A 226,381-nucleotide genomic window follows, 5' to 3' on the forward strand; every position below is an offset into this window, starting at 1 on the left:
GAGGTGCACGCCGCCGCGGGCGAGGTGGGCCTGTCGGTGACCGAGGGGGGCGTCGCGGCGGTGCTGCGCGCGCTGTGATCGCGGCGGCCTGACGCTCCTGCTGCGTGGTGCGCGGCCCCCGGGCGCCGCTGTGGGGTGTCGGCGTGGTGCGTCGCCCCTAGGCGCCGCGGGGATGCGTCGGCGTGCCTGCGCCCGGGAAATGACCCGGGACCCGTGTGATCGCGTCGCGTGACATGACGCCGGGGCTTCGCCCGCTGGTCCAGACGGGCCGGGGTCGGTCGCGGCGTCCGTGGTCGGTTCTCCTGCGCCGTGTTCCGGGGCGCGGGGCCTCGTCGACAAGGGGCTGTGCTCAGAGCCCCCACGCCTCGCGGACGGCGGCTCGGAGCACACGCCCATCCGCCCGGTCCAGCGCGCGGCGGCTGCGCTCGTACGCCGCGCGGGCGGCATCCCGGAACACCGCCGCGTGGGCGGGTGCGGAGGCCGCCAACGATGCGAGGCACTTCTGCAGCCGCACCTGCACCTCGACGTCGGCAGCGCCGTCGCGTGCGAGGGGGCGGAACGCGTCATCGACGAGGTCCTGCAGCCGCGGAGCGACGACCCGGACGCGTTCGTAGTCCACATCGGGGCGGGGCTCGACGGCGAGGCCCCGGGCGAACACGCGCTGGAGCGCGGCGATGACCTCGATCGCGGTGCCGGGGTCGTTGGTGGCCGCAGACAGGGCGCGCGTGCCGATCTCGGTGAGTGCGATGACGCCGAACCGGGGGTCCTGCTCGTATGTCCGGTGGTGCTCGATGCGAAAGGCCCGGCGCACCGCCTGCCGCACGTCGTCGTCGACGTCGCCCACGATGCGCACGAGCGGTACGCGTGCGTCGGCGATCCGGCCGGGCGTCGCTTCGACGTGGACCTCGATCCCCCGATCGTGAGCGAGTCGATCGAGCGCCGCGACGCCGATGTGCGTCACGTAGCCGACCTGCTCCGCGTGCACCGCCGTGGCATCCGGAACCCGGCCCGCGGAGGGCCGCGCACCGAGTGTCGGTGCGGCCGCGTGCACCTCGAAAGAGGTGGTCGCCGCCTTCTCGACCCGGTCGATCACGTCGGCCATGCGTCCGAACGTCGAGAGATGCGAAATCCAGCGCAGCAGCGTGAACACCACGATGCCGATGATCACGAGCGTGCTGACGAACAGGATGATGCGCCCCTGCGGGGTGTAATACCCGGTGGACAGGGCCACGATGCCGACCAGCGAGAAGGTGAAAGCGCCGACGAAGGTCGACACGGCGTTCTGCGAGGTGGGATCGGCGATCAGCAGGGGCGTCGAGCGCGGGGTCGCCGTGGTCGTCGCCGAGGAGAACGCCGTGACCATCGCGGTCACCGAGAAGGTGCTGACGGTGAGCATCGCCGTCGCGATGATCTGCAGCAGCGAGCCGACGGCGTTCTGGCCCAGCTCGATGCCGAGCTCGAAGGGGAGCAACGGCCCGAGGAACCCCGCCGCCAGCGCCACGATCACCGCGATGAGCGTGAAGACAGCGGCCCGCACCCAGACCTGGCGCCCGAGCCGGAGGAAGAAGGATGCCAGGGAGCTGCGCGTCGTCGTGGCCATTCCGTCGACGCTATCGCTGCGCGGTGCCTGCGGGCGGGGGCTGGACGTCGGGTCGTCCGGCGCCCCGCGCCGTCAGGAGGGCAGAGGCACTCAGCCGATCGCGGACAGCATGATGTTGTCCGAACCCTCGGGGCTGCGGAACAGGGGTGCGCAGTTCGCGTCGATCGTGACGGCCGTGTCGTGTGCGCCCGGGGTGTGGCGCAGCTGCAAGGGACCCAGGTCTCCGTCGGGCAGCTGCACCGTGTACGAGACGGTGCGCGTCTCTCCCTCGGCCAGCAGCACCGTCCTGCTCTCCGCGGGGTTGTCGTGATCGGAGCCGGAACGGTCCCGGAAGCGCGGATCCCACCACTCGCCCTCGTCGGGTGTGGTCGACAGGATCTCGCCGCCGGGCGGGGCGAAGAAGAGCACATCGAGCATCATCGTGCGGGGGTCGATCCCGCGTTCGAGGTTTCGCAGTCCCAGGGTGTAGCCGCTCTTGATGGCGTCGGTGATCCCGTTGTGCAGGTCCATCGTCACGGTCATCGTGCGGTTCTCCGCGTTGCACGATGCGCGCTGCGAATACGAGAGGTGGTACTCCAGTTTCCCGATCGAGTAGTCGTTGAAGTAGATGCCCAGCTGCGTCGCCTCGGTGTTGTCCTTCCGCAGAGCGCCGTCGAGGCCGTACTGGTGCGAGAGGCTTTGAAGCGCCGCATCGTCGAACCACGCGTAGATGCGTCCCTCCTGCGCACTCCGCACGATCTGATCCCACATCGCGGCGATGTCCCACTGGCTGCTCGTGAGTTTGGCGAACATGCCGGAGCTGACCTCATTGAAGTAGGCGTCCATGGCGCCGTTGTCCATGCCGAAGCGTTCGTAGGGTTCGCTCATCAGCACGGATGCCGCGTTGCCGGCGTCGACGACCTCACCCGAGCTCAGCGTGAGGGGCCCGGTCGCTTCGAGGAGGTGCGCCAGGACGATGGGGTCGATGGAGAAGGCGCCGTCGAAGGTCGGCTTGTCCGTCCATTCGCGCGTGGCCTGGAAGAGTTCGACCGACGTCGGGAAGTCCGGGCTCATGGTGAAGTTCGAGGACCAGTTGGTGAACTCCCGCGGATAGAGGGTGCTCGTCTCATAGGGGAGGTCGAGGAGAGAGCCGTTCTCGGTGTCGAATCCTCGGGCGGGCAGGTCCTCGTACATCAGGGCGGTGCCGGTGTCCTGGCTCAACAGGTCGACCTTCCCGCCGTCCACCTGCAGCACCAGCCATTGCGCGACCCCGCCCCCCGTCGCCCGGATCTCCGCGGGCGTCTGGATCATGAGCTGGTACAGCATCGGGCGCTCGGCGCCGGCGGCGCGGAGCAGGGCGGGGAGGTGCTCCTCGACGGTCTGCAGAATGGGGGTGGCCTGTGCCAGGAGGCTGACGAGTTCGTCGACGGGGGCGGAGATCTGCGGCAGCACGTCGGTGCGGTCCATCGCCGCGGCGATGGCCGTTGCGTCGTCGAACGAGGTGAGGACCGTCGGGATGACGCTTCCGGCGTTGAGGAACGGCTTGAGGTTGATCGTCTGCGCGTCGGTCCCGTCGTCCGCTGCCGACATCATGGTGAGGACCGGCGGCAGCGTCTGCGACGTCAGCGTGTGGGCGATGTCGGTGACGGCGCGAACGGCGAGCACGTTGTTCCGGGCCGCCGGAACCTCCGCGGCGAGGTCCCACAACGGTCCCCGGGTGGTGTCGCGGGCGCGTTGCGCGCGCGCGACGATGTCGGTGCCGGATTGCTCGACAGCCCCGATATCGCCGCGGGCGGCGGCACGGACCATCAGCTTCGCCTCATCCATCGCGCCCTGGAGGTCGTCGCGCACCTGATTCACCTGCCAGGCGAAGGCGCCCGCCGCCAGGAGAGCCACCAACACGGTGACCAGCAGCGGGCCTCCGGCCAGCGCCGCCACGAGGGCGGCGTTCCGGCGCCACGTCTGTGCCGCGGATTCCGGGGCGGCGTGGCGCGCCAGAGGCCCGGCGGTCGTCAAGCCGACGGCCTCGATCATCGCCGACGCGCGGCTGCTCTCCCGTCGGCCGGCTCGCGCGCCTCGAGGCGCCGCCTGGTGCCTGTTCGACCGTCCGTCGGTGCGCGTGCCCCGCGTCATCTCCCTCGTCACCCCGTGATCGTAATCTGGCCAGATGACGCGCCACTCACATTCGTGTGAACGGTGCCCGTGTCGACGGGCGCCCCTCACCCTCGGAGACGGCAGAGGGGTGGTCGTCGCGGGGTACGGGGTGGGCGGTGGGTAGACTCGGGGCGTTCAGGAGGGTTGTCCGAGCGGCCGATGGACCTGGTCTTGAAAACCAGTGGGCAGCAATGTCCCGTGGGTTCGAATCCCACACCCTCCGCAACGAAAGAACGCGGGCCCCGGAGGGGTCCGCGTTCTTTCGTCATGACCGGCTGAGCGGGAGTCGAACGGAGTTGGGCCCACGCCGCCGGAGGCTCCGCCGAGCGCGAAGCGGTCGGTGGAGGGGCGGTGGGGAGAATCCCACACCCTCCGCAACGTGAAAAGCGGGCACCGCAGGGGTCCGCTTTTCACGTGATGGCCGGTTGAGCGGGAGTCGAACGGAGGTGGGCCCACGCCGCCGGAGGCTCCGTGCCGCGCAGCGGCCCGTGGAGGAGATCCCACACCGCTGCGGTTCGAAAGCGCAGGCGAGAGCCTCTTTCCGCACCCCTGTCTTCGACTCCGGCCGGAAGTCGCCGTCCAGGCGAACCGATACGGAACATTGGAGGCATGAAGCGACGCTCAGGCGGGACGGCGGGCGCCACCGCCCTTGTGCTCACGGCCCTCCTGGCCGGCTGCTCCGTCGGTGGTCCGGCTGAGCCGAGCGAGACGGTGACGCCGGAACCGACCGCGCCGCCGGACGCGGCGTGTGCGCTGCAGCAGCTGTCCGCGCGCGACGCGATGCACATCGGCGTGAATCTCGACTGGGGTTCCGAGACGGTCGGCCAATACGCGACGCTGCTCGGCGCACCGCCGGCAGACGTGGTGTCTTTCGCGCCGATTCCCTGGACCGACCAGGAGCGGGAATGGGTGCGGCAGGCGGCCGACCAGGCCGCCCAGGCGGGCGCCGCGCACCTGCTGACCCTGGAACCGCAGGAGGGCCTCGCCGCGGTCACCGACGAGGTCATCGCCGACGTCGTGTCGGTGCTGCAGGAGGAGACCCGTGCGGGGGTGCCGGTGCTCGTTCGTTTCGCTCACGAGATGAACGGGTCGTGGTACGCGTGGGGGCAGCAGCCCGAGGAGTACGTCGCGACCTTCCGTCGCGTCGCGACCGCGATCCACCAGGAGGTGCCCGGGGCGGCCATGATGTGGGCGCCCAACTACGGCGGCGGCTACCCATTCGCCGGCGGTCAGTACGAGGCCCCGGCGGGGTCGTCGGCTGCCGCGGCACTCGATACCGACGGCGATGGAGCCGTGACCGGGGTCGACGACTCGTACGCTCCGTATTACCCGGGCGACGAGTTCGTCGACTGGGTCGGGATGTCGCTCTATCACTGGGGGTCGGCGTACCCCTGGGGGGAGAACGAGATGCCCGAGCCGGGTAAGTTCGCCGCGTAGCTGACCGGCACCTACTCCGGTCTCGGGGGCGACGACACGGCCGTGCCCGACTTCTACGCCGAGTACGGTCAGGCTCGTGACAAGCCGGTGGCCATTCCCGAGACGGCGGCGCTCGTGATCGACCGCGGTGATCAGGACGGACAGGATGCCATCCACCAGGCGTGGTGGCAGCAGGTCTTCAGCGCCGAGACGCGGCAGCAGTTCCCGCTGCTCCGGCTGGTCAACTGGTTCGAGTGGGTGAAGTTCGAGCCCGAAGTCAACGAGACCGTGCAGTGGGCGGTGCTCGACAGGGTGAACAGCCGGAACGCCTTCGTGGACGACCTGCCCGACTGGGTGCAGTTCGGCCCCGTCGCATGCGGGGGCAGCCCTCCCGCGACCTGACCGCGTGATCCGACTCGCGCGACGGGCCGCGCGAAGATCAGTCGCGGTTGCTGCGCGCTGCGGCGATCCCCATCGCCAGGGTCGCGAGGAAGAGCGCGGCCATCCCGGTGAACATCACGACCACTTCGAGCGACTCGTCCACGACATCCTCCTCACCTCTGGGTGGGCGAGCGTAGCCGACGGCGGTGACGCCACGGCATCCGGCAGACCAACATCCCGTCATGCAGCGGCCTCGATCTTCACGGCATTCACAGCCGTGCGTCCCTAGTATTGCTGCGACCTTGCGACCCTTCCGAGGTCGACGTGCTGCCGGGCCGGTGGTATCCGTCTCGAGAGGACCCGAGTGAGTAGAACGACGACACCGCGCGGTCAACGCACCCTGGCGCGGCACGGGCGGCTGTCGTCGCCCGGTCCCCTCGCCCAGTTGCTGCGCGGTCTCGCCATCGTTCTGGCCGTGCTCCTCGTGGCCGGCGGCGCCGTTGTCGCCTACGCGGCGGTCGATCTCACGCGCAGCTTCACGGCGGATGCCGTCGACTTGAAGGGCCAGCCCGCCGTCCCGCCCGATCTCGGCGAGCTCAAGGGCGGCGTCAACCTGTTGCTCGTCGGCACCGACGAGTGCGAGCCCGATTTCGCGCAGCTGTTCGGCGACCGCTGCAGCGGCGACGACGCCGAGGGCAACCTGAACGACGTCAACATGCTGGTCCACATCTCCGACAACCCGCGCCGCGTCACCGTCGTCTCGTTCCCGCGCGACCTCATGGCGCCGATGCCGTCGTGCACCGACAAGGACGGCAACGTCAGCTACGCCAGCGACTACCGGCAGATCAACAGCGCGTACATGTACGGGGGTCTGTCCTGCGTCGTCGACACGGTCTCCGAGCTCAGCGGCCTGCAGATCCCGTTCGCGGCGAAGGTGAGCTTCGGGGGCGTCATCAACATCACGGATGCCATCGGCGGTGTCGACGTCTGCATCGCCAACGGCATCAAGGATCCCTACACCGGCATCGACTGGCCCGCCGGCATGCGCCAGGTGAAGGGCCTGGACGCCCTGCAGTTCCTCCGCACCCGACACGGCGTGGGTGACGGCGGCGACCTAGGCCGCATCTCGAATCAGCAGCAGTACATGTCGCGACTGGCCAACAAGCTCAAGAGCCAGGAAGTGCTCTCGAACCCGGCGACCCTGTACAAGCTGGCCTCCACGGCGCTGCGCAACGTCGACCCGTCGACCTCGCTCACGAATCCGTTGACGCTCGTGCAGATCGCCTCCGCCGTGAAGGACGTGCCGTTCGACGACATCGTCTTCATCCAGTACCCCACGTACACCGACCCCGACGACCCGAACCGCGTCGTCCCCGACGTGGAGGACGCCGACACGCTCTGGGCCGCGCTCGCCGCGAACCAGCCGCTCGAACTGTCGGGCAACCTCAGCGACGGCGACGGTGTCGTGGTCGATGAGAACGCCACGCCGACGCCCCCGGCATCGCCGGCGCCGGTCGAGAGCGCGAGCCCGTCTCCCACCGACAGTGCCGCGCCGACGCCCGCGCCGACCTCCGACGCGATCGTGCTTCCGGACGGGATCGCCGGTCAGACCGCCGCGCAGGCGACGTGCTCGAACGGCAACGTCCGCGACTGATCTCGACCCCGTCACCCGGCATCCGAGATCGTGGTTCGGATGCCGGGTGACGACGGGCTAGTATGGACCGGTGTGTTCACGCCGAGAGGCATCGGACACCTGGAGACGTCGCATAGTCAGGCCTAGTGCACCACCCTGCTAAGGTGGAGTCCCCGTAAGGGGACCGAGGGTTCAAATCCCTCCGTCTCCGCCAGAAAAAGCCCCGGTTCGCCGGGGCTTTTCTGTTCCGCGCAGGCCGCAGTCAGCCCTGACGCGACTCGAGCGCGTCGAGACCCGGCATCCCGAACCGCTTCCGGCCGCCGCTGACGTCGACGACCGTGAGCATCACCCGTCTCACGAACGGCGCCGGGCCACCGTTCCCGTCGCCGAGACGCAGACGGTGGACCTCGCGAGCAGAATCGACGCACCGCAGTGGGCGCGTGGAGGAGCGGACAGCGGCCCGGGCGCTACCCCTGCACGGCCGCGGCCGGGCGCACGCTAGTGTCATCCCCGCGGCGCGCATGCGTCGCATCCCCTACCCCGGAGAAGCGCACATGTCGGTCGGACTCCTCGCCGTCGTCGATGACATCCTCAGCGCCGCCATGAAGGCCAGCGCCAAGACGGCGGGTGTCGTCATCGACGACGCCGCCGTCACGCCCCAGTACGTGCAGGGGCTCACCCCTGCGCGGGAGCTGCCGGTGGTCTGGAAGATCGCGCTCGGCAGCATCATCAACAAGTACATCGTCATCATCCCGATCGCGCTGCTGCTCACCGCGTTCGCCCCGTGGGTGCTGCCCTACCTGCTCATCATCGGCGGCGGATTCCTCTGCTTCGAGGGGGCCGAGAAGGTGCTCGAGTGGTTCGGGGTGCACCACGGCGCGCACGACGACGACGGCCCCCGCGACGAGAAGAAGCTCGTCCTGGGCGCTGTGCGCACCGACCTCATCCTCAGCACCGAGATCATGCTCATCGCCCTCTCCGGCCTCGACCCCGATTTCGGCATCTGGATGACGCTGGGTGCGCTCCTGGTCATCGGCCTGGCCATGACGGTCGTCGTCTACGGCGCGGTGGCGCTGCTGGTCAAGCTCGACGACATGGGTCTCCGCCTCATGAAGAGCCCGTCGCGCGGCACCCGTCGCGCGGGCGCCCGGATCGTGGCATCCATGCCCGCCGTCTTCCGCGTCATCAGCATCATCGGGACCGTGGCCATGCTGTGGGTCGGCGGTCACCTGGTCACGCAGAACCTCGCCGAGACGTTCTGGTCGGCTCCGTACGACCTCGTGCACGTGGTCACGCATGCGATCGAGGCGGCGGGACCGGTGGTGGTGTGGATCGTCGACACGGCGATCTCGGCGGTGTTCGGGCTCATCCTCGGGTTGGTCATCGTCGCCGTGGTGACCGGTGTCTCCCGCCTGGTGCGGCGGGCGTAGTACCAGTTGTTGGCGCCGGCCAGGGGGCCGCTCGTCAGCGGATCCGCGCAGAGCAGCCGCATGAGTTCCTGCTGGGCGGTGAAGGCCCCCGCCTCCGAACTCGTCCACCGGACGGTGGCGGCGTGGATCGGCCGGTCGCCGGGGCGCACCGACTCGCCGCCGCTGCGGAGGTCGAGCGTCAGCGTCACCCCGTGGTCGTCGACCTGCCAGAAGGCGAAGGCGCCGCCGCGCACCTCCACCCCGAAGCCCCGCGTGCTCCCCGTGGCCGTGTCGTGCACGAGTGCGCTCCAGGGCAGCACCGCCTCGGGCCGGACGACGCGCCACTCCAACTCTCCGTAGGCGCGCTCCCACGCGTCGCCGAGCACGCGCGCGGAGCGGGGGATCGGATGCCGCCAACGCAGTCGCACCCGCGCCACGGTCTCGGTTGTGGCCACGGCGATGCGGAACCCCCTTCCGGCGGGGGCGGTGCGGACGTCGATCCGCGACGGGCCGGTGGCGACGAACGGACCCTCCGGCGTGGCCTGCACGTGCACGAGGTCGGGTGGGGGAACGGACGACTCTGTCACGAGTTCTCCTCTCGAGGGGAGTGGCGGTCGGTGCCGCGCTCAAATGTAATGCCATTTGCTCAAAGTGTTGCCAAACAAAATCTACTCGTGTAGCTTCCTCGACAGCCGCCCCATCGACGAGGCGGACTCCCCGACCGCCGGCGTCGGCGCGCGGGGATGTTCGACAGAGGAGTCACCGTGTTCCGTTCCCCGCGTCACATCGCACCGAGCGCTCGGCAGGAGTCATGACCGCCCTCCGCACCGAGCTCACGCCCGGCCAGCGGCGCCGGCGTCGCCGCGAGTTCTTGACGGCGATGGCCTTCGTGCTGCCGGCGGCCATCGGATTCATGGCCTTCTATCTGGCGCCGACCATCCGCGGCATCTACATCAGCCTCACGGACTACAACCTCATGAGCACGCCGTCGTTCATCGGCCTGCGCAACTACGTCCGGCTCATGAGCGACCCGCTGTTCCTGAACTCGGTGGTCGTCACGCTCGAATACGTCGTGATCAACATCGCCGTGCAGACGGTGGTAGCCGTGGGACTGGCGGTCCTGATGCACCGGCTCACTCGTTCCGTGGTCATTCGCGGCACGATCCTGCTGCCGTTCCTGGTGTCGAACGTGATCGCCGCGATGGTGTGGTTCCTCCTGCTCGACTTCCAGCTCGGCCTCGTCAACTCCGCCATCGAGGCGCTGGGGCTCACCCGCATCCCCTTCTTCGCCGACGACACCTGGGCCATCCCGACCATCGCGCTCGTGAACGTCTGGCGGCACGCCGGCTACACCGCGCTGCTCGTCTTCGCGGGGCTGCAGATGATCCCGCCCTACGTCTACGAGGCGGCCGCGCTCGACGGCTCCAGCGAGTGGCGCACCTTCTGGAAGATCACGCTGCCGTTGCTGCGCCCCGTGCTCGCCCTCGTGCTCGTGATCACGGTCACCGGGTCGTTCCAGGTGTTCGACACCGTCGCCGTCACCACACGCGGCGGTCCCATCAACGCGACCCGGGTCATCCAGTACTACATCTACCAAGTCGGCTTCGGCGAGAACGACTTCGGCTACGCCAGCGCGATCTCCGTCGTCCTCCTGCTCATCCTCGCCGTCGTCGCGTTCTTCCAGCTGCGGATGATGCGCGCCAACCAGTCCGACCTCGCGTAAGGCATTCCGATGACAACCTCCACCGAGACCCGCACCCTGCTCGTCGGTCCCGAGCGCCTCCCGGCACTCGACGCCCCCGTCCGCACGCGCCGGTTCTCGCCCGGCCGCGCGCTGGCGTGGGCGGTGATGGGGATCGCCCTGTTCCTCACGCTCTTCCCCTTCTATTGGATGCTGCGCACCGCCTTCTCCACAGAGAACGCGCTGGCTTCCGGGGCCGGATCGCTGCTCCCCGTCGACTTCACCTGGGGCGCCTTCGCCCGCGTGCTCGGCCTCGCCTCGCAGGAGAGCGCGATCGCGGAGGGCGGCTCGGGCGCGTCCGTCGACTTCTTCCTCTACCTGCGCAACTCCCTCGCGTACGCCACCCTCGTGACCGTCGGGCAGCTGCTGTTCTGCTCCCTCGCCGCGTACGCCTTCGCACGTCTGCGCTGGCCGGGTCGCGACGCGGTGTTCTTCGCCTTCCTCACCGCGCTCATGGTGCCGCCCATCTTCACGGCGCTGCCCAACTTCGTCACCATGCGCGATCTCGGGCTGCTGAACACCATCCCCGGCCTCGCGCTCCCGACGCTGCTCATGACGCCCTTCGCGGTCTTCTTCCTCCGGCAGTTCTTCCTCGGCATCAACCGGGAGATCGAGGAAGCGGCGGAGATCGACGGTGCCGGCAAGCTCCGGGTGTTCTTCCGCATCATCGTCCCGATGAGCGGTGCCCCGCTGGCCACCCTCGGCATCCTCACCTTCATCAACACCTGGAACGACTACTTCTGGCCCCTCCTGGCGGGCAACACCGAGGACTCCCGTGTCCTGACCGTCGCACTCGGCGTCTTCCGTTCGCAGACGCCCAACGGCAGCCCCGACTGGGCCGGTCTCATGGCCGCCACGCTCGTGGCCGCCATCCCCGTCCTCACCCTCTTCTTCCTGTTCGGACGACGGATCGTCGATTCCATCGGCTACTCCGGCGTCAAATGAGCCCCCGTACCCACCCCTCACCTGTTCTCTCTTTGCACCGACGCAGAAAGGCACCACCACTCATGTCCGCATTCATCCGCAGGTCTGCCGCCGTCGTCGCCGGCACCACCGTCTTCGGCATCGCTCTCGCCGGGTGCGTCGGCGGCGGTTCGTCCGGCACGGGCGACGCCGCCTCGATCGACACCAGCAAGGCGACGGGCACCGTCGAGTACTGGCTCTGGGACAACAACCAGAAAGCGGCTTACCAGCAGTGCGCCGACGACTTCCACGCCGCGAACCCCGACGTGACGGTCAACATCACCCAGTACTCGTGGGACGACTACTGGACGAAGATCACGAACGGCTTCGTCTCGGGCACCGGCCCCGACGTCTTCACGGACCACCTGTCGAAGTACGCCGACTTCATCAACAACAACCAGCTCGTGGCGCTCGACGACGTCGTCGCCAAGGACGGCATCGACCTCTCGCAGTACACCGACGGTCTCGCCGACCTGTGGGTGGGCCAGGACGGCAAGCGCTACGGCCTGCCCAAGGACTGGGACACCATCGCGATCTTCTACAACCAAGACCTCGTCTCGGCCGGCGGCTACAGCGCCGAGCAGCTCGCCGACCTGCAGTGGAACCCCGAGGACGGCGGCACCTACGAAGAGGCGATCGCCCACCTCACCGTCGACGCCAACGGCGTGCGCGGCGACGAGCCCGGGTTCGACAAGACCCGTGTCGCCGTCTACGGGCTCGGCCTCGACAACCAGTCCGGCGGCGGCATCGGCCAGACCCAGTGGAGCATGTACAGCGGCTCGACCGGGTGGGAGTACATGGACGAGAACCCCTGGGGCACGAAGTACAACTACGACGACGAGCGCTTCCAGTCGACGATCGGCTGGATGGCCGACCTCATCGAGAAGGGCTACATGCCGTCGGTCGCCGAGGTGACCGGTGGAGACTCGACCCAGACGTTCGGCGCGGGCAAGTACGCCATGATCACGAACGGGTCGTGGAACATCAATTCGTTCTTCGGTCTCTCGGGTGTCGACGTGGGCATCGCGCCGACTCCGATGGGGCCCCGATGGCAAGCGCGCGAGCATGTTCAACGGTCTGGCCGACTCCATCTGGGCGGGCTCGAAGAACAAGGACGCGGCGGCCGCCTGGGTCGAGTACCTGGGTTCGGCCGACTGCCAGAACGTCATCGGCGCCGCCGGTGTCGTCTTCCCGGCGATCCCCAGTGGCGCAGAAGCAGCCGCCGCCGCGTTCCAGAGCCGCGGGATCGATGTGACGCCGTTCACCCAGCAGGTGGCCGACGAGACCACCTTCCTCTCGCCGATCTCCGACAACGCTGCGAAGATCGCCGGGATCATGACGCCCGCGGTGGACGCTGTGATGGAGGGCAAGGCCGACCCGTCGTCGCTGACCAGCGCGAACGAGCAGGTCAACGCCCTGTTCGGTCAGTAAGCACATCCGACCAGAGGGGGTGCGGCCCGGGTGCCGCCCCCCTCTGCTCACCCTCGACTCGCCGGAGGTTCCCGTGTCCCCGTCCTCACCGGCCCTGCCCCTCCCCGTACCGGGCAAGGCCCCCACCCGCAACGACGTCGCCGCGCGTGCGCAGGTGAGCACCGCCGTGGTCAGCTACGTGATGACCGGCTCCAAGCGCGTCACCCCCGACAAGGAACGGCGCGTCCGTGAGGCCATGGCCGAGCTCGGCTACCGGCCCAACAACACCGCCCGGGCTCTGCGCACCGGTAAGACGTTCGTGCTCGCCCTGCTGCTGCCCGACAGCAGCAACCCCTACTTCGCCGAGATCGCCCTGCGCATCGAGAGCGTCGCCGCGGAACAGGGGTACGGGCTCCTCATCGCCAACACGCACGACGATCCGGCCACCGAGCTCCGACTCCTGCGCGAGATGCGCTCGCGCGGGGCCGACGGCGTCATCCTCGCGAGCGTCTTTCACGCCACGTGGCCGGGCGACGCGCGGGAGATCCCGCTCGTGCTCATCGACGCGTTCCACCCCGTCGACGGTGTGCCCTCCGTCGGGGTGGATGCCGCGGCGAGCACGCGCGAGGCGGTGCAGCACCTGGTCGAGGTGCACGGATGCCGGTCGGTCGCGCTGATCCTCGGGGCGAGCTCCGACCCCGCGGGCAACCGCGACCCCCGTCAGGACGGATGGGAACAGGCGCTCGATGCCACGGGCGCTCGTTCCGGCGGCGTCGCGGTGACGAGCTGGAGCCGCGAGGGCGGCATCACGGCCGCTCACGAGCTGCTCGCGGGGCCCGATCGCCCCGACGCCATCTTCGCCGCGTCCGATCTGCTCGGCATCGGTGTGCTGCGCGCCGCGGCGGATCTCGGTCTGCGTGTGCCCCAGGATCTCGCCGTCGTCTCCTACGACGGTTCCACCGAATCGGCGTTCAGCATCCCGCGGCTGACCACCGTCGCCCAGCCCATCGGCGACGTCGCCCGCGCAGCCGTCGCGGCCGTCCTCGCTCCGCCCGCCGGCGACGGGCACTACGTCTCCTTCCCCGGACAACTTCTCATCCGCGAATCCTGCGGATGCGCCCAACCCCCGCATCGCGTCGCATCCTGACGCCCAGAGAGGAACCCCCTCATGACCCTCCCGAACACCCTCGGAGTCGTGCTGCGCGCCGCCGGCGTCGCCATTGCGATCGACGTGTCGGACGCCCACCTTCCCGCCGTCGTCTTCTGGGGCACGGACTGCGGTGACCTGGATGCCGCGTCCTTCGACGCCCTGGTGCGCACCGGCATCGCTCCGATCGGTCCCAACGACATGGATGAGCCCATCCGCCTGTCCGTCCTCCCCGAGGAATGGACCGGCTGGAGCGGTCGCCCGGGGCTCAGCGGCTCGCGCGCCGGGCGGGCATGGTCGCCGCGTCTGCGCGTCACCGGGGTGCGCCTCGACGGCGTCGCCCTCGACGCCGGGGTGCACAACGCCGGCGCCGCGACCCTCGCGGTCGACGCGGCCGACGAGATCAGCGCGGTGAGCCTCGAGCTGACGATCGAGATGGACGCGTCCGGCATCGTCCGCACCCGCGCCCGCCTGACCAACCTCGACGACGAGCCCTACCAGCTCGACGAGCTCCTGCTCACCCTGCCGGTGCCCGCGCTCGCGAGCGAGATCCTCGACATGGCGGGGCGGTGGGGCAAGGAGCGCGTCCCCCAGCGCAGCGTCGTCGGCATCGGGGCCCACCGCCGCGAGGGCCGCCACGGGCGCACCGGCGCGGACGCCGCCACGCTGTTGAGCGTCGGAGAGCCCGGTTTCGGTTTCGCTCGCGGTGAGGTGTGGAGCGTGCACACCGGGTGGTCGGGCAATCACGTGCATCAGGTGGAGCGGGTGTCGACCGGCGTGCAGGTGATCTCGGGCGGCGAGCTGCTGCTGCCCGGCGAGGTGCGTCTGGGCCGGGGCGAGTCGTACGAGAGCCCCTGGGTCTACGGCGCCTATGGCGACGGCCTGGATGCCGTGGCCCGACGCTTCCACGCGCTCCTGCGCGCGCGACCGCAGCACCCGTCGTCGCCGCGGCCCGTGACGCTGAACGTGTGGGAGGCGGTGTACTTCGACCACGACCTCGACGTGCTGCTCGACCTCGCCCAGCAGGCCGCCGACCTCGGTGTCGAGCGCTTCGTCCTCGACGACGGCTGGTTCGGGAGCCGCCGCGACGACTTCTCGGGCCTCGGCGACTGGACGGTGTCAGCCGATGCCTGGCCCGACGGGCTGCACCCGCTCGTGGACCGGGTGCGTGCACTCGGCATGGAGTTCGGCCTCTGGTTCGAACCCGAGATGGTCAGCCTCGACTCCGATCTGGCACGCGCCCACCCGGAGTGGATCATGGCCACGGGCGACCAGCTGCCGGTGGAGTCCCGTCACCAGCAGGTGCTGAATCTGGGCATCCCCGAGTGCTACGCCTTCATCCGCGACGCCATCTTCGCGATGCTCGACGAGTACGACATCGCCTACATCAAGTGGGATCACAACCGCGACCTCGTGCAGGCCGGCACCCTTCCCACCGGTCGCCCCGGGGTGCACGAGCAGACGCTCGCGTTCTATCGGCTGCTCGAGGAGATCGGCGAGCGCTTCCCGGAGCTCGAGATCGAGTCGTGCTCGTCGGGGGGTGCGCGCGTGGACCTCGGGGTGATCGAGCACACCGATCGCGTCTGGGTGTCCGACAACATCGACCCGCTCGACCGTCAGCAGATGAACCGGTGGACCACGCAGCTGGTGCCGCCGGAGATGATGGGCTCGCACATCGCCTCGGGGCGCTCGCACACGACGGGCCGCTGGCACGATCTGTCGTTCCGTGCCGCGACGGCGCTGTTCGGGCACCTCGGCATCGAGTGGAACCTGCGGATCGCCACCGACGAGGAGCGCGCGGAGCTTCGCAGCTGGATCGCCTTCTACAAGCAGCATCGCCCGCTGCTGCATCGGGGACTCCTCGTGCGGCTCGACCACCCAGACGACACCATCGCCGTCAACGGTGTCGTCGCCCTCGACGGTTCGGCGGCGGTCTACTCCTACGCCTCTCTCGCCCGAGCGGCCGTGGTCTCGCCCGGCCGGGTCCGCCTTCCCGGACTCATCCCGGATGCGACCTATCGCGTGGTGCCCGAGGTGCCGGAGCCCCTTCCCAACCGCATCACGCCCGCCCGCTGGTGGGGCTTCGACCCCGCACCCGCGGTGCCATACCACGGCGGTCCCCTCTGGCTGGAGGGCACGGATCCCGGTGTCGAGATGTCGGGCGCACTGCTCGCGACGGCCGGCGTGATGGCGCCGTTGCTGTACCCGGAGACGGCGGTCGTCTACAGCGTGACGCGCATCTGACACCCGCAACCGACGACGCCCCGCCGAAACCGGCGGGGCGTCGTCGTCTGATTCGTGTCAGTCGTCGAGCAGCGAGTGCTCGCCCAGGCGGTGCCAGCTGCGGTTGTAGTACACCAGCGCTGCGCCTGCTTCGCCCGGCTCGAGATCGCGCTCGACGTCGACCTGCAGGGCCTGTGCGGCGATGACGGTCGAGCCGCCGGCATCCATGCGGCTGACGACCTTGCAGCGCAGCCACGCGCGGACGCCGTGATAGACCGGCTCGCCGGTGGGAAGGCGCGACCACGCGGAGGTGTCGGCGAAGCGGTCGAGACCGCTCGTGGCGCCGGCGCGGGCGAGCGAGACGTCTTCGGCGTCGAGCAGATGCACCACGATCGTGTCAGCCGCGACGATCGTCGGCGTCGCCGACGACAACGCCGACACCGAGAAGATGAGCAGCGGCGGGTCGGCGCTGACCGACGACACGCTCGAGGCCGTCAGGGCGACGGGCCCGTGCTCACCGAAGGCCGTGATGACGGCGACGCCGCCGGGGTGGCCGCGGAAGGCGCGCTTGAAGTCGTCGGCCGACACCGACGTGCCGATGGCGGGCGTGCTCTCGGGGACGCCGTGCGGTAGCGAACTCATACCTAGACGCTAGGCGCTTCCGGCGCCCGTGACGCCCTCTGGCGCAACACGATGAAACGCGCAAGGCGATTCGGGCCCTCGGGAGACGACGAACGGGCGGGCCCGCGCCGCATCGAGCCGTGACGACCGTGCGCACGCCCCGCAGCACGAAGGACCCGGATGCCGCGGCATCCGGGTCCTTCCCATCGCGGTCTCAGCCGAGCAGCGGCACCGCGCCCACCAGCACGCCGACGGCGAGCATGACGAGCGAGACCACCGTCGCGCGCCACAGCACCTTCTTGTGGTGGTCGCCGAGATTCACGCCCGCGAGCGAGACCAGCAGGAGGATGGCGGGCACGAGCGGGCTCTGCAGGTGCACGGGCTGACCGGTGATCGAGGCGCGCGCCATCTCGACCGGGGCGATGCCGTAGTTCGCCGCGCTCTCGGCGAGCACCGGGAGGATGCCGAAGTAGAAGGCGTCGTTCGACATGAAGAACGTGAAGGGGATCGACAGCACGCCGGTGATGACGGCCAGGAACGGGCCCATCGACGACGGGATGACCTGGGTGATCCAGTCGGCCATCGCCGTCACCATGCCCGTGCCGTTCAGCACACCCACCAGCACGCCGGCGGCGAGCACCATCGACACGACCCCGACGATGCTGGGGGCGTGCGCGACGATCTCGTCGGCCTGCCCGCGCAGCTTCGGGAAGTTGACGATGAGGGCGAGCGCTGCGCCGACCATGAAGACGAACGCCAGCGGGAACAGGTCCATCACCAGCAGCACCATGACCGCGACCGTGAGGACGAGGTTGAACCAGATGAGTTTCGGGCGGAGGGTCGCACGGTTGGGGTCGAGCATGGTGTCGGCCATCGCTGTGTCGGCGGCCTCGACGAGCTGCGGGGCGGCGACGGCGTCGCGACCGCCGCGCACGGTGACGATGTTGCCGGTGCGCAGCGACGCCAGGGCGCCGGGCTTGTGCTCCGCGCCGCGGAAAATCTTCGGGGCGCCGAGGCGGCCGAAGCCGCCGGGGCCGTCGAGCTTGGCCGTGTCGATGGAGCCCGCGAGACGCTTGCGCTCGGACAGGCCGAGGAACCAGGCGAACGCGAGCGAGACGACCAGGCCAGCGAGCAGCGAGGGCAGCATCGGCACGAAGACGTCGGTGGGCTGCAGGCCCAGCGCGGTCGCGGCGCGGACGGTCGGGCCGCCCCACGGCACGATGTTGAGCGTGCCGTTCATGAGTCCGGCGACGCAGGTGAGCACCACGGGGCTCATGCCCAGGCGCAGGTACAGCGGCAGCATCGCGGAGGTGGTGATGATGAAGGTCGTCGAGCCGTCGCCGTCGAGCGAGACGGCACCGGCCAGGATGGCCGTGCCCAGCACGATCTTCGCCGGGTCGTCGCCGAGGAAGCGCGTGATCACGCGGATGAGCGGGTCGAACAGTCCGACGTCGATCATGATGCCGAAGTACATGATCGCGAACAGCAGCAGCGCGGCGGTCGGCGCCATCTTGCCGATGGCGTCGATCACCATGTCGCCGAGGCCGAAGCCCGCGCCGGCGATGAGGCCGAACACGGTGGGCACGACGATGAGAGCGACCATCGGGGTCATGCGCCGCGTCATGATGAGGGCCATGAACGACAGGACCATCAGGAAGCCGAGGGCCACGAGCACCCCGTCGGCGGGCGTGTAGGCCACCGGGTACTCGGCGGCTTCGGCCGCAAGGATCAGGGGGGTCATCGCGACTCCTTCGTCGGGACGGGCGCGTCTCTCGCGCTCGATGCGGTGACACTACGGATGCCGGGCGCCCGGCCGCGCGCTTGCTCGCATTGCACGGGGTTATGCGCGTACCGTGTGTTCTGCGCATTTCGCGCACGACGACGTCGCTCGAGCCCGGAGGTGCGCATGCGGTTCGCCACGCGGATGCTCGTCGTGCAGGTCGCCACGCAGGTGACGGTGGTGGCCGTCTGCACCGCGGTCTTCGCCTGGCTCGGCGTGCAGCAGCTGAAAGCCGAGGCCGACTCGTCGGCGCTCAACATCGCCCGCTCGGTCGCCGAGGCTCCGGAGGTGCGCGACCTCGTCGCGGCGTACTCCGCCGACCCCGGCACCCCCGACGCGGCCGACCTGCGCGACGGCGTGCTGCAGCGGTACGCCGCCGACGTCACCCGGCGCACGGAGGGGCTGTTCGTCGTGATCACCGACGATCACGGCATCCGTCTGGCCCACCCCGATCCCGACCGTCTCGGCGAGGTCGTGAGCACGAGCTTCGCCGACGCCCTCGCCGGCCGCGAGGTCGTGACGTGGGAGACCGGGACGCTGGGGGAGTCGGCCCGGGCGAAGGTCCCCGTCTACCCGCCCGACGGCGGCGCACCGGCGGGGGAGGTCAGCGTCGGCTTCGAACGGGCCAGCGTGTTCGACGATCTGCCTGCGCTCGTCGGGGGGATCGCGGTCGCGGTCGCCCTCGCCGTCGCGATCGGGGCGGCGGTGGCCCTGCTCATGCGCCGACGTCTCGAGCGGCTGACCCTCGGCGTGCAACCGGAGGAGCTCGTCGCCCTCGTGCAGACCCAGACCGCCGTGCTCGAGAGCGCCGACGAGGGGGTGCTCGCGCTCGACGACGCCGATGTCGTCCGCGTCAGCACCGCCGCCGCCGAGCGCCTGCTCGGGATCACGGATGCCGTGGGCCGCTCGCTCGCCGACCTCGACCTCCCGCCCGCCGTCGTCGCGGCGCTCGCCGGGGCCGGGGCCGGCACCGGGCTGCCGGTGGGCGACCGGGTCGTCTTCATCGACGTGCGCCCGGTGCGCCGCGGGACGCGCGCCCTCGGCCGTGTCGCCGTGCTGCGAGATCGCACCGTCGTCGCGGCGCTCTCGGGGCGGCTCGACAGCGTCCGCGCGATGGGCGACGCCCTGCGCGTGCAGCGGCACGAGAACGCCAACCGCGTGCACGCGGCGGTCGGCCTGCTCGACGCCGGCCGCGTGGACGAGGCCCGGGCCTTCCTCGCCGACCTCGTCGACCGCGGCTCCGTGGACTGGGCGGTGCCCGGCATCGAGCACGTCGGCGACGCGATGCTGCAGTCCTTCCTCGGGGCGAAGGCCCTCGCCGCCCGCGAGCGCGGGGTGACGCTGCGCGTCTCCGACGACACGTACCTGCGCGGCACCGTCGACGACGTCGAAGATGTGGTGGCCGTGCTGGGGAACCTCATCGACAACGCCGTGACCGCCACGGCATCCGCGCCCGAGCCGCGCGAGGTCGAGGTGGCGGTGCTCGGCGACGGCGACGCCGTCGTGCTGACCGTCGCCGACACGGGTGGCGGGATCGCCGACGTCGATGCGGTCTTCGCCGCCCGGGAACGCGACGACGACCCGGCCGCGATCCACGGTCTCGGCATCGGGCTGCCCCTGTCGCGCGAGTTCGCCCGACGCCGGGGCGGCGACGTGTGGGTCGTCGACCCGGGCGGCGATGGGCGCGGCGCCGTCGTCGCCGCACGTCTGCCGGGGGTTCTGCGCGGAGGAGAAGAATGACCGGCATCCGTGTCCTCGTCGTCGATGACGACTTCCGCGTCGCGGGCCTGCACCGTGACGCCGTCGCGAGCCGCCCCGGCTTCGTCGCGCTCGAACCCGCGCGCACGGTGGGCGAAGCCCGTGCCGCGCTCGCCGCGCACACCCCCGACCTGCTGCTGGCCGACGTCTACCTCCCCGACGGCGACGGGGTGGAGCTCGTGCGCTCGGCGGGCGTCGACGCGTTCGTGCTGTCGGCGGCGACGGATGCCGCGACGGTCCGGCGCGCGTTCACGGCCGGGGCCCTCGCCTACCTCGTGAAGCCGTTCGACACCCGGGTGCTGGTGGAGCGACTCGACCGCTACGCCCGCTACCGCAATCTGCTGACCAGCACGCGGCCGTTGGCGCAGGACGACATCGACCGGGCGGCATCCGTTCTGCGCGGAGAGCGCGAGGGGCCATCGCTGGCCCGCTCGGCGACCGAGCAGACGGTGCTCGCCGCGCTCGGCGACAACGAGGCCTCGGCGACCGAGGTGGCCGAGCGCATCGGCGTCTCGCGCGCGACCGCCCAGCGTCACCTCACGGCGCTCGCCGAGCGCGGGCTGGTGCAGGTGAGCCTGCGCTACGGCTCGACCGGCCGCCCCGAGCACCGCTTCCGCGCGGGCGCCTGAGGTCGGCAGTAAGCCCGACATGTCCCACTTTGTGCCGTTTCGGCCCGCGGTTTCCGCACGTTTCGGGACATCTCCTCCGCGTCTGCAGATCCGGCGCGCAGGCGTGTCCCACTTCGTGCCGTTTCGGCCTGCCGTTTCCGCACGTTTCGGGACATGTCCGTAGCGCCGGCAGATCCGGCGCGCAGACATGTCCCGCTTCGTGCCGCTTCGGCCTGCCGTTTTCGCACGTTTCGGGACATGCCCCTCGCGTCGGCAGATCCGGCGCGCGGCGTGTTCCACTTCGTGCGATCTCGCAGCCCGACCGGCGAACGAAGGGGGACACTCGCCCCCGGGCGCACACGGAACAGGGATGCCGTCGCTCAGGCCTCCAGCACCGCCCATCCGCGAGGCCCCAGGCCGATGCGGCCGGCGGCCACCGACCCGGCGCCCGCGACGACCGCGCGCCCATCGGCGACCGGCAGCGCCACCGGCTCGTCGCCGATGTTCAGCGCCACCACGACGGCATCGTCGCCCACCGCCGTCCGCAGCGCGATCGCGGTGTTGGCGACCTCGATCACGTCGGTGTGCGCCCGCCACAGCCACGGCTTGCGCCGCCGCAGCGCGATGAGGGCCTGATGAGCCTCGAGGATGCGGGCGTCCGCCGAAGCCTCGCCCGGCGTCGCGGGGAACTCTGGCCGCACGGCGTCGTCGCCGCCGAGGCGCTCCTCCTTCACGCCGGTCCAGCCGAACTCGTCGCCGGCGTAGACCGACGGGGTGCCGGCGACCGTGAAGAGCACGGCGACGGCGTGCGGGACGAAGTCCGCGCCCACGGCGGAGGCGATGCGGGTGACGTCGTGGTTGCCGACGAACGTCTGCGGCACGAAGGTGCGCAGCAGCTCGTCGTGCCGCTCGATCGCGTGACTCAGCTCGAACAGATTGCGGTCGGCGATACCGTGCCAGACGCCCTGCCACAGCTCGTACTGCGTGAGGGAGTCCATCGTCGACTCCTCCACGATCCGCGCCGCCTCGCCGTGGATGACCTCGCCGAGGAACCACGCGTCCGGGAACCGTTCGCGCACCCGCGGCAGCACCTCGGCCCAGAACGACGAGGGCACCGCGTATGCGGCATCCAGTCTCCATCCGTCGATGCCGCGCTCGAGCCAGTGGCACATCACCTCGACGACGAGGTCGGCGACGGCGGGGGAGGAGTGATCGAGCGCGACCAGGGCGTCGTGCCCCTCGAACACCTCGGCCTCGAACCGCCCGTCACTCCAGCGTCCGCGGAACCGCTGCGGGCCGCCCTCCGTCAGGTCGCGGAAGGCCGGATGTCCTCGCCCGACGTGGTTGAACACCCCGTCGAGCAGGATCCGGATGCCGCGCTCCCGCGCCGCGGCGACGAGCCGGCCGAAGTCCTCGTCGTCGCCGAGCCGCGGGTCGATGCGGAAGTGGTCGACGGTGTCGTAGCCGTGGGTCTCGGACGCGAACACCGGGCCCAGCAGCAGGCCGTTGAGCCCCAGTGAGATCACGTGGTCGAGCCACGGCTCCAGGCGTTCCAGGCGGTGCGCCGGCGCGGCATCCGGGTCCACGTCGTCCCGGATGGGCGCCCCGACGAATCCGAGCGGGTACACGTGCCACCACATGACGTGTTCGGGCCACGAGGGCATGCGATCTCCTCCGCTCGGCGGGGTCGGCGCCGGGTCTCGTCGACGCTATCCGCCCCCTCCCCGAACCCCCGCCGGGGTTGCGCCGTCCTTCGCTTCGCGTAAGACGCCGCATTCTGTCGCTCGCGCCACCGCCGAAGTGACACTTCCTGGCAGCTCGCGCGGCCCGGGCGGCCGTCGGGTCGAGAGCTCAGGCCCGGGCGCGATCCTCCGGCAGGGCGAACACGTCGAGGTCCAGGGCGTGTGCGCGCGCGGACTCGACGGCGGCGGCGACGGCGCCGATCGAGACGATGTCGGCCCCCAGCGTCGAGGCGACGATCTGCGGCGGCGGCAGGTGCAGCGAGTCGGGGATCGCGGCGACGGCGGCCTCGATGATGGGACCGGCGCCCGCGGCGATGGCCCCCGACACGACGACGCGCTGCACGTCGAAGAGGCTGCCGAAGACGGCCGCCACCCCGGCCAACGCAGGGCCCACGGAGCGCGCGACGGCGAGGGCGCCGGCGTCGCCCGCGGCGGCGAGGTCGAGCACGGTCTTGGCGTCGAGGGTGTCGGCATCCATCCCGGACAACGCGCTCCCGGCGGGAAGGGTTCCGGATGCCAGGGCCTCCCGCGCCGCGTCGACCACTCGGGGTGCGAGTCCCCAGGCGCTGCCCACCCCCTCGACGCGGTCGAAGGCGACCGTCTCTCCGGCGCCGCCGTGCGCGCCCCGCAGCAGGCGGCCGTCGACGCTGATGCCGGCGCCGAAGCGCTCGCCGGCCAGCAGCGCCACGAAGTCGTCGCAGCCGACCGCGGCTCCGTGCGCGCGCTCGGCCACGGCGGCGAGGGTCGCGTCGTTCTCGACACGCACCATCGGAGCCCAGGACGCGAACGAGTCCACGAAATCGGGATTCATGCGCGCCCAGAAGCCGTCGTGGTGCACCGGCGACCGCCCCCGCCTGTCGACCGGGGCGGGGACGCCCACGCAGAGCGCGACGATCTCGGCGCGCGACCGCTTCGCGCGGGTGAGCGTGGCATTTACGACCGCCTCGCCGGCGCGACGACGGCGCGCGGGTGAGTCGAGTTCGGGGTCGACGGCGAGTCGAGAGGTGGCGAGGGTTCCTCCGCGCAGGTCGGCGACGGTGGCGGTGACGTGGCCGCGCCCGGCGTCGATGCCCACGACGACGGCCGCGGTGGACTGGAATGTGAAACGCCGGGCGGGGCGCCCCTTCGAGTACTCGCCTCCGACGCGCGCGTTGGGCAGCTCGGCGAGCAGTCCGCGGGCGGTCAGCTCGTCCAGCACATCGATCGTCGTCGAGCGTGTCAGGCCGACCGCGGCGATGGTGTCGCTCGCGGTGAAGACGTCGGCGTCCCACGCGTGGCGCAGCACCTGATCGAGGTTGTGGCGGCGCAGAGACGGCGCCGCCGTCATAGCATCCCTCGGCACTCTTGACCCCTTCCGGTTCTGCTGCAATACTGCCTGCACGACATTGATTTGGCGAGTAGATTTACTCACCGACACAACATATTCGCAGTGCGGCGGAGGAGGAACCAGGTGTCGACGAAGACCAGAACGGTGCGGCGGTGGGTCGCTGCGACCGCGGTGGGGGTGCTGGGGGCGGCGATGCTCGCCGGCTGCTCCACCGACGGGCGCGAGACGATCCGCTTCACCTTCAGCAAGCGCGAGGCGCTGTCGTTCATGAACGACGTCGTCGCCGAGTACAACGCCTCGCAAGACAGGGTGCGCGTCGAGATGGACAGCTCGGGCGTCGACGTCGTGTCGGCGAGCTTCGTCCGCGGCAATCCGCCCGACATCATGCTCGCCAACTACAACTACGAGACCGCCCGCTTCGTCCAGCGGTGTGCGCTGAGCGATCTCTCGGGTACGACGGCCGCGAGCACGGTGCGCGACGACCTGCAGCCCCTGATGGACCAGTACGGCTCCTGCGAGGGGCGCACCAGCGCGCTGCCCTACTCGGTCATGGCGGCCTCGGTCATCTACAACCAGCAGATCTTCGACCAGTTCGGCCTCGAGGTTCCGACCACGTGGGACGAGCTGCTCCAGGTCTCCGAGACCCTCAAGTCCAACGGCGTCACCCCCTTCTACGGCACCTTCAAAGACGACTGGACCGTCGGTCAGGGCTGGTACGACTACTCCGTGGGCGGATCGCTCGACGTCATCGACTTCTTCGACGCGCTCGCCGCGGAGGGCGACGAGGTCGGGCCGCAATCGCAGGTGTCGTTCGCCAAGGACTTCAGCGAACCGATGGACCGCATGCTCGAGCTCGCCGAGAACTACACGAACCCGGATGCCGAGAGCCGGGCCTACGGCGACGGCAACCTCGCGTTCGCCCAGGGCCAGGCGGCCATGTACCTGCAGGGCCCGTGGGCGCTCGGTGAGATCGCGAAGACCTCGCCCGACCTGCCCGTCGGCACCTTCCCGCTGCCGATGACCGACGACCCCGACGACCTGAAGGTCCGCGTCAACATGGACCTCGCGGCCATCATCCCCGAGGCGTCCCGCCACAAGGATGCCGCCCGCGACTTCCTCGAATACCTGTACCAGCCCGAGGTGATCGAGGCCTACAACGAGTCGCAGCTCGGCTTCGCACCGACCAAGGACGCCCCCTCGCCGAGCGACCCCCGCATCGCGGGAATGGTCCCGTACTACGACGAGGGCCGCATCTACCAGGGCGCCTCGGTGCTCGTGCCCAAGACCATTCCGGTCTTCAACTACGTGCAGGCGATGCTCTTCGGCGCCTCGCCGCAAGCCACCCTGAACACGCTCGACGAGGACTGGTCGCGACTCGCCTTCCGCCAGCCGCCCGCCTCGACCACCGACGCAGCCGCGTCCGCGAGCACCGACGCATCCGGCGAGGAGGCCGCGCGATGAGCACCACGACAACGATCGTCACGGGCGGGAAGGCGGCCGCGCGCCGCAGCACCCGCCGTGTGGAGCCGATCTACTACCTGTTCCTCCTGCCGACGCTCGCGTTGTTCACGCTCGCGATCACGGTGCCCGGCATCATCGGGATCTTCTTCAGCTTCACCGACTCGATCGGCCTCGGGGAGTGGAACTTCACCGGGCTGACGAACTACATCGCGATCTTCAGCGACCCCGCGATCCTGCAGGCCTACCTGTTCACGTTCGGGTTCTCCGTCGCGACGGTCATCGTCGTCAACGTCGCGGCGTTCCTGCTCGCAGTCGGGCTCACGGCGCAGATCCGGTTCAAGAAGGCGCTGCGCACGGTCTTCGTCATCCCGATGGTGATCTCGGGCATCATCATCGCCTACGTCTTCAACTTCCTCTTCAGCAACTCCGTCCCACAGGCCGGAGCGTCGCTCGGCATCCCGTGGCTCGAGACGAGCCTGCTGGCCAACCCCGACCTGGCGTGGGTCGCGATCGTGATCGTCACCGCGTGGCAGGCGATCCCCGGAACGCTGCTGATCTATATCGCGGGCCTGCTCTCCGTGCCCGGCGACGTCTACGAGGCCGCGGGTCTCGACGGGGCGAGCAAGACGCAGCAGCTGTTGCGCATCACGCTGCCGCTCGTCGCCGGCTACGTGGTGATCAACATCATCCTGGGCTTCAAGGGCTTCCTGAACGCCTACGACATCATCGTCGGTCTCACCGGCGGCGGTCCCGGCACCGCGACGCGCAGCGTCGCGATGTCGATCATCCTCGGTTTCAACGGCGGCGACTACGCGTACCAGATGGCCAACGCCGCCCTGTTCTTCATCGTCGCCATCGTCATCTCGCTCCTGCAGCTCTCGCTGACCCGGGGAAGGAACACCCTGTCATGACCGCTCTCAACCAGCCCGCGCTCGCCTTCGAGCAGGCGGAGCTCGCCGTCCCCGCGAAGCAGCGCACCGGCCTCCGCCTCCGCCGCGTCGGCACCGAGCGCATCAACTGGTCGGCAACGACCATCCTGGTGCTCTGCGCCCTGACGGTGCTCCTGCCGCTGTACGTCACCATCTCGATGGCGCTGAAGAGCGGCACCCAGGTCGTCGACGGCAACGCCTTCTCGTTCCCGTCGCCGATCAGCTTCGACGGGTTCGTCCAGGCGTGGACCCTCACGAAGTTCCCCGTGGGACTCGCCGTCTCGCTGCTGGTCACCGCCGGCACGGTCGTGGCGACGATCGTCCTCGCCGCCTTCGCCTCGTACGCCATCGCCCGCAACTGGGACCGCAAGCTCTTCCGGTACTCGTTCTTCTACCTGCTCGCGGCGATGTTCATCCCGTTCCCCGTCGTGGCGCTTCCGCAGATCCAGCTCACCGGCCGTGTCGGGCTCGACAACCCGTTCGGGGTCGTGGTGCTGGCCACGATGTTCCAGCTGAGCTTCAGCGTGCTGCTGTTCACCGCGTTCCTGCGTTCCATCCCGCTCGAGCTCGAAGAGAGCGCGCGCATCGACGGCGCGACGACCTGGCAGACGTTCTGGCGGCTCATCTTCCCGCTCCTGGCCCCGATGAGCGCGACGGTCGGCATCTTCGCGTTCCTCTACGCCTGGAACGACTTCATGATGCCCTCGCTCATCATCAGCGACCCGGCGCTGCAGACCCTGCCGGTGCGCCAGAACCTCTTCCAGACCCAGTTCAGCAACAACTACAACGTCGCCTTCGCCTCCTACCTCATGGCCATGGCCCCCGCGATCGTCGCCTACCTCTTCACCCAGCGATGGGTGATGGCGGGCGTCACGCAGGGTGCCGTCAAGGGCTGACACCGACCACCCCCTCGAAAGGACAACCGTGACCACCGCCGCACCCTCCGTGCAGACCCGCGAGCTCTCCGACGCCCCCGACTGGTGGCGCCAGGCCGTGGTGTACCAGGTGTACCCCCGCAGCTTCGCCGACACCGACGGCGACGGCCTGGGCGACATCAAGGGCATCACCTCGCGCGTGCCGTATCTCGCCGAGCTGGGGGTGGATGCCATCTGGCTCAGCCCCTTCTACCCCTCCGACCTCGCCGACGGCGGCTACGACGTCGCCGACTACCGCGACGTCGACCCCAAGCTCGGCACCCTGGCCGACATGGACGAGCTCATCGCGCAGCTGCACGCCCACGGCATCCGGATCGTGGTCGACATCGTGCCGAATCACACCTCCGACAAGCACGTCTGGTTCCAGGAGGCTCTGGCCGCCGGCCGCGGTTCGGCAGCGCGTGAGCGGTACATCTTCCGCGAGGGCACCGGGGTCGACGGCGCCGAGCCGCCGACCGACTGGGAGTCGCTCTTCGGCGGGTCGGCGTGGGAGCGCGTCGAGGACGGGCAGTGGTACCTGCACAACTTCGACGTCTCGCAGCCCGACCTCAACTGGGACAACCGCGAGGTGCGCGACGACTTCCTCACCACCCTCCGGTTCTGGAGCGACCGCGGTGTCGACGGCTTCCGCATCGACGTGGCGCACATGCTGACCAAGGACCTCACCGAGCCGCTGCCCTCGCGCGCCGAGCTCGCGGCCCTGCCCTTCGACGGCACGCACCCGCTCGTCGACCGCGACGACGTGCACGAGGTCTACGCCGAGTGGCGCGAGGTCTTCAACTCGTACGACCCGCCGCGCACCGCCGTCGCCGAGGCGTGGGTGCACCCCTCGCGCGTGCCGCTGTACGCCAGCGCCGAGAGCCTGGGCCAGGCCTTCAACTTCGACCTGCTTGAGGCCGACTTCGACCCCGCGCAGTTCCGCCGGATCGTCGCCGACAACCTCGCGCTCGCGGCAGAGTCGGGCTCGTCGACCACGTGGGTGCTGTCGAACCACGACGTGGTACGCCACGCCACACGCTACGGGCTCCCGGATGCCGAGCGCGGCGCCGACGGTCGCCCCACGCTCAAGCACGGCAACGAGTGGCTGCTGTCCGGCGGCGAGACCCCCGTGCTCGACACGGCTCGCGGCGAGCGTCGCGCCCGCGCGGCGGCGACCTTCGTGCTGGGCCTGCCGGGTTCGGCCTACCTGTACCAGGGCGAGGAGCTGGGCCTGCACGAGGTGGCCGAGATCCCCGACGCCGACCGGCAGGACCCCACGTTCTTCCGCAGCCCCGGCATCGACCAGGGCCGTGACGGATGCCGCGTGCCGCTGCCCTGGAGCGCCGACGGCTCCGCGTTCGGCTTCGGCGAGGGCGGTGCTCACCTGCCGCAGCCGGAGTGGTTCGCCTCGTACGCCGTGGACGTGCAGGACGGCGACCCCGCCTCGACCCTGTCGCTGTACCGCCGCGCGCTCGACCTGCGCCACGAGCTGCAGAGCGCCGAGCAGCTGCAGTGGATCGACGCCGGGCGCGACGACGTCGTGGCGTTCGAGCGTCCGGGTGGGTGGACGGTGGTCACGAACTTCGGCACCGAGCCGGCCGAGCTTCCCGCCGGCGAAGTGCTGCTGTCGAGCAGCCCGCTCGAGGGTGACGACCTGCCCGGCGAGACGACGGTCTGGCTCCGAAGCGCCTGATCGCGCGCGAGTCCCGGCGCCCCGCGCGCCGGGACTCGTGGGAGCTGTGCCGGCCCCGGTGTCGCTGGCGCGCGCCGCGGCCTCCGGGTCCGTGCGGGGCGCCGGAGCCTCCGGGCCCATACGGGCACGCGCCGGAGCTTCCCGCCCCGTGCGGGCGCCCGTATCCGCCCGACAGCCCCGTGAGTGTCCGAAGCATCCGGACGAATCTCCGGATGGCCCGGGCGCTTCGAACACTCGCCGGCCCTGCTCGCGGCCGTTGCAGCACTGACCGCGGGCACCGCCGCGCCGCGCGGATCAGCCCACCCGCACCCAGCCCTCGCCGCGCCGCTCGATCGCGCCGGCCGCGGCGAAGGCCTCGAGCCACCCGCCCATCGGCCACGTGCCCCACCGCTCGGCGAATGTGCCGCCGTTGCGCAGGATGGCGTCGAGGTGCTGCCACGGGGGAGAAGACACCGGATGCCACTGGTGGTAGGCGTCCGCGCCGCCCACCCATCGCATCTCGACGTCGTTCGCGCGTGCCGTCCAGGCGAGGTCGGTGTCCTCCGCGCCGTACCCCTCGTAGCCAGGGTGGAAGCCGCCGATGCGGTACCAGGTCGCCGGGGTCACGGCGAACGACAGCGACCAGAACAGGTTGTACTCCGAGGCCGTCGCGGCGCGCGTCTCGCCGGGCGGCAGCGCCGGCCGCGCGCGGTGCGGACGGGTGAGGAAGGGCAGGTCGGCGGCTTGTTCGGGTCGCTGGACGCTCGCGAGGTAGGTCACCGCGCCGGCGAGCAGCGCCTCGGGATGCGCGTGCGCCGCCGCGCGGTACCCGGCCAGCAGGGCCGGTCCGGGCAGACAGTCCACGTCGAGGAACACCAGCAGCTCGGCTCCCGCATCGATCGCCCTCGCGGCCGCCTGATTGCGCCCCTCGCCGACGCGGAATCCGTGGGGGCCCCGGCGGCACGTGCAGGCTGAGGGTCCCGGCATCCCGGATGTCGTCCGGCGGCGTCTCGTCGAGCCACGCCTCCACCCGCACGATGTCGTCGGCCACCTCGGCGAGGACGCGCCGTTGGCGCTCGAGGTGCTCTCGGCGGGCGGTCGAGGCGACCGTGATCACGGCGGTCCTCACGGCGCGGTTCCCTGGATCGCGGCGGCCATCCGCCGGGCGGCACCGGCGGTTCGCCACCGTGCCCACTCGGGGGTGTCGTCGGCCGCCCGCTCGACCAGGTCGGCCAGCTCGGTGGGGCTGATGTCGTCGTCGGCCCGCCGGGCGAGACCCCAGCGCGCCAGGGCCTCGGCGGTCGCCCGCTGCTCGTCGAAGGGGCGGTCCTGCGCGATCACGACGCACCGGGCTCCGGATGCCGCCACGTCGGCGACGCTGTTCTGTCCGGCGGCGGTGACGACCACCGTGCACCGCGTGAGCAGCTGCCAGGGATCGTCGACGCGCGAGGCGTCGTCGTGCCCGACGGAGGTGACCGTCCATCCCCGTTCGGTGAGGAGTCGGACGCTCGCCTCGCGCACGTCCGGGGGGAGCACGCGCCCGAGGAACAGCACGTGCCGCTCGTCGACCCGGTCCGGGGCGGGCCTTCCGTCGAAGCGGGAGATGCCGCCCGTCCACGTCACCCGCTCGACGTGCGGGTCGAGACCGGGGCTCGGCACGGCGCCCTGCGTCCAGGGCGCGATGATCCGGTCGGCCAGGTCGTACGCGAGCACGTGCGCGGGGTCGGTCCGCATGCCGGGCTGCGTGACGGCGACCGTGCGCAGCCCCAGCAGGCGCGCGAAGGCGACGACCTCCGCGCTGACGTCGACGACGAAGCCGTCCAGCGCCCGCTCCGCGGCGATCGTCGCGATCGTCGCGAGCCGTCGCCGGTGCCAGGGGTGCCCGATCGGCGCCCAGTGCAGTCGGCCGCGGACCGTCGGGTCGGCGTCGCGCGGATCGACCCGCGTCCCGTCCGCCGCTTCGAACGCGTCGGCGTCGGGCGGGAGGACCACCCATTCCTCCTCGGACCCGAGACCGTCGGGCCGGGGCATGGACGACAGCGCGATCACCGGCTCGCTCAGGTGCGGCTGCACCGCCAGAAACCGTGCGACGTGACCGAAACCGTGGTGGTGGATGTACCAGCCGATCACCACGACACCGCCGGCACGCGCCGTGCGGCGACGGGCTGAGCGGTGTGGGCCAGCACGCGTTCCACTTCGCGATAGCGCTGGGCGAGGGAGTGCTGGCGCACCGCCGCCCGCCGCGTCCGGGCCCGAGTGAGCGGCTCGCGCGCGCCTTCCGCGGCGAGCTCGGCCGCCGCCTTGCCCAGCGCGACGACGTCGCCGGGCATGACCGTCGCCGATCCCGGCATCCCGGCCAGCACCTCCGACACCCCGCCGATGTCGAAAGCGGCGACCGGTGTGCCGGTGGCGAGGGCCTCGGCGATGACGAGCCCGAACGGCTCCTCCCACATGGGCGTGACCAGGGCGACGGCGGATGATCCCACCAGGCGGCACAGGTCGGGCTGCCGCAGCGGCCCGACATAACGCGCGTGCACGCCCAGGCGCGGAACGATCTCCTGTTCGAAGTAGTCCACGTCGCCGATCCGCCCGGCCAGCACGATGTGCGCCCCGGCCGAGCGGGCGGCCTCAATGGCCAGGTGGGGGGCCTTCTCCGGCACGACGCGACCCGACCAGACCCATGACGCCCCGCCGTCGCCCCGCGTCCACTGGTCGGTGTCGATGCCGTTGGGGAACACGAACGCGTCGACCCCCTCGCGCGACCACGCGCGGGCGGTCGCCTGGCTGACGGCGACGAACCGGTGCGGACTGTCGCGCACCTCCGCCGCCGCCTCGAGCATCGGCTCGAGCGGCGGGGTGTGCAGGGTCGTGACGACGGGGATGTCCGCGGCACGGCTCCAGCGGATCGGCGCCGGGTGCAGGCTGTGGTTGTCCACGACGTCGTACAGGTGGCGGTCGACGATCAGGCGGTCGAGGGCGGCGTCATAGGCCGCGTCGACGGCGGCAGCGTACCCCTCCGGGTATTCGGTGTCGGATGACTCCTCGGGGCGCATCCACTCGGGGACGGGCAAACGGAACTCCGGCACGTCGCCGAGGTAGTCCGATCCCTCCGCCGCGCACAGAGCCACCTCGTGGCCGCGGGCGCGCAGCCACCGCACGCGGTCCCAGACACAGGCTTCCAGCCCGCCGGCGTGGGGCTGGCGGAGCGGATAGCGCGACGGGGCGACGACGAGCACCCGCAGCGGACGCATCGCGCGGATCACGCGGCCGCCTCCTGCGCGAGTGCGCGGCGGTACACCGCGAGGTGTGCCGCCCGCACGGCGTCGAGTTCCGCGCGGCGTTCCGCGCGTCGACGCTCCACCTCGCCGGCGCGCGCCGGCGAACCCGGGGTGGACCACGCCGGCTCCGTGGCATCCCGGATCGCCCGCGCGAGGGAGACGGGGTCGCCGAGATCGAAAGAGTGGAAGTCGCCCGGATGCTGCGCCGCGATGTGACCGACGCGGGTGCTGACGATCGGGACGGCCAGGTCGTAGCAGAGTTCCGCCCAGCCGGACTGCGTGCCGTGGGTGTACGGCAGCACGCACGCGTCGAGATCGGCGAGCCAAGACGCCAGCGCCTCGTCGTCGAGGCGGGGTCCGCGCTCCACCGTGACGCCGTCGGCGCCCTCGGCGAGCACGTCGATGGATGCCGCGGACTCCGCGTCGCGGACCCGCTCGTTCATCCGCACGACGGCTTCGATCCGTGCACCCTGGGCGCGGAGGTCCGCGATGGCGCGCACGAGCGTGGCCGTCGTCCCCACCCCGTCGATGTTGGGTCGGAGGTCGCGCAGATGGACCCCCACGCGCACGGTGTCGCGGGCGACGCCGGTCGGGCGGGCTGCGTCGCCGAGCAGCGTCGGGTGCGCGATGACGGCGACGGGCCGGTGCGCGATCCCCTCGACCTCGGCGCCGGCGGTGTCCGTGAGGGCGATCATCTCGTCCGCCCCCGCTGCCAGCACGGCGACGGAAGAGCGGTGATCGTCCTGCGCGCGCAGCTGCGGGTTCTCCAGGTCGTGCACGGTGTACACCAGAGGCCGTCCGAGGCGGTGGAGCGCGGCGACCGTGGCCCGCAGCTCGTCCGGGCTGTAGGACTCGATGCCGAAGTGCACGTGGACCAGGTCGAAGTCGCCCGCATGCGCGGCGAGCCAGTCGGGCAACAGCACCTGTGGCGGCCACCACTGCCCGTCCGGGGCGCCCGGCGGCGCGGGATCCGCGAGGAGCTGGATGTGATCGGGATCGCTGATCGCACGGACATACGGGTGGGCCGACGGAACGGCCGCAATCCGAAGCGGGGGGACGGTGATGTCGACGATCTTTCTCCTCCTCGTGCGTTGATGGCGTGGCGTGCGCGTACCGCATCGCCAGGCACATCGCAATGCAACGGGGCGGTTGGGACGACGATGACACCGACGGATACCTTCACATCATGAGCGGCGAGACCGACCGGCTGGGAAGCCTTGCGGACCACGGCGAGGCGGTGATAGCGCGCCGCCGGCACTATGCCGAATTCTTCGGCGAAGCGCCGCTTCCCGACGGTTTTGGCCTGGTCGTGGGCAATTGTCAGGCGGAATCGCTTCGGCTGGTGATCGCGTCCGACGCCCTCCCGGCCATCCGCGTCCCCGCCGTTCACGAACTCACCGCCGACGACGCGGTCCGCCTGCACGAGATCCTCACGACGGCGTCGTTCCTCGTCGCGCAGCCCATTCGCGACGACTACCGCGGTCTTCCGCTGGGCACCGCCCAGCTCCGCGCCTCGCTGCCCGCGGGGGCACCGCTGGTGACCGTTCCCGCAGTGCGTTTCGCGGGTCTGCACCCGTTCCAGGCGGTGCTGCGCCTGCCCGCCTTCCCCGAAGATCCGCCGCTGGTGGCGTACCACGATGTGCGGATCGTCGCGGAGGCGGCCGGCATCGTCGTCGCCGCCGAACTGCCTCGTGCCGAGGTGCACGCGATCGCCGACGCGTCGGTCGCAGAGCTGCGCCGCCGCGAGGGTCTCGGCCTCGACATCGCGGCATCCGATCTCTTCGCACCCGTCGTCGAAGACCTCGCCCGCACCGTGAACCACCCCGGCAACGCCCTCTTCCTGCCGCTCGGGGAACGCCTCGTCGCCGCCCTCGGCGCGCCGGGTCGCGTCGTGGACCCGGGCCGGCCGATCCTCGCGGGTGTCCGCGCGCCCCTGGAGAGCTGGGTCGTCGACGCCTGGGACCTGGATGCCGCGCCCCGCCCCGACTGGATCGTCGCCGGCGAGACCCTCCCCGCCGAGACCGTGCGCGAGGCGCATCTGGCGTACTACGCCGAACGCCCCGACCTGCTCGCCGCGGTGGTGGCCCGCATCCAGCCGCTCCTGCGCATCTGGGCGGCCGCCGCATGACCTCGACCGCGATCCCGGATGCCATCCCGCCCGTCCTCCTCGTCCATCCGGGCCCGCACGGCGTCGCCGTCTACGCGCGCGAGATCGCGGCGGAGGTCGTCCGGCAGCGAGCGGCGACGCGGTTGACGACCCCCGATGCGCTCGCCGCCCTCCCCGCGGGCACGCCGCTGCACGCGCACGTGACCGACCGCTTGTGGGGGTCCTCGCCCGAGGAGGCCACGCGCGCGCTCGTGGTCCTCGCGCGTCGGCACCCGCTGACGTTGACGCTGCACGACGTGCCGCAGGCCTCCGACGGCGAGCGGAACCGCCCCCGCCGTCGGGCGTTCTACCGGGAGGTGGTGGAGTCGGCCCGCGCCGTGGCCGTCAACAGCGCGCACGAGCGGGAGCTCCTCCGCGAGGAGGGGGTGTGGCGCGGCCCCGTCGCGATCGTCCCGCTCCCCGTCGAGACGGCGGAGCCCTCGGCATCCGTCGCGGACGACGAGTCGGTCGGCGTGCTCGGGTACTTCTACCCCGGCAAGGGGCATGACGAGGCGCTCGCCGCGACGGTCGCGGCCGGGATGACGCGGATGGCGGTGCTCGGCCGCGCCTCCGACGGGCACGCGGCCGACCTCGACGCCTTCGTCCGCCGGGCCGCCGGCGCCGGCGTCGCGGTGGAGGTGACCGGGTGGCTCGACGATGCCGAGATGACGGCGCGGGCGCGTCGCGTCGCCGTTCCCGTGATCGCCCACCGCCACGTGTCGGCGTCGGGGTCTCTCGCCTCGTGGATCGGCTGGGGCCGCCGGCCCCTCGCCGTGCGCAACCGGTACATCGACGAGATGGCCGCGCTCCGCCCCGGCACTCTTCGGGTGGTCGAACCCGAGGAGCTCGCCGGCGAGGTCGCGGCTGCACGGATCGACCCCTCCGCGACGTGGCACGGCGTCGCCCCCATCCCGTTCGGGCGGGCCGACGCGGCCGCCGCGTATCTGCGCTGGTGGGCGGAGGTCGTCCGATGAACGCCGGCATTCCCGGTTGGAACGACCGGATGCCGTGGGTGCCCGGCAACCGCTGGGATCTCCTGGCCGACCGCCATCCCGAGCCTCCGCGGGTCAGCGTCGTCGTCACGCACTACGACCAACCGCGGGAGCTCGCGCGGACCCTTGCGGCGCTTCGTCACCAGGACCACCCGGCCGACCGCCTCGAGATCATCGTCGCCGACGACGGGTCGCCGACCCCACCTGTCGTGCCCGACGGCATCCGCCTCGTGCGCCAGGAGGATCGGGGATTCCGCGCCGCGGCCGCTCGCAACCTGGGCGCCGCCGCCGCGACGGGCGAGGTCCTGTGCTTCCTCGACGCCGACACCGCACCCGAGCCCGCCTACATCCGTCGGTTGACGCGGCTGCCCGCGCTGCTGCCGGAGGCCGTGACAGTGGGGCGGCGACGTCACGCCGACCTGGCGGGGTTGGATGCCGACGTGCCCGTGGCCGAGGCCGGCCCGGCGCACGAACTGCCCGAGCCCGCATGGCTGCGCGATGCGTACGCGCGCAGCGAGAACCTCCTGCACGCCGACGACCGCTCCTACCGCTACGTGATCAGCGCGGTTCTGGCGTGCTCCCGCGCGTTCTTCGACGAGGTCGGCGGCTTCGACGAGTCGTTCTCGTCGTACGGGGGAGAGGACTGGGAGTGGGCGCACCGCGCGTGGCAGGCGGGCGCCGTCCTGGCCCATGTCCCGGATGCCGTCGCCTGGCACGACGGACCGGACTGGGCGGGCAGGCCGGCCGCGGACCGTGCGCGCGAGGGCAATCGGCAATCGCTCCTGCTGGCCCAGATGATCCCAGTCCACGGATCACGTGGGCGGGGGCTGCTCCCCACTACCCCCGACCTCGTCGTCCATCTCCCCGAGGGCGTCCCGCCGGCGGCGCTGTTCGTGTGCGTCGATTCTCTTCTGGCCGCGTTCCCCCTCGCCACGGTGATCGTCCCGTCGACAGCGACGACGTCGCCGGTGCTCACCGACCCGCGGGTTCGTCTGCGTGCCGAAGGGGTCGAACCCGACGCGCGGGTGACCCTGATCCTCGAGCGGGCGCTGGTGATCACGGATGCCGCACCCCTCGCTGCCGAACTCTCCTCCCTGGGGCAGGGCGAGGTGGGCATCCTGCGGCTGCTGAGCGCAGACGGATCCCGCGTCGCCGTGGCACGGTCCCGGCGTGCGCGGCGTCGCGCAGATCGCTGGGGGGACGGGGTGGGCTTCGCTGAGAAGGCGTCGACACCGGCCGGGGTGCACGTCCTCCGCGACGAGCCGCACGTCGAGGCGTGGGTCGGGGGCTGGGGAGGTCCGGAACGGTTCACGTGAGGGCCTCGCGCCACGCAGGGGTCGCTCTGTGCCAGGTGGATGCCGCCGACCCGGCGACACGCCCGGGATGTGCCTCGATTGGCCAGGTGCGTTCATCGCACGTAATGTTTTACCTGTTCGCCCCACAGGGGAGAGCGGAGCGGCCGGAAGGCCCCGCGTCCTCTCAAGTGGTGAACCACTCCCAACAACAACTCTTGAGAGTTTCCACTCTCTGGACTACAGTTGGGATCCTGCCACTCGGCGCACATCCCAGTTCAAGACCCCCTTCTCGGAGGGTTTTCGTGCTGCGAGATCGCCGATCGTGGCAACGAAGGTAGTGAACTGCCTCACGGGTAGGTCGAGAGATCGTTTCTGTGGGTGCGTCCGTTCCTTGAGAACTCAACAGCGTGCACTTGTCAAATGCCAATTTATTCCTCGTCGGTCTGACTTTTGTTGGATTGCGAGAAATTCCTTTGGATCAAAGACCAATCCTTTTGGGGGTTGGCGATGGATACGTCAGTAATGATGTTTCTCTTTGGTCAGTTTCGAACTCGCTGCGGTCGCCGTTTTCCCGGTGGTTGTGGTTTTTTCTTTTACGGAGAGTTTGATCCTGGCTCAGGATGAACGCTGGCGGCGTGCTTAACACATGCAAGTCGAACGGTGAAGCCAAGCTTGCTTGGTGGATCAGTGGCGAACGGGTGAGTAACACGTGAGCAACCTGCCCTGGACTCTGGGATAAGCGCTGGAAACGGTGTCTAATACTGGATATGAGGCGTGATCGCATGGTCATGTTTGGAAAGATTTTTCGGTCTGGGATGGGCTCGCGGCCTATCAGCTTGTTGGTGAGGTAATGGCTCACCAAGGCGTCGACGGGTAGCCGGCCTGAGAGGGTGACCGGCCACACTGGGACTGAGACACGGCCCAGACTCCTACGGGAGGCAGCAGTGGGGAATATTGCACAATGGGCGGAAGCCTGATGCAGCAACGCCGCGTGAGGGATGACGGCCTTCGGGTTGTAAACCTCTTTTAGCAGGGAAGAAGCGTGAGTGACGGTACCTGCAGAAAAAGCGCCGGCTAACTACGTGCCAGCAGCCGCGGTAATACGTAGGGCGCAAGCGTTATCCGGAATTATTGGGCGTAAAGAGCTCGTAGGCGGTTTGTCGCGTCTGCTGTGAAATCCCGAGGCTCAACCTCGGGTCTGCAGTGGGTACGGGCAGACTAGAGTGCGGTAGGGGAGATTGGAATTCCTGGTGTAGCGGTGGAATGCGCAGATATCAGGAGGAACACCGATGGCGAAGGCAGATCTCTGGGCCGTAACTGACGCTGAGGAGCGAAAGGGTGGGGAGCAAACAGGCTTAGATACCCTGGTAGTCCACCCCGTAAACGTTGGGAACTAGTTGTGGGGACCATTCCACGGTTTCCGTGACGCAGCTAACGCATTAAGTTCCCCGCCTGGGGAGTACGGCCGCAAGGCTAAAACTCAAAGGAATTGACGGGGACCCGCACAAGCGGCGGAGCATGCGGATTAATTCGATGCAACGCGAAGAACCTTACCAAGGCTTGACATACACCAGAACACCGTAGAAATACGGGACTCTTTGGACACTGGTGAACAGGTGGTGCATGGTTGTCGTCAGCTCGTGTCGTGAGATGTTGGGTTAAGTCCCGCAACGAGCGCAACCCTCGTTCTATGTTGCCAGCACGTAATGGTGGGAACTCATGGGATACTGCCGGGGTCAACTCGGAGGAAGGTGGGGATGACGTCAAATCATCATGCCCCTTATGTCTTGGGCTTCACGCATGCTACAATGGCCGGTACAAAGGGCTGCAATACCGTGAGGTGGAGCGAATCCCAAAAAGCCGGTCCCAGTTCGGATTGAGGTCTGCAACTCGACCTCATGAAGTCGGAGTCGCTAGTAATCGCAGATCAGCAACGCTGCGGTGAATACGTTCCCGGGTCTTGTACACACCGCCCGTCAAGTCATGAAAGTCGGTAACACCTGAAGCCGGTGGCCCAACCCTTGTGGAGGGAGCCGTCGAAGGTGGGATCGGTAATTAGGACTAAGTCGTAACAAGGTAGCCGTACCGGAAGGTGCGGCTGGATCACCTCCTTTCTAAGGAGCATCTGGCACTCGGGGTTCTTCGGGATCGTGGGTGTCCAGGCGCCAGGTCAGCACCGAATGTGTGCTGCTGGTTAGCTCATGGGTGGAACATTTGACGAGGCCTTTTTGGTGGGGGTTTCTGCTTAGTACATCACTTCGGTGGTCGGAACGGTGGGGGCTCACGCTGGTGGGGCGTGCACGCTGTTGGGTCCTGAGGGGCCGGGCGCTGATCGCGCTAGTCGGAAGGCTGGGGTGGTTGGTGTTTGTTCCTCTTGGGCCTGTTCTGGTGCCGGTGTTCCGGTGGCTGGGGTGGGTTCCGCCCGTACTTTGAGAACTACACAGTGGACGCGAGCATCTTCCATGCAACTCTTTGGGGTTGTGTGGTGAAGATGATCTTAAAGATCATTAGTCAATTTTTTGACGATTCAACTCATGTGATTTCAAGTCTTTAAGAGCAAACGGTGGATGCCTTGGCATCTGGAGCCGAAGAAGGACGTAGCAATCTGCGATAAGCCTCGGGGAACTGATAAGCGAGTTTTGATCCGAGGGTGTCCGAATGGGGAAACCCCGCCAGGGCGCGTGCGTACCTGGTGACTCCCGCCTGAATATATAGGGCGGGTAGAGGGAACGTGGGGAAGTGAAACATCTCAGTACCCACAGGAAGAGAAAGCAACAGCGATTCCGTGAGTAGTGGCGAGCGAAACCGGATCAGGCTAAACCTCATGCGTGTGATACCCGGCAGGGGTTGCGTGTGGGGGGTTGTGGGACTTTTCGGATTGTTCTGCCGGACAGTCGACGTGACAAGAGGGTATAGACGAACGGTTTTGAATGGCCGGTCATAGAGGGTGCGAACCCCGTAGTCGAAATGCTTGTTCTTGGCGTGAAGAGTATCCCAAGTAGCACGGGGCCCGAGAAATCCCGTGTGAATCTGTCAGGACCACCTGATAAGCCTAAATACTCCCAGATGACCGATAGCGGACAAGTACCGTGAGGGAAAGGTGAAAAGTACCCCGGGAGGGGAGTGAAATAGTACCTGAAACCGTTTGCTTACAAACCGTTGGAGCCTCCTTTGTAGGGGTGACAGCGTGCCTTTTGAAGAATGAGCCTGCGAGTTAGCGATACGTGGCGAGGTTAACCCGTGTGGGGTAGCCGTAGCGAAAGCGAGTCTGAATAGGGCGATTTCAGTCGCGTGTCCTAGACCCGAAGCGAAGTGATCTATCCATGGCCAGGTTGAAGCGACGGTAAGACGTCGTGGAGGACCGAACCCACTTAGGTTGAAAACTGAGGGGATGAGCTGTGGATAGGGGTGAAAGGCCAATCAAACTTCGTGATAGCTGGTTCTCTCCGAAATGCATTTAGGTGCAGCGTTGCGTGTTTCTTGCCGGAGGTAGAGCTACTGGATGGCCGATGGGCCCTACAAGGTTACTGACGTCAGCCAAACTCCGAATGCCGGTAAGTGAGAGCGCAGCAGTGAGACTGTGGGGGATAAGCTTCATAGTCGAGAGGGAAACAACCCAGACCACCAACTAAGGTCCCTAAGCGCGTGCTAAGTGGGAAAGGATGTGGAGTTGCTTTGACAACCAGGAGGTTGGCTTAGAAGCAGCCACCCTTGAAAGAGTGCGTAATAGCTCACTGGTCAAGTGATTCCGCGCCGACAATGTAACGGGGCTCAAGCACGCCACCGAAGTTGTGGCATTGACATTTTTGGTAGGCCTTCGTGGTCCAGCCGTGTTGATGGGTAGGAGAGCGTCGTGTGGCGAGTGAAGCGGCGGGGTGACCCAGCCGTGGACGCTACACGAGTGAGAATGCAGGCATGAGTAGCGAAAGACGTGTGAGAAACACGTCCTCCGAAAGACCAAGGGTTCCAGGGTCAAGCTAATCTTCCCTGGGTAAGTCGGGACCTAAGGCGAGGCCGACAGGCGTAGTCGATGGACAACGGGTTGATATTCCCGTACCGGCGAAGAACCGCCCCAGTCAATCCAGTGGTGCTAAGAGTCCTAGCTCGGAATGTTCCGGATCCCTTCGGGGTGATGGTCGTCCGTGTGAACGCTCGACCCCATGCTGGTGCGGCTAGCGTATTAACAGGTGTGACGCAGGAAGGTAGCCCAAGCCAGGCGATGGTTGTCCTGGTGCAAGTGCGTAGGCCGACTCTTAGGCAAATCCGGGAGTCATGCAGGCTGAGACACGATGCGGATAAAAAGTGGGTGATCCTATGCTGCCGAGAAAAGCATCGACGCGAGGTTCTAGCTGCCCGTACCCCAAACCGACTCAGGTGGTCAGGTAGAGAATACCAAGGAGATCGAGAGAATCGTGGTTAAGGAACTCGGCAAAATGCCCCCGTAACTTCGGGAGAAGGGGGGCCATCCACTTATTAGGACTTAGCTCCGAAAGGGTGTGGTGGCCGCAGAGACTAGTGGGTAGCGACTGTTTACTAAAAACACAGGTCCGTGCCAAGTCGCAAGACGATGTATACGGACTGACGCCTGCCCGGTGCTGGAAGGTTAAGAGGACCGGTTAGCCGCAAGGCGAAGCTGAGAATTTAAGCCCCAGTAAACGGCGGTGGTAACTATAACCATCCTAAGGTAGCGAAATTCCTTGTCGGGTAAGTTCCGACCTGCACGAATGGCGTAACGACTTCCCAACTGTCTCAACCGCGAACTCGGCGAAATTGCATTACGAGTAAAGATGCTCGTTACGCGCAGCAGGACGGAAAGACCCCGTGACCTTTACTACAGCTTGGTATTGGTGTTCGGTGTGGCTTGTGTAGGATAGGTGGGAGACGGTGAAGCATTCACGCCAGTGAGTGTGGAGTCATTGTTGAAATACCACTCTGGTCACTCTGGATATCTAACTTCGGACCGTGATCCGGTTCAGGGACAGTGCCTGGTGGGTAGTTTAACTGGGGCGGTTGCCTCCCAAAATGTAACGGAGGCGCCCAAAGGTTCCCTCAACCTGGTTGGCAATCAGGTGGCGAGTGTAAGTGCACAAGGGAGCTTGACTGTGAGACTGACAGGTCGAGCAGGGACGAAAGTCGGGACTAGTGATCCGGCAGTGGCTTGTGGAAGCGCTGTCGCTCAACGGATAAAAGGTACCTCGGGGATAACAGGCTGATCTTGCCCAAGAGTCCATATCGACGGCATGGTTTGGCACCTCGATGTCGGCTCGTCGCATCCTGGGGCTGGAGTAGGTCCCAAGGGTTGGGCTGTTCGCCCATTAAAGCGGTACGCGAGCTGGGTTTAGAACGTCGTGAGACAGTTCGGTCCCTATCCGCTGCGCGCGTAGGAAGTTTGAGAGGATCTGACCCTAGTACGAGAGGACCGGGTTGGACGAACCTCTGGTGTGTCAGTTGTTCCGCCAGGAGCACCGCTGATTAGCTACGTTCGGGATGGATAACCGCTGAAAGCATCTAAGCGGGAAGCCGGCCTCAAGATGAGACTTCCATACCCCTTGTGGGTGAGAGGCTCCCAGCCAGACTACTGGGTTGATAGGCCGGATGTGGAAGCGCAGTAATGCGTGAAGCTGACCGGTACTAATAAGCCGATGACTTGATAACACACCGTTTTTGGTGCTTGCGTCCACTGAGTGGTTCTCGATGTACGGTCGAGAACACAACAATGAATATCGTTGTTGGTTTACGAACACATCAATAGTGTTTCGGCGGCCATAGCGAGAGGGAAACGCCCGGTCACATTCCGAACCCGGAAGCTAAGCCTCTCAGCGCCGATGGTACTGCAGGGGGGACCCTGTGGGAGAGTAGGACACCGCCGGACTTCCTTTACCGAAATGGCCACCCAACGCTGGGTGGCCATTTCGCATATACAGGCACTTATCCCGGGAAGGACAGTCATGTCGACCGACGACGTGAACGATCGCAGGAGCAATGAGGGGCGCTCGGGCGACCGCGCGTCCGGTCGGGGGCAGTCTTCCCGGGGCGACGGATCTGCGCCCCGCGGTGACCGTTCACCGCGAGGAGGGGCAGACCGTCCCGCCCGTCGCGACAACGATGCGCGTCCGCCGCGTTCGGGCGATCGCCCGTTCCGCCGGGACAATGATGCACGTCCGCCGCGCGACGGTGACCGCCCCTATCGGCGGGACAACGATTCCCGTCCGCCCCGTGATGGCGACCGGCCGTACCGTCGGGACAATGATTCCCGTCCGTCGCGTGATGGCGACCGGCCGTACCGTCGGGACAATGACCCGCGTCCGCCGCGCGACGGCGACCGGCCGTACCGTCGCGACAGTGACGCGCGCCCGCCCCGTACGGGTGACCGCCCGTACCGCCGGAACAACGATTCCCGTCCGTCGCGTGATGGTGACCGGCCGTACCGTCGGGACGCCGATGCGCGTCCGCCGCGCGACGGTGAGCGCCCGTACCGCCGGGACAGTGACTCGCGTCCGCCGCGTGACGGTGACCGGCCGTACCGTCGCGACAGTGACGCGCGTCCGCCCCGTACGGGTGACCGGCCGTACCGTCGGGACAATGACTCACGTCCGCCGCGTGGCGGCGACCGGCCGTACCGTCGGGACAATGACTCACGTCCGCCGCGTGACGGCGAGCGCCCCTACCGTCGGGACAACGACTCGCGCCCGCCGCGTGACGGCGAGCGCCCCTACCGTCGGGACAACGACTCGCGTCCCCGCCGCGACGGTGACCAGCGCAGCTTCGGGAACGAACGTCGTCCCTCGGGCGACCGCCGGCCCGGTGCCGGCGCGCCCCGCCGCTACGACCGCGAAGACGCACGAGCAACGCGTCCGCCGCAGGATCGTCGCGAGCGCGGACCGGAGATCCCGGAAGACGTCACCGCGTGGGACCTGCCCGGAGCCGCTCGCAACGAGCTGAAGACCCTGAGCAAGGACAATGCCGAGAACGTCGCGCGGCACCTCGCCATGGCGGCACGCCTCATCGACGATGACCCCGAGGCCGCGCACCAGCATGCACTTGCGGCATCCCGAAGCGCTGGTCGGGTCGGCGTCGTCCGCGAGACCGTCGCGATCACCGCGTACGCCGTGGGCGACTTCGCCCTCGCGCTGCGCGAGTTGCGCACGCACCGCCGCATCACCGGCTCCGACGAGCAGCTGCCGCTGATCGTCGACAGCGAGCGCGGCGTGGGCAGGCCCGACCGGGCTCTCGAGGAGGGCCGGGCGGTCGACCGCTCCACTCTCACCGTGCCCGTGCGCGTGCAGCTGGCCATCGCCATGTCGGGTGCGCGGCTCGACCTCGGTCAGACCGAGCGAGCCCTGCAGGAGCTCGAGATCCCCGAGGCCGACCCGGACCGCGCGTTCGAGTGGAGCCCGGCTCTGTTCGCCGCGCGCGCGGCAGTACTGGAAGAGCTGGGCCGCCACGAGGAAGCCTCCGAGTGGGAGCGCCGGGCGCAGATCGCCGCAGACGCCCTCGACGCCGCCTCGGGAGTCGCCGACCGCGAAGTCATCGTGGTCGAGGAGATCGACCTCATCGACGACGACGGCGGTGTGGACGTGGCATCCGGTGTCATCCCCGTGGACGACACGATCGACGACGACGACCAGGACGAAGACGACGCAGACGACGTCGTCGTGGAGGCGGCGGAGGCGGTCGCCGTGGACGAGGACGCCTCGGCGGAGGACGCGCCCGCGAGCGGCCCCGATACCGACGACTCGTCGGCCGAGCGCGAAAGCGCTGACGAGGCGCACGACGCCACGGCCGAGGACGAGCGGTGATCTTCGGGCGGAGCAAGCCGGAGGCGACCCCGCTCGACGGGATCGACGTGGTGCTCGCCGACCTCGACGGCGTCGTGTACGCCGGTCCGGGCGCACTGCCGCATGCCGTCGACAGCCTGAACCGCGCCCAGACCGAAGGGAAGCGCCTCGGGTACATCACCAACAACGCCTCCCGGACGGACGCCTCGGTCGCACAGCACCTCTCGTCGCTGGGGCTCCGTGTGGAGCCGTCCGACGTCACCACGAGCCCCCAGGCGGCGATGCGCCTGATGAAGGATCTCGTGCCGGCGGGGTCGACCCTGCTCGTCGTCGGCGGAGAGGGTCTCGTCGTCGAGGTCGAGAAGGCCGGCTTCGTCGTGACTCGCAGCGCCGACCACGCACCCGCCGCGGTCGTCCAGGGCTTCTCCCCAGAGGTCGGCTGGGCCCAGCTCGCCGAGGCGGCCTACGCGCTCGCGACGCCCGTCGAGGACGGCGGCATCCCGTGGGTCGCGACGAACACCGACTGGACGATCCCGCAGGCCCGCGGGATCGCGCCGGGGAACGGCACGCTCGTCTCCGCCGTGCACACCGCCGTCGGGCGCCTCGCGACGATCGCCGGCAAGCCCGAGCGGCCCATCTTCGACGAGGCCGTCGCCCGCACGGGCGCCCAGGCACCCCTCTTCATCGGCGACCGTCTCGACACCGACATCCAGGGCGCTCGCGCGGCGGAGATGCCCTCGGTGCTGGTGTTGACCGGCATCGATCGTCCGAAGCAGGTGCTGGCGGCCATCCCGTCGCAGCGGCCGGATTTCATCGTCGAAGATCTGCGTCAGCTCTTCGAGCCCTACCCCGCAACGGTCGTGAAGGGGGATCGCACCCGCGTGGGCGACGCGATCGTCGAGATCGACGGTGTCGACCTGCGCATCGTGTCGGAGGGTGGCCGTCAGATCGATCTGCTGCGCGCCGGCGCTGCGGCCATCTGGAACTCGGGCCGGGCGATCTTCGGTTTCCGTGTTCCGGAGCGCCTGTACGCCGACCCGTTCCGCGTCCGCTGACGTCGTAGCATGGCATCCATGTCGGACAGCGCCGCAGAGGATGCCACGCCCGAGCTGATCGACCGGGTGCGCGTGATCGAAGCGCAACCGCTCGCCGCCCGCGCGGACGCGTACGCCGCCGTCCACGACGAGCTCGCCCGGCGGCTGGCGTCGGCGCCGACCGACGCGGCGACCGCCTCGCGCCCGTGAGCGCCCGCCTCGACGCGGAGCTCGCCGCCCGCGGTCTCGCGCGGAGCCGCTCGCACGCCAGCCAGCTCATCGCGGCGGGTCTCGTGAGCATCGACGGTCGAGCGGTGGTCAAACCGTCCGTGCAGGTGGATGAGTCCAGCACGATCGAGGTGGCCGGAGCCGACCACTACGTCAGCCGTGGCGCGCACAAGCTGCTGGCGGCCCTGGATGACTTCCCCCTCGAGGTCGAGGGGCGGGTGGCGCTCGACCTCGGCGCCTCGACGGGCGGATTCACGCAGGTGCTACGCGAACGGGGAGCGCGCCCGGTCCTCGCCGTCGACGTGGGGCACGGACAGTTGTCCACCGTCGTGGCATCCGATCCCGACGTGGTGTCGGTGGAGGGGTATAACGTGCGGTTCATGACCGCCGACTCCCTGGCTGCCGCGACGGGCATCGCCGAGCGCCCGCGGGTCGTGACGGGCGACCTGTCGTTCATCTCCCTGACCCACGTGCTGCCCGCGGTGATCGACACCGCGACGCCGGACGCCGACGTCGTGCTGCTCATCAAGCCGCAGTTCGAGGTCGGTCGCACCGCGGTGAAGGGCGGCCTGGTCACCGACCCGGCTCTGCGCTCCGACGCCGTGCACGGGGTGCTGTGGGCCGCGTGGGACGTGGGCCTGCGCACCGCCGGACTGATCGCGTCGCCGATCGTGGGAACCCACGGCAACCAGGAGTACGTCGCGTGGTTCTCGGCCGTCCACGGCAGCGACCCCTCAGAATGGGAGAGCACCGTGACCCGACTGACCGGAAGCCGATGACCCCCAGCGATCGCCGAATCCTCCTCGTCGTCCACGCGCGCCGTGACGACACCGTCCAGGCCGCCGAGCGCATTCTCACCGCCGTGCACGCAGCCGGTGCGGTGGCTGTCGTCTCCGCAGACGACAGGCCGGAACTCGCCGAGCGATTGTCGCTCGCGGGCGTCGAGACCCTCGGCGTCGACGTGAGCGTCGACGATGTGGAGCTCGCGATCGTCCTCGGCGGTGACGGCACCATCCTGCGCGCCGCCGAGATGGTGCGGGGGAGCACGGCGCCGATCCTGGGCATCAACATGGGACACGTGGGCTTCCTCGCCGAGATCGAGCGCGACGACATGGACGACGCCGTCCGCCGCGTCATCGCCCGGGACTACACCGTCGAGGAGCGCCTCGCCCTCGCGGTGAAAGTCCAGGATGCCGACGACCGTGTCATCTACGAGACCTGGGCGTTGAACGAGGCCACCGTCGAGAAAGCCAGCCGAGAGCGGATGCTCGAGGTCGTCATGGCGGTCGACGGGCGCCCCCTGTCGTCGTTCGGGTGCGACGGCGTCGTCATCGCGACCCCGACGGGGTCCACCGCCTACAACTTCTCCGCCGGCGGACCGGTCGTCTGGCCCACGGTGGAGGCGATCGCCGTCGTCCCGCTGTCGGCGCATGCGCTGTTCGCGCGCCCCCTGGTCGTCGGGCCGGATGCGAGCGTCGCCGTCGAGGTGCTCGAGCGCACGAGCGGCAGCGGCATCCTGTGGTGCGACGGTCGGCGCTCGCACGAGCTGCCGCCGGGGGCGCGCGTGGTCGTGCGGCGCTCCTCGCGTCCGGTGCGGCTCGCCCGTCTGCATCCCGCCGTCTTCACCGATCGCTTGGTCCGCAAGTTCCGCCTGCCCGTCACGGGTTGGCGCGGGATGCCGGGGGGTGCGGCGTGATCGAGGAGATGCGCTTGCGCGATCTCGGCGTCATCGCCGACGCCACCCTCCCCATCGGCCGCGGGTTCACCGCGATCACGGGGGAGACCGGCGCCGGTAAGACCATGGTCGTCACCGGCCTCGGACTGCTGCTCGGCCAACGCGCCGACTCCGGCGCGGTGCGCTCGGGCGCAGCGCAAGCCGCGGTCGAGGGCGTCTGGCTCGTGCCCGAGGACGGCCCGGTGGCGGCGCGCGTCCGCGAAGCGGGGGGAGACGTCGAACCGGTGGGCGGCGGTACCGCCGAGCTCTACCTCGGGCGGACGGTCTCGAGCGAAGGGCGCGGTCGCGCCACCGTCGGCGGTCGCACCGCTCCGGCCGGAGTGCTCGCCGATCTCGCCGACGACCTCGTCGTCGTGCACGGGCAGTCCGACCAACTCCGGTTGAAGTCGTCATCGGCTCAGCGCGACGCCCTCGATCGTTTCGGCGGAGAGCCGGTCGCCGCGGCGCGGGCGGCGTACCGCTCGGCCTGGGACGACTGGCGGGCTCTGGATGCCGAGCTGTCGACGCTGACGCATGACCGCACGGACCGCGCGCGCGAGGCCGAGCAGCTGCGCGCGGCGATCGCCGAGATCGAGGCCGTCGCCCCGGTCGCGGGGGAGGACGAGGAGCTCGCCCGGCGCGCGGAGCGACTCGCGAACGCCGAAGAGCTGCGGCTCGCCGCCGTCACCGCCCACGCGGCGCTGTCGAGCGACGACGGCACGCCCGACGTCGTGACGCTGCTGGCGGAGGCGCGGCGGGCCCTGGAGCGCATCGCGAGCAGCGACGCCGCGCTGGCGGTGATCGGCGAGCAGGTGGCCGACCTCGGATACCGCGCGACGGATGCCGCGGTCGCGCTGTCGGGTTACCTCGCCGATCTCGACGAGTCGGGTCCGCACGAGCTGGCGGCGGTCGACGAGCGCCGCGGCGTGCTGGCCGGGCTCGTGCGCTCCCACGGTTCCGTGGATGCCGCGATCGCGTTGCTGCAGACGGGATCGGCGCGACTGGTCGAACTCGACGACGACGACGACCGACTCGACCGGCTCCAGACGCAGCGCGACGCCGCCGCCGTCGAGCTCGACGCGCGCGCGGAGGCGCTCACCGCCGCGCGCCGGGAGGCCGCCGCGCGGCTGGGTGCCGCGGTGACCGAGGAGCTGCACGCCCTCGCCTTGCCCGACGCGCGCCTGACGGTCGAGGTGGCCGCTGCCGCCCCCGCCGGGCACGGCCGCGACGAGGTCTCGATCCTGCTGGCGCCGCATCCCGGCGCCGACCCGCGCCCGGTGTCGCGCGGGGCCTCGGGCGGAGAGCTGAGCCGCGTGATGCTGGCGATCGAGGTGGTCATCGCCGGCGTCGATCCGGTGCCCACGTTCGTGTTCGACGAAGTCGATGCGGGAATCGGCGGGGCCGCGGCGATCGAGGTCGGTCGGCGCCTGGCGCGACTCGCGGAGTCGTCTCAGGTCATCGCCGTGACGCACCTCGCGCAGGTCGCCGCCTTCGCCGGCAACCATCTGACCGTGGTGAAGGGCAATGACGGCGCGGTCACGGCATCCAGTGTCCGCCGGCTCGACGGCGCGGAGCGCGAAGCCGAGATGGCGCGACTGCTCTCGGGCCTGAGCGACTCGGACGCCGCGCTCACCCACGCGCGCGAACTGCTCGAGACGGGCCGCGCCACGGGGTGACCCCTCGGCCGACCCGCAATCGTCACGAAGCGGTGACGCGGATGTCGGAGGGCGGTGCCAGACTGCGAGACGACCGACCGACGCGACTGATAGGATCGAAGCCCGTGATGCAGACTTCGGACGCGGGACATTCAGACGGTACGACCTTCACGACGAAGCACATCTTCGTGACCGGAGGAGTCGTCTCCTCCCTCGGAAAAGGCCTGACGGCAGCGAGCCTCGGCAACCTTCTCACCGCCCGCGGACTCCGCGTGGTCATGCAGAAGCTCGACCCGTATCTCAACGTCGACCCGGGAACGATGAACCCGTTCCAGCACGGTGAGGTCTTCGTGACCGATGACGGTGCCGAGACCGACCTCGACATCGGCCACTACGAGCGCTTCCTCGACATCGAGCTCAGCCAGGCGGCCAACGTCACCACCGGCCAGATCTACTCGCAGGTCATCGCGCGCGAGCGACGGGGCGAATACCTCGGCGACACCGTCCAGGTGATCCCGCACATCACCGACGAGATCAAGCGCCGCATGCGCCTGCAGGCGAGCGAGAGCCCCCAGCCCGACGTCATCATCACCGAGATCGGCGGCACGGTCGGCGACATCGAGTCGCAGCCCTTCATCGAGTCCGCGCGCCAGATCCGTCACGAGCTGGGCCGCAAGAACGTCTTCTTCGTGCACGTCTCGCTCGTGCCGTTCATGGGCGCCTCGGGTGAGCAGAAGACCAAGCCCACGCAGCACTCCGTCGCGACGCTCCGCTCGATCGGCATCCAGCCCGACGCGCTCGTGCTGCGCAGCGACCGCCCCGTCACCGAGTCGAACAAGCGCAAGATCGCCCTCATGTGCGACGTCGACGAAGACGCGGTGGTCAACGCCATCGACGTGCCGAGCATCTACGACATCCCCACGATGCTGCACGACCAGGGTCTCGACGCCTACATCGTCGACGCGCTCGACATCGCCAAGGCGGCGGACGTCGACTGGACGCGCTGGAACCGCGTGCTGCAGGCGGTTCACAACCCCAAGCACGAGGTGACCATCGGGCTCGTCGGGAAGTACATCGACCTGCCCGACGCCTACCTCTCCGTGACCGAGGCGATCAAGGCCGGCGGGTTCGGGCAGGAGACCCAGGTGAAGATCACCTGGATCCCCTCCGACCTGTGCGAGACGCCCGAGGGTGCGGCCAAGGCGCTCGGTGCGGTCGACGGCATCATCGTGCCGGGTGGCTTCGGCATCCGGGGCATCGAGGGCAAGCTGGGCGCGCTGCGCTTCTCGCGGGAGCAGGGCATCCCCACGCTCGGCATCTGCCTGGGCCTGCAGTGCATGGTCATCGAGTACGCCCGCACGGTGGCCGGTCTCGAAGGTGCCTCGTCGAGCGAGTTCGACCCCGACACGGCGCACCCGGTCGTGGCGACGATGGCCGAGCAGGTCGACATCCTCGAGAGCGGCGACCTCGGCGGCACCATGCGCCTGGGCCTGTATCCCGCCGACCTCGCCGAGGGATCGCTCGCGGCCGAGGTGTACGGGGCGAACCGCATCTCCGAGCGCCACCGTCACCGTTACGAGGTCAACAACGCCTACCGCCAGCAGCTGAGCGACGCGGGGCTGGTGTTCTCGGGCCTGAACCCCGATCTGGACCTCGTCGAGTTCGTCGAGCTTCCCCGCGACGTGCACCCGTACTACATCGCCACACAGGCGCACCCCGAGCTGCGCTCCCGGCCGACCGAACCCCACCCGCTGTTCCGCGGACTGGTGGCGGCGGCGCTGGACCGTCACCGCTCGAGCGAGCTGTTCGACGTCGAGGAGGACTGACGTGGAGGAGCTGCGCGACGAGCCCGTCGAGCTCGAGATCCTCTCGAGCGAGCTGGTGTACGAGGGTGCGGTGTGGGACGTACGCAGCGACACGGTCCGCTACGGCGCGACCGAGATGACCCGCCAGTACGTCGAGCACCCGGGCGCCGCGGCGGTCGTCGCGATCGACGACGACGAACGCGTCGTGCTCATCCAGCAGTACCGGCACCCGATCAAGGAGCGCGACTGGGAGATCCCGGCCGGCCTGCTCGACGTCGTCGGTGAACCGCCCCTCGAGACGGCGAAGCGGGAGTTGACCGAAGAGGCCGACCTCGAGGCCGACCACTGGCAGCACCTCGTCTCGATGCACACCACCCCCGGGGGCAACGACGAGGTCGTGCACCTCTTCCTCGCGCGCGGGCTGCATTCGGTCGAGACCGACTACGAGCGCGAGCACGAGGAGTCCGACATGCGCCTGGAGCGGGTGCCGCTCGCCGACGTCATCGACGGAGTGCTGTCGGGGCGCCTGCGCAACGGCATCCTGGCCACCGGCGCGCTCGCCGCCGCCGAGGTGCTGCGCCGCGAGGCAGCCGCCCGCTGACGTGGACCTCGAGCGCGCGGTCGAGACCTACCTCCGGCACGTCGCGCTCGAGCGCGGGCTCTCCGACCACACCGTCTCGGCGTACCGCCGCGACCTCTCGGTGTACGGCGAGTGGCTCGGCGCGCGGGGCGTCTCTCAGGTGGAGGCCGTGACGCCGGAGCTGATCGCCGAGTTCGCGGCGGAGCGCGCATCGGCGATTCCGCCCCCGGCGTCCTCCTCGCTCGCGCGGCTGCAGTCGTCGGTGCGGGGGCTTCATCGCTTCCTCGTGCGCGAGGGGCGCGTGGATGCCGACCCGAGCGGTCGGCTGCGCCCGCCCAAGGCCCCGCGCCGGCTGCCGAAGGCGTTGACGATCGCGCAGGTGGACGATCTGCTGAGCGCCGCGGGACCGGCCCCGGGGTCGTCCGACGCGTCGGCCGCGGAGCCCGCCGCCGTGCGTGACCGTGCCCTTCTCGAGTTGCTGTACGCGACCGGGGCACGCGTGTCGGAGATCGTGCAGCTCGATGTCGACGACACCGTCCACGGCGACCTGCTGCGCGTGCGCGGGAAGGGCGACAAGGAGCGCATCGTGCCCGTCGGCTCGTACGCGCGTGCCGCGGTGGAGGCGTACCTGACGCGCGTGCGCCCGGCGCTCGCGGCGAAGGGACGGGCCACGCCCCGGCTCTTCCTCGGGATGCGCGGGGCGCCGTTGTCGCGCCAGAGCGCCTGGCTCGTCATCCAGGCCGCCGCCGAGCGCGCGGGGCTGACCTCGCACGTGTCGCCCCACACGCTCCGCCATTCGTTCGCGACGCACCTGCTCCAGGGCGGTGCCGACGTGCGCGTGGTGCAGGAGCTTCTCGGCCACGCCTCCGTGGCGACCACCCAGATCTACACGCACGTGACGGTCGACGCGCTGCGCGACGTCTACGCCACCGCGCACCCGCGCGCGCGGTGACGGGGCGCGCCCGGCATCCCGCTTCGCGTCGGACGCCACCGCGCGGGGTTCGGTCTCGCGGGCAGGCGGCATACTGGTTCTCTCGTGCTCGGCGGCCCCGGGCTCGGGCGTTCAGGGGAGACGACACACATGGGCGCGATGCGGGCACGTCCTACCGTCGCGACCTGGGTGCTCTCGCTGCTCTACCTCGGACTCGTTCTCGCCGCCGCCGTCGCCGCGGTCTTCTCCGCGGGTTTCCTGCCCTTCGTCTCCTTCATCGGGGACGTGCCGGACGAAGCGGTGCGTGCAGCGGTCGTGCCCGTGACGATCATGGTCGGCATGCCCCTGCTGACGTGGACGTGCCTGGGGCGACCGGCGGTTCGTCGTCGCCTGATGCCGGGGGTGGTCAGCTTCGCCGCAAGTGCAGCGACCTTCGTCGCCGTCGCCTGGATGAGCGTGGTGCTGTTTGGCTACCGAGAGAACAGCGACGATCTCTGGGCGCGTGTGCCGTTCGCCGTGGCGGTTTGTGCCCCGATCCTGGTGATCGCGCTCTGTGCTCTGACGATGTCGGTGGCCCGGCGCGGTGATGAGCGGCGGCAACCGGCGGCAGCGCTCGCCTCCGCAGCATCCCCCACTCCCTGAGACACTGGAGGGATGACCGCCACCCTCGTCGCGCAGAACCTCGCCGGGGGTTACGGCCACCGCACGCTCTTCGACGGCGTCGACCTCACGGTCGCCCCGGGAGATGTGATCGGGGTCGTCGGTGCGAACGGCGCGGGCAAGTCGACACTGCTGCGTCTGCTCGCGGGAGTCGACGAGCCGCAGGGCGGAACGATCAGTCTCGCGCCGTCCGACGCGTTCGTCGGCTGGCTGCCGCAGGAGCACGAGCGCGTCCCCGGCGAGACCGTCGCCGCGTACATCGCGCGGCGGACCGGTTGCGCCGAGGCGACGCGCGAGATGGATGCCACCGCGGCGGCCCTCGGCGACCCCACGGTCGTCGGTGCCGATGATGCCTACGCCACCGCCCTCGAGCGCTGGCTGGCCAGCGGCGCGGCCGACCTCGACGAGCGGATGCCGCAGGTGCTGGCCGACCTCGGACTCGACGTGGGACCGGATGCCGAGATGACGGGGCTGTCGGGTGGACAAGCTGCACGCGTGGGGCTCGCGGCGCTGCTGCTCTCGCGCTTCGACATCGCCCTGCTCGACGAGCCGACGAACGACCTCGACCTCGACGGTCTGGAACGGCTGGAGACGTTCGTGCGAGGACTTCGCGGCGGGGTTGTCCTGGTCAGTCACGACCGCGAGTTCCTGGCGCGGTCGGTCACCCGCGTGCTCGAGCTCGACCTCGCGCAGAACTCCCACCGCATCTACGGGGGCGGCTACGACGCGTACCTGGAGGAGCGCGCGACCCTGCGCCGGCAGGCGCGTGAGAAGTACGACGAGTACGCCGAGACCAAGGCCGACCTCGTCGCGCGCGCCCGCATGCAGCGCGAGTGGTCGAGCCAGGGTGTGCGCAACGCGATGAAGAAGTCGCCCGACAACGACAAGATCCGCCGCAAGGCGGCCACCGAGTCCAGCGAGAAGCAGGCGCAGAAGGTGCGCCAGATGGAGAGCCGGATCGCACGGCTCGAAGAGGTCGAGGAGCCGCGCAAGGAGTGGCAGCTGGAATTCACCATCGGTTCCGCTCCGCGATCGAGCTCGGTGGTGTCAACCCTGTCCGGAGCAGTCTTCCGACAGGGCGACTTCACTCTCGGCCCGGTTTCGCTGCAGGTCAACGCCGGGGAACGGATCGGCATCACCGGGCCGAACGGTGCCGGGAAATCGACCTTGCTGCGCGGCATCCTGGGTCGTCAGACGCCGGACGACGGAACGGCGAGCCTCGGCGCCAGCGTCGAGATCGGCGAGATCGACCAGGCCCGATCGCTGCTGGTGGGGGAGCGCCCGCTGGCGGAGACGTTCGAGGGCTTCGTTCCCGAGATGAACTCCGGCGAGGTGCGGACGCTGCTGGCCAAGTTCGGGCTCAAGGCCGATCACGTCATGCGCCCGGTCGACGGTCTGTCGCCGGGGGAGCGCACGCGCGCCGGGCTCGCGCTGCTGCAGGCGCGCGGAATCAACGTGCTGGTGCTGGACGAGCCGACCAACCATCTCGACCTGCCCGCGATCGAGCAGCTGGAGCAGGCGCTGGAGTCGTACACCGGCACGCTGCTGCTCGTCACGCACGACCGCCGCATGCTCGCGGCCGTCGAGACCGACCGGCGCTGGCACGTCGAGGCCGGGGTCGTGACCGAGCTGTAGGCGAACGTCACGGAGGTGGCGGGGGAGCGGTGGGCCCGAAACGGGTGCGCGTGCGCCGGCGCGCTGGCGCCGGCACCGTGGAGCGCAACGCCAGCATGCATAAACACGATTCATGCGCGGAAACGCGCCCACGTCGTGTTTATGCGCACGGATCGTGTTTATGCGTGGGGGGCGGCGGGGGTCAGCGGCCCTGGCGCTTCTTGTAGGGCTTGGGCTGACCCTTCACGATCGGGGCGCGGCCCTTGCCCTTCGAGGCTTTCGCCTTGCCGCCGCCGGGCGCCTTCTGCGTCGGCGTGGGCGCCGGGGCGTCGGCGATGCGGCGGTGGGCCTCCTCGAGCAGCAGCGCACCCGCCGGCAGCAGACGCGTCGGCGGGGTGCGCTGAACGAGCGGTTGTCCCACTTCCTCCTCGAGCTTGTCGAGCGTCGTGTACAGCGAGGGCAGCGGGATGCCGAGCTTGTCGGCCGCGCGAGGAAAGTGCAGCTCCTCGGCGAGGGCGGCGAACCGGCGCAGGTGCTCGAGCTTCATGGCATCCATTCTCCCGGGTGAGGAGCGTCGCTGCGGGCCCCGTCGCGCGCCCACCGCACGCCGAGGTCACACGATCGTGCCGAGAGCACACGGTGCGACGCGGTCAGAGCGTGTGATCTCGCGCGGATCGTGTGATGTCGGACGCCGAAAGGGGCGCCCCCGCCCCGGAGCCGCGCGGGGGCGGGCGCGGGCGGCGGAGCCGGTCAGGCGGCGGCGGCGAGGAAGCGGTCGGCGGTGCGCAGCGACAGGGCCATGATCGTCAGGGCAGGATTCGCGGCGATCGCCGAGGGGAAGACGCTGTTGTCGCAGATCCAGAGGTTGGGGATCTCGTGCGAGCGGCCGTCGGCATCCACCACGCCGTCGGCGGGGTCGACCGACATGCGGCACGTGCCGATGGTGTGCGCCGTGCGGGCCAGCACGATTGTCTCGCGGGCCCCGGCCGCCTGCATGACCCGCAGCATGAACGCGGTGGCATGCTTGTCGAGCGCCTTCTCGTTCTCACCCGCCGAGAAGCTCACCCGGGCACGGGGGATGCCGTATTCATCAGTCTCGTCGGCGAGGGTGAGCCGGTTGTCGTCGGACGGCAGGCACTCGCCGTTGATGCCGATCCCGGCCATGAACCGCGACTGCTCGAGTCGCCGCATGAGCTCGGGACCCCACAGCCCCCCGCCGCGCACGAGCGTCGTCGAGAAGGTCAGGGGCATGACGCCGAGGCTTTGCACGAGATAGCCGCCGGCGAAGTCGGCGTCGGCCGGGCGCATCATGTCTTCGCTGATGAGCGACGACGGATAGCCGCGGTGTCCCCGGACGGGCTCGTCGAACCGTCCCCAGACCTGGGTCGCGCCGTGGGCGAGGAAGTTGCGACCCACCTGGCCGTTGTCGTTCGCGAGGCCCGTGTGCAGGAGCAGCCGCGGGGTCTCGACGCCGCCACCGGCGAGCACCAGGGATCGGCAGCGCTGACGCACGTCCACGCCGGCGCGGCGGTACACGACCGCCTCGACGTGGCCGCGCGCGTCGAGCTCGATGGCGTGCACCATCGCCTCGGCCCGGATCTCGGCGCCGGCGGCGACCGCCGCGGGCAGGTACGTGTTGGCGGTGGAGGCTTTGGCATCCGTCCGGCAACCCTGGTGACACTCGCCGCAGTTGACGCAGGCGCCGCGCTCGCCGTGGTGATCCTGCAGGCGCGCGCGGGTGAGAACGGCGGCGGGGGCATCGGCCCAGCGGACGCCGAGGGCGTCGCAGCCCTTGGCGACGAGGTTTGCCGGGGCGTTGCGCTTCGCAGGGGCGTAGGCGTACTGCCGCGACGGGTCCCACGGGTACGGCGTCGGACCGGACACGCCGATGTCGCCCTCGACGCGCTCGACGTACGCGAGCAGCTCGTCGGGGTCCACCGGCCAGTCACGGCCCTCGCCCGTCTCGGTACGAAGCGTCAGGTCGCGGCGATCGGGTCGGGGAGTGAACGCGCCCCAGTGCAGCATCGAGCCGCCGACGCCGCGACCGCTGTTGTTGGGGCCGAACGCGGTCGGATCGTCACCGCCGCTCAGGCGCTCCGACATCCAGTTGATCTCGACGGCCTCGGTCTCGTCGGGCGTGAGGTCGTCGAGGGCGAAATGCCGGCCGGCCTCCAGTGCGACGACGCTGAGCCCCTTCTTCGCGAGCTCCGCGGTGAGGGGCGCGCCTCCCGCACCCGTACCCACGACCACCACATCGACGATCTCGTCGGTTCCATACGTGCGCATCGTCTCGAGGTTCATGCCGCGTCTCCCGTCGCCACCGTGCCGCCGACGCCGGCGGGCTCCCAGTCCTCGCGGCGTCCCAGCCGCAGCTCCACGAACCCGCGGATGGGGCTTCCACCGGTCGCGAAGCCGTCGTACCCGATGCGCGCCATGCTCGCCGGGTGGGCGAGCCACTGGCGCAGGAGGTCGTTGCGGGCGTCTTCCAACCACACCTTCAGTAGGGCAGCGTCGAGGGGGCCCTCGGCATCCGTCGTCCCCTCGATCGCCTGGCGCAGGACCGCCTCCCGGTCGGCGGGGTCGGTCGGCCAGGTGCCGGCGAGCGTGTCGAGTCCAGCCCGGTACGCCTCGGGGTCGGGCGGAAGGTCGGCGTTGCGCCACCCGTCGCCCTCCTCGCGCGCGAGCTGCGCGTCGACGCGCGCCGCCAGGTCGATGGCGGCGTCGTCTTGCGGAACGACGAGGTCGGCGATCTCGCGCAGCAGGGTCAACTGCGCCACATCGAGCACCGCGGGCGCGTAGCCGCGGTCGTCGGGCACGGCACGTCGGTTCAGGATGCCGCGAACACGCGCGTCCACCCGGTCGCCGGCGATGAGGGCGGCCCACTCCGCCGGCACCACCGGCCCGAGGAGGACCTCGTCGGCCACGAAACGCGCGATGGACTCGGCGGCTTCGGTGGGACGCTCGAGTGGAATCAGGTGCCCGGTGTCGTCGAGCGCGGCGAAGCGCGCACGGGGATACACGGATGCCAGCAGCCCGGGCTGAGCGGCGGCCCCGAGATCGTCGTCGTCGGTGCCGGCGAGGACCAGGACGGGCAGGTTGAGAGTTCCCACCTCGGCGGACGCGTCGACGCGGCTGCCGGTCTCCAGCCAGGCGCGCCAGGCGTCGGGTGAGGTGCGCTGCAGGTCTGCGAGCGCTTCCGCGTGCGCCGCGGGATCGAGCGGCTCCGCGGTGTTCTGGGCGAGGAACTCCTCGGCATCCTGTTCCGAAAGGGGCCCGTCGGCGACCCACGACAGCATGCGCTCGCGGCGCTCCTCGTCCATGGGTTCGGGGCGCGGGGGCGAGGGAGCCATGAGCACCATGCCGGCCAGCCCCACCAGCGGTGCATCGCCGCGCAGCACACCGGATGCCACGAGCGCGGCGATCTTGCCGCCCATGCTGTGGCCGCCGAGCATCCATCGACCGCGCGCATGGCGGGCGAGGTGGTCGACGACGTGGGCGACGGTCGGCTCTATGGAGGAGTCGCCGGCCGCGGCCAGGGAGCCGAAACCGGGCAGGTCGATGCCCTCGACGCGCACCCGGCCGTCGAGACGCTCGGCGATGCGGTCGAAGGAGCGGGCGCTGGCACCGAGAGCGTGCAAGACGTACAGGGTGACGGGCGCCCCGCCCGGGGCGGCGGCGTTTTCTGCGGGCATTCCCTCACGCTCGCCTACCGAGGTGACCAGAACGGGTCGCTTGCGGAACGGCACGTTTTGCGCAAGGAGGACCCGGCGCCACCGCCGTGCCCTCGGCGGTCAGGTGGTCGCCGCGAGGATGAGCGGAATGAGGAGGATGATCATCACCACCCAGAACGACAGCGACACCGCGCCGATCGCGATGCCCACGAGGGCGGGAGTGTTCTGGTAGCCCGCGGCGCGCGACTGGCGCCAGGCGATGAACGACACCACCGACCCGAGGATGGTGAAGAAGAACGCCAGCACGAGGCCGACGATTCCGAGGGTCTTGCCGGGGAAGTCGACTCCGGCGGGGGCGGTCTGAGACACGGATCCTCCTGACGAGCGCCGCGATCGGGCGGCGGGACGCCAGTATCAGCCCCGTCGACGGGGACGCGGGGCCGTCCGCGCGCCGCGACGGGCGTTCTCGGTCATCGTTCGCCCGCTACATCGTCCGCGCGACGCCCGCGCATCACCCCGTGCGCCGCATGACGAATGCCCCGACCCGCTCGGCTGGCAAACCCGCGCGTCACCCCGTGCGCCCGCACGACGAACGCCCCGACCCGCTCGGCGGGCCGGGGCGTTCGAAAGGCCCGGGTCAGGGCGTGACCATGCCGCCGTTGACGTTGAGGGTCTCGCCGGAGACGTAGCTCGATTCCGCGGAGGCGAGGAACACGAACGCGGGGGCGATCTCGGCCGGCTGCCCGGCGCGCTGGTACGTGCTCTCGTCGTCGAAGTGCTCCATCTGATCGTCGGAGACGCCCTGGCTCACCTGCAGCGCCGACCAGGTGGGGCCGGGCGCCACGACATTGACGCGGATGCCGCGGGAGGCGAGCTGCTGGGCGAGGCCCTTCGACAGGTTGTTGATGGCCGCCTTCGTGGCGGCGTAGTCCAGCCGGTCGGGCGCGGGGACGTAGGCCTCGAGCGACGCGGTGTTGATGATGGTCCCGCCCTCGGGCAGGTGCGCGAGCGCGGCCTTGGTGATCCAGAACGGCGCGAAGACGTTCGTGCGGAAGGTGGCCTCGAACTGCTCGTCGGACAGGTCCTCGACCTTGTCGACCATCACCTGCTTGCCGGCGTTGTTCACCACGATGTCGAGGCCGCCGAGCGCCTCCGCAGCGCGGGCGACGAGTTCACGGCACGCGGCGGGATCGGTGATGTCGAGGGCGATGGAGACGCCGGTGCGCCCGGCATCCCGGATCTGTCCGAGCACGTGGTCGGCGTCGCGCTGCTCGTCGGGAAGGTGCACGATCGCGACGTCGGCGCCCTCGCGCGCGAACGCGATCGCGACGGCACCGCCGATGCCGGAGTCGCCGCCGGTGATCAGGGCCTTGCGCCCCTCCAGTCGCCCGAGACCGCGGTAGGTCTTCTCGCCCAGGTCGGGCACGGGCGTCATATCGGCCTGCACGCCCGGCTCCGGCTGGTGCTGCAGGGGCGGCTCGACGCGCGCGTAGCGGGTGACGGGGTTGTCGAAGGTGAACTGGTCGCGATCGGAGGTCATGCATCGACGCTAGGCAGGTGGGCGGCGGCGGGCCGGGGCCTTGACGAGACCGGGTGCCGTGCGGGCGATCCGCGGTCCAAGGCACACCGCGGATACCGACGCAAGCGCCCGCTCGCGGCGCGGTCCCCCCGATACAAACGGAAGGGACAGACGCCACCGCTCCCGAGAAGAGGGCTCCGATGACGACCTTCCCCGACGTTCCGCGCCGCACGGCAGCCCGAGCGGGGGTGACATCGTGAGGCTCACCGATACCAGCGACCTGTGGTGGAAGACGGCGGTCTTCTACAACCTCGACGTCAAGACGTACCTGGATGCCGACGGCGACGGCGTCGGAGACCTGCGCGGGCTCGCGCAGCGGCTCGACCACCTCGCCGAACTCGGCGTGACGTGCCTCTGGCTCGCGCCGTTCTACCCGTCGCCCCAGCGCGACAACGGCTACGACATCGAGGACTACTACGGCGTCGACCCCCGCTACGGATCGCTCGGCGACATGGTCGAGGTGCTGCGCACCGCGCACGATCGCGGCATGCGGGTGATCGTGGATCTCGTGGTCAACCACACCTCCGACCAGCACCCCTGGTTCCAGGACGCACGGAAGAGCCCCGACAGCCGGTATCGGCACTTCTATCAGTGGCGTGACGACAAGCCCGCCGACGCGCCCGCGAGCATGTTCCCGGACGTCGAGGACGGCGTGTGGTTCTTCGACGAGACCGCGGGGCAGTACTACAAGCACTCGTTCTACCGGCACCAGCCCGACCTGGCCACCGATCACCCCGAGGTGCGCGAGGAGATCGCCAAGGCCATCGGCTTCTGGCTCGAGCTCGGCATCGACGGCTTCCGGGTGGATGCCGTGCCCTTCCTCATCGACGGCGACGACGGGCCCGAGCACGAGTTCCTGCGCGAACTGCGCGGGTACGTCTCGCGCCGGAGCGGCCACGCGATGATGTTGGGCGAGGTCAACCTGCCGTACGACGAGCAGATGCGCTTCTTCGGCGACAGCGACGGCGACGAGTTGACGATGCAGTTCGACTTCGTCGCGAACCAGCGGCTGTACCTCGCTCTGGCGAGACAGGATGCCGAGCCCCTACGGGAGGCGCTCGTCTCCCGGCCGACCATCGCCCGGGGCAATCAGTGGGGCAACTTCGTCCGGAACCACGACGAGCTGACCCTCGATCAGCTCACGGAGGCCGAGCGCGACGAGGTCTTCACCGCTTTCGCGCCCGAGAAGGGGCAGCGCATCCACGGGCGCGGCATCACCCGTCGGCTGCCGTCGATGCTCGAGGGCGATCCGCGCCGCATCCGCATGGTCTACAGCCTGATCTTCTCGCTGCCGGGAGCGCCCGTGCTCTATTACGGCGAGGAGATCGGCATGGGCGAGAACCCGCAGATCGAGGGGAGCCGCGCCGCCGTCCGTACGCCCATGCAATGGACGGATGCCGCGGACGCGGGCTTCTCGGGCGCCGACGAGCTGATCGCCGACATCGTGCCGGGCGGCTTCGGCCCGACCCACGTCAACGTCGCGCAGCAGCGGCACGGCCCCGACTCGATGCTGCGTTTCGTGCAGAACCTCGTGCGGCACTACCGCGCCTCTCCCGAGATCGGGTGGGGGGAGTTCGGCATCCTGGATCAACCCCACACCTGCGTGTTGGCGCACTCCCTCACGAGCGAGCTCGGCATGTTCGTCGCGGCGCACAATTTCGCGCCCGACGGTCGCACCTTCCGGCTCGAGATCGAGGGGGCGGATGCCGAGGGCTGGAGCGTGGTGAACCTGCTCGACGACGCGGCAGGTGCCGAGCACCTCGAAGGGTCGGGCTTCGATGTGGCCCTCGACGGCTACGGGCACCGGTGGTGGCGGGTCATCCGCCCGGGCGAGCGGCGGATCGCCTGAGACGGCGTTCGGTGGAGGGGATGCGGTGATGCCCGCGCTCCGCAAGCTGCACGGACGGCGGGAGAGCGCGAGGCAACGGCGCCCACGCCGCAGCGGGGCGAGCGCGCCGCCCCCCAATGACGCCGCGCCCGCCGCGGAGACGGCCAGGCGACGAAGCGCCCGATGCGAGCGGGCCTCTGCCCGTTTCGATCCCGGTCTCTTTTCCATGAAATCACAGGGTGTCGTAAATAGCATTCTCGAGAGTCACGTAATTACGACCACCGCTGAGGGTCCTCTACGATCGGACGCATGGGTCGTGGCGCCGTCGGGCCGCCCTCACGGTATTCCCGGCGAGTGGTGGCGAACGTGGATCGCCTGCGGAGAGACAAGGGGCTCACCGTCGGTGAGCTGCTCAGTCGCGCCGGAATGACGAAGAGCTACTACCAGTCCCGTGCGGGGTTCTCGCTGCCCTACAACACCAATGACATCGAGGCGCTCGCCGCCGCGCTCGGCGTCACGCCCGAAGAGGTCGCCAGCCCCGAGACGACCGCGCGCAGCGAGATGCGCGTGGCGGCCGCCCCTCTCGCCGCTCGCGTGCGACGACTCGTACAGAGTCAGGCGGCCGCCGAAGACGACCTCCTGGAGCACCTCGCCGACGTCGATCCGCTCCTCGCCGACAACGCGCGTGCGCTGCTCGACGCCGTGTCCCACACGGTCGTCCTCGACGAGGAGGTCCTCCCGCTGATCGCGCACTGGGCCGACGTCCCCACCGAGTACCTGACCGACTACACCGACGCGACCGTGACCGATCGCACCGACGCCCAGCTCGAGCTGCGCGACGCCATGCGGGCGGCCGGGGCCAGCAGCATCCGATTCCGCGCGCTGGGCGAGATGTCGCCGGACGCTCTGCGGGCGATCGCCCACTCGCTGCGCAGCGGACCTGACGACACGTGAGCGGCAGGCGAAGGAATCACCCGTGACACCGGATGACAGGATGCTGCGCGTGGGTGCACGCGCGGACCGCGCTGTCGCGCGTGCGGGGCTGGTCGCGGGTATGAGCTTCGACGACATCGTCCGCGCGGTCGAAGACGCGGTGGACATCCAGCTGCGCGTGGTCGAGGAGACGGACACCCGCGGCTGGGGGACGCTCACCGGGTTCCTCACCGTCTTCGGCGACGGGCGCGAGGGCAGCATCCACGTGCGCGCCGGCGATCCCGCGCTCTATCGTCAATTCGCGGTGTCGCACGAGCTCGGGCACCTGCTCGACGACGCTCACTGCAACGGTGCGATCCATCGGCGGTCCCCGGCCTCGCCCGACGACGACCCCGCGCTCAGCACCCCGGAGCTCGACGCCGAGCTGGTCGCCGAACACATCGCCCACCGCATCGCGCGTCTGCTGTACGGCGGTCCGCGCATCGCCGAGGCGTCGTGGTGAGCGTCATCCTGATCGACGCGGCGTTGGTCGGACTCCTTTTCGTCGTCGTCGTCCGTGCGCACGCGGCCTGGCGGTACCCGCGCGCCCGCATCGCCTGGCTCGCCGCCCTGACCGGGGCGATCGCACTGCTCACCCAGGGCACGGTCATCCCCCTGCCCGTGCTCGACGGGCTGCTCGGCGGTACCAATGTGCTGAAACTCGTGCAGAACATCCTCACCGTGGTGTCGATGTGGCTCGGCATCCAGGCCGGCAGCGCGCCGGTCTCGGCCCGCATCCACACGCTGCGGTGGCGCTTCCCGCTCGTGCTCGGCGCGATCTTCGCGGGGGTCTTCTTCGTCGCGATGCCCGAGCGGGGACCGTCGTCGTTCCGCTTCATCGAGCAGGCCGTGTTCACCTCGACGGGCGCGTGGCTCTACGGGGTCGTCCACATGGCCGGCGTCGCGCTGGTGGGGGTTCTTCTCTGCCTCTCGGTGCGGGAAGCACTTCCGTCCGTGCGGCCGTTCTTCCGCATCGGTGCCGTGGGGATCGTGCTCGGCTGCGTCAGTGAGATCGTCGATCTGACGCTCATGCGGTTCTTCGAGCCGAACGGCGTGGTGAGCGCTCTCTTCGACCCGCTCTTCTACCTCGGCGTCGTCGCGTTCGTCGTCGGGATCATCCTCGCCTCGCGCGCTGCGTCCGCCATCCGCCGCCGGGGGGAGTCGCTGTTGCGGCAGCTCGGCGACCTGGCGCGGCAACGCGGCGTGCACCGCCTCGCCGCCCTCCCGCGCGAGGCCCCGCTCGACAGCCGGCTCCACGCGCTGCGCGTCGCCGTCGAGGATGCGGCGATCGCCACATCCGCGCCGCTGAGCGTCGAACAGCGGGCGCTGCTCGACGCCGTCGACGCCCACCTCACCCGCTCGACCACGGGAGCCCGCGCATGATCCGATCCCTCGCCGTGGGCGCCGGCATCGCCACCGCCACCGTCGCGCTGGCCCACACGGCGCTCGCCGGGTACGTGGCCCGGCGACTGGTCGCCCCCCGTTCGGCCAAGGTGTTCGCCCCGGTGACCATCGAGGGGGACACCGTCTCGGTCCCCGTCATCGACGACAGTCGTGAGCCCGGCACCTACGGGCTCCGCCTCGACGACGGCTCGCACGTGATGGTCGGTGACGTGGTGCGCGACGACGGTGACCGTGTCGTTCGCCGCATCCTCGCCCGCCCGGAGGGGCTCGACGACGGTGACGTCGTGGCTGCGTGGACGTCGCAGAACATCGGTGCTCCCGAAGACGTCGGCCCCACTCGCCACGTCGCCGTGCCGCTGCGCCGCGGCGGTGTCGCCGAGGCGTGGGAGATCGGCGACCCGGATGCGGCCGACGGACGCTGGACCATTCACGTGCACGGTCTGCGTTCGAGCCGCAACGGGGCACTGCGCTCCGCGCCGGCGACCACCGACGCCGGCTGGATGTCGCTGGTGGTCTCCTACGCGGGCGACGACGAGTGCGCCCCCGCCGACGCCCTGCCCTCGAGCCTGGGCACGCGCGAGTGGCGAGACGTGGACGACGCCATCGCCTACGCCATCGGGCAGGGCGCCCGCGAGATCGTGCTGGTGGCGTGGTCGATGGGCGGGACGATCGCGATGCTCGCGCTCGAGGAGTCTCCGCACCGCGGGACGGTGACCGGGCTGATCCTCGTGGCGCCGGCGCTGGATTGGACGCGGATCGTCGAGAACGCCGTGGCCGGTGCCCACCTGCCGCGCTCCGTCGCCGCCGCGTCGATGGGCGTACTCCGTAGCCGCATCGGTGCGCGTGCGCTCGGCCTCATCGAGGCGGTCGACGCGCGAGCCCTCACGTGGGTGGGCACGGCCCGGCCCGGACCCCGGGTGCCGACGCTGATCCTGCACGGCCGCACCGACCCCGTGGTGCCGTTCTCCGGCTCGGTGGCGTATGTCGAACGGCATCCGGATGCCGAACTGGTCGCGTTCGACGCGACCGGTCACTGCAACGAGGCGAATCAGGACCCCTCGCGCTTCCGCGATGCGATCGTCGCGTTCCTCGGGAAGCTTCCGCGCGGCTGAAGCGGACGCGCGTTCCGCCCGCGGGGACCCGTGGGCGCCTGGCCCGCGTTCTTGACGCCTCACGTCGGGCGCGGGGCGGCTGCGGACCGAGGGTGGGCGGTGTGCGGAGCCCCGGCGGGCGGCTGCGGGCGGGCGGGTGCCGGGGCTTGCGGCTTCGCGGGCGGGGTGCCAGGGGTGGCGGCTTCGCGGCGCCGGCTGCGGACCGGGGCTGGCGGGGTGCTGGCGCCGGCGGCGGGCGGCTGCGGGCGGGGTGCTGAGGAGCCCGCGGTTTCGCGGTCGGCTGCGGGTCGAGCGCGCGCGGGGTGCCGGAGCCCGCGGCGGGCGGATTCGCAGTCGGCTGCGGACCGAGCACGGACGGGCTCCGTGGCTTCGTGGCGTCGGCTGCGGGCCGAGCGCGGACGGGGTGCCAAGGCCCGTGGCTTCGCGGGCGGCTGCGGGCCGAGCGCGCGCGGGGTGCCGGGGCCCGCGGCGGGCGGATTCGCGGCCGGCGTTACAGACCGAGCGTGCGCCGCAGGTAGTCGTTGCGGAACACACCGCGGGGGTCGGCCTCGCGCGCGACGGAGACGAAGTCGTCGACGCGGGCCAGCGTCGATCGGATCTGCTCGCCGGACAGAGTGAACGCCTTGCCCCAATGGGGGCGCGCGTCGAAGCGAGCGAGGGCCTGCTCGATCGCGGGTAGCACCGAGAGGACCCCGTCGGTGTCGTTGCGCCAGGTGAAGTGGATCGCCATGACGTCGCGCTGGAAGGCCGGGCTCAGCCACAGCTCGTCGGCGGCGACAGTTCGCAGCTCGGTGACGAGCAGGTGGGGGTCGATGACGGGGGCGAGCGCCCGCACGGCCGCCAGCGCCTCAGGAGCGGAGGCGAGCGGCACGAAGTACTCGCTCTGGATCTCGTCTCCGTCGCTGGGCAGGGCATCGGCGCGGAAGTGCGGGAGGCGGGTGTGCCACGGACCGGACGAGCCGCGGGGGGTGGTGTTGTCGACCGTGCGGATCCGGCCGAGGTGGATATCGTCGCCGACCGGCTGCCCGCCGAGCGCGGCGACCCACGACAGATCGCCGTCGTCGCTCTTGGCCCACACCAGGTCGTGCGCCGGGTCGCCCCAGGTGGTGAAGACGCTGACGCTGCGCGCACCGCCGAAGACGCGCGCGGGGTCGGCCGCGATGTCGTCCCACCCCACCCCGGTGAACGCCTCCTGCGTGACCGTGTAGGTCGGCTCGGTCTGCAGTTCGACGGCGGTGACGATGCCCAGCGCACCCAGGCTCAGCGCAGCCGCGCCGAACCACTCGTGAGAGGGATCGACGCGGTGGGTGCGGCCGTCGGCATCCATGATCTCCACCGCCCGCAGGGCGCTCGAGAGGTTGCCGTTCCTCAGGCCCGAGCCGTGCGTGCCGGTGGCTGTGGCGCCGGTGACCGAGATGTGGGGCAGCGAGCCGAGGTTGTGCAGTGCGCGGCCCTGTGCCTCGAGCACCGGGGCGAGTTCGGCGAAGGTGACGAGGCCCTCGACACGCACGCGATCGCCCCCGATCTCGACCCGGGTCGGGAGGCGCTCCAGCGACACGAGCGCGGCGTCGGAATCGGCGATGTCGTTGAAGGTGTGCCGGGTGGCCTGTACGCGGAGGGTCCGGGCGGATGCCACGACCTCGGCCAGCTCGTCGAGATCACCCGGGAGCAGCACCTCGATGGCGTGATAGCGGTGGTTGCCCGACCAGGTGGCTCCGGCGGCGCGTGTCTGGGTCATGGGTTCTCCTGCGTCGGCGCTGCTGCGTGGGTCGGGTGGGAGCCGACGCTTCCCATCCTGCCCTGAGCCTCCGACATCGGGCTCGTGGAGGGGAGGGCCGGGGCGGCATCCGGGCCGTGTGGAGGGGAGGGCCGGGGGCGGCATCCGGGCCGTGTGAGGGGAGGGCCGGGGGCGGCATCCGGGTCGTGTGGAGGGGAGGGCCGGGGGCGGCAACCGGGCCGTGTGGAGGGGAGGGCTGGGGGCGGGCGGAGGACGCCTGGGGCGAAAGCGTCCTCCGCCCGTCCCTCGTCCTCCGTTCCTCACCCACGGCATCGCCGCCGTCGGCGCGCGGGTCACCGGCTCAGCGCGTCGGGAACAGCTGCGCCTCGAACACCGCCTCCGCCGCCCCCACGAGGAGGCGCTTCTCGCCGAGTTCGGCGACGGCCAGGCGCAGGCCCTCGGCGCAGGCGGGCATCGTCTGGGCACGGACCGCGGCGTCGAGGCCGTCGAGGTCGTGGGCGGCGAGCACCGCGAGGAAGCCGCCGAGCACGATCACCGCGGGATTCAGCACGTTCGCCGCGTTCGCCAGAGCGGTCGCCAGGATACGCCGCTGGCGCTCGACCTCGGCGCGCACGGACGGAGTGGAGGCGGATGCCAGGGCGGCGGCCAGGGTGACATCGTCGCCGCCGTCGAGCCCGACGGCCTCCCACAGCAGTGCCCGGCTGACCTCGTCTTCGAGCACGCCGTCGACGGCACGCCGGTCGGCGGGGTCGACGATGCCGGGGCGGTTCTGCCCGAACTCGCCGGCGTACCCGCCGGCACCGCCGAGCAGCGCGCCCCCCACGATCACGGCGCCGCCGATTCCGCTCGCGCCGCCGTTGAGGTAGACGACATCGCGCGCGCCGCGGGCGGCGCCGAACAGATACTCGGCCAGAGCGCCGAGCGCTGCGTCGTTGCCGACGTGGGTGGTCAGGGTCGTGGCATCCGTCATCAGACCCGACAGGGGAGCTTCGCGCCAGCGGAGGTGGGGTGCCTCGCGGACGAGGCCGTCGGATGCGCGCACGGGACCGGGGACGGCCACGCCGACGCCGACGATCCGCGCGTCGGCCAAGGCGCCGCGACGCCACGCGGCCAGCGTGGTCTCGACGAGGTCGACCGTGCGCTCGGGTGTCAGCAGCGTGGACCGCTCGAGGCGTTCGCGCGCGACGAGGGTGCCGTCGAGGGCCACCGCGCCGATGTCGAGCGCGTCGACCTCGGGGTTCACGGCCACCGCGACGACACGCGGGTCGGGCTCGACGATGGGGGAGGGGCGGCCGACGCGGCCCTGTGCATCGGAGGCCCGCTCGACGACGAGGCCCGCGCGCTGCAGCTCGCCCACCAGGTCGGCGATGGTGGAGCGGTTCAACCCCGTCGCCTCGGTCAATGCGGCGCGTGAACGCGGACCCTCGCGGTGCACGGTGCGCAGCACCAGCGAGAGGTTGGCGCGGCGCATGCCGTCGCCTCGACTTCCCGCGGTGGCCATGCGACCACTGTGCCACGCGCGGTGGCCCGGTCTCGCGCGCGGGTGCTGCGGGTGGGGGCGCGTACGCATAAACACGATCGGTGCGCGTAAACGCGCTGGCGGCGTGTTTCTGCGCAGGGATTGTGTTTATGCGTGGGGCGCCGGGTCTTGCGCCGGGGGATGCGTGCAGCGTCGCTCCGTTGTGCCGCTGGGGCTGCGGCGCTCACGCATAAACACGATTGGTGCCTGTAAACGCGCTGTTGGCGTGTTTCTGCGCAGGGATTGTGTTTTTGCGTGGGACCCCGGGTCCTGCGCCGGGGTGCGCGCAGCGTCGCGTCGTTGTGCGGCCCGGCGTCGCGCGCGGCTATGCGTGGGGCCCGGGCTTGCGCCGGGGGATGCGTGCAGCATCGCTCCGTTGTGCCGCGGGGGCTGCGGCGCGTACGCGTAAACACGATTGGTGCGTGTAAACGCGCTGGCGGCGTGTTTCTGCGCAGGGATTGTGTTTATGCGTGAGGCCCCGACCTGCGCCGGGGGCGGGAGACCTCCGTGCCGGCGGGTGCGTGCAGCATCGCTCCGTTGTGCCGCGGGGGCTGGAGCGCGTACGCATAAACACGATCGGTGCGCGTAAACGCGCTGGCGGCGTGTTTCTGCGCAGGAATCGTGTTTATGCGTGTGGCCCGGGCCGCGCCGGCGGCGGGGGGCCTTCGCGCCGGGCGCGGGAGACCTCCGCGCAGGGCGCGGGAGACCTCCGCGCAGGGCGCGGCGCACACCCGGAGATGTGCGCGATTCCCGCCCGGGGCGACGCGGGCGGTGTCAGGATCGGAGCATGGACCTTTCCGGCATCCCCGTGACGACCCTTCAGGGCGAGGAGACGACGTTCGGCGCGCTGACCGCGGGCAAAGCGGCGCTCGTGGTGAACGTCGCCTCGCGCTGCGGGCTCTCCGGCCAGTACGAGGCGCTCGAACAGCTGCACAGGCGGTACGGCGACCGCGGCTTCACGGTCATCGGCTTCCCCAGCAACCAGTTCCTGCAGGAGCTCAGCGGCAGCGAGAAGATCGCGGAATACTGCTCGTCGACCTGGGGCGTGACCTTCCCGATGAGCGAGAAGGTGAAGGTGAACGGCCGGTCCGCGCACCCGCTCTACAAGGAGCTGACGCAGACCCCGGATGCCGAGGGCAAGGCCGGTCGCATCTCGTGGAACTTCGAGAAGTTCGTCGTGGCGCCGGACGGCCGCGTCACGCGGTTCAGCCCGCGTACGCAGCCCGACGCCCCCGAGGTCGTCGCCGCGATCGAGGACGCCCTGCCCCGCTGAGCGGGTTCGGCCCGGCCGAACGCCGTCGCGTCCGGCGGTGTCGGTGCTCTGCCCTATCCTGACCGGGATCCGACCCGCGAAGGAGTCCCCGTGGCAGATGCCGTCATCCTCGTCTCCGGCGGCGCCGCCGTCACGCCGTACACCGACCCGGATTGCGCCGCGGGGTCGGGGCTGGCGGCGGGCAACACCCTCACCGCCCTCCGTGCGCACCTGCTCGATCGCGGGGTGCGGGTGTTCACCGCCCCCGCCCGCCTCGGTCCCGGTGTGGTGGAACGGGATGCCGGGTGGCAGGGCTTCGACGACGTTCCGCTCGTACTCCCCGCCGAGATGACCGTGAACGCCGTCGGCGCGATCGACGACGCCGGCGTCGCGCTCGCCGCGTTCGTGCGCTGGGTGGCCGAGCAGCACGGGCTCGGCCACGTCGACCTCGTCGGGCACTCCATGGGAGGACTCTTCTCGCGGGCGGCGATCCGCGAGCTCGCGACCGACGGCCTGCGCGTCGACCATCTCGTGACGCTCGGCACCCCGTGGGACGGAGCGGTGCTCGGCGATCTGCTCGACGACGAGATCTCCGAGGCGGACGCGCACGGCGATCCGGCGACGCTGCAGATCCTCGCGGAGGTCCGCCCCTACGCGGCGGCGAACTCCGAGGGTGCGGCCGCGGAGGTGTCGCGCCGGTTCCTCCGGGGCTGGAACGAGCGGCAGACCGGTGTGCTCGACGATGTTCCGGTCACCGCCGTCGGTGCGGGGTACTTCGCTGCGGCGACGGAGCCGAGTCAGCTCTGGCCGCACGACGGCCTCGTGTCGCTGCGCAGCGGGCGCGCGGACGACGTGCCCGCCGCGGTCCTGCCGCGCGTCGAGCGACACTCGTTCCCCGACGACGTGCACAGCATCTTCTTCGCGGACGCGTTCGGGCTGCCGTGGGAACGTGCGCTGACGTGGGATCCGCGGGTGTTCGCGGTGGTCGACGAGGCCCTGCGAATGTGACGTGAGCGCTGGACGCGGTGGCATCCGGGGTATATGTTGTGAAAACCAACAAACCCGGGGGCGTCACCGTGCGCCCGTGCGTCCATGCGAAGGAGCAGGAATGCCCACCCCCACCCGCGATGACAAGTTCTCGTTCGGACTCTGGACCATCGGCTACAACGGCGCCGACCCCTTCGGCGGCCCGACCCGCCCCGCCCTGGACGTCGTGCACGCGGTCGAGAAGCTCTCCGAGCTCGGCGCCTACGGCCTGACCTTCCACGATGACGACCTTTTCGCCTTCGGCTCGACGGATGCCGAGCGTCAGACGCAGATCGACCGCCTCACGGGCGCTCTCGCCGACACCGGCGTGATCGTGCCGATGGTCACGACCAACCTCTTCTCGGCCCCCGTCTTCAAGGACGGCGGCTTCACCTCCAACGACCGCCAGGTGCGTCGCTTCGCTCTGCGCAAGGTGCTGCGCAACCTCGACCTCGCCGCCGAGCTCGGCGCGAAGACGTTCGTGATGTGGGGCGGCCGCGAGGGTGCCGAGTACGACTCCGCCAAGGACGTCCGCCAGGCGCTCGAGCGCTACCGCGAGGCCGTCAACCTGCTCGGTGACTACGTCACGGACAAGGGTTACGACATCCGCTTCGCCATCGAACCCAAGCCCAACGAGCCCCGCGGAGACATCCTGCTGCCGACGCTCGGCCACGCGATCGCGTTCATCGACTCGCTCGAGCGCCCCGAGCTGGTGGGCCTGAACCCCGAGGTCGGCCACGAGCAGATGGCGGGCCTGAACTTCGCCGCCGGCATCGCCCAGGCGCTGTACCACGGCAAGCTCTTCCACATCGACCTCAACGGCCAGCGCGGCATCAAGTACGACCAGGACCTGGTGTTCGGCCACGGCGACCTGCACAACGCCTTCGCCCTCGTCGACCTGCTCGAAAACGGCGGACCCGGCGGCGTCCCCGCGTACGACGGTCCCCGTCACTTCGACTACAAGCCCTCGCGCACCGAGGACGAGACGGGCGTCTGGGACTCGGTCTCGGCCAACATGAACACCTACCTGCTGCTCAAGGAGCGCGCCGCGGCCTTCCGCGCCGACCCCGAGGTGCAGGAGGCGCTCGCCGCCGCCAAGGTGCCCGAGCTCGCGCAGCCGACCCTGAACGAGGGCGAGTCGTACGATGACCTGCTCGCCGACCGCTCGGCCTACGAGGACTTCGACACCGACGCCTACCTCGGCGGCAAGGGCTTCGGCTTCGTCCGCCTGCAGCAGCTCGCCACCGAGCACCTGCTCGGCGCGCGCTGAGCCCCACGGGGTCCGGATGCCAGCGGCATCCGGGCCCTGCGGGGCCGCGGCATCCGGGTGCCCGGTGGGTCGCCGTCGCCCCCGGTGCCCACCGGACGGCGCGGTCGGAGCACCTCTCCGTGGACACTCGACCCCGCCCGGCCGGCGCGGGCGCACGCGGCATCCCTCTCCGCCGAGAGTCCACGACACGCCGGGCAGGTCCCACCCGAAGCGGCGTGTCCTGGATAGTCGACCCCGCCCGGCTGGCACGGGCACACGCGGCATCCCCTCTCCGTCGAGTGTCCAAGAAACGCCGGGCGGGTCCCACCCCACGCGGCGTGTCCTGGACACTCGACGAGCAACAGCGACACCACCCGCGCCGATGACGGCGCGAAACACAGAAGGGCAGAGCATGGCGCTCGTCATGGGAGTCGACTCGTCGACGCAGTCGTGCAAGGTCGTCGTCGTCGACGCTGGCACCGGGCGCGTGGTGCGGGAAGGACGCGCCGCGCACCCCTCCGGCACCTCGGTCGGCCCCGAGGCCTGGTGGCAGGCGCTTCAGGATGCCATCGCCCAAGCCGGCGGCCTGGACGGCGTCGCGGCGGTCTCGATCGCGGGTCAGCAGCACGGAATGGTCGTGCTCGATGACGACGGCGCGGTGATCCGCGACGCCCTGCTCTGGAACGACACCCGCTCGGCGCAGGCCGCTCGCGACCTCATCGACGAAGTCGGGGCCGCCGAGTTCGCCGAGCGCACCGGTGCGGTGCCGGTCGCCTCCTTCACTGGCACCAAGCTGCGGTGGCTGCGGGATGCCGAGCCCGACAACGCCGCGCGCGTCGCCGCCGTCGCGCTCCCGCACGACTGGCTCACCTGGCGTCTGCGTGGTTTCGGGCCCGGCAACCCCGTCCTGGAAGAGCTCGTCACCGACCGCTCCGACGCGTCGGGAACCGCCTACTGGGGTGCCGACGGCTACGACCTCGACCTGTTCCGTCGCTCCCTCGGCCACGACGCGGTCCTCCCTCGCGTTCTCGGTCCCTGGGAGAGCGCGGGCACGCTCGCGGGCGGTGCGCTCGTCGGTCCCGGCGCCGGCGACAACGCCGGTGCGGCGCTGGGCCTCGGTGCCGGCGTCGGCGACGTCGTCGTGTCGCTCGGCACCTCCGGCACGGTCTTCGCCGTTTCGGACGCCCCGACGCGCGACACCTCCGGCACGGTCGCCGGTTTCGCCGACGCGACCGGGCGCTTCCTCCCGCTCGTCGCGACGCTCAACGCCGCCCGGGTGCTCGACGCCTTCGCGGGACTCCTCGGCGTGACCCACGACGAGCTCGGCGCCCTCGCGCTCGCGGCCGAGCCCGGGGCCGACGGGGTGGTGCTCGTCCCCTGGTTCGAGGGAGAGCGCACGCCGAACCTCCCGCACGCTCAGGCGTCGCTGACCGGGCTGACACTGGCATCCACGAACCGTCCGAACTTCGCCCGTGCGGCGATCGAGGGCATGCTCAGCGGACTGGCCGCCGGTCTCGAGGCGATCCAGGCGCAGGGCGTCGAGGTGCGGCGCATCCTGCTGATCGGCGGTGCGGCGGCCAACGAGGGCGTCGCGCGGATCGCCGCGCAGGTGTTCGACGCGGAGATCGTGGTGCCGGCCGCGGGTGAGTACGTCGCCCTCGGCGCGGCGCGACAGGCGGCGGGCGTCCTGGCGGGCGGCCCGGTCGAGTGGGCCGTCGCCACGACCCGGGCGGTCGATCCCGATCACCGCGCCGCCATCCGCGCGCGCTACGACATCGTCGCCGCGCTGCGTGCGGCAGAGTAGACCTGGGGCCGTCGGCATCTTGTAAGGGGGATGCCGGCGGTCTCAGCCCGTGACCGGCGCTCGCGGTCGACCATCTGACGCGTCGACGGGGGATGCTGGTGGTCTCAGCCCCCGTCGGCGCCCTCGTCAACCACCTGACGCCCCGACGCCGCCGCGCCGTAGGGTCCCGCCATGACCCGCATCCGCCTGCACGCGCCCACCCTCCAGCGCGACATCGACGTCGACGCCGCCGACGACCTGATCGAGGCCGAGGGGATGACCTGGGCCCGAGACGGAGACGTCGACGGCCTCCCGCGCTACGTGCCCGTCGCGGCGGGCTGAGGCGCCGCGGGCATCCGGACGGGGACGTCGTCGGGCTGAACGCGCACGTACGACGGCTGGCGCGCCGCCCGAACCCACGCGTAGGTGCGCGCACCCGGGACGGGATGCCGAACCGCGTCGAAGCGCAGGCCCTCGTCGGTTTGATCAGGGTCGAGTCGCACCTCGAGCACGGCGAACGGATGCCACGGCCCCCATGCCGTCGCGTGACCGAGCGTCAGGACCCACGGCGCGCCGTCGCTCGTCGGGAGCTCCCGTGGATCCGCCGCCGGCGGCTCGCCCGACCTCGTACGCGCGATGAGGAGGACCGGACCACGGTCGCCGCGATAGGGCAGCAGGGTACCGAGCCGCGCGTGCTCCGCGTGACGGTGCGCGAGCAGGGCGAAGCGCAGCGGCACGTTCCATCCGGTCGAGGCGAACTCGATGTCGGCGGGCCTTCCCGCGGCCTCGAAGCGGACGGCCAAGCCGATGACATCGGGCAGCGGTGCGGGGAGACCGAGCGAGCGCGAGAGGCGCGCGACGACGGGCACCGGACGCGCCGGGGCGTCATCGACGAATGCGAGGCCGGCGGACATGGCATCCGGTATCCACCGCATGTGGCCGCTCAGAACGACTCCGCGAGGGTGGATCGGGCGCGGGTGCCGGAGGCGCTGACCGAGCGCGGAGGCAGCCGCCAGGACGGCGCCCACAGTGCGTGCCAGGGGAGAACCCGTGAAGGAGGGGATGCCGGTTCGGGGGTGCATGCGCTCATCGCACCGCGGGGCGACCGCACAGGCCGAGGGGGTTGCACGTCGGTGTCGACCTTGCACGCCGGGAGACGCCGATCTCAGCCGGGAAACGACGCGGCGAGGACGCGAAGCGAGTTTGTTCGTCGGATCTCCCTATGACTCCGTTGTGGGTCGGATCGGTCAGCGGTAACTTCGCTGCCAGTTAGCGCTCACACGGACCCCCGGCCGATGACGCGAGGCTCCACGGCGGAGCGATCTCTTCTCGGCAAAGGAGCCGCGACACGATGAAACGCCTTTCGACGCACCTCCGTCGGCCGCGACTCCTGCGCGCCGCCTCGGCCGCGGGTGAGGTCGTCGCGCTCGCCGCGGCACCCCTCGACGGCACCCCGGCCACGACCGAAGCCCCCACCTGCGGGCGATGAGCGACGGCGTATCGCTTCCCCCGACGCCGCCTCCGGGGCCTTTCGGCCCGGAGGCGACCGCCGGCTCCTGAGAGCCGACGACCTCCCCACACCGACGAAGGAGAGAGAACGTGCAACGAATATCAAGGCGACGCACCCCGTTCCGGGCGCTCGCATCGGCTGCGGCCGGGGTGCTGCTGGCGGCGGGTTTCGCCGTCGCCGCCCCCGCCAACGCCGCGCAGGAAGAACTCATCGCCAACGGCGGCTTCGAGAACGGCACGACGACGTGGTTCTCGAACAACGGCAACGCGGCCGACGGAGCCACCCTCGCGCCGACCACCGACGCTTTCTCCGGATCGCAGGCGATCCGCGTGACGCAGCGCAAGACCACCGCATCGGGTCCGATGCAGGATCTCTCGGGCAAGCTGCAGGCGGGTCAGACCTACACGGTCAAGGCGCGCGTGAAGTACGACAACCCCGAGAGCCCCGCGACGAAGCAGTTCTTCGTCACGATGCACTACGGCGGCGGCACCTACACCAACCTCGGCAGCGCGACACCTGCGCGCGGTGAGTGGGGCTACGTCAATTCCACCTTCACCATTCCCGCCACCCAGAGCGTCGCGACCACCCGACTGTTCATCGAGACCCCGTGGACCTCGGCCGCGAACGCGGCGGCCGCTCCGGCCACCCACCTCATGGACTTCACCGTCGATGACGTCTCCCTCGTCGGCGCGGCACCGCCCGCCCCGCCGTCGAAGACCATCGAGGTCGTCGGCAAGCTCCCCGGCGAGCACAACCCGCTGATGGGCCACAAGTTCGGCGCTGACGCCTACGGGTTCGTGCACGACGGCCGCGTGTACATGTACATGACGAACGACACGCAGGGCTACGCCCCCGACTCCAGCACCGGCATCTCGCCGCAGATCAACTACGGCGCGATCAACCAGATCACCCTGATCTCGTCGGACGACCTCGTCAACTGGGTCGACCACGGTGAGATCCAGGTCGCGGGTCCGAACGGCATCGCCCCGTTCACGGGCAACTCGTGGGCTCCGGGCATCGAGAGCAAGGTCGTGAACGGCAAGGAGAAGTTCTTCCTCTACTACGCCAACGGGGGCGGCTCGAGCAACGTCGTGACCGGCGACTCCCCGCTCGGCCCCTGGACGAGCGAACGCACCAGCACGCTGATCAACAGCAGCACTCCCGGTGCGCAGGGCGTCAACTGGCTCTTCGACCCGGCACCGCTGGTCGACGACGACGGCAAGCAGTACCTGTTCTTCGGCGGCGGCCCGGCCTCGACGAGCTTCCCGGCCGAGGAGCGCTTCAACAACCCGAAGAACATCCGCGTCATCGAGCTCGGCGACGACATGATCTCGACGAAGGGCACGGCGGCCGTTGTCGACGCTCCCGTCGCCTTCGAAGCGGCTCAGGTGTTCAAGCGCGGCGAGAAGTACTACCTGTCGTACTCGTCGCACTTCGGCGGCAACGACTTCGGCGGCAACCAGCCCCGCGTACCCGGCTACCCGGGCGGCGGCGAGATCGGCTACATGATCTCGGACGACCCGATGTCGTGGCCCAAGGAGGCGTACGCCGGCGTGATGTTCCCGAACCAGTCGCAGTTCTTCGGCGCGGGCACCGGTGGCAACAACCACCAGTCGGCGTTCGAGTACGAGGGCAAGTACTACTTCTCGTACCACGCGCCCACGCTCAACAAGCGCATCAACGGCAACACCACGCAGGGATACCGCAGCGCCCACCTGCAGGAGCTGACCTTCAAGGAGGACGGCACCGTCAACCAGGTCGTCGGCGACTACGCCGGTGTCGAACAGGTGCGTGACTTCACCCCGTTCCGCACCTTCGAGGCCGAGACCCTCGGCTGGACCAAGGGCATCGCCACGGCGAAGATCGACGGCGGATCGGCCGAGTTCGGCGCCGCGGCGCCGAACCTCGTCGTGAAGGACATCGACAACGGCGACTGGACGGGTCTGTCGTCGGTGGCGTTCGGTGAGCAGGGTGCTGCGAAGGTGAGCGTCAAGGTCAAGCCGCTGCAGTCCGGCGGGTCGATCGACGTGCGCTCCGGCAGCGCCACGGGCCAGATCCTCGCAACGATCCCCGTCACCGGCGAGGCCGGTCAGTGGACCGAGCTGTCGGCCGATCTGGCGGGCGCCACCGGAACGCAGGACGTGTACTTCACGTTCAACGGACCGACCGGCGACCTGTTCGAGATCGACACGTACGCGTTCACCGAGGCCGAGGCGGCACCGTCGCTCGACGTCGAGGCCACGGCTTCGGTCCGGTGCGTCGCGGGCAAGGCGTCCGTCGCGGTGCAGGTGACGAACAACGACGACACCGCCGCCGCGGTGGAGGTCTCGTCGACCTACGGGACGAAGACCTTCGCCTCGGTCGCGGCCGGCAAGGTCGCGTCGCACGTGTTCACGACCCGTCAGGTCGACCTCGCCGCCGGTGAGGTCGCGGTCACCGCGACCGCGACGGTCGACGGCCAGCAGGTGCAGTCCCAGGTGAGCGCCGCCTACCCGGCGCGCTCCTGCGGCTGAACCTGCGCCTCTCGGTGCGGGCCCCGAGCCCGCGCCGAGAGGCATCCGCCCCGCCGTCGGCATCCGCATCCGCCCTGCCGTCGGCATCCGCATCCGCCCTGCCGTCGGCATCCGCATCCGCCCCGCCGTCGGCATCCGCCCCGCCGCTTTCGCCGCCCGCGGCGGGCGATGCCCGTGCCGAAGGGCGGCCTCGATACCCCCCTCTCCGACGACCGGACTGCCCGGTGGTCATCTGTTGCGACCGGCAACACGCCGGTCGGAAAGTGAAGAAATCATGACGTCGTCCCAGGGCTTGTCCGCCCGTATCGCCGTGGCCGCCGCCGGCGGCCTCCTGCTCGCCGGTTCCGCCGGTGCCGCCTTCGCGGTCGATGAAGTCGTCAGCGCACGGCATCCCGCAGAGGTCCGGTGACCCACCGCCCGACATCTCGTTGGCGGTCGAGGCGCACCACCGGCAGCTCAGGACGCAGAGCCGCGATCCTGTCGCGGTAGATGTTGCGCGTCGAGAACGACCACCGCACGATGTGCTCGGGGTCGGTGAAGAACGTGTGGAACGGCGGTTCGACGTTGCCGTTCCATAGCCGCTGTCGTGTCACGCGTCGACGCACCGTCCGCGCGACGACGCGGGGGAGCGTCACGGTCGTGAACGGCAGGTCGAGCCAGACCACCAGGTCGGCGCGTGCGGTCAGCAGCGGGCGCGCGTCGCCGTACTGCCACTCCGTGACCCACGCGTCGCGCGCGACGAGAGCGCGCACGTCGTCGAGGAACTCCGGCCGCGGGGTCCAGTCGGGGCCGTGGAAGAGCGCGTCGATCTCGATGTGCGGGATGCCGGCCACCTCGGCGATGCGCGCCGACAGGGTCGTCTTGCCGACGCCCGAAACCCCGGCGACGGCGATGCGCCGCGGGCGTGCGGGCAGCGGGTCGGTGGCGCGGAGCATCCGGCCACGCTACGCCGCGCAACGCTTCGCGCGCAGGCCGCGTCGATGAGCCGCAGGCCTCAGGGGAGGCGGCCGTCGGGCGGGAGACTTCCGCCCACGCAGCCAGCCGCATGTGGCCCCGGGGCGCTCGACGTGGCCCCGGGGCCACGCGCACTCCGCCTCAGCTGGCCGCACGCCGTTCTACAGCCGCTGCCCCGGCGCCCACAGCCGGCCGCATGTGGCCCCGGGGCGCTCGATGTGGCCCCGGGGCCACGCGCATCCCGCCTCAGGTCGCGGCACGCCGTTCTACAGCCGCTGCCCCAACGCCCATAGCCGATCCGCACGCCCCGAGATCGCCTCCGAGAGCGCGAACGCCTGCGAGTCGGTGAGGGATGCCACGTAGTCGACGATCCCGCGGGATCGCGCGAGGCGCTCGGCTTCGGCATCCGAGGGGCGGCGTTCGGAGGGGAGGGTCGCGTACTGCTCGCGGGCGAGGGCGATGAGCTCGCGCAGGCGCCGCGGGGTGCGCGCGCGGTCGAGGTCGTCGTCGAGCCATTCGCCGAGCGCGCGCACAGAGCGAGCGAGGATGCGGCTCATGCCGCGCTGCTGAATCGCGAGGTCGGGGCGGCTGAGCACGAACCGCTTGTGCACGAACTTCAGCACCTCGACGTGGTGCCAGGCCCACGGCGACAGCACGACCGGCCCCGCCCGTGGGGTGTCGAGCGGTCGCAGTCGCGCCGACTCCTGGAACCGGCGGATCCACCGATCGGTGAACGCGGCGAGCCGGCGCTCGGCCGTCAGCGACCCGTCGAACGGGCGGGCGAGCAGGTCGGTGACCATCTCGGCATCCACGTCGCTGACGGCGGCGAGGAACGCCTCGTCATCGGCGATCCACGGGTCGTCGCGGCGCATCTTGCGGCGCAGGCGCTCCAGCCCGGCGCCGGGTGCGAGTTCCGCGCGCACTTCGGCGTCGTCGCGTTCGCGCCACTCGAGCACGTCGTCGAGCCAGCCGCGGAACTCCGCCGCGATCGGCGCGTGATCCAGGATGCCGGCCCGGTAGAAGTCGTCGACGTCGTGCACCGAGTACGCGATGTCGTCGGCGAGGTCCATCACGGCGCCCTCGATGCTCTGGCGGAGGGGCTCGGCATCCACCCCCTCCCGGGCTGCGGCGAGGTCATCGAGGTCGAGGTCGTACGCCGAATACTTGTGCACGCGATACGCGCCGTCGGGGGAGCGGCGGATGCCACGGGGCGGGCCGATCCGCTCGACGTCGGCCGCGGCGACCGACGGCGCCCATGGGTACTTCGCGGACGCCGCGCGGACGGCGGCGGTGAGGTTGAGCCCGCGCGGGGCGTTCTCGACGACATCGAGCGCGGTGAGGATGCGGTAGGTCTGCGCATTGCCCTCGAAGCCGTCGGCGAGGCCCAGCTCGTCGCGGGCGAGGCGGTGGAGCGTGGACTCGCCGAGGTGCCCGAACGGCGGGTGGCCGAGGTCGTGCGCGTAGGCCGCGGCCTCGACGACCGTGGCATTGCAGACGTCGCCCTCGCCGGCTTCGCGCGCACGGGTGTTGAGCTGCAGGGCCACGACGCGGGCGATCGCGCTGACCTTCAGCGTGTGCGTGAGGCGGTTGTGCACGGGCGCGTTACCTATGGAGGGCGACACCACCTGCGTCACCGCCGACAGGCGCGAGAAGTACGGCGAGAACTGGATGCGTTCGAGGTCGATCGACCACGGATCGGCGTGCACGTCGTCGCGGTCGGGATGGATCCGGGATGCCGGGTTGCCGATGACGGTGTCGCGCTCGCCGTCCGCGCGGTCCGGGTGCGCGTCTTCGACGGGGGGAGTGGTCTCGTGGTGGAGCAAAGCGGTCCTCTCGCGGCGTCGGCGACGTGGCTCCACGCTAACGCGCCGATTCGACCACCGCGTTACCCGTTAACGAGCGGCGTACGGAGCCACGCGGCCGGGTCAGCGGACCGCGAGAGGACGGGGTGTTGCGTGAGGTCGTCCGTGCCGGCCGGTATGCACCCGAGCTGACGAACGGTCAGGCGAACATCTGCCGGAGGATGCGGAGGTCGCCGACGTCGAGGGCGTTCGCGATGAGGTCCGCATCGGCGGGGTTCGGGAACAGCCCGGACAGGTCGTTCTGGAAGATCACGCGCATCGCATCGACGTCGCCCGCCTGCGCAGCAGTGCTCATCGCCTCGACCGCGTCCTGATACGGGATCTGCTGGTAGCCGGCGGGTGCGTCGTCGGGGGCGAAGTACGGGATCCACGGGATCGACTCATCGGGGTGCAGCAGCAGAACCTCGCCGGGGTGAATCGTGCGGGTGTGGTTGAGCTGGGCGATCGTCAGGGCGTTCGCGATACAGAACCGTTCCGCGATCGCGTCGAGGGCGTCGCCGGCGGCGACGGTGTACGTCACGATCGCGCCCTCCGCATCCAGCCCGGCGCTTCCCGCCGCGAATTCGCGTGCGCCGCGGTCGAGGAATTCTCCGCCCACGCTGGCCGTCATCCGGCCCAGGTGCAGCCACGCCGGGTTCTCGCAACCCTCCGGACTGTTCCTCGGGATCATCGTGCCGTTTCCCACGTCCACGTAGTCGTCGCCTAACGGGTCGACCGTCTCCGCCGTGTCAACGCCCGCCCCGGACCGCGGCTGCTCGGAAGGCTCCGGAACCTGCGCGAAAACCGGCCATGAAGCGAGCTTCCCCTGCACGGCCGCCACCGTCGGCACCGCCATCGCGAACAGGCCGGCCACGACGAAAGCGGACACGCCCACGGCGACTTTTGCGGCTCGGTTCATGCGATGAACGTATGCGAATCGCACTGCTCAGGGAAGCCGCGAGCCACGATCGCGCGGGCGTTGGAGCTCGGTGTCGAGGGCACCTCGCCGGGCGGCTGTACTCGCACGCATTTTTCGCGGGATGCCGCAAGCCACTGTCGATGCAATACCGGGCCGCTAGAAACGGGCCTATCGCATCAGCCGGCTGCAGGGAGTTCTCGATGACGATCTACGGGTATCACGCCTCACACGAGCAGGTCGCCCCGCGCGAGCTCCTCGCCTCGGTCAAGCGCGCCGAGCAGGCGGGCTTCGACGCGGCGATGTGCAGCGACCACCTCACCCCGTGGAGCGAGCGGCAGGCACACTCCGGCTTCGCCTGGTCGTGGCTCGGTGCGGCGTTGGAGGCGACGTCACTGACGTACGGGGTGGTCAACGCCCCCGGACAGCGGTATCACCCGGTCATCATCGCCCAGGCCATCGCGACCCTCGAGCAGATGAACCCCGGCCGGTTCTGGGCCGCGCTCGGGTCGGGGCAGGCCATCAACGAGCACATCACCGGCGACCGGTGGCCCGATAAGGACACGCGCAAGGCGCGGCTGCGCGAGAGCGTCGACGTGATCCGCGCTCTGCTCGCGGGTGAGGAGGTCACTCACGAGGGGCTGATCACCGTCGACCGCGCTCGCGTGTGGTCGCTTCCCGCCACCCCGCCGCCGCTGATCGGCGCCGCCATCACCGAGGCGACGGCCGGATGGGCGGGAGAGTGGGCCGACGGCCTCATCACCATCTCGCAGCCCCTCGATCAACTGCGTCGGGTGGTCGGCGCCTACCGCGACGCGGGCGGCCGCGGAGACGTGTTCATCCAGGCGCAGGTCAGCCTGGAGGACACCCGCGACAAGGCGCTCGCCGTGGCGCACGATCAGTGGCGCACGAACATCTTCCCGTCGCCGCTGAGCTGGGATCTGCCCACCGTGGAGCACTTCGACCAGGCCGCCGAACACGTGAGCCAATCCGCTGTGGCCGAGGCCGTCTTCTGCACCGCGGATGCCGGTGAGCTCGCCGAGCACCTGCACGCTTTCGAGTCGGTCGGTGCATCCCGCGTCTACATCCACGGTGTGACGCAAGACCAGGCCCGCTACATCGACCGTATGGGGGAGCAGGTGCTGCCGCAGCTGCGCGTGCCCGCGGGGACCGGCGTCTGAGCGCGATCTCGTCTTCGGTCGGGCGCGCGGACTCCGGGGAGCATCGCGAGACGGAGAGCGTGCGATGACCCCGCTCCGTCTCGTGACGCCGCGACGGGGGCCGCGAGCCAGAGCCGGTCTTCGCGATCGACGGACCGTGGGTCGGGTCGGCGCGGTCGTCAGGTGTCGAGGTTGAGCACCATCTCGCGGCGTCCGAGGGCGCGGTCCTGGTCTCGCCGGCGCAGGAGCTCGGCTCGTACGGCGCGGATGAAAGCGCTCATGACCGGGTTGGGCTGCCCTGACAGCCACACCATCGACAGGGGGGTCGCCGCCCACTCTTCTTGGATCGGAACGAAACGGACACCGGGGATCGGAATGTAGGACGACACCGACGGCATGATCGAGACGGCCAGCCCGCATGCAACGATGCTGAGCAGCGAGAGGTCGTTCGCTGCCCGCAACGGAATCCGCGGATTGAAACCCGCCCGGATGCACGCGGTCAGAATGCGGTCGAAGGCCTGCGGCGCGTCTTCCCGATGGAACGTCACGAAGTCTTCATCGGCGAGGTCGACGAGAGAAACGCTGTCGCGGCCGGCTATCGGATGGTCGGCGTGGACGGCGCACACGAGCGGCTCCATGCCGACGTAGTCCACCTCGAAGCGGTCGTCGATTCCCCAGACGCGCGTGAATCCGAAATCGATCGAACCGCGGGCGATGTCGGAGAGGACCGCCATTTCTTCGCTCTCCTCGATCAACAGGCGGACCGTGGGGTGGGTTCGCCGGAAGTCACGCACGACCGTCGGGAGCAGGCCGCCCAGGACCGAACTGTTGCTTCCCACGCGCAGGGGGAAGACATCGGCGACGACGGAGTCGAGGAGCGCCTCCGTCTGATCGATCTGCTGGAGGATGCGCTTGCCTTCGGCGAGCAGCAGATGACCCGCCGGAGTGAGCCGGGGAGCCATTCTGGCGCGCCGCTCGAACAACCGTGTACCCAGCCGTTTCTCGAGTCGGGCGATCGCCTGACTGAGCGGTGGTTGGGTCATCTGCAGGCGTGCGGCCGCTCGCGTGAACGACAGGTCTTCGGCGACCGCTATGAAGTACGTGAGTTCACGGATTTCCATCCCGCGGCGTCCTCTCATATCCGCTGCATATGAGACTACGCACTTTGGATATTTGGCGCAGGGATGTGACGCGCGGGTAAACAGGCTTTGTCGAATCGGCGGGACGGGGATGACAGGTCGTCCGCATCCGCCCGCCCGATTCGCGGAAGCCGCGACAGGAAGAGAAGGACTCATGACCGGAAGCACCACCCCCCTCGAGGCCGATGTGATCGTGGTCGGCCTCGGCGCCTGGGGATCTCAGGCGCTGTGGCGACTCGCGTCGCGCGGGGTCCGCGTGATCGGCGTCGAGCGCTTCGGCATCGGTCACAACCTCGGCTCGACCCATGGTGCGACCCGTCTCTTCCGCATCGCCTGCATGGAGCACCCGGGGCTGGCGCCGATCGCGCTGCGCGCTCGCGATCTCTGGTACGAGCTCGGTGCCGCAACCGGGCAGACGCTCCTGCGTCAGACCGGGGGGCTGATGGTGGGACCGGCTGACGGTCAGGTCGTGACCGGGACCCTGCGTGCGGCGGAGCACGCCGGCATCGATGTCACCGTGCTCGACAACGCGGAGCTGGCGAAGCAGTTCCCCCAGTACGCGGCTCTCGGGCCCGACCACATCGGCGTCTGGGACCCTGCGGCGGGTCTCGCATATCCCGAGCGGGGCGTGCGCGCCGCCGTCGCCGCGGCCGAGGAACTCGGCGCGACGGTCCTGTCGGACACGCGCGTGACGAACATCGATCTGGTCGATGGTGGCGTCGTCGTCCGGGCCGGTGGGTACACCCTGCGCGCGCCGAGGATCGTCATGGCGATGGGCGCATGGATGCCGAAGTTCGTCGATGTCCCGCTGGTAGCCCGACGCACACCGATGTTCTGGTTCGAGGGTGAGAACCCGGGCGACATCGAGGCGGGCGGCGCCTACGCCCTGGAGAATTTCCCGGTCTTCATCCGACAGCTCAGCGACGGGACGAGTCTGTGGGGCCACGGCGCGGACACCGAAGACGGCGACGGTTACGCCGTCAAGATGGGCCTCGAAGACGCGGGAGAGGTCTTCAGTGACGCGGATGCGGACGAGGTCGACCGGTATATCCACCGCGATGCTGATACGACCTTGCTGTCGGAGGCGGTGGGGCGGGCCTTCCCCGGCATGAATCCCGAACCGTTCAAGGCGATCCCCTGCATCGTCACCAACTCGGTCGACCGTCAGTTCGTCATCGGCCGTCCGGGCGGCGACGAACGTATCGTCATCGCCGGCGGAGACAGCGGCCACGGGTTCAAGCACGCCCCCGCCATCGGTGAGATCCTGGCGCAGCTCGTCCTCGATGAGGAACCGTTCACCGACGTGGCCTTCATGAGCCCCGACCGCACGTACGACGGTACGTCGTGGGCCGACGACATGACCGTCGCTCCCCGTGCGGTCGCCACTGCTCAGAGCTGACCGCGCTTGCGCCGAGTCCCGGCATCCCTCACCCGCTTCACCTCCAGAGCACCACACCACCCGCACCACCCGAAACCCGAAGGAATGACCCCCATGAAGACCCTCAGAGCCCGACGTCTGGTGCCATTGGCCGCCGTGGCGGCGGCTGTCCTCGTGCTCGCAGCATGCTCCGGCCCCGCTGCCGACGAGACGTCCAACGAACTCGACACCCTCAGCCCGGGGACGCTTCGCATCGGTGCGACCGGGGACGCCAAACCCTACGCCTACACCGAGAACGGCGAGTTGAAAGGCTTCGACGTCGAGATCGCCCGGGAGGTCGCCAAGAGGCTCGGCCTCGAGCCGGAGTTCGTCGCACAGGAGTTCTCCGCCCTGCTCCCGGCCGTCGCGAACGGTCAGCTCGACATGGCTGCCGCGTCCATCAGCGACACCGAGAAGCGACGGGAGACGGTGGATTTCAGCGATCACTACTTCATCGGCTACATCTCGGTTCTCGCCGCCACGTCATCCGGTATCACCGACGACGTCTCATCGCTCGCCGGTAAGCGGTTGGGGTTGGTTCAAGGAACCATCCAGGACGAATACGCACAGGCCAACTTCGCCGGAGCGGAACTCGTTCGTTTCCCCGACAACAACAGTGCGATCGCAGCCCTGAACTCCGGGACCATCGACGCCCACTTTCCTCGACTTCCCCGTCGCCGAAGACTACGCCGAGCAGTCGGGCGGGAAGACGGCGATCGCGATCAACGTGCCGGTGCCCGATTTTCCGGTCGGGTTCGGGCTCCCCAAGGGCAACGAGAAGCTCGCCTCTGCGGTCAACGGCGCGCTCGCCGACATCATCGCCGACGGCACATGGCTCGAGATCGACATGGCCTACTTCCCGGACCAGCCGGTTCCGGCGCAGTTCCAGCCCACCACCTGAGATCCGCCGGGCCCGGCGTGAGGCCGGGCCCGGCCGGCGGGATCCCGTCGGCATGTACACGTCCCGCCCCCGACTGCAAGGACCACCATGGATTTCCTCGACGCACTCGCCAACATCGCCCGGAGCTTCTTCGACATCGAGGCCATGTTGCGAACCCTGCCGAACGTACTCGCGTACGGGCTTTGGAACACCCTCATCCTCGCGCTCAGCGCCACGGCGGTCGGGATCGTCGTGGGGCTCCTGCTCGCGATGATGGGCACGAGCCGCCATGTCGTTCCGCGGCTGCTCAGTCGCGTCTACACCGATGTGTTCCGAGGCTTGCCCGCGATCCTGACGATTCTCATCATCGGCACCGGTCTCGCGCCCATCTTCAATCTGTTCACCCGCGGCAATCCCTATCCGCTCGGGATCCTCACACTCAGCCTCATCGCCAGCGCGTACATCGGGGAGATCTTCCGTGCCGGAATTCTCGCTGTCGATCGCGGCCAGCTCGAGGGCGCCCGAGCCCTCGGGATGAGCCACGGTGATGCGATGCGCCTCGTCGTCATCCCCCAGGGGATCCGGCAGGTTCTGCCGTCGCTGGTCAACCAGTTCATCGCGATCGTCAAGGACTCCTCGCTGGTCTACTTCCTCGGTCTCATCACCACTCAGCGAGAGCTGTTCCGCATCGGACAAGACGAAGCCGTGACCAGCGGCAATCTCTCCCCGCTCGTCCTGGCCGGCATCTTCTACCTCCTGATCACCGTTCCCCTCACCCACGTCGTCAACGCGCTGGATCGGCGTCTGCGCGAGGGACGCAGGCCCCGCCGGAGTTCGGCGACGATCTCGCCGCCGCCGCACACAGCCGCCGTCGACGTCATATCCGCGACGCCCCGCGACGCTTCCCCCAGCCGCACGACGACCACCATCGGAGGATCACGATGAACGCGCTGACCACCGCTGCCGTACGGGCCGACTCCCTGCCCGCGGCGGGATCGCTGCAGATCCGCGGACTGACGAAGAATTTCGGCGATGCGCAGGTCCTGCACGGGATCGATCTCGACGTCCCGGCGGGCAGCACGACGTGCATCATCGGTCCCTCGGGCTCGGGCAAGTCCACGGTCCTGCGATGTGTGAACCGCCTCGAGGAGTCCTCCGGGGGGACCATCCTGCTGGACGGTGCCGATGTGAGCCAGCTGAACGACGACGTCCTGCGCCGACGCGTCGGGATGGTCTTCCAGCACTTCAATCTCTTCCCGCATCGAACGGTGATCGACAACATCACCCTCCCGCTGCGGCGCGTCCGGCGTATCTCGAAAGATGCCGCACGACAGATCGCCCTCGCTCGACTCGACGAGGTCGGACTCGCCGAGAAGGCGGACGTACGGCCGTCTTCGCTGTCAGGCGGACAGAAGCAACGCGTCGCGATCGCGCGCGCTCTGTCGATGAGCCCGGAGGTGATGCTTTTCGACGAGGCCACGTCGGCGCTGGATCCTGAACTGGTCAAGGGGGTCCTGGCCCTCATGAAGGGCTTGGCCGAAGCGGGGATGACGATGGTGGTGGTCACCCACGAGATGGGCTTCGCCCGCGAGGCGGCAGACAACGTCGTCTTCATGGACCGAGGCGTGGTCGTGGAATCCGGGTCACCCGAGGACATCTTCGACCGCCCTCGCACGCAGCGTCTCAGGACGTTCCTCGAACAGGTGCTCTGAACGCCTGCTGCGGTGCGGACCCGATCGATTCGCACCGGCGGGAAGGGGGCGGCCGGTCGACCACTCTCGCGCTGGGACACGGCATTCGGAGGGATTTGGCATGCGAAAGGAAGGCGATCCGAGCGATCCGGGGACTCGCTGACTTCGGGGCGCTTCCTACCGGCCCACCGCACCGACTCGGCATGGCGCGAGCATTCGCCGCGGCGCAGGAACCGATCGGTTCACATCATTCGACCGACGCGCGTGTGGGGCGTCGCCCCCGCCTCCTTGTGACGACACGGCAACTCGCCGCCGCGGAGGAGATCAGGCGGGTGGTGGGCCGATCACCGCATCCGTTCCTGTTTTGGTGGGTGCGAGGGTCACTGCGTCGCCGGTGAACAGAAATGTTTGCGCGTAGCGGCCGTCGATTTGGGAGGTCAGGAAGGTCCCGCGTGGGCCGTCCTCGGTGAACCAGGCGCTGTCGCCTGCGGTGTAGTCAGCGACGAGGGCGTCCCACTCACCCTGCGTAGCCGGCGAGCAGTCGGAGGAGTCGTCAGGATTCTCGCTGTCGACGCAGTCGACCCCCTGGGCCGATACGGGCACCGGCGGCAGCTTGATCGCCCCTTCGGGGAGCACACGCGCGACCACGGTCAGATCCGGCGACGGGTCTGTGATGTTCTCGCACGTCGCCGCGGTCACTCCTTGTCGAACTCAGCCTGAATAGCGCGGAGCGCCGTGGTCGCGCGATCGAGGCTCACAACGAATGCTGCTCGATCCTTCCCGTCGAATGCTTGCGCGAGGGAGTCTTCGACGTGGCGCACAGCCTCGTCCGCACGTAACACGAGCTCCTCGCCTGCGGGAGAGAGAGTCGTCACGAGGACGCGGACGTGAAGCGGAGAATTCTGGCGCACGATGAGATCTTTCGACTCGAGATTGCCGAGAATCGTGGCCATCGTCTGAGGGCTCACGAGCGCCGCTCGCGCGAGCTGAGCCGCCGACTGCCCCGGGAGATAGTGGAGAGCGAGCAGAGCAATGTACTGCGGGACCGTCAACCCAAACGGCTTCAGGGCGCGGGACTTGGCAGCGATGAGGGCTTGCTCCGCCGCCTTGAGGTGAGTCCCCACGCGCTCTTGCAGCACCCGCTCACCCTCGGCAGCACGGACCTCTGCGTCTGGCATCGCACTCTCCATATTTCTGAATCCTAGGCCTCGCAACAGAGATCTGGCTGAAATCAGAGCTCGCGCACTCACCCCAGGTCGGATGCGGATTCCCTGGCGCTGCACGGGAGATCGACCGGGCCCGTAGTGCACGTGGGTCAGAGTGCACCCTAGTAACAGAGGTCTGCTATAAAGTTGAGTACGAACGTGCGACAGCGCACATACTCAGGAGTGAGGATGAGCATCGACCCGGGGGCAACGTTGATCGAACGAGCACAACGAGCACAACAGACCGAGAACCGGACGTCGTTGACGCCACCAACGGTCGTGATGCCAGTTGCCGGGGGTGAGGCAACATGCGTCCTGCGTTTTGACCTACCAGTGCCCAGGCAACATGCGCCTGCGTAGAACTGCCCGACCCAGCTGCCGCTGCACCGAGGTTCACGATCCTGGACAACGTCCTGCTCGAGACTCAGCCCAGCGCTGACTTCGCAGAAATCTGAAGAAAGAGACGACATGAAGAAGCGCATTCTTCCCGCCCTGATGGTGACCGCGTGGGCGGTCGTCGCCGTGGTCGCCGCGCTGAGCTCCTCGAACATCGAGCAGACGTTCAAGGAGGTGAGCTGGACGCCAGCCAACTCCCAGTCCAGTCAGGTGGACAGCTCGCTGGCGAAGGGCTTCACCGGATCCGGCGCGACGAGCTTCGCCGTGGTCGTCACCGACCACGACCACGAGGCTGGCTCGCCGGAGTTCGCGCGGCGTGTCTCCGAAGTCGCGGATGCTTTACAGAACGACCCGGAAGCGGACGTGACTTCGATCATCGGATACTCGAACGCCGGGCAAGCCCGCAGCGAGTTCCTCGGCAAGGACGACAGAACCGCGCTGTTTCGCATCGGCAGCTCGCTCGACGCGAACGCGATGGCGATAGTGGTGACGGGTTTCCAGGATCGCCTGAGCACAGAGTTCGATTCCCAGGGTCTGACGGTGCAGCTGGTAGGCACATCCGCGTTCCTTGCCGAGATGACGACGGCGAGCTCGGAGGGCCTCGGGCACGCAGAATTCATCGCGCTGCCCGTCATCGTGATCGTCCTGCTCGTGCTTTACGGAAGTGTCGCAGCAACGCTGCTCTCTCTTGCCGCATCCGGGATCGCGATCATCACCTCGCTGGGTATCGTGGACCTCATCGGCCAATCCATCGAGATGTCCAACTTCACTCTGAACTCGGTGACGATGCTCGGCCTCGGCGTGTGCGTCGACTACACGCTCTTCGTCGTTCGGCGATTCCAGCGACAGCTAGCCGAAGGCGATTCGCCCGGTGTCGCGCTTCGCATCACGATGCGCACTGCGGGCGAAGCGGTCCTCGCCTCGGGATTGACCATCGCGATTGCGATGTCCGCACTGTTCTTGGTCGACTCCGCCGTGATCCGTTCGATCGCAATCGGCATCGTGGTGGTCGTCCTGCTCTCCGTATCCGTCGCGCTGATCCTCGTCCCAGCCGCTCTCGCGCTGCTGGGATACCGCGTGAACTGGATACGCATGCCCCGGGTCATCACCGGTCGCCGTGGCCGGGCGTCGACGGCCGGCCCTATCAACCCCGTCGTCCAGGCTGTGCAACGACGGCCCGTCGTCTCGCTCGTCGCAGGTGCCGCGGTTCTCGCCGCGCTCGCAATACCAGGCTTGCACCTGAGCGTCGGCGGCGCGGACGCCGGCGTCGCCCGCACCGACTCTGCGGTACGGCAGGGTTTCACGACGATCGCGGAGCAGTTCTCGGTCGGCGCGACGGCCCCCATCTCCGTCCTCATCCGTGCCGACGAAGGGTCTCTGACGAGCCTGGACGACAAGAGCATCGTCGCGCTCCAAGACGCCATCGCCGCGAGCGAGAACGTCGACGACATTGTAAATCCGATCGACATGCTGTCTCAGATCTCGCCCCAGAATCCTCTCGCCGCGACATCTCCCGAAGCCCTCGATCGCGTGCCCACCGACGTTCGCGGCGTCCTCACGACGGCCGTCTCCGCCGACGGTGATCGACTGCTGTTGACCGTGCTCCCGAACGGATCGGCAACAAGCGACACCGCGCGGCAGGCGCTCCTCGATATCCGCGGTGCCGTCGCAGATCATCCCATCGCCGGGGCAACCATCCGCATCGGCGGCGAGACGGCGATGAACGAAGAGTCCACGGAGATCATCGAAGCGGCTCTGCCCGGCGTCGTCGCGCTCATGCTCGCCGTCATCCTCGCCCTCCTCGTCCTCACCTTCCGATCCGTCCTGGTTCCCCTGGTGACCGTCGCGCTCAACGTCCTCAGCGTCGGAGCGACCTTCGGCATCCTCGTGCTCGTCTTCCAACATGGACTGCTCACCGAACTCATGGGGATGACACGGCTCGGGCACCTGATCAACTGGGTACCCGTACTGCTCATCGCGCTCCTGTTCAGTCTCGCCACGGACTACCAGGTCTTCATCCTCTCCACGATCCGGGAGCACTTCCGCGCAGGAAGGACTGCTCGCGAAGCCGTCGCGCGTGGGATGAGCGACACCGCCCCCATCATCACCGGCGCCGCCCTGCTCATGGTCGTGGTCTTCGGCGCGTTCGCATTCACCGGAGTCGTGCCCATCCAGCAGTTCGGATTCGGACTCGCCATCGGAGTCCTCCTTGACGCCACGATCGTCCGAATGGTCCTCGTCCCGGCGACGCTCACCCTCCTCGGCAAAGCATCCTGGTGGCCCGGCTCCAAGACCACGGCAGCCGCCCCGGCACCGTCTGCCGCCGAACCCGCTCTCACGAAGGACGCATGATGCCCAGCGAAAACGCTCTTCTCCCCCACCGCCGCGTCGGTGGAGTGCTCGTCAGCGGCCTTGGCCTGGGATGCATGCCGCTGACGATGAGCTACGGACGCGGGCGCCCCGGGCGCGCCGGCCACCTGATCGCCCGCGCCCTCGATCTCGGCGTCACGCATTTCGATACCGCCGACATGTACGGATCAGGCGCCAACGAACGCGTCCTCGGCGCAGCAATTCGCCATCGACGCGACGAGGCCTTCCTCGCCACCAAGGTCGGCATCCGCTCCCGCGCCGGGATCCCTATCGGCGTCGATGGGCGCCCGGAACACATCCGTCGCGCGATCGACAACTCACTCAGACGTCTACAGACGGACCATCTGGACCTGTACTACCTTCACCGCCCTGACCCCTCGGTCCCTGTCGAAGACAGCATCGGCACCCTCGGTGAGCTCGTCGCCGCAGGCAAGGTCCGACAGATCGGCGTCAGCGAGTTCACCGGCGAACAACTCAGGAAAGCACACGCGGCGCACCCGATCAGCGCGCTCCAGACCGAGTGGTCGATCTTCTCCCGTGGAATTGAGCAGGACGCACTCCCCGTCGCCAGAGAACTCGACATCGCCATCGTCGCTTACGCCCCCCTCGGACGCGGCATGCTGACAGGGTCGCCGCAGGCGACCACGAAGCTACCTCTCCTCGACATTCGCCGGACTCTGCCCCGCTGGAGACGTGCCAACCTCCGCGCCAACCTTCGCGTCGTGGATCAGGTTCGGAGCGTCGCCAACCAGCTCGACGCATCCCCGGGACAGGTCGCGCTTGCCTGGCTGCTCGCTCAAGGGCCCGATGTCATCCCTATTCCCGGGACCACCAACCCCGCGCACCTCGAAGACAACGTCAGCGCCCTGCACGTACAGCTACCCGCGGCCACCCTCCAGATGCTCTCGGGACTCAACGCCCACGGCACCCGGTACGTATAGAGCCCAGGGCGCGATGTCTCGGGCGAGCACGAGCGCAACGCTCTCGCGCGCGAGATCGCGCCCGTTCTTGCCCGTCCTGCCCCGGGACTGTCCGCCTGACGATGTACCTGGGCTGTATTGACGTGCTGTTCCTCGGGTTGCTGAAGCGGCCGTCGAATCGGGTGTCGAAGGCGTTGAGGGCTTTCTTTCAACGTTGGGTCCAGCGGGCTGTGCCCCTCCCTGTGGGGTCGAGGGCCATGAGCAGCTTCTTCGACGCAGAGCCGGCAACCATCTCCCATTACCTCAAGAGAGCCACCGCACTCCTGCAACAGCAGGCCGCACCCCCGCGGGCGTGATCCGCGAAACTAGCGACGCAAATCGCCGCGAAGCTTCGGCCAGAACTTCACGCCGATTACAGCCGCACCTCCACGTCGACCACGCGCGCATCGTCCACGCTCAGCTCGTACACCGACCCGGTGATCCGCAGCGCGATCGCCTCGTCGACCGCCGCGCACGAGGGGCCGAGCCGCAGCTCCACCTCGCCGGGTTCCACCACGCGCCGCAGCGCGCGGTCGCTGTAGGCCAGCCGCGACGCCGGCACCGTGAAACGCACCTCGGCGCTTTCGCCGGGCTCGAGCTCGACGCGGGCGTACGCGACGAGCTGTGCGACCGGCCGTGTCACGCTGGCCACGGCGCGATGCGCGTACACCTGGACGACGTCGGCGCCGCGCACGGCCCCGGTGTTGGACACGCGGGCAGACACGGCGAACGCGTCGCCCGCCCTCACCTCGGCGGTGGTTCCGGACGCCGGGACCCCGGCGTCGCACGCCACACCGTCCACCCGCAGATCCCCGCGCTCGAACGTCGTGTACGACAGCCCGAACCCGAACGGTCGCACCGGGGTCGGATCGGTGCTCGTCACGCCCGACGGCCCGCCGAGGATCGGGTGCAGGTACGAGTACGGCTGCGCGCCGGCGGAGCGGGGGAGCGAGACGGGCAGGCGCCCTGAGGGGGTGGCATCCCCCGCCAGCAGCGCCGCGAGTGCGGGCGCGCCTTCCTCGCCGGGGAAGAAGGCCTGCAGCACCGCGGCGGGGCCGGACGCGTCATCGAGCGCCCAGCCGATCGCGTACGGTCGCCCGGTCAGCAGGACGAGCACGACGGGGGTCCCCGTGGCGACCACGGCCTCGACCAGTTGCCGCTGCACGCCCGGAAGCTCGAGCGAGTCGGCGTCGTTGCCCTCTCCCACGGTGCCGCGACCGAAGAGCCCGGCGCGGTCGCCGACGACGACGATCGCGACGTCGGCATCCTGAGCGGCGGCGACCGCCTCCGCGAAACCGGTGGTGTCGGAGCCCTCGACGTCACAGCCGGCGGCGAACGAGAGCTCTCCGAAGCGTGAAGCGAGAGCCTCGCGCACGGTCGGCAGCGTGAAGCCGAGGGGAACGCCGGGGTGGTGGGCGAGCACATGGTTCGCGAACGAATAGCAGCCCATCAGCGCCTCGCCGCTGTCGGCGTTCGGACCGATCACCGCGATGCGTCCCGGCGCGCGAAGCGGCAGCACGCCGTCGTTGCGCAGCAGCACGACGCTCTCGAGAGCGAGCCGGTGCGCGAGCGCCCGGTGTTCGGCGTCGTCGAGGTCGATCTCGGTGGGGGCGTCGGCGAAGTCGGCATCCAGGAGTCCGAGGTCCTCCTTCTCGGCGAGCACGCGCGCGACGGCGCGGTCGACCACGGCCTCGGGGAGGGCCCCGGATGCCACCCGCTCGGCCAGATGCGGATACGCGTCGGGGCCGGGCAGCTCGACGTCGATCCCCGCCTCGAGCGCGAGCTGCGCAGCCTCGCCGAGCGAGCCGGCGATCCCGTGCATCGAGCGGAGGAACTCCACGGCGAAGTAATCCGACACGACGGTGCCGTCGAAGCCCCACTGCCGACGCAGCAGATCGGTGAGCAGCTCGCGCGACGAGGCGACGGGTACGCCGTCGATCTCGGTGTACGAGTTCATGACACTGCGCACTCCGCCGTCGCGCACGGCCATCTCGAACGGCGGCAGGAAGACGTCCTGCAGCTCTCGCTGTCCGGCGTGCACGGGGGCGTGGTTGCGACCGGCGCGCGAGCCGGAGTAGCCGACGAAGTGCTTGAGCGTGGCGTGGACGCCCGCGCCCTGCAGCCCCCGCACGTACGCCGTGCCGATGGTGCCGACGAGCGTACGGGTCCTCGGCGATGCACTCGTCGACGCGTCCCCACCGCGCGTCGCGCACCACGTCGAGCACGGGCGCGAGGCCCTGGTGCACACCGAGGTCGCGCATGGAGCGGCCGATGGTGGATGCCATGAGCTCGACGGCATCCGGATCGAACGAGGCGCCCCAGGCGAGCGGCGTCGGGAAGGTCGCCGCCTGCCACGCCGCGAAGCCAGTCAAGCACTCCTCGTGAACCAGGGCGGGGATGCCGAGACGTGTCTCGTTCTGCAGACGCCGCTGCTCGCCCCACAGCCACTGGGCGCGCTCGATCGGGTCGACGGGACGGGTGCCGTAGACGCGGGTGAGGTGGCCGAGGCCGTGCACCGTGGCATCCGTGTAGGCGGCGGTCGTGACCTTCTCGCCCGAGAGGGGGGCGACGACCTCGTCGCCCTGGTCGACCCAGTAGCCCACGAGCTGCGCGAGCTTCTCGTCGAGGGTCATCTCGGCCACGAGCGCCTGCACCCGGGGGGAGACGCCCGCGGGGAGGGCAGCGCCGACGTCGGTGTTCTGGATGGTCATGATCGGATCAGCCCTTCACGGCGCCGGTCAGGCCGCCGACGATCCGCCGCTCGAAAACGCTGAAGAACAGCAGGGCGGGGATCATCGACAGCGAGGTGAACGCGAGCACGCGCGCGGTGTCGACGGAGTACTGCGAGGCGAAGGCCTGCGTCCCGAGCGGCAGCGTGTAGGCGGCTTCGTTGTTGAGGATGAACAGCGGCAGCATGTACGAGTTCCAGCTGTTGACGAAGGCCAGGATGCCGACGGTCACGACCGCGGGAACGGCGAGCGGCAGCACCATGCGCCAGAAGAACCCGAGGCGGCCGAGGCCGTCGATCGAGGAGGCTTCCTGCAGCTCCCTCGGGATCGCGGCGAGGAACGGCGACAGGATGATGACCGTCAGTGGCAGCGCGAACGCGATCTGCGGAACGATGACGCCCGCGAGCGAGTTCATCAGGCCGAGGCTGCGGACGAGGATGTACAGCGGGGTGATCGCGACGGTCATCGGAAACATCAGCCCCGCCGTGAACAGCGCGTACACGGCGCCGCGGCCGCGGAAGCGGTAGCGCGAGAGCGCGTAGGCGGCCATCAGGCCCAGGGCGACGACGAACACGGTTGTCGCGATCGCGGCGATCGCGGAGTTGGCGACCTGGCCCCAGAACACGCTGCTGCCGAGCACGTCGAGATAGTTCTGCCAGTTCCAGACGGTCGGGAACCCGGCGGGGTCGACGGTGATCTCGGCGTTCGAGCGGAAGCCGCCGAGGATGATGTACACGACCGGCGCGAGCATCATGCCGATCAGCAGCAGCGCGACGAAACCGACGAGCACCGAGCTCCCGCGGTTCGCCCCGGCGGGACGCCGACGCGGGGCCTTTCCGCCGCGAGGCGACACGAGAGTGGCAGTGGCGGTCATTTCGAGCCTCCGGTGAGGGCGCCGTCGGTGTCGCGACGCAGCACGAAGCGCTGGTACACGAGGGCGACGGCGAGCGAGATGAGGAACATCACCACGGCCACGGCGCTGCCGTACCCGAAGCTGCCCGCGTTACGGCCGTTGGCGACCATGTAGGTGGCCATGGTCGAGGTGCCCGCGGTGGAGGCGACGTACTGCCCCCAGATGATCCAGACGAGGTCGAACAGCTGCAGCGATCCGATGATCGACAGGAACGCCCAGATGCGGATGGTCGGGCCCATGAGCGGCAGCACGATGTGGCGCTGGATCTGCCAGTACGACGCGCCGTCGATGGCTGCGGCCTCGCTGAGCTCTTCGGGAATGCCCTGGAGCCCGGCGAGGAAGAGGATCACGGCGAAGCCGATGTACTTCCACGTGATGATGATGAGCAGCGTCCAGATCGCCAGCGCCGGGTCGGAGATCCAGTCGGCGCGGAGGGCGCCGAGACCGATCTTCTCCAGCGCGCCGTTGAGCGCTCCACCCGACTGCAGCATCAGGCCCCAGCCGAGGCCGACGACGACCTCGGAGACGACGTAGGGCACGAAGATCAGCACGCGGATGAGCGACTGGGCGCGCATCTTGCGGTTGAGCAGCAGCGCGAGGCCCAGTGCGAGCGGGCCCTGCAGGACGAGCGATCCGACGACGATGAACGCGTTGTGCCCGAGCGCCTCGTGGAAGGCGGGGTCGGTGAGGATCGTGACGTAGTTGCGGATGCCGACGAAGTCGACCGGGGTGCCGAAGCCCGACCAGCTGTAGAAGCCGTAGTAGGCGGCGAGCACGACCGGCAGGATGACGAACGAGACGAACACCACCAGGGCGGGTCCGAGCAGGATCGCGAGCTCGCCGCGGATGCGCCAGTTCTCGCGGCGCCGCCGCACGGGCGGCCGCCCGGCCGAAGGGGCGCGGCGTGCGCCCTCCTCGACCGGGCGGCGAGCCCCGGCCTCTGTCGCCTGAGCGGCGAGTTGGCTGGTCATGTGCGGTGTCCTCAGGAGCGCGCGGCGGCCGCGTTGACGCCGTCGACGATGCTCTGCGGGGTGCCCTTGCCGGCGAACATGTCGACGACGGCCACGTTCAGCGCGTTGCCGATGTTCTGGCCGTACAGGGTGTCGAGCCACACCGAGACGTAGGGCGCGTCGGTGTACGCCTCGAGCGCCGACTGCAGGGCGGGGGTGGTGACGGCGCCCGTCGCCTCGCTGGAGGCGGGGATCGTCTGGAAGGCGTCGGCGTAGCGCTCCTGGTTCTCCTGGTTCACCAGGAAGTTCAAGAAGTCGGTGCACTGTGCGGGGGCGTTCACCCAGCACGAGTAGCCGTCGACGCCACCCATGATGGCGCCCTCTCCGCCGTCACCGCCGGGAACCTCGGGGAACGGGAACCAGCCGAGGTCGGCGAGCGGCTGCTCGTCGGGCGTCAGCGAGGCAATCACGCCCGGGTTCCACGCGCCCATGAGCTCCATGGCGGCCTGGTGGTTGGCGAGCAGACCTGCCGAGGAGCCGGCGCCCTGCTGAGCGGCGGTGGTGAGGAAGCCCTCGTTGAACGGCTGCGTCTCGAGGAACGACTGCAGGTTCTCGCCCGCCTCGAGCCAGCACGGGTCGTCGAAGCTGCGGCTCTCGGCCGCGGCATCCAGGACGTCCTTCGAGCAGGCGCGCAGGGCGAAGTTGTAGTACCAGTGCGCGGCGGGCCACGCGTCCTTCGCGCCCACGGCGATGGGGGCGACGCCGGTGGCGCGGATCTTCGCGTTCGCGGCCTCGAGGTCGGAGATCGTGGCGGGAGCCTCGGTCACCCCCGCGGCGGTGAGCAGGTCCTGCGAGGTGAAGATGCCCGACGGGAGGACGGCGACGGGCATGCCGTAGTTCCTGCCGTCGACCTCGAACGCGCCGAGCGAGGTGCCGAGCGCCGTCTTGGCCTCGGGGGAGATCTTGTCGGTCAGGTCCATCGCCTGGCCGGCCTCGACGATGTCGGCGAGCTTGCCACCGCCGCGCGCCATGAACAGGTCGGGGGCATCGCCGGCGTTGAGGGCGGTCTGCAGCTTGCCGTCCATCTCCTCGTTCTGAAGCGACTGGATCTCGATGGTGACGCCGGGGTTCGCCTCTTCGAAGGCCGCCGCGGTGTCCTCCCAGTACTGCTTGCCGTCGCCCGTGGTGGAGTTGTGCCACAGCGTCAAAGTGACCGAGCCGTCGGCGTTCTGCCCGCCGCCGCCTCCACCGGCACAGCCGGCGAGGGCGAGGGTGCCGGCGACGGCGAGGGCCGTTCCGGCGACGATCGTGCGCGTGTTCATGTGATTCCCGTTTCTCTTCGTCGAGGTGCGTCCGCGAGGGGAACGCCGGTGGTCAGCGGCGGCGATGCCGTTCCCGGGGCGGTGCGCGGCCCGGGTCTGAGCAGTGTGAGCCGGCCCGAAAGCGTCGTCAAACGTTTTCGAAAATGTTTTCCACGCTAGGGTCGGATGCCATGACCAGACGCGCGACCATCCACGACGTCGCCGCGGCGGCCGGTGTCTCGGTGGCCACGGTGTCGAAAGCCGTGAACGGCCGCTACGGGGTTTCGCCCGAGACGGTCGGCCGGGTACTGGATGCCGTGAAGCACCTCGGCTACGAATCCAGCCTCGTCGCCAGCAGCATGCGCTCGCGCCGCACCGGAGTGATCGGCGTGCTCGTCGCCGACATCGAGCCGTTCTCGGCCGAGATCCTCAAGGGCGTCGGGGGAGCCCTGTCCGACACCGGCTACGACCTGCTCGCCTACACCGGCGCACGCCGCGACGGCGAGGGCTGGGAGCGGCGCTCGCTCAGCCGCCTCAGCGGCACCCTCATCGATGCGGCCATCATCGTGACGCCCACCGTCGTCAACGTCGCGGGGGAGGTACCGATCGTCGCCATCGACCCGCACACCGGCCGCGGCGACGTGCCCACGGTCGAATCCGACAGCTACACCGGCGCGCAGCAGGCGGTGCACTACCTCGTGCAGCTCGGCCACCGCCGCATCGGCTTCATCGCCGGTCGTCCGGATCTGCGCTCGGCGGTGGCCCGCGCCTCGGGCTATCGCGCCGCGCTGTCGGCCGCCGGCATCCCCTTCGATCCGGCCCTGGTCGGCGTAGGTCGGTACGAGCAGGACGTCGCGCGCGAAGCGGCCGAGGCCATGCTCGCCCTCGCCGCTCCGCCCACGGCGGTGTTCGCCGCGAACGACCTCTCGGCGCTGTCGATCGTCGATGTGGCCCGCAAGCGCGGGCTGCGCGTGCCCGACGACCTCTCGGTCGTGGGTTTCGACGACGTGCCCGAAGCGGCCCGTGCACAACCCGGCCTGACGACCGTGCGACAGCCCATGAAACGCCTCGGTGCCGAGGCCGTGCGAATGGTGCTCGCGCTGCTCGCGGGCGAGGAACTGCCCGAGACGCACATCGAGCTGCCGACACGGCTCGTCGCCCGTGGCACGACGGCGCCGCCGCCGGTGCGCTGACACGTTCTGCGTGAGCAGCTCTTCCGCCGGCCTGTCCGATGACGGTTGGCGTCGCAATCAGACCCGCCGCCCGAACGCCGAGGCATGTCGTCGCCCGAGCGCGCGCGGGTTTGTTCCCGCCCCGAGCGGCGCAGCGTATGGTCGCCCGAGCGCGCGCAGGGTATTCCCGCCCCGAGCGGCGCAGCGTGTGCACAACTCCGGGGATTTCGACGGCGGGGGCCGTTTGCCGCCCGCAAGCCGCGATTCCGCGCGGTTTTTCCGGAGTTCGGCCCAGTATCGACGACCGACCGCGCGCACGAACGGGTCCGGCGCGGCCGCCGCGTGGCGTCGGCGGCCACGCCCCGCGGTGTGCCGAACTCCGGAGATCCGAAGTCTGCGGGGTCGAATCGACCCGCGATGGGGCGAGGTCGAGCGGTTTCTCCGGAGTTCGCCACCGGTCGATCCCGCGGCCCCGCGAGTGTCCGGGATCCACCGGCGCTGCGCCCGCACGACCCCGCGGCTCCGGTACCGTCGAAGCATGCCTTACGCGAGCAGCAAAGACGACGAGGTCGACCTCCTCATCGACGCCTGGTCGCAGCTGCTGCCCGAGGTCGATCTCACGCCGCTCGACGTGATGTCGCGCCTGCGCCGCGCGGCGTTCCACCTGTCGAAGCTGCGCGCCAAGGCGTTCGCGAGCGCGGGCATCGCCGTGTGGGAGTTCGACGTGCTCGCCGTGCTCCGCCGGGCCGGCACCGAGCTCAGCGCGACCCGTCTGATCACGGCCACCATGATCGGCAGCGCCGCAATGACGAACCGCCTCGACAAGCTCGCCGAGCGCGGTCTCGTGCACCGTCGCCCCAACCCCTCCGACGGGCGGGCGATCCTGGTGGCCATCACCGCCGAGGGCATCGACCGCGTGGATGCCGCGATGACCGAGCTCGTCCGCCTCGAGGCCGAGGCCTTGCGCGACGTCAGCCGTCAGGACCAGGCCCTGCTCGCGAGCGCCCTGCGCGTGCTCGCGGCCGGCGAGACGCACGAGGCGTGATCGACCTCGCCGCCACCCTGGCGCACCGTCCGGTCGTGCTCGACGGGGGACTCGGCACACTGCTCGAGGCCCGCGGAAACGACGTCACGAGCGACCTCTGGTCGGCGCGGGTGCTGCGCGACGACCCCGATGAGGTGCGCGCGGCCCACGCCGCCTTTGCCGACGCCGGGGCGGAGGTCGTGATCACCGCGTCCTACCAGCTGGGTTTCGGGGGACGGATCCCGGATGCCGAGCTCGAGGCGCTCCTGCACCGCTCGGTGTCGCTCGCGCGCGAAGCCGCCGATGTCGTGGTCGCGGCATCCGTGGGCCCGATCGGCGCGCTGCGCGCCGACGGCAGCGAGTACACCGGCGACTACGGTCTCGGCGTCGATGACCTGCGTCGCCTGCACCGCCGCCGGCTCCACGTCCTCGCCGAGGCCGGCGCCGATCTGCTCGCGGTCGAGACGATCCCCTCACCGCTCGAGGTCGAAGCGCTCGCGCTCGAGCTCGCCGACCTCGGCGTTCCCGCGTTCCTGAGCTTGTCGGCGGACAGCACGGGTTTCGCCGCCGCCGGCTCCCGGGCCGACGCCCTGCGCGCGGCGGCATCCGTTCCGACCGTGCTCGCCGTCGGAGTCAACTGCTGCGCGCCCGAAACGGTGGTCCCCGCGCTCGGGGAGGCCCCCGGCATCCCGCTCGTCGCCTACCCGAACACGGGGGAGCGGTGGGATGCCGCGACCCGCACGTGGCAGGGCGCCGCGGCCCCGCTGGCCGATGCTGCACCGAGCTGGGTCGCCGCCGGCGCGCGGCTCGTGGGCGGCTGTTGTCGGAGCACACCGGCCGACATCGCCGCGATCGCCTCCGCGCTCCGCTGACGGGAGGGGCGGCGACGTGCGGCGCCCCGGGAGGAGCGCCGCACGTCGAGGTCATCCGCCCGTCGATGCCGTGAACGCGCGCTTGTACAGCTGACGCAGCCCGTCGGTGGCGGGACCGCTTTCGCAGGGCGAGATGAAGCCGTCCGTCGAGGCGATCAGATAGGTCTGCCCCGTCGCGAACAACACGCCGGTGCCGTCCGGTACCTGCTCGACGGTCAGCGTCGCACCGGGCGAGCCGGCGAACACCGTCGTCACTGAGAGGGTCACCTCGTCACCGGTGACCGCCGTGGCGGTTGCTTCGTACGCAGTGTCGAACTCTCCGAGGCTCTCGACGCTCGGCGTCTCGCACACGGCGGGGCTCTCTTCCGGCCCCGGGCCCGGAGCCTGGATGGCGGGAGTGGCGACCAGACCGGCGATGAGCGCGCCGGCCGCGGCCGTCGCTGCCGCCCCGATCGAGACGCCGGCGAACAGACGCTTCCTCGTGCGAGTGGCCGCGGGGACCCGACCCGTCGTTCCGTCGCGTTCCGCGGCGGCGACGACGCGCCGGATCCGGGCGTCGTCGAGGGGCGGGTGTCCCGCACTCGGGTCCGCCTTGCGCATGAGTGCCCTCAGGTCGTCGTCGTCGTTCATCGCTCTCCCCCTTTCCTGGTGGTGCCGGTTGGTCGGCGTGGTGCTTCCATCTCTTGTCTCAACTTCTTCTTCGCCCGGTGGAGCCGGATGGTGGCCGCATTGGTGGTGATGTCGAGGACCGTTGCGATCTCGGGTGGCGCGAGCTCCTCCCACGCCCACAGGCGCAGGACCTCGGCGTCGGTGGCCGACAACCGCGCCAGGGCGGCGCGCAGGCAGTCCGCACGCGGATCCTCCTCCGGCCCGGCATCCACCGCATCGGTCGGCGGATCGACGGTCGTGATCCTCTCCACCACGCGCCACTGCCGTCTCGCCGACCGTTCGGCGTTGCGCAGGCAGTTGCGGGCGGTGACGTAAAGCCACGGAAGCGGCTCATCGGGCACGTCGTCGAAACGACGCCAGACGACCAGCATCGTCTCGGAGAAGACGTCGTCCGCGGTCTGGGGGTCGATTCGTCGACGCAGGAAGCGGAGGACGGCATCGCCGTGCGTTCGTACGAGCGATTCGTACGCCCGTGAACGATCCATCGAAAGTGTGTGCACGACATCATCATGTCCTGCGGCGGCGGATCCTTTCGGCCGCGGATCATCGGATCATTTCCGCGAACGTGAAAGATGCGACGCGGTGGCGGCCATGCAGGAGGTGCGCACCGCGATGATCACGTTCAGCAGAACGAGGCGCGGTGCTGATGGAGGTGCAGCACATGCGAATCAGAACCCCGACCGCCCTGACGGTCCTCGGCGCCGTGGTCGGCATGATCGGCGTGGGCCTCATCGGCGTGGGCGTCATCGGGTACGCGCCCGTCGTCGCGGCGCGGGACGCCATCACCTCGCACCTCAGCGCATTCGTCGTCGGCCCGCGCGACACGCTCATCTCCGGCGTGCGCGCGCCCGGCGGCTCCGTCATCGACGCGCCGGCGCCCCCGATCATCGTCACCCCGGATCAGCTGGCCGCCGGTGGGCCGGTGACGATGCGGCCGGGCCAGGCGCTGTACATCGTGCTCGACGCGGATCCCCTCGTGCGCGAGGGGGGCTCCAGCGACGACGACGTCCTGCGGTTCGGAGCGGCCGACGGCGTCGGCGATGCGTCGTTCTTCGCTCTCGAGCCCGGAACGGCGACGGCCTGGGTGGTCGGAGCCGGCGGATGGACCGTGACCTTCGGCGTCACGGTCGTGAGCTCCTGACCGTGCGGCAGACGTCCGGCGCGAGGCTTGCGGGCCGCCGGCAGCCGCTTCCCTTCGTTGCGTGCACCCTCGCCGCCGTCGTCGTGGGTGTCAGTCTGGTCTCGATGAATGCCGACGCCTTCCGCAGCGCCGGCTCGTTCGACCTGCGGGCGATCCTCCTGACCCTCGTGCGCGTCGACGATCCCCTGTCGCTGTTCGTCGTCGGGATCGCCGTCCTGCTCGTGTGCGGGTGGGCGGAACGACTCATGGGCGGCGCGCGGACGCTGTTGGCCTATGCCGTCGGGGGCGTGGTCACGTCGGTGGCGGGTCTGACCGTCGGAGCCGGGGAGTCGCACCTGTTTCCGACCGTCCCTCTCGGCGAGATGCCCGTGACGGGCGCGTCGCCGCTGCCCGCCCTGCTGGTCGTGGCGATGGCGGCGAGTTGCTTCGCAGGCGCCCTGTGGCGTCGGCGGGTGCGGGGGGTCTGTCTGCTCCTGGCGGTGACGATGTTCCTCTACTCGGCGTCCGCGAGCGACCTGTTCGCGCTGCTCGCGCTGCCCGTCGGGCTCGGTCTGGGGATGCTGGCCGGGGGGCAGCGGGCGACGATGCGCGTGCAGCGCAGCTCGCGCCACGAGGTGCGCGTGCTCCTGTGCGCGCTGACGGCGATCACCGCGATGGGGCCGATCGTGGCGACGCTGTGGGGCAGCGGTGCCGGGTTGCTGTCCGTCTACGGATGGCTGTCGTACGACCCGATCGTCGTCGCCGACGGGGTGGTGTGCGTGGCGGGTTCGGCGCTCGTTCCCTGCCCCGACGCCGCGAGCTTCTCCGAGGTGCAGGCGCACGCCGGGTGGATCGCCGTCCTTCCCCTCCTCGTCCTCCTCGTGGCCGCATGGGGGATTCTCCGGGGCCAGCTCGCGGCTCTCGGGGTCGCCATGGCGGTCAACATGCTCATCTACGCGGGCATGAGCGCCCTGTTCATCGTGTGGGAGCCCGACACGCTCGCCCTGCTTGCACGGGTGCGCGGCACCGATGCCGACGGGGTATGGCAGACGTTGGTCGGGTTCGCCGTAGGTGCTGTCGTTCCTCTCGGTGTCGCGGTGACGCTCTTCCTGTCTCGACGGGCGGTCTCTGTCGCGCCGACGTCGAAGGCGTTGCGCACCTTCCTGACGACGGTCGCGCTCGCCGCCGCGGCCACCGTGGCGGTGTCGTTCGCGGGGGGCCTGGCCGCGGCGGATCACTTCTCGCCGCGGCTGACGCCGGAGACGCTGTGGCGCGATGCTCCGCTGCGGCTGCTTCCCCCGTCTCTCGTGCCGGGCGAGTGGGTGCACGCCGCACCCGCCACGCCGTTGGCCCAGGCTCTCTGGTATCTGCCGCCCCTCGTCTTCTGGCTGGTGTGCGTGGCGGCCACGGTGCGGCTGGTGATGCGCCCGCAGTCCGTCCGTGCGGACGAGGATCGCGCGCGGGTACGCGAGATGGTGCAGCGCGGGTGCGGTTCGCTCGGCTTCATGGCCACCTGGCCCGGTAACGCCTATTGGTTCGCCCCCGGGGCGGATGCCGGTTTCGCGTACCGTCCGCACGGGGGCGTCGCCGTGACCCTGGGCGGTGCCTTCGGTGGGGATCGCGGCCGGCCCGAGATCGGTGCGGCGTTCGTGGAGTTCTGCGGCGACAACGGATGGACCCCGGTCTTCTACAGCGTCGACGACGCGGCGGCCGACGCGCTCGGGGGATTGGGGTGGCAGCGGACGCGGGTGGCCGATGAAGCGATCCTCGACCCGCAGACCTGGACCCCGGCGGGGAAGAAGCGGCAGGACGTCCGGACGGCCACCAACCGCGCCCAACGCGAGGGCGTCCTTGCGCAGTGGGTGTCGTGGGGCACGCTCGCGCTGGGCGACCGCGTGCAGATCCGCGAGATCTCGGAGGGCTGGGTCGCCGACAAGTCGGTGCCGGAGATGGGTTTCACCCTCGGCACCGTCGACGAAGCCGCCGACCCGGCGGCGCGGCTCATGCTGGCGCGCGATGCGTCGGGGCGGATCATCGCGGTCACGACCTGGATCCCCGCCTTCGGCGCACACGGTCTGTGCGGATACACGCTCGACGTCATGCGGCGTCGGCACGACGCCATGAACGGGGTCGTGGAGTTCCTGGTCGGCGCCGCCGTCGAGCAGTTGCGTGCCGACGGATGCACCATGTTGAGCCTGTCGGGTTCGCCCCTGGCGCCGAACCGTGTCGATGACGGCGAGGCGCCCTCGGCCGTCGATCGCTTGCTCGAGACGTCGAGCTGGCTGCTCGAACCCGCCTACGGATTCCGTTCCTTGGCCGCCTTCAAGAAGAAGTTCCAGCCGGACCTGCGTCCCCTGTGGATGGTGTACCCGGATGCCACCCACCTCCCGGCTGTCGCGCTCGCGCTTCTGCGGTGTTACGTTCCGGGGCTCGACGTCGCGCGTGCCGCTCGGCTCGCGGCGCGCATGCGGCGGTCGCGCCGGTCGTCGATCGCGCGCGTCTGACCGGGCGGGATCCTCCGGGAAGTTTTTTTCGGGGGATGTGAAAGAGCGGCGGTGGTGGTGGCCATGTATGGGGTACAGGCCGCGTTGATCGCTCGTTCATCCGGAACGGGCTGCGGCGTCGACTGAAAGGTGCAGCTCATGCGCATTCGTACCCTCTCCGCTGTGACCGCCTCGATCCTCGCCGTGGGTCTGATGACCGGCGGAGCCGCCGCCTTCGCCGCGGCTCAGGAAGCCCCCACCCCCGACCAGAGCACCTTCGTCGACGGTGTGCCCGCTCCGACCGACGAGGCGGACGCGACCTCCGAGAACGAAGAGGGCATCTTCATCGACGGGGAGCCGGCGCCGCTGTTCGTCACTCCGGCCGACCTCGCCAAGGGACCGGTCACGCTGGTGACCGGGCAGTCGCTGATCGTCGTGCTCGACACCGAGAACGGCGGGATCTTCACCGGAACCGGTGGGACCGACGACGATGCCGTGGTGCACTTCGACGCCGCGACGGTGGGCGCCGACGACGACGAGGCATCGTTCAACGCGGGGTTCTCGGCGGAGAAGGCCGGTGCCACGAAGGGCTGGATCATCGGCACCGACGGTCAGCGCATCACCTTCGACATCACCGTGACCGACTCCTGAGCAGTCTCGAACGAACCGGGGCCGGCGGAATCTTCCGCCGGCCCCGGTTCTCGTCCGTCGGAGGACGCCGTGCTCCGCCGACGCCGCATGCGGAGCGCCGACACCGAGTCGGGAACCGGTCGTGATCGATGAGCCGGCCGCGTCCCGTGACCCGCCTTCGCGCCGGGAGGGCTGTGCCGTGCCGCGTCCGCGACCCCGCCTTCGTGGCGGCCGGGTGGTGCCCTGTCGCGGCCGGGCGGGCCGTGCCGCGTCCGCGACCCCGCTTTCGCGGCGGGGCAGGACCGTGCCGTGCCGCGGGTGAAGCTCCCGTGCCGATGTCTCGCGCGGGCTCCTCTGATTTCTCCGCGCGTGCGGCGGCCACGGGCCGCCGGAACGCTCCGGGAAGTTTTTTTCGGGGGATGTGAAAGAGCGGCGGTGGTGGTGGCCATGTATGGGGTACAGGCCGCGTTGATCGCTCGTTCATCCGGAACGGGCTGCGGCGTCGACTGAAAGGTGCAGCTCATGCGCATTCGTACCCTCTCCGCTGTGACCGCCTCGATCCTCGCCGTGGGTCTGATGACCGGCGGAGCCGCCGCCTTCGCCGCTCCCGAGCAGTCGCCCGCCCCCCAGGCCGACACGTTCGTCGATGGAGTGCCCGCCCCGCAGGACGACACGTTCATCGACGGTGTGCCGGCTCCGAGCGGCGACGACGAGGCCCCCGACGCGGACGGCGTGGTCCTCGGCGGCATGCCGTTCCCGCTGGTCGTCACCCCGGCCGACCTGGCCCAGGGGCCGGTGACGTTGCAGCTCGGCCAGGCGCTGATCGTCGTGCTCGACGCCGACAACGGCGGCGCCTTCACCGGCACCGGTGGAGCCGACGACGACGCCGTGGTGCACTTCGACGCGGCCGTCCTCAGCTCCGACGACGACGAGGTGTCGCTGAACGCGGCGTTCTCGGCCGACAAGGTCGGCAGCACGAAGGGGTGGATCGCGGGTGCCGACGGCCAGCGCACCACCTTCGACATCACCGTGACCGCAGCCTGAGCGGCGCAGCACACCGGGGTCGGCGGATCGTTTCGCCGGCCCCGGTTGCGTTTCAGTCGAAGTCCGCCGCCACGGCGTTGCGGTGGTATTCGAAGATGATGCTCGTGCGCGTGGATGCCACGCTGTGCCGCGCCGAGAGATGGTCGACGACGAAGCGCCGCACGGCAGAGGAGTCGTCGACGGCGATGTGCACGAGGAAGTCGTCGGCTCCGCCGAGGAAGAACAGCTGGATGACGTCCGGATGCCGGCGCACCTCGTGCGCGAACGCGCGGATGCTCTCCTGCCGCTGACCCGGACGCAGGGTCACGCCGACGATTGCCTGCAGTCCGCGCCCGAGTCGGCTCTGGTCGACGGCGGCGTGGAAGCCCGTGATCAGGCCGCGGTCGACGAGCGCGCGCACGCGCGCATGGGCGGTGGATGCCGCCACGCCCAGGGTCTCGGCCAGGGCGGCATTCGTCATCCGGGCATCGGCGGACAGCAGCTCGATGATGCGCGCGTCGAGCGGATGCAGGTCGTTGTCGGCCATCGCAGATCCTTCGCTTCTCGAGGGCGTTCCAGCCCACGGCATCCGAGAATAGCCGCCGTTCGAGCGCGTGCGACGAAGGATCTTCGGGGAAACACCACAGAAACATCCCATTCTGCGATTCTCCCGGCATCGCTCATCCGTTCAGGAGGACCCCATGCGCGTCAGTGTGCCGACCGAGATCAAGAACAACGAGAACCGTGTCGCGATGACCCCCGCCGGGGTCGACGCGCTCGTGCACCGCGGTCATGAGGTGCTCGTCCAGGCCGGAGCGGGTGAGGGCAGCGGCTTCTCCGACGAGCAGTACCGGGCCGCCGGTGCCGAGATCGTCGCGACCGCCGAGGAGACGTGGGCGCGTGCCGAGCTGCTGGTCAAGGTCAAAGAACCCATCGCCCCCGAATACGGCTTCCTCCGTCGCGATCTCACGCTGTTCACGTACCTGCACCTCGCCGCCGACCGCCCGCTGACCGACGCGCTCATGGCCGCCGGCACGACCGCCGTCGCCTACGAGACCGTGCAGACCGCGGACCGTGCGCTGCCCTTGCTCGCTCCGATGAGCGAGGTGGCCGGGCGCCTGTCGATCATCGAGGGCGCCCATCACCTGCTGCGTGCCTCGGGCGGTCGCGGCCTGCTCCCCGGCGGTGTGCCCGGCACGCCGCGCGCGAAGGTGGTCGTCATCGGCGGCGGCGTGGCGGGCGAGCACGCCGCGGCCAACGCCCTCGGCCTCGGCGCCCGTGTGACGGTCATCGACATCTCGCTCCCCAAGCTCCGTCAGCTCGAGGAGCGCTTCGGCGGCGCGATCGAGACCCGCGCCTCGACCCGTCTCGAGATCGCGGAGCAGCTCGCCGACGCCGACCTCGTGATCGGCTCGGTGCTCATCCCGGGGGCCGCGGCGCCGAAGCTCGTCACCGACGACATGGTGGCGGCGATGAAGCCCGGCTCGGTGCTCGTCGACATCGCGATCGACCAGGGCGGCTGCTTCGAGGGCTCCCGGCCCACCACGCACGACGCCCCGACCTTCCGCGTGCACGACTCGCTGTACTACTGCGTCGCGAACATGCCGGGCGCGGTGCCGCACACCTCGACCCGGGCCCTCTCGAACGCCACCCTGCCCTACATCACGCGCATCGCCGACGCCGGCTGGGAGGCCGCGGCATCCGCCGACCCCGCCCTCGCGAAGGGCCTGAACGTGCGCGCCGGCGTCGTGGTGAACGAGGGCGTCCGCGCCGCCTTCGACCTCTGACCTCCCACGCGGTTCGAGCCGCTGCCCGCTGCGGTGCGTGATCTCGCAGACGCGCGCGGAGCTCGCAGATCCCGTGGCGGATTCTGCGAGGAACGCGTGATTCTGCGGGGTGGGTGCTGCGACGGGAGGCCCGGATGCCGCGGGCCCGGCGACACGGAGATCTCGCGGATGCGCGCGGAGCTCGCAGATTCCACAGCTGATTCTGCGAGGAACGCGTGATTCTGCGAGGTAGGTGCCGCGACGGGAGGCCCGGATGCCGCGGGCCCGCCGAGGCGGAGATCTCGCAGACGCGCGCGGAGCTCGCAGATTTCGTGGCGGATTCTGCGAGGAACGCGTGATTCTGCGAGCTGGGTGCTGAGACGGGACACCCGGATGCCGCGGGCCCGGCGACTGCGAGCGGGGTGCCGCGCCCGACGCGGCTCCCGAGAACGAAGCGCGTCGCCGGTCAGCCGCGCACCCAGGCGTAGGTGATCTCGGGGCGCCCCTGGCCGCCGTAGCGCGGCTCCCGGCGCACGCGGCCCACGTCGGCGAGATGCTCGAGGTAGCGCCGGGCGGTCACGCGCGACATGCCCTCGCTCTCGCCGACCTCGGTCGACGAGACGGCGCCGGATGCCGTGCGTACCCGCTCCGCCACCGCCTGCAGGGTCTCATCGCTCAGGCCTTTGGGCATGGCGGGCGGTGCGACGGTGCGCAGCGAGCCGAGCAGCGCGTCGACCTCGGACTGCGTCGCCTCCCCGGCGGCACGGTCGAGGCCCTCGACGTACGCGCGGTACGCCTCGAGCCGCTCGCGGAACGCCCCGAACGCGAACGGTTTGATCAGGTACTGCACGACGCCGGTCGACACGGCGGCGCGGACGGTCGCGGCATCGCGCACCGCCGTGACGGCGATGATGTCGACGCGGGAACCCATCGCGCGCACGCGTCGGGCGACGTCGAGGCCGGCGCCGTCGGGCATCGTCATATCCAGCAGCACGAGCTCGAACTGCCGGGCGGGGTCGGTCAGCGCGGTCAGCGCCGCCCGGGCGCCCGCGGCCTGCCCCGCCACCTCGAAGCCCGGCACCCGCTCGACGTAGGCGGAATGCAGCTCGAGCGCGAGCGCGTCGTCATCGACGACCAGCACCCGGATCACGCCGACACCACCACGGGCAGGAACACCCGCACCGTCGTCGGCTCGGCGGCGAGTTGCAGCGTGCCCCCGTGTGCGGCGACGATGTCGCGCACGAGGGCGAGCCCGACTCCGCGTCCGCCCGGGGCGTGCGCGGGTTTCGTCGACGCGCCGTAGGCGAACGGGTCGGGGAGCGAGGGATCGAACCCCTCGCCGCTGTCGGCGACCTCGAACACGGCATCGCCCTCTTTCTCGGCGAGCGTCACGCGCACCCAGCGGGGCTCGCCGCCCGCGGCGGCGGCATCCAGGGCGTTGTCGACCAGGTTGCCCACGACGGTCACGGCCTCGGGAGCCGCCAGAGGCACGCGCGGGGCGGGTTCGGCGACGTCGAGGTCGAGACGCACACCGCGCTCCGCAGCCTCGTCGAGCTTTCCCAGCAGCAGGGCGACGATGACGGCGTCATCGTCGTCGGACACCAGCCGGTCGGCGAGCTCTTGCCGGTCTTCCGTGGATGCCACGATCAGGCGCCGGGCCTCGTCGACCCGTCCGAGCTCGAGCAGCGCCAGGAGTGCATGCAGGCGATTGCCGTGCTCGTGCGTCTGCGAGCGCAGGGTGTCGCTCAGCGTGCGGACGCCCTCCAGCTCTCCGAGCAGTGCCTGCAGCTCGGAGCGATCGCGAAGAGTCATGACGTGTCCGCGCTCGGGCGCCCGGCGCCCGGTGAGATCGCGCGCCTCCTCCTGGTTCACCAGCAGCACCCGCTCGCCGTTGACCACCGTCTCCTCGACCATGCGCCGCCCGCTCGCGATGGCGTCGGCCAGGGCGGCATCCATGTCGGCGGCACGAGGATCGAGCGAGACCTGCCCGGTGATGGCGGGCGGGAGCCCCAACAGGTCGGCGGCTTCGTCGTTGTACAGCACGATGCGTCCGTCGCGGTCGGTGACGACGAGGCCCTCGCGCAGCGAGTGCAGCACCGTCTCGTAGCTCTCGACGAGGCGCGACAGCTCTCGGGGCGTGTACGAGCCGGTCACGCGGCGGGCGCTGCGCCGCACGAGCATGGCGCCGAGCACGCCGAAACCGACGATGGCGGCGGATGCCGCGACGATCAGGGGGACGCGGGCCGCGAGGTCCTGCTGCACGGCGCCGAGGGTGACGCCGACCGAGACGAGGCCCACGATGGGACCGTCTTCGTCGCCGCCCTCGCGGATGGGGGCGATGGTGCGCACCGACGGGCCGAGCGTTCCGACGTAGACCTCGGTGAACGTCTCGCCGGCGAGGGCTTCGCCGCGCGATCCCTGGTACTGCTCGCCGATCTCCGAACGGTTGCGGTGCGTGAGACGGATGCCGTCGGGCGTCATGATCGTGACGAACGACAGGTCGGCGTCGGGCAGGATCTGCTCGACCATCGGCTGCAGGCGGTCGGAGTCGCGCTCTTCGACGAGGGTGGCGATCTCCGCCTCGTGGGCGAAGGTCTCCGCCACCGAGCGGGTCACCTTCTCGGCTTCGCGCTGGCCCGAGTCGCTCAGCTGCACCGACAGCAGGGCCGCGAGCACCCCGGCGACGAGCACGACGACGCCGAGCGACACGAGGGCCAGGCGCCCGCCCACGCTCAGTCGCATCCCCCGCTCTTTCCTGCCCATGCCGTGAACAATACGACCACAAATCGTCCTGGGGCTCGCCGTCGACCACAGTCGTGACATCAACCGGCGGCCCAGCCGGGGGAAGCACGACATCTCTCACCGGCCTCGCGGCCGGATTCACGGGGACTCTCCACCCACCCGGCCGTCCCGCCGGGAAGGACGAGACATCTCACCCATCCGGCAGCTCCGCCGGAGATTAACAATGACGTTAGGAAGAGGGGATAGGCGCTGATGGCACTTTCACTCCGCACCACTCGCGACGGTCGGCCGCGTAAGAAGATCGACCGCAACCACTGGCTCTACATCTCGGTGATCATCGCCGTCGTCGGCGGCATCGTCGTGGGCCTCGTCGCCCCCGCGTTCGCGACGACGCTCGAGCCGATCGGCAAGGGCTTCGTCAGCCTCATCAAGATGATGATCGCCCCGGTCATCTTCTGCACGATCGTCGTCGGCATCGGCTCCATCGCCAAGGCCTCCACGGTCGGCAAGATCGGTGGCCTGGCGATGGTCTACTTCCTGGTCATGTCGTCGTTCGCCCTGATCATCGGCCTCATCGTCGGCAACATCATCCACCCCGGCGAGGGCCTGAACATCGCCGGTGCCACCTACGAGACGTCGTCCGAGCCCACCACCACGCAGGACTTCATCCTCGGCATCATCCCGACCACGTTCTTCTCGGCCTTCACCGGCGGCAGCATCCTCCAGGTGCTGTTCATCGCCCTGCTCGTCGGCTTCGCCCTGCAGCGCATGGGCGAGCGCGGCGCGCAGATGGTCGACGCCATCCGCAACTTCCAGGTGCTCGTCTTCCGCATCCTCGGCATGATCCTGTGGCTCGCCCCGATCGGTGCGTTCGGTGCGATCGCCGCCGTCGTCGGCAAGACCGGCTTCGCCGCCGTTATCAGCCTCGGCATCCTGATGGGTGCGTTCTACCTCACGTGCTTCGTCTTCATCGTCGGCGTCCTCGGAACGCTGCTGTACGCCGTGACCCGCGTCAACATCTTCACGCTTATGAAGTACCTGGGCCGCGAGTACCTGCTCATCGTCGGCACCTCCTCGTCCGAGGCCGCGCTTCCCCGCCTCATCGCGAAGATGGAGCACCTCGGTGTGTCCAAGCCCGTCGTCGGTATCACCGTCCCGACCGGCTACTCGTTTAACCTCGACGGCACGGCCATCTACCTGACCATGGCGTCGCTGTTCATCGCCTCCGCCATGGGTGCCCCGATGTCTATCCCGGAGCAGATCGGTCTCATGATCTTCATGATCATCGCCTCCAAGGGTGCGGCCGGTGTGACCGGTGCGGGTCTTGCGACCCTCGCCGGTGGTCTCTCGGCCTACCGTCCCGACCTGGTCAACGGCGTCGGCGTCATCGTCGGCATCGACCGGTTCATGTCCGAGGCCCGCGCCGTCACCAACTTCACCGGCAACGCCGTGGCCACCATGCTCATCGGCGCCTGGACCAAGGAGTACGACGGCCAGCGCGTTCGCGAGGTGCTCGCCGGCAACATCCCGTTCGACGAGAACCTGCTCACCGGTGACGACCACGGCTCGGTCAACACCGCGGCGGATGCCAAGGAGCTCGCTTCGGCGGAGGTCGGCACCGGCCCGGCCACCGTCGACACCGACACGCTCGACGCCTTCCGTGCCAAGGCGGAGGCGGAGGCGGCGGCCCGGAGCCGTTCGTGACCATCGCGCACACCCCGGCGGGGGCGGCTTCGGCCGCCCCCGCCCCCGCGCGTGTGGACCTGGCCCGCACGTGGATGCTCCGCTCGCCGCTGGTGGGCGGCCGGGAGACCGCGGCGGACGTGCTCGTGATCGACCTCGAAGACGGTCTCCCCGCCGCCCGCAAGGCCGAGGGACGCGAGCGGGCCCGCCGCGCCGCCGCCGAGGCTCCCGTGTGGCTGCGCATCAGCGCGGCGGGCACCCGCGACGGGGAGGCGGATCTCGCCCTGGGTCGAGAGCTCGAGGATCGTCTGGCGGGCGTCGTCCTGGCGATGTGCGCCGGACCCGACGACGTCTCGCACGTGTCGGCATCCCTCCCGGCCGGAACCCCGATCGTGGCGATGGTCGAGTCGGCCGCAGCGCTGCTCGCGGCCCCCGCGATCGCCGCTCATCCGGCCACCCGTCGCCTCGCCTTCGGGACCGGCGACTTCCGCCGTGACACCGGCATGTCCGCCGACCGCATCGCGCTGTCGTGGCCGCGTGCGCAGCTCGTGGTGGCTTCGGCCGCCGCCGGCATCGCCGGTCCCATCGACGGCCCGTGCGGTCCGATCGAGCAGGCGCGGGATGCCGCCCTGCACGCGGTCTCGATGGGCTTCACCGGCACGCTCGCCTTGCAGGATGCCGTGATCGCCGGCGCTCACGCGGGCTACACGCCGTCGCCCGCCGAGGTGGAAGCTGCGCGGTCGGTGCTGTCGGCGACTCCCGACGGTCCCGTGGACGGCTCCTACGCCCCGACCCTGGCCCGCGCGCGTGCGCTGGTCGAACGCGCCGAGGCGCTCGCGGCGCTCTGACGTTCCTCGGGTTCCGGCGGCTTCGACGGTCTCACCCACCTCGCCTGAAAGGTTGTTCCGCCCGTCGGGGGCCGGGGCCGCTCAGCGTCCTCGCCCGAACCAGCGCCGGCGCCGGACCGGCGCCTGCACCGACGCCGCCGCCTCGCGCGCCCGCCGTCGTTCGGCCCACGCCGCGACCTCGGCATCCACGTCCACCGTCGGCGTGACCACCGGGGGCCCTCCGAGAAGTTGCCGCCGTGCCTCGATGACCCGGCGGTTGAAGTCCTGCACCGCCTCGCGCACCTCGGGCTCGCGCGGGATGGCATCCAGCCGCTCCGCCAGTTCCGCATGCTCGACGCGGAGCGTGAGCGCCGGGGGCCCGAGGCCGGTGAGTTTCTCCGTCTCGATCTTGCGGCGGATCCACCAGTCGGGGTCGTGCGACGACCCGAGATCGGGGAGGGGTTTGCCGGCCCCGGGCAGGTCGTCGAACTCACCGCGGCGGATGGCCTGCTGGATGGCGGTCTCGACGAACGCCGCACGCTCGGCGGCGGTGGACCCGCGCTCGGGCGTCGACCGCGTGTCGCCCGCCGACCCGGCGACATCCGGTTCGGGTTCGAGTCCGGCCGCGCGCAGCTCGCGATCGAGCCGGTAGCGCTCCGCCGCCTGACGCGGATCCTCGGTCATGCCGCCTCCCGCTCCAACCTCCGCAGTCGCTCGCGCGCCATGTCCTGCGCGCGCGGTCCCGCGCCCAGCGCCCGTTCCGTGATGCGCAGGACGACGCGCGTCAGCGCGAGTACGGGGAGCGGCCACCGGTGCACGCCGAGCATCTTGCGGTATCGGCGGGGGATGGTCGCCACGGCCGCCGCGAACAGCACCCGATAGGCCAGGCCCATCGCGCCCGGGAACGGGGGTGTGCGGAGGAACCTCACCACGTCGTCGACGCGTTCGCCGCCGCGCAGCTCTCCGCGCTCGAAGAACCCGTCGATCTCGCCGCGGAGCGCCGCACGGGTCATAGGCGGGTCCACGACCCGCATCAGGCGCCCCGCCGTCGCCCAGTCGGCGACGTAGGCGTCGGGTCCGCCGGGGATGGGTTTGCCCGACGCCTCGTGTCCGGCGAGGAAGGCATCGGTGAAGGCGAGGTGCACCCACCGCACGAGGTCGACGGCTTCCGCCGTGTAGGCCCGCTCGGAGCCGTCACCGGCCCGGTACTCGCCCTTCACGCGTTGGTGGAAGCGCCCGACGCGCCGGGTCTCGGCATCCGCCTGCGCCTTCGATCCGTACGTCAGCGTGATGACCCAGCGCACGGTCCCGGTGAGGCGGCCGATGGGGTCTTCGCGATAGCGCGACCAGTCGTGCACGCCCGCGAGTGCTCCGGGGTGCAGCGCCTGCAGGAGGAGGGCCCGGATGCCGGCGACCAGCGTCCCCATGCCGGCGTGCACCGTCCACGCGGGACCGTTCTCGACGAAGTACCCGGTGTCGTCGCCGTCGGCGATGTCGCGCACGTACGGAGCCATTCCCGTCGGGTCGCCCGCGAGAGCGGTCAGGATCTTCCCGCGGAGCGACTGGATCCAGCCCGGGACAGCGGGGGAGGAAGCGTCTGTCACCATTCCAGCGTGCCACCGTCTGAGCGACCGGGCGCCGGAGGTATCTCACTCGTGGAGGTCCTCCGGCTGCACCGGCCCCGATCAGTGGCCCTCGTGCGTGATGACCGGTACCGTGCCGTCGTCGCGCAGCAGCACAGCGTTCTGGGTGGCTCCCAGCGCGGGCGTGACGACCACGGCGATCACGGCGGCCGCGACGAGCAGACCGACGACGCTCATGGGCTGCGCCGACCGATCGGCCGATCCCTCGTCGCGGACGCGTCGGAGATGACCGGCTGCGGTGGCGCCGACGACGACGAGGAGAACGGATGCCGCGGCGGCACCCAGGATGCTGGTGTGCGCCGGGTCGACGACGACGAGGGCCGCCGTGGCGACGAGGGTGGCCAGAGTTCCCGCCAGGGTCGCCCGCGGAGCGAGCAGGCGGCCCTTCGACAGCACCGCCCCGCCCCACGCGAGGAGGGCGAGTCCGAGGACCACCATCCCGGTTCCGAGGCCGATGGCGGTGGCCTCGGAACCGGGTCGGACGATCGCGCCCGCACCGAGGGCGGCGACGATGAGGCCGGCCCCCCATGCGGACACGGAGGGCCACGACCGCAGGAAGGTCGCGGCGGTCACATCACACCGCCGCGGTGCGCGGGATGTTGCGCTCGGTGCCGAGGCCGACACCGAGCAGCACGACGGCGCTGGCGAGGTGCAGGAAGTGGTCGGGCACGTTCAGCGCGAGGATGTTGGCCGGGGTCTCGACCAGGAAGAAGCCGACGATGCCGAGCAGAAGGTAGACCGCACCGACGGTGGTGTTGACGCCCTTGGCGGCACGGGCGTTCGCGAGACCGGCGACCAGCAGCGCGCCACCGATCAGAAGGTGCGCGATGTTGTGCAGCGGGTTGACCTCGAAGATGCCCAGCAGCAGACCGCCGTCGGTGGCGATGAACCCGACACCGCCGGTGACGGCGAAGCCGAGCAGTCCGACGAGCAGGTAGACAGCGCCGAAGACGGTGGCCACGAGGCGATTGGGTGATGAGCTCATGATGAACCTCCCAGTGTGTTGGCAGCGACCGTCCGGCCGCCTTGCCACATCTTCGGAGGGATGCCCGCGTTCGGATTGGCCTTTGCCCCGACGCCGGTCATCCGGTAGAACCCGGAAACGACAGAAGGCCCCCGAGTACTCTCCGAGGCCCTCCGCAACACTCTCAAATGTACGAGTCGGGCCCGCGCCTTCGGAAGGGATTGCGCTTCACTCGGCATTCACCTACCCGGGCGGGTGAGTCAGGCGGCCACGCCGCGCTCCGCCCGCCGCCGCGCGGCGGCCGCGCTGCGCTGAGCCCTGACGGCGTGCTCACGGATGAGACGGGCCGCCTCGGGCGACGCGGCGGCGACGCTGATCGCCCGGGCCTCCGCCTCGAGGTGGCGTCGGAATTCGCCGGGGTCCGCCCCGCGGAACAGGGCGCGAGAGGCGGACATGTGCCCCTGGGGGCGCGCGGCGAGCTTCGCCGCCATCGCCCGGACGGCGTCGGGCAGCTCGGCCGAGGGCACGACCGCGTGTGCCAGACCGATGTCGCGGGCTGACGCGGCATCCACTCGCAGACCGACCGCGCTCATGGCGCGGGCGCGGGAGGCTCCGATGACCCGGGGTAGCAGATACGACGCTCCGCTGTCGGGGCTCAGGCCGATGGCCTCGTAGGCGGTGAGGAAGAGGGCGCGGTCGGAGGCGAGGACGACGTCGGCGCAGAGCGCCAGGCCCAGCCCGCCGCCCGCGGCGACACCGTCGACGGCCGCGATGATGACGGCGTCCAGTTCGGCGAGGTCGGCGAGCGCTCCGTGGAACGTCGTCGCCAGCTCGAGCACGAAGCCGCTCAGGTCGTCGGCCGCGGCCATCTCGCCGACGTCACCGCCGGCGCTGAAGCTGCCCCCCGCCCCCTGGACGACCACCACGCGTACATCGGCACGCGCGATGGTTCCGACCGCTGCGCCCAGCGAGCGGGCGAGGTCGAGGCTGATGGCATTGGCGGCGTCGGGGCGGTTCAGGGTCACCCGGGCGATGCCGTCGGAGATCTCGAGTCGTACGGGTCCGGTCGTCATCATCGCCTTCGTCGTCGGTGCGGTTCCCGCGGGGCGATCCACGCCGCCCGCTTCGCCGCTCCTCCCTCTTCGGAGCCTGCCCCGGAGGGGATTGCCCGGCTGCTCCGCCGTGATCCCCGCCGAGGTGCCCCAGCGCCCGCTCTGCCACACTGTGCGGCATGGAGTTCCACACGAGTCTCTCTCAGACGGGCAACAGCACCGGAATCGAGGTGCCGCCCGAGGTCGTCGAGGAGCTCGGAGGCGGCAAGCGCGCCGCCGTCGTGGTCGACGTCAACGGTTACGTCTACCGCAGCACGATCGGGGTGATGGGCGGTCGTTTCCTCATCCCCTTCTCCTCCGACAAGCGCGCCGCCACGGGCCTGGCCGGAGGTGACGCCATCGTCGTCGGCCTCACGCTCGACACGGCGCCGCGCACCGTCGAGGTGCCCGCCGATCTCGCTGCGGCTCTCGAGGAGGCGGGTGCCCGCGCTGCCTTCGAGGCGCTGTCGCCGAGCGCCCGGAAGGCGCATGTCACCGGTGTCGAATCCGCCAAGGCCGCCGACACGCGCGCGCGACGCATCGCCGCGGTGGTCTCCGCCCTCAGCTGACGGTCGTGTCCCCCGCGGACGATAGCCTGGAGCGGGAGGTCGCGTTGGGGCGTACGAATGATGCCATCGCCGAGGGACTGTCGATCGCGACGGCCGCGGCTCGCCTCGCTGTGCGCAACCGCATCCTCGTCGAGACGATTGCCCGCGGGGGGCAGTTCGACGGCGACGTCTTCGCCGACTTCGCGCGAGAGACCCTGACGGCGCTGGCCGACGAGCAGGACCAGGCCGCCGCGCGGGTCACCCACCAGCGCAAGCGGGCGTGGGGTCGATTCTCGGACTCGTCCGGCACCCACGACTACCGCGATCGCGACACCCGCAACCTCCGTCGCCGTGCCAAGCAGTCGCGCGGGGTGGCCAAGGAGCTGCGCGCGTTCGCCGCCGATCCGGAGCGGCTGGCCGAGCTCGTCACCGACGCGCGGATGGCCGCCTGGGGCGACGTCGAGGCCAACCTCAGCAAGCGTCTCGACGTCGAGGGCATGACCGCGGATGCCGATCCCGAGTACGCCCAGATGCGCAAGGCGCGCATGGACGCCCTGCGGATGGTCGACCTGGCACGGCTCGCCTCGCAGGCGAAACGCCGGGCGAAGGAGCGGTCAGCGGCCGCGGAGCTCGGAGCGGACTCGCCCGACCCGCCGGCGGACGGCGACGGCAAGGCCGCGAAGAAGAAGAAGTCGACCGCGCGCTGACCCGCCGTCACGTGCGGGGCGCGGTACTCTCGGCCGCGAGCGGAAGGTGGATGCCATGGCGGAGCGACGATTCGGACGGAAGGCGCGGGTGCCGCGTCACGGCTATGCCGTGGTGTCGGTGAGCGCGCGCGACGCGAACGGTTTCGTTCATCACTACGACGACATCGAGGCGCCGCTCGGCTCGCTCCGCGAGGCGCTCGCGATCCTGCACCTGCAGTCGTCGGAGATGGATGCCGTCCACCGCGGCGAGGCGTCCGCCTCGGGCTGAGGGGCCCGGGCGAAGTGGTCGCCTGATCGATTTCGGCGTCGCGGTCGCCTGGTCGGCGTCGGCGTCGGCGTCGCGGTCGCCTGATCGGCGTCGGCGTCGCGGTCGCCAGATCGGCTTCGGCGTCGCGGTCGCCTGATTTGCTTCGGCGTCGCGGTCGCCCGGTCCGTCCTGCCCAGGGACGGAAAAAGCCCCGGCCGGAGTTTCCTCACGGCCGGGGCTTGTCACTGTCTCAACACAGTGTGCGCCCGAAGGGACTCGAACCCCTAACCTTCTGATCCGTAGTCTCCGCGAACCAGTCGAGCGGCTGACCGGTCGCGCGAGCGAGTGCGAACAGCTTCGAGGCGGTCGGCTCCGTCTCGCCGTTCTCCCACAGGCTAAGGGTGGCGCGAGCGACGCCGATCGTGGCGGCTAGCTCACTCTGCTTCAGGTTGGCTGCGATCCGGGCCACGCGGAACCGCTGACCCAGCGTCAGGGTGGTGTCGTTCAGCATCGTCATGCCCGTGAGTGTATCGGCTCAGAGGTTAAGAATCACGACACGCCGCAATCAATCCAATGCCGCGTGTCGCGCGCGCAAGGTCATAACTTCGAACTCGTGCAAGGAATCAAGACATCCGGTCGTGCTCGATGAGCCTCGAAGCGTACATCTGGTGCGCCGCGCTCAAGCTCGACGTGTGCAACGGTACGCCTTTCCGAGTCCTCCTCTGCCTCGCTGACCGCGCCGACTCACTCGGCTACGGGGCCTACCCGCACGTCTCGACCATGGCCGAACAGCTCGGATGTTCAGACCGAACCGTCCAGCGTGCCATTCGCGACCTGACCGCGGCGGGCCTCATCCGCGAGGGCGATCAGCGCTACGTGCAACACCTCGACTCCCGCTATCGGCCCACCGTTTACGACGTGCTCACGACGGCGCTCGTCACCCTCGAATCCAGGGGTGACAACCGTGTCACCCCTAACCGATCCAGGGGTGACAAGAAACGGCATCCAGGGGTGACATCTGCTGTCGCACTAAGAACCGTCCAAGAACCTACTTACCAAGACTCTTCTAGGGAACTCACCTTGGTAACCGCGCAAGAGGTCGAGGAAGACCAATGAGCGCACACGTTCACACCTTCGACCCGATCAGCGGATGGTGCAGCGGCTGCACGGTACGCGACGACGGACGCCACGTCTGGCACGGAAACGACGTGACACGACCCACCACCGAGGAGCCCGAATCATGACATCGCCCGTCGCAACCATCGCCGCCCTTCGCGCGCTGAACGACCTGATCGAGACCGGCCGGATGCTTGAGCCGTTCGCTTGCCGCGTGGACCCGTCCACCGCTGACAACCTCACCGGAACTCTCACCCGCCTCGACGGCGTACGCACTCGCCTGGTCGAGGACGGCAACGAGTACCTCGATGAGGCGTGGGCGTTCGTGGGCGGCGGTCGACGCATCATCGCCCTGTACGGCGCGCACCTCGCGGGGGTGATCGAAGATGCTCGCTCCTGACACCATCCCACTGTTCCCGGGCCTCATCGTCGGCGTCGCGCTGTCCATCATCGTCGTGGCCAAGGGCTGGTGGCGAGCATGACCGGCCCCGTCCGCGTCTCGCCGAGCGATCGAACGTGGGAACTCATCCGCTCCTTCACCAGCCCCGGCCGCTACCTCGTCGCCGTCGTCCGAGACACCAGCAACGGACACATTCGCAACATCGCGATGGAGACCTTCGAGACATGGCCGGAGGTGCAGGCATGAGCGGCAAGCACACCGACCCGCTGTACCTCGCCAACGCCCGCCTCGTGCGCGCACAGGTCCGGCATGACTGGCGCTTCGGCAACGAGGTCCGATGCTGGCGCGGCGGCGACGTGCTCGAACCCGGCCAGCCCTTCGACGTGGGTCACATCAACCCGGACGAGCCACCGACCCGCGACAACCTCGCGCCCGAGTGCCGCCGACACAACCGAAGCGAGGGCGGGCGTCGCGGCGCGGCAATCACCAACGCTCGGCGCTCCGATCGCCAGCCTCGACCGGGCCGCGAGCCCCGCCGCGACCTCCGATCCACCTCGACCAAGACGGGACTCGCCCCATGGTGACCGTGATCATCGTCCGCCTCTGCTTCGCGGTGGACCTCGAAGGCACCGCCGTCGAGGTCGCCGACCGCCTTTTTTGTGTCGACGTAGCAACCCCCGCCTACGGCTCCAACTCGCATTCCTCCCCCTGACCTGAAAGGCCCGACCCGCACCATGACGACCCTGATCACCGGGGCTCCCCCCCTGCTCACCGACCTGTGGTCAGAGGCCAATTGGCTCGATTGGCGATCCCGCCTCGACGGACACCACGCCATCAGCGCACCGCAGCTCGTGACCACCGCGCAAGCCCGCGGCGAGTTCATCGAGGGTGCACGCCTACTCCGCCTCGACCACCGCGAGCGGGCCGGGGACGGCGGCATGGGGCCGTCCCCGATGCAGCTCATGGTGGCCGACCTTCTCGCGGCCGGCGCTTTCATGAACGCGATTGACGAGTCCCGCCGATCGACGAAGACCACCGCCGTGCAGGCCGTCATGCTCGGCCGGTGCTACCACCGCGAGGACTATCAGGTGGGCTGGACCATGTTCACCACGGGGGCGAAGGCGGGGGAGCGGTTCCGCAAAGACATCGTGGCGCACCTCCGTCGCGTCTACCCCGACGAGCGCACCAGCCCCATCAAGATCAACGTCGGCAAGGGCACCGAGCACCTGGAGTTCCGCGATACCGGGAGCTTCCTCAACGTCTACACCCCCAACGGTGAGGGTTTCCGATCCGGCGGCTTCGACATGGCGTTCGGTGACGAGGCCGCGGAGGCCGACCTCGATCAGGGTTCCGATGTCGAGCGCGCCGTCATCCCGACCATGGACACGAAGGTCGGTGCACAGTTCGTGCTCGCCGGGACCGGTGCGAAGTGGCGAACCGGAAACCTTCTCTGGCGCGCACTGCACAACCCCGACGCCAACGTGCTCTGGCACGGCATCCCCGAGACCACCGACCGCGAACAGCTCGCATCCTGGGAACCCGACGTGCCGCACCCGCTGACCGGGGCGACCGGTGGCCGCATGCGCGAATGGATCGAACTCACGCACCCCGGCGTCGGCTACACCACGCCCGTGAACGCCGTGAAACGCTCTTTCGACACGGTGAGCCTCGACGACTTCCTGATCGAGTACGGCGGACAATTCGGCTTCGAGGGTGCCGCCGACGCCATGATCCCGCCCGCCCTGTGGAAGCCCACCAGCGAGCCGTTCCCCGCCGAGCTGCCCGCCCGGTGCTCCGTCGCGTTGAAGGTGCACCACCTCGGGCACGCCGCGTCGCTCGCGATCGCGTGGAACTACGAGGAGCCAACCGACCTCGTGGGCGAAGCGTTCGAGCTGGACGGCGTGCGCGAGCGGCCGCAGCGTCGGGCGATCGCCCTTTGGCACTGGCAGCAAGGCACGCACGGTCTCGCGCGCGAGGTCATCGAGCGGCTTCGCAAGCGCTCGGGCCTGGTGCTCGGGTACGACAAGCGCGGCTATACCGAAGACATCGTGGAGAAGGAAATCTCACTCGCGCAGCCCTCGCCCATCCTCCGCGCCAGCATCACGAACGACATCCCCCGCTCCGCCGTCGCCCTCATGAAGGGCCTCGAAAACGGATCGGTGGTCATCTTCGGTCACGATCAGCTCAACGCCGCAGCGTCCCGCGCCACTCGTCAGGCGTTCGGCAACTACGGCACATGGCGATTCGGAGCACCCAAGGACGATCCCGACTTCGACGTGACACCCCTGGAGGCCGCAGCTCTCGCCCTCCACTGGCTCGAAGACACCATCCCGATCGCATCCCCTGACGACTCGTTCTGAGGAGAACCACCATGGCAAACCCCAGCCCCATTCAGCTCGACTGCTCACCGGTCGGCATCGTCGTCGCGTGCGAGGAACACCCCTGGTGGCGTGCGTTCCGATTCCACAAGGAGGATGCGTGGAACAGCGCATGCGCCCACGAGGAGCGCGAACACGGCGACGACCGCCGCCAACGACACGCGCGTGACGTTCGCCGCGCACGCGCCAAGGAGGCGTTAGTGAGATGTGACTAAACGTCCGCATGGTTTGAAACGTGGGAATCTTCGGGCGGAACATCGAAAAGACGTATGGGTCACGGGCGGCACTGCCGCTCGTGACCCCGTTCTCTCCGCAGGACAACCTGGTCGAGGTCATCGCCAACGACCTCTACCCCGAGCACGAGACTCCCAAGACCGTCACGCGTGACACGGCGCTTCGCATCCCCGCGGTGAAGCGAGCGCACGATATCCACTGCTCCGTCCTCGCCCGCACCCCGTGGCGGCAGTACGCCGGTGACGCTGAGGTCACCACCCAGCCCGGTTGGCTGGTCAACTCGCGCACCGCGAGCGGCCCGCGACAGCTTCGGTGGGGTGTCGCCTCCGACCTGTTCATCGGCGGGTGGGCCGCGGTCGGCTTTGCCATGGACGGTCCCGGCAAGCCCGCGGACGCCCTGCACATTCCGCTCGGCATGTGGGCCGTGAACGAGGACGGCACCGTCACCGCCGACGAGGACAAGGTGCCCGCGCGGTACCGCGATCTTGTCGTCGCGATCCCGCTCGGCTACGGCTCCAACGGCATGCTCACCGACGCCCGCGAATCGCTCATCGCCGCGCGCAGCATCGAGGCCGCCTACCGCGACCGGGTGGACAACCCGATCCCCGCCACCGACATTGAGCTGTCCAAGGAGTACTGGGCCGCGTGGGGGCCAGAGGAGCGCGAGACCTTCCGCAAGAAGTACATCGCCAACCGCAAGGCCGAGAACGGCGCGGTCTCGCTCCGCCCCGAGTACGCCAAGCCGAACTACTCCGGCGCGATCCAGACCGACCTGTTCGAGTCGGCCCGCAACGGTGTGCGCCTCGACATTGCCAACCACGCGGGCATCCCGGCATCGCTCCTGGAGGGCTCGCGCCAGGGCGGCGGGACCGACATCAAGTACTCCGGCGTCAACAACGGTGCCGACCGGAACGAGCTGTGGGACTTCGGCCTGGACAAGTACGCCTCCGCGATCGAGGACCGCCTCTCGCTGGATGACGTGTGCCCCTCGGGCGAGTCCATCCGCGTGGACGCCTCCCGCTACCTCACCGCCCCCATGCCCACCACACCCCAGACAAGCGAGGACTGACCATGGAACCCGTCATCATCGACGCGGGCACGCTCGAATTCTCCGACGCAGACATGACCGCCACCGGCCTCCTCATCCCGTTCGGGGTGCAGTGCCGGTCCAACCTCGGCATGTTCACCTTCGGCCCCGGGGACGTCGAGATTCCCACCGACGTCACGGGCATGTCGCTCAACATCGAGCACCGTCGCGAGCACGTCGCGGGCGGCATCACGAAGGTGTGGGAGCAGCCGGAAGGCGTGTTCGCCGCGTTCAAGTACGCCGACACCCCGCGCGGTCGCGAGGCGTACCAGGCGGGCAAGGACGGGACCCGCAAGCACCTCTCCGCCGAAGTCGCGAACGTCCGCATCCGCGGCGGCAAGGCCCTGCCCGGTGGTGTCCTGTTCGCCGGAGCGCAGGTCGAACGGCCGGCGTTCGAGGGTGCCACCCTCCTCGCCGCCGAAGACACCCCGGCCTCCTCCGAATGGGAGGACCCCAACGCCTCGCGCGAAAGCCGCTACGTCACGTCGTTCACCGACGCTGACGGCGTGAAGTGGAAGCGCGAGGAGACCACCACCACGACCACCCAGACTACCAGGGTTTCCGACGCCGACGAGGACGAAGAGACCGAGACCGACCCCGAAGACAAGGAGACGACGTTGACCGCCGCCGAAACCCCCACGCTCATCCCGATCCCGGCGACGCTGCTCGCCTCCGCGCCCCGCGGAACCAAGACCGCCATGGCCCCCGACGAGATTGACCTCGGCGTCATCTTCGCGTCCATCCATGCGCTGAAGACCAACGACCCGTACGCCGCGGGCGACGCGCTGACCTTCCTCGGCGCGCTGGCCGACATCAAGGTCGAGGCCGCGGGCGGCCTCACCACGCCCGGTTCCGGCATCCTCCAGCCCGCGTGGGTCGGCAAGCTCTGGCAGGGCCGTCGCTACCAGCGCAAGTTCATCGACCTCGGCACGCACACCTACGGCGGCATCCAGCTCGGCGGACGCTCCGGCTACGTCATGAACACGGACGGCGAGCTCGTCGGTGAGTGGGCGGGTAACAAGACCGAGCTCCCGTCCAAGGGCGCGACCACCGGCAAGCGCAACGGATCGCTCCGCCGCTACGGCTGGGCTGCCGACATCGCTCGGGAGTGGTTCGATCTGGAGGGCGGTGCCGATGTCATCGCTGAGCTGATCAAGCTCGTCATCGACAGCTACGCCCGCGTCACCGACCGCGCCGCGCTGAGCGACCTGTTCAAGATCGCCTCCGCTGGCGACGGTGCCGCGCTCTCTCGCCGCATCGCCCCGAAGGCTCTGCCCGCGAACACCCCCGCCAACGCGCAGTACTACCCCGCCGTGGTGCAGCTCATCCAGGCGATCGAGGCCGTCACCGACGCCGACGACACGCCGAGCTTCGCGATCGTCAACCCGACCTCCTGGGACCAGCTCATCTACACCCCGAAGGACCTCCTCCCGGAGTTCATCGAGCTGTCGGTGGGCGTCGGCACCGGCGAGGCCAGTGTCACCGCGGGCGGCCAGACCAAGGTCGTCGTCAAGAAGGCTCCCCAGGCCTACTTCCCCGGCACCAAGGCCACCGACCCGCAGACCATCGCGGGAGCCAAGGGCGGCATCGAGTTCAAGGAGCTGGGCGAGACCCCCATTCAGCTCGATGCGCTCGACATCGCCCGCGGCGGTGTGGACAAGGCCACGGTCGGCTACCTCGAGACCTTCGGCGTCCGCCCCGAGTCCTTCGCATTCGTCGGCACCCCCGCCGCGTAAGCCCCACCCCCCACAGAGAAGAGGTGAACGCGCCATGACCATCCTCGGCATCGACCTGGAGAAGAGCAACGCGCGTGAACGCCTCGTGCTCGTGCCCGTCGCCGCCTCATCCGGGGGCGACGGGCCGGGCGTCCCTGGCGACAAGGGCCCGACCGGCGACAAGGGTCCCACGGGTGACAAGGGTCCGACCGGCGATCCCGGCGCGAAGGGCGCGACGGGCGACCAGGGGCCCGTGGGCGACAAGGGGCCCGTGGGCGACAAGGGGCCCATGGGCGACAAGGGGCCCGTGGGCGATCAGGGCGCGAAGGGCGCGACGGGCGACAAGGGTCCGACCGGTGACGCTGGCGCGAAGGGCGCGACGGGCGACAAGGGTCCGACTGGTGACGCTGGCGCGAAGGGCGCGACGGGCGACAAGGGGCCCGTGGGCGACCAGGGGCCCGTGGGCGACAAAGGGCCCACCGGTGACAAGGGCCCCACCGGGGATGCCGGTACAGGCGGCGGCGCTGCCTACACCGATGTCGCCGTCGTCATGGACGACGGATCGAGCTTCACCGCGCGCAAGTTTGCGGGTAGCAACCTCGTGGTCTGGTTCGGCCAGATCACCAACAACTCCGGAGCCTCCGTTGCTGGTGGAACGCGGCTCGGCGTCATCCCAGAAGGGGTGCGTCCTCGCTACGGCATGCGCATGAACCTCGTGAACATCAACGACTCCGTGATCACCGGGCGCATCGTCCCGAGCACGTTCGTCTTCAACTTCACCGGCTCATGGTCGGCGGGCTCCACCATCCACATGGCCGGCGTCTGCTACATCGCGGAAGGCTAAGCGTGAGCATCATCCAACCTGAAGACGGGGGATACGTCCTCGTCCCCATCGCTGACCCTCCCGGCCTGTCGTCCTGGTACACCACCGACACCCCGGACGCCCGCACGCGCGTGCGCGCCGCGTGGAAGGACGCGCCGATCGAGAACCTCGACGTTCTCGCGCAGCTCCTCGACACCGCCCGCGAACAGGTGCTCGACTACGCCCCTGCGCCGCGTATCGACCCGCTCACCGGTTTCCCGATCTACCCCGCCCGGTACGCGCTCGCCCAGCTCATGCAGGCCCGCAACCTCTTCAACGCCGGTCGCGTCACCAGCGACGGCGATTTCGGAGACGGCTCCTACTCGTTCACCCCGCGGCCCATGGACAAGACCATCCGCGGCATCATCCGCCCCGAGGACGGCAAGCCCGATGTTCTCTGACCTCCCCACCCTCCGCACCACCCTCCGCAAGCAGCTCGCCCCGCTCCTGCCGGAGGAGTGGAAGATCATCGACCACCTCTCCACCAGCACCGAGCAACTCGTCACGTGCGTCTACTTCGAGTTCACCGAGGTCGCCAACGAAATGGGCGGGCGAACCCTCGTCGCCGGTCACATCGCCGCCAACTTCGATGTCGTCGTCGTCGTCCCGGAGACAGCCGCGCCCGCCGCTGAGGACGCCGCGGATCAGGTGGCGCTGGAGATGGTCCACGCTCTGGAGCGCAGCGAAGACCTGTTCTGGGGACCGACCGCTCAGAAGCTCCGCCTCCCGAGTGGGGAGCTGGGCTGGCGCATCCCTGTCTCCCTGCTCGTGTCCACCACCCCCGAACCTTTGCCCACCACCGAAACCACAGAGGAGCCGTAATGGCCGTCGTCGTCAACAAGACCTTCCTTCAGCAGTGCAGCCTCGACATCGGCGCTGACACGTACACGTCCGCATTCCGCGACCCCGCGATCGTCCCCACCACCGTCGAGGTGTCGGTCGTGGATGCCGCGGGCAACAGCGTCCCGTTCACCGGCACCACCACGTACGTCTTCACCGCGAGCATGTATCAGGACTGGACCGCCACCGGCCTCGCCAAGGCGTGGGCCGCGAACGAGGGCGCGCAGGCCACCATCAAGTACAAGCTCCCCGGCGTCCAGGGCGTCTTCACCATCACCGTGGTGCTCAAGCCCGTGCAGATCGGTGGACCCACCAACGCCGTGGCCGAATCGCCGATCAGCCTGCCCGTCGTCGGCAAGCCCGTCTGGGCCGCGGCGTAACCCGTGGTCGGGTCCATCAGCCTGCTGGTGGACTCTCCCCTCCGCGATCTGGCGTTCGCGATGCGGGAGGTCCCCGCAGACGTACGCAAGCACATCGCGAGCGAGACGCGCAAGCACGCGCTCCCGATCTGGAACCAGGAGCTGCGCGAGCGCGCGGCCACCCGCTTCCAGCAGCGGGCATTGGTGTCCAGCGCCCGAGTCGGAGTGACGGCACGCAATGTGTTCCTTCGCTCCGGCTCGGTCGGCAAGCTCTCCTCCGGCACGCCCGTCGTGTGGGTATCGACCGTGGCGGAGTGGGGATTCCCGCAAGGCAAGAAGGTCGATGTCACTAACCGCAAGGGGAAGACCTTCCAGCGGTCCATGGGGGCCGCTGTGCCCGCTCGCCGTCGCGGTGGGTGGGTAGTGCATCCCGCGGCGCAAGATGCGATCCCGCGTTTCGCGTCTCTGTGGATTCAGACCGCGCGCCGTTCGCTGCACGAGGCAGAGGAGAAAGCCTGACATGGCACGTGTACATGAGATTGCAGTCGCGTCCGAAACGGGCGCGTTCGAGAAGGGCATCAAGAGCGGCGTCGTCAAGCCGCTTGAGGACGCCGAGAAGGCGCTCAAGGGCCTCGGGGACACCAACGTCGGCAAAGACATCGACCGCGACCTCGACGGCGCGCAGCGCGCCACGAAACGACTCAAGGACGAGACCAAGGACGCCGCCGCCGACATCGAACGCGCGTTCCGCGACAGCTACCGCAAGATCAAGAACGAGTCCGAGGAGACCACCTCCAAGGTCAAATCCGGACTGAGCGAAGCGAAGGAGGAGGCCGCGTCATCCGGCCGAGAGGCCGCGGCATCCTTCGGTGGCGGGTTCGAGGACGCCGCCGACTTTGTGCAAGAGACCCTGGCCAACGCCCTCTCAGGCTTCGGCCCCATCGGTGCAGCAGCGGGTATCGCCCTCGCCGCCGTCCTCGGAACGGCCCTCGCGCAGGCGCAGGCTGCCCAAGAGAAGCTGAACGAGGCGCGCGAGGCCGCCGCCGACCTCGCCTCCGAGATGTACGAGAACGGCGGCGAGCTGCCGCTACAGAGCCACGTCGAGAAGCTATTCCAGACCCTCTCCCAAGAGACGAAGGCCAACGGCACCCTCCAGTCGATGATCGACCAGTGGGCCGACTTCGGGTCCGTCCTGGACGACACGGAGGCCAGCGCGAAGGCTGTCGGCCAGCCGCTCGCCAAGGCAATCGACGCCCTCGCCGGGAACGACCTCGACGCCACCCGCAGGATGCTCGATGCCGTCAACGGCGAGCTGGATCGTATGTCGGACTGGACCCCGGTGTGGGACGAGCAGTATCAATCACTCACCGGGTACCGCACTGAGCTTGAGCAGGTTATCAAGACGCAGGAGCAGGCCGAGCGCATCCAGGCGGCCGTGGGCGACTCCGCGATCGCCGCCGCACAGAAACAGGAGGAGGCCGCCGAACAGCGCGCGACGGCAGAGGAGGAGGCCCGCGACCGCATCCAGGCCGCCACCGATTCCGTTCTGCAATCGCAGCTCGGCGCGTACGACTCGATGCGTGCCGCTGCCGTGGATAAAGCCACCGCCGACGGCGCCGCGTTCGACACCGACCGGTGGCTGACCTACGTCGAGGAGACTCGCGCCGCGGCCGACTCCTACCGCGACAACATCGCCACCATGCAGCTCTCGCCGGCTGAGTGGGAAAACCTGCTATCGCTGCCGGAAGGCGCGCGCGCCTCGATCGCCGCCTCCTACGCCGCCGCCGGTGACGACGGCAAGGCGCGCATCCGCGCTGCACTGGGCGACGGCGGGGCCGGAGAGGCGGGGTCTGAGGCAACAGTGTCGTTCGAGGACGCCTTCAACCCGGAGGCCGACGTGGAGGTCACCACGAAGGTGGACACGTCGGTGTCCGAGGCGAAGATTGCCACCTTGACCAAGGAGCGTCAGATGACGATCCGGGTCAAGCTCGACACCTCCGAAGTGGACAACTGGACCCCGCCGCGCAAGACCGGCACCGTCACCACGACCGTCGATAAGTCCGCCTGGAGCGACTGGCGTGTGCCGTCCAAGACAGGCGAGGTCATCGTGCAGCGGCGGGAGGTCGGCTAATGCCCGCGCAGCTCATCAGCGGCTCGACCAAGATCATGCCGACCACCCTCTCCGAGTACTCGTCAGATCAGGACGGGGGCACCATCATGCACCCCATCTTGGGGCGCGCCGCGGCTGACGTGACGCTCCGTCCCGCGTCCCTCCGCACCGGGTCTTTCGTGCTCGACTTCCGCACCGAGGCCGCGAGCGAAAGCGCGCGCGCCGCGCTCGCGACCGCGGTGGTGTGGACCCTCTCGCACACCGAGCAGACCACCTTGAACATGCGGTGCATCGTCCGCGGCGTCACCCGCGAGGTCGCGGGCAACGGTCGCTGGCCCGTGTCGGTGCGATTCGAGGAGGTCGCGTGAGCGTCTCCACGCACGTCTACAGCGCCGTCCTGCTCGGCTCCACCAACCGAGCGCTGTCGATCCGCGGCGGGACGGTCTCCCTGGATGACAAGCGTGCCCCGCACGTCGAGGCCACCTTGCTCCTCGCGATGCCGGTCGATGCGACCCTCACCGCGCTCGACCCTCGCATGTCGCCTCCGCCGCGCGTGCAGATCAGCGTGAACGCGACGCTTGAGTCCGGAACGCAGTCCCGGACGTTCAACCTCACGCTCCGCGATCGCGACGTGGACCACGCCGCGGGCACCGTCTCGCTGTCGCTGGCATCCGATGAGGCACTGCTGATCGACTACGCCACCGCGGCCGACGACACCACCCCGCTCACGATGCAGAACAGCCTGCGCAGCATCCTCAACTACGTGCTCGGCAAGGCGATCCCCGGCGCGTCCTTCCCGGCATTCTCGGACGTCGCGGTGCCCGCCCTGGTCGATTCCGAGAACCTGATTCGAAACCCGCGCTACGTCGGCAACTGGGATTGGCAGACCGAGCAAACGACCGGCAACCTCACCATCTCGCAGTACAGCTCGGGAGGGCCCTCATACGCCCCCGGCTACGCCTTCATCCAGGCGGTGGGTGCTGTCACGGGCGGCAACCACTACATCACCGAGACGCAGACCTCAGCCTCCGGCGAGACGAACTACGTCCTGTCTGTGGACACCCGCTCCGCCGCGGGCATCCCCTTGCGTATCGACGCCGTGATCTACGACGACGCGGGCAACATCATCGGATTCGCGCCGGGCGTGGACGTGGCCGGCACCGGGCAGTGGCAACGCCGCTCGATCTCGTTCCGCACCCCGTCCACCACGGCACGGCTCCGACCTCGCGTGATCGCCGTAGGCACGCTCGCGGACACGAAAGGCTTCGATGTCACCGCGTGGCGACTGTCCCGCGACACCGGCAACCCCTACGACACCGGCTACTTCGACGGCGCAACCGCCGACACCGCGACGTACGCCTACTCCTGGGGCTCGCAGTCGGATGCCTCCGCGAGCCGTCGCGTCGCGCTCCAGGACGCAGCAACTCCCGACGCCCTCACGTGGAAAGCGGGGCAACCGGCGCTGGACTTCCTCCTCCCGCTCGCGCAGCGGTTCGGACGACGCATCGTCTGCAACGAACAGCGCCAGTGGTCCGTCCGCGCCGAGGGCTACGTTGCTCCCGGCAGTATGACCATCCGCCATGCCGTCAACCTCATCGACGGAACCGACAAGATCAGCCGGTCCGACGACTCCTGGTACGACGCCGCCGTGACCCGCTACATCTGGCGCGACCCGCAAGGCCAAGAGCGCACCGCCGACGACATCTACGCACCAGCCGGGTACTCGCGTGTCCGTCTCTTCGAGAAACGCACCCCGTACCCCGGGCCCGGATTCTCGCAGTACATGGTGCGCCGCGCTCAAGGCCGTGGGCGCGAGGTCTCCGCCGTCGCCGTCGCTGACTGGCGCGCGCAAGCCGAGCAGGACACCACGATCATCCTGAACGGCGCACCCACTCAGACCGGGCAAGCCTCGCGCGTCGAGTACGACCTCGACACCGACCGCATGACCATCACCACCCGCACCATCGACACCCCCGCGTCGGCCTGGATCATCCTGCCGACCACCCAACGCTGGATCGACTCCCCGACCGGGGCGTCCTGGACCGGAGAGGCAATCTGACATGGCAACCGGAGACGACGCGATCGCGGCAGGCATGGACGTGGTGCCCGGCACCGCCGACCGCCGCAGCGGCTACCTCGAAATCAACAAGACCCGCGACTACGTCGCGCAAGAGCGCACCGCGCGCACCACCGCCCTCAACAACAAGTACGACAAGCCAGGCGACGGAGCAGGGCTCGCACGACGCGAACCCGGATCGGCGCACGAGATCGGTTTCTACACCGTCCAGGACAGCTCCCTGTACTTCCGACCCGATCCCACCACCGCAGTCTTCGATCGACAGGTCACCACCTCGAAAGAACTGCTGCCCGTCGCGCAGGGCAAGCTCACCTCCGACGTGTACAACCGGCAGATCGGCGGCAACCGGCGCGCGGTCGTCGTCCAGGATGACGGCCAACTCGGCTATGCCGCATCTTCCGAGCGATACAAGAAGTTCGTCCACCGCGAAGACGTGACCGACGAGCAGATCATGATGCTCACCCTGGTGTCGTACCAGTGGAAAGCAGCCGTCGCCGTCGATGACCGTCGCGAGATGGGACTCATCGCAGAACGCCTGGTCGAAGCTGGCCTCGGGTGGGCGTGCTTCTACGGCGAGAACGGCGTCGAAGGCATCAACTACGACATGATCGGCGTCGCCCTCCTGCCCGCCGTGCAACGGCTGATCGCCCGCGTCGCACGTCTGGAAGACGACCTCGAACTTGCCCACGACGGCCTGGACGCGCGCCTCCGCGCGCTGGAAGAGAGCAACTAATGGGCGGCGCACCGACCATCGTCTGGCTCCGCCCCGGCGTCGGATACACCGCACCCGCGGCGGCATCCATGCGCCGCCTCGAACGCGCGCTCGGCCGCGAGCACGACTGCAACTCGTCCTACCGCGACTACGACGAGCAGATGCGCATGTACAACGCATGGCAACGGTACGTCAACAGCGGCTACAACCCCCGCTACAAACCGAACCACTCCCGCGCCATACACCCCGACACGTCCGAGCACTGTGCAGGCATCGCGGACGACTCCGACGACTGGACCACCCCCGGCTACATCGACCTCGCCGCAGAGCACGGCTGGATCCGCACCGCCGCCTGGGACCCCACCGAACAACACCACTTCACCTACCAGTGGTGGAAAGACCAACACCGCAACGACCCCGAGCCCACCACCGTCGAGCCCGCCACCGTCGAGCCCGCTGAAGAACCGCCTATCAAGAAACGGAAACTCACCATGCACGAAGCGCTCATCGTCCACGAGCCCACCAACGCGCTCCTCATCGTCAACGTGCGCGAGCGCACGCTCATCAGCCTCGGCAAGGACCCGAACTCCATGCTCCGCGCCTGGTACGCCGAGAACCACCCCTGGAAGTTCATGGGCGGCGAGGAGTGGGACCGCACCTTCGGCAAGGGCTCGGGCTACTCGTACGTCGGCCACGGAACCCCCGCCCCGGAATGACCACCACACGCCGCGCACTCCGCGCACGAAAGGACACCATGACCGACCAGCAGCACCCCGCCGACCGCCCCGCCGTCTCCAGCACCGTCGTGCTGATCATCGTCGGAGCGCTCCTCCTCGTCGGCCTCGGAGGCGCGATCCTCATCCACATCATCCGGCCGGACGCCTCCGCCACCTACACCGCCCAGGCGCTCCAGTTCCTCGGCTTCATGGTGACCGTGCTCACCATCGTCTACGGCGTGAACAAGGTCTCGGCCCAGGTCGGCACCGTCCAGAAGCAGACCAACGGCACCCTCACCGCGCTGCAGGAGAAGATCGCCCAGAAGGACAACATCATCCAGGAGCAGGCCGACCGCCTGGTGAGCCTCGCAGAGAAGGTGCCACCCAAGGCGTGATCGCAAAGAGGGTGTCAGGTTTTCCCTGACACCCTCTCGCTCGGATGTGGCTAGTCCTCGTAGAGGCAGTCTCCGTACTCCGTGTAGTCGCTGGAGGAGGCGAGGCACCGTTCGCGCTTCTCCTCCTCGGCCGCAGCGTGATTCGCCCCGATCGCAAGTTGGATCACGATCCACACGACTATAAGAAGCAGGATGCCTCCGAGCACCTCCCACATCAGTCGGCGTTTGCGGGCATCGGACATCGTCATTGCGCCAACTCCTCCATCGCCGCGCGCATCCGGTCGCGGTCGTACTGAATGTATCGCCGCGTCGTCGTCGGCGACGAATGTCCCAGAGCTTCCTGCACCATAAGCAGGTCCGAGCGCAGGGCGTAGAGCTTGGTCGCAAATCGGTGGCGCAGCGCGTGCATCGTCCACCCCTCGGGCAGCAGCTCGGCCAGCAGCTTGCCGACATAGCGGGGGGAGAGGTGCCCGTGATCATTCCCGGGGAACAGGTACCCCGGCTCCCACTCCGCGAGCTCGCGCCCCAGGGACTTCGGGAGTGGCACCATGCGCTGGCGCTGGCCCTTGCCGTGCACGAGGAGCGTGTGCCCCACCAGGTCCTCCGACACGTCGCGGGTATGCACGACAGCAACTTCACCGCGTCGCATCCCAACCTCCGCGGCGAGGCGGAGCATGACCCGTTCGCGGTGGCCGGCGCGCATCAGCGCCTCGTGATACACCCGGTCCGGCGCTGGCCTGGCAACACCCTGGATCACCTTCACCTTCGGCAGCTCCGCCGCGATGTTGGTCGAGGCGTGCCCGGCGTAGACCGCCCACGCCCAGAACTGTACGAACGTCGTGCGCCTGTTCCGTCGCGTCTCGATTGCCCACGTCTGCTCGGCCATGTACTCCCGCAGCGTGACCGGGGAGATGTCCCACGGGCTGGACTCCCGTACGCGCTTCGCCATGTGCTGCATGTGCTGACGACGTGCCTCACACGTCGTCTTCGGCTTCCCGCCCGCGCGTTGTTCGCGTAGGAACGCTTCGATAGCGTTCTCCCACTCAGTGCTCAGCACCGTGCCCCCTGTACTTCTCTGTGTCTGACATGGCGAGTCAGAGAATTAGAACATGTGTTCGAACGGGTGAGGCCACGAACGGGCGTCACGGTCCGGTAACGCTCCCGGCGTCAGCCCTCGTGCTCCCGTTCGTTCGATCCGGTCACCCTGCCACCACCGCCCGCGCGGCCTCAGATGCGTAGTGCCAGGTAACGCCGTACTCACCGTGGAATGTGAACGCGATCTCGCCGCTGTGATCTGGCTTGCCTTCGCCGTCGTAGCATTCCTCCCACGCCCAGGCGTCATCGAACCATCCCTCGATGCTGAGGCAGTAGCCCTGATCGACCTTCTCGCACTCCTCGTCGCCGTAGTGCATGTCGTGATCCTCGTTGCACCACAGGCGACAGCGAGCGCCGACCGGCGCATCGCAGGCGAATGTACCAGCGTGGGCGGTGGATTCGTCGTCGCCGACCTCGCGAATCGTGATGCTGTGCGTCATCGTTCTTCTCCCTCGTGGGTACGGTTCGTGTGGACCGCGAGCGTGTGCTCGCGGTGCTTGGTCTGGCTGTCCGGCCATGATTCGGAAGCTCCCAGGTCCTGCCCGCAGGCGCATTTCGCTCGGAGGCCGTCGCGAGTGCGGTAGATGATGAGGGCGTATTTCACGTCGCGCTCCCGTTCGGTTGGTTCTGACTCGGGCCGTTTCCGGGATGGACCCATGAGGCGCATGCCGGGTTTGGTGCGTTCTCGCCCACGTCGCACGTCGGGCACGCATCACCGTTCGCGTGGTCCGTGAGCGAGCGCTTCACGCCCGCGGAGAGGGCATCCGCCGTCGCCTGTAGCTGAATGGCTTTCTCGGGTGTGGTGACCGTCGCCAAGACGTCGAGGGCGGCAGTGATGAGCGCCCATGACTCTGTGCTGAGGGTCACGCTCGCGTAGACCGTCATGCGCTGGCCTTCTCGCCGTATCGCTCCTGAGCGCTCTGACGGCTAATCCCGAGCGCAGCGCCGATGTGCGCCCACGACCGGCGCTTCTGCTGTCCGCGCACGCCGACGCGGATCGCATCTTCGAGGGCGGCGCGAAGGGCGACCAGCTCATAAAGCTCGAACTCGTCGGCATCGGCTACACGCTCACCGGCGCGACGAATGAGCCTCGAAACCATCGCGAGGTATTCCGTCGTCTCGCGCTCGACGCGCCTCCGACGAGTCACCGTGCCACCTCGCACGGGAACGAGAAAAGGGTGTCAGGGAAACCCTGACACCCCATGATGCTCTCGAAGAGAGCGTCGACTGTCTCAACACAGTACGTGCGCCCGAAGGGACTCGAACCCCTAACCTTCTGATCCGTAGTCAGATGCTCTATCCATTGAGCTACGGGCGCAGGGCCTCCGCGCGAAACGGCGCGCAGGCCGTGGTCCAGCATAGTCGGGACCATCGGAGACGTCTAATCGGCCCCGAACGGCGCGCATCCCGGGCGTGGCGCGCGGGTGTCTGTCCGGTGTCGGAAGGGCGACGTACGCTGGCCGGATGAGCGCATACACCTCCGCGTTCGAGCTGTTCTCCATCGGGATCGGACCCTCGAGCTCCCACACCGTCGGCCCCATGAAGGCCGCAGCCGAGTTCGCCGCGAGGCTGCGGGGCGACGACGTCCTCGGCCGGGTGGCATCCGTCTCCTGCGTCCTCTACGGCTCGCTCGGCGCGACCGGCATCGGGCACGGCACGCCCGACGCGGTCGTCGCGGGGTTGCAGGGTCTCGACCCCGAGACGGTCGATCCGGATGCCGTGCGCCGGGCGTGGATGGACTGGCCCGAGGGGCGGCCGCTCCTGCTCGCCGGCACCCACGGCATCCCGTTCGAGAAGGCCGACATCGCGCTCGAGCCCCGCACCCGGCTGCCCGGTCATCCCAACGCCATGACGATCGTCGCGAGGGGCGACGACGGGGCGCTGATCGCCGAAGAGACCTTCTACTCGATCGGCGGAGGCTTCATCCGCCGGGAGGGCGAGGCCGCCCGCGTGGCCGCTGCGCCGATGCCCCTCGCGTTCGACGACGCCGCCACCCTCATCGAGCTGTGCGATGAGCGCGGCATCACGATCGCCGAGGCGGCGCGCCTCAACGAAGCGGCGCTGCGGTCCGACGAGGAGATCGCCGCGGGCCTCGACCGCATCTGGGACGCCATGGCGGCCTGCGTCGAGGCGGGCCTGCGCAACGACGGCGTGCTTCCCGGCATCCTGAAGGTGAAGCGCCGGGCCGCCGTCATCCGAGCACAACTGGATGCCATCGTGGCCGAGGGCCATCGCGAACTCCCGGGGGAGTGGCTCGGGGCCTTCGCCCTCGCGGTGAACGAAGAGAACGCGGCGGGTGGGCGCGTGGTCACGGCCCCCACGAATGGGGCCGCGGGCATCCTTCCGGCCGTCGCCATGTACTGGTGGCGCTTCCTCGCCGACTCCGGCCTCGGGGTCGGCAATGCGGTGACGCCGCATGGCGAGCTGGTCGGCAGCGCGCTGCTCGGCTACGACGGGCACGCGGTGACGCGCACCGAGGTGGCGGACTGGGACGACGACGACGTCGCCGAAGCGAACCGCCGACGCGGCATCCGCCGGTTCCTCCTGACGGCGACGGCGCTGGGCTCGCTGTTCAAAGCGAACGCGTCCATCTCCGGGGCTGAGGGCGGGTGCCAGGCCGAGGTGGGATCAGCCTGTGCGATGGCGGCAGGCGGGCTCACCGCGGTCATGGGCGGAACGAATCGGCAGATCGAGAACGCCGCCGAGATCGCGATGGAGCATCACCTGGGGCTCACGTGCGATCCCGTGGGGGGTCTCGTGCAGATCCCCTGCATCGAGCGCAACGCGATCGCCGCCTCGACCGCGGTGACCGCCGCACGACTCGCGCTGCGCGGCGACGGGTCGCATTACGTGTCGTTGGACGCGGTGGTCGAGACGATGCGTCAGACCGGCATCGACATGTCGACGAAGTACAAGGAGACGAGCGAAGGAGGGCTCGCCGTCAACGTCATCGAGTGCTGACGCGCGCGTCGGCTCAGGTGCGACCGCGGAGTTTCGCCGTCAGGGCGTGCAATTGCTGCAACTCGGCGGTGTCGAGGCGGGCCATGCGGTCGGCGATCGAGCGGCCGTGCGAGGCGGCGATGCGGCGGAAGACCACCGCACCGTTCTCGGTGGCGGTGACGAGCGAGCCGCGGCCGTCCTCCGGATCGGCGCATTTGGTCAGCAGGCCACGCGTGACCATCTTCTCGACCAGGCGCGACACGCTCGGCTGACTGATGAGCATGTTGCCCGTGACGTCACGCAGGCGGGCCGTCATCCGCGGCGCCCGGGTGACCGTCAGGAGCACGTCGTACTCCGCCTGCGTCAGCTCTGTGCCGTCGAAGTCGCTGCGGATGTCTTCGAACACCTCGTGCTGAGCGCGGAAGAGGCTCTCCCAGGCCTGCACGGCGAGGCGTCGATCGGTCATCCCCTCAGCGTAGAGCCGACAGTGCTCCTTCTGCCGGAAGGTTCCCGTCTCGAGGCGGGTGAAATTCGCAGGCGCCCGAGGGGCACAGAGTAAGGGCCGGTCGGAGAGGCTTCCGACCGGCCCTTGTCCCTGCACCAAGAGTGTCCTGCATCACATGTCGGCAGCTGCCACAGCAAAACAACTACCGTGCGAGCACTCTATAACGGTGAGATAACGGAAGGGAAGAGGTCGTCGTTACATTTTCGTGACCAAGTGGGAAACACGTGTCCCACGCTCCTTCGCGTCGGGCGCGGGTCACCGCCCGCGCACGTGGTTCCACTGCGTGATGACCTCGCGACCGTGTTCGAAGCCGAGTTCGCTGACCGCCGACGTGCCGAGCACGAAGAAGCGCCCACCCGCCGCCGTGAGGCCGAGCCAGGTGCCGGCGAGTGCGCGCAAGAAGTGACCGTGCGAGAACAACAGCACCTGCTGGCCGGCGCGCACGCGGGGCCGGAGTTCGCAGAGGAGGGATTCGGCTCGGGCGGTGACCGTGTCGACACTCTCGCCCGGGGTGTCGCCCGCGGGTGTGCCGTCCCACACCGTCCAGGGGTGGCCGAGACGCTCGACGATCTCGGGGGTCGTGAGGCCTTCGTATGCGCCGTAATCCCACTCGACGAGCCGCGGTTCGGGCTGCGCGTCGGGGTAGCCGGCGCGAGCGGCCGTCTCGACGGCGCGCTGCAGGGGGCTGGTCAGGACGAGGTCGTAGCGCCGCGTCGCGAGCAGAGTGCCCGCGAGCTCGGCCTTGTACGCGCCGGTTTCGGTCAGCGGGACGTCGGTGAGGCCGGTGTGCCTCCCGGTGCGGCTCCACTGCGTCTCGCCGTGTCGCACGAGAACGATGCGGCCGTCGGGTTCGGTGAGTTCTGCGTCCTTCACCCCTTCATCCTCGTGCGCTCACCCTCGCGCGGCCATCCCCGCTGCGCCGTGAGGAGGCGCCGGTGGGCGGAACCGTTCAGACGAAGACGGGCCGGTCGGAGATCCCGACCGGCCCGATCCTGCACCAGAGTGTCCTGCAATCACATGCCGGTAGCTGCCACAGCAAAACAACTACCGTGCGAGCACTCTATAACGGTGAGATAACGGAGCGGAAGAGTGCTCCGTGATCTTTTCGTTATCCATATGTTTCTCAGATTCGCCTCCCAGCTCGATCGGGCACCGGCCCGGACGGGTGGGGGGTGAATCCGGCGATCGACCGCCGCGCGATCGGTCGCCGCGATCCTGTGCTCCGCGGGGGCCCACCCGTCCGACGCTGCTGAAAGGATGGATGCCGTGACCCCTGACATCCGCCTCATCGCCGTCGACATGGACGGCACGCTGCTCGACGGCGACGGGAACGTGCCGGAGCCGCTGTGGGAGCTCCTCCCGCGTCTCGCCGCGCAGGGCGTCACGTTCGTTCCGGCATCCGGGCGCCAGTTGGCCACGCTGCGCGCGACCTTCGGCGATGCCGCCGACGACATGACGTTCATCGCCGAGAACGGCGCCTACGTGGTCCAGGCGGGAACCGAGGTGGCATCCGTCGCTCTCGACGCCGCGTTCGTCGACCGCGCCGTTCGGCACATCCGCTCGCTGGCGGGTGAGGGGTACGACCTCGGCGTCGTGGTGTGCGGCAAGCGATCGGCGTACATCGAGCGCTCCGACGACGCTTTCCGTGTGGAGGCCGAGACCTATTACGCGGCGCTGGAGGCGGTCGACGACGTGCTCGCGGTCGACGACGACGTGCTGAAGATCGCGATCTACGACTTCGCCCCCGCCGAAGAGAGCGTCGGACGCGCCCTCGACGATCTGGCGCGCACCCACCGGGTCGTCGTCTCGGGTGCCCACTGGGTCGACATCATGCCGCCGGGCGTCGACAAGGGCGTGGCCCTGCGCCGCCTGCAGGACGCGCTGGATGTCACGCCGGAGCAGACGGCCGCCTTCGGCGACTACCTCAACGACCTCGAGATGCTGGATGCCGCGCACTGGTCGTACGCGATGGCCGACGCCCACCCCGACGTGGTCGCGCGTGCCCGCCACCGCGCCCCGTCGAACATCGACCACGGTGTGCTGACGACGATCGAGGCCCTGCTCACCGCCGACTGAGGCGGGCGGGGCCCGTCCCCGGAGCGCCTCCGGCGGACGTGCGGGGCACCGGCCCGCGACGCGCATGACGACGGTGCTCTCGCGGCCGCCTTCGCTCCCGCCTCCGACCGCCCACGCGCCCGCCCCCGATCTGGTCGCCGCGACATCGTCATCGATTACTCTGACCTGCGGCGCCCGTCCGACTCGTCGGCTCCGGGTGCGATCCACGATTGCGAGAACCCCCCTTGACTCGATCCTCTTCGTCGCGCGTCGACGGACCCGCCGCACCGCGTACCCTCCGGCGGGCGATGGATGCCAGACACCTCGTCATGATCGCGCTCGGCGGCGTCATCGGCTCGGGGCTGTTCCTGAGTTCCGGCTACACGATCCACCAGGCCGGGCCCCTCGGCGCGGTGCTGGCGTACCTGCTCGGTGCGTTCGTCGTGTGGCTCGTGATGGTGTGCCTCGGTGAGCTCGCCGTGGTCTGGCCCGTCTCGGGGTCGATCCACATCTACGCCGCCCGCACGATGGGACCGGCGACCGGCTTCGCCACGGCGTGGCTGTACTGGCTGTGCTGGGTGGTGGCGCTCGGGTCGGAGTTCACGGCATCCGGGATCCTCATGCAGCGGTGGTTCCCGAACATCGAGGTGTGGGTGTGGTGCATCGTCTTCGCGGGCGTGCTGTTCACCCTCAACGCCATCTCGGCGCGCGTGTTCGGTGAGACCGAGTTCTGGTTCGCTCTCATCAAAGTCGTCGCGATCGTCGCCCTCATCGTGCTCGGCACCATGGCGATCTTCGGCTTCACCCCGCTGTCGACCGAGCCGCACCAGGCGGTGGGGCTGAGCAATTTCGCGACACCGGAGGGGCTGCTGCCGGCCGGTCTCGGCGGGGTGCTCATCACCTCGCTCGCGGTGTTCTACGCCTTCAGCGGCGCAGAGCTGGTCGGCGTCGCGGCGGGCGAGACGAAGGACCCCGGCCGCAACATCCCGCGCGCGCTGCGCTCGACGGTGCTGCGTCTGCTGGTGCTGTTCGTCGGATCGATCATCGTCATCGCCGCGCTGCTGCCCTCCGAGCAGGCCGGGCTCAGCTCGAGCCCGTTCGTCGACGTGTTCGAGTACGTGGGCGTGCCGTACGCCGCCGACGTCATGAACTTCGTCGTCATCACCGCGCTCCTGTCGGTCGGCAACAGCGGCCTGTACTCGTGCGCGCGCATGCTGTTCTCACTCGCGGAAGAGGGCTACGCGCCGCGCGCGTTCACGATGCTCACCCGCCGCGGCATCCCGATGCTCGCGCTCCTGGTGAGCCTGGCGGTCGGCCTCGTCTCGCTCATCACCAGCGTCGTCGCGGCCGAGACGGTCTACCTCGTGCTCGTCTCGATCGCCGGCTTCGCGGCCGTCGCGGTGTGGATGGCGATCGTGGCTGCGCAGTTCTTCCACCGCCGGCAGTTCCTGCGCGACGGCGGTGACCTCTCGACTCTCGCCTTCCGCACGCCGCTGTACCCGCTCGTGCCGATCCTGGCGTTCGTGCTCCTGACCGCGTCGATCGTCGCCATCGCGTTCGACCCGAACCAGGCGCCCGCACTGTATTTCGGCATCCCGTTCGTGGGCCTGTGCTACCTCGTGTTCTGGCTGCTCTACGGACGCAAGGGCATCACGCCGGTGCGCCGCGACGAGGAGGCGCCCGTCGCCTGACGGTGTACACGTCGTCCATCCCGGCGGCGTCGGTCTTCCAGTGCGGCGGATGCCACGGGGCATCCTCCCGCAGTACCGTCGCGGAAACCACGAGCCCGCGGAGGACACATGCAGACCGTCGACACCATCGTCGTGGGTGCCGGGATCTCCGGTGTCGCCGCTGCCCGTCTGCTCGCTCGGGCAGGACGGCGGGTGATCGTGCTGGAGGCGCGCGACCGGGTGGGCGGCCGCGTCTTCACCGATCGCGCGGACGGTCACGTCACCGACCGCGGCGCCTCGTGGATCCACGGCATCGACGACAGCCCGGTCGCCGCGGCGGCCGAGGCGTTCGGAATGCCGATGGTGGAGTTCACCGTCGGCGGGTACCAGCCCGCCAGCCGCCCGCTGACGTACTTCGACGCGGAGGGGCGTCGGCTCGACGCGGCGGCGGTTCGGCAGTACGCCGACGACGTCCGCACGCTCAACCTGGCGCTCGTCGACGTCATCGCGGCTGCCCCCGCCGACGCGACGTACGGCGATGTGGTGGAGCTCGCCCTGTCACGTCAGGGGTGGGATGCCGAGCGCACGGAGCGCGTGCGGGAGTACAACGACCGCCGCGCCCAGGAGCAGTACGGCATCGGCATGGACGGACTCGGTGCGCACGGTCTCGACGACGACACGGTCAACGGCGACGAGGTCGTCTTCCCGCACGGCTACGACGAGCTGGCGCAGCACCTCGCGGAGGGTCTCGACGTACGCCTCGAACACGTCGTGTCGGCGGTGCGCTGGTCGCCCTCGGGCGTCGAGGTCGACACCGACCGGGGCGCTTTCTCGGCCGCTGAGGCGGTCGTCACCGTCCCCGTCGGAGTGCTGCACGCCGACGATTTCACGATCGAGCCCGAACTGCCCGCGGCGCATCGACGTGCCCTCGGCCTGCTCCGCATGAACGCGTTCGAGAAGGTCGTGCTGCGCTTCGCCGAGCGTTTCTGGGAGGCCGGGGTCTACGGCATCCGTCAGCTCGGCGACGAGGGGGAGTGGTGGCACTCCTGGTACGACCTGGGGCGCCTGCACGACGAGCCCGCGCTGCTGACCTTCGCGGCCGGCCCCGCCGCCGTGGCGACCCGCACGTGGAGTGACGCCGAGATCGTGGCATCCACCCTCGCGCAGCTGCGCCGCCTGTACGGCGACGCGGTGCCCGAACCCACCAGCGCCGTCGTCACCCGCTGGCAGGACGACCCGTTCTCGCGCGGGTCGTACGCCTACATGCTCCCCGGCTCGGTCGGCGCCGACCACGACGACCTCGCGGCGCCCGTCGGTGGGGTGCTGCATCTGGCGGGCGAGGCGACGTGGGGCGACGACCCCGCGACCGTGCCCGGCGCGATGCTGTCAGGGCACCGCGCCGCGCAGAACGTGCTGGGTCGTGAGGTCCCGGTGAGCGACCTCTGGGCGTCGCACGCGTACGCTCCACCTCGATGACTTGCGCCATATGCTCGCCGCGGCGCGCTCCGCGCGGTCATTCGGCGCAAGTCATCGGGGGGTGGGCGCTCGTCGTTGCGGGGCGGGCGCTCGTCTCGAGGGGTGGGCGCTCGTCTCGAGGGGTGGGCGCTCGTCCCGCGGGGCGGGCGCTTGTCCCGAGGGGGTCGGCTGTTGACTTGCGTCGTATGCTCGCCGCGGCGCGCTCCGCGCGGGCATATGGCGCAAGTCAGCGAGGGTGGGCGCCCGTCGGCGAGGGATGGGGTCGCCGCTGGCTTGCGGGCGCTTGTCGAGAGCTGATCCCGCTGACTTGCGTCATATGCTCGCCGCAGCGCGCTAAGCGCGGGCATATGGCGCAAGTCAACGAGGGGTGGCGCGAGTCTCCGGCGGGGTGGCCGCTGAGTTGCGTCGTATGCTCGCCGCGGCGCGCTCGGCGCGGTCATTCGGCGCAAGTCAACGAGGGGTGGCGCGAGTCTCCAGCGGGGTGGCCGCTGACTTGCGCCGTATGCTCGCCGCGGCGCGCTAAGCGCGGGCATATGACGCAAGTCAGCGAGGGGGCGGGCGCCGGTCGGCGAGGGTCATGCTCGTCGGCGAGGGGCATGCTCGTCGGCGAGGGGCATGCTGGTCGGCCAGGCACCGGCACGTCAGCGGAGCGGCGGGCGCCCGCCAGGGGCGGATGCGGGAGACGGGCTACCGCGGCTCCGGCCCCGTCGCCACGGGGAGCTCGGGGTGATTCGACCACTGGCTCCACGACCCCGGGAACACCCGCGCCTCGAACCCGGCGAGGGTGAGCGCCACCGCCTGATGCGCCGCCGTCACGCCCGAGCCGCAGTAAACGCCGACCGGCGCCCCGTCTTCTGCGCCCAGCGCCCGGAACCGGGACCGCAGCTGGTCGGGCGAGTGGAACCGCCCGTCGGCGCCGACGTTCTCGGTCGTCGGCGCGCTCACCGCACCCGGCACGTGCCCGGCCCGCGGGTCGATCGGCTCGACCTCGCCGCGGTAGCGCTCGCCGGCGCGGGCGTCCAGCAGCAGCGCCTCGTCGGCGAACGCACTCACCGCGTCGAGCTCGAGCACCGGCAGGGCGCCGTAGGCGAGAGTGACGTTCCCCGGCGCAGGGGTCTCGGCATCCCCCGTCTCGAGGTCGTACCCCGCCGAGGTCCAGGCCCGCAGCGACCCGTCGAGCAGGCGCACGTCGGCCACGCCGGCGTGGCGCAGCAGCCACCACGCCCGTGCGCTCGACATGTTCTTCAGATCGTCGTAGACCACCACGGTGTCGCCCGCGTCGATGCCCCATCGCCGCGCAGCGGCCTGCAGCGTCTCGATGGAGGGGAGCGGATGCCGCCCGTCGGTCGGTGCGCCGTGCTCGGCGAGATCGTGGTCGAGGTCGACGTACTGCGCGCCGGGGATGTGGCCGGCGAGGTACTCGGGGCGTCCGTCGGGGCGGTCGAGGCGCCAGCGCACATCCAGTACCCGCACCGGGCCCCCGTCCGGGAAAGATCCGGCGTCCAGCGCGGCACGCAGGTCGGTGGGCGTGGTGAGGATCTCAGGCATGCGCGTGCTCCCGCTGTTCATCATGGATACCCGACAGTTTGAAGGCCAACCGACCGTGCGCGAAACCGCCGCCCGCGCGGATGGCGGTCGCGACCCACGCGGCCTCGGCCAGCTCCGCCTGGCTCGCGCCGGCGCGCACCGCCGCCTGCGCGTGCCCGTCGATGCAGTACGTGCACTGCGTGGTGATGCCGACGGCCAGCGCGATCAGCTCGCGGAACTTCAGCGGAATCTCGCGCCCTTCCCGCGCGAAGACGGCGTCGTTGAAGCTCGTGAAGGCCGCGAGCACGTCGGGGGTGCTCTCTTTGTAGTCGCGGGTGTAGGCGCGGTCGCCCTCGCGGTCGAAGAAGTCGCTCATGTCTCGCTCACTGTCGGGGCGCACGGAACGGCGCCTGCTCGATCGAGCCTAGGAAGCGTGCGGGACGCGGAACAATGCGAGGTTCGTGATGGGCAGTCATCGCGCGCCCCGATGGATGCCGTGTGACCGCGCGTGACTGCGCGCCTCTCGGAACGGCCGCGGTCGGTCTATCGTCCGAGCATGGCCGAGACGCTCGACATCATCCAGCTCCGTACCTTCGTCGCCATCGACGAGTGCGGCGGCTTCGGGCGTGCTGCCGTCGCGCTGCACCTGAGTCAGCCGACCGTCAGCCAGCACGTGCGCTCGCTCGAGAAGCGGCTGCAGCAGCCGCTCGTCGAACGAGACGGCCGGCGTGCGAAGTTCACTCAGGCCGGTGAGAAGCTGCTCGCCGAGGCGCGGCGCATCCTTGCCGTGCACGACGAAGCCCTCGCGCGGCTCGACGTCACGCGCGCTCGCACGATCGTTGTGGGTTCCACCGAGACGGCCGCCGAGCAGGTGCTGCCCGAGCTGCTCAGCACGATGCGTCGCGCCTTCCCGGAGCGGCAGGTGCAGTTCCACATCGATCGGTCCACGCGCATGACGGATGCCGTGGCCAAGGGCAGCATCGATCTCGCGGTGGTGCTCGACACCGGGTCGACCGTGGCCGGCGTCGAGGTCGGGGAGCTGCCGTTGAACTGGTACGCCGCGCCGGGCTGGCAGGCGCCCGCGGCAGGGGAGCCCGTGCCGCTGGTCGCCTACGTGGAGCCGTGCGGGATGCGTCAGCGAGCGCTGCAGGAGCTCGGCGACATCGGCGCCCGCGTCGACATCGCGGCGGAATCGGGGAGCCTGGAGGGGGTCATCGCGGCCGCGCGCGCCGGGCTGGGGGTCGCCGTGCTCCCCACCGGCGGGCGCACGCCGGACGGCCTCGTGGTGCGGCGGGACTTCCCCGACCTCGGTCGGATCCACGTGCGGCTCATCACCCGGCGCGGGCTGGAGTCCGAGGTGGAGGCGGCGGCGATCTCCTCGCTCGACGGCTTCTTCACGGCGCGTCGGTACGTGCACGCCGTGTCGGCCTGACCGCGCCTCCCTGACCGCCGCGCTCGGCGGGAGCCTGCCGTGCTCGGCGGGAATCGGCCGCACGGTCGGCGCAAGCCACGGGCTGGTCGCCGCGGGCCGTGGCAGACCCGGAAGGCGCGCCGCCGCCGCTCGGCGGGAGGTTCGCACGCGTTCGACGGCAGGCGCGCGCTCGGAGCCACAGATCGGTTTCCGTGATGGATGCCGTTCGCGCATCGCTGTTGGACACCGGTCGGGCGGCGCGCCGAGCATGAAAGGATGACCGCTTCCCTCGCTCCCTCCCGCACCACCGCCTTCACCGCCCGACCCGACGAACTCGCCGCCCTGACCGCGGCGGTCGCCGAGACCGCCGAGCGCTACGACCGGTCGGGGGAGTTCCCCGCCGACGGGCTCGCCGCCGTGCACCGCGCGGGCGTCTTCGCCGCGGTCATCGATGAGCGCTTCGGCGGAGGGAGCGTCGGGCCGCTCGACCGTCTGCGGACCGTGCAGGCGATCGGTCAGGGCGATCCGTCGGTCGCGCTGATCTTCGCCAACACGCTGGCCACGCACGTCGCGCAGTCCGGGCGCGGGGGGCTGCCCGAGCACCTGTACTCCCGGATCATCGCCGAGACGGCCGTGCGTCCGGTGTCGATCAACACCGCGCGTGCGGAGCCGGAGCTCGGTGCGCCCGCGCGGGGCGGCCTGCCCGCCACCACGGTCCGCCGAACGGCCGACGGCTGGGTGCTGTCGGGGCGGAAGGCGTACGTGACGGCGAGCACGGGCCTCGACTACCACCTCGTCTGGGCCAAGACCGACGACCCCGAACCGCGCGTCGGCCATGTCGTCGTCGCGGGCGATGATGCCGGCATCCGGATCATCCCCACGTGGGACCACCTCGGTCTCCGCGCCAGTTCCACCCACGACGTGGTCTACGACGAGGTGGCGGTTCCGGCCGATCACTTCCTCGAGATCCCGTTCCAGGGGACGTATCGCGATCCGTCGAGCCAGGCGTCGGCGCTCTCGCTCACCCACGCGGCGATCTACATCGGCGTCGCGCGCGCGGCGCAGGAGTTCTTCACGCGCTTCGCACACGAGCGCGTCCCCGCGGGCCTCGGGCGCCCGATCGCGACCACCGAACGCATCCAGAGCGTGGCGGGCGAGATCGAGGCGCAGCTCGTGCAAGCCGAGGAGTTGCTGTACGGCGTCACCGCGCGGGCGGTCACCGGCGACGAGGCGGCCATCGCCCGGACGCCGCTGGCGAAGGTGCTCATCGTCCGGGCGGCCATCTCCGCGGTCGAGACCGCGGTCGCCGCTCTCGGCAACCCGGCGCTGAGTCGCCACAACCCGCTCGAACGGCACCTGCGCGATGTGCTGTCGGCGCGCGTGCACCCGCCGCAGGAAGACGCGGCGCTGCTCGCAGTGGGCCGGCGCGTGCTCGCCGTGTGACGCAATACGGCGTCACGCGGCGTCACCGTCGAAAGGGCCTCTGTTCGGAAAAACAGCCGGACAGGGGCCCTTTCGCATCCATCATCCGCGCCGATGGGTTCTCATCCGACTCCGTCGTTGGACCCCTTCGCCGCGTCCCGCCGACACTCGGAGAAGAGTTCGCGGCCACGCCGGCCCACACCCGAAGGACACCCTCATGACACAGCATCCGCCCCGCCACCGACACCGTCGGCGCGCCGCCCTCGCCGCGGCCGTCGCCCTCTCGCTCACGCTGCTCGCCGGCTGCGCGGGAACCGGAGCCGCGTCCGGCGGGGCCGACGCCGGTCCCACCGAGGGGGGTGACGCGGTCTTCCTCATCAACTCGCTCGGGACGAGCTGGGTGCCCAACGAGAGCTCGATCTCGAGCTACCAGGGCAACATCTGGGGCCAGGTGACCGACAAGCTCGTGTACGTCGACGACAGCGGTGCCGTGTCGCCGTGGGTCGCGGAGAGCTGGGAGCAGAACACGGATGCCACGTCGTTCACGCTGCGCCTCAAGGAGGGCGTCACGTTCTCCGACGGCACCCCGCTCGACGCGGCCGCGGTCGTGACCAATCTCGATTACTGGGCGTTCGGGGCCCCCGACAAGGGCATCACGCCGATCGGGCTCTTCCCGAAGACCTACCAGAAGGCGACGGCGGTCGACGAGCAGACGGTCGAGGTGACCTTCAGCGCGCCCACCCTCGGCTTCATCCCGACGCTCGGCTACCACGGCTCGATCCTCGTCTCGCCCAAGACCCTCGCGCTGTCGAAGGAGGAGCAGGGCGACCTCGACAACTTCTCGGGGTCGGGTCCCTTCACGATCAAGAGCTGGGCCGACGGTGACGACGTGGTCCTGGCCAAGCGCGACGACTACGCCTGGGGGCCGGAGGCGATCGGTCACACCGGGGCGCCCTACCTCGACACCCTCACGTACAAGCAGGTGGCCGAGTCCAGCACGCGCATCGGCGCGCTGACGTCCGACCAGGCGCAGGTGATCTACAACATCCAGCCGAGCGAACTGGAGGGTCTCACCGACCGCGGCTTCGAGGTCGGTCTTCCCCGTTACCTCGGCTTCACCAACGGCTACCGCGTGAACGTGCAGGCCGCACCGTTCGACGACGTGCGGGTGCGACAGGCGCTGCAGCACGGCATCGACCGTCAGCAGATCCTCGACACCGTCTACACCGACGGCTGGCAGGCTGCCCAGGGCTTGATCCAGAGCAACGTTCCCGAGGCCACCGACCACTCGGGCGACTTCGCGTTCGACGCGGACAAGGCCGCCGCCCTCCTCGACGAAGCGGGCTGGGTGGCCGGAGCCGACGGGAAGCGCACGAAGAACGGGCAGCCCCTCGCGGTGACGCTGTACGCCAACCCGTACCTCGCCACCTCGGCATCCATCGACGAGCTCGTCGCGCAGCAGCTCGGCGCCCTCGGCTTCGCCGTCACGGTGCAGACCTACGACGTGGCGACCTTCGGCGAGAAGGTCAAGAACGACGCGTCGACGCCGCTGTACGAGATCACCCGCTCGTTCATCGACGTCGGAACCGTCGCCAGCATCCTCACCAGCGCCAACAAGGGTGAGAACTGGTTCGGACTCGGCGAGACCGACCCGACGCTGAACGACCTGCGCGACCGCATCGCGCGGGCCACCGACCTCGACACGCGCGCCGCCGCCGTCGACGAACTGCAGACGTACGTGCTGCAGCAGGGGTTGTTCGTTCCGATCACCCAGATCGTGCAGCGCATCTACGTGCAGAGCCCGAAGCTGCAGGGCGTCACCTACAACGGTGTCGCCATCGCCGGCTACGCCGCGGCGTACCTGCAGAAGTGATTCCGCCCGGCCGGCGCCGTCGCGCCGGCCGGGCCCACCATCGTGAAGGACATGACATGAACCCCGCCTACGCGCTGTTCGCACTGAAGCGCCCCGGCCAGGCCGTGCTCGTGGTGCTGCTGGCCTACGTGCTGACGTTCGTGGTCATCAGCGTGCTGCCCGGCGACCCGCTGACGAGTACCCTGCGCAACCCCGAGAACGGCTTCAGCGAGGACCAGATCGCGCAGATGGTGTCGTTCTACGGCCTCGACCGGCCCGTGTGGGTACAGCTCTGGGAGGCTCTCTCCCGATTCGTCGTCGGCGACCTCGGGATCTCCCTGCGCTCCAGCCAGCCGGTCGCCACCATCATCGGCGACGCGTTGCCGTCCACGCTGTCGCTCGCGCTCACCGCTCTCGCGGTCGCCCTGGTCCTCGCGTTCGCCATCGCCTACGGCGTCCAGGTGCTCCCCGAGCGCGCGGCGCGGCTGCTGCGGTCGTTCCCCGCGTTGTTCCTCTCGGTGCCGAACTTCGTCATCGGTCTGCTGCTGCTGAACGTGTTCGCCTTCCAGCTGGGGCTCTTCTCGGTGATCGACCCGGACGCGCCGATCGCGACGTTCTTCGCGGCGGTGGCGCTCGGCATCCCGGTGTCGGCCCAGATCGCCGAGGTGCTCATCACCGGGCTCGACCACGAGTTCCGTCAGGACTACGCCGTGGTCGCCTACGCACGCGGGCTGGGGCGGGCACGACTGTTCTTCGCCCACCTGCTCAAGCCCTCCGCCCTGCCCGTCGTGACCGTCATCGCCCTGACCGTCGGCGAGCTGCTGGGCGGCGCCCTGATCACCGAGACCGTCTTCGGTCGGGCCGGCATCGGCAGCGTCGTTCAGACCGCGGTCGCCACGCAGGATCTCCCGGTGCTGCAGGCGGTGGTCGCGCTCGCCGCCGTGGTGTTCGTCACGGTCAACCTGCTCGCCGACCTCGTCTACCCCCTGCTGGACCCGCGTGTGGACCTCGTGCACCGCGGATCGCGACCGACCCCCACCCCGACACCCGAGAGAGCGAGCGTCTGATGGCCTCCGTGCTGACACCGACCACGGTCCGGGATGCCGTGTCCCGGCGCCCCGTCCGCGCACGGCTCCTTCCCGCGACGGTGGTGGTCGCCGCCCTCGTGCTCCTGGTCGTGACGGCGTGGGCCGTCGCCCCCGGTCTGTTCACGAGCGCCGACCCGGTCGTCGGCGACACGGCGGAGAAGCTGCTGCCGCCCAGCGCCGCGCACTGGTTCGGCACCGACAACCTCGGCCGCGACGTGTTCGCCCGGGTCGTCTGGGGCACCCGTTCGTCCGTGGTCAGCGCCCTCGTCGCGGTCGCCATCGCCGTCGTCATCGGCGGCCTGCTGGGTCTCGTCGCCGGCTTCTTCGGCGGAATCGTCGATGTCGTCACCGCTCGCGTGATCGACGTGCTGCTGGCGATCCCCAGCTTCCTGCTCGCGGTGGTCGTCGTCAGCTCCCTCGGCTTCCAGACCATCAATGCCGCCGTGGCCACCGGCGTCTCGGCCGTCGCGGTGTTCGCGCGGGTGATGCGCTCCGAGGCGGTCAAAGTGCGCAGCACCGTCTTCGTCGAGGCCGCGCGGCTGCAGGGCGGATCGCGCGCGCACGTGCTGCTCGCGCACGTGCTGCCCAACGCCTCGCGCTCCGTCCTGTCGCTCGCGGTGCTGCAGTTCGGGGTGTCGATCCTCGTCATCGCCGGTCTGGCGTTCCTCGGCTACGGCGACCCGCCCCCGGCATCCGACTGGGGACTCCTCGTCTCGGCGGGCAAGGACTACCTCGTCTCCAGCCCGTGGCTGGTGTACGCCCCCTCCGCGGTCATCGTCGCGACCGTGCTCTCGATCAACCGTGTCAGCCGCTGGCTGCGAGCGAAGGACTGAACCATGACCGCACCCCTTCTGAGCGTGCGCGAGCTGTCGGTGTCGTACGGCGCGCAGCGCGTGGTGTCCGACGTGTCGTTCGAGCTGGAGCGCGGCCGCAGCCTCGCCCTGATCGGCGAGTCGGGCTCGGGCAAGTCCACGATCGCCAAGGCCGTCCTCCGCCTGCTGCCCCGCGCCTCGGGGCGGACCACCGGACGAGTCGTCATCGACGGCACCGACACCCTCGAACTGTCGCTGAGCCGGTTCCGGGCCCTCCGCGGACGAACGCTCGGCTTCGTGCCGCAGGACCCCGCCTCGGCCCTCAACCCCGTGCGCACGATCGGTTCGCAGGCGCACGAGGCCGCCGCGCTCACGGGGGAACGGGATGCCGCGCGAAGGCGCGCCGCGATCCTCGCGGTGTTCGAGCGGGTCGGGCTGCCCGATCCGGAGCGCGTCTACCGCTCCTACCCCCACCAGCTGTCGGGCGGCATGCTGCAGCGCGTCCTGATCGGCCTCGCCGTGCTGCCCGAGCCGGCGCTCCTCGTGGCAGACGAGCCGACGAGCGCTCTCGACGTGACGATCCAGAAGCGCATCCTCGACCTGCTGACCGGGCTGCGTGACGAGCGCGGCATCGGCCTCCTGCTCATCACGCACGACCTCGCGCTCGCCGCCGAACGCGCCGACGACCTGATCGTGCTGCGCGACGGGCGTGTGGAGGACGCCGGGCCCACGGCCGAGGTCTTCCGGGCTCCGCGCTCCGACTACGCCGCCGCACTGCGCGCCGATGTGCCCGCCCTCGCCCCCGACCGGTTCCGCACGCAGCTGTCCGCGCGACCGGTCGGCGGGGGAGGGCCCGCGGTGTCGGCCCGCGGCGTCACCAAGACCTTCCGCACGTCGGGACGCGAGGTGCGCGCCCTCGACGACGTCTCGTTCGAGGTGGCGGCGGGCACCACCCACGCCCTCGTCGGCGAGTCGGGGTCGGGCAAGACGACGGCGGTGCGCCTGCTGCTGGGTCTGGAGCATCCGGATGCCGGAGAGCTCATCGTCGCGGGGGAGTCCGTCACCGGCCGGACCGCGGCCGACCTGCGCGGTGTCCGCCGACACCTGCAGCTGGTGTACCAGAACCCGTTCACCTCCCTCGACCCGTCGTGGAGCGTCGAGGGCATCCTGGGCGAGCCCCTCGCGCGTTATCACGTGGGCGATCGCCGGTCCCGTCGCGACGCGGTGCACGCGGCGCTCGCCGCGGTGGGCCTCGGCGAACACCTGTGGCGCCGCCGGCCGGCGGCGCTGTCGGGCGGTCAGCGTCAGCGCGTCGCGATCGCCCGGGCTCTCGTGCTCGAACCCGACGTGCTCGTGCTCGACGAGCCCACCAGTGCGTTGGACGTCACCGTCCAGGCCGAGATCCTCGATGTGCTCGTCCGGCTTCAGATCGAGCGCGGCCTCACGTACCTGTTCGTCTCGCACGACCTCGCGCTCGTGCGGCAGATCGCCGACACGGTCACGGTGCTCCAGCACGGCCGCGTCGTCGAGCAGGGCCGCGCCTCCGACGTCCTCGACGCGCCGCGGCATCCGTACACCCGGACGCTGGTCGCGGCGATCCCCGACCCCGGGGTGATCCGCTCCGCCGCTCCCCTCCCCGTCTGACCCTCGCCCTCGCTTGGAAGGAATCCCATGCCCATCGAATTCGTCAACATGGTCGGCAGCCGCCCCCCGGGTGCGCCCACGTACAGCGGCAGCACCTTCACCCAGCCCATCGACGTGGCCTGGCTGCGCCACTACGCCCGCACGATCGAGGAGTTCGGCTTCGATCACACGCTCATCCCGTACGCCTCGGCGAGCGCCGATCAGTACGCGCTCTCGGCGACGGTCCTCGCGGCTACCCAGCGGCTGCGGACAGTTGTCGCCGTCCGCCCCAACTCGGCGTTCCCGACGGTCGCCGCGCAGGGACTGTCGACCCTCGACCAGCTCTCGGGCGGACGGGCGCTCGTGCACATCATCTCCGGGGGCAGCGACGAGGAGCAGGCCCGCCAGGGCGACTACCTCGACAAAGAACAGCGTTATCGCCGCTCGTCGGAGTTCATCGAGGTGCTGCGCAAGGTGTGGACCTCGACGGAGCCGTTCTCGCACCACGGCGAGTTCTACCGCTTCGACGAGTTCGGGCCCGCGTACGCGACGCATACCGGGGGTGCGCTCCCCGTCTCGCTCGGCGGATCCAGTGAGTTCGCGTACGCTTCCGGCGGCGCTCACGCCGACATCTTCGCGCTGTGGGGTGAGCCCCTCGCCGAGACCGCCGAGCAGATCGACCGCGTGTACGCCCACGCCCGCGCCGCCGGTCGCACCGACCGCATCCGCTTCTGGGTGACGTTCCGTCCCGTCGTCGCGCCGACCGACGCCCTCGCGCGTGAGAAGGCCCACGGCATCCTGGAGCGGGCGAAGCCGTTCTACGAGAAGGTCCAGGGCCTGAACCGAACGAACGTCGGGTCGGTGCGCCTGCGCGAGCTGTCGGAGCGGTCGGAGGAGCACGACGGCGGCGTGCTGTGGACGCCGCGCGGTGTCGCCGGCTCGGGCGGGGCGTCGTCGCTGCTGGTCGGTTCTCCCGAGACGGTGGCCGAGGCGATCGTGCGCTACGTGGAGCTCGGAGCGGACATCGTGTCGCTGCCGACCCTCGGCGACCTGAACGATGCCGTGGATGCCGGGCGCCTGGTGATTCCGCTCGTGCGTGACGAGGTGGCGCGCCGCGGGATCGACCCGGAGGTCGTGTTCGCCCGCCGGGCCGTGGCGTGAGCGCCGACGCCGTCGGGGGCCGTCGGGCGCCCGGGGTCGTCTCCGCCGGCGGGCGCCGGATCATCGTCGGCGCCGGCGCCCTCGGCGCCCTGCTCGCCGCGCAATGGACGGGCGCGGGCCTGCCGGCCGTGCTCGTGGCGCGCGGCGCCGCTCGCGACGTGATCGACGAACGCGGCGTGCTCGTGCGCCGTCCGCACGGCGACGAGCGCATCGCGGTCGACGTCGTCGGCTCCATCGACGAAGCCGAGCCCGCGCCCGGCGACACCGTGGTGCTCGCGGTGAAGAGCCAGGATGCCGAGCAGGCGCTGGCCGCGCTGGCCTGGCGCCCCCTCGTCAGCGGCGGTGTCGTGGCGGATCTGCCGGTGGTCACGCTGCAGAACGGGCTCGCGACGGAAGACATCGCGCTGCGCCGGTTCGCCCGCGTGGTGGGGGTGTCGGTGGCGATCGCCGCCAGTCATCTGCGCCCCGGTGAAGTCGTGGCGCCGTCATGGCCCACGCTCGGAACGGCGCGCGTCGGCGCCGTCACCGGAGCCGCGGCCGAGCTCGAGCCGCGCGTGAGCGACGATCTCGCGAGCGCCGGGTTCGCGGCATCCGTCGTCGCGGACATCGCTGCCACCAAACGCCGCAAGCTCCTGGCGAATCTCCGCAACGTCGTCGAGGTGTTCGACGTCGACGACGCGGTCCGAGACGCGGCCACCGCGTCGGTGCGCGACGAGGCGGCGGCCCTCTTCGATTGCCTCGGCCTCGACGTCGCGCCGGCCGAGGCGGGGTTCGTCCCCGTCGAGCAGGTGCCGGGCCACGTCCCCGGGCGGTTGTCGACGTGGCAGAGCCTGGAACGCGGCGCGAGCGTCGAGAGCGACTTCCTCGTCGGGGAACTCGTCCTGCTCGCGCGACGTGCGGGGGTGGAGGTGCCGCTCGCCGAAGCCGTGCAACGCGATCTCGGCGCGCTCGCCGCGCGCGGCGGCCGGCCGGGCGCCGCGCCGCTGCCGTCCGCCCTCGCCGCGGCCGTGCGGGGCGGGTCGGTCGCGACGCCGTCCGCGCCTGCCGCGGCCCTCGCCGGGGCGACGACGTGACCGCGGTCGCCCCGACGACGACGGGCGCCGCGCCGCGCACGCTCACCCTCGGCTTCCACACACGGGTGCCGTTCACGACGGGCGAGGCGCGACGCGGTCTGGACGACGGGGTCGCCCTCTTCCGTCACGCCGAGCAGGGGGGTTACGACCGCGGCTGGGTGTATCAGCGTCATTTCGACAACTACCTCGCCGCGCCGCTGGTCTTCCTCCCCGTCGTGGCGCAGTACACGAGCCGTATCGGCCTGGGCACGGCGATCATCGGCATGCGGTATCAAGATCCGGTCCTTCTCGCCGAGGCCGCATCGACCGCGGACCATCTCAGCGGGGGCCGCCTGCAACTCGGCCTCGGAACGGGGATGGGCGGCTTCGACCGGGCTTTCCGGCAGGAGCCGAACGACGGTCGGGCGGTCTCCCTCGATCGGCTCGACGTCTTCCTGCGGGCCATCCGGGGCGAAGCGGTCGGTCACGGCGCGAACGGCGAGCCGCTCACCGTGCGAGGGGCGAGCCGCGATCTGATCGAGCGCGTCTGGTTCGGTGCCGGCTCCGTCGCCTCCGCCGAGCGCGTCGCCGGGCGGGGGCTGCACCTGATGCTGAGCACGATCCTGACCGGCGCGGTCGCGGACTACGACGCCGAGCAACGCGCGGCGATCGCGGCGTTCCGCGAGGGACATCCGCGCGGGTCGTCCGCGCGCGTCTCGGTGAGCCGGTCCATCCTGCCGGCGACCTCGGTCGAACGCGCTCGCCGCTACGCCGCCTACGACGCCGAGCGTCGCGCGCGCGGACCCGCTGCTTCGCGACCGCAGGGCGCGGTCGCCCCGGCGCCGCAGCCGCCCGGAGTCTTCACGATGAGCCCGGCCATCCACGGAGAGCCGGAGTCGGTGGTCGATGCGTTGCTGGCCGACCCCGCGGTGGCCGAAGCTGATGATGTCATCGCTTTCCTGCCGCCCGAGTTCGCGCTCGACGAGAGCAGGCGACTGCTCGATGACATCGCCGAACACGTCGCGCCGGCGTTGCGCATAGCAAGAGGAGCTTCTGCATGACCGATCTCGCCCCCGCCCTCGCCATCGACCGCTCGGGTCTGCGCGCCGCCGGCTCGCCCGCCGGCGTCGTCGTCGCGCGAGACGTGGCGGATGTGCAGGCCGCGGTGCGGCGCGCGCGGGCCGACGGGCTCGTGGTCGTCACGCGAGGCGCGGGCTCCGGCCTCGCCGGCGGCGCGGTGGCCGGCGCAGGCGCGTTGGTGCTCGACCTCTCGCGGCTCGACCGCATCCGGTCCATCGATCCCGTCGACGGCACCGCCGACGTCGAAGCGGGCGTGATCACCGCTCACTTGGATGCCGCTGCGCGCGCGCACGGGCTGTTCTACGCCCCCGATCCCGGCAGCGTCGGCATCTCGACCATCGGCGGCAACATCGCCACGAACGCCGGTGGCCTGCGCGGAGCCAAGTACGGCGTGACGCGCGACGCGGTGCTGTCGGTCGATGTCGTCCGCGCGGACGGCTCTCTCCTACGGCTGGGTCGCCCCACCATCAAGGGAGTGACGGGATACGACCTCGCCGGTCTCGTCGTGGGCTCGGAGGGCACCCTGGGGATCGTGGTCGCGGCGCGGGTGCGCCTGCTTCCCGTGCCGCGCCGCATCGCCACGGCCTCGGCGTTCTTCGCCACGCTCGAGGACGCCGCCGAGGCGGTCGCGGCGATCGCACTGAGCGGCGCCCGCCCCGCGGTGCTCGAGATCCTCGACGGGGAGACGCTCGGCGCGATCGACGCCCTGGAGGGCTCGGCCCTGCGCGACCGCGGGGAGGCGCTGCTGCTCGCCCAGACCGACGGCTTCGGCGCCGAGGAGGAGATCGCGGTCGTGACCGAGGCCCTCTCCGCAGCGGCGACCCACCACGAGTGGACCGCAGACCCGGAGACGGCGGCGACGCTGCTGCACGCGCGTCGGCAGGCGCTCCCGGCTCTCGAGCGGCTCGGTCGTCCGGTGATCGAAGACATCGCGGTGCCGCGCAGCCGTCTCGCCGAGGCGGTACGGGGCATCCGCGCGATCGCCGCCCGGCGCGAGGTGCCGATCTACGTCTTCGGTCACGCCGGCGACGGCAATCTCCATCCGATCATCGTCGTCGACCCCTCCCTCGACGAGCTGCCCGAGTCCGCGGTCGGAGCGGCGGATGACATCTTCGCCCTCGCGTTGGAGCTCGGCGGAACGGTGACCGCCGAGCACGGCATCGGTCGTCTGAAGCGCGAGTGGGCGCGTCGAGAGCTGGGGCCGGAGGTGGTGGCCGTGCACGATGCGATCAAGGCGGTGTTCGACCCCGATGGCATCCTGAACCCCGGCGCGGCGTACTGAGCGCGGGCCTGCTCGGGGGTTGGGGGCGTCCTCACCGCGGGGCGGGAGGAAGCCCTGCCCCGCGGCGCAGTGCCCCCGACGGCGGTGGCGCGGGTGGCGGTGCCGCGGGCGGCGGTGCGGCGGATGGCGGTGCCGCGGGCGGGGGTGGCGCGGGTGGCGGTGGCGCGGGTGGCGGTGGCGCGGGCGGGAGTGCGGCGGGCGGCACTGCCGCACATTTCGGGGCGGCTCCGCACCACATCGCCGCAGCGGTCCGTCCGCGACACCCGCACCGCTTCCCGCACCCCCATCCGCCACGCCGACCCGTGCTCGGTCGAGCCGTGGAGAAACCGGCACTGTTTTGATCGCTGTCCGGTTGCGGAACGGTCAGCGGTTCGGGTTGCTCGCCGCGCCGTCCAGCCAGAGCGTGTCGCTCTTGTCTCCGTGCGCGCCCGCTTTGCCGACGTGGGCGTCGCTGATCTTCGGGCCTTTCGTGATCACGTGCACGAGCGCCATGCCGTGGCCGCGACCCAGGTCGTAATCCGTCTTCAGCCACTCGAGGATCGGCGTGGCCTTGGTGCCCGGCCCGAAGCCGTGTTCGTCGGCGAGCGCGATGAACTGGCGCGGGGTCAGCCCCGTCTTGGTTTCGATGTTGTCGAGGTAGGACTGGAAAGACATGACCGGAGGCTAGCGCGCCCCTCCGACATCGGTCCACGCTCGCGGCGCGGCGCCGGGCCGATGACCCGCGCGCTGCACAGGGCCCGGCCGCACGGAAGCGCCGGCTGCACGAGGCGCGGGCTGCACGAGGCACCGGCCGCACGAGGCGCCGGCCGTACGAAGCACGAGGCACCGGCCGCACGAGGCGCGCGGACGAAGCACCGGGACAGCGATCCGCCGGCCGACGATCTGCCGGTCCGGCGATACGCGGGGCGGACCAGGCGCCGGGCGGCCGATGCCCCGGGCCGGCGACGCGCGGGGGCGGACAGGGCGCGGGGCGGCCGACGCGCGGGACCGACGATGTCGGAGCATCGGGATACGGTCGGGGGATGGCCGTCACCCTGCACCGGGCGCCCGTCGCCGAGATCGACCCCCGCACCCTGTACCGCATCCTCTGGCTGCGGGTGACGGTCTTCGTCGTCGAGCAGCAGGCCGCCTATCCCGAGATCGACGGGCGCGACATCGAGCCCGGCGCGGAGCTGATGTGGGCGACCGAGGGCGACGACGTGCTCGCGACCCTCCGCATCCTCCGCGAGCCGGACAACACGCGCATCGGCCGCGTCGCCACCGCCCCCGCGGCGCGCGGCCGCGGCCTCGCCGCCGACCTCATGCGCGCCGCCGTCGATGTTCTGGATGCTGAGGCCCCCGGCATCCCGATCCTGCTCGACGCCCAAGCGCACCTGGCGAGCTGGTACGCACGGTTCGGGTTCGTGGTGTCGGGCGCGCCGTTCGCCGAGGACGGCATCCCGCACGTGCCGACGCGGCGGACGCGCCTGAGCACCGAGCGCCTCGTGTTGCGGGAGTGGACCCGCGACGACCGAGACCGCGCGTTCCTCTTCGACATGTACCGCCGGCCTGAGGTGCGTCGCTGGCTGGGCGACGGGCGCGTGATGACGGACGAGGCCGAGGTCGACGCGCTGCTGGATCGCTGGACCGGTCTGGCGGACGGCATCTTGGGAGTGCGGGCCGTCGAAACGGCCGACGGTGCACCCCTCGGTTCGGTGCTGCTCAAGCGCATCCCGTGGTCGGCGAGTGCGGGTGACGGGCACCCCGACGACGTCGAGATCGGCTGGCACTTCCACCCCGATGCCTGGGGCTCGGGCTACGCCACCGAGGCCGCGGCGGCCGTGCTCGCGCTCGCCCGGAAGCACGGCATCCATCGCATCGTCGCCGTCACGAACCCGGCGAACGCCGTGTCGGGGGCGGTCGCCGAGCGCATCGGGCTGCGACCGGTGGGGGAGACGGGTGCGTACTACGACACGACGTGCGCGCTGTACGTGTCAGCCGACGGGGGTGGAGTCCCGGCCCTGCACGGCTGACCGATCGGTCGATCCCGACCTTGCGGCGCGCATGCCTTCCGCGGAGCGTGCACGCCCGGTGCGTCACCCCTGGTCGGCCGGCTGACGCGAGTCCCAGTCGGCACGGCTCGCGGTGATCGTCGCCCTGTGCTCCTCGGCCCAGTCGGCCAGTGCGCGCAACGGTGCCGTCAGTGACTGGCCTGTCGCTGTGAGTGCGTACTCGACCCGTGGCGGCCGCATGTCGATGACCGTTCGCGTGATGAGCCCGTCGCGCTCCAAGCGTTGAAGGGTGAGCGTGAGCATTCGCTGCGAGATGCCCTCGATGTCTCGTTGAAGGGAACGGAATCGGTACGGCTGTCGAGCGAGGGCCGCCACGACCAGGATCGTCCACTTGTCCCCGACCCGCTCCAGGATGTCCTTGAGTGAGCACCTTTCGGCGGCGAATCGCGGCGCCGCGGTTACGGCGGTGTACCCATCGGTCAGGAGAGTGCCTTCTGTCGTCATGGACTCATGGTTACTACTCTGACGCTGGTTATTTCAAGTAACCGCGAGATGGCACAACATGAGAATCGGCATTCTGGGCACGGGGCGGATGGGGCAGGCGCTGGCCGAACTGCTCCGCGGTGCCGGTCACGACCTCGTGATCGGGTCGCGGACGCCGGGTGAGGCTTCGTTCCCCACCGTCACGCTGGGGGAGGCGCTCACCCACGGGGAGGTCGTCCTCATCGCCCTGCCGCACGCCGCGATCGAAGCGAACCTCGCCCTGCTTTCGACGATCGCGCCGGAGACCGTCGTGATCGATCTCGCGAACGCGGTGCTGGTCGAAAACGGTCGGATCCGCTCAGCCCTGGAGCAACCGCACGGACGGTGGCTGGCTGACCTCCTCGCGCATGCACGAGTGGCCCGCGCCTTCACGCATATCCACGACGAGCTACTCGTCAGTCGAGCGATGCGCCAGCCCCACACGTGGGCGATCGCGGTGGCTGCCGACGATGTCGCGGTCCTGACCATCGCCGAGACGCTGGTCCGGGATGCAGGGTACGTGCCCGTGCCGATCGGCGATCTGAACCGCTCGTCGGTTCTCGACCCGGGAGGTCCGCTGTTTCCCAACATGTACCTGCCCGGCGACATGCGGGATCTGCTTCGCCGCCACGGCGCCTGAGGTGGGCGTCGCACGGCGAAGCCCGTGTGGAGCCTCGGCTCGAGTGGTCCGCGTGGTGATCGCAGGCCCTGACGACGCTAGTGCGGCGCGTGGTACTCCGCGGTGCCTCGCTTCCAGTAACCCTTGACCACGGTTGCGGCGGGGTCGCCCGCCCAGCGATCGAGCAACAGCGCGCGCCCGGCGCGGACGATCGACTGCTCGGCGGCGACGAAGCCGAAGACGCAGCCGAACGGCCGCTCCTCCACGTCGAGCGCGTCGAGCCAGTCGGCGAGTTCCTCGCCCGCGGGGCGCTCGCCGCGGTGCAGCTGCACCACCTCGACGCCCGGGGGCGCGGCGACGGGCAGGTCGTGCGCGGCATCCGGCACTTCGATCGCGATGCGCCCGACGGCGTCGTCGTCCATGGCCGCCGCGAACCGGCGGATCGCCGGGACCGCCGTCTCGTCGCCGGCCAGCAGCCAGGCGTCGGGTCGACCGACCAGCACCATCGACCCGCGCGGTCCGCCGACCCCGACCGGTGCGCCCAGGGGAGCGGATGCCGCCCACTGGCTGCCGACACCGCCACCGTGCAGCGCCACGTCGATGTCGAGCCAGCCCGCCTCGGCATCCCAACTCACCGGGGTGTACTCGCGATTGGGGGCCTCTCGGATCTCACCACCGGGCTGGGCGGGAAAGAACACGCGGATGTGGTCGTCGGCGCCGGGGGAGTCGAAGCCCTGCAGCTCGGGACCCTCGAGGCGGAGGCGAACGTACGACGGGGTCACCCAGGTGCGCTGGCTGAGAGTCGCCGCGCGGAACAGGAGCTCGTGGCGGCGGGGTTCGAGGCGGGCTCCGAGGGTCGGGTTCGACATCTTCACAAAGGTAAGGCTAACCTAACGGTTCGCCCCCCGCACGAAGTGTCCGCCGGGTGGCTCACACACAGCACTGGAGAGATTCGCATGAGTACTCGCTTGTTCCGCCCCCTCGCCGTCGCCTCCTTGGTGGCCGCCCTCGCCCTCACCGGATGCGCCGGGAACACCGCCGCGCCCGCCGGCGAGGCCGCCGCGGCGACCACCGTCACCGTCGAAGACAACCACGGCTCGATCGAAGTGCCCGTCAACCCGGAGCGTGTCGTCGCCCTCGACAACACGACCTTCGAGACGCTCAGCGAGTGGGGCGTGAAGCTCGTCGCCGCCCCCAAGCCGCTCATGTACGACCTCTGGCCTTCGCTCTCGGGTGGTGACGAGGTGCTCGACGTGGGCCTTCACCGCGAGCCCGACATCGAGGCCGTCGTCGCGGCCGAGCCCGACCTCATCGTCGGCGGGTACCGTTTCCGCGAGATCTACGACCAGCTGAAGGAGATCCAGCCGGCCACGATCGAGACCAGCCCCCGTGAGGGCGAGGACCACACGTCGGAGCTCAAGCGGCAGACGACGATCCTCGGCCAGGTGTTCGGCAAGAACGACGAGGCCGCGCAGCTCACGGCCGACCTCGACACCGCGATCGCCGACGCGAAGGCGGCCTACGACCCGTCGCAGACGGTGATGGGCCTCATCACCTCGGGCGGGAAGATCGCCTACGCCGCTCCCGGCGAGGGCCGCGGTGTCGGCGTGCTGTTCCCGACGCTGGGGCTCACCCCCGCGCTCGATCGCTCAGCCGAAGACGCCTCGCACGGCGACGACATCAGCGTCGAGGCGATCGCCGCGGCGAATCCCGAGTGGCTCTTCGTGCTCGACCGCGACGCGATGTTCGGCGAAGACGGCTACGTCTCGGCGAAGGAGCTCGTCGAGAACGCCGAGGCGCTGAAGAACGTCCCCGCCGTGCAGAAGGGCCAGATCGTCTACCTCGACGGCAGCTTCTACCTCGATGAGGGCATCCAGGCGTACACGAAGCTGTACCGCTCCGCCGCCGAGGCCTTCGCCTCCTGACCCCGCCTCCGCCGCGCGCGTGAGGGGTCAGAAACTGTCGCCTGGGCCCGCCCCAGGCGACAGAAAGTGACCCCTCACGCGTGAGCACGGCGGGGAGGGAGGGGATGCCATGAGACAGACCATCATGCGACCTCGGCTCGCGCTGCCCGCCGCGGGTGTCGGCGTCGCCGCGCTCGTCGTCCTGTCGCTGTTCGTCGGGGCCTACGACCTGACCGCCGACGACTTCGGCGGCGAGATGTTCTTCATCTCGCGCGTACCGCGCACCGTCGCCCTCGTGCTCGCCGGCTGCGCGATGGCCGTGTCGGGCCTCATCATGCAGCTGCTCACCCAGAACCGCTTCGTCGAGCCGTCCACCACCGGAACCACGGAGTGGGCCGCGCTGGGACTGCTCGTCACGGTGCTGCTGTTCCCGACCGCGCCGCTGATCGTGCGCATGGTCGCGGCGTCGGTCGCCGCCTTCGTCGGGACGATGGTGTTCATCGCCATCCTGCGCCGCATCTCGCTGCGCTCGTCGCTGGTCGTGCCCTTGATCGGCATCATGCTGGGCGCGGTCGTCTCGGCGTTCACGACCTATCTCGCCGTCTCGACCAACTCGCTGCAGATGCTCGGCACGTGGTTCATGGGCAGCTTCACCTCGATCGTGCGCGGACGCTACGAGGTGCTGTGGATCGTCGCGATCGTCGTGCTGCTCGTCTTCCTCTACGCCGACCGCATCACCGTCGCCGGCCTCGGCCGCGACATCGCCACCTCGGTGGGCCTCGATCACACGCGCGTGATGCTCATCGGCACGGGCCTGGTCGCCGTCGCGACCGGGGTGACCACCGTCGTCGTCGGGTTCCTGCCCTTCCTCGGACTGGTCGTGCCGAACCTCGTGTCGATGTGGCGCGGCGACAACGCCCGCGCGAACCTGCCCTGGGTGTGCCTCGGGGGAGTCGCGATCGTCGTCGTCTGCGACATCGTCGGGCGCGTGATCCGGATGCCGTTCGAGGTCCCCGTCTCGATGATCCTCGGCGTCGTCGGCGCCGCCGTGTTCATCACCCTGCTGCTGAGGATGCGTGCCCGTGGCTGACACCCTGACCCGCCGTGCCCCGGCCCTTGCCGTCCGTCGTCCGCGGATCGCCTGGCGCTTCGGCATCCTGGCCCTCATCGTGGTGGTCGCGGCCGTCGGCGTGCTGACCTGGGACGTCCCGGGGGTGCCGGGGTCGCGCGGCTTCTGGATCGCGGTGAATCTGCGCGTGGTGAGTCTGGCGACGATCGCCCTCGTCGCCTGCTGCCAGGCGGTGGCGACGGTGCTGTTCCACACCGCCACCGCGAACCGCATCCTGACCCCCTCGATCATGGGGTTCGACGCGCTGTACGTCGTGATGCAGACGGCGCTGGTGTTCTTCTTCGGCGCCGCGGCGCTGTCGGCCACCGACGGCCTGCTCAAGGTCGTCGTGCAGAGCGTGCTGATGGTCGGCTTCGCCACGTTGCTCTACGGCTGGCTGTTCGCCGGCCGCCGCGGCAACCTGCACATCATGCTGCTGGTGGGGGTCGTGCTGGGTGTGGGCTTCGGTTCGCTCTCCACCGTCATGCAGCGCCTGCTCACGCCCAGCGACTTCGACATCTTCTCGGCCCGCCTGTTCGGCAACCTCTCGAACTCGGATGCCGAGTACCTCCCGTGGGGAGCGCTCGTCGTGGCCGTGGTGCTCGCTCTCGTCTGGCGCTCGAGGCATCGACTCGACGTGCTCGCGCTCGGCCGCGAGGCATCCATCAACCTCGGTCTGGCCTACCGGCGCGAGGTGATCGGGATGCTGGTGCTCGTCGCCGTGCTCATCTCGGTGTCGACGACGATGGTGGGCCCGATGACGTTCTTCGGGTTCATCGTCGCGACCCTGGCGTATCAGCTCGCCGGCTCGTCGCAGCACCGCGTGGTGCTGCCGTTCGCCGTGCTACTGGGCATGGCCACGCTGCTGGGCGGGTACTTCGTGCTGCGCCACATCTTCTACGCCGCCGGGATGCTCTCGATCATCATCGAGTTCGTCGGCGGCGTCTTCTTCCTCGTGTACCTGCTCCGAAAGGGGAGCCTGTGATCTCGCTCACCGACGTCACCATGACCTACGGCGACCTCACCGTGCTCGGGCCTGTGACCCTCGACATCCCCGCCGGCGGCGTCACCGCGCTCGTCGGGTCCAACGGTGCGGGCAAGTCGACGCTGCTGACCATCGTGGGACGCCTGACCACCGCGACGAGCGGGCGGGTCACCGTCGCCGGGAACGACGTGACCACCACTCCCGGGCGGGCGCTCGCGAAGATCGTGTCGATCCTGCGCCAGGAGAACCACTACGTCACCCGCCTGACGGTGCGCGAGCTCGTCGGCTTCGGGCGTTTCCCGCACTCGCAGGGGCGTCTCACCGCCGAGGATCACGCGAAGATCGACGAGGCCATCGCCTTCCTGGATCTCACCGAGCTGTCGGGGCGCTACCTCGACCAGCTCTCGGGCGGGCAGCGCCAGCGCGCATATGTCGCCATGGTGCTCGCGCAGGACACCGATTACATCCTGCTCGACGAGCCGCTGAACAACCTCGACATGAAGCACGCCGTCGCCATGATGGGCCAGCTCCGCCGCGCGGCCGATGAGCTCGGCAAGACCATCGTCATCGTCGTGCACGACATCAATTTCGCGGCGGCGTACGCCGATCGCATCGTCGCGCTGGCAGACGGCCGGGTGGTGCACGCCGGTGCGCCCGCCGATCTGATGACGTCGGAGACGCTGGAGGAGGTCTTCGGAACGCCCGTCGACGTGCGACACGACGGGCCGTATCCCCTTGCGGTCTACTACCGGTGACGGCGTCGGAGATCGCTGCCGGCGCGACGGCCCGTGTTAGAGCTGGATGCCGTTGTCCTCGTCGTTCACACCGACGTTGCGGCCGCGGCTGGACTCGTACGCGATGAGCCAGCCCACCGACACGGCCGCGGCGATGACGACGCCGAGCCACACGTTCTGCCAGACCAGTCCGAACACGATGCCGAGCCCGAGCAGCACCACGCTGCCCAGGACCCAGGAGGTGCGTCCGCGCGGCCAGCCGGTTCCCGTCTGCGTCATGCGCTCAGCCTACGGGCGCGTCCCCCCGGTCCGGCTCAGCGGTCGCGGTGGTCTTCGGGGTGCAGGCGCGGGCCGCGCCGCGGCTCCAGTCCCGCCCCCGCGTAGATCAGGCGGATGACACGCTGACGGTGCCCCGCGAAGGGTTCGAGCAGCTCGAGCATTCCGTCGTCATCGGTGCGATGACCCGTGAGCGCGAATCCCACCTGGTGGGCGAGGTGATAGTCGCCGGTGCTCACGGCATCCGGGTCTCCGAACGCGCGGATGCGCGTCTCGGCGCTCGTCCAGATTCCCACGCCGCGCAGACTGATGAAGACGCGGTCGCGAGCCTCGCCGTCCGTCGCCGCCTCGGCCGCGCGGACCACTGATGGTCCTCGGCGCGCGGTCTCGACGATCGTGCGGGACTGCGGCGGTTCGAGGCCGGCGCGGTGCCACGCCCACGACGGAACGTGCCGCCACCCCTCGATGTCGGGCGGGGCGAACATCGGCCGGGGCGTCGGCCCCGGCGCGCGCTCGCCGTACCAGGTGACGATGCTGCGCCAGGCCGAGAAAGCCTGCATGCTCGTGACCTTCTGCTCCATGATGGCGCTGACCAGGGCGTCGAACACCAGGTCGGTGCGCCCGATCCGCAGGTCGGGATGCCGGCGGTGCCACTCGGCGACCGACGGATGCCGCGACGCGTCGAAGCCGTCCGGATCATCGTCGGCGCCGCACAGAGCGGGCAGCTGATCGAGTGCCCAGGCCGCGCCCGCGCCCCACGCCGCGGCACGGACGCCACCCCCGGCCCGCTGGCGCAGGGCCAGGGTGGCCAGCCCGAGCGGTGTACGGCTGACGCGCCAGACCACTCCGCCCGCGCTCAGGGGCGCGTCGGAGGAATACGTGGGGTCGTTGCGACCGTGACGCTGAGCCGCGACTGCCCGGCCGATGTCGACCGGCTGCACCGGACGGTACTCCCGCTCGATCGGTCTTTCTGCCGGGACCGGCAGCTCGCGCGTCTGCTGACGTGCGCGCACCCCGGTCGGTCTCATGCCGACACCCTACGTCGAGCCGCCGACATCGCGTCATCCGCGCGGAATCTCGGCCTCCTGGACCGGTCTGGACGAATGACCCGGCCGCCGGACGCAGTGGTGGCCTCCGCACCGCGCGTGAGCCGACGGCTCGCGCGGGTGACGAGAACGGCGGCGCCGCCGACCGGCCTCAGAACCGGTCGGGCGACGGCGTGCCGTGACCGTAGCGGATCGAGACGTCGGCATGGCGGTCGAAGCGGTAGCCGACGCCGCGCACGGTGCGCACGATGTCCTCGTAGGCGCCGAGCTTCGCGCGCAGCCGCCGGACGTGCACGTCGATCGTGCGCTCACCCGGTGCGTCGTCGTCGGTGGAGCCCTCCCACAGGGATGCCACCAGCTCGGTCCGTTCGATGGTGCGGCCTTCGCGCAGCACGAGGTACTGCAGCAGCTCGAACTCCTTGAAGGTGAAGGCCGCGGACTCGCCGTCGATGAGCACGCGCTTGCGCGAGATGTCGACGACGACACCGCCCGCCGCGCGGTCCTCCTCGGCCGGCTCCTCCTTCGTGCGGGCGACCGCGGAGGGCTCGTGCAGAGCGAGGCGGACCACGTCGACGTCGCGACCGCCCGCGCCGGCCGGGGCCAGGGCGACGGTGGCGTAGGTCTCGGCGGCCGGGGCCAGTTCGCCGAGCGTGCGTCGGAGAGCCTCGACCAGGGTGCCCAGGCTGACTCCGGCGGCGGCGGCCTTGGCCTCGTCGATTCCGACGTACAGAGCGAACCCGCGCGGGGCCGTCGAGGCGGCAGGACGCGCAGCCGCTGCCGCTCCGGATGGGGCGGGGGTGGCCGGGGAGGGGGACGGTGCCGCAGCGGGCGTGGGGCGAGCGGCGGAGGCGGCCGGTGCCGGGGCGACCGACGAGCGAGCGGCGGGGGAAGCCGTGGTCGTGACGGTACGAGGGGCGGAAGCGGTCACGGGACGATCGAGAACGACGGAAAGCGACATGAGGAGAAATCCTTGGGTGTGTGAACCCGGGCGTCATCATGAGCGGGGTTCGACGGGAGGTGAGGGGCCGAAGGGCCGGAGTGCGGAGCCGGAGAACGCGTGATCGACGCGGGTGCCGGGCAGCCGGGGGACGTCTCGGCATACAGAAGCACGAGGATCGTCCGAACGAGGGTCGCGGTTAGCGGCACATTCGACAACACATGACGGCGCGGCCGGGCATCATCATGCCGGCAGTCCTGTTCGCCTCCCGGGCGGACAGAGAACGCGCGAAGTCAGTCATGGCGGCATTATTACCCACGGAGTCCGTTGAGGTCAAATCATGACGAGCGGTCCGTCGCGATGCAGTCTGCGCGGCGGGCGAGGGTGAAGCTGCGGGGCGACCGTGCATTCTGCGTCATCCAGCCGTCGATCACGGTGAGCGGCGTAGCCTCTCGGCATGTCCGATCTGCTCTTCGCCGACGACAAGTCGGCATCCCGATTCACCCTCCACCGCGGTGACGACCTCGTCTCCGTCCTCGACTACCGCGATGACGGGCGCACCATCGCCCTGACCCGGGCGTTCACCATCCCCACGTACCGCGGACACGGGTATGCCGCGGTCATCACCGAGCGCGCCGTCGACGCGATCGAGGCGGCGGGCGATCGCGAGATCCTCCCCGTCTGCTGGTACGTGGGGGAGTGGTTCGACGCCCGCCCCGAGCGCGCGGGTCTGCTCCACCGCCGCCCCGCGTCCTGACGGCCGGGTGGGGCAGTCCCCCGGGCGGTCGTCAACCCCTGCTCGCGGCCCAGGCCGACGCGCCAGGCTGGACATCTCGAAAGGGGGAGTCATGAACGACGACCGCGACCTGCCCGAAGGCGTCATCGACGCCGATCCGCCCGGCAGCTGGGAGAGCGGTGCCGTCTCCGACGGCGAGACCGCCGAGCAGAACGAGCACGCCAAGGGCTCGCCACGTCTGAACGACGCCGAGCCCTCGGATCCCATCGAAGGCGATGCCGCAAGCCAGGGCATCGACCCCGACCTGAGCACGGAGGACTGACATGTCGGATGCAACCCGGGCCCCCGAGCCCAGCACCGGTCCCGACGGGGGCGCCGGCGCGGCCGATTCGGTCGGCGGCGCGGTGCACCGTGACGGCAAGCCGTCGCAGCCGGGCGAGCAGTCGGCCCCCGCGATGGACACCCACCCCACCGACGACGAGGCCCGCATCCAGGGTGTCGTCGTCCAGACGCGCGCCGACGTGGGCGACAAGAGCGAGGAACGCATCGCGGACGTCCTCCGTCAGCGGTTCGACGACATCGGGCTCGACCTCGGTGACGACCGTATACGCGCGCTCGCGGCCGAGGTCGCGGCCGGCTGAGAACGACCACCGAGTGCCCCGCCCGCCCCGTGCGGAGCGGGGCATTCCGCCGTCCGCCGCCGTGCGACGGATCATCCGTGCGTTTGCTGCGGGCCGATGTCGGAGGTGCGACGTACCGTAACTGCATGCGCATCCTGCACACCTCCGACTGGCACATCGGGCGCTCGTTCCACGGGCATTCCACTCTCGACGCCCTCTCCGGCGTGCTCGGCGCCCTCGTCGCCCAGGTGCGCGACAACGGGGTCGATCTGGTCGTCGTCGCGGGTGACGTCTTCGACTCCGCTGCACCGTCGGCGGCGTGCTATCCCGTGCTGTCCCGCACTCTCGCCGACCTCGCCGACGCCGGTGCCCGGGTGGTCGTCACCAGCGGCAACCACGACTCCGCGGCCCGCCTCGGCTTCCAGTCGGCCCTGCTCCGCGACGACATCACGGTTCTGACCGACCCCGCGGGGGTGGGCACTCCGGTCACCGTCGACGACGAACACGGGCCCGTGCATGTCTACGGCATCCCGTACCTGGAGCCGGCCATCGTGCGGCACCAGTGGCCGGGCGTCGAACTGCGCAGTCAGGCGCAGACGATGGCCCATGCGCTCGATCTCGTGCGTGATGACCTCGCGGAGCGGGGAGGACGCTCCCTCGTGGTCGCGCACTGCTTCGCCGCCGGCGTCGAGTCGACTCCGGGCGTCGAGCGCGAGATCCGGCAAGGGGGTCTCGACGTGGTGCCGCTGTCGGCCTTCGACGGTCCCGATTACGTGGCGCTCGGGCACATCCACGGTCGCCAGCAGCTCTCGGAGCGCGTGCGGTACGCGGGGGCCCCCGTGCATTACAGCTTCGGCGAGGCGGGCAAGCCGCGCGGCTCCTGGCTCGTCGACCTCGACGCCGAGGGGCTGTCGTCGGTGACGTGGCTCGACCTGCCCGTGCCGCGTCCTCTGGCGACGCTGCGAGGCCGTCTCGACGAACTGCTCACCGATGAACGCTTCGACGGGCACCGACAGCATTGGGTTCGCGCGGAGTACACCGATCCGACACCGCAGCCCGACCCGATGCGGCGGCTCCAGGAGCGCTTCCCCTGGTGCGCGACGGTCGCGCACCAGCCCGCCGGCGCGCGGCTCGACGACGGCGAGGGCTACGCACGGCGCGTGCGCGCGGCGCGCGACGACGCGGAGATCATCGACGCGTTCCTCACCCACGTGCGCGAGGGCGAGGGCGCCTCCCCGGCGGAGCGCGATCTCATTCGCGAGATCCTCGACGAGCGCACCGTCGCAGAGGCCCGCGCATGAAGCTGCACCGTCTCGAACTCGAGGGCTTCGGCCCGTTCCTCGGCACGCAGGAGGTCGACTTCGACGCCTTCGCGGACGACGGTATCTTCCTCATCACCGGCCGCACCGGGGCGGGCAAGTCCAGCGTGCTCGACGGTGTCTGCTACGCGCTCTTCGGAGGCGTCCCCCGATACGACGGCGCGGAGCGGCGGTTGCGCAGCGACCACTGCGGCCCCGACGACCCGACGCGCGTGACGCTGGAGTTCAGCGCCGAAGGCGACCGCTGGCGCGTCACCCGGTCGCCGGAGTTCGAGCGCCCCAAGCGTCGCGGCGGCGGCACGACCAGGGAACCGCATCGCGCGCTCCTCGAGGTCCTCGCCCCGGAGGGATGGACGGGCGTGGCGGCTCGCCCGGTCGATGTCGCGGCGCGCATCGACGAGATCATCGGTCTCACGCAGCAGCAGTTCCTGCAGGTGATCCTGCTGGCGCAGAACCGCTTCGCACGGTTCCTCCTCGCGAAGAACGACGAGCGGCTGACCCTGTTGCGCACGCTGTTCGGCACGCGCACCTTCGAGCAGTACGGCGCCGACCTCGACGAACGCCGCAAGCGTGCGCACGAGCGTCTCGTGGCCGAAGGCGTCGGGATCTCGACCCTGCTCGACGAGGCCGAGCGTCTCGTCGCCGAGGTCGACGAAGAGGGGGGTCGCGACGTCGCCGAGGCGGCAGACGGGGCCGGAGGTGCGCCGGGCACGACGGAGCGTCTCGCGCGCGTCGTGCGGGCGGTGGAACGCGCCGACTACCGGGTCGACACCCTCGCCCGCGAGACCGGTGCGGCCGAGGCCCGTCTCGATGCCGCCCTCGCGGCGGAGCGCGACGCACGTGCGCTCGCCGAGCGCCAGCGCGACCGGCTGAGCGAGCGGGCCACGCTCGCGCGCCTCGAGAACCAGTCCGAGGCCATCGCGTCGATCCGTTGCGAGGCCGCGGCCGCGGCCGAGGCCGAAACGCTCCGCCCGGCGCTCGAGGCGTGCGACGCAGCTCGTCAGCTCCACGTCACCGCTGATCAGCGGCACGTCGATGCCGAGCGGCGAGTGCGCGACCGCGGCGAGGTCTGGGCCGATGCCGACCTCGCGTCGCGCGACGACACGCTTACCGCGCTCCTCGCTCGGGGCGAGGCCGCACTGCAGGCCGAGCGCACCCTCGCCGACCAGGTGCGCGACGTGGAGCGGGCGCGGGCGCGGGGTGAACGACCTCGAACAGGAGCGGCAGACGCTCGCCGACGGCCGAGCCGAGGTGCCGGAGATGTTGCGGGTCCTCGATGAGCGTCTCGGCGAGCTGTCCGGCGCCGACGCCCGGCGCGAGGCCGCGCTGAGGCTCCGCGAAGAGACCTCCCGTCGACTCGATGCGGCGCGAGAGGCGGCTCGACTGCTCGACCTGCGCGATCAGGCGGACCTCGCATCGCTGGTCCGCGCAGACGACCTCCAGCGGGCGATCGAGGCCTGGACGACGCTGCTGCGCCGGCGGCTCTCCGGGGCGGCGGTCGAACTCGCGCACGAGCTCGTGGACGGGGAGCCGTGCGCGGTGTGCGGATCACGCGAGCACCCGCAGCCGGCGCGCGGCGCCGAGGAACCCGTGAGCGACGCCGATCTCGCCGCGGCGGAGCAGCGCAAGAACGACGCCGTCGAGAGCGATCGCCTCGCCTCCGACGCCGCCCGGGTCGCCCGCGACGAGCACGCACTGGCCGCGGCCCTCGCGGGCGGTGAGGGAGTCGATCCGCTCGGAGCCCGACTCGCCGCTGCCGAGGAGACCCTCGCCGCCGCCGAGGCCGATCAGGCCGAGGCGGCGCGGATACGGACCGACCGGGAGCGTGCCGCCGATCTCGAGGCCACCCTCACGCGACGACTCGACGTGATCGCCGATGACCTGGCCGTGGAGCGCCAGGAGCTGGCGCTCGCGCACCAGCGAGCGGAGGCGGTCCGTGCGGAGGTCGACGCCGCCCGCGAGGGCTTCGACACGGTCGCGGCCCGCCAGGATGATCTGCGGGCTCGGCGTGACGCGGTGCGCGGTCTCATCGCCGCGCGAGCGGCTCTGACGAACGCTGCCGATGCGAGACGGAAGGCTGAGGCCGTCGTCGCCTCGCTCGTCGCCGAGAGCGGGTTCGACGACGTCACCGCCGTCACCGGTGCCCTGCGCACCGCCGCGGAACGCCGCCGGTTCGACACCACGGTGGCCGAGTACGACGCCGCGCTCGCCGCGACGCGTCAGCGTCTGCTGGAGCTCGAACTCGCCCTCGTCGACGCGGGGGACGACCTGATCGACCTCACCCCGTTCGCGGCGGAGGTGACGGCGGCCCGCGAGGCGGTGCAATCGAGCGCCGCCGCCCACGCCGCGGCGCGGTCGCTGGCCGACCGCCTGCGCTCGCTCGCCCAGCGAGCCGACGCCGGGCATGCCGCGATCGCGACGCTGGCCGATGAGCACGCGGTCGTGGCCCGGCTCGCCGACACGGTCGCCGGTCGCGCGCCGAACACGCGCCGGATGACGCTGGAGACCTTCGTGCTGGCAGCCGAGCTCGAAGAGATCGTGGCCCGGGCGAACCTGCGGCTGGAGCAGATGTCCGCTGGGCGCTACCGCCTGCAGCACACCGACGCGCTCGCGGCCCGCGGCGCCGCGAGCGGCCTGGGCCTCGAGATCATGGACGCCTTCACGGGCCAGTGCCGTCCGCCGCAGTCGTTGTCGGGCGGCGAGACCTTCCTCACGTCGCTGGCACTCGCCCTGGGGCTCGCCGAGGTCGTCACCGCCCGTGCCGGCGGGCTCCGACTCGACACCCTGTTCATCGACGAGGGATTCGGTTCCCTCGACGACGACACCCTCGACCTCGCCATGCGCACGCTCGATGAACTGCGCCAGGGGGGTCGAACGGTCGGCGTCATCAGCCACGTGGCGTCGATGCGGGACCAGCTCCCGGCGCAACTGCACGTCAGTGCCACTGCGCGCGGGCCGAGCGTCATCCGTCAAGACATCGCGTCCGCCGTCGCCTGACGGGTGGGGAGGAGCCGCGTCTAGGCTGGTCGCATGCGCAAGAGCACCCTGTGGACCATCGTCGGCGTCGTCGTGGCCGTCATCATCGCCTGGGTGCTGGTCAACCTGTTGTTCTCGCTCATCGCCTTCGCATTCCGCCTCGTCGCGGTGGCGGTCGTCGCGCTGATCGTGTTCGCCATCCTTCGAGCCGTCTTCGCGCGCCGCGAGCTCGACTGACCGGGTTTCGCATCCGGCGCGGGTGTCCTCCCGCGGAGCGCGTCCGTGCGGAGCCGGGCGTGTGGTCGCGGCCACCCGCGACCGTCGCGCGTGATCGGAGACCCCGAAGACGGCGCGCGTAACCGCGCACCCGCGCGGCGCAAGCCCGTGAGGTCATGTCGCCCGCCCGGAGTAGCGTCCAAGGCGATGCCTGATCAGCCCCCCACCGCGTCCGAGCCCGTTCCTCCCGTCACCCGCGACATCGCCCTGTCGCCGCGGCACCGCTGGAGGGCGTACTGGGTGGCGGTCGCGGTGGCGGCCTTGACCATCCTCGATCTGACGAAGGTGAACGTCGCGCTGCCGTCCATCGAGGCGGCGTTAAACGCGGGGCCGACGGAACTGCAGCTGGTGGTGTCCGGGTACATCCTCACGTTCGGCCTGGTCCTCGTCCCGGCCGGTCGCCTGGGTGATCTCCGTTCGCGCCGCGTGCTGTTCCTCGTGGGGCTGTCGCTGTTCCTCGTGACGAGCCTGGCCTGCGCTCTCGCCCCCGACACCACCGTGCTGCTGGTGGCCCGCCTCCTCCAGGGCGTCGCCGCCGGCATCCAGATGCCGCAGGTGCTGGGCCTCGTGCAGCAGCTGTTCCAAGGCAAGGAGCGCGGACGCGCGTTCGGCCTGTTCGGTGCGACCATCGGCATCGCGACCGCGTTCGGCCCGACCCTGGGCGGGCTGCTCATCGCGCTCGGCGGGTCGAGCGACGGGTGGCGCCTCATCTTCTGGATCAACATCCCGCTCGTCGCCGTCGTGATCGTGCTGGCCGCCTGGCTGCTGCCCGACACCCGCACACGGTCGCAGCGCCGTCTCGATCTCGACCCGGTGGGAGTCGCGCTCTTCGCCCTGACGATCCTCGCGCTGATGTGGCCGTTCCTGTTCACCACCGGCAGCCCCGACGACGACCCGAACCGCTGGTGGCTGCTGGTGGCATCCGTGATCTTCGCAGCGGCCTTCGTCTTCTGGGAGCGCCGCTACGCCGCTCGGGGACGCATGCCGCTCATGCCGTTCACCATCTTCTCCCTGCCGTCGTATCGCAACGGCGTGCTCATCTCCACCGCCTACTTCTCCGCCATTCCGGCGATGTTCCTCTTGGGCACGCTGTTCCTGCAGGGCGGGCTGGGGCTCGAACCGGTCTTCGCCGGCATGGTGACGATCGGCTTCGCGGTGGCGTCGGCGTGGAGCTCGTGGATCGGCGGCAACCTGGTGATGAAGCTGGGGCGTCCGCTGGTGGTGTGGGGCATCCTGGGCATGGTCGCCACGGCCGGGGCGCTCGTGCTCGTGGCGCTGTTCACCGCACCGGAATGGACCCCGTGGATGATGGCCGCCGTCATGGCGTTCGGAGGTTTCGCGGGCGGATTGGTCATCTCGCCGAACCAGACGCTGACGCTCGCCGACATCCCGGTGCGCAGCGGCGGAGTGGCCGGCTCGGTCGGACAACTCGGCCAGCGCATCGGCACCGCCGTCGGCACGGCGGTCGCGCTGGCGCTGTTCTACGCGACCGTCTACCGCGAGCAGGGAACGGTGGACGACACGGTCGTGCTGTACCACGATGCGTACGCGACGGGCATGATCGCCGTCGGCGTCTTCTTGAGTCTCGCCCTCCTCGCGGGGGTGGCAGACCTGGCGAAACGCGCGAAAGCCGGGTCGCAGACGCCCTGACCGGGAGACGGTTCGGGACTCCCTGGGAGCCCGACACGGGCACGGAGCGCCCATGGCGCACCGCTACCAAGGTGCCATCCCGGGTCGAGGTCGACCGGGGCCGCGGCGTCAGACCCCGTAACGGTTGCGGAACTCCGCGCGCAGCTGATGACTGCACCGTTCGACCACGACGTCCCAGAGCTCGGTGGCGCCGTCTTGAGCGCGGTCCGAGACGGCGCGGAGGATGCGGACCGGCACGCCGAACTGCTGCGCGACCCAGATGAGGGCGTACGACTCCATGTCGACCAGGCGCGCGCCGAGCCCGCGGATGAGGGCGACGGTGTCGGCATCGTCGACGAAGTGGTCGCCGGTGGCGATGATCAGGCCCTCGTGTCCGGTGTCCACGCGCGCCGGCAGGGAGACGTGCTCCCCGAACGTCCCGTCGAGCCCCTTCACGTCGTGCTGGATGGCGCCGGCGATGTCGTAGATCCCGCCCTCGACGGCGTCATCGATCGCCCCGGCGGTGCCCACGACGACGATCTCCTCGTACTCGCCGGCGCAGAGCGCGCGCGTCAGCGCGAAGGCGGCGGGGATCTTCCCGACCCCGGTGAGCACGCGCTCGAAACCGGGGATGTCTGCTTCGAAGGCGACGAGTTCGGACGCGTGGGCGGCGACGAGGAGCTTCACTCCTCCATTCTGGCCTGCCCGGCGCCCCGCCCCCTTCCTTCCGTACGGCGGCGGGGCCGCTCGAGCCCTCGAGCGGGGCTCGAGCCGGATCAGGCCTGCGCCGGCTGCGAAGCCTCCGAGAGCCGGGCGATGTCTTCCGGCGACAGCTCCAGCGACGCGCTGGCCAGCAGATCGGCCACCTGCTCGACGCGCGAGGCGCTCGCGATCGGCGCGGCGACCGTCGGCTGCGAGCGGAGCCACGCGAGCGCCGTCGTTGCGATCGAGACGCCGTGCGCGTCACCGACCTCTTCGAGGGCGTCGATGAGGGCCAGGCCCGCGGGGGTGGCGAGTTTCGCAGCGCCTTCGGCTCGCGGCGACCCGCTCGTGGCATCCGGCGAACGGTACTTCCCGGTCAAGAATCCGCTCGCGAGTGCGTAGTACGGCACGAGGGACATCTCGTACTCCTTCGCCACGGGCACGATGTCGCTCTCGACGTCGGTGCGGTGCACGAGGTTGTAGTGGGGCTGAACGGCCACAGGGAGGTCGGCGCCCGAGGCCTGCGCCAGGGAGATCCACTCCCGGATGCGCGCAGCGGAGTAGTTCGAGACGGCCACGTACCGCACGAGACCGTCGCGCACGAGGTCGGCGAAAGCGGCGACCGTCTCCTCCAGCGGAGTGTCCGCGTCGTCGAAGTGGGCGTAGTACAGATCGATGGCGTCGACGCCGAGGCGCTCGAGCGAGGCCTCCGCCGCCGCGCGGACGTTGGTCGCGCCGAGTCCGCGGAAGTCGGGGTGCTGGCTGACCTTCGTCGCCACCACGAGGTTCTCGGGCCGCCGCGAGGCGAGCCATTCGCCGATCAGCGTCTCGCTCTCTCCGCCCGCGTTGCCGGGCGCCCACGCGCTGTACACGTCGGCGGTGTCGATGAAGTCGCCGCCGCCGTCGCGAAAGGCGTCCAGCACCGCGAACGAGGTGTCGCGGTCCGCCGTCCAGCCGAAGACGTTCCCGCCGAGCGCGAGGGGGAAGACGTCGAGGTCGCTGCGTCCGATGCGCGTCATGATGTCCTTTCGGAAGGGGTCGAGGCCCCTGGGACAACCACTGTCGCCGGCGGACATTCCCGCGACGCGCCGGGTCAGCTCCCGCCGGAGAGGATGCCGACGAGTCCGCTGATGAGCAGCCAGAGCCCGATGCCCGCGCCGGCGATCCAGATGACGACCGTGCCGGGCGGGAACTTCTTCTTCCCGCCGTCGCCACCGGATGCACTCATGAGCGCACCATCATCACGATCGAGACGATCAACACGGCGAGACCTCCGACGACGGCGATGGCGCTGATGATGGGGCCCCCGCCGGCGAGGAACGCCGTCACGCCGAGCGCGAGGAACAGGGCGGCCACCACGATGCCGATGACCTGGTAAACCCGGTACCGTCGCCCCTCGGTCGTCTTGTGTTCGCTCACGCTGCCCCCTTCCGCCCCAGGCTATCGAAAACCCGCGGGGGCCCTGCGCGGTTCCCCACAGACGACCCGCGGCCTCCGCCTCGGGCGTAGCGTAGGCGCATGGCACGCCCGGTTCCCGATCCCGTCCGCCCCGGCCAGGAGTCCGTCTGGGATTATCCCCGTCCGCCACGGGTCGAGCGCGAGATGCGGCGTGTGCAGATCGACTTCGGCGGCACGCGCATCGTCGACACCGATGACGTCGTGCGGGTGCTCGAAACCAGCCATCCGCCTGTCTACTACCTCCCGATCGCCGCGTTCGGCGACGCGCTGTCGCGGGGACAGGGGGCGTCGTTCTGCGAGTTCAAGGGCGCCGCGCGCTACTTCGACGTGCAGGGCGGCGGGGGTGCGGTCGCCGAGCGCGCCGCCTGGAACTATCCGAACCCGATGCCCGGGTACGAGGTGCTGCACGACCGGGTGGCCGTCTACGCCGGACCGATGGATGCCGTGATCCTCGGCGGCGAGACCGTGCAGCCTCAACCCGGCGGCTTCTACGGCGGCTGGGTGACGAGCGACCTGGCGGGCCCCTTCAAGGGCGTTCCCGGCTCGATGGGGTGGTGACGAGCGACCTGGCGGGGCCCTTCGAGGGCGTTCCCGGCTCGATGGGGTGGTGAGGGAGCGGCTCAGTCCTCGAACGCCTCGGGGACGGCGGCGTGCAGGTCGGCGAGCCAGACCCGCGCGTTGCCGTCGGAGGGGGCGCGCCAGTCGCCTCGGGGCGAGAGCGAGCCGGCGGGCGACACCTTCGGGCCGTTGGGGATGGCGGTGCGCTTGAACTGCGCGAATCCGAAGAAGCGCTGCAGGAACACCTCGAGCCACTTCGCGACCGTCCGCAGGTCGTACGCCGGGCGTTCCCCCTCGGGATAGCCCGCAGGCCAGGTTCCGGCATCCGGATCCGACCAGGCGTGCGCGGCCAGGAACGCGATCTTGGAGGGTCGGAAGCCGAAGCGGAGCACGTGGTACAGCGTGAAGTCGTGCAGGTTGTAGGGGCCGATGCGGTCCTCGGTGGACTGCATGCGTCCGTCCTGACCCGCCGGGACGAGCTCGGGGCTGATCTCCGTGTCGAGCACCGCCTGCAGCACCTCGACGGTGTCGGCGCTGAGTTCGCCCGACGAGATCACCCAGCGGATGACGTGCTGGATGAGGGTCTTCGGGATGCCCGGATTGACGGAGTAGTGGCTCATCTGGTCGCCCACGCCGTACGTGGACCAGCCGAGCGCGATCTCCGACAGGTCGCCCGTGCCGACGACGATGCCGCCGTTCTGGTTGGCGAGGCGGAAGAGGTAGTCGGTGCGAAGGCCCGCCTGCACGTTCTCGAACGTGACGTCGTGCACCGGCTCGCCCGCGGCGAAGGGATGCCCCATGCGGGAGAGCATCTCGGATGCCGCCGGGCGGATGTCGATCTCCTCGATCGAGGCCCCGACGGCCGTCGCCAGGGCGATCGCGTTGCGCTTCGTCTTCTCGCTCGTGGCGAAGCCCGGAAGCGTGTAGGTCAGGATGTCGCTGCGGGGGCGCCCCATGCGGTCCATGGCCCGGGCGATCACGAGGAGCGCGTGGGTGGAGTCGAGACCGCCGCTGACGCCGAGGACGGGCCGCGGGTTTCCGATGGCCTGCAGCCGCTGCACGAGACCCGACACCTGGATGTTGAACGCCTCGTAGCAGTCCTGCGCGAGGCGGGCGGGGTCGTCGGGCACGAAGGGGAAGCGGTCCAGAGCCCGACGCAGACCGATGTCGGCCGCGGGAGGGGCCAGCTCGAACGACACCGTGCGGAAGGCGGGCGCCGTCGTCCGCCGGTTGTCGTCGAAGGTGCCCTGGCGGATGCGGTCCTGCCGGAGGCGGTCGAGGTCGACGTCGGCGACGCTGCGACGCGGGCCGTCGGGGAACCGCTCGGTCGTGGCGAGCAGCTGCCCGCCCTCGTAGATCATCGTCTGGCCGTCCCACGAGACGTCGTTCGTGGACTCGCCCTGACCGGCGGCGGCGTACACGTAGGCAGCGAGGCATCGCAGCGACTGCGACTGCGACAGCAGATTTCGGTCGTCGGCGCGCCCGATCGTGATGGGGCTTCCCGACAGATTGGCCAGCACGGTCGCGCCGGCCAGCGCGGCGCCGGAGGACGGCGGGATCGGCACCCAGACGTCTTCGCACACCTCGGCGTGCAGGGTCAGCCCGGGCACGTCGACGGCGTCGAACAGCAGATCCGGCCCGAAGGGCGCCGTCTCACCTGCGACGGCGATGACCTGGCCGGACTGATCGTCGCCGCGGGCGTACCAGCGGTGTTCGTAGAACTCGCGGTAGGTGGGGAGGTAGGCCTTCGGAGCCACACCGAGCACCCGACCGCGGTGGATGACGACCGCGCAGTTGAACAGACGGTTCCCGTGACGCAGCGGCGCTCCCACCAGCAGCACGGGGAGGAGGTCCGCGGATGCCGCGACCAGGCTCTCCAGCGCCGCCTCGACGGCATCCAGCAGCGGATCCTGCATCACCAGGTCGTCGATCGCGTAGCCGGTGAGGCAGAGCTCGGGGAACACCGCGACGGCGACGCCCTCCGCGTCGCACGCCCGCGCGGACTCGAGGACGGCGGCGGCGTTGGAGGCGGGGTCGGCGATGGCGACGGGGATCGTGCAGGCGGCCACACGCGCGAACCCGTGCCGATAGACGCTCTCGAACGGCAGGTCGGTGATCACCCTCCCAGTCTGGCAGGCGCCCGGCGGCACCTCGGCGGCCGGATCGCGCGAACGCACCCTGTGGACGCACACCGGGCGATGTCGGGGGTCGCGGTTAGCGTGGGGGTATGCGGTACATCGAGCACGACGCGCGAATCGTCTGGAGCGCCAGCGACCTGAAGGCCGCGGCCGAGTGCGAGTTCGCGTGGCTGCGCGCCATCGACGCCAAGCTGGGCCGCATCGCCGCCGTGGACGACCCCGAAGACGCCACCCTCGAACGCGCCGCCCGTCTGGGCACCGCCCACGAGGTGCGCGTGCTCGACGCGTACCGCGCGCGCTTCGGCGCGGCGGTGCGCGAGATCCCCGCGGCTCGCTCCTCCGACGCCGAGGCCCTCGCCGAGGCCGTGCACCTCACCGATCGCGCTCTCGCCGACCCGTCGGCCGAGGTCGTCTATCAGGCGGCGTTCGCCACCGACGAGTTCGTCGGCTTCGCCGACTTCCTGGTGCGCGAGCCCGAAGCGCGTGCCGACGGCTCGCGGCCGTGGGTCGTGCAAGACACGAAACTCGCGCGGCGGGCCCGCGTCACGGCCCTCATGCAGCTCGCCGCCTATGTCGACCAGCTCGATCGTCTGGGTGTGTCGCGCTCCGACGAGGTCCAGCTGCTCCTCGGCGACGGCTCCACGAGCACCCACCGCGTCGACGACCTGCTGCCCGTCTTCGGCCTGCGGCGCGAGCGTCTGCGCGCCCTGATCGCCGACCGCGGGGTCGGCCTGGGCGCCGCCGGAGCAGCGATCGACTGGGGCGACGCACGCGGCGATCTGGGAGTGGTCGCCTGCGGTCGATGCGCGACCTGCGAGCTCGAGGTCATCGCCCACCGCGATCTCCTGCTCGTCGCCGGCATGCGTCCGGTGCAGCGCGACCGGCTGCGAGCGGCGGGCATCTCGACGATCGACGCGCTCGCCGCGGCGGACGAGGCGCCCGCATCGATGAGCGCCGACACGTTCGCGTCGCTGCGGACGCAGGCGCGTATGCAGCTCCTGAGCCCCGCGGGCATCCCCTCCGACGACGCACCGGCGCACGCGGCACCCACGTTCGAGGTCGTGGCACCGAAGTCCCTCGGGGTGCTGCCGCGCCCCGACCACGGCGACCTGTTCTTCGATTTCGAGGGCGACCCCCTCTACACCGAGGGCGTCGGAGAGCACTGGGGCATCGACTACCTCTTCGGCTGGGTCGACTCCCGCGAGACCTACGGTGCGCTGTGGGCGCACTCGTTCGACGAAGAACGTGCCGCGCTGGAACGGTTCCTCGACATGGTGGCGTTGCGACGTCAGCAGTACCCGGGCATGCACATCTACCACTACGCCCCCTACGAGCCGACGCATCTGCTCACGATGGCGGCGCGCTACGGCGTGCGCGAGGCCGACGTCGACCGGCTGCTGCGCGACGGCGTCTTCGTCGACCTCTATCCGGTCGTGCGGCGTGCGCTGCGGGTGGGGTCGCGCTCCTACTCCATCAAGAAGCTCGAGCCGCTCTACATGGGCGACGAGGTGCGCACGAGCGACGTGCAGCGCGGTGACGACTCGATCGTGAAGTACGTCGAGGCGCGCACTCTCGCGGCCGACGGCGACACCGAGGCGGCGCAGGCCGTGCTCGCCGACCTGGCCGACTACAACCGGTACGACTGCGTCTCGACCCGCCGCCTCCGCGACTGGCTCGTCGACCGCGCGCGCGAGTCGGGCGCCGTGCCCGCCCGCGGCGCCGAGCCCGACGAGCAGGCGTACGAGCCCTCGCCGCGGGCGACCGCGCTGCAGCGCTGGGCCGCCGATGCCGCCGAGCCCGACGCGACGGCCCTGCGTCTCGCCGCCGCCGCGATCGACTACTACCCGCGCGAAGAGAAGAGCTACTGGGCGACGCACTTCCTCCGTCTGCGGGAGCCCGTGTCGGTGTGGGAGGAGACGCGCGACGTGGTCGTCGTCGACGCGGCGCGGTCGCGGGTCGTGACCGACTGGCACATCGCGGAGTCGGGTCGGGGTTCCGAGCGCCGCCTGGTCGAGTTGCGCGGCGAGCTCGCGCCCGGCACGCGACTGACTCCGGATGCCGAGCCCTTCGCGGTCTACGACCTCCCCGCTCCCTTCCCGCTCGACACCCGTCCCCGCTGGATTCACGGCGCGCGGCGCGTGAGCGTCCGCGAGGTGCTGGACGACGGCGCGATCGTCGAGGAGATCGCGGCCGACGGCGTGACCTGGGACGAACTGCCGCTGGCCCTCACGCCGCCGGCGCCGCCGCGCGCGGGCAATCAGCAGAAGGCCATCGACGCGTGGGCTGATTCCGTGTTGGCGGCCGCGCCGGCCATCCCGCAGGGACCCGCTGCCGACATCCTGCGCCGCGTGCCCCCGCGGACGCGCTCTGGGGCGCTCGTCCCCGTGTCCGCGGTCGTGGATGCCGGAGCGCACGCGGGGGCGCTCGTCCCCGTGTCCGCGGTCGTGGATGCCGGAGCGCACGCGGGAACGCTCGTCCCGGTGTCCGCGACCGGGGGTGCCGGTGTGCACGCGGAGACGTCCGTCGCCGTCTCCGCCCTCGTCGGCGCCGGTGCGCCGGTTCGCGCGGCGTCCGCTGCGTCGGCACCGGTCGCCTCCGCGGCCGACTCGGGTGTCGACGAGGTGACGGCGATCGCTCGGAGCGTCGCCGACCTCGACCACAGCTATCTCGCTGTCCAGGGCCCCCCGGGAACGGGCAAGACCTACGTCGGCTCGCACGTCATCGCCCGGTTGGTCGCCGAACGCGGCTACCGCATCGGGGTCGTCGCGCAGTCGCACGCGACGATCGAGCACATGCTCGATCAGGTCATCGCGGCGGGGGTCCCGGCATCCCGGGTCGGCAAGGCCCCGAAAGATCCGAGTGCACCCCACGCGTTCACCGTTCTGCCGAAGAACGGCGTCGCGGCGTTCACGGCCGAGAACGCCGCGCACGGATTCGTCCTGGGCGGCACGGCTTGGGACTTCAGCCACGAGGCCCGTGTCCCCCGGGGGAGCCTGGATCTGCTCGTCATCGACGAGGCCGGCCAGTTCTCTCTCGCCTCCACGATCGCGGTCTCGCTCGCGGCGCAGCGCCTGCTGCTGCTCGGCGACCCCCAGCAGTTGCCGCAGGTGAGCCAGGGCACGCACCCCGAGCCGGTCGACACGTCGGCGCTCGGGTGGATCATCGACGGCGCTGAGGTCATCCCGGCCGACCTCGGATACTTCCTGGCGCGCACGCGACGGATGCACCCCGCCGTCGCCGGTCCCGTGTCGGCCCTGTCGTATGAGGGGCGCTTGGCGGCCCACCCGTCGACCGCTCTGCGGCTCCTCGAGGGCGTGGAGCCCGGCGTGCACGTCGTACCGGTGCGCCACCACGGCAACTCCACCTGTTCCGTCGAGGAGGCGGCCGAGGTCGCGCGCTTGGTCGCCGGGCTCGTGGGTCGGGCATGGACCGGTGCCGAGGGCGGTGCGGGCGACAGCGCGACGATGCAGGAGCCCCGCGCACTCCGGCCGGACGACATCATCGTGATCACGCCGTACAACGCGCAGCAGGTGGCGGTGGAAGAAGCGCTCGCCGCCGCCGGTTTCGCCGATGTACCGGTCGGCACGGTCGACCGGTTCCAGGGCAAGGAGGCCGTGGTCGCCATCCTGACCCTCGCCGCCTCGTCGGGTCGTGACGCACCCCGGGGCCTGGAGTTCCTCCTCCTGCGCAACCGCATCAACGTCGCGATCTCGCGCGCCATGCAGGCGGCCTACGTCGTGTATTCGCCGGCGCTGCTCGACGATCTTCCGCGCACGCCGGAGGGAGTCGCGCGTCTCAGCGGGTTCGCCTGTCTGGTCGGCGCGGGCGGCTGACCGTCACACCCGGGCGCTTCCGTGACGCGGGGCACCGTCGAGTCGTGCCGGAAAGACGGCGTCGCCGGGGTCGGGCGTGATGCTGCTCTCCGGTCGTGCCGGAGAGGCGAGCGCGGACGTCGCCGGGGCGGGGCGTGGTCCCGCTCTCGGGTCGTGCCGGAAAGACGGCGTCGTCGGGGTCCGGCGCGATGCCGCTCTCGGGTCGTGCCGGAGAGGCGGCCGCCGACGTCGCCCTGACCCGGTACGGATCGCCCCTCAGGCGGTGCCGTACAGGCGGTCGCCGGCGTCGCCGAGTCCGGGCACGATGTAGCCCTTCTCGTTGAGGCGCTCGTCGACGGCGCCCAGCACGAGGGTCACATCGTGGCCTTCGACCTGCTTCTCGATCGCCGCCACGCCCTCGGGGGCGCCGAGGAGGCAGATCGCCGTGACGTCCTGCGCGCCGCGGGCGAACAGGAAGTTGATGGCCGCGCCGAGCGATCCGCCCGTGGCGAGCATCGGGTCGAGCACGAAGCACTGACGGTCGCTGAGGTCGTCGGGCAGGCGCTCGGCGTAGGTCGTGGGCTCGAACGTCTCCTCGTCGCGCACCATGCCGAGGAAGCCGACCTCGGCTGTGGGGAGGAGTTTGACCATGCCCTCGAGCATGCCGAGACCGGCGCGCAGAATGGGCACGACGATCGGACGCGGCTCGCTGATCTTCACGCCCGTCGTGGAGGTGACGGGGGTCTGGATCTCGAGGGGCTCGACGCGCACGTTGCGGGTCGCCTCGTACGCGAGGAGCGTCACGAGCTCTTCGGTGAGCTGGCGGAAGACCGGAGACGACGTCTGCACGTCGCGCAGCACCGTGAGCTTGTGGGTGATCAGGGGGTGGTCGGCGACGTGGACACGCATAGGCTCAAGGCTAACCGTTTCCCCCGCCCGACCCCGTCCTGAATTCTCGGAGCCCCGTGACGCCCACCGCCCACGATCTGGCCGCTCTCCGCCGGGCGTTCGAGCTGGCCGCGGAGGCGGCGGACGACGCGGACGTCCCCGTGGGGGCCGTGGTGGTGGCCGCCGACGGGTCGATCCTGGGCGAGGGGCGCAACCTGCGCGAGGCCACGCACGACCCCACGGCGCACGCCGAGATCGTGGCGCTGCGTCAAGCGGCATCCCGGATCGGTTCCTGGCACCTCGCCGACTGCACGCTCGTCGTCACGCTCGAGCCGTGCGTGATGTGCGCCGGCGCGATCCTGCAGGCCCGCGTCCCCCGCGTCGTCTTCGGGTCGTGGGATGCCAAGGCGGGCGCCGCCGGGTCCGTGTACGACGTGCTGCGCGACCGACGCCTGCCGCACCGCGTCGAGGTGATCGGCGGCGTGGAGGAGCAGCGGGCCGCCGCGCAACTGCAGGCGTTCTTCCGAGACCGCCGGCCCGCCCGGGCGGACGGCTCCTAGCGCGGCAGCAGCGGCAGCACCTCGGCGCCGATCTGGTCGGCGTGGTCCGTATCGCGCAGGTCCATGAGCTGGAAGTAGACGCGTTCGGCGCCGAGCGCACGGAGCCGTTCCACCTTCTCGGCGACCCGCTCCGGCGTGCCGATGATGTTCGCGCCGTTGTCGAATTCCTCGCGCGACTGACCGATGGCCGTAGCGCGTCGCGCGATCTCGGCGTCGTCGCCACCGACGATCGTGGGCAGCGCGACCGACAGCTTGAGCGTCTCCGGGTCGCGACCGATCGCTTCGCACGCGGCCCGGACGACCGCGAACTTCTCGGCGACCACCTCCTCGGCGACGAAACCGATGTTGAACTCCGTCGCGTAGCGCGCGGCGAGCGCGGGCGTGCGCTTCGGTCCGCCGCCGCCCACGATCACCGGCACGGGGGATTGCACGGGCCGGGGGAGGGCCGGTGCCTCGTCGAGGCGGTAGTGCGCGCCGTGGAACGTGAAGGTCTCGGCATCCGGAGTCGCCCACAGGCCCGTCACGATCCGCAACTGCTCCTCGAGCAGATCGAATCTCTTCGCGGGGAACGGGATGCCGTAGGCGAGGTGCTCGCGCTCGAACCAGCCGGTGCCGAGGCCCAGTTCGACGCGGCCCCCGGACATGGCGTCGACCTGGGCGACCTGGATCGCGAGGATGCCGGGCACACGGTAGGTCACCGACGACACGAGGGTGCCGAGACGGATGCGCGAGGTCTCGCGGGCGAGTCCCGCCAGGGTGGTCCAGGCATCCGTGGGGCCGGGCAGCGGGTCGCCGGGGCCCATGCGCAGGTAGTGGTCGGATCGGAAGAACCCGTCCAGGCCGTGCCGCTCGGCCGAGCGGGCGAAGGCGAGCTGGTCGTCGTAGGTGAAGCCCTGCTGGGGCTCGGTGAACAGGCAGTATTCCACGAAGGCTCCGGGGGAGAGGGGCGGCGATCGTCAGTCGGCGGAGCGCAGGATGATCGCCTCGGTGGGCGGGGCGGGGTCGGCGGGGCGCCCGACGTAGCCGATGTGGGTCAGCAGCGCCTGGCGGAACGAGGCGGGGCGCTCCAGATGCACGGAATGACCGGCGCCCTCGACCGCGACCTCGGTGACCTCTCCGCCCGCGGCCGCGTAGGCGGCGAGCACATCACGGGTCTGCGACACCATCGGCTGGGCGGGCGCCGCGTCGGCACCCGGCCACCCCGGGACCACGCCGAGGGAGCCCAGGTGGTTGAGGTCGGCGAACGAGGCGTCGGAGACGATGGCATCCGCCGTGCCGTGGATCCACAGGATCGGCGGCTTGGCGTCGAGCTCGACGATCCCCGACACGTCGAAGTACTTCGGGGAGATGGTGTTCAGCACTCCGGTCGTCCCGGGCGCGAAGCCGGGCCAGGTGGAGGTCGCCACCGCGTCGCCGGGGTAGTTGCCGCCCGCCGTGGACGTCGACAGCATCGCCTCGACCCAGACGTCCTCGTGCTCGCTCGCGTAGCCGGGGGCGACGTAGCTCGAGCGGAACACCGACCGCGGCGAGGTGGCGGCCTCGTCGGTGGTGTCGTGATCGATGAGGCGCTGGACGAAGTCGTCGTTCGCGACCCCCGCGCCCGTGCCGGCCGCATCGGCGGTCACGAGCGACCCGTCGCGGCGCGTCCCCCCGAAGCCGTAGGGCGAGATCGGCGATTGCAGTGTCACGGAGCGCACGGGATGCTCGAGGGCGTACTGCAGCACGACGCCGCCGCCGATCGACCAGCCCACGAGGTGCGCGTCGGCGATGTCGAGAGCCTGCAGGGTCGCGAAGAGGTCGTCGCTGAAGTCGCGGACGCCCCGGGTGGCGTCGATGGGCATGTGCTCGGTGCGGCCGAACCCGCGCAGGTCCACGGCCAGCACGCGGAGCTCGGATGGCAGGTCCTGCATGATCTCCTGCCAGAACAGCGAGGACGCGACGTTGCCGTGGACGAAGACGACGGTGTGCTCGCCGGTCGTGGCGGGGTCGTCGCCGGCGCGTTCGAGCACGTTCACGCTGAGCCGGTCGGTTTCCACGAGACGGGCAGTGATGCCGTCGAAAAGAGTCATGACAGGTCCTCCGTGTCGCTCGCCGGTGCTCCGATACGCCGCGTCCCGACTCTAACGCGCGCCCCTTTCCGGTGCACCGAGGCTTGCTTCGCGCGCGCACTCACGCCCGCCGGACCCGCGCTCCGAACCCGAGGTGCGGCGGTGGGCGAGGGGGCGATGTCGGAGGCGCTTCATAGACTGGTGGACATGACGGATGCCACCCACACGCTGCCCCCGATCGCGATCCTCGGCGCCGGTTCGATGGGAGGAGCCATCCTCCGCGGTCTCGTGGCCGCGGGGCTCACCGGCGGCGGGGTCACCGCGACCAATCGGTCGCGGGCGAAGGCCGCCGAGCTGGCAGGCCTGGACGGCGTCACGAGTATCGCGCTCGAGGAGCACCCGTCGGGCAACACCGACGCCGTGGCCACCGCGGAGATCGTGCTCGTGGGCGTCAAGCCCGCGATGGTGCCCGACCTGCTCGACGAGATCGCCCCGCATCTGCGCGAGGGCGCGGTGGTCGTGAGCCTCGCGGCGGGGGTCACGCTCGCGACCTTCGCTCGTCACCTGGGCGACGACGTCGCGACGCTGCGCTCCATGCCCAATACGCCCTCGCTCGTGGGCAAGGGCGTCACGGGGCTGGCCGCGGGTCCCGCCGCATCACACGACGACGTCGCCGTCGTGCGCGCCCTGTTCGAGACGGTGGGGGCCGTCGTCGAGGTGCCGGAGGCGCAGATCGACGCGCTCTCCACCATCTCCGGTTCGGGTCCCGCGTACGTCTTCCTGCTGATCGAGGAGTTCACCCGGGCGGCCGTGCGGATGGGCTTCGACGACGATCAGGCGCGACTGCTCGCCGAGCAGACGTTCATCGGCGCCACGAGCCTGCTGGCCGCCTCCGACGTCGACCCCGCGGAACTGCGGCGGCGGGTGACCAGCCCGAAGGGCACGACCGAGCGCGCCATCGCCGTGCTGCAGGGGGCGCACCTCGACGACACCTTCACCGACGCCGCCGAAGCCGCCCTGGCCCGCGCGAAAGAGCTGGCCGCCGGGGGCTGACCATGCGCCTGCGCTTCTCCGGCCCGATCTGGTACTGGCGCGGCCCCGCGCCGTTCCACTTCGTCAGCGTGCCGTCGGCCGAGGCGGCGATGATCGCCGAGATCGCGCCCGTGGTCACGTATGGATGGGGCATGATCCCGGCATCCGTCACCGTCGGCACCACGACCGTGACGACGTCGCTGTGGCCGAAGGACGGCGGCTACATCGTGCCGGTGAAGAAGGCGCTCCAGGATGCCGAGGACCTCGCCGTCGACGATGAGATCGAGGTCACGCTCGACATCGACGCCTGACTGCATCGCGTCGTCGCCGGAATCGTCCGCAGGCGGGCGGGCGGGCAGGCGGGCAGGCGGGCAGGGCGGCCGGGCGGCAGGCCGGAAGGCCGGAAGGGCGGCAGGCGGGCGGGCGGCAGGCCGGCAGGGCGCAGGCGCGCGACTCGCCGCGGCGCGCGACCGGCGCCGGCCTCAGCGGTCCAGCGACGCGAAACGCTCGATGTCGGAGTTCGTGCCCGACACGATGATGAGGTCGTGATTGGTCACGACGGTGTCGGCCTCGGCGTATCGGAACGGCCGGCCGGGGCTCTTCACACCCACGACGGTGACGTTGTACTTCGAGCGCACGCCCGACTCGTTCAGACCGACGCCGCGCACGAGCTTCGGTGGGTACATCTTGGCGAGGACGAAGTCGTCATCGAAGCGGATGAAGTCCAGCATCCGACCGCTGACGAGGTGCGCGACGCGCTCGCCGGCCTCGGCCTCGGGGTAGATGACGTGGTTCGCGCCCACGCGGGCGAGGATCTTGCCGTGCGACTGCGAGACCGCCTTCGCCCAGATCTGCGGCACCTTGAGGTCGACGAGGTTGGCGGTGATGAGCACCGACGCCTCGATGAGCGATCCCACGGCCACCACGGCGACCTGGAAGTCCTGCGCCCCGATCTGACGGAGGGCGTCGATGTTGCGCGCGTCGGCCTGCACCGCGTGGGTCACGCGTTCCGACCACTTCTGCACGAGCTCGAGATTGCCGTCCACGGCGAGCACCTCGCGGTCGAGCCGATCGAGCTCGCCCGCGCACGCGGCACCGAAGCGGCCGAGTCCGATCACCAGGACGGGCGCGTCGCTGCGAATCCGTTCAACCAACGATCGGCCTTTCCACGGGCAGCGCGTACAGCTGCGAGCGAGATGCCGCGGCGACCGCCGCGGCGAGAGTCACAGTACCAATGCGCCCCATGAACATCGTGGCCGCCATGACGTAGACGGCGGGGTCGGGCAGTTCCGCCGTGAGACCCGTCGACAGCCCCACGGTCGCGAACCCCGAGATGACGTCGAAGAGCACGTACTCGATGGGGGCGTCGGTGATGCGGCTGATCGTCACCGTGGAGATGGCGACGATGGTGGCGCCCCAGGCGACGACCGAGAGCGCGACGCGCTGCACGTCGCTCGGGATCCGGCGGCCGAACGCCTGGACGGACGGACGACCCTTCGCCTCGGAGAACACCGCGAGGGCCAGGACGGCGAGGGTTGTCACCTTGATACCGCCGGCGGTGGATGCCGAGCCCCCGCCGACGAACATGAGCATGGACCCCACGATCAGGGTCGCGCCGTTCAGGTCGCCGATGTCGATGACGCTGAAGCCGCCGGAGCGCGTCATCGCCGAGAGGAAGAACGCTTGGAACGTGGTGTCCCAGGCATCCATGCTCCCGAATGTGAGGGGGTTGTCGTATTCCAGAAGCAGGATGAAGCCCGCGCCGAGCACGAACAGGATGACCGTCGTGATGAGGGTCAGCTTGGTGTGCAGCGACCACAGGCGGAAGCGCCAGTGGTGCCGCCAGAGGGTGAAGATGACCGGGAACCCGATCGAGCCGAGGAACACGCCCATCATCAGCACCGTCAGCAGGTAGTAGTCCTGCGCGAAAGGCGTCAGTCCGTCGGCGTTGGGGATGAAACCGGTGTTCGTGAAGGCCATCGCCGCGTAGTACGGCGCCTCCCACAGGGCGACGAGGGGGTTGATCCCGCCGATGATGAGCGACGGGTAGATGAGGATGGTGAGCACTGCTTCGATCACGAGGGTCGACAGCGCGACCGTGCGCAGGAGCTGGCCGACCTCGCCGAGACGGACCGTCTGCCCCTCGTTCACGGGGCCGCCGTGCACGCGGAGCGGGTTGCTGTCGCCGGCGGCGATGAGCTTGGCGCGCAGTCCCAGCCGCTTGGAGATGACGAGGCCGAGGATGGATGCCAGCGTCAGCACGCCGAGCGCGCCGACGTTGACACCGATGTAGGTGATCGCGTGCCCGAGCGGCGACCAGTGCGAGTACATGTCCACCGTCGACAGGCCGGTCACGCAGATGGTGGACACCGCGGTGAAGAGCGCATCGGCCAACGGCGTGGTCCGGCCGTCGGCGGCGGCAGCCGGGAGGGAGAACAGCGCCGTGAAGAGCAGGATGAGCGCGACGAAGACCAGCACCGCGAACCGCGCCGGAGAAGCGGTCGTGAGATTGCGGAGCCGATCCCATGCCTCGAAAGCGATGCGACGAAGTCGCACCGGCAGTCGCACCTCGTTCGGCGTCGCCGCCATGCGCCGCTCCTTTCGGTGCCCGAACCCGAATCATGGTACTCGGGCCGGGGCTTGGCTAATCTGATGCCATGGCGGACATCTTCGACGTGATCGCTGACGGAACGCGTCGCGACATCCTTCAGCTGCTCCTGGACCGGGCGACCGGCGGAGAGCGGGGGACGAGCGTGTCGCAGATCGTCGCGGCCCTGGGGGTCAGTCAGCCCACGATCTCCAAGCACCTGAAGGTGCTGCGCGAAGCCGAGCTGGTGTCGGTGCGCGAGGTGGGTCAGCACCGCTTTTACAGCCTCGCGGTGGCGCCCCTCGACGAGGTCGACGACTGGCTCGTGCCCTTCTTCTCGCTCGATGAGGAGAACGAGCCGGCCCTCCCCGAGTCCGCCGTGCACGCGGCCGAGGTCGTCGGACGGGCCGCCGCCTCGGTGAAGCACTCGTTCTCGACGGCCTTCCGCAAACTCCCCGGGCGGTGACCCTCGGTCGACGCGGATGCCGTCGTGTGCGGCATCCGGAATGCACATTCGTCACAGCCGGCCCATAGGTTTACAGCCGTCACGACCAGACCCTAGAGTGTGCTCAGCATCAGAGGGTGGGTCCACCCGGAACGAGGGGTGAACGATGGCCGAGCTGCCGGACGTGCGGTTCTTGACGGTCGCCGAGGTCGCCGAGCTCATGCGCGTGTCGAAGATGACCGTCTACCGGCTCGTGCACGCCGGAGAACTGCCGGCGGTCCGCTTCGGACGCAGCTACCGCGTGCCGGAGTCGGCGGTCGCCGAGGCCGTGCAGCGACCGGTGTCCGACGTCGGCTAGACTGATCCGAGGCTTTTTTCCGAACGCCTAGTGTTCCCGGGCGCCGACATCGGCACCCAGACCCCGACTTAGTGAGGTTTTCCGTGGGTTCTGTCATCAAGAAGCGCCGTAAGCGCATGGCGAAGAAGAAGCACCGCAAGCTGCTTCGCAAGACTCGTCACCAGCGCCGCAACAAGAAGTAAGCGGCCACCACACCGAGCGCCTGTCCCCGTGACGGGCGCTTCGTGTATCGTCGCGCGCCGGCCGGGCCGGCATCCCGTCCGTCCCCTCAGGAGGGAAAGCATGCAGTCCATCACCGTCCACGATCTGCACGCGGGGCGCGAGCGTCCCCTCATCGACGTGCGCGAGGAGCACGAGTTCGCCGCGGGTCACGTGCCCGGCGCCGTGAACCTGCCCATGTCGACTCTGGGTGAGCACCTCGACGACCTGCCGGCCGAGCCGTTCGACGTGATCTGCCAGATCGGCGGGCGTTCGGCGCGCGTGACCGAGGCGCTCGCCGCGCGCGGACACGACGTGACGAACGTCGAGGGGGGAACGGGTGAATGGGTGGCGGCAGGATACCCGGTCGAGTCGTGACCTCGCCCGCGCCTCCTAGGATGGAGGCGTGACGACCCTCACGCTGATCGGCAAGCCCGACTGCCATCTGTGCGACGTGGCCGAGCAGATCGTGGAGACCGTCGTCGCCGACCTCCCCACCGGTATCGCCGAGCGCGTCGAGATCGAGCAGGTCTCGATCACCGACGACGCATCGTTGCACGCGGTGTGGTGGGAGAAGATCCCGGTGGTGCTCATCGACGGTGAGCTGCACGCGCACTGGCGCGTGTCCGCCGACCGCCTGCGTGCCGCGCTGATCGCGGCCGACCCCGAAGGAGCCTCCGCGTGAGCATTCGACACCTCGTGCTGTGGAAGTTGGCGGCCGATGATGCCGACACCCGTGCCCTGCACGCCGAGCAGGTCGCCGAGAAGCTCCTCGGGCTGAAGGGCGTCATCGACGAGATCGAGCACATCGAGGTGGGACGCAACGTCGTCAACCCGCAGTCGAACTGGGACGTCGCGCTCGTGAGCGAATTCGCCGACGCCGCGGCGCTCGAGCGGTATCAGGTGCACCCGGCGCATCAGGAGGTCGCGGCGTTCGTCCGCTCCGTGGTGGCCGAGCGCTCCTGCGTCGACTACCCCTTCTGACCGTCTGCGTCCCCCGGGGGCGCCCGCGCGGCTGACGGTCCCCGCGGTGTGAGTGCCGCCGGCCGGCCATTCGACCGGGTCGGTTCTGTTCGCGAGAACCGCGGAGAGTGCCGCTGATCGAGCCGAGGGCGCTCGAGCGTCCGTCGTCAGCGTCCCCTCTTCGCGCTCGCGTCGGGGCTGCGGCGGTCGCTCGTCGGGGTGGGTGTCGCGAGAAACGCGCCGCTGTCTGCCTCTTTATGAGAACGGTTATCAGTATCGATAGGCTCGCCGACGGCCATCCCGAGCCGACCCCTCTCGAGAAAGATGCACATGCGTCCACAGTCCCGTCGTCGTCCGACGACCCCCCTCGTCGCGCTGGTCGTCGCCGCGCTGGCGACGACCACCGCGTGCGGTTCCCCGCCCCCCGCAGAACAGCCGACGACAGAGGCGCGGCGCATCCTCGCCGCGACCGCGCCCGCCTGGGCGGCGGGCGCGGCCGACACGGCGCACGACGCGCACCTCACGGCATCCGTGCTCCTCGCCGAATCGGCGGGCTCCACCGAGGTCGCAGGAGTCCGCGACTGGCTCGTGCAGAACGGCCTCACCGTCACGGGCGAGCGAGCGAGCATCCACGCGCTCACCTTCACCGGCCGTACGTCGACGATCGCGCGTGTGTTCGACACCTCTTTCGGTGAGACCCTCGTCGGCGGTCGCGCCGCTGTGGCGCCGACACGCGACCTCTCCGTCCCCGCGGGCCTCACGGTCATCGAGAGCGTGGCGGGTCTCGTCGACACCGAGGCGATGCGTCCGACCACCGCCGCGGCGCCCGAGCGCACCGACGACTGCGCCGAGTACTGGGGACAGACGCTCTCGGCGTCCTGGCCCGCGTCCGTCGCCGTCGAGCACCGCTCCAACGCTCTGTGCGGCTACGGTCCCGCCCAGCTGCGCGCCGTGCACGAACTGCCGAGCGACGCCACCGGAGCGGGGGCGACGGTCGCGATCGTCGGCGTCTTCGACGACGATCGGGTCGCCGCGAACACCGATACGTATTTCACCGGTCAGGGCCTGCCGGCTCTGCGCGCCGGCCAGTACACCCATGAGCCGCCCGCCGCGCCCGACACGACCCGCTGCGGCGGGCCGTCGGCGTGGACCGTGGAACAGCACCTCGACGTCCAGGCGGTGCACGCCGTCGCGCCCGACGCCGACATCGTGTACTGGGGTGCGAACGACTGCCTCGCCTCGACGCTCTACCTGCGCGTGCTGGACGCCGTCGAGGCCCCGGTCCGCCCGAGCGTCGTCTCGCTGTCGTTCGGCGGTCCCGAAGACCTCGACACCGACGCCGACCGCACGCTCCTGAACCGCGTTCTCGTCGAGGCCGCATCGCGTGGCGTCTCGGTCTTCGCCTCGAGCGGCAACGACGGAGATTACTCCCTCGCCGGCGACCACCACGACGAGACCGACGTGGCCACGCCCGCGTCGAGCCCGTACATCACGGCCGTCGGGGGTGCCAGCATCGGCCTCGATGCCGACGACCGTGTCGAGGTCGAGGCGGGCTGGGAAGTGCAGACCCGCTTCGCTCAGAACGGTGGGATCATCCCGCCGGGGTTCCTCTACGGTGCCGGTGGCGGCGAATCGGTCTTCTCGCCGCGTCCGAGCTGGCAGAGCGCGCGGATCGCGCACGCGGGCACCGGACGTCTTGTGCCCGATGTGGCCTCGCTCGCCGACCCCAACACCGGGTTCACGATCGCCGTCCCCCGCGGCGACACGCTCGCCTACGAAGCCCACGGCGGAACGAGCCTCGCCACGCCCATGGTCGCCTCGATGGTCGCCATCGCCAAGGCGCGCACGGGGGTGCAGGTCGGCCTGGCGGCGCCGTACCTGTACGACCTCGCCGGGTCCTCCGCATTCCGCGACGTCGTTCCGGCATCCGCCGGCACGTGGTACCGCCGTGCGGCGAGCACCGGTCAGCTCTGGCTCGAGACGCTGTACCTGTGGGACACCCGTCCGCAATCCCTTCAGTCCGCCCCCGGGTGGGACCCCGTCACCGGCATCGGCATCCCCCGCGGTGGCGACTTCCTCGACCGATTCGGAGCAGAACGATGACCCGCGGCGCCCGTCCCCGCTTCCCCTCCGTCCGCGCCGCCGCCGCCGTGCTCATCGCCGCTGCCCTGATGGGAGCGGGAATGGCGCCGGCCGTCGCTGCGTCCACCATCGCTCGGACCTCGGCGTTCGGCATCCAGATGCTCGACGCGGACGGGGGAACCCTGCAGGCTCCCGCGCCCCTGAGCGAATGGTCGAGCGGCGACACCGTCGAGAACTCTTTGGCATCCACCTCCGACGTCCTCACGCTCAACACGACGCAGACGCAGGGGCTCACCAGCCGTGCGGCCTCCGACGGCGCCCAGGCGACGATCGCCAGCGGCACGTTCCAGCTGCGTGATCGCGTACCGGTGGCTTTCACCGGCCTGCGCGCCACGTGCGCCACCGACGGCAGCACGTCCATCGCCTTCGACACGCTCACCGTCGATGGCAAGGACGTGCTCGACCCGGGCAAGCTGGCGGCGGGGTACACCGTGTCGCTCCCGACATCGCCCACGTGGGGGTCGACCCGCCTCATCATCGGTGAACGGGTCGTCGACCGCGGACGCGTCCAGGTGACGGCGTTGCGCATCGAGGGCGAGGCCGGATGGTCGGAGATCTGGCGGGTGCGCCTCGGGGTCGCCGCGTGCACGCCGACGACCGTCATCGCTCCCTCCCTCGTCTCGGGCGTCACGGTGACCGCACCGGGCGGCGGCGTCCTCATCCCCGGTGCCCCGCACGTGGATGCCGAGGGCGCGGTGCAGGCGCAGAACGTCCGAAGCGTCGGATCGGCGTCGTCCGCGACCGACGTGGCGGTGGCGCACGCCGCCGACGGTTCGAGCTCCGTCTCGATCGGAACGTTCCGGCAGGTGCCCGACACCTCCTCTGTGGGGGAGTACATGTGGTCGGCGCTGCGGGTGTACGGCCTGACCCTCGACGTGGCGGCCAACGGCACCTCCCGCGTGGCGTTCCGCGACACGGGATCGGCCGTGTTCGTCAACGGCGTCTGGATCAACACCGGAACCGACCTCTACACGGGCCTCGACCCGAACGGCGCGGAACGGGTGCGCGTCCACTTCAACGAGCGGGTGACGCAGGCCGACGGCAGCGTGCTCATCACGGCCCTGCGCTACGAGGACCTCACCGGCACCTACCCCGCGGTGAGCCTCGGCACCGTGCGCTGGAGTCCCGGCACGACGCCCGAGCCGACGCCGCAGCCCACCCCCTCGCCGTCGGCGACGCTTCCGCCGCGGTACGCGTTCGCGGTGGATGCCGTGGGCCCGTCGGCGATCGCTCCGGCGTTCGTCGCCGACCGCGGCGCGACCGGCGGGACCGTCTCGTCGGAGGCCCGTGTCGCGGGTGCCGTCGTGACCGACGGATACGCGGGCCAGGTCGCGGTGGCCGGCATCGAGACGTCGAGTTCCGCGACCCGGTCCTCCGTCGCGCTCGACACGGTCACGCTGTATCCCGGCACCGCGCTCGCGGTCTCCCTGACGGACGTCCGTTTGACCGTGACCCCGGACGGCGCCACCGTGACCACGGGCGGAGGCACGGTCGCCGGGCAGACGATCGCGGCGGGCGCGATCGCCCCCGACACCCGCATCACGGTGCCCGGGCGCAGCGCCGTGTTCACGCTGAACGCGCAAGCGACCACCGGCGATGCCCAGACGGTCGTGGCGCTCGACCTCGACGATCGGCGCGGACTCGGCGCGCACGTGCGCGTCGGCGTCGTCACGGCCGATGCGCCCGCCCCCGCACCTCAGCCGACGCCCGAACCGACGCGCTCACCCGAGCCGCGTCCGACGGGGGATTCGGGCGCGAGCGGGCTGGTTCCCGGCCCCATCGGCAAGGACGACGCTCGTCCCGCGGCCGCCGCCGCGGCGGCGCGCCTCGCGGCGACCGGCGGCGACACGTCCGCCGCTGCAGCGCTGGCGGTCGCGGGATGCCTGATCGTCGTTGCAGGCGGTTTGGCGACCGTCGTCGCCCGGAGGCGTCGGCGCCGAGAGGTCTGAGCGCACGGGGGGTCCCGGTTCGCCGGGGCCCCCTTCGCGTCATGCGCGAGCGAGGACGTTCGCCGGCACCGGCGCAAGGGCGATGCGCACGCGCGCCTCGTCGTCCAGGCGTCGGTCTGCGGCGTGCTCGAGAAGGACGCGACGACCGTCTCCCGTGACCACCGTCGAACGCCGCACGCTGCCCAGGAACGTCGTCTGTTCGACGACCGCGTCGATGCCCGGCGCGTCCGCGCCGACGAGGACGACGTGCTCCGGACGCACGACGACCTCGCAGTGACCGTCGTGGGCGGCACGGGCGAGGGGGAGGCGCTGGCCCCACACCTCCACGACGGTTCCTTCGACGATCCCCGGCACGGTGCTCACCGGTCCGAGGACCTCCGCGACAGCGGCGTTCTCCACCCGTGCGTAGACTTCGGCCGGGGACCCCCGGTCGACGATCCTGCCGCCGTCCATGACCACGAGTTCGTCGGCGACCGCGGCGGGCCTCCGCCGTGTCCCGCGTCGCCCACAGCGTCGTCACCCCGCGCTCGCGCAGTTCTCTCGCGAGGCGATCGCGCGTCCGGATCCGGGCCGCGGTGTGCAGGGCGGCCAGCGCGTCGTCGAGCGCGACCGCGCGCGGACGGCGCGCCAACGCCCGGGCGAGCGCCCAGCGCTGGCGGTCCCCCTGCGCGAGCCGGGAGACGACGGCATCCGGCGACTCCAGGCCGACGAGGGCGCAGAGGCGAGCCGCCTCGTCGGCGGCATCCAGGACGTCCGCATTCCGCGCCGCCGCCGTCACCGATGCCTGCACGCGGGCGAACCGGGCGGCCGGCACGCGATCGCCCACCTGACAGATGCGAGGTGCCGTGGCCCCGATGCGACCGTCGACGCTGACGATTCCGGCGTCGGCGCGTTCGGCACCTGCGACCAGTCTCAGCAGCGTCGAGGCACCGCATCCCGACGGCCCGACGATCGCCACGATGGTTCCCGGTTCGATGTCGAGATCGATGTCGTGCAGCACCCGCCGGCCGGCCCGCTCCCGGCTCACCCCCCGCAGGACGATCGACCACCCTCGGGGGCGCGACGCGCTCGCGGATGCCGAGGGGTCCACGGGCGTGACGGCGACCATGCCCCGACGCTAGACGTCGTCCATGACGCACGAACGCCCGGGGAGTGAACCCCGGGCGTCGTTCGCTCGAATCCTGCGCGACCGTGAACACGGCCACGACGGCGCAGGCGGGTGCCGCGGGCGACGCCCGCCCGCCGCCGCTTACGGCGCGAGGCGGGTCGGTCCGCGGAAGAGGTAGGTCACTTCGCGGATCGAGGACTCGCCCAGCAGGAGCATGAGCACGCGAGCCAGGCCCATGCCGAACCCGCCGTGCGGCGGGGCGCCGAAGCGGAAGAAGTCGAGGTAGAAGTCGAGGTGCTCGGGGTCGAGACCCTTCTCCTTCGCCTGCTCGATCAGCACGTCGACGCGATGCTCGCGCTGGGCGCCGGTGGTGATCTCGACACCGTTGAAGAGCAGGTCGTACGACTTCGTCAGCCCGGTCTCTTCATCGCGCATGTGGTAGAACGCGCGGATCTCGGGGTGGTAGTCGGTGATGAACACGAACTGGTGCCCGAACGTCTCGGCGACGTGCGCGGCGATCTGACGCTCACCCTCGGGGTCGAGGTCGCCGTCGGTGCGCGGGATGTCGTACCCGCGTGCCGCGACGATCTCGCGCGCCTCGGCGAGCGGGATGCGCGGGAAGGGGAGGGCGGGCACCTGCACCTCGACGCCGAACAGCTCCTGGATCTCGGCGCCGTGCTTGTCGGCGACGGCCTGGAACGCCGTCTGCAGCAGCTCCTCCTGCATGCGGGCGACGTCTTCGTGCGAGTCGATCCAGCTGATCTCGGCATCGATCGAGGTGAACTCGGTCGCGTGACGGCTGGTGAACGAGGGGTCGGCGCGGAAGGCGGGCGCGATCTCGAAGATCTTGCCGAAGCCGGCGACCTGGGCCATCTGCTTGAAGAACTGCGGGCTCTGCGCGAGGTAGGCCGTCTTGTCCTCGAAGTAGGGCACCTCGAACAGTTCCGCGTTGCTCTCGGAGGGGGATGCCATGAGCTTGGGGGAGTGCACCTCGATGTAGTCGCGCTCCACCCAGTACGTGCGCATCGCGTGCTCGAGGGTCGTCTGCACGCGGAAGATCAGGTTGTTGCGGCGCTGACGCAGGTCGATGAAGCGGTAGTCCATGCGCTTGTCGGGGCTGCTGTCGGCCGCGATGGGCGTCTCGGGGTTGGCCGCGGCCGCGATCACGAGCTCGCCGACCTTGATCTCGACTCCGCCGAGCTTGACGCGCTCGTCGTGCTTCAGCTCGCCGCGGACGGTCAGGAACGTCCCCGTCGCGAGACCACCGATCGTCTCGGTGAGCGCGAGGGCGGCGGCATCCTGCTCGGGGTCGGTCCCTGAGCCTGTCGAAGGGTCGGAGGGGCGGGTCGCCGGATTCACGAGCTGCACCGCGCCGGTCTCGTCGCGGAGGACGACGAACTGCACCTTCTTCTGATCGCGCACGGTTTCGACCCATCCCGACACCTCGACGGGGCCGGCGGGGAGGGATTTCAGCTGGTTGACCAGGACGCGTTCGCTCACGATCCACCAGTCTACGTCCGCGCCCGCGGGCCGACCGGGCCCGCGGCATCCCGACCGCCTCGGGGGCAACCCCCAGGATCGGCGCACCCTCGGGCTCTAGCCTGGGAGGGGCGTCCGTTCGGGCGGCCGATCACCGAGCGCGAAGGCACCCGATGACCGACACCACCCTCACCCTCGCCCCTGTGCGGTCGACCTCCGGCTCCGGAGAAGGACAGTCGTGGCTGACGTCTCTGGCCGACTGGACCGTGTCGCTCATGGAGATCATCGGCCCCGTGGGCGCCGGCGTCGCCATCGCGCTCGAGAACCTCTTCCCGCCGCTGCCCAGCGAGGTCGTGCTGCCGATGGCGGGGCTGACCGCGAGCCGCGGATCGTTCACGCTGTTCGAGGCGTTGCTGTGGACGACGATCGGTTCGGTCGTCGGCGCGTTCATGCTCTACGGTCTCGGCCGCTGGCTGGGGGCCGCGCGCCTGCGCGCCTTCGCCGCGAAGATGCCGCTGCTGCACCCCGAAGACGTCGACCGCACGGTGGCCTGGTTCGAGCGCCACGGCGGTAAGGCCGTGTTCTTCGGGCGCATGATCCCGATCTTCCGCAGCCTCATCTCGATTCCTGCGGGCGTCTCGAAGATGCCGATGTGGCGCTTCGGCCTGCTCACCGGCGCCGGCAGCCTCATCTGGAACACCATCTTCGTGCTGTCGGGCTACCTGCTGGGTGAGAACTGGCACATCGTCGAGGAGTACGCCTCGATCCTGCAGTACGTCGTGATCGCGGCGGTCGGGATCGGTGTGGCGTTGTTCCTCTACAACCGCATCCGGTCGCTGCTCGCGGCGCGCAAAGACGCCTGACCCGGGCGGTTATCTCCACGTCGAGGCAACCGGCATCCGGACTCAGTCAGACCACAGACCCCGCGCCTAGACTGGCATCGTGCCCGCCGATCGCCTCCATCTCGTGCGCCACGGAGAGGTCTACAACCCCCGTCGCGTGCTGTACGGTCGGCTCCCCGGATTCGGTCTGAGCGTCGACGGCCGTCGCATGGCCCGCCAGGCCGCGGAGTACGTGCAGGGCCTGGATCGCCCTGTCACGGGGCTCGTGGTCTCGCCGTTGCAGCGCACGCGCGAGTCGTCCGAGCCCTTCTCGGAGCTCTTCGGCGTCGAGGCGTACATCGACGACCGCGTCATCGAGCCGACCAACGTCTTCGAGGGGCGGCGCATGAAGCAGGCGCTGGCCAACCCCCTGAACTGGCGGCACCTCCAGCGGCCCGCCATCCCCAGCTGGGGCGAACCCTATGAGCGCATCGTCGCTCGGATGACGGATGCCATGACCGATGCGTGGGAGCGCGTGTCCGCGGGAGACGTCGTCGTCGTCTCGCATCAGCTGCCGATCTGGGTGACCCACCTCGCCCTCTCCCGCCAACCCACCCGCCACGACCCCCGCAAGCGCCGCTGCGCGCTGTCGAGCGTGACGAGCTTCGAACGGCGAGACGGCGCCGACGGCTCGACGCGCTGGGTCGAGGTGGCGTACGCCGAGCCGGCCTCGACCGCCGGAGCCGTCGACGTAGGAGCCGTGTGATGCGCCGAATCCTCACCGCCGCCGGGTCTCTGACCGCTGCGGCGGCCCTCGTGCTGGGCCTGGCGGCCTGCACCGCCGACCCGCTGGCCGACCAGTACCGCGCGGGCGACAACAAGGGCTACATCGCCGCGAACGGTTTCCAGACCGCCGAGATCCCGGCCGAGAACCGCGGGGAACCCGTGGAGTTCACCGGCACGCTCGACAGCGGTGCCGCGGTGTCCAGCGCGGACTACGCCGGCACCGTGCTCGTCGTGAACTTCTGGTACGCCACCTGCGGTCCGTGCATCATCGAGGCGCCCCGCCTGGAGCAGGCCTACCAGAGCTTCCAGGGCCAGGACGTGGCGTTCCTCGGCATCAACACGTACGACCAGCCCGCCACGGCACTGTCGTTCGCCCGCGATCACGGCGTGTCGTACCCGAGCGCCATGGCCGTGGGCGACGCTGAGCTCAAGCTCGCGTTCGCCGACAAGACGCCCATCAACGCCACCCCCACGACTCTCGTGCTCGACAAACAGGGCCGCGTCGCGGCACGCATCGTCGGCGAGCTCCCCGAGGCCTCGATCCTCGAAGCGGTCGTGCGCACCGTCGTCGCGGAGGACGCGTGAATCCGGGAGCCCTCGTCTTCGACGGGGCGCTGTGGCTCGCCGTCCCCATCGCCCTGGCCGCCGGTCTCATCTCGTTCCTGTCGCCCTGCGTCCTGCCGCTCGTGCCGGGGTACCTCGGCTACATCGGCGGTGCCGTCGCCCCGCGCGGGGGCTCGGCATCCGCTCCGGGACGGGGCCGATTGCTCGGGGGGACGCTGCTGTTCATCGCGGGATTCACGGCCGTGTTCATGACGTTCAACTTCCTCGGCGGCGCGGCGGGCGCGTTCTTCGTCCGCTACGGCGATGTCATCACGCGCATCCTCGGGGTCGTGATCATCCTCATGGGGCTCGTCTTCATCGGTCTCTTCGGCGTCGCGCAGCGGTCGGTGCGCATGCAGTCCCGCGGCAACCTCGGACTCATCGGAGCCCCTCTCCTCGGTGTCGCGCTCGGAATCGGGTGGACGCCGTGCATCGGCCCCACGCTGGCGGCGATCCTGTCGGTGTCGTACAACCTGGGCGACCCCGGTCGCGCCGCCCTCCTGGGGCTGGCCTACTCGCTGGGTCTCGGCATCCCGTTCCTGCTCCTCGCCCTCGGCTTCGGGTGGGCGACGCGGTCGGTGTCTTTCGTGCGCCGGCACATCCGAGTGGTCAACATCATCGGCGGGGTCCTGCTCATCGTGCTCGGCCTGCTGATGGTGACGGGCGTGTGGGGGCAGTGGATGTCGACCCTGCAGGGGGTGATCGGCAGTGTCCAGCTCCCCCTCTGACGGCGGGCGGCCGGAACGCTCCGACGGCGTCCTGCGTCCGTCGGACCACGCCGACGCAGACCTGGCATCCGGTCCCGACGACATCACGCAGCCGCGCCTCGGGGTCATCGGCTGGGCGCGCTGGGGCTGGCGCCAGCTCACGTCGATGCGCACCGCCCTGGTGCTCCTGCTCTTGCTCGCGATCGCCGCGGTGCCGGGTTCGCTCGTGCCCCAGCGCAGCGCCGACCCCAACGGCGTGACGCAGTACTTCACCGACAACCCCGACCTCGCGCCGGTGCTCGACAAGCTCAGCCTGTTCGACGTCTACACGTCGCCCTGGTTCTCGGCGATCTACCTGCTGCTGTTCATCTCGCTGATCGGGTGCGTGCTGCCCCGGACCAAGCACCACTGGAAGGCCCTGCGCTCGCAGCCCCCGCGCACGCCCGCGCGCCTGTCGCGCCTGGACGATCACCGTTCGCGCACGCTCGCCGTCGAGGGGGACAGGGATGCCGTCGCGGCGGCCGCGATCGACAGTGCGGCGTCGCAGCTGCGCAAGAGCGGCTACCGGATCGCCCGCTACGACGGACGCGGAACCTTCTCGGTGTCGGCGGAGCGCGGCTACCTGCGCGAGACGGGCAACCTCGTCTTCCACGCGGCCCTGGTAGGCGTGCTCATCGCCGTCGGCGTCGGCGGCGGCTTCACCTATACCGGGCAGCGCGTGCTCGTGGAGGGGCAGGCGTTCGCCAACAGCCTGCTCGACTACTCCTCGTTCAACCCGGGGCGCTTCGTCAGCGGCGACACCCTCACGCCCTACTCGATGACGCTCGATCAGTTCGACGTGAACTACGTGCCTCCCGGGCAGCCCGGATCCGGCCAGGCGGGCGATTTCGTCGCGCATGTGACGACGCAGGCCCCCGGTGGCGACCCGCAGGACGGCGAGGTGCGCGTGAATCACCCGCTCGACGTCCAGGGCGACCGCGTCTACCTGCTCGGAAACGGCTACGCGCCCACCGTCACGATCCGCGACGCCGACGGGCGGGAAGTGTTCCACGACTCGGTGGCCTTCCTTCCGCAGGATGCCAACATGACCTCGCTCGGCGTGATCAAGGTCGCCGACGGGTTGCCGGAGCAGCTCGGTCTGCTGGGCTTCTTCTACCCGACGATGGACGTGCTGTCCTCGGGCGCGCTGACCTCCACCTACGGCGACCTCGAGTACCCGGTGCTGACGCTGCGGGTGTACGAGGGCGACCTCGGCATCGACGACGGCACGCCCCGCTCGGTCTACACGCTCGATCCCTCGGGTATGACGCAGATCGCCGGCGGCGACAGCGGCACCCCCGCGATCCAGCTCATGCCCGGCGAGACGCAGGACCTGCCCAACGGCCTCGGGACCATCACGTTCGAGAACGAGGCGCCCGCGGGAGCCAGCGGCTACGACGGGTCGGTCAAGCGCTTCGCGTCGCTGTCGATCCACCGCGACCTGGCCGGCCCGTGGGTGCTGTCGTTCGCGCTGCTGGCTCTGTTCGGCCTGCTCGCCGCCCTCTTCGTGCCGCGTCGACGGATGTGGGTCAAGGCGACTGCTGTCGCCGAGGGCGTGCGCATCGAATACGCCGGTCTGGCCCGTGGTGAGGATCCGACGCTCGCCGCGGCGGTCGACCAGCTCGCCGAGAAGCACGGCGCCACCCTTCCTCCCCAAAGCCGACCAGGGCCCGGCGACCCCGACGCCGCCCCCACCGGCGAGACCGAAAAGTAGACTGACACCATGCCCGGAACCGATCCGCTTCTCCTCGATGAGATCTCCCTCCTCCTGGTCTGGACGGCGGTCGCCATCTACGTGCTGGCGTTCATCGCCTACGCGATCGACCTCGCGCGTCGCTCCGACCTCGCGCTGAAGGCGAAGGACGAGGTCGTCTCCCGCGAGCTCGTGACCGCGGGCGGTGGGGGAGTGATCTCCTCCGGCGCCGGGTCCGCGGCATCCGGTGCCACGACGAAGCCCCGCTACCTCTGGGCCCGACTCGGAACGGTGCTCACGGCGCTCGGGTTCGTGTTCCACCTCGTCGCCACGGTGCTGCGCGGAATCGCGGCCGAGCGCGTGCCGTGGTCGAACATGTACGAGTTCGCCCTCACCGGGCTGCTGCTGATCGTCGCGGTCTACCTCGCCGTGCTGACCCGCTACGACCTGCGCTTCCTGGGCTCGCTCATGACGGGGCTCGCGGTGCTGCTGCTCGGCGGGGCGACCCTGGCGTTCCACGTCGAGGTGGTTCCGCTGGCCGACCCGCTGAAGTCGATCTGGCTCGTCGTGCACGTCTTCGTCGCGAGCCTCGCGACGGCGTTGTTCGCCCTGGCTTTCGGTCTGTCGGTGGTGCAGCTCGTCCAGACGCGCCGGGAGCGCAAGCTCGCCGAGGCATCGGGCGACGCCACACCGAAGCGCAGCTTCCTGAGCACCGTGCCGTCGGCCGACGCGCTGGAGTCGCTGGCGTACCGCTTCGCCATCGTCGGTTTCATCTTCTGGACCTTCACCCTCATCGCCGGCTCCATCTGGGCGAACGACGCGTGGGGCCGGTACTGGGGCTTCGACACCAAGGAAGTGTGGACCTTCGTCATCTGGGTGCTCTACGCCGGATACATCCACGCCCGCGCGACCCGCGGCTGGCGCGGCACGCGGTCCGCATGGCTGTCGATCATCGGCTTCACCGCGGTGCTGTTCAACTTCACCATCGTCAACGTCTTCTTCAAGGGCCTGCACGCGTACTCGGGTCTGACGACCTGACGTCCGTCGCCGCGCTGTCAGGGTCCGTCCGGTGCCGCCGGGCGGGCCCTCTTTTCGTCCCCGGCCTGCGGTGGACGGGGCGGAAGGTGCCGAGCGCGTGGGGTGCCGGGCGCGCGGGGGGTGCTTGGCCCGTGCGGTGCCCGGCGGGTGGGGGCGCCAGGGTGTCGGGGCCGTGAATGCTCTACCTCAGGGACGCTCCGCGCGGTCGCCCGGGCGCCAAGAGGCTGGGGCGCTGACGCGGCGCGGTGGGCTGCGCTGTTGCTGAGGCGTTGGGTCGGGGCGCTGGCGCGCCCGCGGAATGGAATGCGAGGTCGCTGGGCCGCTGCGCTGTGAAGACACTGGACCGCCGGGCGGCGGGGCCACCGGGCTGCGCGGGTGCGGGGCTACTGGGTCGCGGGGCGGCTGGGCCACCGGGCTGCGCGGGTGCGGGGTCGCCGGGTCGCGGGGCGGCTGGGGGTGCGCGGGTGCGGGGTCGCCGGGTCGCGGGCTGCGAGAGCGGGGTCGCCGGGCTGCGCGGGTGCGTGGTCAACGGGTTGCGGGGCAGCTGGGCCACCGGGCTGCGCGGGTGCGGGGTCGCCGGGTCGCGGGGCGGCTGGGCCACCGCGGTGCGGGGTCGCCGGGTCGCGGGCTGCGAGAGCGGGGTCGCCGGGCTGCGCGGGTGCGTGGTCAACGGCTTGCGGGGCAGCTGGGCCACCGGGGTGCGCGGGTGCGGGGTCGCCGGGTCGCGGGCTGCGAGAGCGGGGTCGCCGGGCTGCGCGGGTGCGTGGTCAACGGGTTGCGGGGCGGCGGGGCCACCGGGCTGCGCGGGTGCGGGGTCGCCGGGTCGCGGGCTGCCAGAGCGGGGTCGCCGGGCCGCCGGGGTCCCTCATGTGCTGCGGTCCGGCCCCTCCTCCTCCGCGTCTGGCGCCCGAGGTGCCATGCGCCTGCGGCATCCGTTGAGTGTCCACGACACGCCGCTGCCCCTCTGTCATAGACGGCGTGTCGTGGACACTCGACGATCGGCCGCGGGCATAGGGGCTGGGGCGTCGCGCCGCGCCGACGACGCGGCGCGGACGGCGACCAGCGTTGAGTGTCCACGACACGCCGTGTCGAGTGTCCGCCAGACGGCGTGTCGTGGACACTCAACGGAGGGATGCGTCCCGGAGCGCGCGACGGACCGGGGCGATGACGTCGCGCTCGGGGGTTGCGAGATGGTGTGCCACCACGCGCACGAGCGTCCAGCCCTCTGCGCTGATCGCGCGCCACCGGTCCGCGTCCTGCAGGAACTGGCTGCTGTCCGCATGATGACGGCCGTCGTACTCCACGGCCACACGCTGCTTCGGGTAGGCCATGTCCAGCCGCGCGACGAAAACGCCCGCCGCGGTCCGCAGCGTCCAGTTGAGTTCGGGTTCCGGCAAGCCGGCCCGAACCAGGATCATCCGCACGATGCTTTCGCGCGGTGATTCCGATCCCTGACGCACGAGTCCGACTGCCTCCCGGAGCAGGACAGCTCCCCGGCGCCGCTCACGCAGCGCCACCGCTTCAAGGTCCGTCCATGAGTCACCGTGCGAGAGGCACCAGTCGCCTGCCGCCACCAAATCTTCGATGCGGAGTACCGGGGCGAGCTGGCCCCAGGTCTCCGCTCGGGTCGCGAGCGGCAGGCCGCCGAGGAGGGTGATGCCGTCGGTTGGCATCGCGAGTCGGTGTCCCTGGATTCCGCGTGCCCGAGGCTCGCGGGCGGGTGGGATGGCGCTGACATGGAGCGGTACGCGCGGGGCGAACGGGAGTGGCATGCCCCAGAGGGTTGCTGATGTGACATGACTGAAGAATTGGTCGCCGACCATCCTCGGTAAGAAGGCCTCGCAGAGGTCCGAGATGGTCTCGATCCCCGTGCCGTCGTCACGCCGACGGACGCCGTGGAACGGCGCGGACAAGTCGCCGGCAAGAAGTCTTCGTCGGGGGATGCCCAACACGTCGGCGTCGCGCACGTGGAACGGCCGGTCGAAGTCGGGAGGTAACGGCAGGGGTCGCATGATGCCATAAGACACCGCCGCCCGACTCGCTCGCAGTTGCGGACCGAGTTGGCTGTGCATAGCCGACGTGGGGAGGAGCCTTCCTCAACGCCGGCGGCCCGGCGGCGGCGGCGCGATGCGGCTGACGCCCCCCGCGACCGGCGCGGCCGAAGCCCGGCGACGGGCGGCCGGGGCCCCCTCGGCAGGCGCGGCCGGGGCGGCCAGCCCGGGCCGCCGCGATCAGGCGGTCACGGCGGCGGCGCGGGCGGAGGTCGTGCGGCGGCGGACGACGACCAGCGTCGTGACGATCAGCGACAGCGCGGCCCAGACGACCAAGCCGGCCACACCGGCCGCGACGCCGCCGGACGACGACAGGGCGCCGAGCATCGCGTCGTAGACCGGAGCGGTGGGCAGGAGTGCCGCAGCATCAGCCAGCGCCGGCGGCACCGTCGAGACGATCGTCGCGCCCAGTGCCAGCGCTCCGATCACCGCGGCCACCCATCGCCCGGCGCCTCCGAAGAGGGCCACCAGCGCCTGGTGCACGGCGGCGAACGCGATACCCGCGGCGATGCAGATCAGCGCGAACAGCGCCCAATCGCCCCACTCGTAGCGGGATGCCACCTGCACGACCGCCGCGACGAGCAGTCCCTGCGCCGCGCCGACGGCGGCCGCGGGAGCGAAGCCGCGAAGCGCCACGAGGGCGGAGGGGCGGCGGCTGGTCAGGGCGCGCGCCGACACGGCCTGGAATGCCACGAAGGAGGCGAGGCCGCCGAACCAGAGCACCGCCATGGCGAGCAGCGGCACCGCGGCGAGGCCGAAGAGCGAGTCGCTGGCACCGGTGGCCGAGACGGGGTCGGCGACGACATCGGCGAGCGTGGTCGCTTCGGCGTCGGTGTAGGTCGGCAGCTGAGAGACGGCGGTGTCGAGGCCGTCCGCGAGCGCGGAGGTGCCGGAGGCCACCTGACCCACGCCGTCGGCGAGTCGAGCCGCGCCATCCTCGGCGTCCTCGGCGCCGGTGGCCAGCCCCGCCGCACCGGTCGCCGCCGTCTGCGCGCCGGTGGCCAGCTGGGAGGCGCCGCCCGCCGCTCCTGCGGCTCCGGCCGCGAGCTGGGACGCACCGTCGCGCGTCTGCCCGAGGCCGCCCGCCAGTTGCGAGGCGCCCGAACCGAGTGCCTGGGCGCCGCCCCCCAGCTGACGGGCGCCGTCGCGCAGGCCGGTGGCACCCGTGGCCAGACCGTCGATGCCCCCGGCGATCGTGTTGAGGCCGCTCTCGGCATCGCGGGCGCCGGTGGCGAGGCCCGCGGCGCCGTCGGCCAGCTGTGCGTTGGCGTCGGCGATGGCGCGGACACCGGCCGGCAGTTCGGCGGCTTGACCCGCGACGCGCCCGATGTCGTCCACGGTCTGCTGCGCCCTCGGCAGCTCGGCATTCGCGCGGTCGGACGCGGCCCGCAGCTGAGTGCAGAGGTCGGGCGTCGCGGTCTGGTCGCAGGAGTCCGCGAGGCGTTGCAGGTCGGCCGCGGCGGTGCCGAGCGCGGCACGGACTTGGGGAGCCGCGGCGGCCACGTCGTTCGCCGCCTGCTCGAACCCGGGGGGAATGGCATCCGCGATCTGACCGATCTGATCGGACAGCTGCCGGTTGCCGGCGGCGATCCCGTCGGCGCCGGTGGCGAGCTGCCCGACGCCCGCGGCGGCCTCCCTCGTGCCGCCGGCCAGCTGAGTGGCGCCATCCGCGAGCTGCCCGGCGCCGCCGGCCAGGCCGTCGATCCCGCCGGAGAGCTGGGTGGCGCCACCCGCGAGCTGGTCGGCTCCCGTGGCGAGCTGTCCGACACCGTTCGACAGCGCGCCCGCGCCGGCGGCGAGTTGTCCGACGCCGCCCGAGAGCTGGTCGGCCCCCGTCGCGAGCTGTCCGACACCGCCGGACAGCTCGCCTGCTCCGTCGGAGAGCTGGCCGAGGCCGTCGCTCAAGCCGGTCGCGCCGGAGGCCGCCTGCGATGCGCCGTCGGCGAGCTGACGGGCGCCGCCCGCCTCCTGACCCAGCTGATCGCTCAGCGAGGTGAACCCGAGGAAGACGTTCTTGAGGTACTGCGACGACAGTTCGCTGCCGTAGACGCTGGAGGCGGTGGATGCCAGCTGGGAGGTGATCGCGCCGTCGACGACGCGCGCGTCGGGCGCCGTCTGCACGTCGATCGTGGCCCTCTCGGGGGTCTCGCCCGGGCGGGTGGAGAGGGAGGCGGCCGTGAAGTTCTCGGGGATCGTCACCACCGCGGTGTACGTGCCATCGGCGAGGCCCGCCGCGGCGTCGTCGTTGGAGATCACCCAGTCGATGTTGCTCGGCTGGTCGGCAGCGCCCGAGACCAGGCCGCCGGTCAGCTGACGGCCGAGCGGCACCGTCTGCCCGTTGAGTTCGACGGGTTCGTCGTCGTTCACGATCGCGGCGGTGATGTTGCCGAGCCGCTCGGTGGGGTTGTACAGCGCTCCGACGAGGATGCCGCCGATCACCGCCGGCAGGAGCAGCACACCCACGAGCGTGAGCCAGGTGACGGGTCGGCGCGAGCGGGAGCGCTCGACGGGGAGAGTCATGCGAACACCTCGGAGAGATCGGCGAAGCTTTCGGGTTCGGGCTGGTGTCGGCGCGGCGTGGTCAGCGGGAGTGACTGCACGTCAGGGCGCTGCGCCTCGGAGAGAAGAGCGAGCGCGCGACGCTCGTCGCGGGCCGAGACGATGAGGGTGAACGGCGATGACGCATCGCCGGAGCGCTCGCGCGCATCGTCGGGCGCGTGGCGCAGCACCGCGGCGACCTCGTCGCGGGCGTCGTCGTCGAGGCGATCCACGTCGGTGATGACGGCGAGGCGAGCGCCACCGGTGACGGCGTCGGCCACCGCCCGCCCGGCATCGGCCGGATCGTCGAGCAATGCGACCCCGACGCGCGAGCGCACGGCGCCTGCCCGTTCGGGGACGAGCAGCCCGTCGACGCGGAGCCTTCCATCGATGCGCGACAGACGCCCCGACAGCGCGAGGAGCAGCGCGCGGGTGGTCCGGCTCTCGCCGGTGACGAGCAGTGTCCCGCCGTAGCGGAGGCGCAGCGAGACGTCGGCGAACACCGGGGCCTCGGCGTCCGAGGATCCCGGAGCGGCCAGGTCGTCGGCGGCGACGGCGATCGCGGGTTCGTCGGGCCAGCCGGCCAGGCGCACCTCGCGTTCGACGGCCTCGCCCTCGACGTCGAGCTTGGGCAGCAGGCGGTCGAGCCAGCGCGGCATCCACCACGCCGTGTCGCCCAAGAGGGCGAGGACCGCGGGCACGAGGGTCATGCGCACGAGGAACGCGTCCACGGCGACGCCCACGGCGAGACCCAACGCGATGGGCTTCAGGCTCGAATCGCCCTCGGGCACGAAGGCCACGAACACCGCGAACATGATGACGGCCGCCGCGACCACGACACGGGCGGATGCCGCGAAGCCGCTGCGCACGGCGCCGAGAGCCACCTCGCGGGGCGTGCGCCCCTCGCGGTCGGCGTGCACGTAGTCCTCGCGCATGCGCGAGACGAGGAACACCTGGTAGTCCATCGCGAGGCCGAAGAGCACGCCCATGACCACGATGGGCATGAAGCTGATGATGGGGCCGACCTTCGCCACGTGCAGGGCGTCGGCGAACCAGCCCCACTCGAACACCGCCGCCACGACGCCGAACGATGCGGCGACCGACAGCAGGTATCCGCCCGCTGCGGTGAGCGGCACCCAGATGGAGCGGAACACGATCATCAGCAGCACGAGCGACAGGCCGACCACGAAGAGGCCGAACGGCAACAGGGCTGCGCCGAGCTGATCGGAGATGTCGATCGTGACGGCGGTGTAGCCGGTCACGAGCAAGCGCACGCCGAACTCGTCGTACAGGCGGTCCTCCTGCGCGCGGAGCTCGCGGACGAGATCGGCGGTGCGCGGGTCGTCGGGGGCGGTCTCGGGAACGATCTGCACGATGCCGGTGTCGGCGGTCTGGTTGGGGGTGGCGAGAGCGACCTCGGCGACGCCGGGGATCTTCGCAATCTCGTCGCCGATGTCGGTCATGAGGGTCAGCGGGTCGTTGCTGGTCACGATGGAGCCGGTCATGATCAGCGGGCCGTTCGCGCCCGGGCCGAAGAATTCATCCGTGAGTTCGTACGCGACGCGCGCCTCATCACCCTCCGGAAGCTGCCCGGCGTTGGGGAGCGTGAGGGCGAGCGATGCGGCGGGAATGGCGGTCGTGCCCAGCACTGCGATCACGGCGACGGTGGTGACGACCGGATGCCGTGTCACCAGCCCCACCCAGCGCCTGGCGGGACCGTTGCGCTCCGCACGAGACGCCGCGGCGACGGCCTGCTGCTCGCGCTCGGCCGCCGCCTGCGCGAGCTCGGCGGGCTGTTCGGGGTCGGCGCCGCGGGCCCGCTTCTTCGCGCGTGCGAAGCCCCAGCCGACGACCCGGCCCCCGGCGAAGCCCAGCAGCGCCGGGGTCAGCGTCAGCCCGACGCACACCGCGATCGCGACGGCGACCGAAGCGGCGATGCCCATCGTGGTGAGGAACGGGATGCCGGCGAAGCCGAGACCGATGAGAGCGATGAGCACCGTGATGCCGGCGAAGACCACGGCGGACCCCGCGGTCCCGACGGCGCGGGCGGTGGACTCCTCGGGGTCCATTCCCGCCCTCGTCTGGTCTTGATGTCGCGACACGATGAAGAGCGCGTAGTCGATGCCGACCGCCAGGCCCAGCATCACCGCCAGCAGCGGCGTCGTCGCGGACACGGTGGCGAAACCGGTCGCGATGAAGATGAGCGCGATCGAGAGGGCGACGCCGAGGATCGCGGTGGCCAGCGGCATCCCGGCCACCAGGAACGACCGGAACGTCACCATGAGCACGAGCGCGGCGATCAGCACGCCGAGGGCCTCGGTGAGCGACGCCCCCGGGATCTCCGTGGCGAAGAGCTGACCACCGAGCACGGCCTGCGAGCCCGCCGGGAGCGCGGCGCCGAGCGCGGTCGCGGCCTCGCGCAGGCCGTCTTCGGTCGCCTGCGGCACGGCGGTGGCCTCGCCGGAGAATTGGATGTGGACGATGGCGGCGCGGTCGTCGTCGGCGACGCCGCCGTCGATGCGCGCATCGTACGGATCGGTGACGGCCGCGACGAAGTCGAGCTCGCCGATGTCGGCCGTCGTGGTGGCGATGGCGTCCTGGTATGCCTGGTCGCGCACGCTGGAGCCGTCGGCCGCGACGACGATGATCTCGGCGCTCGCGCCGCTCACCTGGGGGAAGGTGCGGTCCAGCATCTCGAGTCCGGCCTGCGACTCGGTGCCGGGGATCGCGAAGGTGTTGTCGGTGCCCTTCGCGAACACCGCCACGCCGCCGCCGGCGAGGAGGAGGACCAGCAGCCAGGCGGAGAGCACGCGCCAGGGGTGACGGAATGACCAGCGACCCAGGCTGTACAGGAATGTCGACACGGCGGCTCCCACGATCGGTGAACGAGTCGATACATCACCGTATCGGATACACCAATGTATCCTAGGGGGAGACGGACCGATCCGACCTGGGTCCCCGCCGAGAACTGGAGGCCGCGGATGATCGACACCGCACCCGCACCCTCGCGTCGCCGCGAGAACACGCGGACGCGACTGATGGACGCCGCCGCCGCGGTGTTCGCCGAAATGGGCATCGACGCGGCCTCCGTCGAGGCCGTCTGCGAGCGCGCCGGGTTCACCCGCGGCGCGTTCTACTCAAACTTCGCGTCGAAGGACGAACTCTTCCTCGCCCTGTGCGCCCGGTCGGCCGAGACCACCATCGCCGCGGTGCGCGATCGGGTGACCTCGATCGAGGACCGCGGTCTCGAGACCGCCGGCGACGTGATGCAGCTGGTGCAGGAGGTTCTGGAGGCGACGGGGGAGGATCGCCTCGACGTGCTGCTGGGCGCCGAGACGCGGCTGCAGGCGCTACGCAACCCCGAGTTCGCCGAGGCGTACCTGGCGCTGAACAAGGGGCTCGGCGAGAGCGTCACGCAGCTCGTGCGCGACATCGCCCAAGCGCGAGGTCTCTCGATGCGCGTGCCCGCCGACATCGCCACCGAGCTGCTGCTGTCGGTGTGGGTCTCGACGTCGGAGACGGCCCTCTTGACGCGTCAGGCGCCGGCCGAGTCCCGCTCGGGCCTGGCCGAGCGACTGTCGCAGGTGGTCGGGCTCATCCTCGAGTGAGTTCGAGCTCGGCGTAGCATCGGCGCAGGCGCTGCATCCACCAGTCGCGGCGCTCGTCGTCGGCGGCCACGCGATCGAGGTCGGCGGACGAGGGGCGGGGGCGTTCGAGCGTCACCCCGCCCGCGCGGGCGACGAGGGGGGATGCCACGACGTCCGCCGTGAACAACGAGGCGGTGCCGAGCCCGCAGTCGTATTCCAGCTCGGGGAGCGCCGCGGCCAGCGTCGCGCCCATCGCCAGTCCGATCGAGGTATCGAGCGCGCTCGACACCACCGCCGGCAGCCCCGCCTGCGCGACGAGATCGAGCGCGGCGCGCACGCCGCCGAGGGGCTGCGCCTTGATCACCAGCAGGTCCGCCGCCCCCGCGCGCGCGACCCGCAGGGGGTCGGCGGCCTTGCGCACGCTCTCATCGGCGGCGATCGGGATGTCGAGGTACGCGATCCGCTCGCGCAGCTGCGCCAGGTCGTCGATCTCGGCGCACGGCTGCTCGACGTACTCGAGATCGAACTCGGCGAGGGCGTGCACGGCCCGTTCCGCCTCGTCGAGGTTCCATGCCGCGTTCGCGTCGACGCGGACGCGACCTTCCGGACCCATCGCCTCGCGCACCGCCCGCACGCGCGCGACGTCGTCGGCGAGCGTCTGCCCCGCCTCGGCGACCTTCACCTTCACCGTGCGGCATCCGTCGTACCGTGCCAGAACACGGGGGACATCGGATGCCGCGACGGCGGGCATCGTGGCGTTGACCGGGATGACGTCGCGCAGCGCCGGCGGCGCCGCGTTCCACCCGAAATCGAGCGCGCCCGCGAGCCAGGTGGACGCCTCCGCGTCGGCGTACTCCACGAAGGGCGAGAACTCCGTCCAGCCCCGCGGTCCCTCGAAGACCACGGCCTCGCGCGTCGACACCCCGCGGAACCGGACCGCGAGGGGGAGCGCCACCACGCGCGCGGTGGCGAGGACGTCGGCGAGCGGGGGGAGGGGCGTGGTGCTCATGTCCCCATCCTGGCCCCGGTGTCGGGGGTCCGGAATAGGCTGACCGCATGCTCTTCGACACCCCGGTCCGGCTCGGCGTCCAGATCCAGCCGCAGCACGTGCAGTACTCCGACATCCGCGACGCCGTCCTCCGCCTGGAAGAGATGGGCGTCGACATCCTGTTCAACTGGGACCACTTCTTCCCGCTCTACGGCGACCCCGACGGTGAGCACTTCGAGTCGTGGACGATGCTCGCGGCGTGGGCCGAGCAGACCGAGCGCGTCGAGTTCGGTGCGCTGGTCAACTGCAACAGCTATCGGGGCGCCGACCTGCAGGCCGACATGGCCCGCACCATCGACCACATCAGCAAGAAGGGCGGCGACACCGGCCGCTTCATCTTCGGTACGGGGTCGGGGTGGTTCCAGCGCGACTACGACGAATACGGCTACGAGTTCGGCACCGCCGGTTCGCGTCTGAACGCCCTCGCGAGCGACCTCGACCGCATCGTCGACCGGTGGGGAAAGCTCAACCCCGCGCCCACCCGCAAGATCCCCGTCATGATCGGCGGCAAGGGCGAGCAGAAGACGCTCCGCATCGTCGCGCGTCACGCCGACATCTGGCACAGCTTCGTCACCCCCGACGAGTTGCCGCACAAGCTCGGTGTCATCTCGACCTGGGCCGAGACCGAGGGGCGCGACCTGTCGGGTCTGATCGTCTCGAACGAGCTCAAGGACCGCGACGAGACCGTCGCCGACGCGCTCTACGACGCCGGCACCCGGCTCTTCACGCTCGGCTTCTCGGGCCCCGAGTGGGACTACTCGATCATCGAGCGGTGGCTCGCCTGGCGCGATTCGAAGAACGCGTGACAGAGACGGCGCCTCGATCGGTTCGGGGCGCCGTCTGCGTCACGCGCGGCAGTCGTCTGCGCCCCCCTTCAGGACTTCGTCAGTCGTCCGAGAGCATGCGAGGCAAGTATCCGAGGGCGTCGAGTCGACGAATCAGACGGGGGGCGAGCGGGCCGCGTGCTAACGAAAGCCGGTAGAAGCGAGGCCCCTCCTCGGCTTGCTGCAGCAAAGACCTTTCGCGCAGATTGCGGATGAAACGCGAGCGATGGGATGCCGTCCCCGGCACGACTTCCTCCAGATCCCCCGCCTTGACTACTCCGCTTTCAAGTGCGGCGCGGAGGGTCGCATGCTCGTCTCGAGACGTGAGACCGTCCCGTCGCAATGACTCGAGTGCCGGGCCGACCAGCTCGTCTATGACGAAGGCATGCCGTTGCAGTTCGAGCAGTCGAGCGATGTCATCCCGGATGCCACGAACGAAGAACTCGGCCCAGGCAACGGTGCCAGCGTCCGAGAGATCGTCTGCTCTTTCGAGCGCCGTGATGTAGGCATCCCGATCGTTGCCGAAGACGGCGGTGGGGTTCAGGGCGCTGAAGCCTCGCCGGGCGAAGATGGTTCTCCGCATCATGGCGTAGGTGAAGAGGCGTGACACACGTCCGTTTCCGTTGCGAAACGGGTGTATCCAGACGAAACGGTGGTGGGCAACGGCGATCTGCAGCATCTGCTCGTGCAGGGGTTTCGATTCGTTCGCGAAGTCGAGGAGGGCTGACATCTCGGCATGCACCGTCACCCACGTTGGCGGAACGTGAGCTGAGTTCGTGATCGCCACTTCCTTCTGCCGGTACGCGCCCGGTGTCGGATCCCCCTCCCTGGTCAGACCGTCGACGACGCGACGGTGGATTTCGCGGATGAGGGTGTGGGTGAGAGGGGCATCGGGTGGGAGGCTGTCGATGAAGCGCGCCGTCGCGGCAATGTTCGTGATCTCTCTCAGCTGGTCGGCGCCCGATTTCGGCGAGTCATCGATCTGGTCCAGTGCGTCGTAAACGGTGGTGTGGTTCCCCTCGATACGCGCAGAGACGACGCTCATGACCAGATCGAACAGTTGATGCAGCTCTACGAAGGTGTCCCGCGGAGTGTCGCCCGTCCCGATGTCCGCGCGCAGCCGCTCGATCTCGAAGAGCGCGGCTACCAGCGGAGACTCGAAGTCAAGCCTGGGCATCGTGTACTTGTCGGCCATGGCCAGCCCTTCTTGCGGTTGAGTGTGCAGTTATTTGCAAGGTGGGACGCCGGAAACTATATCCGTAAAGGAAACTCGTCGAGCGTGGAGGCAGATTATTTGCACACGCGCGTCACGAGGTGTTGCGCCTCACGCGATCGTCTCGTGCGATCGCCGCACCACCCCCGCGCGTAGGCTGACCGGGTGAGCGTCTCAGACATCTTCGACCCCGCGGAATGGACGCTGGCGCCCGGCGCCGCGGACTACACCGATATCACCGCCCACGTCACCCATGACGGGCGAGTGGCTCGCATCGCGTTCGACCGGCCCGAGGTGCGCAACGCCTTCCGGCCGCACACGGTCGACGAGCTGTACCGCGCCCTCGACATCGCGCGTCAGGACCACCGCATCGGCGTGGTGCTGCTCACCGGCAACGGGCCCAGCCCGAAGGACGGCGGGTGGGCCTTCTGCTCCGGTGGTGATCAGCGCATCCGCGGACGCGACGGCTACAAGTACTCCCACGACGAGACGGCGGTGCACGACCCGGGCCGCGCGGGGCGCCTGCACATCCTCGAAGTGCAGCGCCTCATCCGGTTCATGCCCAAGGTCGTGATCGCCGTTGTCCCCGGGTGGGCCGCGGGTGGGGGGCACTCGCTGAACGTGGTCTGCGACCTCTCCATCGCGAGCGCCGAGCACGGCCGGTTCAAGCAGACGGATGCCGATGTGGGCTCGTTCGACGCCGGCTACGGCTCCGCGTACTTTGCCCGCCAGATCGGACAGAAGTTCGCGCGCGAGATCTTCTTCCTCGCCGAGGAGTACTCGGCCGAGCGCGCGTACGAGATGGGCGCGGTCAACCGGGTCGTTCCGCACGCCGACCTGGAGCGCGAGGCGCTGGCGATGGCGCGCACGATCCTGACGAAGTCGCCCACCGCGATCCGCATGCTCAAGTACGCGTTCAACGCCGTCGATGACGGTCTCGTGGGCCAGCAGCTCTTCGCCGGGGAGGCGACCCGGCTGGCGTACGGCACCGACGAAGCCGCCGAGGGCCGTGACTCCTTCCTCGAGAAGCGCGACCCCGACTGGTCGGGCGTGCCGTGGCACTTCTGAGCGGAAGGGCATCGCGCGTATCGAGCGTCGCGCGAGGCGGGGTTCGCGCGTGAGGCTTGCGCCCCCGGCATCCGGCGATCCGCGTGACGTGCTGCGGGCTCTGCGCGCCGCCGTGCTCGGTGCGGGACCGGCCGTCGCCCTCGGCGGTGCCGATCTGCCCGACGAGGTTCCCGCGGGTACCGCCGCCGTGGTCACGACGTCGGGGTCGACCGGTGTGCCCAAGTCGGTCGTGATCAGCCGCAACGCCCTCATCAGCAGCGCCTATGCCACGGCGGCCCGGATCGGCGAGGGCGCGTGGCTGCTCGCCGTCCCCGCCACCTACGTCGCGGGCGTGCAGGTGATGGTGCGGGCGCTCCTCGCCGACCGCGAGCCGGCGGTGGTCGCGGGTCCCTTCCGTCCCGAGCCGTTCGCCGCCGCCGCCCTCGGCATGGCGTCGCACATCGACGGTGCCCGTGTGCCCACCTACACCTCGCTCGTTCCCGCGCAGCTGCAGAGGCTCCTGGATGCCGCCGAGGGCGACGGCACCGTCGCGCAGGCTCTGCGCTCGTTCGAGGCCATCCTCATCGGCGGGCAGGCGCTGGCTCCCGCCGTCCGTGAGCGCGCCGCATCCGCGGGGGTGCGCATCGTGCGCACGTACGGGTCGAGCGAGACCAGCGGCGGATGCGTGTACGACGGCATCCCCCTCGACGGTGTCGGCGTGCGCCTCGTCGACGGTGAGGTGCAGCTGTCGGGTCCGACGCTCGCCGAGGGATACCTCGGCGAGCCCGCGCGCACGGCATCCGTCTTCTCCGTGGATGCCGACGGCACCCGCTGGTATCGCACGGGCGACGGGGGCGAGCTCACCGACGGGGTGCTGAGCGTGACCGGGCGTCTCGACAACGTCATCGTCTCCGGCGGCGTGAACGTCTCCCTCGACCGGGTCGAAGCGGCCGTGCGCGGGATCCCCGGTCTGGAGGCGGCGGTGGTGGTGCCGATTCCGGATGCCGCATGGGGACAGGGATCCGCCGTGGTGGTGCCGGGGATGGCCGCCGTCGAAGAGGCGGACGTCCTCGCGCGGGTGCGCGTCGTGGTGGCCGAAGCGGTGGGAGCACCGGCGCGGCCCGCCCGCGTCGTCGGCGTCACGGAGCTCCCGACCCTGTCATCCGGCAAGCCCGACCGCGCGGCCCTGCGCGCACGAGTCGCGCGGCTAGGATGACCCTCCGTGGCAGCACCCTCTCGTAAGCGTTCGTCCCCCGCCAAGAAGCGTCGCCCCGGCGGCAACCCGCAGAAGCCCAAGGGGGGTGCCGCCCAGGCCGTCGCCCCGGCCACGGCGCGCGACTGGATCGCCGCCGCTCGCCTGCGCACGTTGCCGCTGGCGATCACGCCGGTGCTCATCGGCACGGGGGCGGCGACCCTCGTCGACGATCAGCTCCACTGGGTGATCGCCCTGGCGTGCCTCGCGGTGGCGTTCGCGCTGCAGATCGGCGTCAACTACGCCAACGACTATTCCGACGGCATCCGCGGCACCGACGACGTGCGCGTGGGGCCGGGACGCCTGACCGGCGGCAAGAAGGCGAAGCCGCGCACGGTGCTCATCGTCGCGCTGGCGTTCTTCGCTCTGGCCGCCGTCGTCGGGCTCGCCCTCGTCATCCGCACGGGCCAGTGGTGGCTCATCCTCGTGGGCGCCGTCTGCATCGCCGCGGCCTGGTTCTACACCGGCGGCAAGCGCCCCTACGGCTACAACGCGATGGGCGAACTGTTCGTCTTCGTCTTCTTCGGCCTCGTCGCCACCCTCGGTACGACCTGGCTGCAGGTGCAGTCGCTGCCGCAGGAGGCGTGGTTCGGAGCAGTGGCCGCCGGCCTCCTCGCTGTCGCCGTGCTGCTCGCCAACAACCTGCGCGACATCGATCAGGACCGCCTCGCCGGCAAGCGCACGCTGTCGGTGCTGATCGGGCGCCGGGCGACCAAGGTGCTGTTCACGCTCTGCGTGCTCGTGCCGTTCGCGATCGCCGTCTTCCTGGCGATGGTCTACCCGATCGCCTGGCTCACCCTGCTGGCACTGCTCGGCGGTCTGGCCGCGATCCTCATCGTCTGGACCTCCCGCACCCCGCGTGAGCTGATCACGGCGCTCCAGGTGACGAGCTTCACCTCGGTCGCCTACGGTGCACTCCTCTTCTGGGCGCTCGTCGGCTGATCCCGCGCGGGGCGATCGGACCCGTCCGGCCCGCCGGATTGCGCCGAACCCGCCGCCCGGTCGCGCGCCGAAGCCCGTCCGAAGTCGTCTGACCCATCGCGGGCGGATCGAGTCGGTGGTGCGCCGAGGTTCGCGCCCGACCTGCTGTCCGCCGGGCGCGACACCGAGTCGGTGGTGTGCGCCATGATGCGCGCCCGACCTGCTGTCCGCCGGGCGCGAGGCACGCGCCGATCGATCGGCCCGCTGCGCGCGAGGCACGCGCCGACCGATCGGCCCGCTGCGCGCGAGGCACGCGCCGCCCGTCCGACCGGCCGCGCGCCGTCAGCGGCTGTCGTCGTCGCGCGGCGAAGCGTCCAGCGCGGCGTCCTCCGCGTCGGCGTCGGCTTCGGCACCCGTGCGACGGCCGGTGGCGCTGCGCTCGGCTCGACGCGCGGCGAGGCCGCCGGTGACGTTCTCGAGCGGGCGACGCAGGAACAGCAATGAGAGGCTGAAGCCGATCAGCGCGGCGAAGATCGCCGCCAGCCACGGCAGTTCCCGGAAGACGGGGAACAGCAGCAGGATGCCGAGGGGCACGAGGAACGCGAGAAGTCGCAGCACCGTGTAGACGAGGGCTGACCGAGCACGCATCCTCCTAGTCTACGGCGGTGCCCGGCCCCATCGACTCCGGGCCGTCGCCCAGCCGACGCACGTAGAATCGGTTCATGGCACGGTTGCTTCTCATCCTGGCGCTCGTGGCGACCGTCTTCTGGGTCTACACGATCGTGGACTGCGCCGTGCAGCCTCCCTCTCGGCACCGCGGCGTGAGCAAGGGCGCGTGGATGGCCATCGTCATCCTGCTGCCGGTGCTCGGCGGCATCCTGTGGTTCGTCATCGGCCGGGGCCGTGCGGCGGGCAAGACCGTCGTGCGGCGCGCACCCGACGACGACCCCGAGTTCCTCGGACGCATGACGGCATCCGCGCGCGCCGAACAGGACGAGCGCATCCGCCGGCTGGAAGAGGAGTTGGCGCAGCTCGATTCCGAGGCCGACGACCCGCACCCGCCGACGAAGTCGGCCGACCCCGACGACCCCCCGGGCAAGGGCGACGACGACACGCGCGGTCAGCGTGGCGCCGTCGGCTGAGCGGTCGTGACCTCGCCGAACGAGCGGGCCGGCGCGCCCGAACACCCGGACGCGGCCCCGGTGGGGGGCATCGCGCCCGCGCGGGATGCCGCGCCCACGACGGGTTCTGCTCCCGCCACCGATGCCGCTGCGGCGCTGATGGCCGGGCTGGTCGCCCGGGGCGTGCGTCACGTCGTCGTGAGCCCCGGTTCCCGGTCGCAGGCGTTGGCGCTCGTCGCCGCCGAGCTGGAACGCGCGGGACTCGTCCACCTGCACGTGCGCATCGACGAGCGGGTGGCGGGATTCACCGCGCTGGGGATCGCCCGTGAGACCGGCACGCCTGCGGTCGTCGTCTGCACGTCGGGCACGGCCGTGGCGAACCTGCTGCCGGCTGCTCTCGAGGCCCATCACGCGGGCGTGCCGCTGCTGCTCGTCACCGCCGACCGGCCCGCCGAGCTCCGCGGCGTCGGGGCCAATCAGACCACCCGCCAGCCGGGGCTGTTCCGCTCCGCCGTGCGGTTCGAGGCCGATCTGGCCGTGCCCGAGTCGCTCGACGCGGACGGGACCGGCGAGCAGACGGCCGCTCTCGACGCGGTCGCGGCCGAGGCGCTGGCCGCCTCGCTCGGCGCGGGGCTGCGCGCCGCCGGCCCGGTCCACGTGAACGTGCCCCTGCGCGAGCCTCTGGCCGGTGCCGTACCGGCGTGGCTCGCCGAGCGGGCGGTATCCCGGGTCGTCGAGTCGACGCCCGATGCGGCGGACGACGTCTCGGGTGCCCTCTACCAGGGCGGCGGGGGCATCGGCGTCGCCGACGTCGCCCCCGACATCGAAGCGGCGCACCGCGTCGAGACCGGCCCCCGGACCATCGTCGTGGCGGGCGCGGATGCCGGACCCGTCGCCGAGCAGTTCGCCCATGCGGGCGGCTTCCCCCTCATCGCCGAGATCGTCAGCGGCGCGCGCTTCGGTCGCCAGATCGTGCACGGTTACCGTGCGCTGCTGCGCGAGCCCGCGCTCGGCGGGCGGATCGAGCGTGTCGTGGTGTTCGGCCGGCCGACGCTCAGCCGTGAGGTCGCGCTCCTGCTCGGGCGCGACGACGTCGAGGTGATCGCCGTGCGCGGTCCCGGCGAGCCCATCAACCTCAACGCTGCGACGCTCGCCGTCGACGCGGTGCGGGTGTCCGGTGACGCGGACCGCGCGTGGCTGGGGGAGTGGATGCGCGCCTCGCGCGACGCGGCAGTCGACCTCTCGCCGCCCGCGCCCGACGCGGACGGCCTGGCATCCGCCGTGCCGCACGAGAGACTCGGCGCCATCAACGCCGAGGTCGAGGTCATGCGCGCTCCGCTCGACAGGGCCTCTCTCGTCGACGCCCTCTGGCGGGCGACCTGGCCCCACGACCGCCTCGTGTTCGGCTCGTCGCGGCTGGTCCGCGTGGCCGACGAACTCCTCGGCGGCAAGAAGATCACCGTGCATTCCAACCGCGGTCTCGCCGGCATCGACGGCACGATCGCGACGGCGACGGGCGTGGCTCTGGCGAGTCAGGCCGAGGAGCGTCCGGGTCTCACGCGGCTGCTCCTGGGTGATCTCGCGTTCCTGCACGACGTGGGTGCTCTGCTGCTCCCTCCGGGTGAGGACGAGCCCCGGCTGCAGGTCGTCGTCGGAAACGACGGCGGCGGCACGATCTTTGACGGGCTCGAGGTCGCCGGGGTCGCCGGGCGCGAAGCAATGGATCGGGTGCAGTACACGCCGCAGAGCGCGCGTCTCGAGCAGCTCGCGCTCGCCTTCGGCTGGGAGTACCACCGCTGCACCACGCGGGTCGCCCTGGATCAGGTGCTCACGGCCCCCACCGGCGGGCGCCAGCTGATCGAGGTCCCTCTCCCGCGCTGAGCCGCGACGTCAACGGGTGGTGCCGGTTCCGGATGCCGCGCCACGATGTCGGAATGAGCACGAGCAGCAGCTGGTCCACGTCCGCCGCCGACGCGCTTCGCGTCGGGCCGGGCTTCCGCCTCGCCGACATCGACCCGCGGTCGACACCCGGATACGACGGCGACAAGACGGCGGGGAGGGCTGATCTCGAGGCGGGTCGCGCCCCGCTGGAAGACCTGCAGGAACGCCTCTTCGCGCAGAGCGTCGCGGGCACGGCCACCGGATCAGTGCTGCTGGTGCTTCAGGCGATGGACACGGCGGGCAAGGGCGGTATCGTGCGGCACGTCGTGGGGGCCGTCGACCCGCAGGGCGTGGAGCTGGCCTCGTTCAAGAAGCCCACCGCCGAGGAGCTCTCCCACGACTTCCTCTGGCGCATCGAGAAGCGGCTGCCGGATGCCGGTCGCCTCGGCGTCTTCGACCGCTCGCACTACGAGGACGTGCTCATCGGACGCGTCCGCTCCCTCGCCCCCGCGCCCGAGATCGAACGGCGCTACGGCGCGATCGTCGCGTTCGAGGCCGAGGCGGCCGAGATGGGCATCCGCCTGGTCAAGGTGATGCTGCACATCTCGAAGGACGAGCAGCGCGAGCGTCTCGCCGCCCGGCTGGAGCGCCCCGAGAAGCACTGGAAGTACAACCCGGGCGACGTCGACGAGCGGCAGCGGTGGGACGACTACATGGAGGCCTACCAGATCGCCATCGAGCGCACGTCGACGCCGATTGCACCCTGGCACGTCGTGCCGGCCGACCGGAAGTGGTACGCGCGGCTCGCGGTGCAGCAGCTGCTCATCGACGCCCTCTCCGACATCGACCCGCAGTGGCCGGCGGCCGACTACGACGTCGAGGAGGAGAAGCGCCGGCTCGCGGCATCCTGAATCCTCCTCGTGATCAGGCCGTCGTCACGCGAGGGCTTCGACGATGGGCCGGAACTTCACCCGCGTCTCGAGCAGTTCCGACTCCGGGACGCTGTCGGCGACGATCCCCGCGCCGGCGTACGCGGTGATCGGCGCGGTGGGTGACGAGGGGGCTGCGCGGTCGACCTGCGCGCACCGCAGGGCGATGGCCCATTCGCCGTCGCCCGAGGCGCTCGTCCAGCCGACGGCGCCCGCGTAGCGGCCCCGGTCGAACGGTTCGAGGCGGCGGATGACCTCCATCGCCGTCGTCGTCGGCGTCCCGGCGACCGCCGCGGTGGGATGGAGCACCGAGAGCAGGTCGAGCGACGATGCGTCCTCGCTGAGCACGCCCTCGACGTCGGTGGCCAGGTGCCAGACGTTGGGGAGCTTGAGGGTGAAGGGCTGGTCTTCCGCCGCCAGCGACGACGTGTGCGGGCCGAGGGCCTTCAGCACGCTCTGCACGGCGAAGCGGTGCTCGTCCTGGTCCTTCTGGCTCCGGCTCAGAGCGATGGATGCCGCGACGTCGGCGTCGGCGTCGCCTCCGCGTGCGACCGTGCCGGCGAGCACCCGCGCGGTGACGGTCCCGCCCGACACCGTCACCAGGGTCTCGGGACTCGCGCCGATGAGCCCGTCGACGGCGAACACCCAGCAGTCGGGGTAGCCCTCGAGCAGCGACCGCACCAGCCGGCGCAGGTCCGAGCCGGCCGGAACCGTGCCGACGATGTCGCGGGCGAGCACGACCTTGGCCACCTCGCGGGCGCCGATCGCCTCGATGGCCTGGCGCACGGCATCCTGATACTTCTCCGCCGTCTGCCGTCCGGGGCCGAGCGTCGCCGACCAGTGCGGCCCGAACGGGGAGCGCGGGGGGAGCTCCGGCTCGGGTTCGTCGGGGGTGTCGTCGAACGCGAGGCGGGTGACCCACGCGCGACCCCCGTGACGGCCCACGATCATGCCGGGCACCCGCAGCACGTTCTCGCGCTCCGACCGCGGGTCGAACACGAACGACCCGAGGGCGACCAGTCCCGTCCCCGGGAGCTGCACCGGGTCGTCGACCTCGGCCGCCGCGGCGATCGCCCGCCACCGCTCGGAGATCGTGGCGTCGCCGGGCTGCGCGCCCACGTAGCGCAGGGTCAGCAGGTCGCCGAAAGCGGCGAGCGATTCGCCCCGGCGGCTCCAGAACAGGGGGTCGTACGGCGTGGTGTAGGCCAGCACGTCGTCCATGGGGGGCAGCTCGCGCGTGACCACGCGCAGGCGCGGCACGGCGTCATCCGCGGGTTCGGGCACGTGTTTCAGGGTAGTCCCGTGGTCCGGGCGGAGGTCGCGGGGGCGTGGCCCGGCGGATCCGGTGCCGGACCGTCGCC

Annotated in this window: 209 protein-coding genes, 3 tRNA genes, 3 rRNA genes and 3 pseudogenes (1 of these 218 cut by a window edge); 144 read left to right on the forward strand and 74 right to left on the reverse strand. The window is 70.4% G+C overall.

The annotated features are described in order from the left end of the window. Positions 1 to 78: the final stretch of an HAD family hydrolase gene (locus tag QE392_RS06310; RefSeq protein ID WP_307449585.1), read on the forward strand. Its footprint begins 822 nt before the window's first position; 78 of the gene's 900 nt are visible here — the last part of the coding sequence; its start codon lies off the left edge, out of view; the stop codon is at positions 76 to 78. A gap of 271 nt (positions 79 to 349) precedes the next feature. Here QE392_RS06310 and QE392_RS06315 read toward each other — a convergent pair whose 3' ends face one another. Together QE392_RS06315 and QE392_RS06320 are read right to left on the reverse strand one after the other, a co-directional pair. Continuing rightward, on the reverse strand, positions 350 to 1,600 hold the full coding sequence (locus QE392_RS06315; protein WP_307449588.1) for a DUF2254 domain-containing protein: 1,251 nt from the start codon (positions 1,598 to 1,600) through the stop codon (positions 350 to 352). Positions 1,601 to 1,690: 90 nt separating this feature from the next. Continuing rightward, the gene (locus QE392_RS06320; RefSeq protein ID WP_307449591.1) at positions 1,691 to 3,613 is read right to left on the reverse strand and encodes a DUF4012 domain-containing protein; all 1,923 of its coding nucleotides are present in this window, start codon (positions 3,611 to 3,613) and stop codon (positions 1,691 to 1,693) included. Between the two features lie 258 nt (positions 3,614 to 3,871). Here QE392_RS06320 and QE392_RS06325 point away from each other — a divergent pair. From QE392_RS06325 to QE392_RS06375, 11 genes are all read left to right on the forward strand, one after another. Beyond that, positions 3,872 to 3,956: transfer RNA gene (locus QE392_RS06325), tRNA-Ser, on the forward strand. A 386-nt stretch (positions 3,957 to 4,342) separates the two neighbouring features. Then, on the forward strand, positions 4,343 to 5,170 hold the full coding sequence (locus QE392_RS06330) for a glycosyl hydrolase (RefSeq protein ID WP_307449594.1): 828 nt from the start codon (positions 4,343 to 4,345) through the stop codon (positions 5,168 to 5,170). Between the two features lie 42 nt (positions 5,171 to 5,212). Then, positions 5,213 to 5,551 (forward strand): hypothetical protein, encoded by a 339-nt coding sequence (locus tag QE392_RS06335; RefSeq protein ID WP_307449597.1) that lies wholly within the window; start codon positions 5,213 to 5,215, stop codon positions 5,549 to 5,551. A 343-nt stretch (positions 5,552 to 5,894) separates the two neighbouring features. Further along, complete coding sequence (locus QE392_RS06340; protein ID WP_307449599.1) at positions 5,895 to 7,184, forward strand: LCP family protein; 1,290 nt, start codon at positions 5,895 to 5,897, stop codon at positions 7,182 to 7,184. Positions 7,185 to 7,285: 101 nt separating this feature from the next. Further along, a tRNA-Ser gene (locus QE392_RS06345) sits at positions 7,286 to 7,377 on the forward strand. A gap of 340 nt (positions 7,378 to 7,717) precedes the next feature. Next, positions 7,718 to 8,593 (forward strand): DUF808 domain-containing protein, encoded by an 876-nt coding sequence (locus QE392_RS06350; protein ID WP_307449601.1) that lies wholly within the window; start codon positions 7,718 to 7,720, stop codon positions 8,591 to 8,593. 790 nt (positions 8,594 to 9,383) lie between these two features. Further along, positions 9,384 to 10,295 carry a carbohydrate ABC transporter permease gene (locus tag QE392_RS06355; protein WP_307449604.1) on the forward strand — a complete coding sequence of 304 codons (912 nt, stop codon included), beginning with the start codon at positions 9,384 to 9,386 and terminating at the stop codon, positions 10,293 to 10,295. Positions 10,296 to 10,304: 9 nt separating this feature from the next. Beyond that, positions 10,305 to 11,258: a carbohydrate ABC transporter permease gene (locus QE392_RS06360; protein ID WP_373426443.1), complete on the forward strand. Its 954-nt coding sequence runs from the start codon at positions 10,305 to 10,307 to the stop codon at positions 11,256 to 11,258. Positions 11,259 to 11,320: 62 nt separating this feature from the next. Then, on the forward strand, positions 11,321 to 12,865 hold the full coding sequence (locus tag QE392_RS06365; RefSeq protein ID WP_307449608.1) for an ABC transporter substrate-binding protein: 1,545 nt from the start codon (positions 11,321 to 11,323) through the stop codon (positions 12,863 to 12,865). After that, positions 12,781 to 13,833 (forward strand): LacI family DNA-binding transcriptional regulator, encoded by a 1,053-nt coding sequence (locus tag QE392_RS06370; protein WP_307449610.1) that lies wholly within the window; start codon positions 12,781 to 12,783, stop codon positions 13,831 to 13,833. Before QE392_RS06365 ends, QE392_RS06370 begins: the two co-directional genes overlap by 85 nt. 21 nt (positions 13,834 to 13,854) lie before the next feature. Continuing rightward, a complete protein-coding gene (locus QE392_RS06375) occupies positions 13,855 to 16,077 on the forward strand; it encodes an alpha-galactosidase (RefSeq protein ID WP_307449612.1) in 2,223 nt (740 codons plus the stop codon). Between the two features lie 57 nt (positions 16,078 to 16,134). Here the strand turns inward: QE392_RS06375 and QE392_RS06380 are convergent, their stop codons facing one another. Both QE392_RS06380 and QE392_RS06385 read right to left on the reverse strand, forming a co-directional pair. Then, positions 16,135 to 16,698, reverse strand: coding sequence for a flavin reductase family protein (locus tag QE392_RS06380; protein ID WP_307449613.1), 564 nt, complete (start codon positions 16,696 to 16,698; stop codon positions 16,135 to 16,137). Between the two features lie 193 nt (positions 16,699 to 16,891). Then, a complete protein-coding gene (locus tag QE392_RS06385) occupies positions 16,892 to 18,418 on the reverse strand; it encodes a CitMHS family transporter (RefSeq protein ID WP_307449617.1) in 1,527 nt (508 codons plus the stop codon). A 165-nt stretch (positions 18,419 to 18,583) separates the two neighbouring features. Here QE392_RS06385 and QE392_RS06390 point away from each other — a divergent pair, with 165 nt between their 5' ends. Both QE392_RS06390 and QE392_RS06395 read left to right on the forward strand, forming a co-directional pair. Further along, a complete protein-coding gene (locus QE392_RS06390; RefSeq protein ID WP_307449621.1) occupies positions 18,584 to 20,197 on the forward strand; it encodes a sensor histidine kinase in 1,614 nt (537 codons plus the stop codon). Beyond that, on the forward strand, positions 20,194 to 20,844 hold the full coding sequence (locus QE392_RS06395) for a response regulator (protein ID WP_307449624.1): 651 nt from the start codon (positions 20,194 to 20,196) through the stop codon (positions 20,842 to 20,844). The genes QE392_RS06390 and QE392_RS06395 overlap by 4 nt, the downstream gene beginning before the upstream one ends. Positions 20,845 to 21,203: 359 nt before the next feature. Here the strand turns inward: QE392_RS06395 and QE392_RS06400 are convergent, their stop codons facing one another. Beyond that, complete coding sequence (locus QE392_RS06400; RefSeq protein ID WP_307449629.1) at positions 21,204 to 22,487, reverse strand: alpha-amylase family glycosyl hydrolase; 1,284 nt, start codon at positions 22,485 to 22,487, stop codon at positions 21,204 to 21,206. Between the two features lie 187 nt (positions 22,488 to 22,674). Beyond that, a complete protein-coding gene (locus tag QE392_RS06405; RefSeq protein ID WP_307449632.1) occupies positions 22,675 to 23,892 on the reverse strand; it encodes an ROK family protein in 1,218 nt (405 codons plus the stop codon). A gap of 123 nt (positions 23,893 to 24,015) precedes the next feature. Between QE392_RS06405 and QE392_RS06410 the strand changes: the two genes are divergently transcribed. Genes QE392_RS06410 through QE392_RS06425 form a run of 4 tightly spaced genes read left to right on the forward strand, consistent with a single transcriptional unit; the run spans position 24,016 to position 28,889 of the window. After that, positions 24,016 to 25,353 (forward strand): ABC transporter substrate-binding protein, encoded by a 1,338-nt coding sequence (locus QE392_RS06410; protein WP_307449635.1) that lies wholly within the window; start codon positions 24,016 to 24,018, stop codon positions 25,351 to 25,353. After that, the gene (locus tag QE392_RS06415; protein WP_307449638.1) at positions 25,350 to 26,264 is read left to right on the forward strand and encodes a carbohydrate ABC transporter permease; all 915 of its coding nucleotides are present in this window, start codon (positions 25,350 to 25,352) and stop codon (positions 26,262 to 26,264) included. Before QE392_RS06410 ends, QE392_RS06415 begins: the two co-directional genes overlap by 4 nt. Continuing rightward, positions 26,261 to 27,178 (forward strand): carbohydrate ABC transporter permease, encoded by a 918-nt coding sequence (locus QE392_RS06420; RefSeq protein ID WP_307449644.1) that lies wholly within the window; start codon positions 26,261 to 26,263, stop codon positions 27,176 to 27,178. The genes QE392_RS06415 and QE392_RS06420 overlap by 4 nt, the downstream gene beginning before the upstream one ends. Positions 27,179 to 27,206: 28 nt before the next feature. Further along, the gene (locus QE392_RS06425) at positions 27,207 to 28,889 is read left to right on the forward strand and encodes a glycoside hydrolase family 13 protein (RefSeq protein ID WP_307449647.1); all 1,683 of its coding nucleotides are present in this window, start codon (positions 27,207 to 27,209) and stop codon (positions 28,887 to 28,889) included. 294 nt (positions 28,890 to 29,183) lie between these two features. On the opposite strand, the gene QE392_RS06430 is transcribed toward QE392_RS06425, so the two are convergent. The 4 genes from QE392_RS06430 to QE392_RS06445 all read right to left on the reverse strand — a co-directional run bounded on the left by QE392_RS06430 (position 29,184) and on the right by QE392_RS06445 (position 33,063). Beyond that, positions 29,184 to 29,855, reverse strand: a complete 672-nt coding sequence (locus QE392_RS06430) for a glycosyltransferase family 2 protein (protein ID WP_307449650.1) — start codon at positions 29,853 to 29,855, stop codon at positions 29,184 to 29,186. A gap of 138 nt (positions 29,856 to 29,993) precedes the next feature. Next, a complete protein-coding gene (locus QE392_RS06435) occupies positions 29,994 to 30,998 on the reverse strand; it encodes a hypothetical protein (RefSeq protein WP_307449653.1) in 1,005 nt (334 codons plus the stop codon). Next, a complete protein-coding gene (locus QE392_RS06440) occupies positions 30,995 to 32,131 on the reverse strand; it encodes a glycosyltransferase (protein ID WP_307449656.1) in 1,137 nt (378 codons plus the stop codon). The genes QE392_RS06435 and QE392_RS06440 overlap by 4 nt, the downstream gene beginning before the upstream one ends. Next, positions 32,128 to 33,063: a hypothetical protein gene (locus tag QE392_RS06445; RefSeq protein WP_373426444.1), complete on the reverse strand. Its 936-nt coding sequence runs from the start codon at positions 33,061 to 33,063 to the stop codon at positions 32,128 to 32,130. The genes QE392_RS06440 and QE392_RS06445 overlap by 4 nt, the downstream gene beginning before the upstream one ends. 269 nt (positions 33,064 to 33,332) lie before the next feature. Here QE392_RS06445 and QE392_RS06450 point away from each other — a divergent pair, with 269 nt between their 5' ends. The 17 genes from QE392_RS06450 (at position 33,333) to QE392_RS06530 (ending at position 54,599) form a co-directional block, all read left to right on the forward strand. Then, positions 33,333 to 34,274, forward strand: coding sequence for a WcbI family polysaccharide biosynthesis putative acetyltransferase (locus QE392_RS06450; RefSeq protein ID WP_307449662.1), 942 nt, complete (start codon positions 33,333 to 33,335; stop codon positions 34,272 to 34,274). Continuing rightward, positions 34,271 to 35,266 (forward strand): glycosyltransferase, encoded by a 996-nt coding sequence (locus QE392_RS06455; protein WP_307449665.1) that lies wholly within the window; start codon positions 34,271 to 34,273, stop codon positions 35,264 to 35,266. The genes QE392_RS06450 and QE392_RS06455 overlap by 4 nt, the downstream gene beginning before the upstream one ends. After that, the gene (locus QE392_RS06460; protein WP_307449668.1) at positions 35,263 to 36,600 is read left to right on the forward strand and encodes a glycosyltransferase family 2 protein; all 1,338 of its coding nucleotides are present in this window, start codon (positions 35,263 to 35,265) and stop codon (positions 36,598 to 36,600) included. Before QE392_RS06455 ends, QE392_RS06460 begins: the two co-directional genes overlap by 4 nt. Before the next feature lie 571 nt (positions 36,601 to 37,171). Beyond that, positions 37,172 to 38,693, forward strand: a 16S ribosomal RNA gene (locus tag QE392_RS06465). Positions 38,694 to 39,119: 426 nt separating this feature from the next. Then, a 23S ribosomal RNA gene (locus QE392_RS06470) occupies positions 39,120 to 42,234 on the forward strand. Positions 42,235 to 42,334: 100 nt separating this feature from the next. Continuing rightward, positions 42,335 to 42,451 (forward strand): 5S ribosomal RNA (gene rrf, locus QE392_RS06475). Together the 16S, 23S and 5S rRNA genes form the textbook arrangement of a ribosomal RNA operon. 1,117 nt (positions 42,452 to 43,568) lie before the next feature. Further along, a complete protein-coding gene (locus QE392_RS06480) occupies positions 43,569 to 44,378 on the forward strand; it encodes a hypothetical protein (RefSeq protein ID WP_307449671.1) in 810 nt (269 codons plus the stop codon). Then, positions 44,375 to 45,412, forward strand: coding sequence for an HAD-IIA family hydrolase (locus QE392_RS06485; RefSeq protein WP_373426445.1), 1,038 nt, complete (start codon positions 44,375 to 44,377; stop codon positions 45,410 to 45,412). Before QE392_RS06480 ends, QE392_RS06485 begins: the two co-directional genes overlap by 4 nt. A gap of 18 nt (positions 45,413 to 45,430) precedes the next feature. Then, positions 45,431 to 45,601, forward strand: coding sequence for a hypothetical protein (locus QE392_RS06490; protein ID WP_307449673.1), 171 nt, complete (start codon positions 45,431 to 45,433; stop codon positions 45,599 to 45,601). After that, a complete protein-coding gene (locus QE392_RS06495; RefSeq protein WP_307449676.1) occupies positions 45,598 to 46,398 on the forward strand; it encodes a TlyA family RNA methyltransferase in 801 nt (266 codons plus the stop codon). Before QE392_RS06490 ends, QE392_RS06495 begins: the two co-directional genes overlap by 4 nt. Next, positions 46,395 to 47,315 (forward strand): NAD kinase, encoded by a 921-nt coding sequence (locus tag QE392_RS06500; RefSeq protein ID WP_307449679.1) that lies wholly within the window; start codon positions 46,395 to 46,397, stop codon positions 47,313 to 47,315. Before QE392_RS06495 ends, QE392_RS06500 begins: the two co-directional genes overlap by 4 nt. After that, positions 47,312 to 49,009 carry a DNA repair protein RecN gene (gene recN / locus QE392_RS06505; protein WP_307449682.1) on the forward strand — a complete coding sequence of 566 codons (1,698 nt, stop codon included), beginning with the start codon at positions 47,312 to 47,314 and terminating at the stop codon, positions 49,007 to 49,009. The genes QE392_RS06500 and recN overlap by 4 nt, the downstream gene beginning before the upstream one ends. Positions 49,010 to 49,116: 107 nt before the next feature. Next, positions 49,117 to 50,814: a CTP synthase gene (locus tag QE392_RS06510; protein ID WP_307454052.1), complete on the forward strand. Its 1,698-nt coding sequence runs from the start codon at positions 49,117 to 49,119 to the stop codon at positions 50,812 to 50,814. A gap of 1 nt (position 50,815) precedes the next feature. Further along, the gene (locus tag QE392_RS06515; RefSeq protein ID WP_307449685.1) at positions 50,816 to 51,394 is read left to right on the forward strand and encodes an NUDIX domain-containing protein; all 579 of its coding nucleotides are present in this window, start codon (positions 50,816 to 50,818) and stop codon (positions 51,392 to 51,394) included. A gap of 1 nt (position 51,395) precedes the next feature. Continuing rightward, on the forward strand, positions 51,396 to 52,325 hold the full coding sequence (xerD, locus tag QE392_RS06520) for a site-specific tyrosine recombinase XerD (protein WP_307449687.1): 930 nt from the start codon (positions 51,396 to 51,398) through the stop codon (positions 52,323 to 52,325). Between the two features lie 138 nt (positions 52,326 to 52,463). Then, the gene (locus QE392_RS06525; RefSeq protein WP_307449692.1) at positions 52,464 to 52,946 is read left to right on the forward strand and encodes a hypothetical protein; all 483 of its coding nucleotides are present in this window, start codon (positions 52,464 to 52,466) and stop codon (positions 52,944 to 52,946) included. A 12-nt stretch (positions 52,947 to 52,958) separates the two neighbouring features. After that, positions 52,959 to 54,599: an ABC-F family ATP-binding cassette domain-containing protein gene (locus QE392_RS06530; protein ID WP_307449695.1), complete on the forward strand. Its 1,641-nt coding sequence runs from the start codon at positions 52,959 to 52,961 to the stop codon at positions 54,597 to 54,599. A 181-nt stretch (positions 54,600 to 54,780) separates the two neighbouring features. Here the strand turns inward: QE392_RS06530 and QE392_RS06535 are convergent, their stop codons facing one another. The 5 genes from QE392_RS06535 to QE392_RS06555 all read right to left on the reverse strand — a co-directional run bounded on the left by QE392_RS06535 (position 54,781) and on the right by QE392_RS06555 (position 59,789). Next, complete coding sequence (locus tag QE392_RS06535) at positions 54,781 to 55,125, reverse strand: helix-turn-helix domain-containing protein (RefSeq protein ID WP_307449700.1); 345 nt, start codon at positions 55,123 to 55,125, stop codon at positions 54,781 to 54,783. Positions 55,126 to 55,328: 203 nt separating this feature from the next. Beyond that, entirely contained in the window at positions 55,329 to 56,879 is a 1,551-nt protein-coding gene (locus QE392_RS06540; protein ID WP_307449703.1) for a GMC family oxidoreductase, read from the reverse strand. After that, positions 56,876 to 58,270, reverse strand: coding sequence for an alpha/beta hydrolase (locus QE392_RS06545; protein WP_307449707.1), 1,395 nt, complete (start codon positions 58,268 to 58,270; stop codon positions 56,876 to 56,878). The genes QE392_RS06540 and QE392_RS06545 overlap by 4 nt, the downstream gene beginning before the upstream one ends. Before the next feature lie 99 nt (positions 58,271 to 58,369). Continuing rightward, positions 58,370 to 58,618, reverse strand: a complete 249-nt coding sequence (locus tag QE392_RS06550; RefSeq protein WP_307449710.1) for a hypothetical protein — start codon at positions 58,616 to 58,618, stop codon at positions 58,370 to 58,372. 268 nt (positions 58,619 to 58,886) lie between these two features. Next, positions 58,887 to 59,789, reverse strand: a complete 903-nt coding sequence (locus tag QE392_RS06555) for an SDR family oxidoreductase (protein WP_307449713.1) — start codon at positions 59,787 to 59,789, stop codon at positions 58,887 to 58,889. 235 nt (positions 59,790 to 60,024) lie between these two features. On the opposite strand from QE392_RS06555, the gene QE392_RS06560 reads away from it, so the two are divergent. The 5 genes from QE392_RS06560 (at position 60,025) to QE392_RS06580 (ending at position 65,144) form a co-directional block, all read left to right on the forward strand. Beyond that, positions 60,025 to 61,677, forward strand: a complete 1,653-nt coding sequence (locus QE392_RS06560; RefSeq protein WP_307449716.1) for an alpha-amylase family protein — start codon at positions 60,025 to 60,027, stop codon at positions 61,675 to 61,677. Positions 61,678 to 62,022: 345 nt separating this feature from the next. Beyond that, positions 62,023 to 62,610, forward strand: a complete 588-nt coding sequence (locus QE392_RS06565; RefSeq protein ID WP_307449719.1) for a helix-turn-helix domain-containing protein — start codon at positions 62,023 to 62,025, stop codon at positions 62,608 to 62,610. Positions 62,611 to 62,632: 22 nt separating this feature from the next. Beyond that, positions 62,633 to 63,091 carry a hypothetical protein gene (locus QE392_RS06570; protein WP_307449722.1) on the forward strand — a complete coding sequence of 153 codons (459 nt, stop codon included), beginning with the start codon at positions 62,633 to 62,635 and terminating at the stop codon, positions 63,089 to 63,091. Beyond that, positions 63,088 to 64,011, forward strand: coding sequence for a hypothetical protein (locus QE392_RS06575; protein WP_307449725.1), 924 nt, complete (start codon positions 63,088 to 63,090; stop codon positions 64,009 to 64,011). Before QE392_RS06570 ends, QE392_RS06575 begins: the two co-directional genes overlap by 4 nt. Next, the gene (locus tag QE392_RS06580) at positions 64,008 to 65,144 is read left to right on the forward strand and encodes an alpha/beta hydrolase family protein (protein WP_307449728.1); all 1,137 of its coding nucleotides are present in this window, start codon (positions 64,008 to 64,010) and stop codon (positions 65,142 to 65,144) included. The genes QE392_RS06575 and QE392_RS06580 overlap by 4 nt, the downstream gene beginning before the upstream one ends. A gap of 490 nt (positions 65,145 to 65,634) precedes the next feature. Here the strand turns inward: QE392_RS06580 and QE392_RS06585 are convergent, their stop codons facing one another. Both QE392_RS06585 and QE392_RS06590 read right to left on the reverse strand, forming a co-directional pair. Beyond that, entirely contained in the window at positions 65,635 to 66,882 is a 1,248-nt protein-coding gene (locus QE392_RS06585; RefSeq protein WP_307449731.1) for a D-arabinono-1,4-lactone oxidase, read from the reverse strand. A gap of 340 nt (positions 66,883 to 67,222) precedes the next feature. Next, a complete protein-coding gene (locus tag QE392_RS06590; RefSeq protein WP_307449735.1) occupies positions 67,223 to 68,383 on the reverse strand; it encodes an ROK family transcriptional regulator in 1,161 nt (386 codons plus the stop codon). Positions 68,384 to 69,188: 805 nt separating this feature from the next. Between QE392_RS06590 and QE392_RS06595 the strand changes: the two genes are divergently transcribed. The 5 genes from QE392_RS06595 to QE392_RS06615 all read left to right on the forward strand — a co-directional run bounded on the left by QE392_RS06595 (position 69,189) and on the right by QE392_RS06615 (position 74,053). After that, a complete protein-coding gene (locus QE392_RS06595; RefSeq protein ID WP_307449738.1) occupies positions 69,189 to 69,674 on the forward strand; it encodes a glutathione peroxidase in 486 nt (161 codons plus the stop codon). Positions 69,675 to 69,764: 90 nt separating this feature from the next. Continuing rightward, complete coding sequence (locus QE392_RS06600) at positions 69,765 to 70,661, forward strand: esterase/lipase family protein (RefSeq protein WP_307449740.1); 897 nt, start codon at positions 69,765 to 69,767, stop codon at positions 70,659 to 70,661. A 100-nt stretch (positions 70,662 to 70,761) separates the two neighbouring features. Then, the gene (gene xylA / locus QE392_RS06605) at positions 70,762 to 71,949 is read left to right on the forward strand and encodes a xylose isomerase (RefSeq protein WP_307449743.1); all 1,188 of its coding nucleotides are present in this window, start codon (positions 70,762 to 70,764) and stop codon (positions 71,947 to 71,949) included. 391 nt (positions 71,950 to 72,340) lie between these two features. Further along, the gene (xylB, locus tag QE392_RS06610; RefSeq protein ID WP_307449746.1) at positions 72,341 to 73,732 is read left to right on the forward strand and encodes a xylulokinase; all 1,392 of its coding nucleotides are present in this window, start codon (positions 72,341 to 72,343) and stop codon (positions 73,730 to 73,732) included. Between the two features lie 171 nt (positions 73,733 to 73,903). Next, complete coding sequence (locus QE392_RS06615) at positions 73,904 to 74,053, forward strand: hypothetical protein (RefSeq protein ID WP_307327419.1); 150 nt, start codon at positions 73,904 to 73,906, stop codon at positions 74,051 to 74,053. Here QE392_RS06615 and QE392_RS06620 read toward each other — a convergent pair. Further along, positions 74,029 to 74,625, reverse strand: a complete 597-nt coding sequence (locus QE392_RS06620) for a hypothetical protein (protein WP_307449749.1) — start codon at positions 74,623 to 74,625, stop codon at positions 74,029 to 74,031. The genes QE392_RS06615 and QE392_RS06620 overlap by 25 nt on opposite strands. A gap of 437 nt (positions 74,626 to 75,062) precedes the next feature. Between QE392_RS06620 and QE392_RS06625 the strand changes: the two genes are divergently transcribed. From QE392_RS06625 to QE392_RS06635, 3 genes are all read left to right on the forward strand, one after another. Then, complete coding sequence (locus QE392_RS06625) at positions 75,063 to 75,200, forward strand: hypothetical protein (RefSeq protein WP_307449752.1); 138 nt, start codon at positions 75,063 to 75,065, stop codon at positions 75,198 to 75,200. A gap of 110 nt (positions 75,201 to 75,310) precedes the next feature. Continuing rightward, entirely contained in the window at positions 75,311 to 77,734 is a 2,424-nt protein-coding gene (locus QE392_RS06630; RefSeq protein ID WP_307449756.1) for a family 43 glycosylhydrolase, read from the forward strand. A gap of 274 nt (positions 77,735 to 78,008) precedes the next feature. Then, positions 78,009 to 78,143, forward strand: a complete 135-nt coding sequence (locus QE392_RS06635) for a hypothetical protein (protein ID WP_307449759.1) — start codon at positions 78,009 to 78,011, stop codon at positions 78,141 to 78,143. Here QE392_RS06635 and QE392_RS06640 read toward each other — a convergent pair. From QE392_RS06640 to QE392_RS06650, 3 genes are all read right to left on the reverse strand, one after another. Further along, the gene (locus QE392_RS06640; protein ID WP_307449762.1) at positions 78,112 to 78,669 is read right to left on the reverse strand and encodes an AAA family ATPase; all 558 of its coding nucleotides are present in this window, start codon (positions 78,667 to 78,669) and stop codon (positions 78,112 to 78,114) included. The genes QE392_RS06635 and QE392_RS06640 overlap by 32 nt on opposite strands. Before the next feature lie 285 nt (positions 78,670 to 78,954). Continuing rightward, positions 78,955 to 80,511 (reverse strand): deoxyguanosinetriphosphate triphosphohydrolase family protein, encoded by a 1,557-nt coding sequence (locus QE392_RS06645; RefSeq protein ID WP_307449766.1) that lies wholly within the window; start codon positions 80,509 to 80,511, stop codon positions 78,955 to 78,957. A 178-nt stretch (positions 80,512 to 80,689) separates the two neighbouring features. Continuing rightward, entirely contained in the window at positions 80,690 to 81,448 is a 759-nt protein-coding gene (locus QE392_RS06650; protein WP_307449769.1) for a LysM peptidoglycan-binding domain-containing protein, read from the reverse strand. 200 nt (positions 81,449 to 81,648) lie between these two features. Here QE392_RS06650 and QE392_RS06655 point away from each other — a divergent pair, with 200 nt between their 5' ends. Next, positions 81,649 to 82,626, forward strand: a complete 978-nt coding sequence (locus QE392_RS06655) for a TIGR03885 family FMN-dependent LLM class oxidoreductase (protein ID WP_307449772.1) — start codon at positions 81,649 to 81,651, stop codon at positions 82,624 to 82,626. Between the two features lie 158 nt (positions 82,627 to 82,784). On the opposite strand, the gene QE392_RS06660 is transcribed toward QE392_RS06655, so the two are convergent. Continuing rightward, on the reverse strand, positions 82,785 to 83,726 hold the full coding sequence (locus QE392_RS06660) for a LysR family transcriptional regulator (RefSeq protein ID WP_307449774.1): 942 nt from the start codon (positions 83,724 to 83,726) through the stop codon (positions 82,785 to 82,787). Positions 83,727 to 83,898: 172 nt separating this feature from the next. On the opposite strand from QE392_RS06660, the gene solA reads away from it, so the two are divergent. The 5 genes and pseudogenes from solA to QE392_RS06685 all read left to right on the forward strand — a co-directional run bounded on the left by solA (position 83,899) and on the right by QE392_RS06685 (position 87,753). Further along, positions 83,899 to 85,143 (forward strand): N-methyl-L-tryptophan oxidase, encoded by a 1,245-nt coding sequence (gene solA / locus QE392_RS06665; RefSeq protein WP_307449776.1) that lies wholly within the window; start codon positions 83,899 to 83,901, stop codon positions 85,141 to 85,143. Positions 85,144 to 85,236: 93 nt separating this feature from the next. After that, positions 85,237 to 85,716, forward strand: a pseudogene (locus QE392_RS06670) (ABC transporter substrate-binding protein); the annotation flags it as partial. A gap of 178 nt (positions 85,717 to 85,894) precedes the next feature. Beyond that, entirely contained in the window at positions 85,895 to 86,062 is a 168-nt protein-coding gene (locus QE392_RS06675; protein WP_373426447.1) for a hypothetical protein, read from the forward strand. Between the two features lie 87 nt (positions 86,063 to 86,149). Beyond that, on the forward strand, positions 86,150 to 86,986 hold the full coding sequence (locus QE392_RS06680; RefSeq protein ID WP_307449779.1) for an amino acid ABC transporter permease: 837 nt from the start codon (positions 86,150 to 86,152) through the stop codon (positions 86,984 to 86,986). Further along, complete coding sequence (locus QE392_RS06685) at positions 86,983 to 87,753, forward strand: amino acid ABC transporter ATP-binding protein (RefSeq protein WP_307449782.1); 771 nt, start codon at positions 86,983 to 86,985, stop codon at positions 87,751 to 87,753. The genes QE392_RS06680 and QE392_RS06685 overlap by 4 nt, the downstream gene beginning before the upstream one ends. 303 nt (positions 87,754 to 88,056) lie before the next feature. Here the strand turns inward: QE392_RS06685 and QE392_RS06690 are convergent, their stop codons facing one another. After that, complete coding sequence (locus tag QE392_RS06690) at positions 88,057 to 88,431, reverse strand: hypothetical protein (RefSeq protein ID WP_307449787.1); 375 nt, start codon at positions 88,429 to 88,431, stop codon at positions 88,057 to 88,059. Further along, on the reverse strand, positions 88,428 to 88,910 hold the full coding sequence (locus QE392_RS06695; protein ID WP_307449789.1) for a MarR family winged helix-turn-helix transcriptional regulator: 483 nt from the start codon (positions 88,908 to 88,910) through the stop codon (positions 88,428 to 88,430). Before QE392_RS06695 ends, QE392_RS06690 begins: the two co-directional genes overlap by 4 nt. 495 nt (positions 88,911 to 89,405) lie before the next feature. Between QE392_RS06695 and QE392_RS06700 the strand changes: the two genes are divergently transcribed. Continuing rightward, complete coding sequence (locus tag QE392_RS06700; protein WP_307449792.1) at positions 89,406 to 91,685, forward strand: MMPL family transporter; 2,280 nt, start codon at positions 89,406 to 89,408, stop codon at positions 91,683 to 91,685. Then, positions 91,685 to 92,644 carry an aldo/keto reductase gene (locus QE392_RS06705; protein ID WP_307449795.1) on the forward strand — a complete coding sequence of 320 codons (960 nt, stop codon included), beginning with the start codon at positions 91,685 to 91,687 and terminating at the stop codon, positions 92,642 to 92,644. Before QE392_RS06700 ends, QE392_RS06705 begins: the two co-directional genes overlap by 1 nt. 391 nt (positions 92,645 to 93,035) lie before the next feature. Here QE392_RS06705 and QE392_RS06710 read toward each other — a convergent pair. The 4 genes and pseudogenes from QE392_RS06710 to QE392_RS06725 all read right to left on the reverse strand — a co-directional run bounded on the left by QE392_RS06710 (position 93,036) and on the right by QE392_RS06725 (position 98,576). After that, positions 93,036 to 95,373: pseudogene (locus QE392_RS06710) on the reverse strand (beta-xylosidase/alpha-l-arabinosidase). 7 nt (positions 95,374 to 95,380) lie between these two features. Beyond that, positions 95,381 to 96,265 (reverse strand): carbohydrate ABC transporter permease, encoded by an 885-nt coding sequence (locus tag QE392_RS06715; RefSeq protein ID WP_307449799.1) that lies wholly within the window; start codon positions 96,263 to 96,265, stop codon positions 95,381 to 95,383. Further along, complete coding sequence (locus QE392_RS06720) at positions 96,262 to 97,275, reverse strand: carbohydrate ABC transporter permease (RefSeq protein WP_307449802.1); 1,014 nt, start codon at positions 97,273 to 97,275, stop codon at positions 96,262 to 96,264. The genes QE392_RS06715 and QE392_RS06720 overlap by 4 nt, the downstream gene beginning before the upstream one ends. A gap of 11 nt (positions 97,276 to 97,286) precedes the next feature. Further along, entirely contained in the window at positions 97,287 to 98,576 is a 1,290-nt protein-coding gene (locus QE392_RS06725) for an extracellular solute-binding protein (RefSeq protein WP_307449805.1), read from the reverse strand. A gap of 170 nt (positions 98,577 to 98,746) precedes the next feature. On the opposite strand from QE392_RS06725, the gene QE392_RS06730 reads away from it, so the two are divergent. From QE392_RS06730 to mmuM, 3 genes are all read left to right on the forward strand, one after another. Further along, positions 98,747 to 99,748 carry a LacI family DNA-binding transcriptional regulator gene (locus QE392_RS06730; RefSeq protein WP_307449808.1) on the forward strand — a complete coding sequence of 334 codons (1,002 nt, stop codon included), beginning with the start codon at positions 98,747 to 98,749 and terminating at the stop codon, positions 99,746 to 99,748. 517 nt (positions 99,749 to 100,265) lie between these two features. Further along, positions 100,266 to 100,772: a MarR family winged helix-turn-helix transcriptional regulator gene (locus QE392_RS06735; RefSeq protein WP_307449811.1), complete on the forward strand. Its 507-nt coding sequence runs from the start codon at positions 100,266 to 100,268 to the stop codon at positions 100,770 to 100,772. Beyond that, on the forward strand, positions 100,769 to 101,623 hold the full coding sequence (gene mmuM, locus QE392_RS06740; RefSeq protein ID WP_307449814.1) for a homocysteine S-methyltransferase: 855 nt from the start codon (positions 100,769 to 100,771) through the stop codon (positions 101,621 to 101,623). Before QE392_RS06735 ends, mmuM begins: the two co-directional genes overlap by 4 nt. Before the next feature lie 51 nt (positions 101,624 to 101,674). Here mmuM and QE392_RS06745 read toward each other — a convergent pair whose 3' ends face one another. After that, the gene (locus QE392_RS06745) at positions 101,675 to 102,253 is read right to left on the reverse strand and encodes a hypothetical protein (RefSeq protein ID WP_307449817.1); all 579 of its coding nucleotides are present in this window, start codon (positions 102,251 to 102,253) and stop codon (positions 101,675 to 101,677) included. Then, positions 102,250 to 102,777, reverse strand: coding sequence for an RNA polymerase sigma factor (locus QE392_RS06750; RefSeq protein ID WP_307449820.1), 528 nt, complete (start codon positions 102,775 to 102,777; stop codon positions 102,250 to 102,252). The genes QE392_RS06745 and QE392_RS06750 overlap by 4 nt, the downstream gene beginning before the upstream one ends. Positions 102,778 to 102,953: 176 nt before the next feature. On the opposite strand from QE392_RS06750, the gene QE392_RS06755 reads away from it, so the two are divergent. From QE392_RS06755 to QE392_RS06770, 4 genes are all read left to right on the forward strand, one after another. Further along, on the forward strand, positions 102,954 to 103,433 hold the full coding sequence (locus QE392_RS06755) for a hypothetical protein (RefSeq protein ID WP_307449823.1): 480 nt from the start codon (positions 102,954 to 102,956) through the stop codon (positions 103,431 to 103,433). A 104-nt stretch (positions 103,434 to 103,537) separates the two neighbouring features. Further along, the gene (locus tag QE392_RS06760; RefSeq protein ID WP_307449826.1) at positions 103,538 to 105,916 is read left to right on the forward strand and encodes a bifunctional lysylphosphatidylglycerol flippase/synthetase MprF; all 2,379 of its coding nucleotides are present in this window, start codon (positions 103,538 to 103,540) and stop codon (positions 105,914 to 105,916) included. 138 nt (positions 105,917 to 106,054) lie between these two features. Beyond that, the gene (locus QE392_RS06765) at positions 106,055 to 106,546 is read left to right on the forward strand and encodes a hypothetical protein (protein WP_307449831.1); all 492 of its coding nucleotides are present in this window, start codon (positions 106,055 to 106,057) and stop codon (positions 106,544 to 106,546) included. Between the two features lie 501 nt (positions 106,547 to 107,047). Further along, positions 107,048 to 107,569, forward strand: a complete 522-nt coding sequence (locus QE392_RS06770; protein ID WP_307449834.1) for a hypothetical protein — start codon at positions 107,048 to 107,050, stop codon at positions 107,567 to 107,569. 52 nt (positions 107,570 to 107,621) lie between these two features. Here QE392_RS06770 and QE392_RS06775 read toward each other — a convergent pair whose 3' ends face one another. Further along, positions 107,622 to 108,095 carry an Lrp/AsnC family transcriptional regulator gene (locus QE392_RS06775; protein WP_307449838.1) on the reverse strand — a complete coding sequence of 158 codons (474 nt, stop codon included), beginning with the start codon at positions 108,093 to 108,095 and terminating at the stop codon, positions 107,622 to 107,624. Between the two features lie 154 nt (positions 108,096 to 108,249). Between QE392_RS06775 and ald the strand changes: the two genes are divergently transcribed. Further along, positions 108,250 to 109,335, forward strand: coding sequence for an alanine dehydrogenase (ald, locus tag QE392_RS06780; protein WP_307449842.1), 1,086 nt, complete (start codon positions 108,250 to 108,252; stop codon positions 109,333 to 109,335). A gap of 445 nt (positions 109,336 to 109,780) precedes the next feature. On the opposite strand, the gene QE392_RS06785 is transcribed toward ald, so the two are convergent. Beyond that, the gene (locus tag QE392_RS06785) at positions 109,781 to 110,464 is read right to left on the reverse strand and encodes a response regulator (protein ID WP_307449846.1); all 684 of its coding nucleotides are present in this window, start codon (positions 110,462 to 110,464) and stop codon (positions 109,781 to 109,783) included. Continuing rightward, a complete protein-coding gene (locus QE392_RS06790) occupies positions 110,461 to 112,077 on the reverse strand; it encodes a sensor histidine kinase (RefSeq protein ID WP_307449849.1) in 1,617 nt (538 codons plus the stop codon). The genes QE392_RS06785 and QE392_RS06790 overlap by 4 nt, the downstream gene beginning before the upstream one ends. A gap of 231 nt (positions 112,078 to 112,308) precedes the next feature. Here QE392_RS06790 and QE392_RS06795 point away from each other — a divergent pair, with 231 nt between their 5' ends. Beyond that, positions 112,309 to 113,760, forward strand: a complete 1,452-nt coding sequence (locus tag QE392_RS06795) for a cation:dicarboxylate symporter family transporter (RefSeq protein WP_307449852.1) — start codon at positions 112,309 to 112,311, stop codon at positions 113,758 to 113,760. Then, positions 113,757 to 114,587, forward strand: a complete 831-nt coding sequence (locus QE392_RS06800; RefSeq protein WP_307449855.1) for an HpcH/HpaI aldolase/citrate lyase family protein — start codon at positions 113,757 to 113,759, stop codon at positions 114,585 to 114,587. The genes QE392_RS06795 and QE392_RS06800 overlap by 4 nt, the downstream gene beginning before the upstream one ends. An 81-nt stretch (positions 114,588 to 114,668) precedes the next feature. On the opposite strand, the gene QE392_RS06805 is transcribed toward QE392_RS06800, so the two are convergent. The 5 genes from QE392_RS06805 to QE392_RS06825 form a co-directional block, all read right to left on the reverse strand. After that, positions 114,669 to 115,250: a DnaJ family domain-containing protein gene (locus tag QE392_RS06805; RefSeq protein ID WP_307449860.1), complete on the reverse strand. Its 582-nt coding sequence runs from the start codon at positions 115,248 to 115,250 to the stop codon at positions 114,669 to 114,671. Then, positions 115,247 to 116,170, reverse strand: a complete 924-nt coding sequence (locus QE392_RS06810) for an oxygenase MpaB family protein (protein ID WP_307449864.1) — start codon at positions 116,168 to 116,170, stop codon at positions 115,247 to 115,249. The genes QE392_RS06805 and QE392_RS06810 overlap by 4 nt, the downstream gene beginning before the upstream one ends. 81 nt (positions 116,171 to 116,251) lie before the next feature. Then, a complete protein-coding gene (locus QE392_RS06815) occupies positions 116,252 to 116,782 on the reverse strand; it encodes a hypothetical protein (protein WP_307449868.1) in 531 nt (176 codons plus the stop codon). A 1-nt stretch (position 116,783) separates the two neighbouring features. Continuing rightward, positions 116,784 to 117,194: a DUF4383 domain-containing protein gene (locus QE392_RS06820; protein ID WP_307449871.1), complete on the reverse strand. Its 411-nt coding sequence runs from the start codon at positions 117,192 to 117,194 to the stop codon at positions 116,784 to 116,786. 239 nt (positions 117,195 to 117,433) lie between these two features. Next, on the reverse strand, positions 117,434 to 118,246 hold the full coding sequence (locus QE392_RS06825; protein ID WP_307449874.1) for an enoyl-CoA hydratase/isomerase family protein: 813 nt from the start codon (positions 118,244 to 118,246) through the stop codon (positions 117,434 to 117,436). Between the two features lie 158 nt (positions 118,247 to 118,404). Here QE392_RS06825 and QE392_RS06830 point away from each other — a divergent pair, with 158 nt between their 5' ends. The 3 genes from QE392_RS06830 to QE392_RS06840 are packed head-to-tail and all read left to right on the forward strand — an operon-like array spanning position 118,405 to position 119,787. Next, on the forward strand, positions 118,405 to 118,833 hold the full coding sequence (locus QE392_RS06830; RefSeq protein WP_307449877.1) for a YdeI/OmpD-associated family protein: 429 nt from the start codon (positions 118,405 to 118,407) through the stop codon (positions 118,831 to 118,833). A gap of 44 nt (positions 118,834 to 118,877) precedes the next feature. After that, complete coding sequence (locus QE392_RS06835) at positions 118,878 to 119,519, forward strand: asparagine synthase (RefSeq protein ID WP_307449880.1); 642 nt, start codon at positions 118,878 to 118,880, stop codon at positions 119,517 to 119,519. A 55-nt stretch (positions 119,520 to 119,574) separates the two neighbouring features. Next, entirely contained in the window at positions 119,575 to 119,787 is a 213-nt protein-coding gene (locus QE392_RS06840) for a hypothetical protein (RefSeq protein ID WP_307449883.1), read from the forward strand. A 229-nt stretch (positions 119,788 to 120,016) separates the two neighbouring features. Here QE392_RS06840 and QE392_RS06845 read toward each other — a convergent pair whose 3' ends face one another. Next, the gene (locus QE392_RS06845) at positions 120,017 to 120,283 is read right to left on the reverse strand and encodes a helix-turn-helix domain-containing protein (protein WP_307449886.1); all 267 of its coding nucleotides are present in this window, start codon (positions 120,281 to 120,283) and stop codon (positions 120,017 to 120,019) included. 128 nt (positions 120,284 to 120,411) lie between these two features. Here QE392_RS06845 and QE392_RS06850 point away from each other — a divergent pair, with 128 nt between their 5' ends. From QE392_RS06850 to QE392_RS06945, 20 genes are all read left to right on the forward strand, one after another. Next, a complete protein-coding gene (locus tag QE392_RS06850; protein ID WP_307449889.1) occupies positions 120,412 to 120,882 on the forward strand; it encodes a helix-turn-helix domain-containing protein in 471 nt (156 codons plus the stop codon). Positions 120,883 to 121,006: 124 nt separating this feature from the next. Next, positions 121,007 to 121,282, forward strand: a complete 276-nt coding sequence (locus tag QE392_RS06855) for a hypothetical protein (RefSeq protein ID WP_307449893.1) — start codon at positions 121,007 to 121,009, stop codon at positions 121,280 to 121,282. 78 nt (positions 121,283 to 121,360) lie between these two features. Next, the gene (locus QE392_RS06860; protein ID WP_307449896.1) at positions 121,361 to 121,528 is read left to right on the forward strand and encodes a hypothetical protein; all 168 of its coding nucleotides are present in this window, start codon (positions 121,361 to 121,363) and stop codon (positions 121,526 to 121,528) included. Then, positions 121,525 to 121,866 carry a hypothetical protein gene (locus tag QE392_RS06865; protein WP_307449899.1) on the forward strand — a complete coding sequence of 114 codons (342 nt, stop codon included), beginning with the start codon at positions 121,525 to 121,527 and terminating at the stop codon, positions 121,864 to 121,866. Before QE392_RS06860 ends, QE392_RS06865 begins: the two co-directional genes overlap by 4 nt. After that, a complete protein-coding gene (locus QE392_RS06870; protein ID WP_307449902.1) occupies positions 121,860 to 121,994 on the forward strand; it encodes a hypothetical protein in 135 nt (44 codons plus the stop codon). Before QE392_RS06865 ends, QE392_RS06870 begins: the two co-directional genes overlap by 7 nt. 22 nt (positions 121,995 to 122,016) lie before the next feature. After that, positions 122,017 to 123,642 (forward strand): hypothetical protein, encoded by a 1,626-nt coding sequence (locus QE392_RS06875; RefSeq protein WP_307449904.1) that lies wholly within the window; start codon positions 122,017 to 122,019, stop codon positions 123,640 to 123,642. Between the two features lie 11 nt (positions 123,643 to 123,653). Further along, positions 123,654 to 123,875, forward strand: a complete 222-nt coding sequence (locus QE392_RS06880) for a hypothetical protein (protein WP_307449907.1) — start codon at positions 123,654 to 123,656, stop codon at positions 123,873 to 123,875. An 80-nt stretch (positions 123,876 to 123,955) separates the two neighbouring features. Beyond that, positions 123,956 to 124,963, forward strand: a complete 1,008-nt coding sequence (locus QE392_RS06885; RefSeq protein ID WP_307449910.1) for a hypothetical protein — start codon at positions 123,956 to 123,958, stop codon at positions 124,961 to 124,963. 2 nt (positions 124,964 to 124,965) lie between these two features. Further along, positions 124,966 to 126,717 carry a hypothetical protein gene (locus QE392_RS06890; protein ID WP_307449913.1) on the forward strand — a complete coding sequence of 584 codons (1,752 nt, stop codon included), beginning with the start codon at positions 124,966 to 124,968 and terminating at the stop codon, positions 126,715 to 126,717. 34 nt (positions 126,718 to 126,751) lie between these two features. Continuing rightward, complete coding sequence (locus QE392_RS06895; RefSeq protein WP_307449917.1) at positions 126,752 to 127,540, forward strand: hypothetical protein; 789 nt, start codon at positions 126,752 to 126,754, stop codon at positions 127,538 to 127,540. A 2-nt stretch (positions 127,541 to 127,542) separates the two neighbouring features. Continuing rightward, positions 127,543 to 127,959 (forward strand): hypothetical protein, encoded by a 417-nt coding sequence (locus tag QE392_RS06900; RefSeq protein WP_307449921.1) that lies wholly within the window; start codon positions 127,543 to 127,545, stop codon positions 127,957 to 127,959. Continuing rightward, positions 127,949 to 128,380 carry a hypothetical protein gene (locus tag QE392_RS06905; protein WP_307449924.1) on the forward strand — a complete coding sequence of 144 codons (432 nt, stop codon included), beginning with the start codon at positions 127,949 to 127,951 and terminating at the stop codon, positions 128,378 to 128,380. The genes QE392_RS06900 and QE392_RS06905 overlap by 11 nt, the downstream gene beginning before the upstream one ends. After that, a complete protein-coding gene (locus QE392_RS06910) occupies positions 128,380 to 128,778 on the forward strand; it encodes a hypothetical protein (protein WP_307449928.1) in 399 nt (132 codons plus the stop codon). The genes QE392_RS06905 and QE392_RS06910 overlap by 1 nt, the downstream gene beginning before the upstream one ends. Positions 128,779 to 128,781: 3 nt before the next feature. Further along, positions 128,782 to 129,276 carry a hypothetical protein gene (locus QE392_RS06915; protein WP_307449931.1) on the forward strand — a complete coding sequence of 165 codons (495 nt, stop codon included), beginning with the start codon at positions 128,782 to 128,784 and terminating at the stop codon, positions 129,274 to 129,276. A gap of 1 nt (position 129,277) precedes the next feature. Then, positions 129,278 to 130,888 carry a hypothetical protein gene (locus QE392_RS06920; protein ID WP_307449934.1) on the forward strand — a complete coding sequence of 537 codons (1,611 nt, stop codon included), beginning with the start codon at positions 129,278 to 129,280 and terminating at the stop codon, positions 130,886 to 130,888. Then, on the forward strand, positions 130,888 to 131,235 hold the full coding sequence (locus tag QE392_RS06925) for a hypothetical protein (RefSeq protein WP_307449938.1): 348 nt from the start codon (positions 130,888 to 130,890) through the stop codon (positions 131,233 to 131,235). Before QE392_RS06920 ends, QE392_RS06925 begins: the two co-directional genes overlap by 1 nt. After that, entirely contained in the window at positions 131,232 to 132,926 is a 1,695-nt protein-coding gene (locus QE392_RS06930; RefSeq protein WP_307449941.1) for a hypothetical protein, read from the forward strand. Before QE392_RS06925 ends, QE392_RS06930 begins: the two co-directional genes overlap by 4 nt. A 1-nt stretch (position 132,927) precedes the next feature. Next, positions 132,928 to 133,677, forward strand: a complete 750-nt coding sequence (locus QE392_RS06935) for a tail fiber domain-containing protein (protein ID WP_307449945.1) — start codon at positions 132,928 to 132,930, stop codon at positions 133,675 to 133,677. Beyond that, complete coding sequence (locus tag QE392_RS06940; protein WP_307449948.1) at positions 133,677 to 134,372, forward strand: hypothetical protein; 696 nt, start codon at positions 133,677 to 133,679, stop codon at positions 134,370 to 134,372. Before QE392_RS06935 ends, QE392_RS06940 begins: the two co-directional genes overlap by 1 nt. 38 nt (positions 134,373 to 134,410) lie before the next feature. Continuing rightward, positions 134,411 to 134,767 (forward strand): hypothetical protein, encoded by a 357-nt coding sequence (locus QE392_RS06945; protein WP_307449952.1) that lies wholly within the window; start codon positions 134,411 to 134,413, stop codon positions 134,765 to 134,767. 50 nt (positions 134,768 to 134,817) lie between these two features. Here the strand turns inward: QE392_RS06945 and QE392_RS06950 are convergent, their stop codons facing one another. From QE392_RS06950 to QE392_RS06970, 5 genes are all read right to left on the reverse strand, one after another. Further along, positions 134,818 to 135,015, reverse strand: coding sequence for a hypothetical protein (locus tag QE392_RS06950; RefSeq protein ID WP_307449955.1), 198 nt, complete (start codon positions 135,013 to 135,015; stop codon positions 134,818 to 134,820). Beyond that, on the reverse strand, positions 135,012 to 135,824 hold the full coding sequence (locus QE392_RS06955) for a tyrosine-type recombinase/integrase (RefSeq protein WP_307449958.1): 813 nt from the start codon (positions 135,822 to 135,824) through the stop codon (positions 135,012 to 135,014). The genes QE392_RS06950 and QE392_RS06955 overlap by 4 nt, the downstream gene beginning before the upstream one ends. A 142-nt stretch (positions 135,825 to 135,966) precedes the next feature. Beyond that, positions 135,967 to 136,302 carry a hypothetical protein gene (locus QE392_RS06960; protein ID WP_307449960.1) on the reverse strand — a complete coding sequence of 112 codons (336 nt, stop codon included), beginning with the start codon at positions 136,300 to 136,302 and terminating at the stop codon, positions 135,967 to 135,969. 441 nt (positions 136,303 to 136,743) lie between these two features. Continuing rightward, a complete protein-coding gene (locus tag QE392_RS06965) occupies positions 136,744 to 137,010 on the reverse strand; it encodes a hypothetical protein (protein ID WP_307449963.1) in 267 nt (88 codons plus the stop codon). A gap of 97 nt (positions 137,011 to 137,107) precedes the next feature. After that, positions 137,108 to 137,180 (reverse strand) — tRNA-Arg (locus QE392_RS06970). A 146-nt stretch (positions 137,181 to 137,326) separates the two neighbouring features. Between QE392_RS06970 and QE392_RS06975 the strand changes: the two genes are divergently transcribed. Continuing rightward, positions 137,327 to 138,823: an L-serine ammonia-lyase, iron-sulfur-dependent, subunit alpha gene (locus QE392_RS06975; RefSeq protein ID WP_307449965.1), complete on the forward strand. Its 1,497-nt coding sequence runs from the start codon at positions 137,327 to 137,329 to the stop codon at positions 138,821 to 138,823. 13 nt (positions 138,824 to 138,836) lie between these two features. Here QE392_RS06975 and QE392_RS06980 read toward each other — a convergent pair whose 3' ends face one another. Together QE392_RS06980 and QE392_RS06985 are read right to left on the reverse strand one after the other, a co-directional pair. After that, positions 138,837 to 139,268, reverse strand: a complete 432-nt coding sequence (locus tag QE392_RS06980; RefSeq protein ID WP_307449968.1) for a MarR family winged helix-turn-helix transcriptional regulator — start codon at positions 139,266 to 139,268, stop codon at positions 138,837 to 138,839. Between the two features lie 294 nt (positions 139,269 to 139,562). Then, complete coding sequence (locus QE392_RS06985; protein WP_307449971.1) at positions 139,563 to 140,180, reverse strand: histidine phosphatase family protein; 618 nt, start codon at positions 140,178 to 140,180, stop codon at positions 139,563 to 139,565. 384 nt (positions 140,181 to 140,564) lie between these two features. On the opposite strand from QE392_RS06985, the gene QE392_RS06990 reads away from it, so the two are divergent. The 3 genes from QE392_RS06990 to QE392_RS07000 all read left to right on the forward strand — a co-directional run bounded on the left by QE392_RS06990 (position 140,565) and on the right by QE392_RS07000 (position 144,508). Further along, positions 140,565 to 141,383: a Cof-type HAD-IIB family hydrolase gene (locus QE392_RS06990; RefSeq protein WP_307449973.1), complete on the forward strand. Its 819-nt coding sequence runs from the start codon at positions 140,565 to 140,567 to the stop codon at positions 141,381 to 141,383. A gap of 287 nt (positions 141,384 to 141,670) precedes the next feature. Beyond that, a complete protein-coding gene (locus QE392_RS06995; protein ID WP_307449976.1) occupies positions 141,671 to 143,053 on the forward strand; it encodes an amino acid permease in 1,383 nt (460 codons plus the stop codon). A 108-nt stretch (positions 143,054 to 143,161) separates the two neighbouring features. Further along, entirely contained in the window at positions 143,162 to 144,508 is a 1,347-nt protein-coding gene (locus QE392_RS07000; RefSeq protein ID WP_307449979.1) for a flavin monoamine oxidase family protein, read from the forward strand. A 687-nt stretch (positions 144,509 to 145,195) separates the two neighbouring features. On the opposite strand, the gene QE392_RS07005 is transcribed toward QE392_RS07000, so the two are convergent. Together QE392_RS07005 and QE392_RS07010 are read right to left on the reverse strand one after the other, a co-directional pair. Next, positions 145,196 to 146,056: a sulfurtransferase gene (locus QE392_RS07005; RefSeq protein WP_307449982.1), complete on the reverse strand. Its 861-nt coding sequence runs from the start codon at positions 146,054 to 146,056 to the stop codon at positions 145,196 to 145,198. Then, complete coding sequence (locus QE392_RS07010; protein WP_307449984.1) at positions 146,049 to 146,411, reverse strand: carboxymuconolactone decarboxylase family protein; 363 nt, start codon at positions 146,409 to 146,411, stop codon at positions 146,049 to 146,051. The genes QE392_RS07005 and QE392_RS07010 overlap by 8 nt, the downstream gene beginning before the upstream one ends. 180 nt (positions 146,412 to 146,591) lie before the next feature. Between QE392_RS07010 and QE392_RS07015 the strand changes: the two genes are divergently transcribed. The 10 genes from QE392_RS07015 (at position 146,592) to QE392_RS07060 (ending at position 158,818) form a co-directional block, all read left to right on the forward strand. Beyond that, a complete protein-coding gene (locus QE392_RS07015; protein ID WP_307449988.1) occupies positions 146,592 to 147,467 on the forward strand; it encodes a LysR family transcriptional regulator in 876 nt (291 codons plus the stop codon). Between the two features lie 255 nt (positions 147,468 to 147,722). After that, entirely contained in the window at positions 147,723 to 148,889 is a 1,167-nt protein-coding gene (locus tag QE392_RS07020; protein WP_307449990.1) for an acyl-CoA dehydrogenase family protein, read from the forward strand. A gap of 196 nt (positions 148,890 to 149,085) precedes the next feature. Continuing rightward, positions 149,086 to 150,741, forward strand: coding sequence for an ABC transporter substrate-binding protein (locus tag QE392_RS07025; RefSeq protein WP_307449993.1), 1,656 nt, complete (start codon positions 149,086 to 149,088; stop codon positions 150,739 to 150,741). A 56-nt stretch (positions 150,742 to 150,797) separates the two neighbouring features. Beyond that, positions 150,798 to 151,787 (forward strand): ABC transporter permease, encoded by a 990-nt coding sequence (locus QE392_RS07030; protein ID WP_307449997.1) that lies wholly within the window; start codon positions 150,798 to 150,800, stop codon positions 151,785 to 151,787. Then, positions 151,787 to 152,641, forward strand: coding sequence for an ABC transporter permease (locus tag QE392_RS07035; RefSeq protein WP_307450002.1), 855 nt, complete (start codon positions 151,787 to 151,789; stop codon positions 152,639 to 152,641). Before QE392_RS07030 ends, QE392_RS07035 begins: the two co-directional genes overlap by 1 nt. A 3-nt stretch (positions 152,642 to 152,644) precedes the next feature. Continuing rightward, complete coding sequence (locus QE392_RS07040) at positions 152,645 to 154,264, forward strand: dipeptide ABC transporter ATP-binding protein (protein ID WP_307450005.1); 1,620 nt, start codon at positions 152,645 to 152,647, stop codon at positions 154,262 to 154,264. A 27-nt stretch (positions 154,265 to 154,291) separates the two neighbouring features. After that, complete coding sequence (locus QE392_RS07045) at positions 154,292 to 155,404, forward strand: LLM class flavin-dependent oxidoreductase (protein WP_307450008.1); 1,113 nt, start codon at positions 154,292 to 154,294, stop codon at positions 155,402 to 155,404. Further along, positions 155,401 to 156,477: a ketopantoate reductase family protein gene (locus QE392_RS07050; protein ID WP_307450012.1), complete on the forward strand. Its 1,077-nt coding sequence runs from the start codon at positions 155,401 to 155,403 to the stop codon at positions 156,475 to 156,477. Before QE392_RS07045 ends, QE392_RS07050 begins: the two co-directional genes overlap by 4 nt. Continuing rightward, positions 156,474 to 157,517, forward strand: a complete 1,044-nt coding sequence (locus tag QE392_RS07055; protein WP_307450014.1) for an LLM class flavin-dependent oxidoreductase — start codon at positions 156,474 to 156,476, stop codon at positions 157,515 to 157,517. The genes QE392_RS07050 and QE392_RS07055 overlap by 4 nt, the downstream gene beginning before the upstream one ends. Beyond that, positions 157,514 to 158,818, forward strand: coding sequence for an FAD-binding oxidoreductase (locus QE392_RS07060; RefSeq protein WP_307450019.1), 1,305 nt, complete (start codon positions 157,514 to 157,516; stop codon positions 158,816 to 158,818). The genes QE392_RS07055 and QE392_RS07060 overlap by 4 nt, the downstream gene beginning before the upstream one ends. Before the next feature lie 363 nt (positions 158,819 to 159,181). Here the strand turns inward: QE392_RS07060 and QE392_RS07065 are convergent, their stop codons facing one another. Further along, on the reverse strand, positions 159,182 to 159,472 hold the full coding sequence (locus tag QE392_RS07065) for a DUF4287 domain-containing protein (RefSeq protein WP_307450023.1): 291 nt from the start codon (positions 159,470 to 159,472) through the stop codon (positions 159,182 to 159,184). Between the two features lie 368 nt (positions 159,473 to 159,840). On the opposite strand from QE392_RS07065, the gene QE392_RS07070 reads away from it, so the two are divergent. Continuing rightward, entirely contained in the window at positions 159,841 to 160,830 is a 990-nt protein-coding gene (locus QE392_RS07070) for a GNAT family N-acetyltransferase (RefSeq protein ID WP_307450026.1), read from the forward strand. 63 nt (positions 160,831 to 160,893) lie between these two features. Here QE392_RS07070 and QE392_RS07075 read toward each other — a convergent pair whose 3' ends face one another. Beyond that, complete coding sequence (locus QE392_RS07075; protein ID WP_307450029.1) at positions 160,894 to 161,313, reverse strand: winged helix-turn-helix transcriptional regulator; 420 nt, start codon at positions 161,311 to 161,313, stop codon at positions 160,894 to 160,896. Positions 161,314 to 161,371: 58 nt separating this feature from the next. On the opposite strand from QE392_RS07075, the gene QE392_RS07080 reads away from it, so the two are divergent. Beyond that, positions 161,372 to 161,971: an NADPH-dependent F420 reductase gene (locus tag QE392_RS07080; protein ID WP_307450031.1), complete on the forward strand. Its 600-nt coding sequence runs from the start codon at positions 161,372 to 161,374 to the stop codon at positions 161,969 to 161,971. A gap of 77 nt (positions 161,972 to 162,048) precedes the next feature. On the opposite strand, the gene QE392_RS07085 is transcribed toward QE392_RS07080, so the two are convergent. After that, positions 162,049 to 162,819, reverse strand: a complete 771-nt coding sequence (locus QE392_RS07085; RefSeq protein ID WP_307454057.1) for a siderophore-interacting protein — start codon at positions 162,817 to 162,819, stop codon at positions 162,049 to 162,051. An 87-nt stretch (positions 162,820 to 162,906) separates the two neighbouring features. On the opposite strand from QE392_RS07085, the gene QE392_RS07090 reads away from it, so the two are divergent. The 4 genes from QE392_RS07090 (at position 162,907) to QE392_RS07105 (ending at position 166,702) form a co-directional block, all read left to right on the forward strand. Continuing rightward, positions 162,907 to 163,875, forward strand: a complete 969-nt coding sequence (locus QE392_RS07090) for a siderophore ABC transporter substrate-binding protein (RefSeq protein WP_307450033.1) — start codon at positions 162,907 to 162,909, stop codon at positions 163,873 to 163,875. Positions 163,876 to 163,984: 109 nt separating this feature from the next. After that, positions 163,985 to 164,944 carry an ABC transporter permease gene (locus tag QE392_RS07095; RefSeq protein ID WP_307450038.1) on the forward strand — a complete coding sequence of 320 codons (960 nt, stop codon included), beginning with the start codon at positions 163,985 to 163,987 and terminating at the stop codon, positions 164,942 to 164,944. After that, positions 164,937 to 165,947, forward strand: a complete 1,011-nt coding sequence (locus QE392_RS07100; RefSeq protein ID WP_307450040.1) for an iron chelate uptake ABC transporter family permease subunit — start codon at positions 164,937 to 164,939, stop codon at positions 165,945 to 165,947. The genes QE392_RS07095 and QE392_RS07100 overlap by 8 nt, the downstream gene beginning before the upstream one ends. After that, positions 165,944 to 166,702 carry an iron ABC transporter ATP-binding protein gene (locus tag QE392_RS07105; RefSeq protein ID WP_307450043.1) on the forward strand — a complete coding sequence of 253 codons (759 nt, stop codon included), beginning with the start codon at positions 165,944 to 165,946 and terminating at the stop codon, positions 166,700 to 166,702. Before QE392_RS07100 ends, QE392_RS07105 begins: the two co-directional genes overlap by 4 nt. A gap of 36 nt (positions 166,703 to 166,738) precedes the next feature. Here QE392_RS07105 and QE392_RS07110 read toward each other — a convergent pair whose 3' ends face one another. The 3 genes from QE392_RS07110 to QE392_RS07120 form a co-directional block, all read right to left on the reverse strand. Continuing rightward, positions 166,739 to 166,960 carry a hypothetical protein gene (locus QE392_RS07110; protein ID WP_307450045.1) on the reverse strand — a complete coding sequence of 74 codons (222 nt, stop codon included), beginning with the start codon at positions 166,958 to 166,960 and terminating at the stop codon, positions 166,739 to 166,741. Positions 166,961 to 166,995: 35 nt separating this feature from the next. Then, complete coding sequence (locus QE392_RS07115; RefSeq protein ID WP_307450048.1) at positions 166,996 to 167,985, reverse strand: DNA-3-methyladenine glycosylase family protein; 990 nt, start codon at positions 167,983 to 167,985, stop codon at positions 166,996 to 166,998. 169 nt (positions 167,986 to 168,154) lie between these two features. Next, entirely contained in the window at positions 168,155 to 168,961 is an 807-nt protein-coding gene (locus QE392_RS07120) for a winged helix-turn-helix domain-containing protein (RefSeq protein WP_307450053.1), read from the reverse strand. A 436-nt stretch (positions 168,962 to 169,397) separates the two neighbouring features. On the opposite strand from QE392_RS07120, the gene QE392_RS07125 reads away from it, so the two are divergent. From QE392_RS07125 to QE392_RS07160, 8 genes are all read left to right on the forward strand, one after another. Further along, a complete protein-coding gene (locus QE392_RS07125) occupies positions 169,398 to 169,697 on the forward strand; it encodes a GNAT family N-acetyltransferase (RefSeq protein ID WP_307450058.1) in 300 nt (99 codons plus the stop codon). A 91-nt stretch (positions 169,698 to 169,788) separates the two neighbouring features. Further along, positions 169,789 to 169,998 (forward strand): hypothetical protein, encoded by a 210-nt coding sequence (locus QE392_RS07130; RefSeq protein ID WP_307450061.1) that lies wholly within the window; start codon positions 169,789 to 169,791, stop codon positions 169,996 to 169,998. 1 nt (position 169,999) lies between these two features. Further along, positions 170,000 to 170,317: a hypothetical protein gene (locus QE392_RS07135; RefSeq protein ID WP_307450064.1), complete on the forward strand. Its 318-nt coding sequence runs from the start codon at positions 170,000 to 170,002 to the stop codon at positions 170,315 to 170,317. A 125-nt stretch (positions 170,318 to 170,442) separates the two neighbouring features. Continuing rightward, positions 170,443 to 171,597: an exonuclease SbcCD subunit D gene (locus tag QE392_RS07140; RefSeq protein WP_307450067.1), complete on the forward strand. Its 1,155-nt coding sequence runs from the start codon at positions 170,443 to 170,445 to the stop codon at positions 171,595 to 171,597. After that, positions 171,594 to 172,895 (forward strand): AAA family ATPase, encoded by a 1,302-nt coding sequence (locus tag QE392_RS07145; protein WP_307450070.1) that lies wholly within the window; start codon positions 171,594 to 171,596, stop codon positions 172,893 to 172,895. Before QE392_RS07140 ends, QE392_RS07145 begins: the two co-directional genes overlap by 4 nt. Then, the gene (locus QE392_RS07150) at positions 172,816 to 174,612 is read left to right on the forward strand and encodes an SMC family ATPase (protein ID WP_307450073.1); all 1,797 of its coding nucleotides are present in this window, start codon (positions 172,816 to 172,818) and stop codon (positions 174,610 to 174,612) included. The genes QE392_RS07145 and QE392_RS07150 overlap by 80 nt, the downstream gene beginning before the upstream one ends. A 33-nt stretch (positions 174,613 to 174,645) precedes the next feature. Then, complete coding sequence (locus QE392_RS07155; RefSeq protein WP_307450076.1) at positions 174,646 to 174,828, forward strand: hypothetical protein; 183 nt, start codon at positions 174,646 to 174,648, stop codon at positions 174,826 to 174,828. Between the two features lie 186 nt (positions 174,829 to 175,014). After that, positions 175,015 to 176,517 carry an MFS transporter gene (locus tag QE392_RS07160; RefSeq protein ID WP_307450079.1) on the forward strand — a complete coding sequence of 501 codons (1,503 nt, stop codon included), beginning with the start codon at positions 175,015 to 175,017 and terminating at the stop codon, positions 176,515 to 176,517. 108 nt (positions 176,518 to 176,625) lie between these two features. On the opposite strand, the gene QE392_RS07165 is transcribed toward QE392_RS07160, so the two are convergent. From QE392_RS07165 to QE392_RS07180, 4 genes are all read right to left on the reverse strand, one after another. After that, positions 176,626 to 177,183, reverse strand: coding sequence for a phosphorylase family protein (locus QE392_RS07165; protein ID WP_307450082.1), 558 nt, complete (start codon positions 177,181 to 177,183; stop codon positions 176,626 to 176,628). Between the two features lie 89 nt (positions 177,184 to 177,272). Continuing rightward, positions 177,273 to 178,217, reverse strand: coding sequence for an aldo/keto reductase (locus tag QE392_RS07170; RefSeq protein WP_307450085.1), 945 nt, complete (start codon positions 178,215 to 178,217; stop codon positions 177,273 to 177,275). 74 nt (positions 178,218 to 178,291) lie between these two features. After that, on the reverse strand, positions 178,292 to 178,426 hold the full coding sequence (locus tag QE392_RS07175) for a hypothetical protein (RefSeq protein ID WP_307450089.1): 135 nt from the start codon (positions 178,424 to 178,426) through the stop codon (positions 178,292 to 178,294). Next, entirely contained in the window at positions 178,423 to 178,617 is a 195-nt protein-coding gene (locus QE392_RS07180) for a hypothetical protein (RefSeq protein ID WP_307450092.1), read from the reverse strand. Before QE392_RS07180 ends, QE392_RS07175 begins: the two co-directional genes overlap by 4 nt. A gap of 99 nt (positions 178,618 to 178,716) precedes the next feature. Between QE392_RS07180 and QE392_RS07185 the strand changes: the two genes are divergently transcribed. Then, positions 178,717 to 179,214 (forward strand): DUF427 domain-containing protein, encoded by a 498-nt coding sequence (locus QE392_RS07185; RefSeq protein WP_307450095.1) that lies wholly within the window; start codon positions 178,717 to 178,719, stop codon positions 179,212 to 179,214. Between the two features lie 62 nt (positions 179,215 to 179,276). Here QE392_RS07185 and QE392_RS07190 read toward each other — a convergent pair whose 3' ends face one another. Continuing rightward, positions 179,277 to 181,334 carry an NAD(+) synthase gene (locus QE392_RS07190; protein WP_307450098.1) on the reverse strand — a complete coding sequence of 686 codons (2,058 nt, stop codon included), beginning with the start codon at positions 181,332 to 181,334 and terminating at the stop codon, positions 179,277 to 179,279. Positions 181,335 to 181,441: 107 nt separating this feature from the next. Between QE392_RS07190 and QE392_RS07195 the strand changes: the two genes are divergently transcribed. After that, complete coding sequence (locus tag QE392_RS07195) at positions 181,442 to 185,185, forward strand: TM0106 family RecB-like putative nuclease (RefSeq protein WP_307450101.1); 3,744 nt, start codon at positions 181,442 to 181,444, stop codon at positions 185,183 to 185,185. A gap of 255 nt (positions 185,186 to 185,440) precedes the next feature. On the opposite strand, the gene upp is transcribed toward QE392_RS07195, so the two are convergent. Next, positions 185,441 to 186,073 (reverse strand): uracil phosphoribosyltransferase, encoded by a 633-nt coding sequence (gene upp / locus QE392_RS07200; protein ID WP_307450104.1) that lies wholly within the window; start codon positions 186,071 to 186,073, stop codon positions 185,441 to 185,443. 56 nt (positions 186,074 to 186,129) lie between these two features. On the opposite strand from upp, the gene tadA reads away from it, so the two are divergent. Further along, on the forward strand, positions 186,130 to 186,612 hold the full coding sequence (gene tadA / locus QE392_RS07205; RefSeq protein ID WP_307450107.1) for a tRNA adenosine(34) deaminase TadA: 483 nt from the start codon (positions 186,130 to 186,132) through the stop codon (positions 186,610 to 186,612). Here tadA and QE392_RS07210 read toward each other — a convergent pair. After that, positions 186,609 to 187,538 (reverse strand): LLM class F420-dependent oxidoreductase, encoded by a 930-nt coding sequence (locus QE392_RS07210; RefSeq protein ID WP_307450111.1) that lies wholly within the window; start codon positions 187,536 to 187,538, stop codon positions 186,609 to 186,611. The genes tadA and QE392_RS07210 overlap by 4 nt on opposite strands. Before the next feature lie 30 nt (positions 187,539 to 187,568). Continuing rightward, entirely contained in the window at positions 187,569 to 188,681 is a 1,113-nt protein-coding gene (locus QE392_RS07215) for an alpha/beta fold hydrolase (protein WP_307450114.1), read from the reverse strand. A gap of 186 nt (positions 188,682 to 188,867) precedes the next feature. On the opposite strand from QE392_RS07215, the gene proC reads away from it, so the two are divergent. Both proC and QE392_RS07225 read left to right on the forward strand, forming a co-directional pair. Beyond that, complete coding sequence (gene proC / locus QE392_RS07220) at positions 188,868 to 189,713, forward strand: pyrroline-5-carboxylate reductase (protein ID WP_307450117.1); 846 nt, start codon at positions 188,868 to 188,870, stop codon at positions 189,711 to 189,713. A 2-nt stretch (positions 189,714 to 189,715) separates the two neighbouring features. Beyond that, positions 189,716 to 190,003, forward strand: coding sequence for a DUF1905 domain-containing protein (locus QE392_RS07225; protein ID WP_307450120.1), 288 nt, complete (start codon positions 189,716 to 189,718; stop codon positions 190,001 to 190,003). 171 nt (positions 190,004 to 190,174) lie between these two features. On the opposite strand, the gene QE392_RS07230 is transcribed toward QE392_RS07225, so the two are convergent. Both QE392_RS07230 and QE392_RS07235 read right to left on the reverse strand, forming a co-directional pair. Further along, positions 190,175 to 190,846: a potassium channel family protein gene (locus QE392_RS07230; protein WP_307450123.1), complete on the reverse strand. Its 672-nt coding sequence runs from the start codon at positions 190,844 to 190,846 to the stop codon at positions 190,175 to 190,177. Next, the gene (locus QE392_RS07235) at positions 190,839 to 192,281 is read right to left on the reverse strand and encodes a TrkH family potassium uptake protein (RefSeq protein ID WP_307450126.1); all 1,443 of its coding nucleotides are present in this window, start codon (positions 192,279 to 192,281) and stop codon (positions 190,839 to 190,841) included. The genes QE392_RS07230 and QE392_RS07235 overlap by 8 nt, the downstream gene beginning before the upstream one ends. Positions 192,282 to 192,349: 68 nt before the next feature. Between QE392_RS07235 and QE392_RS07240 the strand changes: the two genes are divergently transcribed. The 8 genes from QE392_RS07240 (at position 192,350) to QE392_RS07275 (ending at position 198,334) form a co-directional block, all read left to right on the forward strand. After that, the gene (locus QE392_RS07240; protein WP_307450128.1) at positions 192,350 to 192,745 is read left to right on the forward strand and encodes an ArsR/SmtB family transcription factor; all 396 of its coding nucleotides are present in this window, start codon (positions 192,350 to 192,352) and stop codon (positions 192,743 to 192,745) included. A 145-nt stretch (positions 192,746 to 192,890) separates the two neighbouring features. Continuing rightward, positions 192,891 to 193,082 (forward strand): helix-turn-helix domain-containing protein, encoded by a 192-nt coding sequence (locus tag QE392_RS07245; protein ID WP_056224003.1) that lies wholly within the window; start codon positions 192,891 to 192,893, stop codon positions 193,080 to 193,082. A gap of 83 nt (positions 193,083 to 193,165) precedes the next feature. Then, positions 193,166 to 193,264 (forward strand): 30S ribosomal protein bS22, encoded by a 99-nt coding sequence (locus tag QE392_RS07250; RefSeq protein ID WP_003792170.1) that lies wholly within the window; start codon positions 193,166 to 193,168, stop codon positions 193,262 to 193,264. 100 nt (positions 193,265 to 193,364) lie between these two features. Further along, entirely contained in the window at positions 193,365 to 193,658 is a 294-nt protein-coding gene (locus tag QE392_RS07255; protein WP_307450134.1) for a rhodanese-like domain-containing protein, read from the forward strand. A 28-nt stretch (positions 193,659 to 193,686) separates the two neighbouring features. Continuing rightward, positions 193,687 to 193,965 carry a glutaredoxin family protein gene (locus QE392_RS07260; RefSeq protein ID WP_307450136.1) on the forward strand — a complete coding sequence of 93 codons (279 nt, stop codon included), beginning with the start codon at positions 193,687 to 193,689 and terminating at the stop codon, positions 193,963 to 193,965. Next, the gene (locus QE392_RS07265; protein WP_307450140.1) at positions 193,962 to 194,264 is read left to right on the forward strand and encodes a Dabb family protein; all 303 of its coding nucleotides are present in this window, start codon (positions 193,962 to 193,964) and stop codon (positions 194,262 to 194,264) included. The genes QE392_RS07260 and QE392_RS07265 overlap by 4 nt, the downstream gene beginning before the upstream one ends. Positions 194,265 to 194,573: 309 nt before the next feature. Continuing rightward, positions 194,574 to 196,346, forward strand: coding sequence for a S53 family peptidase (locus QE392_RS07270; RefSeq protein WP_307450142.1), 1,773 nt, complete (start codon positions 194,574 to 194,576; stop codon positions 196,344 to 196,346). Further along, complete coding sequence (locus tag QE392_RS07275) at positions 196,343 to 198,334, forward strand: hypothetical protein (RefSeq protein ID WP_307450144.1); 1,992 nt, start codon at positions 196,343 to 196,345, stop codon at positions 198,332 to 198,334. The genes QE392_RS07270 and QE392_RS07275 overlap by 4 nt, the downstream gene beginning before the upstream one ends. 39 nt (positions 198,335 to 198,373) lie before the next feature. On the opposite strand, the gene QE392_RS07280 is transcribed toward QE392_RS07275, so the two are convergent. The 3 genes and pseudogenes from QE392_RS07280 to aspS all read right to left on the reverse strand — a co-directional run bounded on the left by QE392_RS07280 (position 198,374) and on the right by aspS (position 200,942). Next, entirely contained in the window at positions 198,374 to 198,733 is a 360-nt protein-coding gene (locus tag QE392_RS07280; RefSeq protein WP_307450146.1) for a TOBE domain-containing protein, read from the reverse strand. Positions 198,734 to 198,935: 202 nt separating this feature from the next. Next, positions 198,936 to 199,442 (reverse strand): annotated as a pseudogene (locus tag QE392_RS17520) (ATP-binding cassette domain-containing protein); the annotation flags it as partial. Between the two features lie 141 nt (positions 199,443 to 199,583). Further along, entirely contained in the window at positions 199,584 to 200,942 is a 1,359-nt protein-coding gene (gene aspS, locus QE392_RS07285) for an aspartate--tRNA(Asn) ligase (protein ID WP_307450149.1), read from the reverse strand. A gap of 152 nt (positions 200,943 to 201,094) precedes the next feature. Here aspS and QE392_RS07290 point away from each other — a divergent pair, with 152 nt between their 5' ends. The 6 genes from QE392_RS07290 to ccsB all read left to right on the forward strand — a co-directional run bounded on the left by QE392_RS07290 (position 201,095) and on the right by ccsB (position 206,608). Further along, entirely contained in the window at positions 201,095 to 201,784 is a 690-nt protein-coding gene (locus QE392_RS07290) for a DedA family protein (protein WP_307450151.1), read from the forward strand. Between the two features lie 79 nt (positions 201,785 to 201,863). Further along, positions 201,864 to 202,508, forward strand: coding sequence for a histidine phosphatase family protein (locus QE392_RS07295; protein WP_307450153.1), 645 nt, complete (start codon positions 201,864 to 201,866; stop codon positions 202,506 to 202,508). Then, on the forward strand, positions 202,508 to 203,113 hold the full coding sequence (locus QE392_RS07300; protein WP_307450154.1) for a TlpA family protein disulfide reductase: 606 nt from the start codon (positions 202,508 to 202,510) through the stop codon (positions 203,111 to 203,113). The genes QE392_RS07295 and QE392_RS07300 overlap by 1 nt, the downstream gene beginning before the upstream one ends. Then, positions 203,110 to 203,859, forward strand: coding sequence for a cytochrome c biogenesis CcdA family protein (locus QE392_RS07305; protein ID WP_307450155.1), 750 nt, complete (start codon positions 203,110 to 203,112; stop codon positions 203,857 to 203,859). Before QE392_RS07300 ends, QE392_RS07305 begins: the two co-directional genes overlap by 4 nt. Then, complete coding sequence (gene resB, locus QE392_RS07310) at positions 203,840 to 205,591, forward strand: cytochrome c biogenesis protein ResB (protein ID WP_307450156.1); 1,752 nt, start codon at positions 203,840 to 203,842, stop codon at positions 205,589 to 205,591. Before QE392_RS07305 ends, resB begins: the two co-directional genes overlap by 20 nt. A gap of 9 nt (positions 205,592 to 205,600) precedes the next feature. Further along, positions 205,601 to 206,608 (forward strand): c-type cytochrome biogenesis protein CcsB, encoded by a 1,008-nt coding sequence (gene ccsB / locus QE392_RS07315; RefSeq protein WP_307450158.1) that lies wholly within the window; start codon positions 205,601 to 205,603, stop codon positions 206,606 to 206,608. A 1,121-nt stretch (positions 206,609 to 207,729) separates the two neighbouring features. Here the strand turns inward: ccsB and QE392_RS07320 are convergent. From QE392_RS07320 to QE392_RS07330, 3 genes are all read right to left on the reverse strand, one after another. Beyond that, on the reverse strand, positions 207,730 to 208,620 hold the full coding sequence (locus QE392_RS07320) for an endonuclease domain-containing protein (RefSeq protein WP_307450160.1): 891 nt from the start codon (positions 208,618 to 208,620) through the stop codon (positions 207,730 to 207,732). Between the two features lie 219 nt (positions 208,621 to 208,839). Then, positions 208,840 to 211,179 carry a YhgE/Pip domain-containing protein gene (locus QE392_RS07325; protein WP_307450162.1) on the reverse strand — a complete coding sequence of 780 codons (2,340 nt, stop codon included), beginning with the start codon at positions 211,177 to 211,179 and terminating at the stop codon, positions 208,840 to 208,842. Beyond that, on the reverse strand, positions 211,176 to 214,061 hold the full coding sequence (locus QE392_RS07330; RefSeq protein ID WP_307450164.1) for an MMPL family transporter: 2,886 nt from the start codon (positions 214,059 to 214,061) through the stop codon (positions 211,176 to 211,178). The genes QE392_RS07325 and QE392_RS07330 overlap by 4 nt, the downstream gene beginning before the upstream one ends. Positions 214,062 to 214,178: 117 nt before the next feature. Here QE392_RS07330 and QE392_RS07335 point away from each other — a divergent pair, with 117 nt between their 5' ends. Beyond that, positions 214,179 to 214,805, forward strand: coding sequence for a TetR/AcrR family transcriptional regulator (locus QE392_RS07335; RefSeq protein WP_307450166.1), 627 nt, complete (start codon positions 214,179 to 214,181; stop codon positions 214,803 to 214,805). On the opposite strand, the gene QE392_RS07340 is transcribed toward QE392_RS07335, so the two are convergent. After that, positions 214,792 to 215,793, reverse strand: coding sequence for an o-succinylbenzoate synthase (locus QE392_RS07340; RefSeq protein WP_307450169.1), 1,002 nt, complete (start codon positions 215,791 to 215,793; stop codon positions 214,792 to 214,794). The two genes, QE392_RS07335 and QE392_RS07340, sit on opposite strands and share 14 nt — an antisense overlap. A gap of 47 nt (positions 215,794 to 215,840) precedes the next feature. Between QE392_RS07340 and QE392_RS07345 the strand changes: the two genes are divergently transcribed. After that, a complete protein-coding gene (locus QE392_RS07345) occupies positions 215,841 to 216,638 on the forward strand; it encodes an LLM class F420-dependent oxidoreductase (RefSeq protein WP_307450172.1) in 798 nt (265 codons plus the stop codon). Between the two features lie 79 nt (positions 216,639 to 216,717). Here the strand turns inward: QE392_RS07345 and QE392_RS07350 are convergent, their stop codons facing one another. Further along, positions 216,718 to 217,851, reverse strand: a complete 1,134-nt coding sequence (locus QE392_RS07350; RefSeq protein WP_307450175.1) for a Fic family protein — start codon at positions 217,849 to 217,851, stop codon at positions 216,718 to 216,720. Between the two features lie 183 nt (positions 217,852 to 218,034). Here QE392_RS07350 and QE392_RS07355 point away from each other — a divergent pair, with 183 nt between their 5' ends. The 3 genes from QE392_RS07355 to QE392_RS07365 are packed head-to-tail and all read left to right on the forward strand — an operon-like array spanning position 218,035 to position 221,110. After that, the gene (locus QE392_RS07355) at positions 218,035 to 218,937 is read left to right on the forward strand and encodes a 1,4-dihydroxy-2-naphthoyl-CoA synthase (protein ID WP_307450177.1); all 903 of its coding nucleotides are present in this window, start codon (positions 218,035 to 218,037) and stop codon (positions 218,935 to 218,937) included. A 49-nt stretch (positions 218,938 to 218,986) separates the two neighbouring features. Further along, positions 218,987 to 220,132 carry an AMP-binding protein gene (locus QE392_RS07360; protein ID WP_307450180.1) on the forward strand — a complete coding sequence of 382 codons (1,146 nt, stop codon included), beginning with the start codon at positions 218,987 to 218,989 and terminating at the stop codon, positions 220,130 to 220,132. A 6-nt stretch (positions 220,133 to 220,138) separates the two neighbouring features. After that, the gene (locus QE392_RS07365; RefSeq protein ID WP_307450182.1) at positions 220,139 to 221,110 is read left to right on the forward strand and encodes a 1,4-dihydroxy-2-naphthoate polyprenyltransferase; all 972 of its coding nucleotides are present in this window, start codon (positions 220,139 to 220,141) and stop codon (positions 221,108 to 221,110) included. A 321-nt stretch (positions 221,111 to 221,431) separates the two neighbouring features. Here the strand turns inward: QE392_RS07365 and QE392_RS07370 are convergent, their stop codons facing one another. Beyond that, the gene (locus QE392_RS07370) at positions 221,432 to 221,737 is read right to left on the reverse strand and encodes a DUF4229 domain-containing protein (RefSeq protein WP_307450185.1); all 306 of its coding nucleotides are present in this window, start codon (positions 221,735 to 221,737) and stop codon (positions 221,432 to 221,434) included. A 74-nt stretch (positions 221,738 to 221,811) separates the two neighbouring features. Here QE392_RS07370 and QE392_RS07375 point away from each other — a divergent pair, with 74 nt between their 5' ends. The 3 genes from QE392_RS07375 (at position 221,812) to QE392_RS07385 (ending at position 225,002) form a co-directional block, all read left to right on the forward strand. Then, a complete protein-coding gene (locus tag QE392_RS07375; RefSeq protein ID WP_307450188.1) occupies positions 221,812 to 222,231 on the forward strand; it encodes a PLD nuclease N-terminal domain-containing protein in 420 nt (139 codons plus the stop codon). Positions 222,232 to 222,369: 138 nt separating this feature from the next. After that, positions 222,370 to 224,091, forward strand: coding sequence for a 2-succinyl-5-enolpyruvyl-6-hydroxy-3-cyclohexene-1-carboxylic-acid synthase (gene menD, locus QE392_RS07380; protein ID WP_373426497.1), 1,722 nt, complete (start codon positions 222,370 to 222,372; stop codon positions 224,089 to 224,091). A gap of 53 nt (positions 224,092 to 224,144) precedes the next feature. Further along, positions 224,145 to 225,002 (forward strand): polyphosphate kinase 2 family protein, encoded by an 858-nt coding sequence (locus tag QE392_RS07385; protein ID WP_307450191.1) that lies wholly within the window; start codon positions 224,145 to 224,147, stop codon positions 225,000 to 225,002. Between the two features lie 24 nt (positions 225,003 to 225,026). Here the strand turns inward: QE392_RS07385 and QE392_RS07390 are convergent, their stop codons facing one another. Then, positions 225,027 to 226,241 (reverse strand): isochorismate synthase, encoded by a 1,215-nt coding sequence (locus QE392_RS07390; RefSeq protein ID WP_307454061.1) that lies wholly within the window; start codon positions 226,239 to 226,241, stop codon positions 225,027 to 225,029. Positions 226,242 to 226,381 lie beyond the last annotated feature (140 nt).

Source organism: Microbacterium proteolyticum, assembly GCF_030818075.1.
Classification (GTDB): Bacteria; Actinomycetota; Actinomycetes; order Actinomycetales; family Microbacteriaceae; genus Microbacterium; species Microbacterium proteolyticum_A.

Excerpts from the sequence above, each read along its gene's own strand:
- QE392_RS07375 (WP_307450188.1), top strand. The coding sequence starts at position 221,812 with ATGGCACGGTTGCTTCTCATCCTGGCGCTCGTGGCGACCGTCTTCTGG.
- QE392_RS07125 (WP_307450058.1), top strand. The coding sequence starts at position 169,398 with ATGTCCGATCTGCTCTTCGCCGACGACAAGTCGGCATCCCGATTCACC.
- QE392_RS07320 (WP_307450160.1), bottom strand. The coding sequence starts at position 208,620 with ATGCGACCCCTGCCGTTACCTCCCGACTTCGACCGGCCGTTCCACGTG.
- QE392_RS07335 (WP_307450166.1), top strand. The coding sequence starts at position 214,179 with ATGATCGACACCGCACCCGCACCCTCGCGTCGCCGCGAGAACACGCGG.
- QE392_RS07270 (WP_307450142.1), top strand. The coding sequence starts at position 194,574 with ATGCGTCCACAGTCCCGTCGTCGTCCGACGACCCCCCTCGTCGCGCTG.
- QE392_RS06405 (WP_307449632.1), bottom strand. The coding sequence starts at position 23,892 with ATGACGGCGGCGCCGTCTCTGCGCCGCCACAACCTCGATCAGGTGCTG.
- QE392_RS06975 (WP_307449965.1), top strand. The coding sequence starts at position 137,327 with ATGAGCGCATACACCTCCGCGTTCGAGCTGTTCTCCATCGGGATCGGA.
- QE392_RS07140 (WP_307450067.1), top strand. The coding sequence starts at position 170,443 with ATGCGCATCCTGCACACCTCCGACTGGCACATCGGGCGCTCGTTCCAC.
- QE392_RS06620 (WP_307449749.1), bottom strand. The coding sequence starts at position 74,625 with ATGTCCGCCGGCCTCGCATTCGTCGATGACGCCCCGGCGCGTCCGGTG.
- QE392_RS06720 (WP_307449802.1), bottom strand. The coding sequence starts at position 97,275 with ATGACCAGCCAACTCGCCGCTCAGGCGACAGAGGCCGGGGCTCGCCGC.
- QE392_RS06455 (WP_307449665.1), top strand. The coding sequence starts at position 34,271 with ATGACCTCGACCGCGATCCCGGATGCCATCCCGCCCGTCCTCCTCGTC.
- QE392_RS07000 (WP_307449979.1), top strand. The coding sequence starts at position 143,162 with ATGCAGACCGTCGACACCATCGTCGTGGGTGCCGGGATCTCCGGTGTC.
- QE392_RS06315 (WP_307449588.1), bottom strand. The coding sequence starts at position 1,600 with ATGGCCACGACGACGCGCAGCTCCCTGGCATCCTTCTTCCTCCGGCTC.
- QE392_RS06925 (WP_307449938.1), top strand. The coding sequence starts at position 130,888 with ATGCCCGCGCAGCTCATCAGCGGCTCGACCAAGATCATGCCGACCACC.
- QE392_RS06580 (WP_307449728.1), top strand. The coding sequence starts at position 64,008 with ATGATCCGATCCCTCGCCGTGGGCGCCGGCATCGCCACCGCCACCGTC.
- QE392_RS07010 (WP_307449984.1), bottom strand. The coding sequence starts at position 146,411 with ATGAGCGACTTCTTCGACCGCGAGGGCGACCGCGCCTACACCCGCGAC.
- QE392_RS06615 (WP_307327419.1), top strand. The coding sequence starts at position 73,904 with ATGACCCGCATCCGCCTGCACGCGCCCACCCTCCAGCGCGACATCGAC.
- QE392_RS07160 (WP_307450079.1), top strand. The coding sequence starts at position 175,015 with ATGCCTGATCAGCCCCCCACCGCGTCCGAGCCCGTTCCTCCCGTCACC.
- xylB (WP_307449746.1), top strand. The coding sequence starts at position 72,341 with ATGGCGCTCGTCATGGGAGTCGACTCGTCGACGCAGTCGTGCAAGGTC.
- QE392_RS06545 (WP_307449707.1), bottom strand. The coding sequence starts at position 58,270 with ATGCCCGCAGAAAACGCCGCCGCCCCGGGCGGGGCGCCCGTCACCCTG.
- QE392_RS07060 (WP_307450019.1), top strand. The coding sequence starts at position 157,514 with ATGACCGATCTCGCCCCCGCCCTCGCCATCGACCGCTCGGGTCTGCGC.
- QE392_RS06770 (WP_307449834.1), top strand. The coding sequence starts at position 107,048 with ATGCGCATTCGTACCCTCTCCGCTGTGACCGCCTCGATCCTCGCCGTG.
- QE392_RS06980 (WP_307449968.1), bottom strand. The coding sequence starts at position 139,268 with ATGACCGATCGACGCCTCGCCGTGCAGGCCTGGGAGAGCCTCTTCCGC.
- upp (WP_307450104.1), bottom strand. The coding sequence starts at position 186,073 with ATGCGTGTCCACGTCGCCGACCACCCCCTGATCACCCACAAGCTCACG.
- QE392_RS06320 (WP_307449591.1), bottom strand. The coding sequence starts at position 3,613 with ATGATCGAGGCCGTCGGCTTGACGACCGCCGGGCCTCTGGCGCGCCAC.
- QE392_RS06775 (WP_307449838.1), bottom strand. The coding sequence starts at position 108,095 with ATGGCCGACAACGACCTGCATCCGCTCGACGCGCGCATCATCGAGCTG.
- QE392_RS07080 (WP_307450031.1), top strand. The coding sequence starts at position 161,372 with ATGAGAATCGGCATTCTGGGCACGGGGCGGATGGGGCAGGCGCTGGCC.
- QE392_RS06790 (WP_307449849.1), bottom strand. The coding sequence starts at position 112,077 with ATGGGCAGGAAAGAGCGGGGGATGCGACTGAGCGTGGGCGGGCGCCTG.
- QE392_RS06510 (WP_307454052.1), top strand. The coding sequence starts at position 49,117 with ATGCAGACTTCGGACGCGGGACATTCAGACGGTACGACCTTCACGACG.
- QE392_RS07215 (WP_307450114.1), bottom strand. The coding sequence starts at position 188,681 with ATGACTCTTTTCGACGGCATCACTGCCCGTCTCGTGGAAACCGACCGG.
- QE392_RS06365 (WP_307449608.1), top strand. The coding sequence starts at position 11,321 with ATGTCCGCATTCATCCGCAGGTCTGCCGCCGTCGTCGCCGGCACCACC.
- QE392_RS07300 (WP_307450154.1), top strand. The coding sequence starts at position 202,508 with ATGCGCCGAATCCTCACCGCCGCCGGGTCTCTGACCGCTGCGGCGGCC.
- QE392_RS06390 (WP_307449621.1), top strand. The coding sequence starts at position 18,584 with ATGCGGTTCGCCACGCGGATGCTCGTCGTGCAGGTCGCCACGCAGGTG.
- QE392_RS06660 (WP_307449774.1), bottom strand. The coding sequence starts at position 83,726 with ATGGAAATCCGTGAACTCACGTACTTCATAGCGGTCGCCGAAGACCTG.
- QE392_RS06995 (WP_307449976.1), top strand. The coding sequence starts at position 141,671 with ATGGATGCCAGACACCTCGTCATGATCGCGCTCGGCGGCGTCATCGGC.
- QE392_RS07325 (WP_307450162.1), bottom strand. The coding sequence starts at position 211,179 with ATGACTCTCCCCGTCGAGCGCTCCCGCTCGCGCCGACCCGTCACCTGG.
- QE392_RS07110 (WP_307450045.1), bottom strand. The coding sequence starts at position 166,960 with ATGACGCAGACGGGAACCGGCTGGCCGCGCGGACGCACCTCCTGGGTC.
- QE392_RS07025 (WP_307449993.1), top strand. The coding sequence starts at position 149,086 with ATGACACAGCATCCGCCCCGCCACCGACACCGTCGGCGCGCCGCCCTC.
- QE392_RS06905 (WP_307449924.1), top strand. The coding sequence starts at position 127,949 with ATGTTCTCTGACCTCCCCACCCTCCGCACCACCCTCCGCAAGCAGCTC.
- menD (WP_373426497.1), top strand. The coding sequence starts at position 222,370 with ATGGCCGGGCTGGTCGCCCGGGGCGTGCGTCACGTCGTCGTGAGCCCC.
- QE392_RS07370 (WP_307450185.1), bottom strand. The coding sequence starts at position 221,737 with ATGCGTGCTCGGTCAGCCCTCGTCTACACGGTGCTGCGACTTCTCGCG.
- QE392_RS07030 (WP_307449997.1), top strand. The coding sequence starts at position 150,798 with ATGAACCCCGCCTACGCGCTGTTCGCACTGAAGCGCCCCGGCCAGGCC.
- QE392_RS06400 (WP_307449629.1), bottom strand. The coding sequence starts at position 22,487 with ATGCCCTCGTGGCCCGAACACGTCATGTGGTGGCACGTGTACCCGCTC.
- QE392_RS07045 (WP_307450008.1), top strand. The coding sequence starts at position 154,292 with ATGCCCATCGAATTCGTCAACATGGTCGGCAGCCGCCCCCCGGGTGCG.
- QE392_RS06935 (WP_307449945.1), top strand. The coding sequence starts at position 132,928 with ATGGCAACCGGAGACGACGCGATCGCGGCAGGCATGGACGTGGTGCCC.
- QE392_RS07340 (WP_307450169.1), bottom strand. The coding sequence starts at position 215,793 with ATGAGCACCACGCCCCTCCCCCCGCTCGCCGACGTCCTCGCCACCGCG.
- QE392_RS06730 (WP_307449808.1), top strand. The coding sequence starts at position 98,747 with ATGACCAGACGCGCGACCATCCACGACGTCGCCGCGGCGGCCGGTGTC.
- QE392_RS06685 (WP_307449782.1), top strand. The coding sequence starts at position 86,983 with ATGAACGCGCTGACCACCGCTGCCGTACGGGCCGACTCCCTGCCCGCG.
- QE392_RS06490 (WP_307449673.1), top strand. The coding sequence starts at position 45,431 with ATGTCGGACAGCGCCGCAGAGGATGCCACGCCCGAGCTGATCGACCGG.
- QE392_RS06635 (WP_307449759.1), top strand. The coding sequence starts at position 78,009 with ATGACGTCGTCCCAGGGCTTGTCCGCCCGTATCGCCGTGGCCGCCGCC.
- QE392_RS07120 (WP_307450053.1), bottom strand. The coding sequence starts at position 168,961 with ATGTCGCTTTCCGTCGTTCTCGATCGTCCCGTGACCGCTTCCGCCCCT.
- QE392_RS07345 (WP_307450172.1), top strand. The coding sequence starts at position 215,841 with ATGCTCTTCGACACCCCGGTCCGGCTCGGCGTCCAGATCCAGCCGCAG.
- QE392_RS06865 (WP_307449899.1), top strand. The coding sequence starts at position 121,525 with ATGAGCGGCAAGCACACCGACCCGCTGTACCTCGCCAACGCCCGCCTC.
- QE392_RS06820 (WP_307449871.1), bottom strand. The coding sequence starts at position 117,194 with ATGAGCTCATCACCCAATCGCCTCGTGGCCACCGTCTTCGGCGCTGTC.
- QE392_RS07390 (WP_307454061.1), bottom strand. The coding sequence starts at position 226,241 with ATGGACGACGTGCTGGCCTACACCACGCCGTACGACCCCCTGTTCTGG.
- QE392_RS07385 (WP_307450191.1), top strand. The coding sequence starts at position 224,145 with ATGAGCACGAGCAGCAGCTGGTCCACGTCCGCCGCCGACGCGCTTCGC.
- QE392_RS06625 (WP_307449752.1), top strand. The coding sequence starts at position 75,063 with ATGAAACGCCTTTCGACGCACCTCCGTCGGCCGCGACTCCTGCGCGCC.
- QE392_RS06940 (WP_307449948.1), top strand. The coding sequence starts at position 133,677 with ATGGGCGGCGCACCGACCATCGTCTGGCTCCGCCCCGGCGTCGGATAC.
- QE392_RS06855 (WP_307449893.1), top strand. The coding sequence starts at position 121,007 with ATGACATCGCCCGTCGCAACCATCGCCGCCCTTCGCGCGCTGAACGAC.
- QE392_RS06500 (WP_307449679.1), top strand. The coding sequence starts at position 46,395 with ATGACCCCCAGCGATCGCCGAATCCTCCTCGTCGTCCACGCGCGCCGT.
- QE392_RS07290 (WP_307450151.1), top strand. The coding sequence starts at position 201,095 with ATGACCGACACCACCCTCACCCTCGCCCCTGTGCGGTCGACCTCCGGC.
- QE392_RS06750 (WP_307449820.1), bottom strand. The coding sequence starts at position 102,777 with ATGGATCGTTCACGGGCGTACGAATCGCTCGTACGAACGCACGGCGAT.
- QE392_RS06945 (WP_307449952.1), top strand. The coding sequence starts at position 134,411 with ATGACCGACCAGCAGCACCCCGCCGACCGCCCCGCCGTCTCCAGCACC.
- QE392_RS06680 (WP_307449779.1), top strand. The coding sequence starts at position 86,150 with ATGGATTTCCTCGACGCACTCGCCAACATCGCCCGGAGCTTCTTCGAC.
- QE392_RS06530 (WP_307449695.1), top strand. The coding sequence starts at position 52,959 with ATGACCGCCACCCTCGTCGCGCAGAACCTCGCCGGGGGTTACGGCCAC.
- QE392_RS07255 (WP_307450134.1), top strand. The coding sequence starts at position 193,365 with ATGCAGTCCATCACCGTCCACGATCTGCACGCGGGGCGCGAGCGTCCC.
- QE392_RS06525 (WP_307449692.1), top strand. The coding sequence starts at position 52,464 with ATGCGGGCACGTCCTACCGTCGCGACCTGGGTGCTCTCGCTGCTCTAC.
- QE392_RS07155 (WP_307450076.1), top strand. The coding sequence starts at position 174,646 with ATGCGCAAGAGCACCCTGTGGACCATCGTCGGCGTCGTCGTGGCCGTC.
- QE392_RS06870 (WP_307449902.1), top strand. The coding sequence starts at position 121,860 with ATGGTGACCGTGATCATCGTCCGCCTCTGCTTCGCGGTGGACCTCGAA.
- QE392_RS06650 (WP_307449769.1), bottom strand. The coding sequence starts at position 81,448 with ATGAACCGAGCCGCAAAAGTCGCCGTGGGCGTGTCCGCTTTCGTCGTG.
- QE392_RS06950 (WP_307449955.1), bottom strand. The coding sequence starts at position 135,015 with ATGACGATGTCCGATGCCCGCAAACGCCGACTGATGTGGGAGGTGCTC.
- QE392_RS06850 (WP_307449889.1), top strand. The coding sequence starts at position 120,412 with ATGAGCCTCGAAGCGTACATCTGGTGCGCCGCGCTCAAGCTCGACGTG.
- QE392_RS07170 (WP_307450085.1), bottom strand. The coding sequence starts at position 178,217 with ATGACGCGCATCGGACGCAGCGACCTCGACGTCTTCCCCCTCGCGCTC.
- QE392_RS07185 (WP_307450095.1), top strand. The coding sequence starts at position 178,717 with ATGGCACGCCCGGTTCCCGATCCCGTCCGCCCCGGCCAGGAGTCCGTC.
- QE392_RS07240 (WP_307450128.1), top strand. The coding sequence starts at position 192,350 with ATGGCGGACATCTTCGACGTGATCGCTGACGGAACGCGTCGCGACATC.
- QE392_RS06535 (WP_307449700.1), bottom strand. The coding sequence starts at position 55,125 with ATGAAGCTCGAGCACCTGCGCCGGTTCGCCGCCCTCGCCGAGGAGCTG.
- QE392_RS06875 (WP_307449904.1), top strand. The coding sequence starts at position 122,017 with ATGACGACCCTGATCACCGGGGCTCCCCCCCTGCTCACCGACCTGTGG.
- QE392_RS07065 (WP_307450023.1), bottom strand. The coding sequence starts at position 159,472 with ATGTCTTTCCAGTCCTACCTCGACAACATCGAAACCAAGACGGGGCTG.
- QE392_RS06350 (WP_307449601.1), top strand. The coding sequence starts at position 7,718 with ATGTCGGTCGGACTCCTCGCCGTCGTCGATGACATCCTCAGCGCCGCC.
- QE392_RS06695 (WP_307449789.1), bottom strand. The coding sequence starts at position 88,910 with ATGCCAGACGCAGAGGTCCGTGCTGCCGAGGGTGAGCGGGTGCTGCAA.
- QE392_RS07020 (WP_307449990.1), top strand. The coding sequence starts at position 147,723 with ATGACCGCTTCCCTCGCTCCCTCCCGCACCACCGCCTTCACCGCCCGA.
- QE392_RS07195 (WP_307450101.1), top strand. The coding sequence starts at position 181,442 with ATGCGGTACATCGAGCACGACGCGCGAATCGTCTGGAGCGCCAGCGAC.
- QE392_RS06330 (WP_307449594.1), top strand. The coding sequence starts at position 4,343 with ATGAAGCGACGCTCAGGCGGGACGGCGGGCGCCACCGCCCTTGTGCTC.
- QE392_RS06380 (WP_307449613.1), bottom strand. The coding sequence starts at position 16,698 with ATGAGTTCGCTACCGCACGGCGTCCCCGAGAGCACGCCCGCCATCGGC.
- QE392_RS06895 (WP_307449917.1), top strand. The coding sequence starts at position 126,752 with ATGACCATCCTCGGCATCGACCTGGAGAAGAGCAACGCGCGTGAACGC.
- QE392_RS06395 (WP_307449624.1), top strand. The coding sequence starts at position 20,194 with ATGACCGGCATCCGTGTCCTCGTCGTCGATGACGACTTCCGCGTCGCG.
- QE392_RS06960 (WP_307449960.1), bottom strand. The coding sequence starts at position 136,302 with ATGACGCACAGCATCACGATTCGCGAGGTCGGCGACGACGAATCCACC.
- QE392_RS06355 (WP_307449604.1), top strand. The coding sequence starts at position 9,384 with ATGACCGCCCTCCGCACCGAGCTCACGCCCGGCCAGCGGCGCCGGCGT.
- QE392_RS07225 (WP_307450120.1), top strand. The coding sequence starts at position 189,716 with ATGCGCCTGCGCTTCTCCGGCCCGATCTGGTACTGGCGCGGCCCCGCG.
- QE392_RS07095 (WP_307450038.1), top strand. The coding sequence starts at position 163,985 with ATGAGACAGACCATCATGCGACCTCGGCTCGCGCTGCCCGCCGCGGGT.
- QE392_RS06990 (WP_307449973.1), top strand. The coding sequence starts at position 140,565 with ATGGATGCCGTGACCCCTGACATCCGCCTCATCGCCGTCGACATGGAC.
- QE392_RS06765 (WP_307449831.1), top strand. The coding sequence starts at position 106,055 with ATGCGCATTCGTACCCTCTCCGCTGTGACCGCCTCGATCCTCGCCGTG.
- QE392_RS06860 (WP_307449896.1), top strand. The coding sequence starts at position 121,361 with ATGACCGGCCCCGTCCGCGTCTCGCCGAGCGATCGAACGTGGGAACTC.
- ccsB (WP_307450158.1), top strand. The coding sequence starts at position 205,601 with ATGCCCGGAACCGATCCGCTTCTCCTCGATGAGATCTCCCTCCTCCTG.
- QE392_RS06655 (WP_307449772.1), top strand. The coding sequence starts at position 81,649 with ATGACGATCTACGGGTATCACGCCTCACACGAGCAGGTCGCCCCGCGC.
- QE392_RS07145 (WP_307450070.1), top strand. The coding sequence starts at position 171,594 with ATGAAGCTGCACCGTCTCGAACTCGAGGGCTTCGGCCCGTTCCTCGGC.
- QE392_RS06415 (WP_307449638.1), top strand. The coding sequence starts at position 25,350 with ATGAGCACCACGACAACGATCGTCACGGGCGGGAAGGCGGCCGCGCGC.
- QE392_RS06640 (WP_307449762.1), bottom strand. The coding sequence starts at position 78,669 with ATGCTCCGCGCCACCGACCCGCTGCCCGCACGCCCGCGGCGCATCGCC.
- QE392_RS07070 (WP_307450026.1), top strand. The coding sequence starts at position 159,841 with ATGGCCGTCACCCTGCACCGGGCGCCCGTCGCCGAGATCGACCCCCGC.
- QE392_RS06585 (WP_307449731.1), bottom strand. The coding sequence starts at position 66,882 with ATGACCCAGACACGCGCCGCCGGAGCCACCTGGTCGGGCAACCACCGC.
- QE392_RS07130 (WP_307450061.1), top strand. The coding sequence starts at position 169,789 with ATGAACGACGACCGCGACCTGCCCGAAGGCGTCATCGACGCCGATCCG.
- QE392_RS06360 (WP_373426443.1), top strand. The coding sequence starts at position 10,305 with ATGACAACCTCCACCGAGACCCGCACCCTGCTCGTCGGTCCCGAGCGC.
- QE392_RS06880 (WP_307449907.1), top strand. The coding sequence starts at position 123,654 with ATGGCAAACCCCAGCCCCATTCAGCTCGACTGCTCACCGGTCGGCATC.
- QE392_RS06450 (WP_307449662.1), top strand. The coding sequence starts at position 33,333 with ATGAGCGGCGAGACCGACCGGCTGGGAAGCCTTGCGGACCACGGCGAG.
- QE392_RS07235 (WP_307450126.1), bottom strand. The coding sequence starts at position 192,281 with ATGGCGGCGACGCCGAACGAGGTGCGACTGCCGGTGCGACTTCGTCGC.
- QE392_RS07075 (WP_307450029.1), bottom strand. The coding sequence starts at position 161,313 with ATGACGACAGAAGGCACTCTCCTGACCGATGGGTACACCGCCGTAACC.
- QE392_RS07350 (WP_307450175.1), bottom strand. The coding sequence starts at position 217,851 with ATGGCCGACAAGTACACGATGCCCAGGCTTGACTTCGAGTCTCCGCTG.
- QE392_RS06590 (WP_307449735.1), bottom strand. The coding sequence starts at position 68,383 with ATGGCCACCGCGGGAAGTCGAGGCGACGGCATGCGCCGCGCCAACCTC.
- QE392_RS07175 (WP_307450089.1), bottom strand. The coding sequence starts at position 178,426 with ATGAGTGCATCCGGTGGCGACGGCGGGAAGAAGAAGTTCCCGCCCGGC.
- QE392_RS06840 (WP_307449883.1), top strand. The coding sequence starts at position 119,575 with ATGGCGGAGCGACGATTCGGACGGAAGGCGCGGGTGCCGCGTCACGGC.
- QE392_RS06420 (WP_307449644.1), top strand. The coding sequence starts at position 26,261 with ATGACCGCTCTCAACCAGCCCGCGCTCGCCTTCGAGCAGGCGGAGCTC.
- QE392_RS07035 (WP_307450002.1), top strand. The coding sequence starts at position 151,787 with ATGGCCTCCGTGCTGACACCGACCACGGTCCGGGATGCCGTGTCCCGG.
- QE392_RS07245 (WP_056224003.1), top strand. The coding sequence starts at position 192,891 with ATGGCCGAGCTGCCGGACGTGCGGTTCTTGACGGTCGCCGAGGTCGCC.
- proC (WP_307450117.1), top strand. The coding sequence starts at position 188,868 with ATGACGGATGCCACCCACACGCTGCCCCCGATCGCGATCCTCGGCGCC.
- QE392_RS06805 (WP_307449860.1), bottom strand. The coding sequence starts at position 115,250 with ATGACCGAGGATCCGCGTCAGGCGGCGGAGCGCTACCGGCTCGATCGC.
- QE392_RS06755 (WP_307449823.1), top strand. The coding sequence starts at position 102,954 with ATGCGAATCAGAACCCCGACCGCCCTGACGGTCCTCGGCGCCGTGGTC.
- QE392_RS06480 (WP_307449671.1), top strand. The coding sequence starts at position 43,569 with ATGGCGGCACGCCTCATCGACGATGACCCCGAGGCCGCGCACCAGCAT.
- QE392_RS06920 (WP_307449934.1), top strand. The coding sequence starts at position 129,278 with ATGGCACGTGTACATGAGATTGCAGTCGCGTCCGAAACGGGCGCGTTC.
- QE392_RS06890 (WP_307449913.1), top strand. The coding sequence starts at position 124,966 with ATGGAACCCGTCATCATCGACGCGGGCACGCTCGAATTCTCCGACGCA.
- QE392_RS07085 (WP_307454057.1), bottom strand. The coding sequence starts at position 162,819 with ATGTCGAACCCGACCCTCGGAGCCCGCCTCGAACCCCGCCGCCACGAG.
- QE392_RS07135 (WP_307450064.1), top strand. The coding sequence starts at position 170,000 with ATGTCGGATGCAACCCGGGCCCCCGAGCCCAGCACCGGTCCCGACGGG.
- QE392_RS06760 (WP_307449826.1), top strand. The coding sequence starts at position 103,538 with ATGAATGCCGACGCCTTCCGCAGCGCCGGCTCGTTCGACCTGCGGGCG.
- QE392_RS06700 (WP_307449792.1), top strand. The coding sequence starts at position 89,406 with ATGAAGAAGCGCATTCTTCCCGCCCTGATGGTGACCGCGTGGGCGGTC.
- ald (WP_307449842.1), top strand. The coding sequence starts at position 108,250 with ATGCGCGTCAGTGTGCCGACCGAGATCAAGAACAACGAGAACCGTGTC.
- QE392_RS06795 (WP_307449852.1), top strand. The coding sequence starts at position 112,309 with ATGGCACTTTCACTCCGCACCACTCGCGACGGTCGGCCGCGTAAGAAG.
- QE392_RS06460 (WP_307449668.1), top strand. The coding sequence starts at position 35,263 with ATGAACGCCGGCATTCCCGGTTGGAACGACCGGATGCCGTGGGTGCCC.
- QE392_RS07015 (WP_307449988.1), top strand. The coding sequence starts at position 146,592 with ATGGCCGAGACGCTCGACATCATCCAGCTCCGTACCTTCGTCGCCATC.
- QE392_RS06375 (WP_307449612.1), top strand. The coding sequence starts at position 13,855 with ATGACCCTCCCGAACACCCTCGGAGTCGTGCTGCGCGCCGCCGGCGTC.
- solA (WP_307449776.1), top strand. The coding sequence starts at position 83,899 with ATGACCGGAAGCACCACCCCCCTCGAGGCCGATGTGATCGTGGTCGGC.
- QE392_RS06825 (WP_307449874.1), bottom strand. The coding sequence starts at position 118,246 with ATGACGACCGGACCCGTACGACTCGAGATCTCCGACGGCATCGCCCGG.
- QE392_RS07040 (WP_307450005.1), top strand. The coding sequence starts at position 152,645 with ATGACCGCACCCCTTCTGAGCGTGCGCGAGCTGTCGGTGTCGTACGGC.
- QE392_RS06715 (WP_307449799.1), bottom strand. The coding sequence starts at position 96,265 with ATGACCGCCACTGCCACTCTCGTGTCGCCTCGCGGCGGAAAGGCCCCG.
- QE392_RS07005 (WP_307449982.1), bottom strand. The coding sequence starts at position 146,056 with ATGCCTGAGATCCTCACCACGCCCACCGACCTGCGTGCCGCGCTGGAC.
- QE392_RS06845 (WP_307449886.1), bottom strand. The coding sequence starts at position 120,283 with ATGACGATGCTGAACGACACCACCCTGACGCTGGGTCAGCGGTTCCGC.
- QE392_RS06595 (WP_307449738.1), top strand. The coding sequence starts at position 69,189 with ATGGACCTTTCCGGCATCCCCGTGACGACCCTTCAGGGCGAGGAGACG.
- QE392_RS06735 (WP_307449811.1), top strand. The coding sequence starts at position 100,266 with ATGCCTTACGCGAGCAGCAAAGACGACGAGGTCGACCTCCTCATCGAC.
- QE392_RS06555 (WP_307449713.1), bottom strand. The coding sequence starts at position 59,789 with ATGACCTCCGATCGCGACCAGTTCACCTTCGACAACCCCGTCACCCGC.
- QE392_RS06830 (WP_307449877.1), top strand. The coding sequence starts at position 118,405 with ATGGAGTTCCACACGAGTCTCTCTCAGACGGGCAACAGCACCGGAATC.
- QE392_RS06705 (WP_307449795.1), top strand. The coding sequence starts at position 91,685 with ATGCCCAGCGAAAACGCTCTTCTCCCCCACCGCCGCGTCGGTGGAGTG.
- QE392_RS06910 (WP_307449928.1), top strand. The coding sequence starts at position 128,380 with ATGGCCGTCGTCGTCAACAAGACCTTCCTTCAGCAGTGCAGCCTCGAC.
- QE392_RS06745 (WP_307449817.1), bottom strand. The coding sequence starts at position 102,253 with ATGAACGACGACGACGACCTGAGGGCACTCATGCGCAAGGCGGACCCG.
- QE392_RS07090 (WP_307450033.1), top strand. The coding sequence starts at position 162,907 with ATGAGTACTCGCTTGTTCCGCCCCCTCGCCGTCGCCTCCTTGGTGGCC.
- QE392_RS06540 (WP_307449703.1), bottom strand. The coding sequence starts at position 56,879 with ATGAACCTCGAGACGATGCGCACGTATGGAACCGACGAGATCGTCGAT.
- QE392_RS06725 (WP_307449805.1), bottom strand. The coding sequence starts at position 98,576 with ATGAACACGCGCACGATCGTCGCCGGAACGGCCCTCGCCGTCGCCGGC.
- xylA (WP_307449743.1), top strand. The coding sequence starts at position 70,762 with ATGCCCACCCCCACCCGCGATGACAAGTTCTCGTTCGGACTCTGGACC.
- QE392_RS07275 (WP_307450144.1), top strand. The coding sequence starts at position 196,343 with ATGACCCGCGGCGCCCGTCCCCGCTTCCCCTCCGTCCGCGCCGCCGCC.
- QE392_RS06385 (WP_307449617.1), bottom strand. The coding sequence starts at position 18,418 with ATGACCCCCCTGATCCTTGCGGCCGAAGCCGCCGAGTACCCGGTGGCC.
- QE392_RS07115 (WP_307450048.1), bottom strand. The coding sequence starts at position 167,985 with ATGAGACCGACCGGGGTGCGCGCACGTCAGCAGACGCGCGAGCTGCCG.
- QE392_RS06430 (WP_307449650.1), bottom strand. The coding sequence starts at position 29,855 with ATGCCGGGACCCTCAGCCTGCACGTGCCGCCGGGGCCCCCACGGATTC.